The organism is Pseudomonas sp. KBN10P06128, assembly GCF_037574945.1.
Taxonomy (GTDB): Bacteria; Pseudomonadota; Gammaproteobacteria; order Pseudomonadales; family Pseudomonadaceae; genus Pseudomonas; species Pseudomonas aeruginosa.
In genome coordinates this window covers 2,595,238-2,821,648 of sequence record NZ_JBBELR010000001.1, presented here as the reverse complement: position 1 = coordinate 2,821,648, position 226,411 = coordinate 2,595,238, and the positions used below count along the sequence as shown (strand labels likewise).

214 protein-coding genes, 1 other RNA gene and 1 pseudogene (2 of these 216 running past the window's edge) are annotated in these 226,411 nt (G+C 66.5%); 98 read left to right on the top strand and 118 right to left on the bottom strand.

The features are described 5' to 3' along the window. Positions 1 to 459 carry the final stretch of an NADP-dependent oxidoreductase gene (locus VQ065_RS13430; protein WP_003087564.1) on the top strand. The gene continues 546 nt to the left of window position 1, outside the view, so only the last 459 of its 1,005 coding nucleotides appear in the window; its start codon lies beyond the left edge, outside the window; the stop codon is at positions 457 to 459. 163 nt (positions 460 to 622) lie between these two features. Beyond that, entirely contained in the window at positions 623 to 2,344 is a 1,722-nt protein-coding gene (locus VQ065_RS13425) for a SulP family inorganic anion transporter (protein WP_003087559.1), read from the top strand. On the opposite strand, the gene VQ065_RS13420 is transcribed toward VQ065_RS13425, so the two are convergent. Continuing rightward, entirely contained in the window at positions 2,325 to 4,283 is a 1,959-nt protein-coding gene (locus tag VQ065_RS13420; RefSeq protein WP_003087557.1) for a methyl-accepting chemotaxis protein, read from the bottom strand. The genes VQ065_RS13425 and VQ065_RS13420 overlap by 20 nt on opposite strands. Before the next feature lie 201 nt (positions 4,284 to 4,484). On the opposite strand from VQ065_RS13420, the gene VQ065_RS13415 reads away from it, so the two are divergent. Further along, the gene (locus VQ065_RS13415) at positions 4,485 to 4,892 is read left to right on the top strand and encodes a DUF5086 domain-containing protein (protein ID WP_003087555.1); all 408 of its coding nucleotides are present in this window, start codon (positions 4,485 to 4,487) and stop codon (positions 4,890 to 4,892) included. Positions 4,893 to 4,898: 6 nt separating this feature from the next. Here the strand turns inward: VQ065_RS13415 and VQ065_RS13410 are convergent, their stop codons facing one another. Then, positions 4,899 to 5,507, bottom strand: coding sequence for a flavin reductase family protein (locus VQ065_RS13410; protein WP_003087553.1), 609 nt, complete (start codon positions 5,505 to 5,507; stop codon positions 4,899 to 4,901). Between the two features lie 137 nt (positions 5,508 to 5,644). Between VQ065_RS13410 and VQ065_RS13405 the strand changes: the two genes are divergently transcribed. After that, entirely contained in the window at positions 5,645 to 5,992 is a 348-nt protein-coding gene (locus VQ065_RS13405; protein ID WP_003087550.1) for a GFA family protein, read from the top strand. Here the strand turns inward: VQ065_RS13405 and mnmH are convergent. The 3 genes from mnmH to VQ065_RS13390 all read right to left on the bottom strand — a co-directional run bounded on the left by mnmH (position 5,971) and on the right by VQ065_RS13390 (position 8,476). Continuing rightward, positions 5,971 to 7,080: a tRNA 2-selenouridine(34) synthase MnmH gene (gene mnmH / locus VQ065_RS13400; RefSeq protein WP_003087548.1), complete on the bottom strand. Its 1,110-nt coding sequence runs from the start codon at positions 7,078 to 7,080 to the stop codon at positions 5,971 to 5,973. The genes VQ065_RS13405 and mnmH overlap by 22 nt on opposite strands. Next, a complete protein-coding gene (gene selD / locus VQ065_RS13395; protein WP_003087546.1) occupies positions 7,080 to 8,114 on the bottom strand; it encodes a selenide, water dikinase SelD in 1,035 nt (344 codons plus the stop codon). The genes mnmH and selD overlap by 1 nt, the downstream gene beginning before the upstream one ends. 83 nt (positions 8,115 to 8,197) lie before the next feature. Then, positions 8,198 to 8,476 (bottom strand): hypothetical protein, encoded by a 279-nt coding sequence (locus tag VQ065_RS13390; protein WP_003087544.1) that lies wholly within the window; start codon positions 8,474 to 8,476, stop codon positions 8,198 to 8,200. Between the two features lie 114 nt (positions 8,477 to 8,590). Here VQ065_RS13390 and VQ065_RS13385 point away from each other — a divergent pair, with 114 nt between their 5' ends. Continuing rightward, a complete protein-coding gene (locus tag VQ065_RS13385; RefSeq protein WP_003087542.1) occupies positions 8,591 to 9,628 on the top strand; it encodes a patatin-like phospholipase family protein in 1,038 nt (345 codons plus the stop codon). Positions 9,629 to 9,631: 3 nt separating this feature from the next. Here VQ065_RS13385 and VQ065_RS13380 read toward each other — a convergent pair whose 3' ends face one another. The 10 genes from VQ065_RS13380 to VQ065_RS13335 form a co-directional block, all read right to left on the bottom strand. Continuing rightward, on the bottom strand, positions 9,632 to 10,237 hold the full coding sequence (locus VQ065_RS13380) for a DUF4893 domain-containing protein (RefSeq protein ID WP_003087539.1): 606 nt from the start codon (positions 10,235 to 10,237) through the stop codon (positions 9,632 to 9,634). A gap of 110 nt (positions 10,238 to 10,347) precedes the next feature. After that, a complete protein-coding gene (gene glsB / locus VQ065_RS13375) occupies positions 10,348 to 11,256 on the bottom strand; it encodes a glutaminase B (RefSeq protein ID WP_003087537.1) in 909 nt (302 codons plus the stop codon). A 120-nt stretch (positions 11,257 to 11,376) separates the two neighbouring features. After that, positions 11,377 to 12,069 (bottom strand): response regulator, encoded by a 693-nt coding sequence (locus tag VQ065_RS13370; RefSeq protein WP_003087534.1) that lies wholly within the window; start codon positions 12,067 to 12,069, stop codon positions 11,377 to 11,379. Positions 12,070 to 12,169: 100 nt separating this feature from the next. Next, positions 12,170 to 14,827 (bottom strand): sensor histidine kinase, encoded by a 2,658-nt coding sequence (locus VQ065_RS13365; protein WP_014603707.1) that lies wholly within the window; start codon positions 14,825 to 14,827, stop codon positions 12,170 to 12,172. 107 nt (positions 14,828 to 14,934) lie between these two features. After that, positions 14,935 to 15,486 carry a potassium-transporting ATPase subunit KdpC gene (gene kdpC, locus VQ065_RS13360; protein WP_003087529.1) on the bottom strand — a complete coding sequence of 184 codons (552 nt, stop codon included), beginning with the start codon at positions 15,484 to 15,486 and terminating at the stop codon, positions 14,935 to 14,937. Positions 15,487 to 15,539: 53 nt separating this feature from the next. Continuing rightward, complete coding sequence (gene kdpB / locus VQ065_RS13355; protein WP_003087527.1) at positions 15,540 to 17,612, bottom strand: potassium-transporting ATPase subunit KdpB; 2,073 nt, start codon at positions 17,610 to 17,612, stop codon at positions 15,540 to 15,542. Positions 17,613 to 17,623: 11 nt separating this feature from the next. Next, the gene (gene kdpA, locus VQ065_RS13350; protein WP_003087524.1) at positions 17,624 to 19,318 is read right to left on the bottom strand and encodes a potassium-transporting ATPase subunit KdpA; all 1,695 of its coding nucleotides are present in this window, start codon (positions 19,316 to 19,318) and stop codon (positions 17,624 to 17,626) included. 10 nt (positions 19,319 to 19,328) lie between these two features. Next, a complete protein-coding gene (locus tag VQ065_RS13345; RefSeq protein WP_003097848.1) occupies positions 19,329 to 19,418 on the bottom strand; it encodes a K(+)-transporting ATPase subunit F in 90 nt (29 codons plus the stop codon). Between the two features lie 187 nt (positions 19,419 to 19,605). After that, on the bottom strand, positions 19,606 to 20,760 hold the full coding sequence (locus VQ065_RS13340; RefSeq protein WP_003087520.1) for an acyl-CoA dehydrogenase family protein: 1,155 nt from the start codon (positions 20,758 to 20,760) through the stop codon (positions 19,606 to 19,608). 54 nt (positions 20,761 to 20,814) lie between these two features. Continuing rightward, entirely contained in the window at positions 20,815 to 21,681 is an 867-nt protein-coding gene (locus VQ065_RS13335) for an IclR family transcriptional regulator (protein ID WP_003097851.1), read from the bottom strand. A gap of 241 nt (positions 21,682 to 21,922) precedes the next feature. Here VQ065_RS13335 and VQ065_RS13330 point away from each other — a divergent pair, with 241 nt between their 5' ends. From VQ065_RS13330 to VQ065_RS13315, 4 genes are all read left to right on the top strand, one after another. Further along, a complete protein-coding gene (locus VQ065_RS13330) occupies positions 21,923 to 22,708 on the top strand; it encodes an enoyl-CoA hydratase (RefSeq protein WP_003087516.1) in 786 nt (261 codons plus the stop codon). Between the two features lie 3 nt (positions 22,709 to 22,711). Continuing rightward, positions 22,712 to 24,241 carry a 3-hydroxyacyl-CoA dehydrogenase gene (locus tag VQ065_RS13325; protein ID WP_003087514.1) on the top strand — a complete coding sequence of 510 codons (1,530 nt, stop codon included), beginning with the start codon at positions 22,712 to 22,714 and terminating at the stop codon, positions 24,239 to 24,241. A 137-nt stretch (positions 24,242 to 24,378) separates the two neighbouring features. Next, the gene (locus VQ065_RS13320; protein WP_003087512.1) at positions 24,379 to 25,026 is read left to right on the top strand and encodes a FadR/GntR family transcriptional regulator; all 648 of its coding nucleotides are present in this window, start codon (positions 24,379 to 24,381) and stop codon (positions 25,024 to 25,026) included. Positions 25,027 to 25,041: 15 nt separating this feature from the next. After that, the gene (locus VQ065_RS13315) at positions 25,042 to 26,316 is read left to right on the top strand and encodes a CynX/NimT family MFS transporter (protein ID WP_014603705.1); all 1,275 of its coding nucleotides are present in this window, start codon (positions 25,042 to 25,044) and stop codon (positions 26,314 to 26,316) included. Between the two features lie 51 nt (positions 26,317 to 26,367). Here VQ065_RS13315 and VQ065_RS13310 read toward each other — a convergent pair whose 3' ends face one another. The 12 genes from VQ065_RS13310 to VQ065_RS13255 all read right to left on the bottom strand — a co-directional run bounded on the left by VQ065_RS13310 (position 26,368) and on the right by VQ065_RS13255 (position 36,615). Further along, complete coding sequence (locus VQ065_RS13310; protein WP_003087507.1) at positions 26,368 to 27,435, bottom strand: AI-2E family transporter; 1,068 nt, start codon at positions 27,433 to 27,435, stop codon at positions 26,368 to 26,370. Positions 27,436 to 27,600: 165 nt separating this feature from the next. Beyond that, positions 27,601 to 28,407 (bottom strand): DUF4892 domain-containing protein, encoded by an 807-nt coding sequence (locus VQ065_RS13305; protein WP_003087504.1) that lies wholly within the window; start codon positions 28,405 to 28,407, stop codon positions 27,601 to 27,603. Between the two features lie 8 nt (positions 28,408 to 28,415). Beyond that, positions 28,416 to 29,078 carry a glutathione S-transferase family protein gene (locus VQ065_RS13300; protein ID WP_003087500.1) on the bottom strand — a complete coding sequence of 221 codons (663 nt, stop codon included), beginning with the start codon at positions 29,076 to 29,078 and terminating at the stop codon, positions 28,416 to 28,418. A 79-nt stretch (positions 29,079 to 29,157) separates the two neighbouring features. After that, on the bottom strand, positions 29,158 to 30,018 hold the full coding sequence (locus tag VQ065_RS13295; RefSeq protein ID WP_003087498.1) for an alpha/beta fold hydrolase: 861 nt from the start codon (positions 30,016 to 30,018) through the stop codon (positions 29,158 to 29,160). Continuing rightward, entirely contained in the window at positions 30,015 to 30,827 is an 813-nt protein-coding gene (locus tag VQ065_RS13290) for an alpha/beta fold hydrolase (protein WP_003087496.1), read from the bottom strand. The genes VQ065_RS13295 and VQ065_RS13290 overlap by 4 nt, the downstream gene beginning before the upstream one ends. A 101-nt stretch (positions 30,828 to 30,928) precedes the next feature. After that, positions 30,929 to 31,570, bottom strand: coding sequence for a LysE family translocator (locus VQ065_RS13285; RefSeq protein ID WP_023098684.1), 642 nt, complete (start codon positions 31,568 to 31,570; stop codon positions 30,929 to 30,931). Between the two features lie 40 nt (positions 31,571 to 31,610). Continuing rightward, on the bottom strand, positions 31,611 to 32,435 hold the full coding sequence (locus tag VQ065_RS13280) for an AraC family transcriptional regulator (RefSeq protein WP_003087492.1): 825 nt from the start codon (positions 32,433 to 32,435) through the stop codon (positions 31,611 to 31,613). Between the two features lie 57 nt (positions 32,436 to 32,492). Then, positions 32,493 to 32,930: a hotdog fold thioesterase gene (locus VQ065_RS13275; RefSeq protein ID WP_003087490.1), complete on the bottom strand. Its 438-nt coding sequence runs from the start codon at positions 32,928 to 32,930 to the stop codon at positions 32,493 to 32,495. Positions 32,931 to 32,982: 52 nt separating this feature from the next. Further along, a complete protein-coding gene (locus VQ065_RS13270; RefSeq protein ID WP_003087486.1) occupies positions 32,983 to 34,650 on the bottom strand; it encodes an AMP-binding protein in 1,668 nt (555 codons plus the stop codon). A gap of 126 nt (positions 34,651 to 34,776) precedes the next feature. Beyond that, positions 34,777 to 35,241 (bottom strand): phosphohistidine phosphatase SixA, encoded by a 465-nt coding sequence (sixA, locus tag VQ065_RS13265; RefSeq protein ID WP_003087483.1) that lies wholly within the window; start codon positions 35,239 to 35,241, stop codon positions 34,777 to 34,779. Beyond that, positions 35,238 to 35,579, bottom strand: a complete 342-nt coding sequence (locus tag VQ065_RS13260) for a DUF4389 domain-containing protein (RefSeq protein WP_003097882.1) — start codon at positions 35,577 to 35,579, stop codon at positions 35,238 to 35,240. The genes sixA and VQ065_RS13260 overlap by 4 nt, the downstream gene beginning before the upstream one ends. A gap of 13 nt (positions 35,580 to 35,592) precedes the next feature. Beyond that, on the bottom strand, positions 35,593 to 36,615 hold the full coding sequence (locus VQ065_RS13255) for an NAD(P)H-dependent glycerol-3-phosphate dehydrogenase (RefSeq protein WP_003087482.1): 1,023 nt from the start codon (positions 36,613 to 36,615) through the stop codon (positions 35,593 to 35,595). A 150-nt stretch (positions 36,616 to 36,765) separates the two neighbouring features. Between VQ065_RS13255 and VQ065_RS13250 the strand changes: the two genes are divergently transcribed. The 7 genes from VQ065_RS13250 (at position 36,766) to VQ065_RS13220 (ending at position 46,013) form a co-directional block, all read left to right on the top strand. Then, positions 36,766 to 38,874 (top strand): TonB-dependent receptor plug domain-containing protein, encoded by a 2,109-nt coding sequence (locus VQ065_RS13250; protein WP_003087480.1) that lies wholly within the window; start codon positions 36,766 to 36,768, stop codon positions 38,872 to 38,874. Positions 38,875 to 39,045: 171 nt separating this feature from the next. After that, on the top strand, positions 39,046 to 39,804 hold the full coding sequence (locus tag VQ065_RS13245; RefSeq protein WP_073647603.1) for an ABC transporter substrate-binding protein: 759 nt from the start codon (positions 39,046 to 39,048) through the stop codon (positions 39,802 to 39,804). After that, on the top strand, positions 39,801 to 41,756 hold the full coding sequence (locus tag VQ065_RS13240) for an ATP-binding protein (protein ID WP_014603703.1): 1,956 nt from the start codon (positions 39,801 to 39,803) through the stop codon (positions 41,754 to 41,756). The genes VQ065_RS13245 and VQ065_RS13240 overlap by 4 nt, the downstream gene beginning before the upstream one ends. A gap of 188 nt (positions 41,757 to 41,944) precedes the next feature. After that, complete coding sequence (gene fabA, locus VQ065_RS13235; RefSeq protein ID WP_003087475.1) at positions 41,945 to 42,460, top strand: 3-hydroxyacyl-[acyl-carrier-protein] dehydratase FabA; 516 nt, start codon at positions 41,945 to 41,947, stop codon at positions 42,458 to 42,460. An 11-nt stretch (positions 42,461 to 42,471) separates the two neighbouring features. Further along, positions 42,472 to 43,689: a beta-ketoacyl-ACP synthase I gene (gene fabB / locus VQ065_RS13230; protein ID WP_003087471.1), complete on the top strand. Its 1,218-nt coding sequence runs from the start codon at positions 42,472 to 42,474 to the stop codon at positions 43,687 to 43,689. 153 nt (positions 43,690 to 43,842) lie between these two features. Then, positions 43,843 to 45,468 carry a methyl-accepting chemotaxis protein gene (locus VQ065_RS13225; protein ID WP_003087469.1) on the top strand — a complete coding sequence of 542 codons (1,626 nt, stop codon included), beginning with the start codon at positions 43,843 to 43,845 and terminating at the stop codon, positions 45,466 to 45,468. Positions 45,469 to 45,572: 104 nt separating this feature from the next. Next, positions 45,573 to 46,013: a winged helix-turn-helix transcriptional regulator gene (locus tag VQ065_RS13220; protein WP_003087468.1), complete on the top strand. Its 441-nt coding sequence runs from the start codon at positions 45,573 to 45,575 to the stop codon at positions 46,011 to 46,013. A 173-nt stretch (positions 46,014 to 46,186) separates the two neighbouring features. Here the strand turns inward: VQ065_RS13220 and VQ065_RS13215 are convergent, their stop codons facing one another. After that, a complete protein-coding gene (locus VQ065_RS13215) occupies positions 46,187 to 46,663 on the bottom strand; it encodes a DUF3859 domain-containing protein (protein ID WP_003087466.1) in 477 nt (158 codons plus the stop codon). Between the two features lie 68 nt (positions 46,664 to 46,731). Further along, positions 46,732 to 47,766 carry an amidohydrolase family protein gene (locus VQ065_RS13210; RefSeq protein WP_003087464.1) on the bottom strand — a complete coding sequence of 345 codons (1,035 nt, stop codon included), beginning with the start codon at positions 47,764 to 47,766 and terminating at the stop codon, positions 46,732 to 46,734. Here VQ065_RS13210 and VQ065_RS13205 point away from each other — a divergent pair. The 5 genes from VQ065_RS13205 (at position 47,765) to VQ065_RS13185 (ending at position 53,423) form a co-directional block, all read left to right on the top strand. Then, positions 47,765 to 48,670 carry a substrate-binding periplasmic protein gene (locus VQ065_RS13205; protein WP_003087462.1) on the top strand — a complete coding sequence of 302 codons (906 nt, stop codon included), beginning with the start codon at positions 47,765 to 47,767 and terminating at the stop codon, positions 48,668 to 48,670. The two genes, VQ065_RS13210 and VQ065_RS13205, sit on opposite strands and share 2 nt — an antisense overlap. Before the next feature lie 38 nt (positions 48,671 to 48,708). After that, positions 48,709 to 49,131, top strand: coding sequence for a MarR family winged helix-turn-helix transcriptional regulator (locus VQ065_RS13200; RefSeq protein WP_003087460.1), 423 nt, complete (start codon positions 48,709 to 48,711; stop codon positions 49,129 to 49,131). A 206-nt stretch (positions 49,132 to 49,337) separates the two neighbouring features. Continuing rightward, on the top strand, positions 49,338 to 49,829 hold the full coding sequence (locus tag VQ065_RS13195; RefSeq protein ID WP_003087458.1) for a (2Fe-2S)-binding protein: 492 nt from the start codon (positions 49,338 to 49,340) through the stop codon (positions 49,827 to 49,829). Then, the gene (locus VQ065_RS13190) at positions 49,826 to 52,072 is read left to right on the top strand and encodes a xanthine dehydrogenase family protein molybdopterin-binding subunit (RefSeq protein ID WP_003087455.1); all 2,247 of its coding nucleotides are present in this window, start codon (positions 49,826 to 49,828) and stop codon (positions 52,070 to 52,072) included. The genes VQ065_RS13195 and VQ065_RS13190 overlap by 4 nt, the downstream gene beginning before the upstream one ends. Before the next feature lie 49 nt (positions 52,073 to 52,121). Further along, the gene (locus VQ065_RS13185) at positions 52,122 to 53,423 is read left to right on the top strand and encodes a cytochrome c (protein ID WP_003087453.1); all 1,302 of its coding nucleotides are present in this window, start codon (positions 52,122 to 52,124) and stop codon (positions 53,421 to 53,423) included. A 10-nt stretch (positions 53,424 to 53,433) separates the two neighbouring features. Here VQ065_RS13185 and VQ065_RS13180 read toward each other — a convergent pair whose 3' ends face one another. Continuing rightward, positions 53,434 to 54,216, bottom strand: coding sequence for an AraC family transcriptional regulator (locus tag VQ065_RS13180; RefSeq protein WP_003087451.1), 783 nt, complete (start codon positions 54,214 to 54,216; stop codon positions 53,434 to 53,436). 80 nt (positions 54,217 to 54,296) lie between these two features. Between VQ065_RS13180 and panB the strand changes: the two genes are divergently transcribed. Beyond that, positions 54,297 to 55,118 carry a 3-methyl-2-oxobutanoate hydroxymethyltransferase gene (gene panB, locus VQ065_RS13175; protein WP_003087450.1) on the top strand — a complete coding sequence of 274 codons (822 nt, stop codon included), beginning with the start codon at positions 54,297 to 54,299 and terminating at the stop codon, positions 55,116 to 55,118. Between the two features lie 10 nt (positions 55,119 to 55,128). Here the strand turns inward: panB and VQ065_RS13170 are convergent, their stop codons facing one another. The 5 genes from VQ065_RS13170 to VQ065_RS13150 form a co-directional block, all read right to left on the bottom strand. Further along, on the bottom strand, positions 55,129 to 55,854 hold the full coding sequence (locus tag VQ065_RS13170) for a dienelactone hydrolase family protein (protein WP_003087448.1): 726 nt from the start codon (positions 55,852 to 55,854) through the stop codon (positions 55,129 to 55,131). A gap of 67 nt (positions 55,855 to 55,921) precedes the next feature. Further along, positions 55,922 to 57,826: a molecular chaperone HtpG gene (gene htpG, locus VQ065_RS13165; RefSeq protein ID WP_003087446.1), complete on the bottom strand. Its 1,905-nt coding sequence runs from the start codon at positions 57,824 to 57,826 to the stop codon at positions 55,922 to 55,924. A 117-nt stretch (positions 57,827 to 57,943) separates the two neighbouring features. Next, positions 57,944 to 59,173, bottom strand: coding sequence for a hypothetical protein (locus VQ065_RS13160; RefSeq protein WP_009877910.1), 1,230 nt, complete (start codon positions 59,171 to 59,173; stop codon positions 57,944 to 57,946). A 36-nt stretch (positions 59,174 to 59,209) separates the two neighbouring features. Beyond that, positions 59,210 to 59,656, bottom strand: coding sequence for a PaaI family thioesterase (locus VQ065_RS13155; protein ID WP_003087441.1), 447 nt, complete (start codon positions 59,654 to 59,656; stop codon positions 59,210 to 59,212). Continuing rightward, complete coding sequence (locus VQ065_RS13150) at positions 59,653 to 60,126, bottom strand: PaaI family thioesterase (RefSeq protein WP_003087438.1); 474 nt, start codon at positions 60,124 to 60,126, stop codon at positions 59,653 to 59,655. The genes VQ065_RS13155 and VQ065_RS13150 overlap by 4 nt, the downstream gene beginning before the upstream one ends. A 172-nt stretch (positions 60,127 to 60,298) precedes the next feature. Here VQ065_RS13150 and VQ065_RS13145 point away from each other — a divergent pair, with 172 nt between their 5' ends. Next, positions 60,299 to 60,535, top strand: a complete 237-nt coding sequence (locus VQ065_RS13145; RefSeq protein WP_003087435.1) for a hypothetical protein — start codon at positions 60,299 to 60,301, stop codon at positions 60,533 to 60,535. A gap of 58 nt (positions 60,536 to 60,593) precedes the next feature. On the opposite strand, the gene VQ065_RS13140 is transcribed toward VQ065_RS13145, so the two are convergent. The 11 genes from VQ065_RS13140 to sdhC all read right to left on the bottom strand — a co-directional run bounded on the left by VQ065_RS13140 (position 60,594) and on the right by sdhC (position 74,618). Beyond that, entirely contained in the window at positions 60,594 to 61,358 is a 765-nt protein-coding gene (locus tag VQ065_RS13140; RefSeq protein WP_003087433.1) for a DUF599 domain-containing protein, read from the bottom strand. Positions 61,359 to 61,503: 145 nt separating this feature from the next. Then, complete coding sequence (gene brnQ, locus VQ065_RS13135; protein WP_003087430.1) at positions 61,504 to 62,817, bottom strand: branched-chain amino acid transport system II carrier protein; 1,314 nt, start codon at positions 62,815 to 62,817, stop codon at positions 61,504 to 61,506. A 310-nt stretch (positions 62,818 to 63,127) separates the two neighbouring features. Further along, the gene (sucD, locus tag VQ065_RS13130; RefSeq protein ID WP_003087428.1) at positions 63,128 to 64,015 is read right to left on the bottom strand and encodes a succinate--CoA ligase subunit alpha; all 888 of its coding nucleotides are present in this window, start codon (positions 64,013 to 64,015) and stop codon (positions 63,128 to 63,130) included. Continuing rightward, the gene (gene sucC / locus VQ065_RS13125) at positions 64,015 to 65,181 is read right to left on the bottom strand and encodes an ADP-forming succinate--CoA ligase subunit beta (RefSeq protein ID WP_003087425.1); all 1,167 of its coding nucleotides are present in this window, start codon (positions 65,179 to 65,181) and stop codon (positions 64,015 to 64,017) included. The genes sucD and sucC overlap by 1 nt, the downstream gene beginning before the upstream one ends. Before the next feature lie 328 nt (positions 65,182 to 65,509). After that, on the bottom strand, positions 65,510 to 66,946 hold the full coding sequence (lpdA, locus tag VQ065_RS13120) for a dihydrolipoyl dehydrogenase (RefSeq protein ID WP_003087422.1): 1,437 nt from the start codon (positions 66,944 to 66,946) through the stop codon (positions 65,510 to 65,512). Positions 66,947 to 67,014: 68 nt separating this feature from the next. After that, positions 67,015 to 68,244, bottom strand: a complete 1,230-nt coding sequence (gene odhB, locus VQ065_RS13115; RefSeq protein WP_003114264.1) for a 2-oxoglutarate dehydrogenase complex dihydrolipoyllysine-residue succinyltransferase — start codon at positions 68,242 to 68,244, stop codon at positions 67,015 to 67,017. A gap of 42 nt (positions 68,245 to 68,286) precedes the next feature. Further along, entirely contained in the window at positions 68,287 to 71,118 is a 2,832-nt protein-coding gene (locus VQ065_RS13110; RefSeq protein ID WP_003087413.1) for a 2-oxoglutarate dehydrogenase E1 component, read from the bottom strand. Between the two features lie 256 nt (positions 71,119 to 71,374). Next, complete coding sequence (locus VQ065_RS13105; protein ID WP_003087410.1) at positions 71,375 to 72,082, bottom strand: succinate dehydrogenase iron-sulfur subunit; 708 nt, start codon at positions 72,080 to 72,082, stop codon at positions 71,375 to 71,377. A gap of 11 nt (positions 72,083 to 72,093) precedes the next feature. Beyond that, entirely contained in the window at positions 72,094 to 73,866 is a 1,773-nt protein-coding gene (gene sdhA, locus VQ065_RS13100; RefSeq protein ID WP_003087407.1) for a succinate dehydrogenase flavoprotein subunit, read from the bottom strand. Positions 73,867 to 73,869: 3 nt separating this feature from the next. Beyond that, positions 73,870 to 74,238 (bottom strand): succinate dehydrogenase, hydrophobic membrane anchor protein, encoded by a 369-nt coding sequence (sdhD, locus tag VQ065_RS13095; RefSeq protein ID WP_003104386.1) that lies wholly within the window; start codon positions 74,236 to 74,238, stop codon positions 73,870 to 73,872. Then, entirely contained in the window at positions 74,232 to 74,618 is a 387-nt protein-coding gene (gene sdhC, locus VQ065_RS13090; RefSeq protein WP_003104388.1) for a succinate dehydrogenase, cytochrome b556 subunit, read from the bottom strand. Before sdhC ends, sdhD begins: the two co-directional genes overlap by 7 nt. A gap of 348 nt (positions 74,619 to 74,966) precedes the next feature. Here sdhC and gltA point away from each other — a divergent pair, with 348 nt between their 5' ends. Next, a complete protein-coding gene (gene gltA, locus VQ065_RS13085) occupies positions 74,967 to 76,253 on the top strand; it encodes a citrate synthase (RefSeq protein WP_003087400.1) in 1,287 nt (428 codons plus the stop codon). A 114-nt stretch (positions 76,254 to 76,367) separates the two neighbouring features. Here gltA and VQ065_RS13080 read toward each other — a convergent pair whose 3' ends face one another. From VQ065_RS13080 to VQ065_RS13070, 3 genes are all read right to left on the bottom strand, one after another. Beyond that, positions 76,368 to 76,976 carry an START domain-containing protein gene (locus VQ065_RS13080; RefSeq protein WP_003104390.1) on the bottom strand — a complete coding sequence of 203 codons (609 nt, stop codon included), beginning with the start codon at positions 76,974 to 76,976 and terminating at the stop codon, positions 76,368 to 76,370. A gap of 133 nt (positions 76,977 to 77,109) precedes the next feature. Next, positions 77,110 to 77,364 carry a YkgJ family cysteine cluster protein gene (locus tag VQ065_RS13075; RefSeq protein WP_003087397.1) on the bottom strand — a complete coding sequence of 85 codons (255 nt, stop codon included), beginning with the start codon at positions 77,362 to 77,364 and terminating at the stop codon, positions 77,110 to 77,112. Between the two features lie 103 nt (positions 77,365 to 77,467). Then, on the bottom strand, positions 77,468 to 78,223 hold the full coding sequence (locus VQ065_RS13070) for a hypothetical protein (RefSeq protein ID WP_003087395.1): 756 nt from the start codon (positions 78,221 to 78,223) through the stop codon (positions 77,468 to 77,470). A gap of 112 nt (positions 78,224 to 78,335) precedes the next feature. Here VQ065_RS13070 and VQ065_RS13065 point away from each other — a divergent pair, with 112 nt between their 5' ends. Continuing rightward, on the top strand, positions 78,336 to 78,677 hold the full coding sequence (locus VQ065_RS13065; protein WP_003087393.1) for a DMT family protein: 342 nt from the start codon (positions 78,336 to 78,338) through the stop codon (positions 78,675 to 78,677). 6 nt (positions 78,678 to 78,683) lie between these two features. Here the strand turns inward: VQ065_RS13065 and VQ065_RS13060 are convergent, their stop codons facing one another. Next, positions 78,684 to 79,550, bottom strand: coding sequence for an NAD(P)-dependent oxidoreductase (locus VQ065_RS13060; protein WP_003110964.1), 867 nt, complete (start codon positions 79,548 to 79,550; stop codon positions 78,684 to 78,686). 103 nt (positions 79,551 to 79,653) lie between these two features. Here VQ065_RS13060 and VQ065_RS13055 point away from each other — a divergent pair, with 103 nt between their 5' ends. Next, positions 79,654 to 80,205, top strand: a complete 552-nt coding sequence (locus VQ065_RS13055) for an exonuclease domain-containing protein (protein ID WP_003087377.1) — start codon at positions 79,654 to 79,656, stop codon at positions 80,203 to 80,205. Between the two features lie 114 nt (positions 80,206 to 80,319). Further along, positions 80,320 to 80,601: a pyrimidine/purine nucleoside phosphorylase gene (gene ppnP / locus VQ065_RS13050; protein WP_003087375.1), complete on the top strand. Its 282-nt coding sequence runs from the start codon at positions 80,320 to 80,322 to the stop codon at positions 80,599 to 80,601. 112 nt (positions 80,602 to 80,713) lie between these two features. Here the strand turns inward: ppnP and VQ065_RS13045 are convergent, their stop codons facing one another. Continuing rightward, positions 80,714 to 81,310 (bottom strand): DUF1287 domain-containing protein, encoded by a 597-nt coding sequence (locus VQ065_RS13045; RefSeq protein WP_003087371.1) that lies wholly within the window; start codon positions 81,308 to 81,310, stop codon positions 80,714 to 80,716. A 10-nt stretch (positions 81,311 to 81,320) separates the two neighbouring features. Continuing rightward, positions 81,321 to 82,466: an ATP-NAD kinase family protein gene (locus VQ065_RS13040; protein WP_003087369.1), complete on the bottom strand. Its 1,146-nt coding sequence runs from the start codon at positions 82,464 to 82,466 to the stop codon at positions 81,321 to 81,323. A gap of 209 nt (positions 82,467 to 82,675) precedes the next feature. On the opposite strand from VQ065_RS13040, the gene VQ065_RS13035 reads away from it, so the two are divergent. Next, positions 82,676 to 82,855 (top strand): PA1571 family protein, encoded by a 180-nt coding sequence (locus VQ065_RS13035; RefSeq protein ID WP_003087367.1) that lies wholly within the window; start codon positions 82,676 to 82,678, stop codon positions 82,853 to 82,855. A 68-nt stretch (positions 82,856 to 82,923) separates the two neighbouring features. On the opposite strand, the gene VQ065_RS13030 is transcribed toward VQ065_RS13035, so the two are convergent. Continuing rightward, complete coding sequence (locus VQ065_RS13030; protein ID WP_003087365.1) at positions 82,924 to 83,805, bottom strand: LysR substrate-binding domain-containing protein; 882 nt, start codon at positions 83,803 to 83,805, stop codon at positions 82,924 to 82,926. Positions 83,806 to 84,182: 377 nt separating this feature from the next. On the opposite strand from VQ065_RS13030, the gene VQ065_RS13025 reads away from it, so the two are divergent. From VQ065_RS13025 to VQ065_RS13000, 6 genes are all read left to right on the top strand, one after another. Then, the gene (locus VQ065_RS13025; RefSeq protein WP_020750793.1) at positions 84,183 to 85,544 is read left to right on the top strand and encodes an MFS transporter; all 1,362 of its coding nucleotides are present in this window, start codon (positions 84,183 to 84,185) and stop codon (positions 85,542 to 85,544) included. Positions 85,545 to 85,596: 52 nt separating this feature from the next. Further along, positions 85,597 to 85,950 carry a RidA family protein gene (locus VQ065_RS13020; RefSeq protein WP_003087359.1) on the top strand — a complete coding sequence of 118 codons (354 nt, stop codon included), beginning with the start codon at positions 85,597 to 85,599 and terminating at the stop codon, positions 85,948 to 85,950. Between the two features lie 10 nt (positions 85,951 to 85,960). Beyond that, positions 85,961 to 87,358 carry an FAD-dependent oxidoreductase gene (locus VQ065_RS13015; RefSeq protein WP_003087356.1) on the top strand — a complete coding sequence of 466 codons (1,398 nt, stop codon included), beginning with the start codon at positions 85,961 to 85,963 and terminating at the stop codon, positions 87,356 to 87,358. Between the two features lie 151 nt (positions 87,359 to 87,509). Beyond that, on the top strand, positions 87,510 to 87,698 hold the full coding sequence (locus VQ065_RS13010; RefSeq protein WP_011666714.1) for a hypothetical protein: 189 nt from the start codon (positions 87,510 to 87,512) through the stop codon (positions 87,696 to 87,698). Positions 87,699 to 87,825: 127 nt separating this feature from the next. Beyond that, positions 87,826 to 89,190, top strand: a complete 1,365-nt coding sequence (locus tag VQ065_RS13005; RefSeq protein ID WP_003087351.1) for a glutamine synthetase family protein — start codon at positions 87,826 to 87,828, stop codon at positions 89,188 to 89,190. A 70-nt stretch (positions 89,191 to 89,260) separates the two neighbouring features. Continuing rightward, a complete protein-coding gene (locus VQ065_RS13000) occupies positions 89,261 to 90,571 on the top strand; it encodes an NAD(P)/FAD-dependent oxidoreductase (RefSeq protein WP_003087349.1) in 1,311 nt (436 codons plus the stop codon). Between the two features lie 31 nt (positions 90,572 to 90,602). On the opposite strand, the gene tusA is transcribed toward VQ065_RS13000, so the two are convergent. After that, positions 90,603 to 90,842 (bottom strand): sulfurtransferase TusA, encoded by a 240-nt coding sequence (tusA, locus tag VQ065_RS12995; RefSeq protein ID WP_003105999.1) that lies wholly within the window; start codon positions 90,840 to 90,842, stop codon positions 90,603 to 90,605. 84 nt (positions 90,843 to 90,926) lie between these two features. Continuing rightward, positions 90,927 to 91,985 (bottom strand): 23S rRNA (cytidine(2498)-2'-O)-methyltransferase RlmM, encoded by a 1,059-nt coding sequence (gene rlmM / locus VQ065_RS12990; protein WP_003087345.1) that lies wholly within the window; start codon positions 91,983 to 91,985, stop codon positions 90,927 to 90,929. A 326-nt stretch (positions 91,986 to 92,311) separates the two neighbouring features. Here rlmM and acnA point away from each other — a divergent pair, with 326 nt between their 5' ends. Beyond that, a complete protein-coding gene (gene acnA, locus VQ065_RS12985) occupies positions 92,312 to 95,044 on the top strand; it encodes an aconitate hydratase AcnA (protein ID WP_003087332.1) in 2,733 nt (910 codons plus the stop codon). A gap of 372 nt (positions 95,045 to 95,416) precedes the next feature. After that, a complete protein-coding gene (locus VQ065_RS12980) occupies positions 95,417 to 96,982 on the top strand; it encodes a methyl-accepting chemotaxis protein (RefSeq protein ID WP_003087330.1) in 1,566 nt (521 codons plus the stop codon). 37 nt (positions 96,983 to 97,019) lie between these two features. On the opposite strand, the gene cprA is transcribed toward VQ065_RS12980, so the two are convergent. After that, on the bottom strand, positions 97,020 to 98,177 hold the full coding sequence (cprA, locus tag VQ065_RS12975) for a cationic peptide resistance protein CprA (protein ID WP_003087328.1): 1,158 nt from the start codon (positions 98,175 to 98,177) through the stop codon (positions 97,020 to 97,022). 88 nt (positions 98,178 to 98,265) lie between these two features. Then, the gene (locus tag VQ065_RS12970) at positions 98,266 to 98,898 is read right to left on the bottom strand and encodes an alpha/beta hydrolase family protein (protein ID WP_003087326.1); all 633 of its coding nucleotides are present in this window, start codon (positions 98,896 to 98,898) and stop codon (positions 98,266 to 98,268) included. Between the two features lie 186 nt (positions 98,899 to 99,084). Here VQ065_RS12970 and ccoN (VQ065_RS12965) point away from each other — a divergent pair, with 186 nt between their 5' ends. The 14 genes from ccoN (VQ065_RS12965) (at position 99,085) to hemN (ending at position 112,798) form a co-directional block, all read left to right on the top strand. Further along, positions 99,085 to 100,512 (top strand): cytochrome-c oxidase, cbb3-type subunit I, encoded by a 1,428-nt coding sequence (gene ccoN / locus VQ065_RS12965; RefSeq protein WP_003087322.1) that lies wholly within the window; start codon positions 99,085 to 99,087, stop codon positions 100,510 to 100,512. 10 nt (positions 100,513 to 100,522) lie between these two features. Continuing rightward, positions 100,523 to 101,131 (top strand): cytochrome-c oxidase, cbb3-type subunit II, encoded by a 609-nt coding sequence (gene ccoO, locus VQ065_RS12960; protein ID WP_003087318.1) that lies wholly within the window; start codon positions 100,523 to 100,525, stop codon positions 101,129 to 101,131. 5 nt (positions 101,132 to 101,136) lie between these two features. Further along, complete coding sequence (locus tag VQ065_RS12955) at positions 101,137 to 101,322, top strand: CcoQ/FixQ family Cbb3-type cytochrome c oxidase assembly chaperone (protein ID WP_003087314.1); 186 nt, start codon at positions 101,137 to 101,139, stop codon at positions 101,320 to 101,322. Continuing rightward, positions 101,319 to 102,245: a cytochrome-c oxidase, cbb3-type subunit III gene (gene ccoP / locus VQ065_RS12950; RefSeq protein ID WP_003087308.1), complete on the top strand. Its 927-nt coding sequence runs from the start codon at positions 101,319 to 101,321 to the stop codon at positions 102,243 to 102,245. The genes VQ065_RS12955 and ccoP (VQ065_RS12950) overlap by 4 nt, the downstream gene beginning before the upstream one ends. 364 nt (positions 102,246 to 102,609) lie before the next feature. Further along, positions 102,610 to 104,037 (top strand): cytochrome-c oxidase, cbb3-type subunit I, encoded by a 1,428-nt coding sequence (gene ccoN, locus VQ065_RS12945; RefSeq protein ID WP_003087306.1) that lies wholly within the window; start codon positions 102,610 to 102,612, stop codon positions 104,035 to 104,037. Positions 104,038 to 104,051: 14 nt separating this feature from the next. Next, the gene (gene ccoO / locus VQ065_RS12940) at positions 104,052 to 104,663 is read left to right on the top strand and encodes a cytochrome-c oxidase, cbb3-type subunit II (RefSeq protein ID WP_003087303.1); all 612 of its coding nucleotides are present in this window, start codon (positions 104,052 to 104,054) and stop codon (positions 104,661 to 104,663) included. 5 nt (positions 104,664 to 104,668) lie between these two features. Then, positions 104,669 to 104,854 (top strand): CcoQ/FixQ family Cbb3-type cytochrome c oxidase assembly chaperone, encoded by a 186-nt coding sequence (locus tag VQ065_RS12935; protein WP_003087298.1) that lies wholly within the window; start codon positions 104,669 to 104,671, stop codon positions 104,852 to 104,854. Beyond that, positions 104,851 to 105,807: a cytochrome-c oxidase, cbb3-type subunit III gene (ccoP, locus tag VQ065_RS12930; protein WP_003087292.1), complete on the top strand. Its 957-nt coding sequence runs from the start codon at positions 104,851 to 104,853 to the stop codon at positions 105,805 to 105,807. The genes VQ065_RS12935 and ccoP (VQ065_RS12930) overlap by 4 nt, the downstream gene beginning before the upstream one ends. Positions 105,808 to 106,025: 218 nt before the next feature. Next, positions 106,026 to 107,441 carry a cytochrome c oxidase accessory protein CcoG gene (ccoG, locus tag VQ065_RS12925; protein WP_003087288.1) on the top strand — a complete coding sequence of 472 codons (1,416 nt, stop codon included), beginning with the start codon at positions 106,026 to 106,028 and terminating at the stop codon, positions 107,439 to 107,441. Positions 107,442 to 107,452: 11 nt separating this feature from the next. Next, complete coding sequence (locus tag VQ065_RS12920; protein WP_003103941.1) at positions 107,453 to 107,992, top strand: FixH family protein; 540 nt, start codon at positions 107,453 to 107,455, stop codon at positions 107,990 to 107,992. Continuing rightward, a complete protein-coding gene (locus tag VQ065_RS12915; RefSeq protein WP_003087277.1) occupies positions 107,989 to 110,424 on the top strand; it encodes a heavy metal translocating P-type ATPase in 2,436 nt (811 codons plus the stop codon). The genes VQ065_RS12920 and VQ065_RS12915 overlap by 4 nt, the downstream gene beginning before the upstream one ends. After that, a complete protein-coding gene (gene ccoS / locus VQ065_RS12910) occupies positions 110,403 to 110,612 on the top strand; it encodes a cbb3-type cytochrome oxidase assembly protein CcoS (protein ID WP_003087273.1) in 210 nt (69 codons plus the stop codon). Before VQ065_RS12915 ends, ccoS begins: the two co-directional genes overlap by 22 nt. Beyond that, on the top strand, positions 110,605 to 111,288 hold the full coding sequence (locus VQ065_RS12905) for a sulfite exporter TauE/SafE family protein (protein ID WP_003087270.1): 684 nt from the start codon (positions 110,605 to 110,607) through the stop codon (positions 111,286 to 111,288). Before ccoS ends, VQ065_RS12905 begins: the two co-directional genes overlap by 8 nt. Before the next feature lie 127 nt (positions 111,289 to 111,415). Continuing rightward, on the top strand, positions 111,416 to 112,798 hold the full coding sequence (gene hemN / locus VQ065_RS12900; protein ID WP_003087267.1) for an oxygen-independent coproporphyrinogen III oxidase: 1,383 nt from the start codon (positions 111,416 to 111,418) through the stop codon (positions 112,796 to 112,798). A gap of 48 nt (positions 112,799 to 112,846) precedes the next feature. On the opposite strand, the gene VQ065_RS12895 is transcribed toward hemN, so the two are convergent. Continuing rightward, a complete protein-coding gene (locus VQ065_RS12895) occupies positions 112,847 to 113,314 on the bottom strand; it encodes a hypothetical protein (protein WP_003087264.1) in 468 nt (155 codons plus the stop codon). Between the two features lie 245 nt (positions 113,315 to 113,559). On the opposite strand from VQ065_RS12895, the gene anr reads away from it, so the two are divergent. The 5 genes from anr (at position 113,560) to mdtI (ending at position 117,104) form a co-directional block, all read left to right on the top strand. Next, positions 113,560 to 114,294: a transcriptional regulator Anr gene (gene anr / locus VQ065_RS12890; RefSeq protein WP_003087262.1), complete on the top strand. Its 735-nt coding sequence runs from the start codon at positions 113,560 to 113,562 to the stop codon at positions 114,292 to 114,294. A gap of 85 nt (positions 114,295 to 114,379) precedes the next feature. After that, complete coding sequence (locus tag VQ065_RS12885) at positions 114,380 to 114,928, top strand: adenine phosphoribosyltransferase (protein ID WP_003087259.1); 549 nt, start codon at positions 114,380 to 114,382, stop codon at positions 114,926 to 114,928. A gap of 239 nt (positions 114,929 to 115,167) precedes the next feature. After that, positions 115,168 to 116,004 (top strand): metal-dependent hydrolase, encoded by an 837-nt coding sequence (locus VQ065_RS12880; protein WP_003087258.1) that lies wholly within the window; start codon positions 115,168 to 115,170, stop codon positions 116,002 to 116,004. Positions 116,005 to 116,412: 408 nt separating this feature from the next. Beyond that, positions 116,413 to 116,781, top strand: a complete 369-nt coding sequence (locus tag VQ065_RS12875; protein ID WP_003087256.1) for a multidrug/spermidine efflux SMR transporter subunit MdtJ — start codon at positions 116,413 to 116,415, stop codon at positions 116,779 to 116,781. Next, a complete protein-coding gene (gene mdtI, locus VQ065_RS12870; protein WP_003103934.1) occupies positions 116,775 to 117,104 on the top strand; it encodes a multidrug/spermidine efflux SMR transporter subunit MdtI in 330 nt (109 codons plus the stop codon). The genes VQ065_RS12875 and mdtI overlap by 7 nt, the downstream gene beginning before the upstream one ends. A 525-nt stretch (positions 117,105 to 117,629) precedes the next feature. Here mdtI and VQ065_RS12865 read toward each other — a convergent pair. Then, a pseudogene (locus VQ065_RS12865) lies at positions 117,630 to 117,797 on the bottom strand (TetR family transcriptional regulator); the annotation flags it as partial. A 122-nt stretch (positions 117,798 to 117,919) separates the two neighbouring features. Between VQ065_RS12865 and VQ065_RS12860 the strand changes: the two are divergent. The 3 genes from VQ065_RS12860 to VQ065_RS12850 all read left to right on the top strand — a co-directional run bounded on the left by VQ065_RS12860 (position 117,920) and on the right by VQ065_RS12850 (position 121,000). Further along, positions 117,920 to 119,503, top strand: a complete 1,584-nt coding sequence (locus VQ065_RS12860; protein WP_003121915.1) for a flavin-containing monooxygenase — start codon at positions 117,920 to 117,922, stop codon at positions 119,501 to 119,503. After that, a complete protein-coding gene (locus tag VQ065_RS12855; RefSeq protein ID WP_003087246.1) occupies positions 119,500 to 120,387 on the top strand; it encodes an SDR family NAD(P)-dependent oxidoreductase in 888 nt (295 codons plus the stop codon). The genes VQ065_RS12860 and VQ065_RS12855 overlap by 4 nt, the downstream gene beginning before the upstream one ends. Before the next feature lie 73 nt (positions 120,388 to 120,460). Then, positions 120,461 to 121,000, top strand: a complete 540-nt coding sequence (locus VQ065_RS12850) for a CbrC family protein (RefSeq protein ID WP_003087245.1) — start codon at positions 120,461 to 120,463, stop codon at positions 120,998 to 121,000. A gap of 12 nt (positions 121,001 to 121,012) precedes the next feature. Here the strand turns inward: VQ065_RS12850 and VQ065_RS12845 are convergent, their stop codons facing one another. The 4 genes from VQ065_RS12845 to dnaX all read right to left on the bottom strand — a co-directional run bounded on the left by VQ065_RS12845 (position 121,013) and on the right by dnaX (position 125,424). After that, entirely contained in the window at positions 121,013 to 122,161 is a 1,149-nt protein-coding gene (locus VQ065_RS12845) for an acyl-CoA dehydrogenase family protein (protein WP_003087244.1), read from the bottom strand. Positions 122,162 to 122,283: 122 nt separating this feature from the next. Then, positions 122,284 to 122,880: a recombination mediator RecR gene (gene recR, locus VQ065_RS12840; protein WP_003087237.1), complete on the bottom strand. Its 597-nt coding sequence runs from the start codon at positions 122,878 to 122,880 to the stop codon at positions 122,284 to 122,286. Positions 122,881 to 122,958: 78 nt separating this feature from the next. Next, positions 122,959 to 123,285: a YbaB/EbfC family nucleoid-associated protein gene (locus tag VQ065_RS12835; RefSeq protein WP_003087236.1), complete on the bottom strand. Its 327-nt coding sequence runs from the start codon at positions 123,283 to 123,285 to the stop codon at positions 122,959 to 122,961. Between the two features lie 45 nt (positions 123,286 to 123,330). Then, entirely contained in the window at positions 123,331 to 125,424 is a 2,094-nt protein-coding gene (gene dnaX / locus VQ065_RS12830) for a DNA polymerase III subunit gamma/tau (RefSeq protein WP_031640169.1), read from the bottom strand. 36 nt (positions 125,425 to 125,460) lie between these two features. Here dnaX and VQ065_RS12825 point away from each other — a divergent pair, with 36 nt between their 5' ends. Next, positions 125,461 to 126,327, top strand: coding sequence for a substrate-binding periplasmic protein (locus VQ065_RS12825; protein WP_023657576.1), 867 nt, complete (start codon positions 125,461 to 125,463; stop codon positions 126,325 to 126,327). A gap of 46 nt (positions 126,328 to 126,373) precedes the next feature. On the opposite strand, the gene ffs is transcribed toward VQ065_RS12825, so the two are convergent. From ffs to VQ065_RS12795, 6 genes are all read right to left on the bottom strand, one after another. Continuing rightward, positions 126,374 to 126,470: signal recognition particle sRNA small type (gene ffs / locus VQ065_RS12820), an RNA gene on the bottom strand. 110 nt (positions 126,471 to 126,580) lie between these two features. Continuing rightward, a complete protein-coding gene (locus tag VQ065_RS12815; RefSeq protein ID WP_003083354.1) occupies positions 126,581 to 126,958 on the bottom strand; it encodes a hypothetical protein in 378 nt (125 codons plus the stop codon). 45 nt (positions 126,959 to 127,003) lie between these two features. Continuing rightward, positions 127,004 to 129,388, bottom strand: coding sequence for an NAD-dependent DNA ligase LigA (gene ligA, locus VQ065_RS12810; protein ID WP_003087229.1), 2,385 nt, complete (start codon positions 129,386 to 129,388; stop codon positions 127,004 to 127,006). 92 nt (positions 129,389 to 129,480) lie between these two features. Next, positions 129,481 to 130,350, bottom strand: a complete 870-nt coding sequence (gene zipA, locus VQ065_RS12805) for a cell division protein ZipA (RefSeq protein ID WP_003087228.1) — start codon at positions 130,348 to 130,350, stop codon at positions 129,481 to 129,483. Between the two features lie 165 nt (positions 130,351 to 130,515). Continuing rightward, positions 130,516 to 134,004, bottom strand: a complete 3,489-nt coding sequence (gene smc / locus VQ065_RS12800) for a chromosome segregation protein SMC (protein WP_003087226.1) — start codon at positions 134,002 to 134,004, stop codon at positions 130,516 to 130,518. A 25-nt stretch (positions 134,005 to 134,029) separates the two neighbouring features. Then, a complete protein-coding gene (locus VQ065_RS12795) occupies positions 134,030 to 134,689 on the bottom strand; it encodes a GntR family transcriptional regulator (RefSeq protein WP_003087224.1) in 660 nt (219 codons plus the stop codon). Positions 134,690 to 134,869: 180 nt separating this feature from the next. Between VQ065_RS12795 and alkB2 the strand changes: the two genes are divergently transcribed. The 5 genes from alkB2 (at position 134,870) to guaD (ending at position 142,310) form a co-directional block, all read left to right on the top strand. Further along, positions 134,870 to 136,003: an alkane 1-monooxygenase AlkB2 gene (gene alkB2, locus VQ065_RS12790; RefSeq protein ID WP_003087223.1), complete on the top strand. Its 1,134-nt coding sequence runs from the start codon at positions 134,870 to 134,872 to the stop codon at positions 136,001 to 136,003. Between the two features lie 220 nt (positions 136,004 to 136,223). Continuing rightward, positions 136,224 to 137,678: a xanthine dehydrogenase small subunit gene (xdhA, locus tag VQ065_RS12785; RefSeq protein ID WP_003087219.1), complete on the top strand. Its 1,455-nt coding sequence runs from the start codon at positions 136,224 to 136,226 to the stop codon at positions 137,676 to 137,678. Then, positions 137,671 to 140,070: a xanthine dehydrogenase molybdopterin binding subunit gene (gene xdhB / locus VQ065_RS12780; RefSeq protein WP_003087217.1), complete on the top strand. Its 2,400-nt coding sequence runs from the start codon at positions 137,671 to 137,673 to the stop codon at positions 140,068 to 140,070. The genes xdhA and xdhB overlap by 8 nt, the downstream gene beginning before the upstream one ends. A gap of 26 nt (positions 140,071 to 140,096) precedes the next feature. Then, positions 140,097 to 140,936, top strand: a complete 840-nt coding sequence (xdhC, locus tag VQ065_RS12775) for a xanthine dehydrogenase accessory protein XdhC (protein WP_003087215.1) — start codon at positions 140,097 to 140,099, stop codon at positions 140,934 to 140,936. A gap of 69 nt (positions 140,937 to 141,005) precedes the next feature. Then, positions 141,006 to 142,310, top strand: a complete 1,305-nt coding sequence (guaD, locus tag VQ065_RS12770; protein ID WP_003087213.1) for a guanine deaminase — start codon at positions 141,006 to 141,008, stop codon at positions 142,308 to 142,310. A gap of 53 nt (positions 142,311 to 142,363) precedes the next feature. On the opposite strand, the gene VQ065_RS12765 is transcribed toward guaD, so the two are convergent. Then, a complete protein-coding gene (locus VQ065_RS12765) occupies positions 142,364 to 143,143 on the bottom strand; it encodes a GntR family transcriptional regulator (RefSeq protein ID WP_003083340.1) in 780 nt (259 codons plus the stop codon). 374 nt (positions 143,144 to 143,517) lie between these two features. On the opposite strand from VQ065_RS12765, the gene VQ065_RS12760 reads away from it, so the two are divergent. Then, complete coding sequence (locus VQ065_RS12760) at positions 143,518 to 144,867, top strand: NCS2 family permease (protein ID WP_003087209.1); 1,350 nt, start codon at positions 143,518 to 143,520, stop codon at positions 144,865 to 144,867. A gap of 243 nt (positions 144,868 to 145,110) precedes the next feature. On the opposite strand, the gene uraH is transcribed toward VQ065_RS12760, so the two are convergent. Further along, on the bottom strand, positions 145,111 to 145,491 hold the full coding sequence (gene uraH / locus VQ065_RS12755; protein WP_003087207.1) for a hydroxyisourate hydrolase: 381 nt from the start codon (positions 145,489 to 145,491) through the stop codon (positions 145,111 to 145,113). 372 nt (positions 145,492 to 145,863) lie between these two features. Between uraH and puuE the strand changes: the two genes are divergently transcribed. The 11 genes from puuE (at position 145,864) to VQ065_RS12700 (ending at position 159,088) form a co-directional block, all read left to right on the top strand. Continuing rightward, positions 145,864 to 146,790 carry an allantoinase PuuE gene (puuE, locus tag VQ065_RS12750; protein ID WP_003083336.1) on the top strand — a complete coding sequence of 309 codons (927 nt, stop codon included), beginning with the start codon at positions 145,864 to 145,866 and terminating at the stop codon, positions 146,788 to 146,790. Further along, a complete protein-coding gene (gene uraD / locus VQ065_RS12745) occupies positions 146,787 to 147,302 on the top strand; it encodes a 2-oxo-4-hydroxy-4-carboxy-5-ureidoimidazoline decarboxylase (RefSeq protein ID WP_003087205.1) in 516 nt (171 codons plus the stop codon). Before puuE ends, uraD begins: the two co-directional genes overlap by 4 nt. A 17-nt stretch (positions 147,303 to 147,319) precedes the next feature. Beyond that, entirely contained in the window at positions 147,320 to 148,318 is a 999-nt protein-coding gene (alc, locus tag VQ065_RS12740; protein WP_003087203.1) for an allantoicase, read from the top strand. Positions 148,319 to 148,372: 54 nt separating this feature from the next. Further along, a complete protein-coding gene (locus tag VQ065_RS12735) occupies positions 148,373 to 148,882 on the top strand; it encodes an ureidoglycolate lyase (RefSeq protein ID WP_003083329.1) in 510 nt (169 codons plus the stop codon). Positions 148,883 to 148,930: 48 nt separating this feature from the next. Next, on the top strand, positions 148,931 to 150,208 hold the full coding sequence (locus VQ065_RS12730) for a urate hydroxylase PuuD (protein ID WP_003087201.1): 1,278 nt from the start codon (positions 148,931 to 148,933) through the stop codon (positions 150,206 to 150,208). Between the two features lie 485 nt (positions 150,209 to 150,693). Further along, entirely contained in the window at positions 150,694 to 151,212 is a 519-nt protein-coding gene (locus VQ065_RS12725) for an Hcp family type VI secretion system effector (RefSeq protein ID WP_003083317.1), read from the top strand. Between the two features lie 179 nt (positions 151,213 to 151,391). Next, positions 151,392 to 153,920 carry a type VI secretion system Vgr family protein gene (locus tag VQ065_RS12720; RefSeq protein ID WP_116803327.1) on the top strand — a complete coding sequence of 843 codons (2,529 nt, stop codon included), beginning with the start codon at positions 151,392 to 151,394 and terminating at the stop codon, positions 153,918 to 153,920. Beyond that, the gene (locus VQ065_RS12715; protein ID WP_003087197.1) at positions 153,917 to 155,626 is read left to right on the top strand and encodes an esterase/lipase family protein; all 1,710 of its coding nucleotides are present in this window, start codon (positions 153,917 to 153,919) and stop codon (positions 155,624 to 155,626) included. Before VQ065_RS12720 ends, VQ065_RS12715 begins: the two co-directional genes overlap by 4 nt. Next, complete coding sequence (locus tag VQ065_RS12710) at positions 155,623 to 156,765, top strand: T6SS immunity protein Tli4 family protein (RefSeq protein WP_003133145.1); 1,143 nt, start codon at positions 155,623 to 155,625, stop codon at positions 156,763 to 156,765. The genes VQ065_RS12715 and VQ065_RS12710 overlap by 4 nt, the downstream gene beginning before the upstream one ends. A gap of 12 nt (positions 156,766 to 156,777) precedes the next feature. After that, complete coding sequence (locus VQ065_RS12705) at positions 156,778 to 157,038, top strand: PAAR domain-containing protein (RefSeq protein ID WP_003083211.1); 261 nt, start codon at positions 156,778 to 156,780, stop codon at positions 157,036 to 157,038. A 682-nt stretch (positions 157,039 to 157,720) separates the two neighbouring features. Then, the gene (locus tag VQ065_RS12700; protein ID WP_003083208.1) at positions 157,721 to 159,088 is read left to right on the top strand and encodes a nucleobase:cation symporter-2 family protein; all 1,368 of its coding nucleotides are present in this window, start codon (positions 157,721 to 157,723) and stop codon (positions 159,086 to 159,088) included. A 92-nt stretch (positions 159,089 to 159,180) separates the two neighbouring features. Here the strand turns inward: VQ065_RS12700 and VQ065_RS12695 are convergent, their stop codons facing one another. Next, positions 159,181 to 159,510, bottom strand: coding sequence for a low molecular weight protein tyrosine phosphatase family protein (locus VQ065_RS12695; protein WP_003087185.1), 330 nt, complete (start codon positions 159,508 to 159,510; stop codon positions 159,181 to 159,183). Positions 159,511 to 159,694: 184 nt separating this feature from the next. Continuing rightward, a complete protein-coding gene (gene moaA / locus VQ065_RS12690; protein WP_003083204.1) occupies positions 159,695 to 160,690 on the bottom strand; it encodes a GTP 3',8-cyclase MoaA in 996 nt (331 codons plus the stop codon). 235 nt (positions 160,691 to 160,925) lie between these two features. On the opposite strand from moaA, the gene VQ065_RS12685 reads away from it, so the two are divergent. Then, complete coding sequence (locus tag VQ065_RS12685) at positions 160,926 to 161,576, top strand: TetR/AcrR family transcriptional regulator (RefSeq protein ID WP_003087183.1); 651 nt, start codon at positions 160,926 to 160,928, stop codon at positions 161,574 to 161,576. 404 nt (positions 161,577 to 161,980) lie between these two features. Here VQ065_RS12685 and VQ065_RS12680 read toward each other — a convergent pair whose 3' ends face one another. After that, the gene (locus VQ065_RS12680) at positions 161,981 to 162,412 is read right to left on the bottom strand and encodes a GlcG/HbpS family heme-binding protein (protein WP_003083199.1); all 432 of its coding nucleotides are present in this window, start codon (positions 162,410 to 162,412) and stop codon (positions 161,981 to 161,983) included. A 328-nt stretch (positions 162,413 to 162,740) separates the two neighbouring features. Between VQ065_RS12680 and gcl the strand changes: the two genes are divergently transcribed. The 10 genes from gcl to VQ065_RS12630 all read left to right on the top strand — a co-directional run bounded on the left by gcl (position 162,741) and on the right by VQ065_RS12630 (position 175,048). Continuing rightward, the gene (gene gcl / locus VQ065_RS12675; RefSeq protein WP_003087182.1) at positions 162,741 to 164,516 is read left to right on the top strand and encodes a glyoxylate carboligase; all 1,776 of its coding nucleotides are present in this window, start codon (positions 162,741 to 162,743) and stop codon (positions 164,514 to 164,516) included. A 95-nt stretch (positions 164,517 to 164,611) separates the two neighbouring features. Beyond that, complete coding sequence (hyi, locus tag VQ065_RS12670; protein ID WP_003087181.1) at positions 164,612 to 165,394, top strand: hydroxypyruvate isomerase; 783 nt, start codon at positions 164,612 to 164,614, stop codon at positions 165,392 to 165,394. A gap of 74 nt (positions 165,395 to 165,468) precedes the next feature. After that, entirely contained in the window at positions 165,469 to 166,359 is an 891-nt protein-coding gene (locus tag VQ065_RS12665; RefSeq protein WP_003087180.1) for a 2-hydroxy-3-oxopropionate reductase, read from the top strand. 296 nt (positions 166,360 to 166,655) lie between these two features. After that, on the top strand, positions 166,656 to 167,921 hold the full coding sequence (locus tag VQ065_RS12660; RefSeq protein WP_003087179.1) for a glycerate kinase type-2 family protein: 1,266 nt from the start codon (positions 166,656 to 166,658) through the stop codon (positions 167,919 to 167,921). Position 167,922: 1 nt separating this feature from the next. Next, complete coding sequence (pyk, locus tag VQ065_RS12655) at positions 167,923 to 169,356, top strand: pyruvate kinase (protein ID WP_003087178.1); 1,434 nt, start codon at positions 167,923 to 167,925, stop codon at positions 169,354 to 169,356. Between the two features lie 366 nt (positions 169,357 to 169,722). Next, entirely contained in the window at positions 169,723 to 170,637 is a 915-nt protein-coding gene (locus tag VQ065_RS12650) for an urea transporter (protein ID WP_003087177.1), read from the top strand. A gap of 64 nt (positions 170,638 to 170,701) precedes the next feature. Beyond that, positions 170,702 to 171,529 carry an ion transporter gene (locus VQ065_RS12645; protein ID WP_340080409.1) on the top strand — a complete coding sequence of 276 codons (828 nt, stop codon included), beginning with the start codon at positions 170,702 to 170,704 and terminating at the stop codon, positions 171,527 to 171,529. Next, entirely contained in the window at positions 171,516 to 172,142 is a 627-nt protein-coding gene (locus VQ065_RS12640; protein ID WP_003083175.1) for an HD domain-containing protein, read from the top strand. Before VQ065_RS12645 ends, VQ065_RS12640 begins: the two co-directional genes overlap by 14 nt. Positions 172,143 to 172,265: 123 nt before the next feature. After that, positions 172,266 to 173,921 carry a mucoidy inhibitor MuiA gene (muiA, locus tag VQ065_RS12635; RefSeq protein WP_003087176.1) on the top strand — a complete coding sequence of 552 codons (1,656 nt, stop codon included), beginning with the start codon at positions 172,266 to 172,268 and terminating at the stop codon, positions 173,919 to 173,921. Between the two features lie 128 nt (positions 173,922 to 174,049). Then, positions 174,050 to 175,048 (top strand): sulfate ABC transporter substrate-binding protein, encoded by a 999-nt coding sequence (locus VQ065_RS12630; RefSeq protein ID WP_003087175.1) that lies wholly within the window; start codon positions 174,050 to 174,052, stop codon positions 175,046 to 175,048. Between the two features lie 81 nt (positions 175,049 to 175,129). On the opposite strand, the gene VQ065_RS12625 is transcribed toward VQ065_RS12630, so the two are convergent. Further along, on the bottom strand, positions 175,130 to 175,486 hold the full coding sequence (locus VQ065_RS12625) for a DUF1937 family protein (RefSeq protein ID WP_003087170.1): 357 nt from the start codon (positions 175,484 to 175,486) through the stop codon (positions 175,130 to 175,132). 60 nt (positions 175,487 to 175,546) lie between these two features. Continuing rightward, positions 175,547 to 176,782, bottom strand: coding sequence for an ethanolamine utilization protein EutH (eutH, locus tag VQ065_RS12620; protein WP_003087169.1), 1,236 nt, complete (start codon positions 176,780 to 176,782; stop codon positions 175,547 to 175,549). Positions 176,783 to 177,128: 346 nt separating this feature from the next. Between eutH and VQ065_RS12615 the strand changes: the two genes are divergently transcribed. The 4 genes from VQ065_RS12615 to VQ065_RS12600 all read left to right on the top strand — a co-directional run bounded on the left by VQ065_RS12615 (position 177,129) and on the right by VQ065_RS12600 (position 182,160). Further along, positions 177,129 to 177,905: a DeoR/GlpR family DNA-binding transcription regulator gene (locus VQ065_RS12615; RefSeq protein ID WP_003087168.1), complete on the top strand. Its 777-nt coding sequence runs from the start codon at positions 177,129 to 177,131 to the stop codon at positions 177,903 to 177,905. 184 nt (positions 177,906 to 178,089) lie between these two features. Beyond that, positions 178,090 to 179,499, top strand: a complete 1,410-nt coding sequence (locus VQ065_RS12610) for an NAD(P)/FAD-dependent oxidoreductase (RefSeq protein WP_003087167.1) — start codon at positions 178,090 to 178,092, stop codon at positions 179,497 to 179,499. Next, the gene (locus tag VQ065_RS12605; protein WP_003087166.1) at positions 179,486 to 180,724 is read left to right on the top strand and encodes an NAD(P)/FAD-dependent oxidoreductase; all 1,239 of its coding nucleotides are present in this window, start codon (positions 179,486 to 179,488) and stop codon (positions 180,722 to 180,724) included. Before VQ065_RS12610 ends, VQ065_RS12605 begins: the two co-directional genes overlap by 14 nt. A gap of 20 nt (positions 180,725 to 180,744) precedes the next feature. Further along, complete coding sequence (locus VQ065_RS12600) at positions 180,745 to 182,160, top strand: glycerol kinase (RefSeq protein ID WP_003087165.1); 1,416 nt, start codon at positions 180,745 to 180,747, stop codon at positions 182,158 to 182,160. A 7-nt stretch (positions 182,161 to 182,167) separates the two neighbouring features. Here the strand turns inward: VQ065_RS12600 and VQ065_RS12595 are convergent, their stop codons facing one another. Then, entirely contained in the window at positions 182,168 to 183,268 is a 1,101-nt protein-coding gene (locus VQ065_RS12595; protein WP_003087164.1) for a DmpA family aminopeptidase, read from the bottom strand. Between the two features lie 13 nt (positions 183,269 to 183,281). Further along, on the bottom strand, positions 183,282 to 184,649 hold the full coding sequence (locus VQ065_RS12590) for an APC family permease (RefSeq protein ID WP_003110692.1): 1,368 nt from the start codon (positions 184,647 to 184,649) through the stop codon (positions 183,282 to 183,284). A gap of 200 nt (positions 184,650 to 184,849) precedes the next feature. Here VQ065_RS12590 and VQ065_RS12585 point away from each other — a divergent pair, with 200 nt between their 5' ends. Then, positions 184,850 to 185,656, top strand: a complete 807-nt coding sequence (locus VQ065_RS12585) for a helix-turn-helix transcriptional regulator (protein ID WP_003087160.1) — start codon at positions 184,850 to 184,852, stop codon at positions 185,654 to 185,656. A gap of 3 nt (positions 185,657 to 185,659) precedes the next feature. Here the strand turns inward: VQ065_RS12585 and VQ065_RS12580 are convergent, their stop codons facing one another. The 10 genes from VQ065_RS12580 to ccmA all read right to left on the bottom strand — a co-directional run bounded on the left by VQ065_RS12580 (position 185,660) and on the right by ccmA (position 193,217). Beyond that, entirely contained in the window at positions 185,660 to 186,076 is a 417-nt protein-coding gene (locus tag VQ065_RS12580) for a hypothetical protein (RefSeq protein WP_003087156.1), read from the bottom strand. A 28-nt stretch (positions 186,077 to 186,104) separates the two neighbouring features. Then, positions 186,105 to 187,328, bottom strand: coding sequence for a c-type cytochrome biogenesis protein CcmI (ccmI, locus tag VQ065_RS12575; protein WP_003087153.1), 1,224 nt, complete (start codon positions 187,326 to 187,328; stop codon positions 186,105 to 186,107). After that, positions 187,325 to 187,792, bottom strand: a complete 468-nt coding sequence (ccmH, locus tag VQ065_RS12570; RefSeq protein WP_003087150.1) for a cytochrome c maturation protein CcmH — start codon at positions 187,790 to 187,792, stop codon at positions 187,325 to 187,327. The genes ccmI and ccmH overlap by 4 nt, the downstream gene beginning before the upstream one ends. Continuing rightward, entirely contained in the window at positions 187,789 to 188,331 is a 543-nt protein-coding gene (gene dsbE, locus VQ065_RS12565) for a thiol:disulfide interchange protein DsbE (RefSeq protein WP_003083138.1), read from the bottom strand. Before dsbE ends, ccmH begins: the two co-directional genes overlap by 4 nt. 3 nt (positions 188,332 to 188,334) lie before the next feature. Continuing rightward, positions 188,335 to 190,308 carry a heme lyase CcmF/NrfE family subunit gene (locus VQ065_RS12560; protein ID WP_003087146.1) on the bottom strand — a complete coding sequence of 658 codons (1,974 nt, stop codon included), beginning with the start codon at positions 190,306 to 190,308 and terminating at the stop codon, positions 188,335 to 188,337. Next, on the bottom strand, positions 190,309 to 190,797 hold the full coding sequence (gene ccmE / locus VQ065_RS12555; RefSeq protein ID WP_003083137.1) for a cytochrome c maturation protein CcmE: 489 nt from the start codon (positions 190,795 to 190,797) through the stop codon (positions 190,309 to 190,311). Beyond that, positions 190,794 to 190,970, bottom strand: a complete 177-nt coding sequence (ccmD, locus tag VQ065_RS12550; RefSeq protein WP_003083136.1) for a heme exporter protein CcmD — start codon at positions 190,968 to 190,970, stop codon at positions 190,794 to 190,796. The genes ccmE and ccmD overlap by 4 nt, the downstream gene beginning before the upstream one ends. After that, positions 190,967 to 191,725 (bottom strand): heme ABC transporter permease, encoded by a 759-nt coding sequence (locus VQ065_RS12545; protein WP_003083135.1) that lies wholly within the window; start codon positions 191,723 to 191,725, stop codon positions 190,967 to 190,969. The genes ccmD and VQ065_RS12545 overlap by 4 nt, the downstream gene beginning before the upstream one ends. Positions 191,726 to 191,847: 122 nt before the next feature. After that, positions 191,848 to 192,519 carry a heme exporter protein CcmB gene (gene ccmB, locus VQ065_RS12540; RefSeq protein WP_003083130.1) on the bottom strand — a complete coding sequence of 224 codons (672 nt, stop codon included), beginning with the start codon at positions 192,517 to 192,519 and terminating at the stop codon, positions 191,848 to 191,850. After that, positions 192,516 to 193,217: a cytochrome c biogenesis heme-transporting ATPase CcmA gene (gene ccmA, locus VQ065_RS12535; RefSeq protein ID WP_003140265.1), complete on the bottom strand. Its 702-nt coding sequence runs from the start codon at positions 193,215 to 193,217 to the stop codon at positions 192,516 to 192,518. The genes ccmB and ccmA overlap by 4 nt, the downstream gene beginning before the upstream one ends. Positions 193,218 to 193,502: 285 nt before the next feature. On the opposite strand from ccmA, the gene fliK reads away from it, so the two are divergent. The 3 genes from fliK (at position 193,503) to VQ065_RS12520 (ending at position 195,792) form a co-directional block, all read left to right on the top strand. Beyond that, complete coding sequence (gene fliK / locus VQ065_RS12530; protein ID WP_003083123.1) at positions 193,503 to 194,981, top strand: flagellar hook-length control protein FliK; 1,479 nt, start codon at positions 193,503 to 193,505, stop codon at positions 194,979 to 194,981. Then, on the top strand, positions 194,978 to 195,313 hold the full coding sequence (locus tag VQ065_RS12525) for an EscU/YscU/HrcU family type III secretion system export apparatus switch protein (RefSeq protein ID WP_003083121.1): 336 nt from the start codon (positions 194,978 to 194,980) through the stop codon (positions 195,311 to 195,313). Before fliK ends, VQ065_RS12525 begins: the two co-directional genes overlap by 4 nt. Positions 195,314 to 195,405: 92 nt before the next feature. Next, positions 195,406 to 195,792 carry a hypothetical protein gene (locus VQ065_RS12520; protein ID WP_003087135.1) on the top strand — a complete coding sequence of 129 codons (387 nt, stop codon included), beginning with the start codon at positions 195,406 to 195,408 and terminating at the stop codon, positions 195,790 to 195,792. A 44-nt stretch (positions 195,793 to 195,836) separates the two neighbouring features. Here the strand turns inward: VQ065_RS12520 and VQ065_RS12515 are convergent, their stop codons facing one another. The 4 genes from VQ065_RS12515 to VQ065_RS12500 form a co-directional block, all read right to left on the bottom strand. Further along, positions 195,837 to 196,574: an SDR family oxidoreductase gene (locus VQ065_RS12515; RefSeq protein ID WP_003087132.1), complete on the bottom strand. Its 738-nt coding sequence runs from the start codon at positions 196,572 to 196,574 to the stop codon at positions 195,837 to 195,839. A gap of 133 nt (positions 196,575 to 196,707) precedes the next feature. Continuing rightward, the gene (locus VQ065_RS12510; RefSeq protein ID WP_003087130.1) at positions 196,708 to 197,430 is read right to left on the bottom strand and encodes a polyphenol oxidase family protein; all 723 of its coding nucleotides are present in this window, start codon (positions 197,428 to 197,430) and stop codon (positions 196,708 to 196,710) included. Between the two features lie 59 nt (positions 197,431 to 197,489). Then, positions 197,490 to 197,906: a hypothetical protein gene (locus tag VQ065_RS12505; protein WP_003087127.1), complete on the bottom strand. Its 417-nt coding sequence runs from the start codon at positions 197,904 to 197,906 to the stop codon at positions 197,490 to 197,492. Between the two features lie 90 nt (positions 197,907 to 197,996). Beyond that, positions 197,997 to 198,968 (bottom strand): helix-turn-helix transcriptional regulator, encoded by a 972-nt coding sequence (locus VQ065_RS12500; protein WP_003087124.1) that lies wholly within the window; start codon positions 198,966 to 198,968, stop codon positions 197,997 to 197,999. 108 nt (positions 198,969 to 199,076) lie between these two features. On the opposite strand from VQ065_RS12500, the gene VQ065_RS12495 reads away from it, so the two are divergent. Beyond that, complete coding sequence (locus tag VQ065_RS12495; protein WP_003087121.1) at positions 199,077 to 199,763, top strand: glutathione S-transferase family protein; 687 nt, start codon at positions 199,077 to 199,079, stop codon at positions 199,761 to 199,763. Between the two features lie 27 nt (positions 199,764 to 199,790). Here VQ065_RS12495 and VQ065_RS12490 read toward each other — a convergent pair whose 3' ends face one another. The 25 genes from VQ065_RS12490 to VQ065_RS12370 form a co-directional block, all read right to left on the bottom strand. Then, the gene (locus VQ065_RS12490; protein WP_003083101.1) at positions 199,791 to 200,198 is read right to left on the bottom strand and encodes a DUF2802 domain-containing protein; all 408 of its coding nucleotides are present in this window, start codon (positions 200,196 to 200,198) and stop codon (positions 199,791 to 199,793) included. A 30-nt stretch (positions 200,199 to 200,228) separates the two neighbouring features. Continuing rightward, the gene (locus VQ065_RS12485; protein WP_003083098.1) at positions 200,229 to 200,708 is read right to left on the bottom strand and encodes a chemotaxis protein CheW; all 480 of its coding nucleotides are present in this window, start codon (positions 200,706 to 200,708) and stop codon (positions 200,229 to 200,231) included. Positions 200,709 to 200,753: 45 nt separating this feature from the next. Continuing rightward, positions 200,754 to 201,644 (bottom strand): CheW domain-containing protein, encoded by an 891-nt coding sequence (locus VQ065_RS12480; RefSeq protein ID WP_003087116.1) that lies wholly within the window; start codon positions 201,642 to 201,644, stop codon positions 200,754 to 200,756. Positions 201,645 to 201,735: 91 nt separating this feature from the next. After that, a complete protein-coding gene (locus tag VQ065_RS12475; RefSeq protein ID WP_003083092.1) occupies positions 201,736 to 202,524 on the bottom strand; it encodes a ParA family protein in 789 nt (262 codons plus the stop codon). Between the two features lie 94 nt (positions 202,525 to 202,618). Next, positions 202,619 to 203,509: a flagellar motor protein MotD gene (gene motD, locus VQ065_RS12470; RefSeq protein ID WP_003083090.1), complete on the bottom strand. Its 891-nt coding sequence runs from the start codon at positions 203,507 to 203,509 to the stop codon at positions 202,619 to 202,621. Positions 203,510 to 203,521: 12 nt separating this feature from the next. Further along, a complete protein-coding gene (locus VQ065_RS12465) occupies positions 203,522 to 204,262 on the bottom strand; it encodes a flagellar motor protein (protein WP_003083089.1) in 741 nt (246 codons plus the stop codon). Positions 204,263 to 204,350: 88 nt separating this feature from the next. Continuing rightward, positions 204,351 to 205,457: a protein-glutamate methylesterase/protein-glutamine glutaminase gene (locus VQ065_RS12460; RefSeq protein ID WP_003087115.1), complete on the bottom strand. Its 1,107-nt coding sequence runs from the start codon at positions 205,455 to 205,457 to the stop codon at positions 204,351 to 204,353. A gap of 53 nt (positions 205,458 to 205,510) precedes the next feature. Next, complete coding sequence (locus tag VQ065_RS12455) at positions 205,511 to 207,772, bottom strand: chemotaxis protein CheA (protein ID WP_023098690.1); 2,262 nt, start codon at positions 207,770 to 207,772, stop codon at positions 205,511 to 205,513. 200 nt (positions 207,773 to 207,972) lie between these two features. After that, positions 207,973 to 208,761 carry a protein phosphatase CheZ gene (locus VQ065_RS12450; protein ID WP_003083075.1) on the bottom strand — a complete coding sequence of 263 codons (789 nt, stop codon included), beginning with the start codon at positions 208,759 to 208,761 and terminating at the stop codon, positions 207,973 to 207,975. Positions 208,762 to 208,780: 19 nt separating this feature from the next. Continuing rightward, on the bottom strand, positions 208,781 to 209,155 hold the full coding sequence (locus VQ065_RS12445) for a chemotaxis response regulator CheY (protein WP_003083073.1): 375 nt from the start codon (positions 209,153 to 209,155) through the stop codon (positions 208,781 to 208,783). A gap of 101 nt (positions 209,156 to 209,256) precedes the next feature. Next, positions 209,257 to 210,000 carry an RNA polymerase sigma factor FliA gene (gene fliA / locus VQ065_RS12440; protein ID WP_003083070.1) on the bottom strand — a complete coding sequence of 248 codons (744 nt, stop codon included), beginning with the start codon at positions 209,998 to 210,000 and terminating at the stop codon, positions 209,257 to 209,259. Further along, a complete protein-coding gene (fleN, locus tag VQ065_RS12435) occupies positions 209,997 to 210,839 on the bottom strand; it encodes a flagellar synthesis regulator FleN (protein WP_003083064.1) in 843 nt (280 codons plus the stop codon). The genes fliA and fleN overlap by 4 nt, the downstream gene beginning before the upstream one ends. Positions 210,840 to 210,977: 138 nt before the next feature. Then, entirely contained in the window at positions 210,978 to 212,267 is a 1,290-nt protein-coding gene (gene flhF / locus VQ065_RS12430; protein ID WP_003087102.1) for a flagellar biosynthesis protein FlhF, read from the bottom strand. Positions 212,268 to 212,350: 83 nt separating this feature from the next. Continuing rightward, on the bottom strand, positions 212,351 to 214,474 hold the full coding sequence (flhA, locus tag VQ065_RS12425; protein ID WP_003087100.1) for a flagellar biosynthesis protein FlhA: 2,124 nt from the start codon (positions 214,472 to 214,474) through the stop codon (positions 212,351 to 212,353). Positions 214,475 to 214,613: 139 nt separating this feature from the next. After that, a complete protein-coding gene (locus VQ065_RS12420) occupies positions 214,614 to 215,954 on the bottom strand; it encodes a TPM domain-containing protein (RefSeq protein WP_023098691.1) in 1,341 nt (446 codons plus the stop codon). A 32-nt stretch (positions 215,955 to 215,986) separates the two neighbouring features. Further along, positions 215,987 to 217,246 carry a TPM domain-containing protein gene (locus VQ065_RS12415; RefSeq protein ID WP_023098692.1) on the bottom strand — a complete coding sequence of 420 codons (1,260 nt, stop codon included), beginning with the start codon at positions 217,244 to 217,246 and terminating at the stop codon, positions 215,987 to 215,989. A gap of 72 nt (positions 217,247 to 217,318) precedes the next feature. Then, on the bottom strand, positions 217,319 to 218,455 hold the full coding sequence (gene flhB, locus VQ065_RS12410) for a flagellar biosynthesis protein FlhB (protein WP_003083056.1): 1,137 nt from the start codon (positions 218,453 to 218,455) through the stop codon (positions 217,319 to 217,321). Positions 218,456 to 218,457: 2 nt separating this feature from the next. Beyond that, positions 218,458 to 219,234 carry a flagellar biosynthetic protein FliR gene (gene fliR, locus VQ065_RS12405; protein ID WP_003083054.1) on the bottom strand — a complete coding sequence of 259 codons (777 nt, stop codon included), beginning with the start codon at positions 219,232 to 219,234 and terminating at the stop codon, positions 218,458 to 218,460. After that, positions 219,234 to 219,503: a flagellar biosynthesis protein FliQ gene (fliQ, locus tag VQ065_RS12400; protein WP_003083053.1), complete on the bottom strand. Its 270-nt coding sequence runs from the start codon at positions 219,501 to 219,503 to the stop codon at positions 219,234 to 219,236. The genes fliR and fliQ overlap by 1 nt, the downstream gene beginning before the upstream one ends. Positions 219,504 to 219,547: 44 nt before the next feature. Next, positions 219,548 to 220,315, bottom strand: coding sequence for a flagellar type III secretion system pore protein FliP (gene fliP, locus VQ065_RS12395; protein WP_003083052.1), 768 nt, complete (start codon positions 220,313 to 220,315; stop codon positions 219,548 to 219,550). Next, the gene (fliO, locus tag VQ065_RS12390; RefSeq protein WP_003087090.1) at positions 220,312 to 220,764 is read right to left on the bottom strand and encodes a flagellar biosynthetic protein FliO; all 453 of its coding nucleotides are present in this window, start codon (positions 220,762 to 220,764) and stop codon (positions 220,312 to 220,314) included. Before fliO ends, fliP begins: the two co-directional genes overlap by 4 nt. 1 nt (position 220,765) lies before the next feature. After that, complete coding sequence (gene fliN, locus VQ065_RS12385) at positions 220,766 to 221,239, bottom strand: flagellar motor switch protein FliN (RefSeq protein ID WP_003083049.1); 474 nt, start codon at positions 221,237 to 221,239, stop codon at positions 220,766 to 220,768. A 27-nt stretch (positions 221,240 to 221,266) separates the two neighbouring features. Continuing rightward, on the bottom strand, positions 221,267 to 222,238 hold the full coding sequence (fliM, locus tag VQ065_RS12380; protein WP_003083045.1) for a flagellar motor switch protein FliM: 972 nt from the start codon (positions 222,236 to 222,238) through the stop codon (positions 221,267 to 221,269). Between the two features lie 7 nt (positions 222,239 to 222,245). Next, on the bottom strand, positions 222,246 to 222,767 hold the full coding sequence (gene fliL, locus VQ065_RS12375) for a flagellar basal body-associated protein FliL (RefSeq protein ID WP_003083042.1): 522 nt from the start codon (positions 222,765 to 222,767) through the stop codon (positions 222,246 to 222,248). A gap of 243 nt (positions 222,768 to 223,010) precedes the next feature. Then, on the bottom strand, positions 223,011 to 224,294 hold the full coding sequence (locus tag VQ065_RS12370; protein WP_003087086.1) for a flagellar hook-length control protein FliK: 1,284 nt from the start codon (positions 224,292 to 224,294) through the stop codon (positions 223,011 to 223,013). Positions 224,295 to 224,481: 187 nt separating this feature from the next. Between VQ065_RS12370 and VQ065_RS12365 the strand changes: the two genes are divergently transcribed. Both VQ065_RS12365 and VQ065_RS12360 read left to right on the top strand, forming a co-directional pair. After that, the gene (locus tag VQ065_RS12365) at positions 224,482 to 225,069 is read left to right on the top strand and encodes a UPF0149 family protein (RefSeq protein ID WP_003083037.1); all 588 of its coding nucleotides are present in this window, start codon (positions 224,482 to 224,484) and stop codon (positions 225,067 to 225,069) included. 11 nt (positions 225,070 to 225,080) lie between these two features. Next, positions 225,081 to 225,488, top strand: a complete 408-nt coding sequence (locus VQ065_RS12360) for a YbaN family protein (protein WP_003087079.1) — start codon at positions 225,081 to 225,083, stop codon at positions 225,486 to 225,488. 8 nt (positions 225,489 to 225,496) lie between these two features. Here VQ065_RS12360 and VQ065_RS12355 read toward each other — a convergent pair whose 3' ends face one another. Next, positions 225,497 to 226,411, bottom strand: the 3' portion of a protein-coding gene (locus tag VQ065_RS12355; protein WP_003140283.1) for a sensor histidine kinase. 531 nt of this gene lie beyond the right edge of the window; 915 of the gene's 1,446 nt are visible here — the last part of the coding sequence; its start codon lies beyond the right edge, outside the window; it ends in the stop codon at positions 225,497 to 225,499.

Here is a 226,411-nt window from a genome sequence, read left to right as displayed (position 1 = left end):
GAGAAATGTCGCTTCCTGGTCGAGGAGCTGGGCTTCGACGGCGCCATCGACTACAAGAACGAAGACCTCGCCGCCGGACTCAAGCGCGAATGCCCGAAGGGTATCGATGTGTTCTTCGACAACGTCGGCGGCGAAATCCTCGACACGGTGCTCACCCGTATCGCCTTCAAGGCACGCATCGTCCTCTGCGGGGCGATCAGCCAGTACAACAACAAGGAAGCGGTGCGCGGCCCGGCCAACTACCTGTCGCTGCTGGTCAATCGGGCGCGCATGGAAGGCATGGTGGTGATGGACTATGCCCAGCGCTTCCCAGAAGGCCTGAAGGAGATGGCCACCTGGCTGGCGGAAGGCAAGCTGCAATCGCGCGAGGACATCGTCGAAGGCCTGGAGACCTTCCCCGAGACCCTGCTCAAGCTGTTCAGCGGGGAAAACTTCGGCAAGTTGGTGTTGAAGGTCTGAGGTCCGCCGCCGGCGCGAAGAAGCGGCGGATAGTGCCTGGCGCTATCCGCCCTGCGCCTCGCCTCGAAGAGCGTGTGCACTGAAGAAATAATGATTCCCGGCAATCCTGCCGCCTGTCCTTCGGGCTAAGCTGCGGCATCCGCGCCTGCAAGGAATCAGCCGCATGCCACTCGCCCGCTGGGTACCCGGACTCGATAGCCTGCTCCACTACCGCCGCGCCTGGTTCCGTCCGGATGTCCAGGCCGGGCTGTCGGTGGCGGCGATCCAGATCCCCACTGCCATCGCCTACGCCCAGATCGCCGGCTTCCCGCCCCAGGTAGGCCTCTATGCATGCATCCTGCCGATGCTGATCTACGCCCTGATCGGCAGCTCGCGCCAGTTGATGGTCGGCCCCGACGCGGCGACCGCGGCGATGGTCGCCGCCGCCATCACCCCGCTGGCGGCGGGCGACCCGCAGCGCCTGGTGGACCTGTCGATGATCGTCGCGATCATGGTCGGGCTGTTCTCCATCGTCGCCGGCCTGGCCCGCGCCGGATTCATCGCCAGCTTCCTCTCGCGACCGATCCTGGTCGGCTACCTCAACGGCATCGGCCTGAGCCTGCTGGTCGGGCAACTGGGCAAGCTGTTCGGCTACGAGGCGGCGACCAGCGGCTTCGTCGCCGGCATCCTCGCGCTGCTGGAGAACCTGCTGCACATCCATTGGCCGACGCTGATCCTCGGCAGCCTCTCGCTCTTGCTGATGGTGCTGCTGCCGCGGCGCTTCCCGCAGTTGCCCGGGGCGCTCTGCGGCGTCCTCCTGGCCAGTCTCGCCGCGGCGCTGCTGGGCCTGGATCGCTACGGCGTGGAACTGCTTGGCGAGGTACCGGCCGGGCTGCCGCAACTGAGCTGGCCGCAGACCAGCCTGGAGGAACTGAAAAGCCTGCTGCGCGACGCCACCGGCATTACCGTGGTCAGCTTCTGCAGCGCCATGCTCACCGCGCGCAGCTTCGCCGCCCGCCACGGCTACAGCATCAACGCCAACCACGAATTCGTCGCCCTCGGCCTGGCCAACATCGGCGCCGGGGTCTCCCAGGGCTTCGCCATCAGCGGCGCCGACTCCCGCACCGCGGTGAACGACATGGTCGGCGGCAAGACCCAACTGGTCGGCGTGGTCGCCGCGCTGGTGATCGCCGCCACCCTGTTGCTGCTGAACAAGCCCCTGGGCTGGGTGCCGATGCCGGCGCTCGGCGCGGTCCTGTTGCTGGCCGGCTGGGGCCTGATCGACGTGCAGGCGCTGAAAGGCTTCTGGAAGCTCAGCCGCTTCGAGTTCAGCCTCTGCCTGCTGACCACCGTCGGCGTGCTCAGCGTCGGCGTGCTGCCGGGAATCTTCGTCGCCGTCAGCATCGCCGTACTGCGCCTGCTCTACTACACCTATCGCCCGAGCGACGCGGTGCTCGGCTGGATGCACGGCATCGACGGCCAGGTCGAGCTGGCCAAGTACCCGCAGGCCACCACTCTTCCCGGCCTGGTGATCTACCGCTTCGACGCCCCCCTGCTGTTCTTCAACGCCGACTACTTCAAGCAGCGGGTGCTTGCCGTGGTGGACGGCAGCGAGCGGCCGAATGCGGTGCTGCTCAACGCCGAAGCCATGACCAACCTCGACATCAGCGGCCTGGCCACCCTCCACGAGGTGCAACAGATCCTCAAGGCCCAGGGCGTGCACCTGTCGCTGGCGCGGGTGACCGGGCAGACGCTGGACCTGCTGCAACGCTCGAGCATGCTCGGCGAGATCAAGCCGCCGCTGGTGTTCAGCTCGGTGCGCTCGGGGGTCAGTGCTTATCGCTACTGGCTGCGCCAGCAGGAAAGACTCGCCGCCCAGGCCGCGGCTACAAGCGGAAATGCCTGACCATGCCCTGTAGTTCGCGCCCCAGCTCCGCCAGTTGTTCGCTGGACGAAGCCGTCGACTGCATGGCCTGGGCCGACTGATCGGCCACCTCGCGGATCGCCGTGACGCTGCGGTTGATCTCCTCGGCGACCGCGCTCTGCTGCTCGGAGGCCGCGGCGATCTGCTGGTTCATCTGCTGGATCAGCGCCACCGCCGTAGCGATGTTGCCCAGCGCCGCCTCGGTCTGCAACGCGTCGTCGACGCTCTGGTCCACCAACTGGTGGCTGCGCTGCATACGCTGCACCGCCTGCTGCGTGCCATTCTGCAAGGCACCGATCAGGGTCTCGATCTCGGCCGTGGACTGTTGGGTGCGCCGCGCCAGCGCCCGCACCTCGTCGGCGACCACGGCGAAGCCTCGACCCTGGTCGCCGGCCCGCGCCGCCTCGATGGCGGCGTTCAGCGCCAGCAGGTTGGTCTGCTCGGCCACGCTCTTGATCACGTCCAGCACGCTGCCGATGCGCTGGCTGTCGGCGCTCAGCGCCTCGACGCTGGCGGTGGCCGCGCGCACCGCCTCGGCCAGTCGCTCGATCCGCTCCAGGGTCTGGCGTACCACCTCCTGGCCGACGCTGACCTTGCCGTCGGCGCTTTCCGCCGACCCCGCGGCTTCCTCGGCGTTGTGCGCCACTTCGTGGACGGTGGTGGCCATCTGGTTCATCGCCGTGGCCACCTGTTCGGTTTCCGCCCGCTGGATGTCGATTCCCAGGCGGGTGCGCGTGGTAACGCCGGACAGCGCCTCGGAAGCGCCGGCAATCCGCCCGACGCCGTCCTGCAACTGGCTGACGATACCGCGCAGGCTGCCGGTCATGGCGCGCATCGCGGCCATCAGTTGGCCAACCTCGTCGCGCCGCTCGCTGTCGACCCGCACTGCCAGGTCGCCTTCGGCGATCCGCTGCGCCACGCCCATCGCCTGGCGCAGCGGACGGACGATCAGCAGGCTGATGCCGAAGGCTGCGCCCAGGCCCACCAGCAGCGCCAGCACGGCGGCGCCGACGATCAGCAGGGAGTTTGTCCGCAGGCTGTGGAGCATGGCCTGCTGCTGCGCCTCCCAGCTACGGTCGACACGCGCCATCACCTGCCCGGCACGCTCGCCCATGGCGGCGTACATCTGCCGCTCCTGGCGCTGGCTGGCGCGATACTCGGCGAGCTTGTCGGCGAAACCGCGGATATTGGTCAGCACGTCCTTGACCACCGACACGTAGGCATCGTCGGTGATCGCCTGCTCCAGCCGGGCGGCCAGCTCCAGCGCCTCGCGCAGCGATTTCGGCGGCCCCTCCTGCGCATCCGCGGCGCGCGCTTCGAGACGCGAGCGGGCCTCGTCCAACCCCTGCAGGACCAGGCGATTGACCTGGGCGACCTGGGCCGCCTGCTGCAACAGCGGTTCGCCGTCGCGTCCCTGGCTCTCCTTCAGCGCATAGGCGCCATCCTCGGCCAGGCTGGACTGGAGGATATCGAGGCTGTTGGCGGCGCCGTTCAGCGACCAGCTGGCGCTTTCCCAAGCCAACTGGCGTCCCTGGATGGACTGCTCGAAGCGGCCAAACGCTTCGAGGTATGCCGCCAGCACCTGCTCCACCTCGGCCATGCCAAGCGCCTGATCGGCGTCGCCGTCGGCCTTGAGCCGGCCCACCCGTTCAAGGGTCGCGGCCAGGCGCTGGCGCAAGCGCTCGGCGTCACTCTTTTCCCCGTGCAGGGCAAAGTCCTTCTCGGCCTGGCGAACCTCCAGCACGTCGCGATTGATCGCGCTCATCTCCTGCAGGCGCGCGAAGCGCTGCCCCAGCGCATGCAGCGAGAGCACCGCGAGCGCGGCCACCAGCGCGGTCAACAGCAGGACCAGGGTAAAACCGATGGCCAGTTTCTTCGCCGTGCCGAGATCGGCCAGACGCCTGCGCAGCAACCCCAGCATGACTCCCCTCCCCCGTGACGCGCCGTCTGCGTGCGCATTTCCCGCTGTGTCGCGCGTTTTTCGCCGAACCTGAGCGGCCGGGCAAGGTAGTAGCACGATAATGGCCAGGAGAGATATGCGCAGGTCGTTTCCAGGATATCCGGGCTGACGTCGGGCGGGCGCGGAGCCATACTGGGCGCCCCATGGAAAAAGGAGCTTGCCATGCGTCCCGTATTGCCGCTGTTGCTGTCGCTGAGTCTGTGCGCCCCCGCCCTGGCCGACTGGAGCGGCCCGATCGAGCAGCCGCTCTGGTCGTTGCCGGCGGCGCCGGGCCTGTCGCGCTGGCTGATCGTGCACAACCTGTCGAGCGCGGCGGCCGACGGCCTGTACCACGTCGAGGTCCTGGAGCGCCGCCAGGGCCAGCAGCCCTGGCAGTTCCAGCGCCTGGCCGCGCACCTGGCGCTGACCGAACAGGCGCTGCGCGCGAGTATCGTGGCGCCGCTGAAACGCGGCGGGGTGTATCCGGAAAGCTACCAGTTCGCCTATCGCCAGTGGCAGGAACGCCAGGCCGCGGGCCAGGCGCCGGTGTGCCGGCGCACGGTCGACGAGTGCCTGCGGGCGCCGGACTGAGCCCGGCTACCTGGGCCGGATCATGCTGAACGTGTCGCGGGTATAGCTGTAGTGGCTGCCGCCCAGGCGACCGACCAGGTCGAGCCTGTCGCTATCCACATGGCGCTCGTCGGCCAGCACGGCATCGTCGACATGGGCCAGCAGCACGCGGGCGAAGATCAGGTGGCAATTGGGGTTCTCCGCCGGATACGGCTTGATCTCCGCCACCTCGCACTCGAAGGCCACCGCCGCCGCGGCGATCCGCGGCGGTGCCACGCGTACGCTGGACACGGTAGGGATGCCGACCGTCTCGATCTCGCTCACGCCATGGGGCAGCCAGGCGGAGGTGGCGTTCATGGTCTCTGCCTGGGCGGCGCCGACCAGGTGGATCACCAGCTGCCCGGTGGCCTGGACGTTGCGCAGGGTGTCCTTGAGGCTGCCGTCGTCGCGCAGGCTGACGTTGACCATCAGGGTCGGCGGCTCGTCGCTGATCACCTGGAAGAAGCTGAACGGGGCCAGGTTGCTGGCGCCCTCGGCGGACAGGGTCGAGACCCAGGCAATCGGTCGCGGGGTGACGGTGGAAGCCAACCAGCGATAGGCCTCGGCGGGAGCGATGGTGGTGAAGTCCAGTTGCATGGTGGTCTCGCGGAAATCGACGGAGGGGACGCCGATTATGCCGCAGCCCCGCAGCTCTCGCGACCGTCTGCGCCGCGGCCCTGCGCCACCTGGAGGCAGCGGCTAGACTTGCCCTACCCTCACCCAGGAGCCCTGCCATGAACTATCGAGGAAGCTGCCACTGCGGAACCATCGCCTACGAAGTCGAAGGCGACCTCGACCAGGTGATCCAGTGCAACTGTTCACTGTGCAGCCGGCGCGGCTGGCTGCTGTGGTTCGTCCCGCGCGACCGTCTGGCGCTGAAGACGCCGGCCAGCGCGATGCACACCTACACCTTCAACACCCATCGCCTGCAGCATCACTTCTGCCCCACCTGCGGCTGCGCGCCGTTCAGCGAAGGCATAGGCCCGGACGGCCAGGCGATGGCCGCGGTCAACGCGCGCTGCCTGGAGGACATCGACGCCAGCGCGCTCCCGGTACAGCACTACGATGGCCGCAACGCCTGACGCTGGCGCAGGTAGCCGATCACCTCGGCCTGGTTGCCGCGGAACTCGACGCGGTCTTCCTTGCTCTGCCGCTGGAAGGCGTACATCGGGTCGTAGTACTCCTTGAGCAGCCCCTCGATCCAGCCGCGATGGGTATCCACCGAGCCGTCGCGGCCCTGCTCTTCCAGCGCCTGCACGAGGATCGCCGCCAGCCGCTGGTAGCGCTCGCCGCCGAGGCGCTTGACGATGCCGGCGAGGCTCTTCTGCAGGTAGGCGGAGAAGGCGGCGAAGCCCTCCTCCACGCCCACCACGCGCTCGAACTCGCTGCGCAGGTCGATCACGTAGTCCCTGAGGATACGCTCGACACGCTGCTCGAAGGCATCCTCCAGCCAGACCAGCGGGTAGCCCTGCATCCCCTGGTACAGCTCCAGCGGCAAGGAGCAGCTGCCGACGATCCGCCCCTCGTCCTCGAGGACGAACTGGCCGACGCCACGATGACGCTTCTTCAGGATGTCGATGGCCAGGCGGTTCTCGAAGTCGATCTGCGCCGGCTGCGGCGTGGCTCGCCGGCCAAAGCTGGAGCCGCGGTGGTTGGCGTGGCCTTCGAGATCGAGGCTGTTGTCCAGCGCCGCGATCACCTCGGTCTTGCCGCAACCGGTGAGGCCGCCGACCAGCACGAAATCGCACTCGTCGACCGCCGCGCGGGTGGTTTCGAAAAGGAAGTTGCGCAACGCCTTGTAGCCGCCGATCACCCGTGGGTAGTCGATGCCGGCGTCCTGCTTCAGCCACTGCTGGACGATCTGCGAGCGCAGGCCGCCGCGGAAGCAATACAGGTAGCCGTTCGGGTTGGCTTCGGCGAAGGCTTTCCAGGCCGCCAGCCGTTCGGCCTTGAGCGCCCCGCAGACCAGTTCGTGACCAAGGGCGATGGCGGCCTGCTGGCCGTGCTGCTTATAGCTGGTGCCGACCTTCTGCCGCTCGATGTCGTTCATCAGCGGCCGGTTGACCGTGTTGGGAAAGGCGCCCTTGTGGTACTCCACCGGGGCGCGCACATCCATCAGGGGGATATCGTCGAGAAACAGTTCGCGGTAGTGCTGGGTGTTGTCGCGCATTACAGCACCTGTACCGCGAGACTCTGTCGCTCGACCAGTTCGCCGATCGGCGCCAGTTGCAGGCCGAGTTCCGCCGCCACGGCGAGGAACTCCGCCTCGCCTTCCGGAGCCACCGCCACCAGCAGGCCGCCGCTGGTCTGCGGATCGCAAAGCAACAGCTTCTGCACCTCCGGCAGTGGCGCGATGCGCTCGCCATAGCTGTCGAAGTTGCGCAGGGTGCCGCCGGGCACGCAGCCCTGCTCCAGGTAATATTCGGCACTGGCCAGGCGCGGCACCGCGGCGTACTCAACGCGCGCGGTGAGCTTGCTGCCGTCGGCCATTTCCACCAGGTGGCCGAGCAGGCCGAAACCGGTGACGTCGGTCATCGCCTTGACCCCGGCCAATCGACCGAAGCGCGCGCCGGGCCTGTTCAGGGTGCACATCCAGTCGCGCGCCACGCCGACGTCCTCGGCGCGCAGCCTGGCCTTCTTCTCGGCAGTGGTGAGGATGCCGATGCCCAGCGGCTTGGTCAGGTACAGCCTGCAGCCGGCCTCGGCGGTGTCGTTGCGTTTCATGAAACGCTTCTCCACCACGCCGGTCACGGCCAGGCCGAAGATCGGCTCGGGGGCGTCGATGGAGTGTCCGCCGGCCAGCGGGATGCCGGCTTCCTCGCAGACCTTGCGGCCGCCGGCGATCACCTCGCGGGCGACTTCCGCGGCCAGCACGTTGACCGGCCAGCCGAGGATGGCGATGGCCATCAGCGGGTCGCCACCCATGGCGTAGATGTCGCTGATGGCGTTGGTCGCGGCGATACGGCCGAAATCGAAGGGGTCGTCGACGATCGGCATGAAGAAATCGGTGGTGGAGACCACCCCGCGCTCCTCGTCGAGGGCGTAGACAGCCGCGTCGTCGCGCGAGGCGTTGCCGACCCAGAGCTTCGGATCGAGGTTCTGCGCGCCGCTGCCGGCGAGGATCACCTCCAGTACCTTGGGCGAAATCTTGCAGCCGCAGCCGGCGCCGTGGCTGTACTGGGTCAGGCGGATCGCCTCGCTCATCGGTGTACTCCCGTGGATGTCGGAAAAGTGCCCATTCTAGCAAAGCCGGCGCCGCCGCCAGAGGGCCGATCACCGCGCCCGGCTCAGCGCCCGGCGCGCGACTCGCGGATATAGAAGCGCGCCTTCTCGGCCTTGCTGGTGCAGCCCTCGTAGGCTTCGAACTGCTGCTGGGTCTTGGCCCCGGTGAGCAGGGGCAGGGCCTTCGAGTAGCTGACGGTGCCGGCGAAGCCTTCGGCCTTGGCCAGGTCGAGTTCCTTCCAGGCCGCGTCCAACTGGTCGGCGCAGTTCTCCCGGTAGGCGGTCTTGCCGGCGCAGCCGGCCATGGTCAGGGCAAGGACGGGCAGAACGATCCAGGTTTTCATCGAACGATCTCCGGACAGGGAAAGGGCCGCGCATCGCCGCGACGCACTTGGCGGCGGCCGGGCGACACGCGTATCGTTTTCGCTTCGTCACGCAGTATTGGCAAGGGGTTGCAGATGAGCAAACAGGTCGCCCTGGTATTAGGCTCCGGCGGTGCGCGCGGCTACGCGCACATCGGCGTGATCGAGGAACTCGAGGCGCGCGGCTATGAGATCACCTGCATCGCCGGTTGTTCCATGGGCTCGGTGATCGGCGGCATCTACGCCGCCGGCAAGCTGCGCGAGTACCGCGAGTGGGTGGAAAGCCTGGATTACCTCGACGTGCTGCGCCTGCTCGACGTCAGCTTCCGCCTCGGCGCAATCCGCGGCGAGCGGGTGTTCGGCAAGATCCACGAGATCCTCGGCGAGGTGAACATCGAGGACCTGTCGATCCCCTACACGGCGGTTGCCACCGACCTCACCAACCAGCAGGAAATCTGGTTCCAGGAAGGCTGCCTGCACCAGGCCATGCGCGCCTCGGCGGCGATCCCCAGCCTGTTCACCCCGGTCATGCAGGGCAGCCGCATGCTGGTCGACGGCGGCCTGCTCAACCCGTTGCCGATCGTGCCGGTGGTGTCGGCCCACAGCGACCTGATCATCGCGGTCAACCTCAACGCCACCAACCAGAAGCAATACCACCTGCCGGTGATCGAGCGTCCGGCCGCGCTCAAGGGGCGCTTCGACAGCATGATCGAGAGCCTCGGCCACAAACTCTCGTTCTTCCGCCGCCACGGCGACGACAATACCCCGCCGGAGCTGAGCGCCGACGCCCTGCTCCATCCGGTTCCGGCGGAATCCGAGGAGCCCGCCGAGCCGCAACTGCAACAGCCGGCCGCGGCGCCGCAAGGCAAGGACTCGCCGAAGTCGGCCAGCGGCACCACGGTGGTGGAAAGCAGCGGTCCGGCATCACTGCTGGAACTGGTCAACCAGAGCTTCGAGGTGATGCAGACCTCGCTGGCGCAGTACAAGATCGCCGGCTACCCGCCGGACATCCTGATCAACGTGCCGAAGCGGGTCTGCCGCTTCTTCGAGTTCTACAAGGCGCCGGAGTTGATCGCCCTCGGCCGGCAGATCGCCAGCGACACCCTGGACCGCTACGAGGAAGACAACGCCTGAGCCTCAGCGGCTGAACTCGAGGACCTCGTAGCCGCCGCGCCGCTCCGGGAACAGCAGGAGGAAGCCGCCGGCGTGCGGGCGCAGCAACGCGACCACGTCGGACTCAGCCGGCGCGCCGTGGGCCAGGCCACTGAAGGCCACCTGGGGCTCGTCGTTGACCGTGGCGCCGCCGAGGAACACGTAGCGCTGCGTGCCTTCGCGGAACAGGTAGCCGCTGACCCGCTGCGAACCGCTGGTCTTCTCCAGGAACAGGCCGCGGTCGGTACGCCGGATGCGGCACTGGAAGTTCGGATAGCGATAGATGCCGTACTGGTCGGCCTGGGTCGAGCGGCACTTCCAGTCGCCCAGCAGGCCTTTCTCGTCGACGGCGACGGCGGGCTGCGCCAGGCTGAGTTCCAGTTGCTCCAGTTCCGGCAGGAATTCCTCGAAGGCACTGTCGTAGTAGCGCTTGTTGATGGCCTCGGCGTCCTGCTCGACGGCCAGCACGCTGCGCTGCTGCTGGTCGCTGGTGTAGCCACGCCAGTCCGGCTCGGCGGCGCCGGCGTGTGCGCAGGCGGCGAGAACGGTGAGGCAGGCGAAGACACGGGAAACGGGAATCGGGCGGGACATGGCGACCATCCTGGCGAGTGGACCGGCGCATCCGGCGCCGGCAAGCGGTAGCCGCAGAACATAGCGCAGCGGCGCCGGGAATTCGAGCGCCACCACGACGGGCGGCGGTTTCAGAAGATCGACCAGCCGATCCGCTCGCTGAGTTTCTCCAGCGCGGCGATACCCGCCAACGAATTGCCCGCGGCGTTCAGCTCCGGCGACCAGACGCAGACCGTGAAGCGCCCCGGCACCACCGCGATGATGCCGCCGCCGACGCCGCTCTTGCCCGGCAGGCCGACCCGGTAGGCAAAGTTGCCGGCCTCGTCGTAGAGCCCGCTGGTGGCCATGATCGCGTTGACCTGCTTGGTCTGCCGCTCGTTGAGCACCTGCTCGCCGCTGTGCTTGCAGAAGCCCTTGTCGGCGAGGAAGCAGAACGCCCGCGCCAGGTCGACGCAGCTCATGCGCAACGCGCAATGATGGAAATAGCTGAGCAGCACCGCCTCGACGTCGTTGTGGAAGTTGCCGAACGATTTCATCAGGTAGGCCGCCGCCGCGTTGCGCGAGCGGTGCTGGTACTCCGAGCGCGCCACCACCGAGTCCGACACCACTTCCGGGTTGCCGCACAGGCGCCGGACGAAATCGCGCATCGATTGCGCCGGCGCGGCGAAACGCGACTGGTTGATGTCGCAGATCACCAGGGCGCCGGCATTGATGAACGGATTGCGCGGCTTGCCGCGCTCGAACTCCAGCTGCACCAGGGAGTTGAAAGGCTGGCCGGAGGGCTCGTGGCCGAGGCGTTGCCAGATGTCCTCGCCGGAATGCTGGATCGCCTGGACCAGGCTGAACACCTTGGAAATGCTCTGGATGGAAAACGGCCGCAGGGCGTCGCCGGCATGGAACAGCTCGCCGTCGCGGCTGTACACGGCGATCCCCAGTTGGTTCGGCTCGACGCCGGCGAGCGCGGGAATGTAGTCGGCGACCTTGCCGCGCCCGATCAGCGGGCGGACTTCATCGAGAATCTCGTTCAACAGTTGCTGCATGATGACCTTCGTCGTGACACCGGGGCGCCGACCCGGCGCATCCGGGCCAGCGCGAATGCGCGGCATCATAGGCGATGAACGCGCGGGAGGCATGCCCCTCGCGCAGAATTGCGCTGCGCGTCAGCTGTCGCGCAGGCGATAGCCGACGCCCGCCTCGGTCACCAGGAAGCGCGGGCTGGCCGGATCGTCGCCGAGTTTCTGCCGCAGGTGGCCGACCACGACCCGCAGGTAATGGGTGTCTTCGACGTGGGTCGGGCCCCAGATATCCTTGAGCAGTTGCTGCTGGGTCACTACCCGTCCGAGATGGCGTGCCAGCGCGGCGAGCACCGCGTACTCCTTGCGCGTCAGCGCCACTTCCGCACCCTCCAGGGTGACCCGGCGATAGGCGAAGTCCACCTGCAACGGGCCGACCGCCACCGCCGCCTCCGGGCTTTCGCCCTGCGCCGCCTGGCGCAGCAGGACGCGCACGCGGGCGAGGAACTCCTGGATGCCGAACGGCTTGGTCACGTAGTCGTTGGCGCCACCGTCCAGGGCCAGCACCTTCTCGCCCTCGCTGGCGCGCACCGACAGCACCAGCACCGGCACCTGCGACCATTCGCGCAGGTCGCGGAGGATGTCCTGGCCGTCGCGGTCCGGCAGGCCGAGGTCGAGCACCACCAGGTCCGGCCGGTTCAGCGCGGCCTGGGCCAGCCCCTCTTCGCCGGTGCCGGCCTCGAGTACCCGGTAGCCCTGGGCATTGAGGCTGATACGGAGGAACTTGCGGATCTGCGGTTCGTCGTCGATCAGCAGGATGCTGTTCTGCAATTGGGTCATGGCACTCGGCACGGCAGGTGAACACGGCGACGAGCCAGCGGCGGCGTCGCGGAAACGGCAGGAATAGCGCGAGCGCGGGCGCCAGGCAAGTGCGCCGGGCTCATTCGTCGCCCTCCAGTTGCCCGAGGTCCGGCTGCGGATGCAGCGGCAGGTGCAGGACCAGCGTGGTGCCGCGACCGTCGAGGCCTTCGCCGACGCTGATGCGCCCGCCGTGGGCACCGATCATGCCCTGGCAGATCGCCAGGCCCAGGCCGGTGCCCTGGCCACCGCGGTCGCCACGGGCAGCGGTGTAGAACATGTCGAAGATCTTCTCCCGCTCGGCCTCGGGAATCCCCGGCCCCTCGTCGCTCACCGCGAAACGCAGCTCGGCGGCATCCTGGCTGACCTCGATGCGCAACCGGCCGTGGCTCGGCGAGAAGCGCGCGGCATTTTCCAGCACGTTGATCAGCGCCTGTTCGATCAGCGCCGCATGCACGTAGAGCAACGGCAGGTCGTTGGCCACGATCGCCTGCACCCGGTACGGCGCCAGCACCGCGCGCAGGCGGTTCAGCGCGCTGCCGACGATGTCGCCCGGCGCCACCCAGTCGCGCGCCAGCTTCAGGCCACCGTGGCCGAGACGGGTCATGTCGAGCAGGTTCTGGATATAGCGGTCCAGTCGCTCGGCCTCGTCGCGGGTGCTTTCCAGCAGTTCGCGACGATCCGCCGGCGGGATCGCCTCGCCCAGCGCCAGCAGGCTGTCGATGGAACCGCGCATGGCCGTCAGCGGCGTGCGCAGGTCGTGGGACACCGAGGCGAGCAAGGCGCTGCGCAGTTGCTCGGTTTCGCCGTGCAGGCGCGCGGCCTCCAGGTCCTCGGCCAGGCGCGCACGGGCCAGGGCCTGGGCCAGGGGCTGGCCGAGGGCAGCGAGCAGGCGCCGGCGCTGCGGGCTCAGCGGCTGGCCGTCCAGCGGCGCGACGCCGAGCAGTGCCAGCGGTCCCTCTTCCGCCGACAGCGGCCACCACCACCAGCGTCCTCCGGGCAGCGTGCCAGTACCGAGGCCGGCCGGCTGGTCGTGGGCCCAAGCCCAGTCGGCGGCGACCCGTTCCTGGTCGGCGAGTTGCCGCTGCACGCCGGCCTCGGTCTTCCACTCGCCATTGACCTGACCGAGCAGGCAGACCTCGACGTCCTTCCAGTCGTCGAACTGCTGGGCGGCGGCGGCCAGCACCGCCTGGCGGTCGGTGGCGGCGGTGAGCTTGCGCGACAGATCCAGCAGCAGGCTGGTTTCCTCCTGGGTATCGCGCAGCGCCTCCAACTGGCGCCGCTGGCGTGCCGCCAGGTTGCCGGTGAGGCCGGCCATGAACAGGAAGAACGCCAGGCTCAGCAGGTCTTCGTGGCGATGGATGGCGAAGGAAAAATGCGGTGGGATGAACAGGAAGTCATAGGCCAGGAACGACGCCACCGCGCACAGCAGTGCCGGCATCAGGCTGCTGCGCACTGCCACCAGCAGCACCGCCATCAGGAACACCAGGGAGATGTTCGGCAGCTCCAGCAGGTGCGCCACGATCCAGGCCAGGCCGCTGGCCAGGGCGGTCGCCAGCAGCGCCAGCAGATAGTCGTTCCACACCACCGGATAGCGTGGCCGCGGTTCCGCCGGGCGCAGGTCGGCCTCGCTGTCCAGGGCACTGATCTCCAGGCCCTGGCCGTCGCGCAGCAGGCGCCCGGCGAGACCGCCGCCGAAGGCCCGGCGGTACCAGCGGCGCCGCGACTGGCCAACCAGGACCAGGCTGGCGCGGCGCTCGCGGGCATGTTGTAGGAGGGTCCGCGCCACCTCGCCGGCGCGCAGCACGACGATCTCGCCGCCGAGCCGCTCGGCCAGTTGCTGCGCACCCTGCAGGCGCATCCGCGCGTGCTCGCCGCGCAAGCCGCCGGTATCGACGTGTACCACGCTCCAGGGCAGGTGCCGACGTTCGGCGACCCGGCAGGCGTGGCGCACCAGGCGTTCGGCCTGTTCGTCACCGTCGATGCCCACCAGCAGCCGCCCGCGCAACGCCGGCGCTTCCTCGCCGCGCTGGCGGTAGCGGTGGTTGAGGTCGGCGTCGACCCGCGCGGCGGCGGTCTGCATCGCCAGTTCACGCAGCGCGGTGAGGTTGGTCTGCGAGAAGAACGCATCGATCGCCGCCCGCGCCTGTTCCGGCACGTAGACCTTGCCCTCGCGCAGGCGCTCCAGCAGCTCGCGCGGCGGCAGGTCGATGAGGACGATCTCGTAGGCCTCCTGCAACACCCAGTCCGGCACCGTCTCGCGGACCTGCACGCCGGTGATGTCGCGGACCTGGTCGTTGAGGCTCTCCAGGTGCTGGACGTTGACCGTTGTGTAGACGTCGATTCCCGCCGCCAGCAACTCCTGGATGTCCTGCCAGCGCTTGGCGTGGCGGCTGCCGGGAACGTTGCTGTGGGCCAGTTCGTCGACCAGGGCCAGCGCCGGCGGGTCGGCGAGGAGACCGTCGAGGTCCATTTCCTGCAGTTTCATCCCTCGATACTCGAGGCTGCGCAGCGGCTGCTGCGGCACGCCTGCGAGGAGGGACTCGGTTTCCGCCCGCGAGTGGGTCTCGACCACCCCGGCACGCAGTTTCACGCCCTGGCGCAACTGGGCCTGGGCGGCCTGCAGCATGGCGAAGGTCTTGCCCACCCCCGGCGCCGCGCCGAGAAAGACTTTCAGGCGGCCGCGCCCGTCAGCGGGCAGGTCGGCCAGCAGCGCGTCGGCGCGTGCGGTGTCGGTCATGGATCGGTCGTACTCCGTTGCTCTGCGCCGCGCGGGGCGGACGATCGCCGGCGATCATCCACCGATGCGGCGATATTGCAAGCCCTTGCGTGGGTCTCTGGGGAAACCTAGCGCTTCAACCCCGCCAGCGCCATGTTCAGCGCCAGCACGTTGACCACCGCCGGCCCCACCAGCGGCCGCTCGGTGTGGCTTTCCACCAGGTCTTCCACCAGCCGCAGCGGCAGCCCGCGTGCCGTGGCCACCCGCAGCGCCTGGTAACGCGCGGCCTGCGGCGGCAGCTGCGGATCGAGTCCGCTACCGGAGGTAGTGACCAGCGCCAGCGGCACCGGCCCCTGGTCGGCGATACGCTCCTGCGCGGCGTCCCTGGCGATGCGCTCGGCCAGTGCCGGGTTGCTCGGCGCCAGGTTGCTCGCGGCACTGGAAACGGTGGCGTAGTCGCCCGCCGAAGGCCGCGAATGGAACCACTCCTCGCCGTCGAACTTCTGCGCGATCAGCCGCGAGCCGAGCACCTTGCCCTCGGCGTCGCGCAGCAGGCTGCCATTGGCCTGCTCGGGGAACGCCAGTTGGGCGATACCGGTGACCAGCAGCGGATAGGCCACGCCGGTGACCAGGCTCAGCACCAGCAGTGACGCCAGTGCCGGACGGAGTTGCTTGAACATGTGCAGATCCTCTCTTCAGTCCCAGGCCCTCGCCCGACGGCGAGGGCCGTTGTTCATGCCAGGCCGACGGCGGTCAGCAGCAGGTCGATCGCCTTGATCCCGAGGAACGGCGCCACCAGGCCGCCGACGCCATAGATCAGCAGGTTGCGCTGCAGCAGTTGCGAAGCGTCCGCCGCCTGCACCCGCACGCCGCGCAAGGCCAGTGGGATCAACGCGACGATGATCAGCGCGTTGAACACGATGGCCGACAGGATCGCGCTCTGCGGGCTTTGCAGGCGCATCACGTTGAGCACGTCGAGCTGCGGGTAGATGCCGACGAACAGCGCCGGCAGGATGGCGAAGTACTTGGCCACGTCGTTGGCGATGGAGAAGGTGGTCAGCGCGCCGCGGGTGACCAGCAACTCCTTGCCCACCTGGACCACGTCGAGCAGCTTGGTCGGGTCGCTGTCCAGGTCGACCAGGTTGGCCGCCTCGCGGGCGGCCTGGGTGCCGTCGTTCATGGCCATGCCGACGTCGGCCTGGGCCAGCGCCGGGGCGTCGTTGGCACCGTCGCCGCACATCGCCACCAGGCGACCTTCGCCCTGCTCCTGGCGAATCCGCGCCAGTTTCTTCTCCGGGGTAGCCTCGGCGATCACGTCGTCGACCCCAGCCTCGGCGGCGATGGCAGCGGCGGTCAGCGGGTTGTCGCCGGTCACCATCACGGTGCGGATGCCCAGCCGGCGCAGTTCGGCGAAGCGCTCGCGAATGCCCGGCTTGACCACGTCCTTCAGGTGAATGGCGCCGAGCAGCCGGCCGTTGGCTACCACCAGCAGCGGGGTGCCGCCGCTCTGGGCGATCTTGTCCACCTCCCGCGAAAGCACCTCGGGCATCTTCTCCCGCGGCAGGTCGATGAAGCGCAGCGCCGCATCCACCGCCCCCTTGCGGTACACCTGGCCGTTCCAGTCGACCCCGGACAGGCGGGTTTCCGCGCTGAAGGCAATCGGCGTCAGCTCCTCGCGGCGCGGCTCCTCGATCGGATGCAGGATGCGCAGGTATTCGACGATCGACTTGCCTTCCGGGGTGTCGTCGGCCAGCGAGGCCAGCAACGCGCCCTCGGCCAGTTCCTTGCCGCTCACCCCCGGCGCGGCGTACAGCGCGCTGCAGCGGCGGTTGCCGAAGGTGATGGTGCCGGTCTTGTCGAGCAGCAGCACGTGGACGTCGCCGGCCGCCTCCACCGCGCGACCGGACTTGGCGATCACGTTCAGGCGCACCAGGCGGTCCATGCCGGCGATGCCGATGGCCGAGAGCAGGCCGCCGATGGTGGTCGGGATCAGCGTCACCAGCAGCGCCACCAGGAACACCAGCGGCAGGTTGCCGCCGGCGAACAGGGCGAACGGCTTGAGGGTCACCACCACCAGCAGGAAGATCAGGGTCAGGCCGATCAGCAGGATGTCCAGCGCTACTTCGTTGGGGGTCTTCTGCCGCTTGGCGCCTTCCACCAGGGCGATCATCCGGTCCAGGGTCGACTCGCCCGGGTTGGCGCCGATCCGCACCAGCAGCCAGTCGGACACCACCTGGGTGTTGCCGGTCACCGCCGAGCGATCGCCGCCGGACTCGCGGATCACCGGCGCCGATTCGCCGGTGATGGCGGCCTCGTTGACCGCCGCCACGCCTTCGATGACTTCGCCGTCGCCGGGAATCATCTCGCCGGCCTGGACCCGTACCACGTCGCCCTTGCGCAGGCTGCTGGCAGCGACGCTCTCGAAACTGCCGTCGGCGCGCCGCTTATTGGCGGAGAGGCCCTGGCTGCCGGCCTTGAGACTGTCCGCGCGGGCCTTGCCACGCCCCTCGGCTAGCGCTTCGGCGAAGTTGGCGAAGAGCACGGTGAACCACAGCCAGAGGGCGATCTGCAGCGCCACCGAGGTCGGCACCGCCTGGTCGGGGACGAAGCACAGCAAGGTGGTGAGCACGGCGGTCAGTTCGACCACCAGCATCACCGGCGAGCGCAGCAACTGGCGCGGGTCGAGCTTGACGAAGGCTTGCAGCAGCGCCGGCCGCCACAAGGCGGCGAGGCTGGTGGACGCGTTGTGGCGACGTTCGAGCGATTTGTGCAAGGCGTTCTTGGACGCCTGGGTCTGAGCGTTCATGTGCGATTCCTTCAGAAGCCGAGGCTCAGTTGTTCAGCGATCGGGCCGAGGGCCAGGGTCGGCAGGAAGGTCAGGCCGCCGACCAGCAGGATGGTCACGGTGAGCAGGCTGACGAACAGCGGACCATGGGTCGGGAAACTGTTCGGCCCCACCGGGCTGGCCTTCTTCGCCGCCAGGCTGCCGGCGATGGCGAGGATCGGCAGGATGTAGCCGAAGCGGCCGATGAGCATGGCCAGGCCGATCATCAGGTTGTGGAACGGCGTGTTGGCACCGAAACCGGCAAACGCCGAGCCGTTGTTGGCGCTCCCCGAGGTGTAGGCGTAGAGCAGTTGGCTGAAACCGTGCGGGCCGGGGTTGGTCACCGCCGAGGCCGGTCCCGGCAGGCTGGCGGCAATGGCGCCGAGCACCAGCACGCCGACAGGCATCACCAGCAGGGTGAAGACCAGCAGGCGGACCTCCTTCGCCTCGAGCTTCTTGCCCAGGTACTCCGGCGTCCGCCCGACCATCAAGCCGGCGAGGAACACCGCGATCAGGACGAACAGCAGCATGCCGTAGAGGCCGGCGCCGACGCCGCCGAAGATCACCTCGCCGAGCATCATGTTCAGCAGCGGCAGCATGCCGCCCAGGGGGCTCAGGCTGTCGTGCATGGCGTTCACCGAGCCGTTCGAGGCGGCGGTGGTGGTGATCGCCCAGAGCATGCTGGCGGCGGTGCCGAAGCGACTCTCCTTGCCCTCCATCGGTGCACCCTGCTCGACCGGCAACTGCGCCAGCGCCGGGTTCGGCTGGTATTCGGCCCACAGCGACAAGCCCAGGCCGAGGCAGAACAGCAGCAGCATGCAGCCGAGGATCGCGCGGCTCTGGCGCAGGTCCTTCACGTAATGGCCGAAGGTGAATACCAGCGCCGCCGGGATCAGGATGATCGAGGCCACTTCGAACAGGTTGCTCCAGGCACTCGGGTTCTCGAACGGATGAGTCGAGTTGACGCCGAAGAAGCCGCCGCCGTTGGTGCCCAGTTGCTTGATGGCGATCTGGCTGGCCGCCGGGCCGAGCGGGATGGTCTGCTCGGCGCCTTGCAAGGTGGTGGCATGGACGTAGTCGAAGAAGGTCTGCGGCACGCCCTGCCAGACCAGCAGCAGCGCCAGCAGCAGGCACAGCGGCAGCAGCACGTAGAGGGTGCCGCGGGTCAGGTCGACCCAGAAGTTGCCCAGCTGTCGTGTGGAGCGGCGGCTGATGCCACGTGCCAGGGCCACCAGCACGCAGAGGCCGACCGCCGCGCTGACGAAGTTCTGCACCGTGAGGCCGACCATCTGGCTGAAGTAGCTCAGCGAGGCCTCGCCGCTGTAGGCCTGCCAGTTGGTGTTGGTGACGAAACTGACCGCGGTGTTGAACGCCAGGGTCCATTCCAGGCCCGGCAGGTGCTGCGGGTTCAGCGGCAGGCTGCCCTGCAGCATGAGGATCGAGAACAGCAGGACCAGGCCGGCCAGGTTGAATGCCAGCAGCGCCAGGGTGTAGGTCTTCCAGTCCTGCTCGCTCGCCGGATCGACGCCGAACAGGCGATAGCAGACGCGCTCCAGTGGCGCCAGCGGCGCGCTGAGGAGATTGCGTTGGCCTTCCATCACCTTGAAGCAGTAGCGCCCGAGGAACGGTGCAGGCACCAGGACCAGGGCGAAAAAGGCCAGGATCAAGAGAATCTCGTGGCTGTTCATGTGCCCTCCCCTAGGCACGGTCGGCGCGTAGCAGCGCCACCAGCAAATAGACGAACAGTCCCGTGGCCAGGGCCAGGGACAACCAATCCAGAACGGTCATGTGTGCGATCTCTCCTTCGAACGGCCTCTGCCGCTTGAGGGAAAGTCTCCGCAAAGGGGGCGTAAAGAAGCGATTCCGGGCCGCGCCGGACGGCATAAAGAAAGCGTAAAGAGTGGCGCGGACAGCGCCTGGGAGAGCAACCGGCCGGGGACTGCGCCACGGCCGGTGACAAGGCGAAGGATCGACGCTAGCCCTGGGCGGCGCGGATCATGTTGCGGGCGATCAGCAGTTGCTGGATCTGCGTGGTGCCCTCGTAGATGCGGAACAGTCGCACGTCGCGATAGAAGCGCTCGATCCCATAGTCGCCGATATAGCCGGCGCCGCCGAAGATCTGCACCGCGCGGTCGGCGACGCGGCCGCACATTTCCGAGGCGAACAGCTTGGCGCAGGACGCCTCGGTACCGACATCGCGGCCTTCGTCGCGCTGCCGCGCGGCGTCGATGACCATGCAGCGCGCCGCGTAGGCTTCGGCCTTGCTGTCGGCGAGCATTGCCTGGATCAACTGGAACTCGGCGATCGGCTGGCCGAACTGCTTGCGTTCCAGGGCATAGCGCAACGCATCCTCGAGCATCCGCTCGGCGACCCCCACGCAGACCGCGGCGATGTGCAGGCGGCCCTTGTCGAGCACCTTCATCGCGGTCTTGAAGCCGACGCCCTCGACCCCGCCGATCAACTGGCTGGCAGGCACCCGGCAGTCGTCGAAGATCACGTCACAGGTATGCGCGCCCTTCTGTCCCATCTTGCGATCCGGCTTGCCCAGGGACAGCCCGGGCGTACCGCGCTCGACGACGAAAGCGGAGATTCCGCCGGCGCCACGGATCGCCGGGTCGGTGCGCGCCATCACGGTGTAGATGCCGGCCTGCGGGGCGTTGGTGATGAAGCGCTTGGTACCGTTGAGCACGTAGTGCCCGCCGTCACGCATCGCCGTGGTCTTCAGCGAGGCGGCGTCGGAACCGGAGTCCGGTTCGGTGAGGCAGAACGAACTGAGCAGTTCGCCCGACGCCAGGCGCGGCAGGTAGCGCCGCTTCTGTTCTTCGGTGCCGTCGATGACGATGCCCTGGGAGCCGATGCCATTGTTGGTGCCCAGCAGCGAACGGAACGCCGGCGAGGTCCGCCCCAGTTCGAAGGCGATGCTCACCTCTTCCTCCATGGTCACCCCGAGGCCGCCGTAGGCCTCCGGGATCGACAGGCCGAACAGGCCCATCTCACGCATGCGGGCGATGATCGCCTCGGGGATGCGGTCGGTTTCCGCCACCTCCTGCTCATGAGGCACCAGGCTTTCGCGGACGAACTGGCGGATGCTGTCCAGCAGCAGGTTCAGGGTTTCCGGATCACGAATCATGCTCACTCCAATAGGCCCTTAGGCCGGTTGCCATGATTCCGTCACCGGCCTCGGTCAGCGGGTGGCGGCCTCGATGTTGTGGACCATGTGCAGCAGGCGCGGGCCGATGTCGTCCTCCAGTTTCTCGCGCTTGAGGTGGAAACTCGGCCCGCCGCAGTTGAACGCCAGCAGCCCATGGCTCTCGTGGTGCAAGGCCACGCCCACCGCGTTGACGTCGCGTTGCCACTCGCCGAGCGACAGGCAGAAGCCGTAGTCGGCATAGTCGCGGAAGGCCCGCTCCAGCCCCTTGCGCACTTCCGGCCAGTCTTCCGGGTGGCGCTTGCGGATGTGCCCGAGGATGAACTCCCGCTCGTCCTCCGGCATCGCCGCCAGGCAGGCCCGACCGATAGCGCTGCGGTGCAGCGAGAGGTGGCTGCCGACCTGGCGACGCATGGTCAGGTTGGCCTCGCCATGCACCACGTCGAGGTAGACCATGCTCAGCCGGTCGCGGGCCGCCATGGCCACCGCGGCCTTGGCGTAGCCGGCCATCTCTTCCATCAACGGGCGGGCGAGCGCGCGAATCGACAGGTTCGAGAGCATCGCGTAGCCGAACGACATCACGCCCACTTCCAACTGGTACTTGCCGCTATGCGGCAGGTGACGCAGATAGCCCAGCCGGGTCAGGGTGTGGGTCAGACGCGACACCGTCGGCTTCGGCAGGCCGGTCTTCTTCGCCAGTTCCTGGTTGCCCAGCAGGCTTTCCCGTGGCGTGAAACAGCGCAGCAATTCCAACCCGCGGGCCAGCGCGGTGACGAACTGGCGGTCCTTGAGTTCCTCGTCTTTCTCCTGCATCGGGTCGATCAGCACAGCTTCGAAGGCGGACACTTCCGCTTCCGTACTGGCACCTTCCGCCGGACTCCGGCGCTCGTCGTTGCCGCGCATAGTAGGGACCTCTTTTTTAAAAAATCAATAAAACAAAATCATATTTCGCATAGCGAAACCAATAGAAGAACCCATGCACTTTCAACAACGAAAATAAAATCCTTTTAAAACAGTAAATTGTATAAGTAGATCGTCCGAAATCCGACGCGAGTATTTACAACGCCACGGCTGGCGCTGATTATTTTCGATAAATCATGAAACTATATTTCGCATAGCGAAATATCAATTCATCGGAGCTTCCATGTCCGCCGATCCTTCGCCCGTGGTTCTGCTCGAATTTCCCGCAGCCGATATCGCCCTGCTTCGCCTCAATCGTCCGCAAGCCAGGAACGCGCTGAACGACGAAGTGCGCCAGCGCCTCGCCAGCCACTTCCAGACGCTCGGCGCGGATCCGGCGATCCGCGTCATCGTGCTCACCGGCGACTCGCGCTGCTTTGCAGCTGGCGCCGATCTCCGCGATCTCTCGACGAGCACGGCGATCGGCCTGTACGGCCGCCACAGCGAGCGCTACTGGGAAGCCATCGCGCGCTGCCCGAAGCCGGTGATCGCCGCGGTCAACGGCTTCGCCCTGGGCGGCGGCTGCGAACTGGCGATGCATTGCGACCTGATCGTCGCCGGCGAGTCGGCACAGTTCGCCCAGCCGGAGATCAAGGTCGGGGTGATGCCGGGTGCCGGCGGCACCCAGCGCCTGGTACGGGCGGTGGGCAAGTTCCAGGCGCTGCGCATGCTGTTCACCGGCTGCCTGGTGAAGGCTCCGCAAGCGCTGGCCATGGGCCTGGTCAGCGAAGTGGTGGCGGACGAGTCGACGCTGGCGCGCGCCCTGGAACTGGCCACGGAGATCGCCCGCCTGCCCCCTCTGGCGCTGGCGCAGATCAAGGAGGTGGTCCTGGCCGGTGCCGACCTGCCGCTGGACAGTGCCCTGGCCCTGGAACGCAAGGCGTTCCAGTTGCTGTTCGACTCGCAGGACCAGAAGGAAGGCATGCACGCCTTCCTGGAGAAACGCCCGCCGAACTACCAGGGGAAATAGACGATGCCCGATATTCGTTGTATCGCCGTGGTCGGTACCGGTGCGATGGGCACCGGGATCGCCCAGATCGCCGCCCAGGCCGGCCTGACCGTGTGGCTGTTCGACAGCCGCGCCGAGGCCGCCGCCGAGGCACGCCAGCGCCTGCGGCAGACCTTCGAGGGCCTGTGCGGCAAAGGCAAGCTGAGCGCCGCCGACGCCGAGGCCGCGCAAAACCGGCTGCGGGTGGCGGAACGCCTGGAACAACTGGGCGACTGCGAACTGGTGGTGGAGGCCATCGTCGAGCGCCTGGAGGCCAAGCAGGAATTGCTGCGCCGGCTGGAAGCCATAGTCGCGCCGGAGACCATCCTCGCCAGCAATACCTCGTCGCTGTCGATCACCGCCATCGCCGCCGCCTGCGAGCGGCCGCAGCGGGTCGCCGGCTTTCACTTCTTCAACCCGGTGCCGCTGATGCGCGTGGTCGAGGTGGTCGACGGCCTGGCCAGCGCTCCGGAAGTCGGCGACGCCCTGCTCGCCCTCGCCGCGCGCCTGGGCCACCGCGGTGTACGGACCAAGGACAGCCCCGGCTTCATCGTCAACCATGCCGGCCGCGCCTATGGCACCGAGGCCCTGCGCATCCTCGGCGAAGGCGTCGCCGAATGCGCCGAGATCGACCGTGTGCTGCGCGAGTGCGCCGGCTTCCGCATGGGGCCGTTCGAACTGCTCGATCTCACCGGCCTCGACGTGTCGCACCCGGTGATGGAATCGATCTACCAGCAGTACTACCAGGAACCGCGCTACCGCCCGCACCCGCTGACCCGCCAGTTGCTCGCCGCCGGCCGTCTCGGGCGCAAGAGCGGCCAGGGCTTCTATCGCTACGTCGACGGCCAGCCGCAGGACAAGCCCGGTCCGCAACCGGTGCCGCAGGCCGCCGCCCGACCACCGGTGTGGCTGGGCTGCGAAAACGAGGACGACCGCCGCACGCTCGCCGAACTGCTGCATCGCCTCGGCGTCGAGCCGGAAACCGGCGAACGCCCTTCCGCCGCAGCGCTCTGCCTGCTGGCCGCCTGGGGCGAGGACCTGAGCAGCGCCGTGCAGCGCTTCGCCTGTCCCGCCGAGCGCAGCGTCGGCATCGACCTGCTCTGCGACCTCGAGCGCCGGCGCTGCCTGATGCTCTCGCCGCTGACCGCCCCGGCCATGCGCGACGCGGCACACGCGCTACTGGCTGGCGACGGCGCCGGGGTCACGGTGCTGCGCGACAGTCCCGGCTTCGTCGTCCAGCGGGTACTGGCGATGATCGTCAACCTCGCCTGCGACATCGCCCAGCAGGGCATTGCCAGCGTCGAGGATATCGACCAGGCGGTGCACCTCGGCCTCGGCTATCCCCACGGCCCGCTGGAATGGGGCGACCGCCTCGGCCCGCGGCGCCTGCTGAGCATTCTCCAGCGCTTGCAGGCGCTTACCGGTGACCCGCGCTACCGGCCCAGTCCCTGGCTGCGCCGACGAGCGCAACTGGGCATGTCCCTGCGCGCCGGCGAAACCGCCGCCGTAGGCTGACGCATCGGCGACCTGGCGGCGCAGCGTCATGCGTCTCGCCGCCAGGCCAACGCTTTTTCCCCGAGCGACGCTTTCCGGGCTTGCAGCTGCCGAGGTATCCTGCGCGCAAATTCATCCGATGATTGGATGTTTCTTCCGTGACCATTCCCCTCAAGCGCTCCCTGGTGGACATCGCCCTGGAGCAGATCCGCCAGCGCATCGACGCCGGCCATTGGCCGCTCGGCCAGCGCCTGCCGCCGGAGCCGGAACTCGCCGAGCTGCTCGGCATGAGCCGCAACACCGTGCGCGAAGCGGTGCGCGTGCTGACCTTCTCCGGCGTGCTGGAAGTCCGCCAGGGCGACGGCACCTACGTGCGCGCCTGCGCCGATCCACTGGAAACCATGCTGGTGCTGGCGCGCAGCGCGGTGCAGCACTCCCTGGAGGCACGCGGGATGATCGAGATCGAGGCGGCGCGCCTGGCTGCCGTTCGCCGCGACGACAGCGACCTGAGCGCATTGCGCGAGTATCTCGACGCATCGCGCCAGCGCTACGGCAGCGACGACCTGCAGGACTACATCGAGCACGACGTCCGCTTCCACCAACGGATGGTCGATGCCGCCCACAATCCGGTGCTCAGCGAACTCTACCGCTACTTCTCGCAGGTCATCCGGACCTCGCTGGAACGCACCATGGCCGACCCACAAAGGGCCCAGCCCTGCTTCGAGCTGCACCAGCAACTGCTCGACGCCATAGAACGCGGAGACCCGGACGCTGCCGCCGCGGCCAACCGCGCACTGCTGATCTGAACCCGGGACAGACCCATGACTCACGCCTTGAATGCCCGGCCGGGAGCGCACCCCGGCCATCCTCCGGAAGAACTGCTGATCGATGCCGAAGTCGACGACGAACCAGCCCCGCCGGCGCCGCCGCTACGCCCCTGGCTGCTCCTGCTGGGCCTGGTGCTGGTGGCGCTGAACCTGCGCCCGGCGCTGTCCAGCCTCGCCCCCCTGCTCAACCAGGTACGCGACGATACCGGCCTCTCGGCCGCCGCCGCCGGCCTGCTGACCACCGCGCCGGTACTCTGCCTGGGGTTGTTCGCGCCGCTCGCGCCGCGCCTGGCCCGGCGTATCGGCGCCGAACGCAGCGTGCTGCTGATCCTCTTCTGCCTGGCCGGCGGCATCGTCCTGCGCAGCCTGTTCCCGGTGTTCGGCCTGTTCGCCGGCAGCGTCCTGGCCGGCGCCAGCATCGGCATCATCGGCGTGCTCCTGCCGGGCATCGTCAAACGCGACTTCCCGCGCCAGGCCGGGGTGATGACCGGGGTCTACACCATGGCCCTGTGCCTGGGCGCAGCGCTCGCCGCCGGCGCCACCGCGCCGCTGGAGAAGCTCTTCGGCAACTGGGAAATGGCGCTGGCGTTCTGGTCGCTGCCGGCGATCCTCGCCGCCGCCTTCTGGCTGCCGCAGACCCGCCAGGGCCAGCACGCCCATCGCCAGGCCTTCCGTGTCGTCGGTCTGTGGCGCGACCCGCTGGCCTGGCAGGTCACGCTGTACATGGGCCTGCAATCGTCCCTGGCCTACATCGTCTTCGGTTGGCTGCCGTCGATCCTGATCGACCGCGGCATGACTGCGGTGGAAGCCGGCCTGGTGCTGTCCGGCTCGGTGATGCTGCAACTGATCACCGCCCTGCTCGCGCCCTGGCTCGCCGCTCGCGCCAGGGACCAGCGCCTGGCGGTGGTGCTGGTGATGGCTACCACCCTCGCCGGCCTGCTCGGCTTCCTCTATGCGCCGCTGCCGACCATCTGGGGCTGGGCGGTCCTGCTCGGCCTCGGCCAGGGCGGCACCTTCAGCATCGCCCTGGCGCTGATCGTCCTGCGCTCGCGCGACGCCCACGTCGCCTCGCATCTGTCGGGCATGGCCCAGGGCGTCGGCTACACCCTGGCGGCCATGGGGCCGTTCATGGTCGGCGTGGTCCACGACCTGACCGGCGGCTGGAACGCGGTCGGCTATATCTTCATCGGCGTCGCCATCGCCGCCACCCTGTTCGGCCTCGGCGCCGGGCGCAGCCAGTACGTGGGGGCCCGCAGCGAACACCTGTAGCCCCGCAGACGCAAAAAGCCCCGCATCGCGGGGCTTTTTCTCCTTCGTCACTCAGGCATCCGGGCCGCGCCCTTCGCCGGGCGGCGTCCGCGGCGTGCTGGCGATCCAGTCGCTGAGCAGGTTGTAGGCCACTGCCAGCAGGATCGGGCCGAGGAACAGGCCCATGAAGCCGAACGCCAGCAGGCCGCCGAACACCCCGAGCAGCACCACCACCAGCGGCAGGTTGCCGCCACGGCTGATCAGGTAGGGTTTGAGGATGTTGTCCACCCCGCTGATGATGAAGAAGCCCCACAGGCCGAGGAACACCCCGTGGCCATAGTCGCCCTTGAAGAACAGCCAGGCGGTGGCCGGGCCCCAGACCAGCGGCGGGACCATCAGCAGGCTGCAGGCGAAGGTCAGCAGGCCGAGCAGCATGGCTCCCGGTACGCCGGCGATCGTGAAGCCGATCCAGGCCAGCAGGGCTTGCGCCGCGGCGGTGCCGATCACCCCGTTGACCACCCGCTGTACGGTGCCGGCGACAAGGTCGCGATAGTGCTCCGCGCGGTTGCCGATCAGGCGTTCCAGGGCACGGTGGACGATGGACTCCAGGCGCGGCCCGTCGCGGTAGAAGAAGAAGATCAGGATCAGACTGAGGACCAGTTCCAGGATCCCTCCACCGATCTTCGCGCTGCGCGCCAGCAGCCAGTTGCCGACCTCGCCGACATAGGGCTTGAGCACGTAGAAGAACGCCACGCCCTGTTGGTCGATGGAGTTCCACCAGCCGATCAGGCGGTCGCCGATCAGCGGAACGCCGGCCATCCACGAAGGCGGCGGCGGCAGGCCCTCGACCTGGAGATTCTTCAATAGCTCCATCAGCGAACGAACGTTGTCCGCCAGGCCGAAGCCGAGCCAGATCAGCGGCAACGCCACCAGGACGATCCAGCCCAGGGTCAGCAGGCCCGCCGCCAGCGACTCGCGGCCACCGAGCAGGCGCGTGAGCATACGCATCAGCGGCCAACTGGCGAAAGCCAGCACCGCGGCCCAGAACAGCGCCGACCAGAATGGCGCCAGCACCCAGAGACTGGCACCGAGCAGGCCGAACAACAGCACGCGAAGCAACAGCCGATCGTTATCGAACATCAAGGCAGGCCTTCCTCAAAGGGGGATACACCGATAGACAGCGCTCGGCGTGCGCCGTTTCCAGCCGGAGCGTGGGGCGCGGGGGAAAGGCAGTCTACTCTGGCGGGCGGCCTTGCCGAAGGCATTTTCACCATCGCCCGGGCCCGCAGGCCCGGGCGAACGCGTTCAACGCAGCCAGTTGAGGTGCAGGCCCTCGACCTCCGACTGGCCCAGCTCCATGCGGCTGTTCAGCACGCCCTGCCCGCGCAGGGCGTCGCGCCACTCCTGGGCGTGCTTGCCGGACAGCTCGACCCGCACCCCGGTATCCAGGCGCAGGGTCCGCACCAGCAACTCCAGCCAGGAGCCGGCCGGCTCCGCCGGCACATGGCTGAGGGTCAGTTCGCCGTTGGCCTTGAGCAGGCGCAGCAGGGTCGCCGGGCTCGGCAGCAGTTCCCCCAGCGGCGCATCGGCCTTGAGTTCCTCGGCCTGCAGGTAGGCGCGGCGATTGCCGCGGGTGATCGAGTAGACCGCCACCAGGCTGTTCTCCTGTGGCGCCGCCAGGCGCACCAGCAGGTAGGCCTGCTGCTCGTCCGGGCCGTACAGCTTGGCATTGCCGAACACGGCGTTGGCCAGCAGGCTGCTGGAGCCGCAGTCGCGCCGCTCGCACCAGAACAACGGCGTGGCGTCGGCCTTGAGCAGCGCAGTGCGCGCCGCGGCGAACGCCTCCTGGCTGCTGTGCTCGGGCGGCAAGCGGTAGGTCAGCGCGGTCAGCTCGCCTTCGGCGCGCACCTCGCCCTCCATGCGCAGGCGACCGCTGATGCGGCTGATCGCCCCTAGCGGGTAGATCCGCTCCTCGCTCGGCGCCTGGCGGAAGTCGACGATCTCGGCGCGCGGGAAGCGCGGCAGGACGTCCAGGTCATGGCTGCCGGGAAGGTCGGCGGCCAGCGCCGAAAAGCTGAAAACGCCCAGGGATAGCAACAGGAACCCTCGCATACCGGCCCTCAACGGGTCAGCATCGACTGGGCGGTACGGATGGCGTCGTCGCCCTCCTTCTCCCGCCGCGGCACCAGCAGTCCGCGCTGCACCGCGGGACGCGCCTCGATGGCGGCGATCCAGCGCTGCAGGTTGTCCAGCCCGTCGACGGCGACACCGGACCAGTCGTGGATGCGCACCCAGGGATAGGTGGCGATGTCGGCAATGCTGTAGTCGCCGGCGAGGTACTCGGCCTCGCCCAGGCGACCGTCGAGAACTTCGTAGAGGCGCCGGGTCTCATGCTGGTAGCGGTCGATGGCGCCCTGCAACTTCTCCGGGAAATAACGGAAGAACACGTTGGCCTGCCCCTGCATCGGGCCGACCCCGCCCATCTGGAACATCAGCCACTGGATCACCCGCGAGCGACCCTTGACGTCGGCGGGCATCAGTTGCCCGGTCTTCTCGGCGAGGTAGATGAGGATCGCGCCCGACTCGAAGACGGCGAAGTCGTCGTTGTCGCGGTCGACGATGGCCGGGATGCGGCCGTTGGGATTGATCCTGAGGAATTCCGGAGCCTTCTGCTCCTTCTTGTCGAACGACAGCGCGTGCACCCTGTAGGGCAGGCCCATTTCCTCGAGGGCGATGGAAACCTTGTGGCCGTTCGGCGTGGCGGCGGTGTAGAGATCGATCATGCGGTGACTCTCCGTAACGATCCGTCCAGCCTTACGGCTGGACCCGGAATAGTCAAGGAAACAACGGCAAGCCGGTGTTTCAGCGCGCGAAGAAGGCCGCGAAGACCCTGGCCACCGCCTGCGCCCCGGCCTCATCGTCCAGATGCAGGTGATGCCCGCCCGGCAGGTGGTGCCGCTCGAACGGCAGGGTCTCCAGCAGCGCCCGCATGCGCGGCTCCACCGCCAGCATGCCCTGCTCGGCCAGTACCAGGCTGACCGGGCATTCCACGCTGCGCACGAAGTTCAGCGCGTGGGCCTGGGTCAGGCGCAGCGGCGACGGTAGGGTCAGGCGCGCGTCGGTGCGCCAGGTATAGCCGCCGGGCACCGGTTCCAGGCCGCGCTGGGCGAGCAGTTCGGCGGCCTCCCGGGAGATCTCGCCGACCCCGCGCATCCGCGCTTCCACGGCTTTTTCCAGCTCGGCATAGACCGGCTTGCGCTTGTGGCGTAGCGCCAGTTGCGCCTTCAGCGCTTCGCCGAGCTTCTGCGGCGCCTTGTCGGCTTCGCCAGTGTAGGGAATCAGGCCATCGATCAACGCCAGCCGCTCGATGCGCTCGGGCAAGGCCCCGGCGAGCAGCACCGAGACGATGGCGCCCATCGAGTGCCCCAACAGGGAAAACCGCTCCCAGCCCAGTTGCTCGGCCACCATCAGCACGTCCAGCGCGTAGTCCCAGAGCAGGTAGCTGGCACCCTCGGCACGATGCGCAGAATGCCCGTGGCCGGCGAAGTCGAGGGCGACGATACGCAGCCCAGCGAGCTTCGGCGCCAGGCGCGAGAAGCTCATGGCGTTGTCCAGCCAGCCATGCAGGGCGATCACCGGCTTGCCGTCCGGCGGACCGAACAGATGCGCGGCCAGTTCGATGTGCGGCAGGCTGATGCGTACTTCCTCGACCTGCAGGATCATGCCGAACGCTCCTCGGTCGCCCGCGACCAGCGATCGAACACGCCTTTCAGCAGTTCGGCGGTTTCCCGCGGGCGCTCCAGCGGGAACATGTGGCCGCCGGGCAGCGACATGAACTCGCCGCGCGGCATCGCCCGGATCAGCCGGGTGTGGTGCGGCAACACCACCTTGCTGTGCCGCCCGCGCACCATCGCCAGCGGCACCTGCAACTGCCGCGCACGCCCCGGACTGCTGTGCGGCACGCTGCGGTAGATGCTGATCTCGGTGGCCGGATCGAAGCGCAGGCGCAGGCCGGAACCGCCGCCGCTGTCGGCCAGCCCGTGGCGTACGTAGGCCTCCAGGCAGTCGGGGTCGAAACGGCGGAACAGCGCCTTGCCGGAGAAGTAGGCCCGCGCCTCCTCCAGGTCGGGGAACGCCTCGCGACGCCCCAGGGTGCGCCCGGCCGGAGTGATCCGGTCGATGAAGCCGAAGCGCTTGGCGGCACGGATCACCAGGCGGTCGGCGAGGGTCAGCACCGGCGAATCGAGCATCACCACGCCGCGGTAGAGTTCCGGCCGGCGCAGCGCCGCGTGGTAGTGCAGCACGCCGCCGAGGGAATGGCCGACGCCCCAGACCGGCTGTTCCAGGCTGGCGAGGTGGTGCAGCAGTTCGTCCACCAGGTTGTCCCAGTTGTCGTTCACCGGGAAACGCGGGTCGTGCCCGTGCATTTCCAGGTGATCCACCCGGTACTCCGGCGCCAACGCCTCGAACAGCTTGGCGTAGGTAGCCGACGGGAAGCCGTTGGCGTGGGCGAAGAAAACCGATTGCGACATGCGCGACGTCTCGACAGGGCTGATGCCAGGGATTCTCCGGCAGCCTCGCCGAGGCGGCAATGGCTTTGCCGGCTGCCTTGCACGGCGAAGCGGCCAAAACCTCAGGCAGAGCGGACGAGATGCTCGAGGATCGCCGCCGCCACCAGCAGGAACACCACCCCGCAGGCCGCGTCCAGCCAGGGCATCGCGCGCAACAGGCGGGCCTGCAGGGCCGGACGGGTAAGGGTCAGGCTGAGCAGGCCGAACCAGCAGGCGCCCATGCCGAACAGCAGCGCCGCCACCGCCAGCTTGCCGCCGAGCGACATCTGCGCGGGAATCAGGCTGCCGAGCAAGGCGATGAAGAACACCAGCGCCTTGGGATTGAACAGATTGGTCGCCACCCCGCGCAGCCAGGGCCCCAGGGGCGACGGCGGCAGCGCCCCGTCGAGCCGGCCCGGCTGGCCGTCGCCGCGCCGCAGCCAGGCGCGCAGCGCGCCGACGCCGAGCCAGGCCAGGTACAGCGCGCCGAGCGCCTGCAGGATGGCGAACAGCACAGGCGTACGGCTGAGCAGCAGCGACACGCCGGTCAGCACCAGGGTGGTATGCAGGAGAATCCCGCAGGCCAGCCCCAGCGCGCTGGCCAGGCCGGCCCGCCGCCCCTGGTGCAGGGACGTGCGCACCACCAGGGCGACATCGGGACCGGGGCTGACCAGGGCGACGGCGAACACCGCCGCCAGGGTCAGCAAGACAGACAATTCCTGCATGGCTACTCCACGAAAAAGGGATCGGAAAGGAAAACGCGATTCAGCGCTGGCGCAGGCGCGCCGGCGGTAACCCGTAGGTGCGACGGAACAGACGGGTGAAGTGCGCCTGGTCGTAGAAACCGAACTGCTGGGCCACCTGGCTCAACGGCTGCTCGCCGCGCAGTACCAGCGGCAAGGCGCGCTCCAGGCGCAGTTGGGTCAGCCACTGGTGGGGCGGCAGGCCGCAGTGACGGCGGAAGCGCCGCAGCACCTGCCAGGGGCTCAGGCCGCAGAAGGCGGCCAGTTCCTCCAGGTTCGGCGGGTACTCCAGGCGCGACTCCAGCCAGTCGCGCAGCCGCGTCCAGTCGCGCTGGCCGAAGCCTTCCCGGTCGCCCTCCTCCAGGCGCAGGCTGCTGCCCAGGCTGAGCAGGCAGGCCAGCGCCTGCCAGAGGTGCTCTTCCAGGGCCAGACGGTTCTCCAGCGCCGCCGCTCCGCCGAGCATGCCCAGGTGCAACTGACGCAGGCGCTGCTGCAGACGCTCGTCGCGGACCAGGCTGCTGGTCAGGCGCGGCGCCCCCCGGCGGCCGTCGCTGAAGTCGCGGCTGGCGCGCTCCAGCCAGTCGGCATCGAGCGCCAGGACGCGGATACGGTAGCCCTCCTCGCCGGCGCTGCTGCCGTCGTGGATGCTTTCCGGCGCCATCAGCAACGCGTCGCCGGCCCCGGCCAGGCGCCGTTCGCCGCCGGCGGCATAGCGATGCCGGCCCTGCAGCAGCAAGCCGATGTGGTACTCCAGGTGGAAGTGCCGGGGAAAGGAAAAGCGGTTGTGCTCGGCGTCGATCAGGCGTACGCCGGGAATCCCGCTGCTGAGATGGGTGATCTGCTCCATCCCGCTACTCTACCGCCAGCGGGACGGAACGATCTTGGACAAAATTGCGGACCGCGCTCAGCCCGCCCTGCCCGCCAGCGGCACCACCGCCATGGTCAGGCGGGCGATGCAGCTCGGCTTGCCGTCGTCGCCACTGAGGCGGATGTCCCAGACATGGGTGGTACGCCCCAGGTGGATCGCCCTGGCCACCGCGGTGACCCGGCCGCTGCGCAGGCCGCGCAGGTGGTTGGCGTTCACTTCCAGGCCGACGCAGTAGTACTGGCTGGTGTCGACGCACAGGTAGCTGGCCATCGAGCCCAGGCTTTCCGCGAGGACCACCGAGGCGCCGCCATGCAGCAGGCCGAACGGCTGGTGGGTACGCGAGTCGACCGGCATGCTGGCGGTCAGCGACTCGTCGTCGAAGGCTTCGAAGCGGATGCCAAGCAGGTCGCCGATGCTGTTCTTCTGCGAGGCGTTCAGTTGCTCCAGGTCGGGCGTTTGTCGCCAGAGGCTCATGGGAATTCCTTGCGCAAGGGGGAAGCCCGGAAGGGCTTCCCGTCGGTGGGAGTCATTCGTGCCAGAGCACGGCCTCGCGGCGTTCCACCCATTCGTGGAAGCGCGAGCCATAGGCACCTTCCACCATATTGCGCTTGATCTTCAAGGTCGGCGTGAGGAAACCGTTGTCCACCGCCCAGGTTTCCTGCACCAGGACCAGGCCGACCAGGCGCTCGTGCTTGTCGAGCGCACCGTTGACCTGTTCCAGGTGCGCCCGCAGGCTGCTTTCCAGCGCCCCGCGGGTACCGTTAAGGGCCTCCCGGCGACCGACCTCGGAGAGCACGCAGAGCCCCAGCGGCGCGCTGAGGCCCTCGCCGACCACGCAGACCTGCTCGATGCGATCGTGCACCGCCAGGCGATTCTCGATCGGCGCCGGCGCCACGTACTTGCCCTTGCTGGTCTTGAAGATTTCCTTCATCCGCCCGGTCAGGCGCAGGTTGCCGTCGGCGTCCTGCTCGCCCTTGTCGCCGGTGCGCAGGAAACCGTCGGCGGTGAGCACCTCGGCGGTCTTCTCCGGCTCCTTGTAGTAGCCGACCATGGTCGCGCCGCTACGCACCTGCACCTCGCCCTCGTCGCTGATGCGTACCTCGACGCCGGGGCTGTTCTGGCCGATCCAGCCGGTCTTCTGCCGGCCGGGCCGGCAGACGTGGGAGTAGCCGCTGTTCTCGGTCATCCCGTAGACCTCGAGCACGTCCAGGCCCAGGCGGCGATACCAGAGCAGCAGCGCCTCGGGTACCGGCGCCGCGCCGCAGAGCGCGTAGCGCACCGCGTCCAGGCCTAGCCCGGCGAGCACCTTGCGACCGACGATGCGGCCGAGGATCGGCAGCTTCAGCAGGCGGTCGAGCTTCTGCGCCGGCATCTTCGAATACACCCCCATCTGGAACTTGGTCCAGATGCGCGGCACGCCGAACAGCAGGGTCGGCCGAGCACGCTTCATGTCCTCGACGAAGGTGTCCAGGCTTTCGGCGAAGAACACCGTGGTTCCCCCGTAGAGCGACCCCATCTCGACGAACATCCGCTCCGCCACGTGGCACAGCGGCAGGTACGAGAGCATCCGGTCGTCTTCGCGGGTGCCGAACAGTTCCACGCCGCGGCTGGCAGCGAAGGCGAAACTGCTGAAGTTGTGCATCACCCCCTTGGGCACGCCGGTGGTTCCGGAGGTGTAGATCAGGGTGGCGAGTTGCTCGGCGGCGGTCGGCGTGTCGCCTTCGAGCGGCGCGCAGGCCTGCAGGTCGCTCCACTGGCGGTCGAAACGCCCTTCCGGGTGCAACGGCATGGCCACGGTCGGTATGCCCTCGGGGACTCCGGGCGCCATCGCCGGCCAATCGTCGAGCTTGCCGACGAAGACCACCGCCGACTCGGAATGCTCCAGCACCTGGCGCGCCGACTCGGCGGTGAGATTGGGATAGAGGGGGACGGAAACGTGCCCGGCCATCCAGATCGCCAGGTCAGTGACGATCCAGTGCGCACAGTTCTTCGAGATGATCGCGATACGGCTGCCGGCGGGGAGATCCAGGCTGCGCAACCAGGCGGCTGCACGCCGCGCCTGGTCGCCCACCTCGCCCCAGCTCAGCTCCTCGACCCGGCCGCCACCGATGGGCTGCACCAGGTAACGCCGTTGCGGATGACGCTTTTCGCGCTCGAAGAAGACTTCGAGCGGCAGACGATTTGCAGTGACCACGTACCGCCTCCGTTGTTGTTGTTCTGGGAGATCGACCAAGCACTTGCTTGGTCGAATATTCCATCACAGCCAACCGCAGGCAAGCCGGGAAATGTTTCGGTTTGTAGTCGTTGCGCCAGGCGCTTCCTAGCCGTGCCGCGGGTGATGCAGCGAGACCAGGGTCATCAGCCCGGCGGCGGCGAAGTCGCCTTCCAGCTCGGCCAGCGAGGCAGTGCTCATCGGCAACGGATCACGCCGGTTGCCATGCACCAGCAGACCGCCCAGCGCTCCGACCAGGGGCTGGTGGCTGACCAGCAGGAGATTGCGCTCGCTGCGCTCGTCGAGGAAACCGAGCACCTCGCGCGGATCGTCGTCGGGGGTCAACCAGGGGGCGGTGCCGACCGGCTCGACCAGCCCCAGTGCCTCGCGCACCAGCTCGGCGGTCTGCTGGGCGCGCACGTAGGGGCTGGCGAGAATCCCGTCCAGCGGCAACCCGGCCAGCCGCGCGGCGCTCTGCAGCACCTCCTTGCGTCCATGGGCGGTCAGGCGCCGCTCGGAGTCCCGGCTGGCGTGCGATTCGGCCTCGCCGTGGCGCAACAGCCAGAGCTTCACAACTTCGGCTCTTCGTCGCGCGCCGGGTGCGCGGCGGGCGGCACGCTGTGGGCGGCCTCGCCCTCGGCGGCGCGGGCACTCGGCCAGTCGGCGAACGGCCAGGGTTTCTCGTCGCTGTGGAAGGTACCGAAACGGCCGATCTGCGCCAGGTACTGGCTGAGGCTATCGCCGAAAGCCATCAGGCTGCCGTTCGGCGCGCCGTAGATCAGTCGGTAGACCAGCTGGATCACCACCACCGCCCCGAGGAGCAGTTCGGCGACCTGCCAGACCAGGACGAACAGCAGCATCCAGAGGATGCGGATGGCGATCGATTCGCGTGCTTGCGGGTCTGCGGACATGGCGGTCTCCTCGTCAGAAGCCGGTGGTGGGAATGAAATCGACGTCGGTCTTCGGCTCGCCGCGCATCAGCAGCTGGATGACCTGCGCCAGGGTGCGGCCTTCGAAGAGGATCGCATGGAGACCGGCGACCAGCGGCATGTACACCTGCATCTCGTCGGACTTTTCCTTGAGTACCTTGAGAGTGTTCACACCCTCCGCGGTCTCGCCCATGCGCGATACCGCCTCCTCCAGGCTGAGCCCCTCGCCGAGGGCGTGGCCGACCTGGTAGTTGCGGCTCTTCGGCGAGGAACAGGTGACGATCAGGTCGCCGACGCCGGCGAGGCCGAGAAAGGTCATCGGGTTGGCACCGAGCTTGACGGCGAACCGGGTCATTTCCGCCAGCGCGCGGGTGATCAGCATGCTGCGGGTGTTCTCGCCCATGTCCATCGCCGCGGCCAGGCCGGCCATGATCGCGTAGACGTTCTTCAGCGCACCGCCGAGTTCCACGCCGAAGCGGTCGCGGCTGGCGTAGACGCGGAAGGTGCGGCCGTGCAGGGCCGCCTGGACGCGGGCGCACAGCTCGTCGTCCTCGCTGGCGACCACCGTGGCGGTCAGCTCGTGCTCTGCGATCTCGCGCGCCAGGTTCGGGCCGGAAATCACCCCGATGCGGGCTTGCGGGGCGATTTCCTCGAGGATCTCACTCATCAGCTTGAAGGTGTGCGCCTCGATGCCCTTGGTCAGGCTCACCAGCAGCTTGTCCGTCAATGCCGCCTGGTGTGGTTGCAGCACCTTGCGCAGGGCGCTGGAGGGCAAGGCGACGAAGATCAGTTGGCAATCGGCCAGGGTGCGCTCCAGGTCGGTGACCGGCTCGACTCCGGGATGCACCTTGACCCCTTTCAGGTAGCGCGGGTTCTCGCGTCGTGTGCGGATCGCCTCGGCCTGTTCCGGGTCGCGCATCCACTGGCGGACCGCCTGGCCGTTCTCGGCCAGCAGGTTGGCGATGGCGGTGCCGAAACTGCCGCCGCCGAGCACGGCAATCGGTTGCTGCTCTGTCATGATTCATCCATTTCTGGCCGCCACGCGGCAATCACGCCATTATACGGTCGGCCAGCCGGCCGACCAGTCTTGACGCCGGCGCTGGCAAAAGCCCGCGCCTCGTTTACCATGCCCGGGCCAGACAATACCTATCGAGAACAAGGTCGTTCCGTGCCCATCGCTTCGCGTGCTCCCGTCTCCCTGACCCTGCTGGCCCTGCTGTTCGGCAGCAAGCTCGCGGCCGCCGACCTGTTCAACGATCCCAGCGGCGTTCCCGAAGTATTGACCGCGACACGCCTGAAACAATCCCCGGCGGAAGTTCCCGGCAGCATCAGCGTGCTCGACCGCGAGCTGATCGTCGCCAGCGGCGCCCGCGACATTCCCGAACTGATGCGCCTGGTCCCGGGCATGATGGTCGGCTACCTGTCCGGCAACCAGCCCACGGTCAACTACCACGGCACCAGCATGTCGGGGGCGCGGCGCCTGCAAGTACTGATCGACGGTCGCTCGGTGTACCGCCCGGGCCTCGCCAGCGTCGACTGGAGCGACCTGCCGCTGGCCCTCGAGGATGTCGAGCGGATCGAAGTGTTCCGCGGGCCGAATACCGTCAGCTACGGCGCCAACGCATTGATGGGGGTGATCAACATCATCACCCGCGCCCCCGGCGAGTCGCCCGGCACGCGCCTGAAATACACCGCAGGCCAGCGCGGCATCCGCGACTGGTACGCCAGCCAGAGCATCGCCCTGGAAGACAGCGACTTCCGCCTGTCGCTGTCCGGCCAGGAAGACGACGGCTTCGACCACGACCACGACGGTCACGCCCTGCGCGACGGCCGCCGGCTCAGCCGCCTCAACCTCAACGCCAGCCACAGCCTGGCGCCGAACCAGAGCCTGGAGTGGCAACTGGCGGCCAAGGAAGGCTCGAACCAGCACCCCTACGCCTACCGCTCGCCGTTTCCCCAGGTTCCCGACGACGTCGACAACTCCGATACGCTCGCCCACGACTATGCCGGTTCGCTGCGCTGGAACGTCGACCTCGACCCACGCCACAGCTTCTATATACAAGGCTACGCGCAGCACTGGGAACGCCGGCAGGAGTGGAACGCCTGCGAGGCGGGCATCGCCTTCAGCCCGCAACTGGCGCAACTCTGGGAACTGAACCCAGACTACCTGCGCAGGTTCGCCGACGACCCTACCCGGCTGCCGCCCGGCAGCGCCCAGGAGCTGCAACTGGCGACCCAGGTCCTCGACCAGCTACGCAACGGCGGACTGCGCCCGGTCTGCGGACGGGTCGACCGCAACATCCGGGAAAGCCGCTACGACCTGGAGATGCAGGACACCCTCAGCCTGGGCGACAACCTGCGCCTGCTGAACGGCCTGAGCTACCGCTACGACCAGGCAAACTCCGAGACCTTCTACGGCGGCAGGGTCAGCAGCCAGATCTGGCGGCTGTTCAGCCAACTGGAGTGGCATGCCGGCGAACACTGGCTGCTGCAGGGCGGCGGGATGCTCGAAGACGTCGAGGGCTCCGGCAGCTCGTTCAGCCCGCGGCTGGCGGTGAACTACCTGTTCAACCCCCAGCACAGCCTGCGCGCGGTCTATTCGGAGGCGGTGCGGTCGCCGGGCATGTACGAAAACGACGTCGACTGGCGCTACCGGGTCCGCCACCTGACACCGGCGCCCTACGGGCAGAGCGAAGCCTACTACTTCGCCAGCGCCCACGGCCCCGGCGACCTGGGCAAGGAACACACCCGTTCGCGCGAGATCGGCTACAACGGTTTTTTCCGCGAGACCGGGCTGGCCATGGATGTGCGCCTGTTCCACGAGGAAATCACCGGACTGATCAGCGATCCGCTCAGCGTCGTCGACTTCAGCCCGGACAACGGCGATCGCATCCGCTTCTCCGGCGCGGAAGGCCAGCTCGACTGGCGCCTGGGTCTGCGCGACCGCCTGCGCGCCACCTACGCCTATCTCGACTACGACGCCACCAGTCGCTACGACCGGCGCCTGACCGCCCGCCACGGCGGCTCGGCCGGCTGGATGCACGACTGGGGCCAAGGCTGGTCCAGCGCCCTCTTCTATTACGGCGACGATTCGCTCAATGGACATCGTTTCGAACGCGTCGACCTGCGCCTGGCCAAGCGCATTCCCCTGGGCAAGGCCGCTCTGGAACTGGCCGGCTTGCTCCAGCAGCGTCTCGACGACCAACCACTGACTTTTCCCGACAACCGCTACGACAGCCGCCACCTGCTCTACTTCAGCGCCGAGGTGACGTTCTAGATGCGTCGCTTGCGCCCCGCCCGTCGGGCTTTCCAGGCGCTGCTCGCGCTCGTCTTCTGTTGTCTCCCGCATGTCGGCGAGGCCGCGCAACTGGTCCTGGTCAGCGCCAACCAGGGGGCCGCGGTGAACGCCTTTCGCGACGCCCTGTCGCAGCGACGGCCGCAGGACCAGGTGGAACTGCGCACGCCTGCGGCCCTGGCGGAGGGGATGGTCTTCGCCGACGACACCCGCCTGCTCCTGCTCGGCCCCGAGGCCCTGGCCTGGCGCCTGCGCCAGCACCGGGCGCCACCGACCCTGGCGCTGCTGCTCAACCGGGTCGATGGCCAGCGCCTGCTGCCAGGCGCCAACGGGCATGGCGGACACGGCGTCGGAGGGCTCTGCGTACTCTGGAGCGACCCGCCGGCGGCCCGCCAGCTCCGCCTGGCGCGCCTGATCCTGCCGGGCATCCAGCGCATCGGCGTGCTCTACGGCAAGGACAGCGAATTCCTCCTCGACGAGCTTCGTCGCGAGGCCCGCAGCCAGGGGCTCGAGCTATTCGTCGCCAGCAGCAGCGGCAACGACGACCCGCGCCCGCTGCAGTTCCTGCTCGGCAATAGTGACCTGCTGCTCGGCATCGACGACAAACAGCTGTACAACTCGCAGAGCATCAAGAGCCTGCTGCTCGGCAGCTACGCCAAGAACCGCGCGCTGCTCGGACCCACCGCAGCCTTCGTCAAGGCCGGCAGCCTGGCGAGCAGCTACAGCGACCAGGAGGACTGGCTGGACACCCTCGACGAACTGCTCGGCCAGGCGCCCAGGCACTGGCCCCTCAGCCTCTATCCAGGGCATTTCAAGGTGCTCGGCAATCGGCAGGTAGCCCGCTCCCTGGGTATCGACCTGGCCAGCGACGCCGACCTCGGCCGGCGCCTCGCCGAAGGAGAAGAACCATGAGCCAGCGCCACGGCTGGGACATCCGTACCCGCATGCTGGCGATCAGCCTGGGCCCGGCGCTGTTGCTGACCCTGCTGCTCACCGCCTACTTCACCTACTCCCGCTTGCAGGACCTGCGCCAGGAACTGACCCATACCGGCCAGTTGATCGCCGACCAGTTGGCGCCGGCCGCCGAATACGGCGTGATCGCCGGCAACACGCCCGTGCTGCAGAAGCTGCTGCAGGCCACCCTCGACACCCCGCATGTGCGCTTCATCGAGGTACGCGACGGCAACGACAATATCCTGGTGTACGTCGAACAGTTGTCCGGCGCGTTGCAGAACGCCGCGCCGATCGACATCTTCCACTCCACCATCCAGCGCCAGCGCATCGCCCTGGCCAGCGACCCGCTGCTGGACGGCGCCAGCGAAGTCGACGGCCAGTCCGGCGAGGACTACCTCGGCCGGGTGGTGGTCGGCATGTCCAACGACGCCTTCAGCCAGCGGCAACAGGAAATCCTCCTGAAGGCCGCCCTGCTGGCCGCCTTCGCCCTGATCCTCACCTTCCTCGTCGCACGCCGCCTGGCGCAGCGCCTGTCGGCGCCGATCAGCACCATGGGCCAGGCGGTCGAGGCGATCCAGAGCGGCGACTACAAGACCAGCCTGCCGATCCTCGACGACGGCGAGATCGGCGACCTGGCCCGTCACATCAACAATCTCGCCAGCGGGCTGGACCGCGCGAGCCGGGAACAGGAACAGGCGATCGGCCAATTGATCAGCGCCCGCGAGGAAGCGGAGCAGGCGAACCGGGCGAAGTCCGACTTCCTGGCGATGATGAGCCACGAGCTTCGCACCCCGATGAACGGCGTGCTGGGCATGCTGCAACTGCTGGAAACCACCGAGCAGACCCGCGAACAGGCCGAGTACACGGCGCTGGCCACCGAGTCCACCGAACACCTGCTGAAGGTCATCAACGACATTCTCGATTTCTCAAGGATCGAACGCGGCGCGCTGGAACTGGAGTGCATTCCCTTCAACCTGCTGGAACTGGTGCAAGGCTCCGCCCTGGTGTTCCAGCACAGCGCCCAGCAACGCGGACTGGCGCTGGAATTGCAGATCCAGGCCGGCCTGGAGAATATCGAGGTCTGCGGCGATCCGACGCGGATCCGACAGATCCTGGTGAATCTGCTGGGTAATGCGCTGAAATTCACCGAGGAAGGCGCCATCCATCTCAGCCTGGAGTGGCAGGCGCTCGATCACGACGTACTGTGGCTGACCTGCGCGGTGCACGACAGCGGCATCGGCATCTCGCCGGAACGCCTGGAACATATGTTCGACGCCTTCCAGCAAGCGGATTCGTCGATTTCCCGGCGCTACGGCGGCACCGGGCTCGGCCTGGCGATCGCCAGGACCCTGGCGGAACGGATGGGCGGCACCCTGCAGGCAGAGAGCAAGGAAGGCTCGGGATCGACCTTCACCCTGGAGATTCCGCTGCCCTTCCAGCAGTCGCCGGCGCACCGGCAGCAGGCCGCTGGCGACGCTGCCCCGATTGCCGCCGGTCAGGAAATCCTCCTGGTCGAGGACAATCCGGTGAACCAGACAGTCATAGAAGCCATGTTGCGCAGCCTCGGCTATCGCGTCACCCTGGTCGCCGACGGTATCCAGGCGGTGCGCAGCGCCGAGCGCCAGCGCTACGACGCGATCCTGATGGACTGCCGCCTGCCGGTGCTCGACGGCTACTCGGCGACACGGGAAATCAGGGCCCAGGAGAACGGCCGGCGGGTACCGATCATCGCCCTGACCGCCAACGCCCTGCAGGGCGATCGGGAGAACTGCCTGCAGGCGGGAATGAACGATTACCTGGCCAAGCCATTCAAACGGGCGGAATTGCAACGCATACTGCAACGCTGGATCGGCTCGCAGCCGGAACTCCCCGTGACGTCGAACGAAACCGGACGAGGGGAGCCGGAATGATCTACGACAAGGGCGGCAAGCGGACGCGGGAATAAAGTGAACATCTGTTCGCCGGACACTGTGACTTTCACCGCAACGCAACAGTCTATGACTAGGCTGCCGCTGCGACGCCGATACAATAACCCGGCGCGACGGCCGCTGGACGAACCGCCACAACCCTGCAGTTCAGGGATTTTTGAGGAGCTCGCATGACCAAACAACACGCCTTCACCCGAGAAGACCTGCTGCGCTGCAGTCGCGGCGAGCTGTTCGGCCCGGGTAACGCGCAACTTCCCGCCCCCAACATGCTGATGATCGATCGCATCGTTCACATCAGCGATGTCGGCGGCAAGTATGGCAAGGGCGAGCTGGTCGCCGAGCTGGATATCAACCCGGACCTGTGGTTCTTCGCCTGTCACTTCGAAGGCGATCCGGTCATGCCCGGTTGCCTGGGCCTGGATGCCATGTGGCAGCTGGTCGGTTTCTACCTCGGCTGGCAGGGCAACCCCGGCCGCGGCCGCGCCCTGGGTTCGGGCGAAGTGAAGTTCTTCGGTCAGGTTCTGCCGACAGCGAAGAAGGTCACGTATAACATTCATATCAAGCGCACGATCAATCGTTCGCTGGTCCTGGCCATCGCCGACGGCACCGTCAGCGTCGATGGCCGCGAAATCTACAGTGCCGAAGGCCTCCGCGTCGGCCTGTTCACCTCCACTGACAGCTTCTAAGGGTTATCCGCATGCGTCGCGTCGTTATCACCGGTCTGGGCATCGTTTCCTGCCTCGGCAATGACAAAGACACCGTTTCCGCCAACCTCCGTGCGGGTCGGCCCGGCATTCGCTTCAATCCGTCCTACGCCGAGATGGGCCTGCGCAGCCACGTTTCCGGTTCGGTCGACCTGAACCTCGAAGAGCTGATCGATCGCAAGGTCTTCCGCTTCATGGGCGATGCCGCCGCTTACGCCTACCTGGCGATGGAGCAGGCGATCAAGGACTCCGGCCTGACTCCGGAACAGATTTCCAACCCCCGCACCGGCCTGATCGCCGGCTCCGGCGGCGCTTCCACCCTGAACCAGATGGAAGCCATCGACACCCTGCGCGAGAAAGGCGTCAAACGCATCGGCCCATACCGCGTGACCCGCACCATGGGCAGCACCGTATCGGCCTGCCTGGCCACGCCGTTCCAGATCAAGGGCGTCAACTACTCGATCTCCTCCGCCTGCGCCACCAGCGCGCATTGCATCGGCCAGGCCATGGAACAGATCCAGTTGGGCAAGCAGGACGTGGTCTTCGCCGGCGGCGGCGAAGAGGAACACTGGAGCCAGAGCTGCCTGTTCGACGCCATGGGCGCCCTCTCCACCCAGTACAACGAGACGCCGGAAAAGGCCTCCCGCGCCTACGACGCCAAGCGTGACGGCTTCGTCATCGCCGGCGGCGGCGGCATGGTGGTGGTCGAGGAGCTGGAGCATGCGCTCAAGCGCGGCGCCAAGATCTACGCCGAGATCGTCGGCTACGGCGCCACCTCCGACGGCTACGACATGGTCGCCCCGAGCGGCGAAGGCGCGATCCGCTGCATGCAGCAGGCGCTGGCCACCGTCGACGCGCCGATCGACTACCTGAACACCCACGGCACCTCCACCCCGGTCGGCGACGTCGCCGAGATCCGAGGCGTGCGCGAAGTGTTCGGCGACAAGGCGCCGGCCATCAGCTCGACGAAGAGCCTGTCCGGCCACTCGCTGGGCGCCGCCGGCGTACACGAGGCGATCTATTGCCTGCTGATGATGGAAGGCGGCTTCATCGCCGGCTCCGCCAACATCGACGAACTCGACCCGGAAGTGGCCGACCTGCCGATTCTCCGCGAGACGCGCGAGAACGCCAAGCTCGATACCGTCATGAGCAACAGCTTCGGCTTCGGCGGCACCAACGCCACCCTGGTCCTCAAGCGCTGGCAGGGTTGATTCCCTCCATCGCCGCATGAAGCGCCCTTCGGGGCGCTTTTTTGTACCCAGCGTTTCTTTACCCGAACTGCATGAACGGGCTAAACCTGGCGCCCCGCCTGCCGATAGAACTGATCAGCCCCGTCTCTCTCCTGCCCCCTGGAATCCGCCATCATGTCTTTGCGCAGTATGCCCATCGCGACCCGTGCCGCCCTGAGTTTCGCCCTGATCACCGCTCTGCTGGTCATCACCGGCATCTTTTCCCTGAACCGAATGGGTTCGCTCAACGAAGCCTCTTCGGACATCAGCGACAACTGGCTGCCTAGCGTCCGCGAAAGCGCCGAGTTGAACGTTCTGCTCGCCGAACTGCGGCAGGTGCAACTGGCCCATGTGCTGGCGGCGGACGACAGCAGCAAACGCTTCCTGGAAAGCCGCATGACGGAAATCGGCAAGGAACTGACCGATCGCGAGGGCGCCTACCAACGGCTGATCAGTGGTGCCGACGAGCGCTCGATCTACGAGCGCTACCTGGCTACCCGGCAGACGCTCCTGCAAAGCCAGCAGACCCTGGTGCAGATGTCGCGCAGCAAGCCGCTGGAAGAGACCCGCCAGTACACCGAAAGCACCCTGCTCGACCAGTACCGCGCCACCCAGCAGCAACTGCAGGCGCTAATCGACTTCAACGTCAAGGGCGCCAGCCAGGCCAGCCACACGGCCGATGAGGTCTATCACAGCGCCTTCGCCGCAGTGATCGGCGTACTGCTGGTCGCCGGCCTCGCTACCGTGGTACTGGCTTGGCTGTTCACCCGCAGCATCACCCAACCGATCGGCGAGGCGCTGCGAGTGGCCGAGGTGATCGCTTCCGGCGACCTCACCAGCCGCATCGACACCTCTGGCCGCGACGAACCGGCCAAGTTGCTGGTCGCCCTCCAGGGCATGCAGGCACAACTGCGCCAGACCATCCAGCAGATCGGCAGCTCGGCGACCCAACTGGCCTCCGCCGCGGAGGAACTCAGCGCCGTCACCGAGCAGGGCAACCGCTCGCTGACCCAGCAGAACGACGAAATCCAGATGGCCGCCACCGCGGTCAACGAGATGACCGCCGCCGTCGAGGAAGTGGCGCGCAACGCCAGCTCCACCTCGGACGCCTCGTCCGCCTCCGAGCAATCGGCGCAGAACGGACGCCAGCGGGTACTGGAGACGGTCCAGGCGATCCGCCTGATGAGCGAAGAAGTGGACAATACCTCGGCGCTGGTCGGCGGCCTGGCGGAAAAGGCCCAGGACATTTCCAAGGTCCTCGACGTGATCCGCGGTATCGCCGAACAGACCAATCTCCTGGCGCTCAACGCGGCCATCGAGGCGGCTCGCGCCGGCGAGCAGGGCCGCGGTTTCGCCGTGGTCGCCGACGAGGTTCGCGCCCTCGCCCATCGCACCCAGGAATCCACCCGCGAGATCGAGCAGATGATCGCCAACATCCAGGAAGGCACCGGCGCCGCGGTCGGCGCCATGGACAGCAGCAGCGTACGCGCCCGCAACATGCTGGAGATCGCCGAAGCCGCCGGCCTGGCGCTGAACGAGATCGCGGAGCGGGTCGGCCAGATCAACGAGCGTACCCTGGTGATCGCCAGCGCCTCCGAGCAGCAGGCCCAGGTGGCCCGCGAGGTCGACCGCAACCTGGTGAACATCCGCGACATCTCGCTGCAGACGTCCGCCGGCTCCAACCAGACCGCCGCCGCCAGCCAGGAACTGTCGCAACTGGCCATCGACCTGAACAACATGGTCACCCGCTTCGTCGTCTGACCATGCCGTGCGCCGTCTCACGGCGGCGCACTTGCTGCGGTTGCCCAGCGTGGAGCCCGGGTTTTACCATGAAACCCGATCCTCTCCCCTCCGGAGCCGCCCTGATGGTCAAGCGCACCAGCCACAAGCAAGCCAGTTGTCCAGTCGCCCGCCCGCTGGACGTGATCGGCGACGGCTGGTCGATGCTCATCGTGCGCGATGCCTTCGAAGGACTGACGCGCTTCGGCGAATTCCAGAAGAGCCTCGGCCTGGCCAAGAACATCCTGGCGGCGCGCCTGCGCAACCTGGTGGAGCACGGCGTGATGGTGGCGGTCCCGGCCGAAAGCGGCAGTCACCAGGAATACCGCCTGACTGACAAGGGACGCGCGCTCTTCCCCCTGCTGGTGGCGATTCGGCAGTGGGGCGAGGACTATTTCTTCGCCCCGGACGAATCCCATGTCCGCCTGGTCGAGCGCGACAGCGGCCAGCCGGTGCCGCGCCTGCAGGTACGCGCCGGCGACGGCAGTCCGCTCGCCGCGGAAGATACCCGGGTCAGCAGGGACTGATCGAAGGACGAACAGGCTACCATCGGCATCCGCGCGTACGCCGCCAAAACGGCGGATAACCGCGGGCGGTTATTCGCCCTACCGCACGCAGGCAACCCTTGCCCGGTAGAGCGAATGGCGCCCCCGCGTTATCCACCCGACACAAGAAAACCAGCGCTTTGCATGGCTCGCGCTCAGCGTACGTCGAAGGATTTCTCCGCCAGCAGGCGATCGCCCTGGAACACCATCAACCGCCATTCACCCTTCACCACTTCGTGCGGCTCGGTGAATTCGTAGGCCATGACATCGGTCGGCGCGCCCGGCACCAGCTTCTGCACCACTTCGAACTTGTCATGCCGCTGGCCATCCGGAGTGACCACGCCCGGGGTGAGGTAGAGCAGCGTCAAAGGCGTATCGCCTTCCTGCTTGCCGCTGAGTTGATAACGCATGCCGAACTTGGTGCCGAGCTTGGCCGGGACTTCGGTGGTCTGCTGGATGTTCTGCTCGCTACGGGTCAATACCCGTTCGCCGGGCTGGAAATCCTGGTAGCGGCTTTCGAACACGCCATATTCGATGGGGCCGTCGATACGCACCTCGGCCTGCGCCGCCACGGCGACGCCGGCGCCGAGCAGGAAGACGGAACGACTGATGCAAGAACGGATGAAGGACATGACTCACTCCTGGATGGGACTGGCGCGAGCCTATGACGCCGGCATGACAGACTGATGACGAATCCGGGTTATTCGCCTCGCGGATCGGCGGGCTGGCGCGGCAGCACTGCGAGGAAGTTGTCCCGCGCCACCTGGCGAGCGACCTGCTCGGGCAAGGCGTCGAGGAACGGATCGAAGCTGGCCATCAACTCGGGCAGGCTGTCGAACTGGCCGACCACATCGGAACCGAGCATGAAGCGTTGCGGAAACCGCTCGACCAGTGCCAGCCACTGCGGGTCGGGCTTGCCCTGCTCGTCCAGCAGGTACGGGCGCAACACCGACCAGGACAGGTCGATGTAGAGGTTCGGGTAGCGCTGCAGCAGACGCCCAAGGGTCGGCAGGAGGAAGTCCAGTTTCTTCTGGTGGCGATGGATCTCCATGCTGGTCCCGGCATGGGCCCAGATGAACCGCACATGCGGGTGATTGCGCAGGGGCTCCTCGATTTCCGCCAGGTACAGCGGGTTGCGTTCGCGCTTGGAAGTGACGTTGGCGTGCAGCAACACCGGCAGGTCGAATTCGGCGGCCAGGTGATAGACCCGCGCCAGCGCCTCATTGTTGGCCCTCGGCACGTCGCCGTAGGTCAGCGCGGTGAGGTCGTCGTGCCGGGTAAAGATCTCGCCGATGCCCTGCCAGAGTCCCGGGTCCAGCTCCAGCATGCGACGGATGTGCGCGTCGGCGTTCTTGTCGGTCGGGTTGAAACCGGTCAGGAACGGATGCACGCGCCGCCGCTGCTCGGCTGGCAGGGATTTCACCGCCGCCGCCACGATCACGTCGGTGGCGCTGTACCAATAGGCTCCGGCATCGTCGCCAGCGTAGTAGCGCGGCCGCTTCGGCTCGTCCTCGTGCCATTTCTTGGCGACCGCGACGCCGCTGAGCATCACATGGTCGACCCGGCCTTTGTCCATCGCCTCCAGCAGGCGCGGCATGCCTTCGCTTTCCTGGAAGAAATCCACGTAGTGCACGTGAGCGTCGCTGTAGCGATAATCCCTGGCATGGGTCAAGGATGTCACCAGGGACAGGACGAACAATGTCGAAAACAGGGCACGCGTACGGGGGCCAGCCATGGCATTCCTCCTGATAGGCCTGAGTGAACATAGACCGCTGCCGCTCGGCCAGGGTTCGCCGCTCCGCTGGCTGGCCCTGTTGCTCGGCCTGCTGGCCTGGCATGCCGGGGCTGGCGAACGGCTGATCTATCCGCGCCATTCCGAAGGGCGCAACCCCGAGCCCTACGTCGTCGAGCTGCTGCAACTGGCGCTGGCCAGGAGCGGCGGCGACTACCGCCTGGAGCCCAGCGCGCAGCCCATGCCGCAGTCCCGTGCGCAACTGCGCCTGGAGCAGGACGATCCGGGCCTGCAGGTGATGTGGGCGCAGTCCCGCGACGACCTGGAAGAGACCCTGCTGCCGATCCGCATTCCGATCTATCGCGGCCTGATCGGCTGGCGCATTCCCCTGGTCAGCGCCGCCAACAAGGACCTCCTGGCCTCGGTGCGGACCCTCGACGATCTCCGCCGCCTGCGCTTCGGCCAGCGCCAGGACTGGGCCGACACACCGATCCTGCGCGCCAACGGCCTGGAGGTGAAGACCAGCCAGAACTACGAGAGCCTGTTCCGCATGCTCGATGCCGGCCGCTTCGAGGTCTTCCCCCGCGAGGTCGTAGTGATCGACGGAGAACTGGAGGACGCCTCCCGCGCCGGGCTGCACCTGGCGATCGACCAGCACCTGGCCCTGCACTACCCCGCGGCCTTCTATTTCTTCGTTTCGCGTCAACGCCCGGAACTGGCCGAGGCCATTCGCCAGGGCCTGGAGAAGGCGATTGCCGACGGTAGCTTCGAACGGCTGTTCGAGCGACATTTCAAGACGCGGCTGGAAAAGCTTGCCCTTCGGCAGCGGAGAATAATCGAGCTGAAAAACCCCTATCTTCCAGGAAAAACTCCTTTTCAGCGCGAGGCACTCTGGTACCGGCCGTGAGCTAGAATGAGGCCTTCACGCCACCACCGATGCCCAGCATGTCCCGTACCACCCCGTACCGCCTCGACGACCAGATCGGCTTCATCCTGCGCCAGGCCAACCAGCGCTATGCAGCGTTGTTCGCCAATGGCATCGGCAACGGCCTGACACCCACCCAGTGGGCCGCCCTGGTCCGCCTCGGCGAGACCGGACCCTGCCCGCAGAACCAGCTCGGCCGGCTCACCGCCATGGACGCCGCGACCATCAAGGGCGTCGTCGAGCGCCTGGACAAACGGGGACTGATCCAGCGCAGCGCCGATCCGGACGACGGCCGGCGCCTGCTGGTCAGCCTCAGTCCTGCCGGACGCGCCGAACTCGAGGCCGGCCTGGCGGCCGCCCGCGAGATCAACCGGCAGGCCTTGGCTCCCCTCTCCCCGCAAGAACAGGAAACCCTGCGCGGGTTGCTCGCTCGCCTGACCTGAGGCCATTGCGGTCTATCTTTTTTTCCGCGTTACGTCGTCCGGAGCTGCGCCTTTCGTCGTAGCGGCCTGCCATTGACAGTTCGCCGCAGGCATCCATAACATGTTTGTATACAAACAAATTCCCGCAGAGCCGCACGCTACCAGGCACGGCCGACGGGACATCCGCCTGATGAACAGCCATGCCCCCGGCATGGGGAGAAACCGCCATGAGCGATGCCCTTGCCCTGACCGTCAACGGTCAGTCCCTGCGCCTCGATGTCGCCCCCGATACCCCCCTGCTCTATGTCCTGCGCAACGACCTGCAACTGAACGGTCCCAAGTTCGGCTGCGGCCTCGGCGAGTGCGGGGCCTGCACCGTGCTGATGGATGGCGTCGCCACCCGCTCCTGCATCACCCCGGTGAAGGCCGCCGTGGGCCGCCGGGTAGTTACCCTCGAAGGACTCGGCGATGCCGCCCATCCGCATCCGCTGCAACAGGCCTTCATCGACGAACAGGCCGCCCAATGCGGCTACTGCATCAACGGCATGGTGATGACCGCCAAGGCGTTGCTGGATCGCAACCCGAACCCCAGCGACGGCGAGATCCGCCAGGAATTGGCCTACAACCTGTGTCGCTGCGGCACCCATGTGGAGATTCTCAAGGCCGTGCGGCGTGCCGCCGAGAGCCTGAAGGAGCGTCAAGAGGAGCACCCGGCATGAGCCTGGCCAATCCCTCGCGACGCGGCTTCCTCAAGGCCGGCGGCCTGCTGCTGGTCACCGTCAACCTGCCCGCCCCGCTGCTCGCCCTTGCCGAGCAGGGCGCCACCGACCTGCCGCTGGACCAGGTCGACTCGTTCATCGCCATTGCCGCGGACGGCAAGGTCACCGCCTTCTGCGGCCACGTCGACCTTGGTACCGGCATCCGCACGGCACTGGCGCAGATCGTCGCCGAAGAGTTGGACGTCGCGTTCGAGCAGGTCGAGATGATCCTCGGCGACACCCGTCGCACACCGGACCAGGGGCCGACCATCGCCAGCGCCAGCATCCAGGTCAGCGCCGTGCCTCTGCGCCAGGCCGCCGCCGAAGCCCGGCGCTTCCTCCTGCGCCAGGCCGGAAGCCATTTCCCGGTGCATCCGGACAGCCTGCGCAGCGAAAACGGCCAGGTCTTCGCCGCCGCCAATCCGCAGCGACGGATCGGCTACGGCGAGTTGCTGCGAGGCCAGCGCTTCAACCTGAACATCGACGGCAAGGCGCCGCTCAAGCCGCGCAGCGAGTACCGCCTGGTCGGCAAGCCGGTGCGTCGGGTGGACATCCCGGCGAAGCTGACCGGCCAACTGACCTATGTCCACGACATGCGCCTGCCCGGCATGCTGCATGGGCGAGTGGTACGCCCGCCCTATACCGGCGCGGATGTCAGCGCCCCGCTCGGCAGCGGCCTGCTGGCGGTGGACGAAAGCTCGGTCGCCGGGCTGCCGGGGCTGGTCAAGGTGGTCGTGATCGGCGACTTCGTCGGCGTGGTCTGCGAACGCGAGGAGCAGGCGATCCGCGCCGCGCGCCAGCTCAAGGTGCGCTGGAAGGACTGGCAGGGCCTGCCGCCGCTGGAACCCGACCGGCTCGAGGACACGCTTCGCCGGCATCCGAAGAAGCCACGCACGCTGCACGACTCGCCCGGTCTCGAGCAGCACCTCGCGGGCATCGCCCGGCCGCTGTCGGCCACTTATGTCTGGCCCTACCAGTTGCACGCCTCCATCGGCCCTTCCTGCGCCCTCGCCAAGGTCGATGCGCAGCGCGCTCGCGTCTGGTCCGGCACGCAGAACCCGCACGACCTGCGCAACGACCTGGCCAGGCTGCTGCAGCGCGAGACCGGGGACATCGAGGTGATCCGCATGGAAGCCGCCGGCTGCTACGGACGCAACGGCGCCGACGACGTCAGCGCCGACGCCGTGCTCCTGGCGCAGGCAGTGGGCCGGCCGGTGCGGGTACAACTGATGCGCGAACAGGAACATGGCTGGGAACCGAAAGGCACCGCGCAACTGATCGAGGTCCGCGGCGGTCTCGACGAGCAAGGCCGGGTGGCGGCCTACGACTTCGCCACCTGCTACCCCTCCAACGGCGCGCCGACCCTGGCCCTGCTCCTCACCGGGCGGATCCCGGCCACCCCGCAGGTGGCCGACATGGGCGACCGCACCGCGATCCCGCAATACCGCTACCCGCGGATGCGGGTGGTGGCCAACGACGCCGCCCCCATCGTCCGCGCGTCCTGGATGCGCGGCGTCTCGGCGCTGCCGAACGTGTTCGCCCATGAGTCCTACGCCGACGAACTGGCGCACCTGGCCGGCATCGACCCCATCGCCTTCCGCCGCCGCTACCTGGACGACCAGCGCGCCCTGGCGCTGATCGACGCCCTGGTCGCCCGCGCCGGCTGGCAGCCACGCACCTCCCCCAACCCAGAGGCGCGCCGGAACGGCGTGCTGAAGGGACGCGGCTTCGCCTATGCGCGCTACTTCCACAGCAAGTTTCCCGGTTTCGGCGCCGCCTGGGCCGCTTGGATCGTCGACGTCGAGGTGAACCCGGAGAACGGCGCGGTGCGCGTCGCCAAGGTCTGGGTCGCCCATGACTGCGGGCAGATGGTCAATCCCGATGGGGTCAGGCACCAGGTCCACGGCAACGTCATCCAGTCCACCAGCCGGGTACTCAAGGAATTCGCCACCTTCGACCGCCGCGGCGTCACCAGCCTGGAATGGGGCGGCTACCCGATCCTCGGCTTCCCCGAACTGCCGGAGATCGACGTGCTGCTGCTCGACCGCCCCGAGCAGCCACCGATGGGCGCTGGCGAGTCAGCCTCGGTGCCCAGCGCCGCGGCCATCGCCAATGCGATCTTCGACGCTACCGGAGCGCGCCTGCGACAGGTGCCGTTCACTCCGGAACGCGTACTCGCGGCGCTGCGCAGCGCGCAGGCCTGATCCTTTTCCCCGGGGCGCCGCGGCGCCCCGCGCAGTGGATGACTGACAGATGAAGAAGGCAACACGCATCGGCCTCTGGGCCTCCGGCAGCCTCGTCGCGCTCGCCGCCATCGCCCTCGGCTACGCCTGGCAACCGGCCATCGCGCCACTGGAAGGCACACCCGGTCCCTTCAGCGCCGAGCAGATCGCCCGCGGCGAACGCCTCGCCGCCCTCGGCGACTGCGCGGTCTGCCACACTCGCGAAGGCGGCCCGCGCAACGCCGGCGGACGGGCCTTGCCGACGCCGTTCGGGACGATCTACAGCAGCAACCTCACGCCGGATCGCGCGAGCGGCATCGGTGGCTGGTCCTACCCCGCCTTCGAGCGGGCCATGCGGCATGGCGTGGCCCGCGACGGCAGCTACCTGTATCCGGCGTTCCCTTACACCGCCTTCACCAGGACTCGCGACGAAGACCTGAAGGCCCTGTACGCCTACCTGATGAGCCAGCCGGCGGTGCACAGCGAAACGCCTGCCAACCAGTTGCCGTTCCCCTTCGACCAACGCCAGCTGATGGCCGGCTGGAACCTGCTGTTCCTGGAGCCCGGCGCCTACCGCGACGAGCCGACGCGCAACCAGCAATGGAACCGCGGCGCCTATCTCGCCGAAGGCCTCGGCCATTGCAGCGCCTGCCACTCGCCGCGCAACGCGCTCGGCGCGGAAAAGTCCGGCAGCGCGCACTTCGCCGGCGGCGAGGCGGAGGGCTGGACCGCGCCAGCCTTGAACGCCAGTTCGCCGGCGCCCATCGCCTGGAGCGAGGAGGCCCTCTACGCCTACCTCCGCCACGGCTATTCGGCCTACCACGGGGTCGCCAGCGGGCCGATGGCGCCAGTGGTCGGCGAAGGCCTGGCCAAGCAGTCGGACGAGGACCTGCGGGCCCTGGCCCATTACCTTGCGTCCTACGCCGCTGCCCCGGCCGGGGAAACCGATCAGCAACAGGCGCAACGCCTCGACCGGCAGGGCTACGGCCGCGTGCAACCGCCCAGCGGCAGCGGCGCGCGCCTGTTCGCCGGGGCCTGCCTGGCCTGCCATCATGACGGCGACGGGCCGCGCTTCTTCGGCGTGCGTCCATCCCTGGCGCTGAACAGCAATGTGCATGCGGACAGCCCGGACAACCTGCTGCGGATCATCCTCGACGGCATCCACAGCCCGGCCACCGGCGACCTCGGCTATATGCCCGGCTTCCGCCATAGCCTCGACGACCGACAAGTCGCCGCCCTGGCCAACTACCTGCGCGAGCGTTTCGCCGGCAAGCCCGCCTGGCCGGACCTCGCGGCCAAGGCGGCAAGCCTGCGCCAACAGGCGGCGCCCTGAAGCATGCGGCTCAGTTGGGCAAGCGCAGGGAGCGGGCGAAGCAACCGGGGGTCTGGCCGAAATGACGCTGGAACAGGCTGATGAACGCCGAGGTGGAGTCGTAGCCAAGGTCGCTGGCCACCCGCGTCACGCTGGCGCCCTCCTCCAGCGCGGCGACCGCGTTGAGCAGACGCAGGCGCTGGCGCCACTCGCGAAACGACAACTGGGTCTGCTCGCGGAACAGCCGCGCCAGGGTCCGTCGGGAAGCCCCCACCAGTCCCGCCCAATCCGAGATGCCGCGCGGATCGGCGGGATCCGCCTGTAGCGCGTCGGTGATCCGGCGCAAGCGCGGGTCGCCAGGCAACGGCAGGTTCAGCGGCGCCTCGCGAAGGCGCCCGACCTCATCGGCGACCACCTGCATGAGACGCTCGGCCTCGCCACCCGGCGGATATTCACGGGGAAATTCCGCCGCCCGCAGTAACAGTTCGCGCAGCAGGCCGGACACCTCCAGTACCCGGCAACCGCCGGGCAGCGAACGATCCAGGTAGAGACTGCGGAACAGCACAGGGTTGCAAGCCTCCGCGGCGTGCCGGACGCCCGGCGGAATCCACAGCGCCCGCTGCGCCGGCACCAGATAGCTGTGCCGCTCGGTGCTGGCGCGCAAGGTGCCGCTGGCGGCGTACATCAGTTGGCCCCAGGGGTGGTCGTGCATCTCCACCCGGTGCCCGGCGGGCATCTCGAAGGCGCGCAGGTACACCGCGCAGGGCAGGCTGCGGAATCGCGGCAGCTCGCGTTCTTGTCCCGTTTGCGGCATCGGTTGTCCCCATCCGTCGAGTGAGCGGTGCGTGGCCGATGGTAGCGTGTGGCTCCCCATAGACAAACCGGAGCCACGCCATGAGCAGTCATCGCCCGCAACATCGCCTGTCCGTTCCCGATATCCAGCGCCGCAAGGGTGCCGGCAGCCTGGTGGCGCTGACCGCCTACAGCACGCCCATGGCCCGCCTCCTCGATCCGCACGCCGACCTGCTGCTGGTCGGCGATTCGCTGGGCATGGTGCTCTATGGCATGCCCAGTACCCTGGGAGTGAGCCTGGAGATGATGGTCGCCCACACCCTGGCGGTGATGCGCGGCAGCCGGCGCGCCTGCGTGGTGGCCGACTTGCCGTTCGCCAGCTACCAGGAATCGCCCCGACAGGCGTTCCGCAACGCCGCACGCCTGCTGGCCGACAGCGGCGCCCAGGCGGTGAAGCTGGAAGGCGGTGAGGAAATGGAAGAAACCGTGGACTTCCTGGTACGCCGTGGCATACCGGTGCTCGCCCATATCGGCCTGATGCCGCAGCAGGTCAACGCCATGGGCGGCTTCAAGGCCCAGGGGCGTGACCCGGAAAGCGCCGAACGGGTACGCCGCGACGGCCTCGCCATGCAGCGCGGCGGCGCCTTCGCGGTGGTCATCGAAGGCGTAGGCGAGCCGCTGGCCCGTCGCCTTAGCGAAGAACTGGCGATCCCCTGCATCGGTATCGGCGCCTCGCCGGCCTGCGACGGCCAGGTACTGGTCAGCGAGGACCTGCTCGGGCTAAGCGGCGAACAGGTACCGCGCTTCGTCGAACGCTACGCGCGCCTCGACCGGGAAATCGACGAGGCGGCCCGGCGCTTCGCCGAGGACGTGCGCGAAAGGCGCTTCCCCGAGGCCAGGCATTGCTTCGCCATGCGCGAGTGAGCCGGCGGTCTCAGGCGAAGACTTCCGCCAGCAGGTCATCCATCGCCTGGAAGGCACGCCGGGAGGTCCTGGCGTCATAGTGCATCTTGCCCGGCACCTTGGCGTTCGGATCGGTGAAGGAATGCACCGCGCCGCCGTAGCTGGTGAGCTGCCAGTCGACGCCGGCATCGGTCATCTCCCTGGCGAAGGCCGGCAACTGCTCGCGCGGCACCAGCGGATCGGAGGCGCCGTCGAGGACCAGTACCGCGCCCTTGATATTCCTGGCATGCGCCGGGTCCGGCGTATCCAGGGTGCCATGGAAGGACACGAAGGCCTTCAGCTCGGCACCGTCGCGAGCCAGCTCCAGCGCGCAGCAACCGCCGAAGCAGAAACCGAAGGCGGCCTGGCGGGTCGTATCGACAGCCGCGAGCGCCTGTCCGCGCAAGGCCGCCAGCGCTGCCTGCATGCGCTTGCGCAGCAGGGCCCGGTCGTTCTTCAGCGGCATCATCGCCGCGCCCGCCTCGTCGCCGTTCTGCGGACGCACGTCCCTGCCGTAGAGGTCCGCCACCAGCACCACGTGCCCACGGCCGGCGACCTGCCGGGCGATGTCCAGCGCGGCGGCGCTCACGCCCATCCAGTTCGGCGCCATCAGCAGGCCCGGGCGCGGCCCCGCGTGGCTGGCGTCGTACACCAGTTGACCTTCGTACGGCTGCCCATCGATGTCGTAGGCGACCGGCTCTACACGAATCTCACTCATGGGTACTGCTCCTGCGAGAGTTGGAAAAGACAAAGCCCGCCGAAGCGGGCTTTGTCGGGGCTACTGCTTAAGCGGACAGCTCCACCAGCAGCTTGTTCAGTCGGCGTACGTAGGCGCCCGGATCCTTGAGGCTGTCCCCCGCGGCCAGGGCGGCCTGGTCGAAGAGAATATGCGACAGCTCGCCGAAGCGGTCCTCGTCCGGCTCCGCATCCAGCTTCTCGATCAGCGGATGCTGCGGGTTGATCTCGAAGATCGGCTTCGAGTCCGGCACTTTCTGCCCGCTGGCCTCGAGGATCTGGCGCATCTGCAGGCCAAGGTCCTGTTCGCCGATGGCGAGGATCGCCGGCGAGTCGGTCAGACGGTGGGAGACGCGGACTTCGCTGACCTGCTCGTCGAGCACCTTCTTCAGGCGCTCGATCAGGCCTTCCTTGCTCTTGGCGACTTCTTCCTGGGCCTTCTTGTCCTCTTCCGAGTCCAGGCTGCCCAGGTCCAGGTCGCCGCGGGCGACATCGACGAACTGCTTGCCGTCGAACTCCGGCAGGTAGCTCATCAGCCACTCGTCGATGCGATCGGTGAGCAGCAGCACCTCGATGCCCTTCTTGCGGAAGACTTCCAGGTGCGGGCTGTTCTTCACCTGCGAGTAGCTCTCGCCGGTGAGGTAGTAGATCTTGTCCTGGCCTTCCTTCATCCGACCGATGTAGTCGGCCAGCGCTACGCTCTGCTCGCCCGAATCGTCGCCAGTGGAGGCGAAGCGCAGCAGGCCGGCGATCTTCTCCTTGTTGCCGAAGTCTTCCGCCGGGCCTTCCTTGAGGACCTGGCCGAAGTTCTTCCAGAAGGTCTTGTACTGCTCCGGCTCGTTCTTCGCCAGCTTCTCCAGCATGTCCAGCACGCGCTTGGTCAACGCCGACTTCATCGAGTCGATCACCGGATCCTTCTGCAGGATTTCCCGGGAGACGTTCAGCGACAGGTCGTTGGAGTCGACCACACCCTTGATGAAGCGCAGGTACAGCGGCAGGAACTCGTCGGCCTGGTCCATGATGAACACGCGCTGTACGTACAGCTTCAGGCCTCGTGGCGCCTCGCGATGGTACAGGTCGAACGGCGCGCGGCCCGGCACGTAGAGCAGCGAGGTGTATTCCAGCTTGCCTTCGACCTTGTTGTGGCTCCAGCTCAGCGGGTTCTCGAAGTCATGGGCGACGTGCTTGTAGAACTCCTGGTATTCCTCGTCCTTCACCTCGGCGCGCGGACGGGTCCACAGCGCACTGGCGCGGTTGACCGTTTCCCATTCCGGCTCGGCCGGCTTGTCGGCCTCTTCGCCGTGGAATTCCTTGGGTAGCTCGATCGGCAAAGCGATGTGATCGGAGTATTTCTTGATCACGTTGCGCAGGCGCCAGCCATCGGCGAACTCCTCCTCGCCCTTTTTCAGATGGAGGACGATGCGGGTGCCGCGCTCGGGCTTGTCGATGGTGGCGACGTCGAACTCGCCCTCGCCCTTCGACGACCAGTGCACGCCTTCGCTGGCCGGCTGGCCGGCGCGACGGGAGTAGACATCGACCTTGTCGGCGACGATGAAGGCGCTGTAGAAACCGACGCCGAACTGGCCGATCAGGTGCGAATCCTTCTTCTGGTCGCCAGACAAGTTCTTCAGGAAGTCGGCGGTCCCGGACTTGGCGATGGTGCCCAGGTGAGTCACCACATCCTCGCGGCTCATGCCGATGCCGTTGTCTTCCAGGGTGACGGTGTTGGCTTCCTTGTCGAAGCTGACGCGGATCTTCAGCTCGGCGCCGCCCTCGAGCAGCTCGGGATTGGCCAGGGCTTCGAAACGCAGCTTGTCGGCGGCGTCCGAGGCGTTGGAAATCAGTTCGCGGAGGAAGATTTCCTTGTTCGAATAGAGAGAATGAATCATCAGGTGAAGCAGTTGCTTCACTTCAGTCTGAAAGCCCAGTGTCTCTTTTTGGGTTTCCACGCTCATCGCTCCAAGCTCCATCAATGACATAAGCCGCGTACCACGGCGGATGTCCCCTAGGTGGGGCCTTCTTCCGGCTTTTCAAGCGCTTATGCGAAAAAACCGCGCACCGTCGTGCGACGACTAGCGTTCGAGCAGTTCGAGACGGGCGATCTCCGCCGGGCGCAACAGGTAGCTCGCCTCCCCCGCACCGGGCATTTCCCGGCGGATCACCAGGCGCCCCTCGCTGTCGAGGCCGGTGAAACGGCCCTCGGCGATACGCCCGCGTACCGTAGTGGCCTTGACCAGGCGCTGGCTGTAGCGCTGCGGTTCGACCTGGACCAGCTCCAGGTCGAGGGTGGCGTTGCCCGGCGCCGGCAGCGCCTGCGGCTCGGGCGGCGCCGCCGCGGCCACGGTCGCAGGCTCCGCCGGCAAGGCGGGGAACGCGTCGCCGCGCACCGTCCACTCCCGCCGGGCGTTCTTCTCCAGCGTCAGCTCCAGCACCTGAGTCTGGCCGGCCACCAGGGCCTCGATACGCAGCGGCCGCGCATGGCTGGCCGCGCGCCAGGACGGCGCCCGCACGAGGCTGACGTCGCGGCTGGCGAAGCGTCGCTGCAGATAGTCGCGCAAGACCAGGGCCAGGGTATCGTCGGAGTCGTAGCCCAGGTCGACCTTGCCGTGCCGATAGCGCAGCCGGTCGGTATACAGCTCGACGTGGCCGCTGAGGGTGGTCCGGTAGTCGCTCGGCAGGCTCAGGTGGAACTCGCCCTCCAGGCGGTTCGGCGCCTTGGGCCGCAGGTCCAGGTGCAAGGTATAGCCACGCAGGAGACGACGCGCCTCGGGCAGGTCCTGCTCCGGTTGCAGCCAGCTCAGCTCGACTTCTGGCAACGCGCCGCCGTCCTCGGGCAGCACGTCCAGGCGCAGCGCCCCGAGCGGCTGTGCCGGAAGGCGGATCTGCAGCTCGCGCTGGGCGTAGAAATCGTGCCCCTGGCGCAGGCTCAGCACGCCGCCGATCAACTCGCCGCTCTGCGGCGCGAAAGGCTTGCCGTTGAACTCCCCGCTGAGCGCGATGGCCAGTTCCGCCGGCGGCCTGGCCTCCGGCTTCAGCCAGCGCAGGCTGAGGATCGCCTCCAGTCGCGCAGCGTCGTGACTGGCCAGCAGCGCCAGGCCGACCACCAGCGGGATGCAACCCAGCGCGGCCAGCCCGACGCCCTTGCGCGCCGTACGCCAGTGCACGCCGATATAGGCCAGCGCCACCGGCGGGAAAAGGCTGCCGTAACCCCACAGCAGACCGGTACCGAAGGCCAGGACGATGACCCAGATATAGCCGGCGACCATCAGCAGCAGGCCGCCCAGAATCAGCAAGGCATCCATCGCGATATCCTCAGCCCACTTTCCGCAGCGTACGGCTCACGGCTCGTCCACCTTGAAATGCGCCCGCGCGGTGGCGATGGGCTCGCCCTGGGTGGTCTGCCAGGCGTTGATCGCGACGTTCGCCACCCGTCGCCCCTGGCGCCAGACCTGGCATTGCGCGTAGGTATCGCGGAAGTGCCCGGCACGCAGGTAATCGATGGAGAAATCGATGATCTTCGGCAGGTGCGGAATGCTCATGAAAGTCAGCAGGTGCAACATCGCCGCATGCTCCATGAAGCCGGCAATCACACCGCCATGGATGGCCGGCAGGGTCGGGTTGCCGATGTTGTCCTTGTTCGCCGGCAGGCGGAAGACCATGTCGTCGCCCAGGCGCAGGCATTCGATGCCGAGCAGCTTGGCGTACGGGATCAGCTCCACCAGCGGGCTGTAGTCGTTGTTCCGGCGCGCGTCGCGGACCAGTTGCTCGAGGCTGGTCGGGCTCATGCCGCACCTCCCTGCGCGGCCGGCCTGGCCGCCCCGGAGCGAGCCGAACCGCCCATGCGCATGAAGGCGCCGACGACATGGGCGATGGGCTGGCCCGGATCGTCCTGGTAGGCGAAGCCGCGGGTGAAGATCACGTTCGGCGTGACCCGGTAGCACTCGGCGAAGCCATAGACATCCTTGTGCGGTTCGGCGGGATGCATATAGTCGATGCGCAGGTCGAGCGTCGGGCAGATCTCGAAGTCCGGCAGCACGCAGACCGTGGAAATACCGCAGGTGGTGTCCATCAGGGTGGTGATCGCGCCGCCGTGGACGACCCCGCTTTCCGGGTTGCCGATGATCGCCTGGCTGTAGGGCAGGCGCAGGGTCAGTCCTTTCTCGTCGGCGGCCTCGACCGTCAACCCCAGCACCTGGCAATGACGCAAGGCCGAGAGAAAGCGCCGGGCGCGCTCGAGGAGAGGATTTTCCGACATGACGGCGACCTTGCTGGGAGTTTTCTGGAGGGCGAATCATACCCTGCCGCCAAAGCCCCGGCAGCCGGGGTTTTGGACATAACGATCGAAATAGTCGAAGTGTGTGGAACTTCACGCCAGCGCAAATGTTCAAAGGGCTACAACGAGGAAAGCCGCACATGGAGGCTAAACGATGAAAAAGACCGTAACTCTTGCCCTGCTGCTCGCTGCCAGCCTTGGCCTGGCCGCTTGCGACAAGAAAGAGGAAGACAAGGCAGCGGCCCCGGCAGCTCCGGCTACCGAGACCCAGCCGAGCGCTCCGGCTACTCCCCCTGCCGAGCCCAGCGCCCCGGCGCCGTCGAGCGACACTCCGGCAACCCCGCAGACTCCGGCACCGACTCCGGAGCAACCGCAACAGAACCAGCAATAAGTTCTCGTTGACGTACCCTGAAAGAGCCCGCGCAAGCGGGCTTTTTCATGCCCGGGATTCAGCCTCTGGGCACCTCGCCCTCGCCTTCCCGCGGGCTTTCGGCGATTGCGGTCTCGGTGTAGACCATCACCTCCAGCACGTCCGAATGGAATTCGCGGCGATACAGGACCAGCACCACGCCGGCCGTCACCAGCATGAAGAACCAGGAGTTGATGAACCAGGCGAGCATGGCCAGGCCGAAATAGTACGAGCGCAAGCCGAAGTTGAACTGGTTGGCCGCCAGCGAGATGACCCGGGCGGCACGCTCGGCAAAGGATTTGCGCTCCAGCTCGCCGACGTTGCGCTCGCCGATCATCGGTGCCGAGCCGACCAGGATCGCCGCGAAGTTGTACTGGCGCATGCACCAGCTGAAGGTGAAGAAGGCATAGACGAAGACCACTGCCAGGCACAGCAGCTTCAGTTCCGACAGTCCCCGGCTGGCCTCCTCCACGAACGGCAGGTCGGCCAGTACCGAGACGGCGCGATCGGTGGAGCCCAGCAGGGTGAGGATGCCGGCGAGGATGATCAGCGTGCTGGAGGCGAAGAACGACGCGTTACGCTCCAGGTTACCGATCACGCTGGCGTCGGCGATACGGTTGTCGCGCAGCAGCAGCCGGCGCATCCAGTCCTCCCGGTAGAGGTGCAGGACGCTGGCCAGGCAGGCGGTGTCGCGGCCCTTCCAGGTGGCGTAGCGGGTGTAGCCCACCCAGCAGAACAGGAACCAGAGCGCCGCCAGCAGGTGTTGCGACAGGTGCCCGTTGAAAATGCCGAGTTCGGCGGTCATGAAAACTCCCTCTTGAGCCGGCCGGGAATCGCCCCGCCGTTGTTTCGCGCCGTTGGGACGCCGCTCGCCGCGGCCAGGACACGACTTTCGTCGGCTCATGAAAAAGGCCGCCCGGAGGCGGCCTTCCTGGGGTTCGCCTGACGTCTCAGGCGACCGCTTCGCGCGGCTTGCCCAGCAGCCGATCGCAAACGACTGCCAGGACCAGCGCAATGGATACCGGCAGCAGCCAGCCAAGGCTCTGATCGGCGAGCGGGAGCTTGGCGAAGACGTCCGGCACCCACCCGTTCAGCTTGGCCGCCCCCAGCCCGTCGACGATGCCGAAGAGCAGCGCGACGATCATCACCGGCACGAACACCCGCGGGGCCGACACCCAGAGCCGGTCGAACAGGCTCAGGGCGATCAGCACGATGGCGAGCGGATAGAGTCCCACCAGAACCGGTACCGAAAGGCTGATCAACTGGGTCAGTCCCTGGTTGGCGACCAGCAGGCTGAACAGCGAGAACACGATCACCACCGTCTTGTACGAAACCGGCAGCAGGTCGCTGAAGAACTCGCCGCACGCCGTGATCAGCCCTACCGCCGTGGTCAGGCAGGCCAGGGTGATGACCACCGCCAGCAACAGGCTGCCGGAAACGCCAAAGGTCTGCTGCACATAGGCGGTGAGGATCTGTACGCCATTCTGGGCGTCGCCGGCGATGCCCTGGCTGGTGGCGCCAAGATAGAACAGCGCCAGGTAGACCAGGGACAGGCCGGTGGCGGCGATGACCCCGGCGATCATGGAATAGCGCGTGACCAGCCGGCTGTCGCTGATGCCGCGGTCGCGAATGGCGGTGGCGATGACGATACCGAAGACCAGGGCACCGAGGGTATCCATGGTCAGGTAGCCCTGCAGGAAACCCTGCACCAGGGGCGCGCTCTGGTACTCGCCGGAACTGCTGCCGATCTCTCCCGCCGGCGCGAAGATCGCCGCGCCGCCAAGGACCAGCAGGGCCGACAGCAGCACCGGCGTGATGACCTTTCCGACCCGGTCGACAAGGCGACCCGGGTTCAGCACCAGGAACAGAACCACGGAGAAGTAAGCGACGGTATAGACGAGCAATGGCGCGCCGCCGTCCCCGGTGAAGGGCGCGACGCCCATCTCGAAGGACACCACGGCTGTACGCGGGGTGGCGAACAGCGGGCCGATGGCAAGATACACGGCGATGGCGAACGCCACTCCCGCGCGCCGCCCGATCGGCTGGGTCAGGCGGCCAATACCGCCTCCGACCCGGGCCAGGGCGACCACCGTCAGCAACGGCAGGCCGACACCGGTAAGGAGGAAGCCGAAAGCCGCGCTCCATACGTGTTCGCCCGCCGCCATGCCGGCACTGGGAGGAAAGATGATGTTACCCGCGCCGAGAAAAAGCGCGAACGTCATGAAGCCAAGGGCGAGCAGGTCGAACCCTTTCAAATGAGTCATAGGAGGATGTACCACTGGCAGAAGTCTCGGTTGTTCGGGGTTTCCCTTTGGGGGTGTTAGGAAACATCGTCCTTCCGGATGAGGAGGACCGGTCAAGCCGCCCGACCCCTTTTGAGGGCCATGTGGCGCTATAGCTGCAGGCGCGCTGGCCTGCGGGATGATGCGTGGCGCGCCCGGGGTTTTGTCGGACACGAACCGTTGGCAATGATAGCGCATCGCGGCAACATTCGTTTGACGGATGCGATAGAACGACGAAGGCCACCGCTGTGAGGCGGTGGCCTTCGTCCTGGAACTCAGAAAACCCGGGAAATCAGGCCTTCTTCACTTCCCAACCGGTCAGCTCGGCCAGGGCCTTGCCGATGTCGGCCAGGGAACGCACGGTCTTCACACCGGCGTCCTGCAGGGCGGCGAACTTCTCGTCCGCGGTGCCCTTGCCGCCGGAGATGATGGCGCCGGCGTGGCCCATGCGCTTGCCCGGAGGGGCAGTCACGCCAGCGATGTAGGACACCACCGGCTTGGTCACGTTGGCCTTGATGAAGGCCGCGGCTTCTTCTTCGGCGGAACCGCCGATCTCGCCGATCATGACGATGGCTTCGGTCTGCGGATCTTCCTGGAACAGCTTCAGGATGTCGATGAAGTTGGAGCCCGGGATCGGGTCGCCGCCGATGCCCACGCAGGTGGACTGGCCGAAGCCGGCGTCGGTGGTCTGCTTCACGGCTTCGTAGGTCAGGGTGCCGGAACGCGACACGATGCCTACCTTGCCCGGCAGGTGGATGTGACCCGGCATGATGCCGATCTTGCACTCGCCGGGAGTGATCACGCCCGGGCAGTTCGGGCCGATCAGGCGTACGCCCAGCTCGTCGCACTTGACCTTGGCGTCCAGCATGTCGAGGGTCGGGATGCCTTCGGTGATGCAGACGATCAGCTTGATGCCGCCGAATGCCGCTTCCAGGATCGAGTCCTTGCAGAACGGAGCCGGAACGTAGATGACCGAGGCTTCGGCGCCGGTGGCTTCCACGGCTTCCTTGACAGTGTTGAACACCGGCAGGCCGAGGTGGGTGGTGCCGCCCTTGCCGGGGGTCACGCCGCCGACCATCTTGGTGCCGTAGGCGATGGCCTGTTCGGAGTGGAAGGTGCCCTGGCTACCGGTGAAGCCTTGGCAGATGACTTTGGTGTCTTTGTTGATCAGGACGCTCATTACTTACCCTCCGCGGCCTTGACGACTTGCTGGGCAGCGTCGGTCAGGCTGGTTGCCGCGATGATGTTCAGGCCGCTTTCGGCCAGGACCTTGGCACCCAGTTCAGCGTTGTTGCCTTCCAGGCGGACGACAACCGGAACCTTCACGCCGACTTCTTTGACGGCGCCGATGATGCCTTCGGCGATCATGTCGCAACGCACGATGCCGCCGAAGATGTTCACCAGGACAGCCTTCACGTTGCTGTCGGACAGGATGATCTTGAACGCTTCGGTCACGCGCTCCTTGGTCGCACCGCCGCCAACGTCGAGGAAGTTGGCCGGCTTGCCGCCGTGCAGGTTGACGATGTCCATGGTACCCATGGCCAGGCCGGCGCCGTTGACCATGCAGCCGATGTTGCCTTCCAGCGCGACATAGTTCAGCTCCCACTTCTGCGCATGGGCTTCACGGGCATCGTCCTGGGACGGGTCGTGCATGGCGCGCAGCTTCGGCTGACGGTACAGGGCGTTGCTGTCGATGTTGATCTTGGCATCCAGGCAGTGCAGGTTGCCGTCTTTCTTGATCACCAGCGGGTTCACTTCCAGCAGGGCCAGGTCGTAGTCCTGGAACAGCTTCGCCAGGCCGACGAAGATATGGGTGAACTGCTTGATCTGGTCGCCCTTCAGGCCCAGCTGGAAGGCCAGCTCGCGGCCCTGGTACGGCTGCGCGCCGACCAGCGGGTCGATGGTGGCCTTGAGGATCTTCTCGGGAGTGTCGTGGGCGACCTTCTCGATGTCCACGCCACCTTCGGTGGAAGCCATGAACACGATGCGGCGGCTGGAACGATCGACGACGGCGCCGAGGTACAGCTCCTTGTCGATGTCGGTGCAGGACTCCACCAGGATCTTGCTGACCGGCTGGCCGTTGGCGTCGGTCTGGTAGGTCACCAGGTTCTTGCCCAGCCACTGCTGGGCGAACGCCTTGGCGTCCTCTTTGCTCTTCACCAGCTTCACACCGCCCGCTTTACCGCGGCCGCCGGCGTGCACCTGAGCTTTGACGACCCACTCGCTGCCGCCGATCTTGTCGCAGGCTTCTGCGGCCTCTTCGGGGGTGTCTACGGCAAAGCCCTTGGATACAGGCAGGCCGTATTCAGCGAACAGCTGCTTACCCTGATATTCGTGGAGATTCATGCTTGTCTACCGTTATTCGTCTAGGTATTGCGCATTTCGGCGGAGCGCTCGTGGCACCCCACCACCTGTGACCGTCGCTTCGCGAACCACCCGGCTCGCGAAAAAACAGTCCGGCGGCATACGCCCGCGGCCACCTCGCAACGGTCGCCGGCGCTCACCCGCCGTGGTTCTTCTGAAAGTCTGCCGCCTGCGTCATCCCGACGCAGGCGGCAAACCGTGGATTCTACAGAACCCGGACCCGACAAGGCCAGGAACCTGTCCTGGCCTGACGGACGACGCGTCCCGCGTCGCTGTGACGCCCCTGGCGTGAACCGGGGCGTCGGATCACTCAGCGCTTCTTGCGGTTGGCGATGTGGATGGCATGGCCATTCACCGCCAGGGCAGCTTCGTGCAGGGCCTCAGACAGCGTCGGGTGGGAGAAGACCATCATGCCCAGGTCTTCGGCGCTGGTGCCGAATTCCATGCCGATCGCGCCTTGCTGTACCAGCTCGGCGGCGCTCGGGCCGATCACGTGGACGCCCAGGACGCGGTCGGTCTTCGCATCGGCGATGACCTTGACCAGGCCGGTGGTGTCGTTGGCAGCCATCGCGCGACCGCTGGCGGCGAACGGGAAGGTGCCGACGTTGACTTCGACGCCCTCGGCCTTGAGGGTCTGCTCGGTCTTGCCGACCCAGGCGATTTCCGGGTGGGTGTAGATGACCGACGGGATCAGGTCGTAGTTCATCTGCGCCTTGTGGCCGGCGATGCGCTCGGCGACCATCACGCCCTCTTCCGAGGCCTTGTGCGCGAGCATCGCGCCGCGAACCACGTCACCGATGGCGAAGACGCCCGGAACGCTGGTCTTGCAGTGGTCGTCGACGTAGATGAAGCCACGCTCGTCCAGGGTCACGCCGCTGTCGGCGGCCAGCAGGTCGGTGGTCACCGGGCGACGGCCGACCGCGACGATCAGCTTGTCGAAGGTTTCCTTCTGCTCGCCGTTGGCATCGGTGAAGGTCACGGTGACCTGCTTCTTCTTCACTTCCGAAGCGGTCACGCGGGCGCCCAGGCGAATGTTCAGGCCTTGCTTGGTCAGGACCTTCAGGGCTTCCTTGGCGATCTGCTCGTCGGCAGCCGGGAGGAACTTGTCCAGGGCTTCCAGCACGGTCACCTCGGCACCCAGGCGGGCCCATACCGAACCCAGCTCCAGGCCGATGACGCCAGCGCCGATCACACCCAGCTTCTTCGGCACGGCCTGGAATTCCAGGGCGCCGGTGGAGTCGACGATGATGTCGTCGGTCAGCGGGGCCGGCGGGATCTCCACCGGGCGGGAGCCGGAAGCGATGATCACGTTCTCGGCTTCCAGGACCTGGGTCTTGCCGTCCAGACCGGTCACTTCCACCTGCTTGTTGGCCAGCAGCTTGCCGTGGCCTTCGAAGGAGGTCACGCCGTTGGCCTTGAACAGGGTAGCGATGCCGCCGGTCAGGTTCTTGACGATGTTGGCCTTGCGCGCAACCATCGCCGGAACGTCGATGGTGACGCCCTTGGCTTCGATACCATGGACTTTGAAGGCCTCTTTGGCCTCATGGTACTTGTAGGAGCTGTCCAGCAGCGCCTTGGACGGGATGCAGCCAACGTTCAGGCAGGTACCGCCGAGCGCCACCTTGCCTTCCTTGCCGATGTACTTCTCGATGCAGGCGGTCTTCAGGCCCAGCTGGGCAGCGCGGATGGCGGCAACGTAACCGCCGGGGCCGGCACCAATCACTACCACGTCGAATTTCTGGCTCATATCTCAATCCTTATTCGGGTGAAACCGGACGGCCCCACGAGGGGGCCGCCGTGAAGAGAAACGCTAAATCAGACGTCCAGCAGCAGGCGAGCCGGATCTTCCAGCAGGTCCTTGATCGCCACCAGGAAGCTCACCGCTTCCTTGCCGTCGATCAGACGGTGGTCGTAGGACAGCGCCAGATACATCATCGGCAGGATCACCACCTGGCCGTTCACGGCCATCGGGCGCTCCTGGATCTTGTGCATGCCGAGGATGGCGGTCTGCGGCGGGTTGACGATCGGGGTCGACAGCAGGGAACCGAACACGCCACCGTTGGAGATGGTGAAGGTGCCGCCGGTCATGTCTTCGATGGTCAGCTTGCCTTCCTTCGCCTTCTTGCCGAAGTTGGCGATGCCGCCCTCGATCTCGGCCAGGCTCATGAACTCGGCGTTACGCAGTACCGGAACCACCAGGCCGCGGTCGCTGGAAACGGCAACGCCGATGTCCTGGTAGCCGTGGTAGACGATGTCGTTGCCGTCGATGGAAGCGTTGACCCCCGGGAAGCGCTTCAGCGCCTCGGTGGCGGCCTTGACGAAGAAGGACATGAAGCCCAGGCGCACGCCGTTGTGCTTCTTCTCGAACAGGTCCTTGTACTTCGAACGCAGGTCCATGATCGGCTTCATGTTGACCTCGTTGAAGGTGGTCAGCATGGCCATGGCGGACTGCGCCTCGACCAGGCGCTCGGCGACCTTGGCCCGCAGGCGGGTCATCGGCACGCGCTTCTCGACACGGTCGCCGGCGGCGAAGATCGGCGCCTCGGCAGCCGGGGCGGCAGGCTTGGCCGGGGCGGCCGGGGCGTTCTTCTTCGCTTCGACCGCAGCGACCACGTCTTCCTTGGTCACGCGACCGCCCTTGCCGGTGCCGGCGATGCTGTTCGGATCGATACCGGCCTCCTCGGCCAGCTTGCGCGCGGCCGGGGACAGGATGGCGTCGTCGCCGCCAGCAGCGGCCGGAGCGGCGGCCTGGGCAGCCGGAGCGGCGGCGGGCGCAGCGGCAGCCGGAGCGGCCGGAGCGGCGGCGCCGCCTTCGTTCAGCTTGCCGAGCAGCTCGTTGCTCAGAACGGTGTCGCCTTCGTTCTTGATGATCTCGGCCAGCACGCCGTCAGCCTCGGCGAGAACCTCGATGACCACCTTGTCGGTCTCGATGTCGACGATCAGTTCGTCACGCTTGACCGCTTCGCCCGGCTTCTTGTGCCAGGTGGCGACGGTGCCGTCGGCGACCGATTCCGGGAAGGTTGGGGCTTTGATTTCGATAGCCATTGTGTGCGTTTCCTTAAATTCGGTTTCTTCAGCGCGTAGGCGTTAAACAGTAAAGGCGTCTTGCAGCAGTTTTTCCTGCTGCTCGGCGTGCATCGAGGCGTAGCCGCAAGCCGGAGCAGCGGAGCCTTCGCGGCCGGCGTACTCGAGATTGAGGCCCTTCTTGTGCGCGGCGATGACACGACGCATGTGATGCTGGCTGCAGAACCAGGCGCCCTGGTTCATCGGCTCTTCCTGGCACCAGACGATGTGCTTGAGGTTCTTGTAGGGAGCCAGAACTTCCGCCAGGTCGTCTTCCGGGAACGGATACAGCTGCTCGATACGGACGATCGCGGTATCTTCGCGGCCTTCCGCGCGACGCTTCTCCAGCAGGTCGTAGTACACCTTGCCGCTGCACAGCACGACGCGGTCGACCTTCTTCGGATCCAGGCTGTCGATTTCCGGGATCACGGTCTGGAAGGAACCGTTGGCCAGATCTTCCAGGGTCGAGATGGCGAGCTTGTGACGCAGCAGGGACTTCGGCGTCATCACCACCAGCGGCTTGCGCAGCGGGCGGATCACCTGACGGCGGAGCATGTGGTAGACCTGAGCCGGGGTGGTCGGCACGCAGACCTGGATGTTCTGCTCGGCGCAGAGCTGCAGGTAGCGCTCCAGGCGCGCGGAGGAGTGTTCCGGACCCTGCCCCTCATAGCCGTGCGGCAGCAGCATGGTCAGGCCGCAGAGTCGGCCCCATTTGCTTTCGCCACTGGTGATGAACTGGTCGATGACCACCTGGGCGCCGTTGGCGAAGTCGCCGAACTGGGCTTCCCAGATCACCAGCGAATTCGGCGTGGTGGTGGCGAAACCGTATTCGAACGCCAGCACGGCCTCTTCCGAAAGGAAGGAATCGTAGATATCCAGGCGCGGCTGGCCATCGAACAGATTGGCCAGCGGTACGTAGACCGAGTCGTCCTTCTGGTTGTGCAGCACCGCGTGACGGTGCGAGAAGGTGCCACGGCCGACGTCCTGGCCGGTCATCCGTACCGGATGGCCTTCGAACAGCAGGGTCGCGTAGGCCAGGGTCTCGGCGAAGCCCCAGTTGATCGGCAGGCCACCGGCCGCCATCTTCTGGCGATCTTCGTAGATCTTCGAAACCTGGCGCTGAACCACGAAGCCTTCCGGCACTTCCAGCATCTTGCTGGACAGTTCCTGCAGGGTCTTCAGGTCGAAGCGGGTGTCGTGACGCGCGGTCCAGGCATGGCCCAGGTACGGACGCCAGTCGACGAACAGTTCCTTGTTGGGCTCCTTGACCAGGCTCTTCACCACGTGCAGGCCGTTGTCCAGGGCATCGCGGTAGTCGTCGATCTTCGACTGAACCTGCTCGGCGCTGAGCACGCCGGCGTTCACCAGCGCATCGGCGTACAGCTCGCGGGTAGTACGCTGCTTGGCGATCTGCTGGTACATCAGCGGCTGGGTGCCGCTCGGCTCGTCCGCCTCGTTGTGGCCGCGGCGACGGTAGCAGACCAGGTCGATGACCACGTCACGCTTGAACTGCATGCGATAGTCGACGGCCAGCTGGGTGACGAACAGCACGGCTTCGGGATCGTCGCCGTTGACGTGGAAGATCGGCGCCTGAATCATCTTCGCCACGTCGGTGGCGTACTCGGTGGAACGCGCATCGTCCTGGCGGCTGGTGGTGAAGCCGACCTGGTTGTTGATCACCAGGTGGATGGTGCCACCGGTCTTGTAGGCGCGGGTCTGCGACATCTGGAAGGTTTCCATGACCACGCCCTGCCCCGCGAAGGCGGCATCACCGTGGATGGAAATCGGTACCACCTTGTCGCCGGAGCTGTCCTTGCGGCGGTCCTGGCGGGCACGAACGGAACCCTCGACCACCGGGGAAACGATTTCCAGGTGGGACGGGTTGAACGCCAGCGCCAAGTGGACTTCGCCGCCGCTGGTCATCACGTTCGAGGAGAAGCCCTGGTGGTACTTCACGTCACCGGAGCCCAGCTCGACGATCTTCTTGCCTTCGAACTCGTCGAACAGGTCGCGCGGGTTCTTGCCCAGGGTGTTGACCAGGACGTTCAGGCGACCGCGGTGGGCCATGCCGATGACGATTTCCTTGGCGCCGTAGGAACCGCAGCGCTGGATGATCTCGTCGACCATCGGGATCAGGCTTTCGCCGCCTTCCAGGCCGAAACGCTTGGTGCCCGGGTACTTGGTGCCCAGGTACTTCTCCAGGCCTTCGGCCGCGGTCAGGCGCTCGAGCAGGTGCGCACGCGCCTCGGCGGAGAAGCCGGGACGGCCACGCACGCTTTCCAGGCGCTGGAGGAACCACTTGCGCTGCTCGGAATCGACGATGTGCATGAACTCGGCGCCGAAGGTACCGCAATAGGTGCTCTTCAGGCTGTCGACGATTTCACGCAGGGTCGCCTCTTCCTTGCCGATGTAAAGCTCACCGGTGCGGAAAGTGGTGTCCAGATCGGCACCCGTCAGACCGTAGTGGTCGATCGACAGGTCGGCAGGCGCGGGACGCTGCCACAGGCCGAGCGGGTCGAGGGTGGAAGCCTGGTGGCCGCGGAGACGGTAAGCGTGAATGAGACGAAGGACTTCGACCTGTTTCTTCTCGTGCTCGCTGCTCACGCTACCGGCGGAAACCGGCTGGGCACGGCGCTGGTTCTTGGCCAGCAGGACGAAATGATCGCGCACTGTGGAGTGCGAGACGTCGGGGGCGGGATTGCCATCGGCGGGAAGCTTCTGGAAATACGTGCGCCACTCTTCTGGCACAGCGTTAGGGTCGTGCAGGTAGAGCTCGTAGAGCTCTTCGACGTAGGCAGCGTTACCACCGGATAGATGGGCACTGTTCCACATCCGCTGCATTACGCTTTCGTGCATGCTAGGTCACCCTCGGTAAGGGGACAACCACCTGGCGAAACCTTGAAGGCTCCGAAGTCCTCAGGCAGCGACATCGGTATGGCCACTACAGATCCCGCAGATAGTCCGGGTACCAGCCCGGATGCCCCTGCTGGTCATATTTTTCAAATCTGGGCCATGGCTTTGTGAGCTTGGCCCGCTTAGTTGCTGCGACGCCGGAAGAACTCCGGCGCCACAGGTGTTGCTAGGTACAACTCATATAACAACTGCGAGAGGATCAGGTTCCGCTCTGCAGCAGCATATTACGCACGTGGCCGATCGCCTTGGTCGGGTTCAGACCCTTCGGGCAAACGTTCACGCAGTTCATGATTCCGCGGCAGCGGAACACACTGAACGGGTCGTCCAGCGAAGCCAGGCGCTCTTCGGTCTTGGTGTCACGGCTGTCGGCCAGGAAACGATAGGCTTGCAGCAGTGCGGCCGGACCGAGGAACTTGTCGGGGTTCCACCAGAAGGACGGGCAGGAGGTCGAGCAGCAGGCGCACAGGATGCACTCGTACAGACCGTCCAGCTTCTCGCGCTCTTCCGGGGTCTGCAGACGCTCGATGGCCGGGGCCGGCGTATCGTTCTGCAGGAACGGCTTCACCTTCTCGTATTGCTTGTAGAAGATGCTCATGTCCACGACCAGGTCACGAATGACCGGCAGGCCAGGCAGCGGACGGATCACCAGCTTGCCGCCCTTCAGGCCGGCGGCCGACAGCGGGGTGATGCAGGCCAGGCCGTTCTTGCCGTTGATGTTCATGCCATCGGAGCCGCAGACGCCTTCACGGCAGGAACGACGGTAGGAGAAGCCCTCGTCCTGTTCCTTGATCAGCGCCAGCACGTCGAGGACCATCACGTCCTTGCCGTTGGTGTCGACCTGGAAATCCTGCATGTACGGCGCAGCATCTTTGTCGGGGTTGTAACGATAAACACTCACTTGCAACATGGCGGGCACCCTTAGTAAGTCCGAACCTTGGGTTCGAATGCCGGAACGGTCTTCGGCGCGAAGTTGACGGAACGCTTGGATACGCGCTTCTCACCCGGGAAGTACAGGGTGTGGCACAGCCAGTTCTCGTCGTCGCGCTCCTCGAAGTCTTCACGGGCGTGGGCGCCACGGGACTCCTTGCGGTGCTCGGCCGCGATCGCGGTGGCCTCGGCCACCTCGAGGAGGTTTTGCAGTTCCAGCGCTTCGATGCGCGCGGTGTTGAATGCCTGGCTCTTGTCGTTGATCTTGACGTTGGCGATACGCTCGCGCAGGTCGGCCAGCTGGGCGATGCCCTTCTGCATGTACTCGCCGGTGCGGAACACACCGAAGTAGTTCTGCATGCAGCTTTGCAGCTCGCGCTTGAGCGGAGCGACTTCTTCGCCGCTGGTGCGCTCGTTCACGCCGTTCAGGCGCTTGAAGGAGGCTTCCAGGTCGCTCTCGGAAGCGCCGCGGGCGTCGATGCCCTCTTTCAGCGCTTTTTCCAGGTGCAGACCGGCGGCACGGCCGAATACCACCAGATCGAGCAGCGAGTTGCCGCCCAGGCGGTTGGCGCCGTGTACCGATACGCAGGCCACTTCGCCCACGGCGAACAGGCCTTCGACGATCTGGTCGTTGCCGTTGGCGTCCTGGGTGATGGCCTGGCCATGGATGTTGGTGGCAACGCCGCCCATCATATAGTGGCAGGTCGGGATCACCGGGATCGGCGCGACGACCGGGTCGACGTGGGCGAAGGTCTTGGACAGTTCGCAGATGCCAGGCAGGCGGCTGTGCAGGACTTCCTCGCCGAGGTGGTCGAGCTTCAGCAGCACGTGGTCCTTGTTCGGGCCCACGCCGTTGCCGGCCAGGACTTCCTTGACCATGGAACGGGCGACCACGTCGCGGCCGGCCAGGTCCTTCGCGTTCGGCGCATAACGCTCCATGAAGCGCTCGCCGTGGGCGTTGATCAGGTAACCGCCTTCGCCGCGGCAACCTTCGGTGACCAGTACACCGGCGCCGGCGATGCCGGTCGGGTGGAACTGCCACATCTCGATGTCCTGCACCGGCACGCCGGCACGCAGGGCCATGCCCACGCCATCACCGGTGTTGATCAGCGCATTGGTGGTGGAGGCGTAGATACGGCCGGCACCGCCAGTGGCCAGGACCACGGCCTTGGAACGGATGTAGACGGTCTCGCCGGTCTCGATGCAGATGGCGATGATGCCGACCACCGCGCCGTCCTGGTTCTTCACCAGGTCGACCGCGTACCACTCGTTGAGGAACGAGGTGCCATTCTTCAGGTTGGCCTGGTACAGGGTGTGCAGCAGCGCGTGGCCGGTACGGTCGGCGGCGGCGCAGGTACGGGCGGCCTGGCCACCCTTGCCGAAGTCCTTGGACTGGCCGCCGAACGGACGCTGGTAGATGCGGCCGGTTTCGGTACGGGAGAACGGCAGGCCCATGTGCTCGAGCTCGAACACGGCCTCGGGGCCGACGGAACACATGTATTCGATCGCGTCCTGGTCACCGATGTAGTCGGAGCCCTTGACGGTGTCGTACATGTGCCAACGCCAATCGTCGTTCGGGTCGGCCGAAGCGATGGCGCAGGTGATGCCGCCCTGTGCGGATACGGTGTGGGAACGGGTCGGGAAGACCTTGGTCACCACGGCGGTCTTGTGGCCGCCCTGGGCCAGTTGCAGCGCGGCACGCATGCCGGCGCCACCGCCACCGACGATGATGGCGTCAAAGGAAAGTGTACGAATGCTAGCCATGGATCACATACCCCAAAGAATCTGCACACCCCAGACGAAGAATGCGAACATCGCCATGCCGCAAACCGCCTGGAAGAGGAAACGCACGACTGTCGCCGCCTTGCCGAGAGCCATCGAAGTCAGGTAGTCGGTGGAGATGGTCCACATACCGACCCACGCATGGACGCTCAGGGCAACCAGGGTCAACAGGCTGAAGATGCGCATCCAACCCTGCGAGAACAGGCCGTGCCAGTCCGCGTAGGAAATGTTGGGGTGAGCAATGAGGTAGCCCAGCAGGAAAATGACATAAGCCGCGAGAACGACCGCGGAAACGCGCTGAGCCATCCAGTCGTAGAGGCCGGAGCGCGAGAAGTTTGTGACGTTAGTTACCATACCCATACCCCCGCCAGAACGATCAGCACCACCGCGATGGCGATGACGATTTTGGAGCCACGCTTACCGCCTTCCAGCGTCTCGCCGACGCCAGCGTCCATGACCAGGTGGCGAACACCGGCCACCAGGTGGTACAGCAGCGCAGACAGCAGGCCCCAGATCACCAGCTTGGCCAGGGGACTGGTCAGGCACGCCTTCACCTGCTCGAAGCCTTCTTCCGAACTCAGCGACTTGTCGAGCGCGAACAGCAGCACGGCAATACCGAGGAACAGGATGACGCCAGAGATACGGTGGAGAATGGACGTGTAAGCGGTGACAGGGAGTTTGATGGTCCTTAGGTCTAGGTTTACAGGTCGTTTGCTATTCACGGCTTTTTTCACACTGAGAGCCCTAACGAACAGGGCTAGTTGTCGGGAAGTGCACTTGTCAGGTACCCATCACCAGGGAGTGGCGACCGTCTATGAAAGCGGGCCAGGAATACCCCTTGCGGTCGGACGCCGAGTATAGACAGTTAGGCTACTAATGACAACGAAAACACCCATCGCCAAATGGTTGATTGCGGGCCTTTTATAAAAGGCGTAAATAGCCCCCTTTTTCTGCGAAAACCCCGCAACGAAAGGCTCTACGGCATGGATTCGCGCAAATTGACTTTCGAATTTATCCCTCTATAGTGGTGCGGGCCCTGCGTGGGGGGTACTGATGATTTCAAGCATAAATAGGAGGCCATCATGGCTGACAAAAAAGCGCAGTTGATCATCGAGGGCTCAGCCCCCGTCGAACTGCCCGTCCTATCCGGTACCATGGGTCCCGATGTAGTGGATGTACGGGGCCTCACCGCCACGGGCCACTTCACCTTCGATCCTGGCTTCATGTCGACCGCCTCCTGCGAGTCGAAGATCACCTATATCGACGGCGACAAAGGCGTCCTCCTCCATCGCGGCTACCCCATCGAGCAACTGGCGGAGAAATCCGACTACCTGGAAACCTGCTACCTGCTGCTGAACGGCGAGCTGCCCACCGCCGCGCAGAAGGAACAGTTCGTCGGCACCATCAAGAACCACACCATGGTTCACGAGCAGCTGAAGACCTTCTTCAACGGCTTCCGCCGCGACGCCCATCCGATGGCCGTGATGTGCGGCGTGATCGGCGCCCTCTCGGCCTTCTACCACGACTCCCTGGACATCAATAACCCGAAGCATCGCGAAGTCTCCGCGCATCGCCTGATCGCCAAGATGCCGACCATCGCCGCCATGGTGTACAAGTACTCCAAGGGCGAGCCGATGATGTATCCGCGTAACGACCTGAACTACGCGGAAAACTTCCTGCACATGATGTTCAACACCCCCTGCGAGACCAAGCCGATCAGCCCCGTGCTGGCCAAGGCCATGGACCGCATCTTCATTCTCCACGCCGACCACGAGCAGAACGCCTCCACCTCCACGGTGCGTCTGGCCGGCTCCTCCGGCGCCAATCCGTTCGCCTGCATCGCCTCCGGCATCGCCGCCCTGTGGGGACCGGCCCATGGCGGCGCGAACGAAGCGGTGCTGCGCATGCTTGACGAGATCGGCGACGTGTCCAACATCGACAAGTTCGTCGAGAAGGCCAAGGACAAGAACGATCCGTTCAAGCTGATGGGCTTCGGCCATCGTGTCTACAAGAACTTCGACCCGCGCGCCAAGGTCATGAAGCAGACCTGCGACGAGGTCCTCCAGGAGCTGGGCATCAACGACCCGCAACTGGAACTGGCGATGAAGCTGGAAGAAATCGCCCGCCACGACCCCTACTTCGTGGAACGCAACCTGTACCCGAACGTCGACTTCTACTCGGGGATCATCCTCAAGGCGATCGGCATTCCGACCAGCATGTTCACCGTGATCTTCGCCCTGGCGCGTACCGTCGGCTGGATCTCGCACTGGCAGGAAATGCTCTCCGGCCCCTACAAGATCGGCCGCCCGCGCCAGCTCTATACCGGCCACACCCAGCGCGACTTCACCGCCCTCAAGGATCGCGGCTGAAACCCGTCACGCCCGGCGAGAAAGGCTGCTTCGGCAGCCTTTTTTGTGCCCGCCCCTTTCCGCCGGACACAAAAAAACCGCCCCGGAGGCGGTCTTTTTGCAAGGAAGGCGCGCTCAGCGCTTCTCGGCGGCGCTACGCAGGCCCTTGAGGGTGTTCAGCGGCGCGTCGACCACGAAGCTGTTGGCCAACCAGGAAGGAATGCTGCCACCCGGCTCGGTTTCCACCTGGTAGGTCACTTCCGTCACGCCCTGCCCCTTCGGCTGCAACTTCCACTCGCCGACCAGCTTGGGCACGCGGATCTGGCCCTTTTCCTCGGGGATATAGGTCGGATCGGCCTTAAGGTGACGGATCACGGTGCCATCCGCGGTCTTCTCGGTGGTGACATGGATGACCACGTCGCGACCGGTGACCGGCCAGGGCATGTCGATCTTCGAGTAGGTCCAGGCGTCGGCGCCTTCCTGCTTTAGGAGTTTCATCTCGGCGCAGGCATGGATCCACTTGCAGGAACCCTTGACGTCCTCCTGCAGCGCCTCGATGGTCGCCACGTCGGCCTTGATGTCGGTAACGCCGCGATAAGCCTTGTACTTGGAGCCCTGGACACTGCTGAGGTAGACCTTCACGCCGTCCTCGTCCTTGGCCAGCTTCCAGTCTTCGGCCAGCGCATTGCCGGCCACCCCGAACACTGCGGCAGCCAGCACGGTCATACGCAAAATGCCACGCATCGTTCCTGTTCCTCTCTTTATGGTTATTTTCGGTTCGCCGGCCGGGCGGTCGACGCCCTGCAAGCCGCGATCCTGAGCCTTCGGCGCAGGATGCGCAGCAGTATGGCGTGAGACAGCCAGACTTCCAACCCGTTCACGCGGCAGTGATGACTTCCCACTCCGCGATCAGGGCCAGCGCCTGCTCACGGCTGTCGCCGCAGATTTCCGGATCGGCGCCGAACTGGCCGCACACAGCCGGTCGCTCCGGTCGGCCGAACAGCCCGCAGAGATGGTTTTCGTCCAGGTGCAGGCAGCGTACGCCCGCGGGCTTGCCGGCCGGCATGCCCGGCAGCGGAGAGGAAATCGACGGTGCTATGCAGCAGGCGCCGCAGCCGGCTCTACATTGCATGGGAAGGATCTCGCCCGAAAGTTGGCAGAGGAGCGGCCAGGACAGCCGTCCGGAACGGGCGCAAAGAATACGGACCGACCAGGCCGCCGCCAAGCCCGGCGGATCAGCGGCGCGTTTCCGCCTCGAGACGCGCGCTGCGAAGCTGCCACTGCTCGCGGTTGCCGGCAGCGAACAGCCAGGCCCTGGCCGACTCGGTCGCAGCCCGCCATTGCACCCGGCCCGGCTCGCGCAGGTCGAGGGATTGCGCCGCCGTCGAGTGGCCGAGGAAGGCGTTGCCAGCGGAACTCCAGTAGCCGGCGACCCCGGCCGGCAAGACCCAGGAGCGACCTTCCGCCTCGTCATCGACGATACCGGACAAGCGCTCCCCCGCTCCACGCCGCCAGGACAGGGCGACCCGGTTCAGCTCGCTGTCCGCCAGGGCGACGCGCACCTCCACGCCGCCCTGGCGCGGCTCGAACGACAGCTCGTAGGCGCTGAGCCGACCATCGGCGCAGCGCAGGTGGCCCTTCAGGGACAAGCGTCGACCGACCAGTTCGAAGCTCTCCAGGCTCTGCTCCTGGCAGCGCAACTGCAGACGACCGGCGCTTTCCCGCCCGGCCCCGAGAAAACCGCCCTCGCTCTCCCACAACGGCGGCCGGGCGCTACCCGCCACTGACAGGACGAGGCTCTTGCCGCCCCAGCTCAAGCGGTATTCGCCCAGGTCGAAATCGCGCGGGATGGCAAACGCCGGCGGCACCCGCAGCTCGCTCCACAGAGCCGGCTCCCGCGACGCCTGGCTCGCCCACCAGGCGGCCGCCAGCACGACGGCCAGCCCGCTCAAGGCGAGGCCCCAGACCAGCGAGCGCTTGTGCAACCGCATACCTTTCATCCTTTTCCGAGCACCAACCCCTACCGACCGATGCCCGCCCACTTGGTTTTATCGCCGCAGCCAATTAGGCTGCGCCGTCCCAGCCCTCCGGAGCCCATCCATCATGCCTGTCTGGCTGCAAACCGCCTTGTTGCTAGCCTGCTCCAACCTGTTCATGACCTTCGCCTGGTATGGCCACCTGAAGACCCTCAACAGCAAGCCCTGGATCATCGCCGCCCTGATCAGCTGGGGTATCGCGCTGTTCGAATACCTGCTGCAGGTGCCGGCCAACCGCATCGGCTACACCGAACTCTCGGTCGGCCAACTGAAGATCATGCAGGAAGTCATCACCCTGGCGGTCTTCGTCCCGTTCAGCGTCTACTTCATGCAGCAGCCGCTGAAACTGGACTACCTCTGGGCCGGCCTGTGCCTGCTCGGCGCGGTGTACTTCATCTTCCGCGCCTGAGCCGCGTCACGAACGTAGCCGGGCGATCAGGCTGGAGGTATCCCAACGACCGCCGCCCATCGCCTGCACTTCGGCGTAGAACTGGTCGACCAGCGCCGTGACCGGCAACTGCGCGCCGTTGCGTCGCGCCTCGGCGAGCAGGATCGACAGGTCCTTGCGCATCCAGTCCACGGCGAAGCCGAAGTCGAACTCTCCGGCCAGCATGCTCTGGTGGCGGTTTTCCAGTTGCCAGGACTGAGCCGCGCCCTTGCCGATCACCTGCATCGCCGCCTCGCCGTCGAGACCGGCGCACTGGGCGAAGTGCAGCGCCTCGGCCAAGCCCTGGAGCAGCCCCGCGACGCAGATCTGGTTGACCATCTTGGTCAATTGCCCGCTACCCACGTCGCCCATTCGCCGGACCATCCGCGCATAGCTGCGCAGCAGCGGTTCGGCGCGTCGATAGAAGGCCTCCTCGCCACCGACCATCACCGTCAGGGCGCCGTTGACCGCGCCCGCCTGGCCGCCGGAGACCGGCGCGTCGAGAAAGCCCAGCTCACGCTCGGCAGCCAGCAGCGACAGCTCGCGGGCGACTTCCGCCGAAGCGGTGGTGTGGTCGACGAACAGGCTGCCCGGCGCCATTCCGGCGAAGGCGCCCTGCTCGCCCAGCGCCACGGCACGCAGGTCGTCGTCGTTACCGACGCAGCAGAACACCAGTTCGGCGCCGGCACAGGCCTCGCGCGGCGTATCGGCGTATCGTCCGGCGTACTCCTCGACCCAGCGCAGCGCCTTGGCCGACGAGCGATTATAGACGCAGACGTGATAGCCCTCGCGCTGCAGGTGCCCGGCCATCGGGTAGCCCATCGTGCCCAGGCCGAGAAATGCGACCGCAGTCATTCCGTCATCTCCTCGAAATCCGATCCCGCAGCCTAGCACAGCGGTTTGCCGAGGTCCGGAAGCCCCGCCATACTCAGCGCGGACCCTGGTATGGATAGCTCCGATGCCTCACTGGCTGGTAATCGATCTGGAGGCCACTACCGCGGAAGGCGGCTGGCCCCTGGAGGAAATGGAAATCATCGAGATCGGCGCCACCCTGGTCGCCGCCGCGGACGCCCGCGAACTGGACCACTTCCAGCGTTTCGTACGACCGGTCAGGCGGCCGCTGCTGACCCACTTCTGCCGCGACCTCACGCATATCAGCCAGGCCAACGTCGATGGCGCCGCCCATCTCGACACGGTCTGGGAAGCCTTCGAGCGCTGGCTCGCCCAGCATCGTCCGCGACTGGCCGGCTGGGCCAGCTGGGGCGACTACGACCGCCGCCAGCTGGAGCAGGAATGGCGCCAGCACGGGCTGACCAGCCAGCTCAGCGAAGTGCCGCACGTCAATCTCAAGCAACGCTTCGGCGAAGTCCGCCAGCTGCCCCGCCCGGTCGGCCTGAACGCGGCCCTGCAACTGGCCGGGATGAGTTTCCAGGGCCAGCAGCACCGCGCCCTGGAGGATGCCCGCAATACCGCACGGCTGCTGCCGCTGGTATTGCCGGTGGAGCATTGAACGAGGCCCGCGCCGCCTAGTGACGCCTAGTGACGCCTAGTGACGCCTTTCCGAGGCTTGGGCATACTGGCGGGCCTTTTCAAACCCGCCTGTTCACCCCTTCAGGAGAAGCCCATGTTCAAGGTCAACGAATACTTCGACGGCACCGTCAAATCCATCGCCTTCGACATGACCGCCGGCCCGGCCACCATCGGCGTGATGGCGGCAGGCGAATACGAATTCGGCACCAGCCAGCTGGAGATCATGCATGTGGTCGCCGGCGCGCTGACGGTCAAGCTGCCGGGCAGCGACGAGTGGCAGGAATACGCCAGCGGCAGCCAGTTCACCGTCCCGGCGAACAGCAAGTTCCAGCTCAAGGTCGCCCAGGACACCGCCTACCTCTGCGAATACCGCTGAGCCCGGGCAGACAGGAAAACCGGCCGCAGGCCGGTTTTTTCTTGGCCGCCGTCCAGCGGCAGCGGAGGGATCGGTACGCTCATCCGCCGCTGGAGCGGCTTGCCTAGCCCATTCAGCCCTGCGGGAAGCGGTAGTGGCCGATGACCTGGTAGCGGAACAGCAGGTCCTCTTCCCGCACGCCGGCACCGATGTTGTGCAACACCAGCGGCCTGCCCTCCAGCCTGCGATCGGAAAGCACGCCGATATGCAGCAGGCCGTTGTCCAGGCGCCAGGCGACTATGTCTCCGGCCCGGTAGGCGGAGGCGTCGCGGCTCGGCGTCAGTGCCAGGCCCTGGCGGCTGAACCAGGTCATCAGGTTCGGTACGCGGCGGTGATCGATGTTGCGGTCGGTGCCTTTCATCCCCCATTGCTGCGGGTAGGCCGCGAAGTGGCGACGCATGTCCTCGTGCACCGCCTTCTGCAGGTCCAGCCCCTGTCCACGCAGCGCACGGACCACCACGTCGGTGCAGACCCCGGTCTGCAGCGGCACGTCGCCGCCCGGATAGTCCAGTTGCCGGTAGGCCGGGTCGTAGCCCAGGGTCACGCCCACCTGGGCACGCGCCGCATCCACCAGTCGCTGCGGTTCGACCGCAGCGGCCGCCGCCAGTGGCAGTCCGAGCATGGCGAGCAGCAACAGGCGGCGCAGCGCGCCGGATACGTCCTTGTCCATCCTTTTCCTCCTAGGCGCCCGCGGGCGCGTCCTGGTCCTTCCCGTATCCCAGCGGATACAGCAGTTCTTCCTTGTAGCCGGCCCAGACCCGGATGGCGTCCGGGAAGCTGTCGTCCAGCGCCGGGTCGCCGCTGTCGACCAGCAACGGGCGGCCCCCGAGGGTCCCCAGCTTGCGCTTGGTGGCGACCACCCGCATGCGCTCCAGGCCGATGGCGCGCAACACCCGGGGACTGATCTGCTGGTTGCCGCGACCGATCACGTGGCCCTGGCCGCCGATGGCGGTGACCAGCAGGAACGCCGGATGACCGTCCACCAGTTCGAACAGCCTCGCCTCGTCGACGTCGCGGGCGAGCACCGAGCCATTCTCCAGCACATCGACGCCCAGCAGGGTGGTTTCCAGGCCGAGGTTGCGCGCCAGGCCATGCAGGGTCGAGCCCGGTCCGAGCACATAGCGCACGCCGTCTTCCCAGCTTTCCGCCAGCCAATCGGCGAGGTCCACCAGCACCAGCTCCTCGGACTCCATCCCTGCCTGCTTCACGTGCTGCATGAAGTGGCCCTCCTCCGGCACCGTCATCTCGCCGTACCAACGCGCGGCGACGCGGCCGGCGCGCAGCGCCTCTTCGTCGAGGTCGCGCACCTCGCCGCTGGCCAGGCGCACCAGGCCGCCCTCGACCAGGCGCCTGGCCAATTCGCCGGCCGCGCGCGGACTGATGGCATAGACCCCGGAGTGGATCTTCACCCCGGCCGGAATGCCGAGCACCGGCTGTTGCTCGCGCACCACCCCGGCAACATCCCGTGCTGTGCCATCACCACCGGCGAACAGGATCAGGGCGACGCCGGCCTCCTGCAAACGCTCGACCGCCAACCGGGTATCCGCCGCGCTGCTGACCGCTCCCTGCCACTCGCCGAGCAGGCGATGGCGGAAGCCCATGCGCTCGAGCAACTCGCCGCCCATGGCCCCGGGAAAGGTCAGGAACTCGATCTTCTCGACCAGCGGCAACAGGCACTCCAGGGCTATCCGGGTGCGCTCCAGCGCACGTGGTTCGGTGCCTCTGGCCAGGGCCTCGGCGGCCACCCCGTCGCTGCCCTTCAAGGCGACCGGGCCACCCAGCCCGGCCAAGGGATTGACCACCAATCCCAGGCGAAACATGTCCATACTCATCCTCGGGCGAACTCCAGGGCGCCCACACCGGTCGGACCACTATAACCAGAAAAACCCAGCGGTAGCCGGCAAGCTGGCACGCCGGCTGCAAGATTGCTATGGTCCATGGCTTTCGCGTTGGAGCGGCACGACATCCGCCGTTTGTCACGGCGGTTTCATCTGCGCTCCCTAGACTGCCGATAAACCTGATGAGGAGACGGGCAATGAATTCGCAACACACCGATACCGCCAAGCGCCGCGTGATCCCCTTCAATACGCAGCAGCACAGCGGTGGCGCCATCATCGACGCCCAGGGCCGGGAAATCCCGATCACCGAGGTGATGATCCAGCGCGCCTGCCGCGAACTGGACAGGTCCCTGGAGCAGGAACAGAAGCAGGCCTGAGCGCCCGCCAGCACGACTTCGAAGCCCGGCATCCGCCGGGCTTTTTTTCGCTTGCGCGAAGCCGCGCCCTAGCTCGGCGCCGGCAGGTCCTCGCCGACCAGGTCGAGGAAGGTCTCGACGATCCGCCGCGAACGCTGTTCGCGCAGGCACACCAGGGTCTCGGTCAGGCGTCGCTGGCAATCGACGATGGGCAGCGCATGGACCCGCGTGTCGGCGCCGAACTCCGCGGCCGACACCACCCCCACGCCGATCCCCGCCACCACCGCCTCGCGCGAGGCCTCGCGGCCCTCGACCTGGATCGCCGGGCGGATCCGCAGGCCGGCGCGGCTCATCTCCTCCTCCAGGGTCTGGCGGGTCACCGAGCCCTGCTCGCGCAGCACCAGCGGCATGTCGTCGAGATCGGCGAGGCGGATCGACTCGCGCCCGGCCCACGGATGGCTGAGCGAAACGAAGGCGACGATCGGGTCGTTGCGCAGGGTCAGCGAAATCAACCGCTCGTCGCTGACGTCCCGGCCCAACAGGGCCAGGTCGGCCTGGTAGCTGAACAGTCGCTGCAGAGACTCGTCGGTATTGCCGGTCTCCACTCGCACCGCGATACCCGGATAGCGCTCGCAGAAACGCGCGATCTGCGGCAATACGTGCACCGGCGCATCCACCGCCAGGGTCAGGGTGCCGGTCTGCAGGGCGCTGGAGGCGGACAACAGCTCCTCCGCCTCGGCCTCGATCGCGAACAGCCGCTGGGTCACCGCGAGCAGGCGCTCGCCCAGTTCGCTCAGGCGCACCGAGCGCTTGTTACGGTGGAACAGCAGCACGCCGTAACGCTCCTCCAGCTTGCGCACCTGGTCGGAAACCGCCGGCTGGGTGAGAAACAGGCGCTCGGCGGCGCGCGTGAAGCTGCCGTACACGGCGACCGCATGGAAAGCCTTCAACTGCGCATGGGATACCGACATGGACCTTCACCACTCCAGGCAGGACAAGGGGTTCCGCGCCATGGGCGGCGCACACGGGGATGACCGTTCGGTCAACTTCCTCGACCCACGCCGCGCCAGGCCTACGGACAAACAAGTAAAACTTATATTTAAAATTTGATAAATCGATTTCATTTATTTATCCGGAATTGTTTCCATCCCTTCACCACAGCGCGCCAGCGCCTCGGCAGCCAGCCCCTGCCTGGGCATGCGCAACCCTTACCCAGGAGGTGAAGCCGACTCCAGATCCCTCTGACCAAGCACCGCGACATGGCGGTGCGGAAGTGCTCATCAGAACAACAACAAGGCGTGTTCCCCTCACACCTGCCGGCACCGATAACAAGATCGAGGTCAGAACCATGAATCAACGTCCCGGGACGGCGCTGCCGTCCTCTCCCGTGTCCAGCTTCCAGCGCTGGCGCCTGCAGATATTCGCGATCACCTGGCTGGCCTACGCCGCCTTCTATTTCACCCGCAAGGCCTTTTCCGTCGCCAAGCTCGGCATCGCCGAAGATCCGGGCTTCCAGTTGGACAAGATGGCGATGGCCGATCTCGACGCCATCTACCTCGCCGCCTATGCCGTCGGCCAGTTCACCTGGGGCGTGCTGGCCGACCGCTTCGGCCCGCGCATCGTGGTGTTCGGCGGCCTGCTGATCTCCGCACTGGCCGCGCTGGTCATGGGCACCTTCGCCACCCTGCCGATCTTCGCCACTTGCATGGTGGTCCAGGGACTGGCGCAGTCCACCGGCTGGTCGGGGCTGTGCAAGAACATCGGCAGTTTCTTCGCCACCCACGAACGCGGTCGGGTGCTCGGCCTGTGGAGCACCTGCTACGCCTTCGGCGGCCTGGTCGCCTCGCCGTTCGCCGGCTGGTGGGCGTACAGCGTGTTCGGTACCTGGCACGCGGCGTTCTACTCCAGCGCCGCGGTGGTCGGCGGCGTGGCCCTGCTGTTCCTGTTGTTGCAGCGCAACCGCCCGGAGGACGTCGGCCATCCACCCGTCGAACCGCAGGTCGCGAGCGAGGCCGTGCGCTATGCCGGCTTCAGGCCGGAAGGCGGCAACGGCGGCAGCCTGCAGGTGCTCGCCAAGGTGGTGCGCAACCGCACGGTGCTCTGCCTCGGCCTGGCCTACTTCCTGCTCAAGCCGGCGCGCTACGCGATCCTCCTGTGGGGACCGGTGATCGTCTACGAACGCATGCCGGCGCTCGGCAAGGTCGGCGCGGCGATCGTTCCCACCGCCTTCGAGGTGGCTGGCCTGCTCGGCCCGATCCTGATCGGCTTCGCCTCGGATAAGCTGTTCGGCGCACGGCGCATGCCGGCCTGCGTGATCAGCCTGCTGGCGCTGACCGTCTGCCTGGCACTGTTCGTCCCGGCGATGACCACCGGCAGCATTCCGATAGTGGTCGGCCTGCTGTTCATGATGGGACTGACCCTGTACGGCCCGGACTCGATGATCTGCGGCTCCGCCGCCATCGACTTCGGCACCGGCGAGGCCGCCGGCACCGCCTCCGGCTTCGTCAATGGCTGCGGTTCGGTGGGCGCGATCCTCGGTGGCCTGCTGCCCGGCTATTTCGACACCTACACGGTGTTCATCGGCTTCACCGTCGCCGCCCTGATCGCCACCGCGGTGCTCCTCCCGCACTGGAACAGCCGACCCGACGGTGTTGTGAAAGGCCACAGGAACATCCCCAGCCTGGGGGACTTCCGCCCGATCCGCTCCTGACTCCGGCGCGCCCGCCGCGCCACCAGCGTCTTTTCAAGCCAGGGAAACCCTCATGCATATCGAACGCTTCGAAGTCGTCAAACGCCGGGCCGAAATGGCCCTGCACGGCAACACCCTCTACATCGGCGGCCAGGTCGCCGACGATCCCAGCGGTGACATCCAGGACCAGACCCGCCAGGTCCTGGAGAACATCGACCGGCTGCTCCAGAGCGTCGGCAGCGACCGCGGCCAGGTGCTCTCGGTACGCATCCTGCTCGCCCACCGCGAGGACTACGCCGGTCTCAACCAGGTCTGGGACCAGTGGTTTCCCGAAGGCCGGGCGCCGACCCGCGCCTGTAGCCTGGCCGAGTTGATCGACCCGCGCTGGCGGGTGGAAATGATCGTCGTCGCCGCCCGTCCGCAGTGAGAGCACAGCCATGACCTTCCGACCCTTCTGGCTGGACCAGGCCCTACGCTCCGAACATGCGGCCCCCTGCCCGCCGCTGGCCGGCGATACCCGCGCCGACCTGTGCATCGTCGGCGGCGGCTACACCGGCCTGTGGACCGCCATCATGCTCAAGGAGCACGATCCCGGACTCGACGTGGTGCTGGTCGAGGCCGACCTCTGCGGCGCCGGCGCCAGCGGCCGCAACGGCGGCTGCGCGCTGTCCTGGTCGGCCAAATTCTTCACCCTGGAACGGCTGTTCGGGCTCACCGAGGCGATCCGCCTGGTCAAGGCCTCCGAGGACAGCATCCGGGCCATCGGCGCCTTCTGCCAGCGCTACGACGTCGAGGCCGACTACCGGCTGGACGGCACCCTCTATACCGCCACCAACCCGGCCCAGGTCGGCAGCACCGACAGCGTGATCGCCGCCCTGGAACGCCATGGCATCAACTCCTTTGCCAAGCGCCCGCTGGCCGACGTGCAACGCCTGGCCGGCTCGCGCCGGCACCTGGAAGGCTGGTTCTCGCCGGCTGCCGCGACGGTGCAGCCAGGCAAGCTGGTTCGCGGCCTGCGCCGGGTCGCCCTGCAACTGGGGGTACGCCTGTACGAAGGTACGCCGATGCGAGGACTGGAGCACGGCCGCCCGGCGGAAGTGGTCACCCCCCACGGGCGGGTCGTCGCCGACCGCGTGGTGCTGGCGCTGAACGCCTGGATGGCGAGGGCCTTCCCGCAGTTCGAACGCAGCGTGGCGATCGTCTCCAGCGACATGCTCATCACCGAGCCACGACCGGACCTGCTGCAGGAGATCGGCCTGACCAGCGGGGTCAGCGTGCTCGACTCGCGGATCTTCGTGCATTACTACCACAACACCCCGGACGGCCGGCTGATGCTCGGCAAGGGCGGCAACACCTTCGCCTACGGCGGACGCATGCTGCCGGTGTTCGACCGCCCCTCACCGTATCTCGGGCAACTACGCGGCAGTTTGCGGGAGTTCTTCCCCGAGTTCGCCGAGGTCGCCATCGAAGCCAGCTGGAACGGTCCATCGGATCGCTCGGTGACCGGCCTGCCGTTCTTCGGCCGGCTCGACGGCCGCGACAATGTGTTCTACGGCTTCGGCTACTCCGGCAGCGGCGTCGGCCCATGCCACATGGGCGGGCAGATCCTTTCTTCGCTGGCGCTCGGCCTGGACAATCCCTGGACCCGTTCGCCGCTGACCCAGGGACCGCTCGGTCGCTTCCCGCCGGAGCCGATCCGCTATGTCGGTTCGCTGATGGTGCGCAACGCGATCCGCCGCAAGGAGCACGCCGAAGACGTCGGCCGGCGCCCGCGTCATCTCGACGTACGCCTGGCCAGGTTCGCCGCCGCCGCGGGCAAGGCCGACAAGGGTTGAGCCGCTTTCCGGGCGCCTCCTCAGCCCATTCGGGGGCGCCCTTCTTTTTCCTTCGGTTTCGATTTCGCTCAAGCAAAGGTCGTAAAAAGCACATTTAATTCACCCGTCAGCCTGTGCGAGGCTGTTCCAACCCCTGGCCCAGTTTTCCTTCATGCACCTACCGACGACGCGCACCCTGCCCTACCAGCCTTCCGCCAACCCGGCCGGAACGCCCGCGCGTCTACCCCGCAAGCACAGCCGCTGGCTGGAACTGGAGCCACTCGCCCTCCCTCTCGAACTGGCCTTCTGGGCGCTCTGGCATTGCCGCCACGCGCGTCCGCCGGATGCTCGTCACGCCTGATTTCCCTCCGGCCCCGCGCAACGGCGGGGCCGGCCTGCCGCTTGCATGCCGTTCCGCGACGCTGCCGTCGCCGGAGCGCCGCTGCGAGCGTCGCGACGCTACCGGACAAGACCGACAAGAGAGCCCCATGAACTTCGCCTGCGAACAAGAAGCCCAGGATTTCCTGGCCGCCAACCCCGATATCGAACTCTTCGAACTGTTCATCCTCGACGCCAATGGCGTGCCGCGCGGCAAGCTGCTGCACCGCGACGAACTGCTGGCCGTCTACCGCAGCGGCCGGCCGCTGCCGAGCACCATCCTGGGGCTGACGATGAACGGCGAGGACGTCGAGGACTCCGGCCTGGTCTGGGACGTCGGCGACATCGACTGCCGCGCCTACCCCCTGTCCGGCAGCCTGGTGCGCCTGCCCTGGCGGCAGATCCCGACGGCGGCGGTGCAGGTCAGCATGCACCCGAGCGAGGGCCTGCCCGCCAGCATCGCCGATCCGCGGCACCTCCTGGTGCGCACCATCGACGCGCTGAAGAGCGACGGCTATCACCCGGTGATGGCCGCCGAGCTGGAGTTCTATCTGCTCGACCGTGAGCGCGACGCCAACGGCCGCCCGCAACCGGCCCGCGACGCGGATGGCGGCCGCCCGCGGGCAACCCAGGTCTACGGCCTGCGCGAACTGGAGCAGATCGAGCCGTTCCTCGCCGACCTCTATGCCGCCTGCAAGGCGCAGGGCCTGCCGGCACGCACGGCGATCTCGGAATATGCCCCGGGCCAGGTGGAAATCACCCTCGACCACGGCGACGCCCTCGCCGCCATGGACCAGGCGATCCGCTACAAGCGCCTGGTCAAGGGCGTCGCGCACAAGCACGGAATGCTCGCCTGTTTCATGGCCAAGCCGTTCGACGACCTGGCCGGCACCGGCATGCACCTGCACGTCAGCCTGGCCGACGAACAAGGCCACAACCTGTTCGCCAGCGACGACCCCGCCGGCACGCCGTTGCTGCGCCAGGCGGTCGGCGGCATGCTCGCCAGCCTGCTCGACTCGCTCCTGCTGTTCTGTCCCAACGCCAACTCCTACCGGCGCTTCCAGGCCAACAGCTACGCGCCGCTGGCGCAGACCTGGGGCGTCGACAACCGCACCGTGAGCCTGCGCGTGCCGGGCGGCCCGGCCTCCAGTCGGCATATCGAGCACCGCATCTGCGGCGCCGACGCCAACCCCTACCTGGCCGCCGCGGCGCTTCTCGCCGGGGTCCACCGCGGCATCCGCGAAGGCATCGATCCGGGCACGCCGGTGGAGGGCAATGGCTACGCCCAGGCCGGCAAGCGCCTGCCCACCGACTGGCTGACCGCCCTCGACGCCCTGCAAGGCTCCGAGTGGGCGCGGGAAGCCTTCGGCGAGCCGTTCCTCGGCGTCTACCTGGCGGTGAAGCGCGCGGAATACCGGCAATTCATGGGCGAGGTCGGCGAGCAGGACTGGCGCTGGTACCTGACCCAGGCCTGAGCCACCCCGGACCCGCCCGCATACGGCGGCGCGCCGGCAGGACGCGCCGCACTGGAACAAGGAATACCCGATGAACGCAGCAATCCATCCCCGTCCGGCCGCGGAACGCGCGCCGTCCTACTACGCCGCCACGCTCAACGAGGAAACCGACTATCCGACCCTGCTGGGCGCGGTGACGGTCGACATCGCCATCATCGGCGGCGGCTTCACCGGCGTCGCCACGGCGGTCGAACTGGCCGAGCGTGGCTACAAGGTGGCCCTGGTCGAGACCCATCGCATCGGCTGGGGCGCCAGCGGGCGCAACGGCGGCCAGGTCACCGGCAGCCTGTCCGGCGACGCGGCGATGCACAAGCAGATGCGCCAGTGGCTGGGCGCCGAGGTCGAGGACTTCATCTGGCACCTGCGCTGGCGCGGCCACGAGATCATCCGCCAGCGGGTGGAGAAGTACGGCATCGCCTGCGACCTCCGCCATGGCCACCTGCACGCGGCGATGAAGGCCAGCCACATGGGCGAGCTGCAGGCCTCCTACGAGGAGGCGGTGCGCCGCGGCATGGGCGACCAGGTGCTCCTGCTGGACAAGGCCGGCGTCCAGGCCCACCTGGAGACCGAGCTGTATTGCGGCGCGCTGAAGAACACCCGCAACATGCACCTGCACCCGCTCAACCTGTGTATCGGCGAGGCCAGGGCGGCGGCCGGCCTCGGCGCGCTGATCTTCGAACATTCCGAGGTCCTGGATATCGTCCACGGCCCGCGGCCGGCGGTGATCACCCGCGAGGGAAGGATCGAGGCGCAGCAGATCCTGCTTGCCGGCGATGTCTACCACAAGCTCGAACGCAGGCAGCTCAAGGGGATGATCTTCCCGGCCATGGGCGGAATCGTTACCACCCGGCCGCTGGGCGAGCTGGCAGGGGAGATCAACCCGCAGGGGCTGGCGGTCTACGATTGCCGCTTCGTCCTCGATTACTACCGCCCCACCGCCGACGGCCGCCTGCTGTTCGGTGGCGGCGCCAACTACTCGGGCCGCGACTCGCGGGACATCGCCGCCGAGCTGCGGCCATGCATCGAGCGCACCTTCCCGCGCCTGAAGGGCGTGGAGATCGAGTTCCAGTGGAGTTGCGCCATGGGCATCGTGATGAACCGCATCCCCCAGCTCGGCAAGCTCTCCGACAACGTCTGGTACTGCCAGGGCTACTCGGGGCATGGCGTGGCCACCAGCCACATCATGGGCGAAATCATGGCCAAGGCGATGAGCGGGAGCCTGGAGCAGTTCGACACCTTCGCCCGTTGCAAGCACCTCAGGGTGCCGCTGGGCGACCTCTTCGGCAATCCGATGCTGGCCGCCGGGATGTGGTACTACCAGCTCATGGAGAAGCTGCGCTGAAGCGCGTGGGATGGCGGGGTCCGCGGAAGGCCTAGTCGGCCTTCTTGCGGATCCAGTAGAGATAGGTGCCCGCCTCTTCCTGCTGCTCGACCAGCTCGTGACCGAGGAACACGCAGAACTTGGGGATGTCGCGGCGGGTCGAGGGATCGGTGGCGATCACCTTGAGCAGGCCGCCGGGCGCCAGGTCGCGGACCTTGTTGTGCAGCATCATCACCGGCTCGGGACAGTTCAGGCCGGTGGCGTCGAGAATGGCGTCGACAGAATGGGTCATCGGGAAACTCCGCAACAGAATCCGCGCATTGTCGCGCATGCGGCGCGGCCGGTCACCTGTCCCCGGCCGGAATGCCGCCGCCCCTCAGCGTTCGAGGCGGCGTAGATGGCAGGTCACTTCCTCGCGGTCGTGATACAGCTGCTTGCAGCCGATCGCTACCTTCAGGCCGCGCGCGTCGAAGCTCTCGCGCAGGCGCTGGAGGATCTTGCGCACCTCGGCGTAGCGCTGCTTCATCGGCAGCTTGAGGTTGACCACCGCCTCGCGGCAAAGCCCTTCGCCGATCCAGGTCTCGATCAACGCACCGGTGCGTGCCGGCTTCTCGACGATGTCGCAGACCATCCAGTCGACCCGCTGGCGCGGGCGGTACTGGTAGCCGTCGACCTTCTGGTGGTCGACCAGCCCGGAATACATCAGGTTCTCCGCCATCGGCCCGTTGTCCACGGCGGTCACCCGCATCTCCCGGTTAACCAGTTGCCAGGTCCAGCCGCCCGGCGCCGCACCGAGGTCCACGGCGAGCATGTCCGGCGCCAGGCGCTTGTCCCATTCGCTGCGCGGGATGAACTGGTGCCAGGCTTCCTCCAGCTTCAGCGTCGAACGGCTCGGCGCCTCGCGGGGAAACTTCAGGCGCGGGATGCCCATCGGCCAGAGCGCGCTGTTGCGCGGCTCGGCGAGGCCGACGAAGACTTCCCGGCCGGAGCGGAAGGTCAGCAGCAGGCGCGGCAGCGCCGGGTCCTCCTGCAACCGCCCGGCCTTCACCAGCGCGGCGCGCAGCGGTTTCTCGAACTTGCGGCAGAAGGTCGAGACCTCCTTGCCGGCATTGGTGTCCAGCACCTCCAGCCAGAGGCTGCCGCAAACCGGATAACTCGCCAGTTCCGCCAGCAGTACCTCAATGCGCTGGCTTTCCGGCAATTCGATGAAGCCGGGCCCGCGCGCCCACTGGCGCGGGAAGATCAAGTCGGCGAAACGCAGGCGGCGCATCAGGCGCTCGGCGCCGTCGGCGTCCTGGCAGACGAACTCGACGTGGGCGCTGGCCGGCTTGCTCTTGGCGTAGCCGGGAATCTCGAGAGTGGCTGCATGCTCGGCGATTTCGGCGCAGACTTCACCTTCGAAGCCTGGCCGGCAGTGCATCAACAGGGTATTCATGGGGTTGTCTCCTTGGCCGCGCACTATAGTGCCGGGCATGCCTCAAGGGAACTGCAGCGACCGTTCGTCGGTCCAGTGTATATGGCAGGAGCCCTCGAGCCGGTCTAGCTTGAAGGTTTCGAACAACGCTATCCCAAAGTCTGACTCTCGCCAGCGGCCGGTACCGATGGGATCGGGCCACCGCGCATTACCGAGGTAACGGCACCCTGGCGTCCGCGGACGCCGCGGGTCCCGGGCGAAGCCAGGCACTATCGGCTCGACGACGGGCCTGGCGTCAGGACGAGGCCAGGCCCGCCGCCCCCGGGCCCGCCGTGAGGAAATCAGAAATGCCTGCTTTGGACAGCCTGAAAACCCTTCGCAGTCTCGCTGTGGACGGCAAGACCTACCACTACTACAGCCTCCCGGAAGCCGCCCGGACCCTGGGCGATCTCGGCAAGCTGCCGATGTCGCTGAAGGTCCTGCTGGAAAACCTCCTGCGCTGGGAGGACGGCAGCACCGTCACCGGCGACGACCTCAAGGCCCTCGCCGGCTGGCTCAGGGAGCGCCGCTCCGACCGCGAGATCCAGTACCGCCCGGCGCGGGTCCTGATGCAGGACTTCACCGGGGTGCCCGCGGTGGTCGACCTGGCCGCCATGCGCGCGGCCATGGCCAAGGCCGGCGGCGACCCGCAGAAGATCAACCCGCTGTCGCCGGTGGACCTGGTCATCGACCACTCGGTGATGGTCGACAAGTTCGCCAGCGAATCGGCCTTCGAACAGAACGTCGAGATCGAGATGCAGCGCAACGGCGAACGCTACGCCTTCCTGCGCTGGGGCCAGAACGCCTTCGACAATTTCAGCGTGGTACCGCCGGGCACCGGCATCTGCCACCAGGTCAACCTGGAGTACCTGGGCCGCACGGTCTGGACCAAGGAAGAGGATGGCAGGACCTACGCCTTCCCCGACACCCTGGTCGGCACCGACTCCCACACCACCATGATCAACGGCCTCGGCGTGCTCGGCTGGGGCGTCGGCGGCATCGAGGCGGAAGCCGCCATGCTCGGCCAGCCGGTATCGATGCTGATCCCCGAGGTCATCGGCTTCAAGCTCACCGGCAAGCTGCGCGAGGGCATCACCGCCACCGACCTGGTGCTGACCGTCACGCAGATGCTGCGCAAGAAGGGCGTGGTGGGGAAATTCGTCGAGTTCTACGGCGACGGCCTGGCCGACCTGCCCCTGGCGGACCGCGCCACCATCGCCAACATGGCCCCGGAATACGGCGCCACCTGCGGCTTCTTCCCGGTGGACGAGATCACCCTCGGCTACCTGCGCCTGTCCGGACGCCCGGAAAGCACGGTCAAGCTGGTCGAGGCCTACAGCAAGGAACAGGGCCTGTGGCGCGAGAAGGGCCACGAGCCGGTGTTCACCGACACCCTGCACCTGGACATGGGCGAAGTCGAGGCCAGTCTGGCCGGACCGAAGCGCCCGCAGGACCGCGTGGCCCTGCAGAACGTCGCCAGCGCCTTCAACGAGTTCCTCGGCCTGCAACTGCATCCCTCCAGCACCGAAGAAGGCCGCCTGCTCAGCGAGGGCGGCGGCGGCACCGCGGTCGGCGCCAACGCCGCCTTCGGCGAGATCGACTACCAGCACGACGGCCAGACCCACCGCCTGAAGAACGGCGCGGTGGTGATCGCCGCCATCACCTCCTGCACCAACACCTCCAACCCCAGCGTGATGATGGCCGCCGGCCTGCTGGCGAAGAAGGCGGTGGAGAAAGGCCTGCAACGCAAGCCCTGGGTGAAGAGTTCGCTGGCGCCGGGCTCCAAGGTGGTCACCGACTACTTCAAGGCCGCCGGCCTGACCCGCTACCTCGACGAACTCGGCTTCGACCTGGTCGGCTACGGCTGCACCACCTGCATCGGCAACTCCGGGCCGCTGCTGGAGCCGATCGAGAAAGCCATCCAGCAGGCCGACCTGACCGTCGCCTCGGTACTCTCCGGCAACCGCAACTTCGAAGGCCGCGTGCACCCGTTGGTGAAGACCAACTGGCTGGCCTCGCCGCCGCTGGTGGTGGCCTACGCCCTGGCCGGCAGCGTGCGGATCAACCTCAGCGAGGAACCGCTGGGCACCGGCAAGGACGGCCAGCCGGTCTACCTGAAGGACATCTGGCCGAGCCAGAAGGAAATCGCCGAGGCGATCCAGAAGGTCGACACCGAGATGTTCCACAAGGAGTACGCCGAGGTCTTCGCCGGCGACGAGAAATGGCAGGCGATCCAGGTGCCGCAGTCGGACACCTACGAGTGGCAGGCCGACTCCACCTACATCCAGCATCCACCCTTCTTCGAACACATCGCCGAGGCGCCGCCGGCCATCGCCGACGTCGAGCAGGCGCGGGTGCTGGCGGTGCTGGGCGACTCGGTGACCACCGACCACATCTCCCCCGCCGGCAACATCAAGGCCGACAGCCCGGCCGGCCGCTACCTGCGCGAGCACGGCGTGGAACCGAAGGACTTCAACTCCTACGGCTCCCGTCGCGGCAACCATGAGGTGATGATGCGCGGCACCTTCGCCAACATCCGCATCAAGAACGAGATGCTCGGCGGCGAGGAAGGCGGCAATACCCTGTACGTGCCCAGCGGCGAGAAACTGGCGATCTACGACGCGGCCATGCGCTACCAGCAGGACGGCACCCCGCTGGTGATCGTCGCCGGCAAGGAATACGGCACCGGCTCGTCGCGCGACTGGGCGGCCAAGGGTACCAACCTGCTGGGCGTGAAGGCGGTGATCGCGGAGAGCTTCGAGCGCATCCACCGCTCCAACCTGGTCGGCATGGGCGTGCTGCCGTTGCAGTTCGAGAACGGCCAGGACCGCAAGAGCCTGAAGCTGACCGGCAAGGAGGTGCTGAACATCCGCGGCCTCGGCGGCGAACTCAAGCCGCACATGCCGCTCAGCGTGGAAGTGACCCGCGAGGACGGCAGCCAGGACAGCTTCAAGGTCCTCTGCCGCATCGACACCCTCAACGAGGTCGAGTACTTCAAGGCCGGCGGCATCCTCCACTACGTGCTGCGCAGCATGCTCTGAGGCAGCGGCGGTACGCGCGGAGGGGTGGCTTCGGCCACCCCTTTTTCATTCCGGCGCCCGGGGCGGCGGGCGCTTCGCAGGGCGAACAACGCCCCTGCGTCATCCGCCGATACCCCGCAGTACCGGCGAATGGCCGCCTCGCGCTTATCCGCCAGGCCCCTCCCCAGCCCATGCGCGCCGCCGGGAATGACACGAAACCGTAACGTATTGACCTCCATCAGCGAATCCGCCATCTATCCGACCACGTGGTCGGTTCTCATGCTTTGGGTCAATAGCTATCTGTTTTTCCTCGTGAAAGCATTCACAAATCCCTCATGTGAAAGGCGTTTTCGCCGATGCAGAGGTAAATGCTTCACTTGTTTTGGAAGGCCCATGCGCAACAATCAACCGATCACCCAGCACGAGCGCGTCTATCCGGCGGAGCAACGCCTGATCACCACCACCAATCTCAAAGGCATCATTACCTACTGCAATGAAGCCTTCATCGACATCAGCGGCTTCAGTCGCGAGGAGCTGATGTCCGCGCCGCACAATCTGATCCGTCACCCCGACGTCCCGCCGGCGGTGTTCGCCCACATGTGGACCACCCTCAAAGCCGGCCGCCCGTGGATGGGGATCGTCAAGAACCGCTGCAAGAACGGCGACCACTACTGGGTCAGCGCCTATGTCACGCCGATCTACGACCAGGGCGCGGTGGTCGGCTACGAGTCGGTGCGGGTCAAGCCGACCGCCGAACAGATCCAGCGCGCCGAGGCCCTCTACCGTCGCCTCGGCGCCGGCAAGCCGGCGATCCCCCGGCGCGACCGCTGGCTGCCGGTACTGCTCGATTGGCTGCCGTTCATCCTGATCAGCCAGATCGGCTTCCTCATCGGTATCTGGCTGAACTCCTGGTGGGGCTTCATCCTCGCCGGCCTGCTCGCCGTTCCGCTCGGCCTGGCCGGACTGCGCTGGCAGAAGCGCGGGCTGAAGCGCCTGATGCGGCTCGCCGAACAGACCACCTCCGACCCGCTGATCGCGCAGATGTACACCGACAGCCGCGGCGACCAGGCGCGCCTGGAAATGGCCATCCTCAGCCAGGACGCGCGTCTGAAGACCTGCCTGACGCGCCTGCAGGACACCGCCGAATACCTCACCGAACAGGCGCGCCAGGCCGACACCCTGGCCCACCACAGCTCCGCCGGTCTGGAACAGCAGCGCGCAGAGACCGAACAGGTGGCCACCGCGGTCAACGAGATGGCCGCCACCACCCAGGAAGTGGCGAACAATGTCCAGTTGACCGCCGACGCCACACAGAAGGCCAACGAACTGACCTCGCGCGGCCGCGACATCGCCGCGGAGACGCGCAACGCCATCCAGCGCCTGTCGGAGTCGGTGGGCGAGACCGGGGCCGCGGTGAGTCGCCTGGCCCAGGACAGCAACGAGATCGGCGGTGTGGTCGATGTGATCAAGGGCATCGCCGACCAGACCAACCTGCTCGCCCTCAACGCCGCCATCGAGGCGGCGCGGGCCGGCGACCAGGGGCGCGGCTTCGCCGTGGTAGCCGACGAAGTGCGCTCGCTGGCGCAACGCACCGCGGCCTCCACCGAGCAGATCCACCATCTGATCGCCAAGTTGCAGAACACCGCCAACGATGCGGTGCATACCATGGAGAGCGGCCTGCAGCAGGCCGAAGCCGGGGTCCAGCGGGTGCTGGAAGCCGACAGCGCGCTGGTCGGCATCAGCGAGGCGGTCAGCAACATCACCGAGATGACCACCCAGATCGCCGCCGCCGCGGAAGAACAGAGCGCGGTGGCCGAGGAAATCAACCGCAACATCAGCACCATCGCCGCCCTGGCCGAGCAGACCTCCGACGAGGCGCTGCGCACGGCGAAACTGAGCGAGGAACTGACCACCACCGCGCAGAGCCAGTATTCCCTGGTCGAGCGCTTCAACCGCTGAGATCAGGCCGCGGGGAGGAAGCTCCCCGCGCCTGCCGTCACTTGAAGTCCCATTGCATCTGCGCCGGGATGCTCACCGCGCTGGACGACTGCACGCAGACGTCGAGGTAGTCGGTGAAGCGCGGTGGCGCGGAGATCCCCTCCTCAAGCAGACGGCTGTTGTCGAACAGGTAGTTGAGGTCGGCAAAGCCGCTGTACAAGCGCAACGCGCGCAGGACCAGACGCGGATTGGCCGGGCCGATGCGCGACTCGAAGCTCTTCGCCAGTTCCTTGAGGTCGTCCACCTCCACCTTGCGGTAGCGCTCGCCTACCGGCGCCGCCCCGTTGGCGCGGGCGAAGGCCTCGTCGATCTCACCGAAGGTGCAGGCCGCGCGATGGCCGGCGGAGATATGGTAGAGGCTGTGCCCCAGGCACGGCTTCAGCGCCAGGCCGATCAGCGCCTCGGCGCAGTAGTCGACCGGGATCACGTCGATCTGCTCGTCCAGGCCGCAGGTGAAGCTTTCCAGGGCGAAGCCCATGCGGAAGACCCAGAAGATGCTACCGGAGGCCTGGCAGCCAAGGGTACGGTGGCCCACCACGATGGATGGCCGCGCCACCACCAGGGGCAGGCCCGGCAGTTCCTCGCGCATACGCCGCTCGATTTCCGCCTTGGACGCGGTGTAGTCCACCAGTTGCTGCTCCGCCGCCGGGAATTCCCAGGACTCGCTGATCGGCGACTCTCGCTGCGGTCCGCAGCACATCGCGGTACCGACGTGGAGGAAACGCTTCAGTCGCTTCGAACGGCTCAGCACGTCGGCGAAGGCGAAAGTGCCGTCGACGTTGACCGGCCAGATGGTCGGGTTCTTCGAGAACGACGCTACGGCGGCGCAATTGATCACCCGCTCCACCTGCATCAGGCGCGGCGTCTCGCGGGCCAGCCAGGAGGTGTCGAGGAAATCGCCGCAGAGGATCTGCTCCGCCCGCAGTGCCAGGCAGTCGGCTTCGTCGACGCCATGCATCAGCAGGTTGCCGCGCAGGCGTTCGAGCCCCTGCTGGCGGGATTCGGCGCGGACCAGGAAGGACAGGTTGGCGCCGTGCCCGGCGGCGATCAGCTGGGCGGCGACCGAACCGCCGAGAAAGCCGGTGGCCCCCGTCAGCAGGATGCGTTCGCGGGTATCGATAGCGGTGATCTGCTCACCGTCGGCATGCATGTTCATGTCTTCCCCCCTCAGAGAAGTCAGTCGCCCACGCCTCGATGCGAGGGTGGTTGCGCCGCAGCTTATGAGGGGATGCCTTAAGGAACCGTTAATGGCCCTGGAGCCCGCGAAGGAAGCCGGCCACCTCCCGCGCCGTTGCCGCCAGGTGCTGCTCGTGGGTCAGGCCGGAGGCCTTCAGCGGCTTGAGGTCGTGGTCCGCCGCGGCCAGCCAGTGCAGGCGGATCGTCGGCGCCAGCGCATAGCCCGCCACCGCCTCGCGGTTGCCCAGGGCATCGCGCTCGCCCTGGACGATCAGGGTCGGCGTGCGCAGCCCGGCGAGGTGCGCGACCCGCGGCTTCTCCGGCTTGCCGGCGGCGTAGAACGGGTAGCCGAGGCAGACCAGGGCATCCGCGCCCAGCTCGTCGGCCAGCAGGCTGGCCATGCGCCCGCCCATCGACTTGCCGCCCAGGGCCAAGGGCCCGCCCAGGGTCTCGCGGACCTGCGCATGGACCCGCCGCCAGCAGTCGAGCAACTGCGCCTGCGGATTCGGCGGACGCTTGCGGCCGTCCTCGCGGCGCTGGGCCATGTAGGGAAACTCGAAGCGCGCGACGGCGATGCCCTGGGCGGCGAGCAGTTCGGCGATGCGCTCCATGAACGGGCTGTCCATCGGCGCCCCGGCGCCATGGGCGAGAATCAGGGTAGCCGACAGCGAGCCGGCCGGGCGGTTCCATTTCAGCGACAACTTGCCACACCTCGTATGCAGTGGGGGTCGGGAAGCCAATTGATCCCGATCAATATTTCATAACGCCCCATTATCCATGCTTCCTCTCGCTAATTACGCCAATTAGACCAGCCCCAATGGGGGGACGCCCGGCATCCCAACTGCCGGAAAAGCCATAGCGTATAACCGTGGATGGAAGCCCATAGCATGAGCACCACTAACCCAGAGTCCGCCTATAACTACAAGGTGGTCCGCCAATTCGCCATCATGACCGTGGTCTGGGGCATCGTCGGCATGACCGTCGGTGTCCTGATCGCCGCCCAGCTGGTATGGCCCGACCTGAACTTCGGCTTGCCGTGGACGAGCTTCGGCCGCCTGCGCCCGCTGCACACCAACGCGGTGATCTTCGCCTTCGGCGGTTGCGCGCTGTTCGCCACCAGCTACTACGCGGTGCAGCGCACCTGCCAGGTGCGACTGTTCTCCGACACCCTCGCCTCCTTCACCTTCTGGGGCTGGCAACTGGTGATCCTGCTGGCCGCCATCAGCCTGCCGCTGGGCTACACCTCGTCCAAGGAGTACGCCGAGCTGGAGTGGCCGATCGACATCCTGATCACGGTGGTCTGGGTCGCCTACGCGGTGGTGTTCTTCGGCACCCTGGTCAAGCGCAAGGTCAAGCACATCTATGTGGGCAACTGGTTCTTCGGCGGGTTCATCCTCACCGTCGCCATGCTCCACGTAGTGAACAACCTCGAGCTGCCGGTGACCTTCACCAAGTCCTACTCGCTGTACGCCGGCGCCACCGACGCCATGGTCCAGTGGTGGTACGGGCACAACGCCGTGGGCTTCTTCCTCACCGCCGGCTTCCTCGGCATGATGTACTACTTCGTGCCCAAGCAGGCCGAGCGTCCGGTCTACTCCTACCGCCTGTCCATCGTCCACTTCTGGGCGCTGATCGCGGTGTACATCTGGGCCGGCCCGCACCACCTGCACTACACCGCGCTGCCGGACTGGGCACAGTCGCTGGGCATGGTGATGTCGCTGATCCTCCTGGCGCCGAGCTGGGGCGGCATGATCAACGGCATGATGACCCTCTCGGGCGCCTGGCATAAGCTGCGCAGCGACCCGATCCTGCGCTTCCTGGTGGTGTCCCTGGCCTTCTACGGCATGTCCACCTTCGAAGGCCCGATGATGGCGATCAAGACCGTCAACGCCCTCTCCCACTACACCGACTGGACCATCGGCCACGTACACGCCGGCGCCCTCGGCTGGGTCGCGATGGTTTCCATCGGCTCGCTCTACCACCTGATCCCGAAGGTCTTCGGCCGCGAGAAGATGTACAGCCTGGGCCTGATCAACGCGCACTTCTGGCTGGCCACCATCGGCACCGTGCTGTACATCGCCTCGATGTGGGTCAACGGCATCACCCAGGGCCTGATGTGGCGCGCGGTTAACGAGGACGGCACCCTGACCTACTCCTTCGTCGAAGCGCTGGCCGCCGGCCACCCCGGCTTCATCGTGCGCATGCTCGGCGGTTTCATCTTCCTGCTCGGCATGTTCCTGATGGCCTACAACACCTGGCGCACCGTCAGTGCCGCCAAGCCGGCCGAATACGAAGCCGCCGCACAGATCGCCTGAGGAGCCGAGCATGAAACACGAAATACTCGAGAAGAACGTCGGCCTGCTGGCGCTATGCATGGCCGTGGCCGTGAGCATCGGCGGCCTGACCCAGATCGTGCCGCTGTTCTTCCAGGACGTGACCAACACCCCGGTCGAAGGCATGAAGCCCTATACCGCGCTGCAACTGGAAGGCCGCGACATCTATATCCGCGAAGGCTGCGTCGGCTGCCACTCGCAGATGATCCGTCCGTTCCGCGCCGAGACCGAACGCTACGGCCACTACTCGGTGGCCGGCGAGAGCGTCTGGGACCACCCCTTCCTGTGGGGTTCCAAGCGTACCGGCCCGGACCTGGCCCGCGTCGGTAGCCGCTACTCCGACGACTGGCACCGCGCGCACCTGTTCAACCCGCGCAACGTGGTGCCCGAGTCGAAGATGCCGGCCTACCCGTGGCTGGTGGAGAACAAGCTCGACGGCAAGGACATCGAGAAGAAGCTCGAAGTGATGCGCACCCTCGGCGTGCCCTATACCGACGAAGACATCAAGGGCGCCAAGGACTCGCTGAAAGGCAAGACCGAAATGGACGCCGTGGTCGCCTACCTGCAGGTGCTCGGCACCTCGATCAAGAACAAACGGTGACGGCAATGGATATCGGGACGCTGCGAGGACTCGGCACGCTGCTGATCATGGTCGCCTTCATCGGTCTGGTGATCTGGGCCTACAGCGGCAAACGCAAGAAGAGCTTCGACGAAGCGACGATGCTGCCCTTCGCAGACGATCCCGAAGCCAAAAAGCACGTCGAGCAAGCTTCTAGGAGTAACAAAGAATGACCACCTTCTGGAGTCTGTACATCACAGCTCTTACCGTCGGTACCTTGATCGCCCTGCTCTGGCTGGTCTTCGCCACCCGCAAGGGCGAGGCCAAGGGTACTACCGAAAAGACCATGGGCCACTCCTACGACGGCATCGAGGAGTATGACAACCCGCTGCCGAAGTGGTGGTTCATGCTGTACATCGGCACCATCGTCTTCTCCGTCGGCTACCTGGTCCTGTACCCGGGCCTGGGTAACTGGAAAGGCGTGCTGCCGGGCTACGAGGGCGGCTGGACCCAGGACAAGCAGTGGGAACGCGAGATGAACATCGCCCAGGAGAAGTATGGGCCGATCTTCGCCAAGTACGCCGCCATGCCCATCGAGGAAGTGGCCAAGGACGAGCACGCCATGAAGATGGGCAGCCGCATGTTCGCCACCTACTGCTCGATCTGCCACGGTTCCGACGCCAAGGGCGCCCTCGGCTTCCCCAACCTGGCCGACAACGAGTGGCGCTGGGGCGGTGACCCGCAGAGCATCGAGACCACCATCCTCGGCGGTCGCCACGCGATCATGGCGGCCTGGGGCGACATCCTCGGCGAAGACGGGGTGAAGAACGTCGCCGCCTACGTCCGCACCGAACTCGCCGGGCTGAAGCTGCCGGAAGGCACCAAGGCCGACGTCGAGGCCGGCAAGCAGATCTTCTCGGTCAACTGCGTCGCCTGCCACGGCCCGGAAGGCAAGGGTACCGCCCTGGTCGGCGCGCCGAACCTGACCAACCCCGGCGCGTTCATCTACGGCTCCAGCTACGCCCAGCTCCAACAAACCATCCGCCATGGCCGCCAGGGCCAGATGCCGGCCCAGGAGCCCTACCTGGGCAAGGAAAAGGTGCACATCCTGGCCGCCTACATCTACAACCTGTCGCACAACCAGGGCAGCAACTGACCCCTCCCCCCACCCGCGCCCTCCCGGGCGCGGGTCCTTCCCCCGGTCTCAGACCTTAGTCCCAGGCGGCGCGACGAAGTGTCGCACCAGCGGACGCCTTTCCTACCCTTCCTTTTCAATCGCGTCTAAGCTGCTCTGCATTCGTCCCTCTCCGGCAGAGCGACGGGACACCTAACTTCACCGGCCGAACCCACTCGTCCGGATAGCGCCAGAAAGCCATACGGCCGCCTTGGAAAGCGCTCTGAAGCAGGCATCAAACTGGCGTCGCCCCTGGCCTGGCGCGTTGCAATGCCCACCCGCTTTCTCCATACTTGCCGCCGATTTTTTGTCCCTAAAAAAGTCCATTAACCGTGGAACCCCTAGCATGAGCACAGCAATCAGTCAGACTGCTTATAACTATAAGGTGGTCCGCCAGTTCGCCGTTATGACGGTGGTCTGGGGGGTCATTGGAATGGGTCTCGGTGTCCTGATCGCCGCCCAACTGGTATGGCCCGAATTGAACTTCGACCTGCCGTGGACGAGCTTCGGCCGCCTTCGCCCCCTGCACACCAACGCGGTGATCTTCGCCTTCGGTGGGTGCGCCCTCTTCGCCACCTCGTACTACGTGGTGCAACGTACCTCGCAAGCCCGACTGATTTCAGACACGCTGGCGGCCTTCACCTTCTGGGGTTGGCAGGCCGTGATCGTGGGCGCCGTGCTGACCCTGCCGCAGGGTTTCACCACCTCCAAGGAATACGCCGAACTGGAATGGCCGCTGGCCATCCTCCTGGCGATCGTCTGGATCACCTACGCGATCGTGTTCTTCGGCACCATCGTCAAGCGCAAGGTCAAGCACATCTATGTGGGCAACTGGTTCTACGGTGCCTTCATCCTGGTGACGGCGATGCTGCACATCGTCAACCACATGTCGCTGCCGGTGAGCTGGTTCAAGTCCTACTCCGCCTACTCCGGCGCCACCGATGCGATGGTCCAGTGGTGGTACGGCCACAACGCCGTGGGCTTCTTCCTGACCACCGGCTTCCTCGGCATGATGTACTACTTCGTGCCCAAGCAGGCCGAGCGTCCGGTCTATTCCTATCGCCTGTCCATCGTCCACTTCTGGGCGCTGATCTCCCTGTACATCTGGGCCGGCCCGCACCACCTGCACTACACCGCGCTGCCGGACTGGGCGCAGTCGCTGGGCATGGTGATGTCGCTGATCCTCCTGGCACCGAGCTGGGGCGGCATGATCAACGGCATGATGACCCTCTCCGGCGCCTGGCATAAGCTGCGCACCGACCCGATCCTGCGCTTCCTGGTGGTCTCCCTGGCCTTCTACGGCATGTCCACCTTCGAAGGCCCGATGATGGCGATCAAGACCGTCAACGCCCTCTCCCACTACACCGACTGGACCATCGGCCACGTGCACGCCGGCGCCCTCGGCTGGGTGGCGATGATCTCCATCGGCTCGCTCTACCACCTGATCCCGAAAGTCTTCGGTCGCCCGCAGATGCACAGCATCGGCCTGATCAACGCGCACTTCTGGCTGGCCACCATCGGCACCGTGCTGTACATCGCCTCGATGTGGGTCAACGGCATCACCCAGGGTCTGATGTGGCGCGCGGTCAACGAGGACGGCACCCTGACCTACTCCTTCGTTGAAGCACTGGTCGCAAGCCACCCGGGCTTCATCGTGCGCATGATCGGCGGTGGTTTCTTCCTCACCGGCATGCTGCTGATGGCCTACAACACCTGGCGCACCGTGCGTGCTGCCAAGCCGGCCGAATACGAAGCCGCCGCGCAGATCGCCTGAGGAGCCCGACGTAAATGAAGAACCACGAAATACTCGAGAAGAACGTCGGCCTGCTGGCCATCTTCATGGTGATCGCCGTCAGCATCGGCGGCCTGACCCAGATCGTGCCGCTGTTCTTCCAGGACGTGACCAATACCCCGGTCGAAGGCATGAAGCCGCGTACCGCCCTGGAACTGGAAGGTCGCGACATCTACATCCGCGAAGGCTGCGTCGGCTGCCACTCGCAGATGGTCCGCCCGTTCCGTGCCGAGACCGAACGCTACGGCCATTACTCGGTCGCCGGTGAAAGCGTCTGGGACCACCCGTTCCTGTGGGGTTCCAAGCGTACCGGCCCGGACCTGGCCCGCGTCGGCGGCCGTTACTCCGACGACTGGCACCGCGCGCACCTGTACAACCCGCGCAACGTGGTGCCCGAGTCGAAGATGCCTGCCTACCCGTGGCTGGTAGAGAACAAGCTTGATGGCAAGGACACCGCCACCAAGATGGAAGTCCTGCGCAAGCTGGGCGTGCCTTACACCGACGAGGACATCGCCGGTGCACGTGAAGCCGTGAAGGGCAAGACCGAGATGGACGCCCTGGTGGCGTTCCTTCAAGGCCTGGGAACCTCTATCAAGAGCAAACGGTGAGTGTGATGGATATCGGGACTCTGCGTGGACTGGGCACCGTGGTGATCATGGTCGCCTTCATCGGCCTGGTGATCTGGGCCTACAGCGGCAAGCGCAAGAAGAGCTTCGACGAAGCGACGATGCTGCCCTTCGCAGACGATCCCGAAGCCAAAAAGCACGTCGAGCAAGCTTCTAGGAGTAACAAAGAATGACGACCTTCTGGAGTCTGTACATTACAGCTCTCACCCTCGGCACCCTGCTGGCGCTGACCTGGCTGATCTTCGCCACCCGCAAGGGCCAGCGCAGCAGCACCACCGACGAGACCGTGGGCCACTCCTACGACGGCATCGAGGAGTACGACAACCCGCTGCCGAAGTGGTGGTTCATGCTGTTCGTCGGCACCCTGGTGTTCGCCGTGGGCTACCTGGCCCTGTACCCGGGCCTGGGCACCTGGAAAGGCCTGATGCCGGGCTACCAGTCCGCCGACGAATTCGCCGACAAGGAAAAAGGCTGGACCGGCGTCCACCAGTGGGAAAAGGAAATGGCCAAGGCCGACGAGAAATACGGCCCGATCTTCGCCAAGTTCGCCGCGATGCCCATCGAGGAAGTCGCCAAGGATCCGCAGGCGGTGAAAATGGGCGGTCGCCTGTTCGCCTCCAACTGCTCGATCTGCCACGGCTCCGACGCCAAGGGCGCCTACGGCTTCCCCAACCTGACCGACGCCGACTGGCGCTGGGGCGGCGAGCCGGAAACCATCAAGACCACCATCATGGCTGGCCGCCACGCCGCCATGCCGGCCTGGGGTGAAGTGATCGGCGAGGAAGGCGTGAAGAACGTCGCCGCTTTCGTCCTCACCCAGATGGATGGCCGCAAGCTGCCGGAAGGCGCCAAGGCAGACATCGAGGCCGGCAAGCAGGTCTTCGCCACCACCTGCGTCGCCTGCCACGGTCCGGAAGGCAAGGGCACCCCAGCGATGGGCGCTCCCGATCTGACCCACCCCGGCGCGTTCATCTACGGCTCCAGCTTCGCGCAACTGCAGCAGACCATCCGCTACGGTCGCCAGGGCGTGATGCCGGCGCAACAGGAACACCTGGGCAACGACAAGGTGCACCTGCTGGCCGCCTACGTATACAGCCTGTCGCACGGCGAGAAGAGCGCCGAATAAGCGCTCCCCTCCCCCACGACCCAGACGGCGCCGGCAACCCCGGCGCCGTTTTATTTTGTGCAAAAGAAAAGCGCGAATGGGACAATACGCGACCAAAAGTCGCACAGTTACCGCAAAAAGCCTGATAGATCAGGCGTATAATCAGTAGGCGTGCAACTATTTTCTGACCCTGTCGGCATGTACCGGCCGGGCGCCCCCCACTGCCGTGGTACGCACTGATGAGCAAACAGATTCCCGTTCAAGACGTCACCCCGCCTGCCAAGGGCGACACCAATAACAACGATCTCTACGCCAAGCGCGAGAAGATCTACACCCGGGCCTTCACCGGTATCTTCCGCCGACTGCGCATGGTGGGCGGTGCGGCGCTCTTCCTCCTCTACTTCGGTACCGTCTGGCTCAACTGGAGCGGCCGCCAGGCCGTCTGGTGGGACCTGCCCGAGCGCAAGTTCTACATCTTCGGCGCCACCTTCTGGCCGCAGGACTTCATGCTGCTGTCCTGGCTGCTGATCGTCTGCGCCTTCGGCCTGTTCTTCATCACCGTGTTCGCCGGTCGCGTCTGGTGCGGCTATACCTGCCCGCAGAGCGTATGGACCTGGATCTACATGTGGTGCGAGAAGGTCACCGAAGGCGACCGCAACCAGCGCATCAAGCTGGACAAGGCCCCGATGAGCGGCAACAAGCTGCTGCGCAAGACCGCCAAGCACAGCCTGTGGCTGCTGATCGGCCTGGTCACCGGCCTGACCTTCGTCGGCTACTTCTCGCCGATCCGCGAGCTGATTCCCGAGCTGCTCACCGGCCAGGCCGACGGCTGGGCCTACTTCTGGGTCGGCTTCTTCACCCTGGCCACCTACGGCAACGCCGGCTGGCTGCGCGAGCAGGTGTGCATCTACATGTGCCCCTACGCGCGCTTCCAGAGCGTGATGTTCGACAAGGACACCCTGATCGTCTCCTACGATCCGCGTCGTGGCGAGAAGCGCGGCCCGCGCAAGAAGTCCCTCGACTACAAGGCCCAGGGCCTGGGCGACTGCATCGACTGCACGATGTGCGTGCAGGTCTGCCCGACCGGCATCGACATCCGCGACGGCCTGCAGATCGAGTGCATCGGCTGCGCGGCGTGCATCGACGCCTGCGACAGCATCATGGAGAAGATGAACTACCCGAAAGGGCTGATCAGCTACACCACCGAGCACAACCTCAACGGCCAGAAGACCCACCTGGCCCGGCCGCGCCTGATCGGCTACGCCATCGCCCTGGTGCTGATGATCTCCGCCCTGATCACCGCGGTGGTCCTGCGTCCGCTGGTCGGCTTCGACGTTAGCAAGGACCGCGTGCTCTACCGCGAGAACGAACTCGGCCGCATCGAGAACGTGTACAGCCTGAAGATCATGAACAAGGATCAGCAGGACCACACCTACATCCTCGGCGCCAAGGGCCTCGAAGGCCTGACCCTGGAAGGCCGGCGCGAGCTGAAGGTGGCGGCGGGCGACATCCTCAACCTGCCGATGGAACTGTCCATCGAGCCGGAGAAGCTGCCTTCGACCACCAACGAGATCGTCTTCACCATCGAGTCGGCCGACGACCCGAGCATCCATAAAGAAGCGAAGAGTCGCTTCATTGGCCCACGCACCCGTTGAGTAACTTGAGCATGCAGTCCGAGACCCACCCTCAACCCTGGTACAAACACTTCTGGGCCTGGTTCATCGTGGCCCTCCTGGCGACCTCGGTGGTGCTCGGGCTGAGCCTGGTCACCATCGCGGTGCGCAACCAGGACACCCTGGTCACCGACAACTACTACGAGGCCGGCAAGGGCATCAACCGCTCCCTGGAACGCGAGAACCTGGCCGTACGCCTGCAAGTGCACGCCAAGGTCAAGGTCGACGACCTGACCGGCGAAGTCGAAGTGCGCCTGACCGGCAACAGCCGTCCGGAGCAACTCACCCTCAACCTGATCTCGCCGACCCAGCCGGAGAAGGACCGCCGCGTGGAGCTGCTGCGCAGCAACTCCGACCGCGAGCGCTACGTCGGGCAACTGACCGACGCCGTCGAGGGCCGTCGCTTCGTCGAACTGCTCGGCCAGGAAGGCAGCGGCCAGTGGCGCCTGTTCGAGGAAGAGGTGGTATCGCCGACCGTGGTCATGGAGCTGGGTGACGAACCGCTCCAGGGAGCAGAAGCGAAGCGCCCATGAGCGCCCCCCTGCCCTGCTACCACTGCGGCTTGCCGGTCCCCGCCGGCAGCCGCTTCGAGGCCCGCGTGCTCGGCGAGACGCGGGCCATGTGCTGTCCGGGCTGCCAGGCGGTGGCCGAGGCCATCGTCGCCGGCGGCCTGGAAAGCTACTACCGGCACCGCAGCGAAAACGCCGCCAATCCCGAGGCATTGCCCAAGGCGCTCAGCGAGGAGTTGCAGCTCTACGACCGCCCGGACGTACAGGGCGGCTTCGTCCGCCATGAGGGCGAGCTGGCGGAAACCAGCCTGATGATCGAAGGCATCAGTTGCGCCGCCTGCGGCTGGCTGATCGAGAAGCACCTGCGCCAGTTGCCTGGCGTGGCCGAGGCGCGGCTCAACCTGTCCAACCATCGCCTGCACGTGCGCTGGCAGGACAGCCAGCTGCCGCTCAGCCAGTTGCTCGGCGAACTGCGCCAGATCGGCTATGCCGGCCATCCCTACCAACCCGACCGCGCCACCGAGCGCCTGGCCATGGAGAACCGCCGCGCCCTGCGCCAGCTCGGTGTCGCCGGGCTGCTGTGGATCCAGGTGATGATGGCGGTGATGGCGACCTGGCCGGAATTCAACCTCGACCTTTCCGCCGGCATGGACCGCATCCTGCGCTGGGTCAGCCTGATCCTCACCACGCCGATCGTCTTCTACTGCTGCGGCCAGTTCTTCCGTGGCGCCCTGCGCGACCTGCGCACCCGCCACCTGACCATGGACGTCTCGGTGTCGCTGGCGATCGGCGGCGCCTACGTCGCCGGCATCTGGTCGACGATCACCGGCCAGGGCGAGCTGTATTTCGACGCGGTCGGCATGTTCGCCCTGTTCCTCCTCGCCGGCCGCTACCTCGAACGCCGGGCGCGGGAGCGCACCGCCGCCTCCACCGCGCAACTGGTCAACCTGCTGCCGGCGTCCTGCCTGCGCCTGGACGCCGCCAACCAGGGCGAGCGCATCCTGCTCAGCGAACTGCGCGTCGGCGACCGCGTACTGGTACCGCCAGGCGCCGTGCTGCCGGCCGACGGAGTGATCCTCGACGGCCAGTCCAGCGTCGACGAGTCGCTGCTCACCGGCGAGTACCTGCCCCATCCACGCCAGGCCGGCGACGCCGTCACCGGCGGTACCCTGAACGTCGAGGGGCCGCTGACCGTCGAGGTCGGCGCCCTTGGCGACGACAGCCGCCTGTCGGCCATTGTCCGCCTGCTGGAACGCGCCCAGGCGGACAAGCCGCGCCTGGCGGAACTGGCCGACAAGGTGGCGCAGTGGTTCCTGCTCATCGTCCTGCTGGTCGCCGCAGCGGTCGGCGCGCTATGGTGGCAGGTCGACCACCAGCGCGCCTTCTGGGTGGTGCTGTCGCTGCTGGTCGCCACCTGCCCCTGCGCCCTATCGCTGGCCACGCCCACCGCGCTCACCGCGGCCACCGGCAGCCTGCACAAGCTCGGCCTGCTGATCACGCGCGGGCACGTGCTGGAAGGGCTGAACCACATCGACACGGTAATCTTCGACAAGACCGGCACCCTCACCGAAGGCCGCCTGACGCTCAAGCAGGTGCTACCCCTGCGCGATCTCGACGCGGATCGCTGCCTGGCCCTCGCCGCCGCCCTCGAGAACCGTTCCGAACACCCCATCGCCCGCGCCTTCGGCCGTGCGCCGGAGGCCGCCGACAGCGTCGCAAGCCATCCGGGACTGGGTCTCGAAGGCCTGGTGGAAGGCCGCCGCCTGCGCATCGGCCAGGCCGCCTTCGTCAGCAACCTGGGCGGCAGCGCCACGCCCGCGATGCCCGGCGACTCCGGACAGTGGCTGCTGCTCGGCGACGAGCAGGGACCGCTGGCCTGGTTCGGTCTCGACGACCGCCTGCGCAGCGACGCCCCCGCCCTGCTCGCCGCCTGCAAGGCGCGCGGCTGGCGCACCCTCCTGCTATCCGGCGACGCCTCGCCGATGGTCGCCAGCGTCGCTGCCGAACTGGGCATCGACGAAGCCCGCGGCGGCCTGACCCCGGACGACAAGCTGGCCATGCTCGAACGCCTGCACGGCGAGGGCCGCCGGGTGCTGATGCTCGGCGACGGAGTCAACGACGTACCGGTGCTCGCCGGTGCCGACATCAGCGTCGCCATGGGCAGCGCCACCGACCTGGCCAAGACCAGCGCCGACGCGGTGCTCCTGTCCAACCGCCTGGACAGCCTGGTGCAGGCTTTCCGGCTGGCGCGCCGCACCCGCCATATCATCATCGAGAACCTGGCCTGGGCCAGCCTGTACAATGGCCTGGTCCTGCCCTTCGCCGCGCTCGGCTGGATCACCCCGGGCTGGGCGGCGATCGGCATGTCGGTCAGTTCGCTGCTGGTGGTGGTCAACGCCCTGCGGCTGACCCGAATCCCTTCGCCGAGGTCCGTATGGCCGCGCTCTACATCCTGATCCCCGTCGCGATCGTCATCGTCGCCATCGCCATCTACGTGTTCTTCTGGGCGGTGGACAGCGGCCAGTACGACGATCTCGACGGCCCCGCCCACAGCATTCTCTTCGACGACGAAGACCCGAAGCACCAGGCCGGCGTCGACGAAGCGGAGAAGCCGTCGAAACCCGAGGACCGACCGCGTGGCTGAACTGGCGCCGTTGCTGGTTTCCGCGCTGATCCTCGGCCTGCTCGGGGGAGGCCACTGCCTGGGCATGTGCGGCGGCCTGATGGGCGCCCTGACCCTGGCCATTCCCGCCGAACAGCGCGGCCGTCGTCTGCGCCTGCTGCTGGCCTACAACCTCGGCCGCATCCTCAGCTACGCCTGCGCCGGCCTGCTGCTCGGCCTGGCCGGCTGGGCGGTGGCGCGCACCCCGTTGGCCGGCGCGCTGCGGGTGGTCGCCGGGCTGCTGCTGATCGCCATGGGACTCTACCTGGCCGGCTGGTGGAGCGGCCTGACCCGCGTCGAGGCGCTCGGTCGCGGTCTCTGGCGCCACCTGGAACCCTTCGCCCGGCGCCTGCTGCCGGTCTCCAGCCTGCCACGAGCCCTGCTGCTCGGAGCGATCTGGGGCTGGCTGCCCTGCGGGCTGGTCTACAGCACCCTGCTCTGGGCCACCAGCCAGGGATCGGCACTGGACAGCGCGCTGCTGATGCTGGCGTTCGGCCTCGGCACCTGGCCGGTTCTGCTGGCCACCGGCATGGCCGCCGAACGGGTGACCGCCCTGCTGCGCCGTCGCGGCGTACGCATCGTGGGCGGCCTGATGGTCATCCTCTTCGGCCTCTGGACCCTCCCAGGACCGCACCAGGCCTGGCTGATGGGGCATTGACGGACGCCCGTCCCAACATCGGGCGACACATCCTGTATACATTCACCCGCTTGATACAAATCAACAGGCCTTCCCGGCGCAGTCCCTAGACTTCCCGACTAAAGCTCGCCAACTGGGGATCTCTGGCATGCTCGACACCATTCGCTGGGACGCTGACCTGATTCGGCGCTACGACCTTTCCGGCCCGCGTTACACCTCCTATCCGACCGCCGTGCAGTTCCACGAAGGCATCGGCCCGTTCGACCAGTTGCACGCCCTGCGCGACAGCCGGAAGGCCGGACACCCCCTGTCGCTCTACGTGCACATCCCGTTCTGCGCCAACATCTGCTACTACTGCGCCTGCAACAAGGTGATCACCAAGGATCGCGGGCGCAGCGCGCCGTACCTCGCGCGCCTGGTCCGCGAGATCGAGATCGTCAGCCGCCACCTCTCCCGCGAGCAGGTGGTCGAGCAACTGCACTTCGGTGGCGGAACCCCGACCTTCCTCAGTCCCGGCCAGTTGCGCGAACTCATGTCGCAATTGCGCACCCACCTCAACCTGCTGGACGACGATTCGGGCGACTACGGCATCGAGATCGACCCGCGCGAGGCCGACTGGTCGACCATGGGCCTGCTCCGCGAACTCGGTTTCAACCGCGTCAGCCTCGGCGTACAGGACTTCGACATGGAGGTGCAGAAGGCGGTCAACCGCATGCAGACCCCGGAGGAGACCCGTACCATCGTCGAGGCCGCGCGCACCCTGCAGTACCGCTCGATCAACCTCGACCTGATCTACGGACTGCCGAAACAGACGCCGGACAGCTTCGCCCGCACGGTCGACGAAGTGATCGCGCTACAGCCGGATCGCCTCTCGGTGTTCAACTATGCCCACCTGCCCGAGCGTTTCATGCCGCAGCGGCGGATCAACGCCGACGACCTGCCGAGCCCGGGCCAGAAGCTGGAAATGCTCCAGCGCACCACCGAGCAACTCGCCGCGGCGGGCTACCGCTATATCGGCATGGATCACTTCGCCCTGCCCGACGACGAGCTGGCCAGCGCCCAGGAAGACGGCACCCTGCAACGCAACTTCCAAGGCTACACCACCCACGGGCATTGCGACCTGGTAGGTCTCGGGGTCTCGGCGATCAGCCAGATCGGCGACCTCTACAGTCAGAACAGCAGCGACATCAACGACTACCAGACCAGCCTCGACAACGGCCAGTTGGCGATCCGCCGCGGCCTGCACTGCAACAGCGACGACCGGGTGCGGCGCGCGGTGATCCAGCAACTGATCTGTCACTTCGAACTGGCCTTCGAGGATATCGAGACGGAGTTCGGCATCGACTTCCGCAGCTACTTCGCCGAGCTGTGGCCCGACCTCGAACGCTTCGCCGCCGACGGCCTGATCCGCCTGGACGCCAAGGGCATCGACATCACCTCCTCCGGGCGTCTGCTGGTGCGTTCGATCTGCATGCTGTTCGACCGCTACCTGCCCAGCCTCAACCGGCAGCGCTTCTCCCGGGTGATCTGAAAGCGCACCGCCCTGCCCGCACGACAGGGCGGTGAATCCCCGCCCCTTCTACCGGCTGCCCATGACCTTCATGATCAGCGCCGGGTCGCTGATACCCATCTCCTTGATGGCCGATGCCATCGCTGCCGTTGCCGTCTGCAGGGCGGAGTTGAGTTGTTGCAACTCCTTCTGCAACTCAGGCACGCGAGCCTCCTTCGCCCCCGGATCGGACGACCTCATGGCCTCCTGCAGCTCCCTGAGCTTCTCCTCGATCTTCTTCTTCAACTCGCGGATCATCTTCACCATCGGCCGCAACTCCTGCGGGATATCCTCGTCCTCCTCCTCCACCGGCACCCCCATGGTGGCGGCCAGCTCGCGCCCTGCCTGGGAAAGCCGTACATGCTGATCGGCGGCGTCGGTACCGGCGGCCGGGTCTTCCGCCTGCTCGGCGGTGCCGGTCCGCGCGGCCTTGGCGTCCGCGGCGGCGCGCGATGAGGGCGGCACCTGGGTGGTGATCCAGCCACTGAGGGTCAACATTCCAGTCACTCCGGGAAAAATGGAATTCTTCCATTGGATCGGCCCACGCGTCGCGAACTTGAGCCCCCTTTTCGTCGCCCCTTGACAGGGTGCGACAGGTAGTCGCAGCTGTTTGACGCAAGTCACTGATTGGAAACGCCATCGGCCTGTCAGAAATGGTCGTTGCCAGACCTATGGCTGGCACCCGCATCGCGGCTGCGTTACCCTTACTCCTGTTGTGCCTTTAACCTAGCAAGGACCCCTCAATGGCCGAAACCATCAAGGTGCGCGCACTGCCCCAAGCACACTGCAAGGATTGCAGTCTGGCCCCGCTGTGCCTCCCCCTGTCGCTGACCGTGGAAGACATGGATTCGCTGGACGAGATCGTCAAGCGCGGTCGTCCCCTGAAGAAAGGCGAATTCCTGTTCCGCCAGGGCGATCCTTTCGGCTCGGTCTTTGCCGTGCGCTCCGGCGCCCTGAAAACCTTCAGCATCACCGATGCCGGCGAAGAGCAGATCACCGGCTTCCACCTGCCCAGCGAGCTGGTCGGCCTGTCCGGGATGGATACCGAGACCTATCCGGTATCCGCCCAGGCTCTGGAAACCACCTCGGTCTGCGAGATTCCCTTCGAGCGCCTGGACGAACTGTCCGAGCAGCTGCCGCAACTGCGCCGTCAACTGATGCGTCTGATGAGCCGGGAAATCCGCGATGACCAGCAGATGATGCTGCTGCTGTCGAAGAAGACTGCCGACGAGCGCATCGCCACCTTCCTGGTCAACCTGTCGGCGCGCTTCCGTGCCCGTGGCTTCTCCGCCCAGCAGTTCCGCCTGGCCATGTCGCGCAACGAGATCGGCAACTATCTCGGCCTGGCCGTGGAAACCGTGTCGCGGGTCTTCACCCGCTTCCAGCAGAACGGCCTGATCAGCGCGGAAGGCAAGGAAGTGCACATCCTCGACTCCATCGAGCTGTGCGCCCTCGCCGGCGGCCAGCTGGAAGGCTGAAGCGCCTGCGAACCGCCAACGGGCCCGCCTCAGCGCGGGCCCGTTGTATGATGGGCCCCGAAAAACGCCCAGCCCAGGATCTTCCATGATTTTCGACGAGTTCACCCTCAAGTCGCAGATCCGCGCCGTGCCGGACTTTCCCAAGCCCGGCGTGGTGTTCCGCGACATCACCCCGCTGTTCCAGTCGCCGCGCGCGCTACGCATGACCGTGGACAGCTTCGTCCAGCGCTACATCGAGGCCGATTTCAGCCACATCGGCGCCATGGATGCCCGTGGCTTCCTCATCGGCTCGGCGGTGGCCTATGCGCTGAACAAGCCGCTGGTCCTGTTCCGCAAGCAGGGCAAGCTGCCCGCCGACGTACTCGCCGAGGGCTACCAGACCGAATACGGCGAGGCCTTCCTCGAAGTACATGCCGACAGCCTCTGCGAAGGCGACAGCGTACTGATCTTCGACGACCTCATCGCCACCGGCGGGACCCTGCTGGCGGCCGCGAGCCTGGTACGACGCCTCGGGGCCAGGGTCTTCGAGGCCGCGGCGATCATCGACCTGCCGGAACTCGGCGGCTCCACTCGCCTGCAGGACGCCGGCATCTCCACCTTCAGTCTCACCGCGTTCGCTCTCGACGAGCGTTGATACGCCGGGGCGCGCCCTGGCGCCCCGCGTTCGCTCCTTGCGCCCCATCTTCCGTCTGGTCGAGCCGACCTGGCCATTAATGACTTCGAAATGGCCAGAAATGACCTCCCGCTGTTGGACAATCCTGCAATAATTACATCAGCTAATGACACATTCAGAGGTGTTATAGCGAACTCGCCATAGGGAACCCGAGGAAACCTGTGCGTTTCCCCTCCCCAGAACAACAAAAGGAGTTAGCCATGACTGCCACTGGCACCGCCTCCCCGGTTCGCGCCAATTTCCCCGTGCGGCGGATGGATTTCAGCTTCAGCGAAACCCCGAAGTACTGGTGGGACGGCCAACCCTTCATGACCCAGTTCATGAACAACCTGTCCTCGCTCTTCCCCTACGGCGAAAAATTCTTCGTCGATAGCGTGCGCGCGGTGCGCGACCGCCTGGAGGATCCGCAACTGAAGAAGGACGTCAGCGCCTTCATCGGCCAGGAGGCGATGCACTCCAAGGAGCATGCCGCCTACAACGAATATGCCGAGGAGCACGGGGTCGACCTGGAGTGCCTCGAACTGCGGATCAAGGTCCTGCTGGAAAACGTCAGCAAGGTCACCACCAGGAAACACCAGTTGGCGATCACCTGCGCCCTCGAGCATTTCACCGCGACCATGGCCGCGCAGCTGCTCAAGCGCGAAGACCTGACCATCCAGATGCAGTCGCCGAAGATGTACAAGCTGTGGATGTGGCATGCCATCGAGGAGAACGAACACAAGAATGTCGCCTACGATGTGTACCAGAAAGTCTACGGCGGCTACTTCACCCGGGTTCTGGTGATGATGCTGACCACCCTGATGTTCTTCGGCGTCATCGGCTGGTTCCAGCTCGACCTGCTACGCAAGGACGGCCAATTGTTCAACTGGCGCTCCTGGAAGCATGGCCTGGGCACCCTGTTCGGCCTGCGCAAGGGCTTCTTCACCCGCCTGCTGCTGCCCTACCTGGACTACTACCGGCCGGGCTTCCACCCCAGCGACCACGACACCGCGAAACTGGAGAAATACTGGAAGGACAAACTGGCCTTCGCCGATTGAAGCCCGCCTCCGCCAGTGCCGCTCCGCCCCCGACGCCAGGCCCCGCCTGGCGTTTCTTATTCGAGAGAAGAACAGGATATTGCACACGGAAAAGCCTCCGTTTCGACTACCGTTCCTGAATCCGCCATTTTACGGAGGAAATAATTAGTCAATTCCTATCGATTGGCTTTTTACGATGCCCTGAGGTAATATCATGTTCATTATGTTGAACACTAAGGCATTACCTCTCCCCACTTCCCGTCTGGTCTCCCGCGAGCGTCACTGGACCGGCGACCTCTAGCTCCCTCCCTCGACACCTGCTGTCGGTGGCGACCGCCCCTGCGCTTCGGGGTCTTTCCCGCCCCTCGCCACCGCTCTTCGTCATCTTTGGCCGCGGCCTCCATTCCGCGGTGCCCATGGGAGGGCAACATGCGTTCCTGGATCTATCTGTTACTGGCTATCGGCGCCGAAGTGATCGGCACCACCTCGATGAAACTGGCCGCCACCCACGCCCCTGTCGCAGGCATGCTGCTGATGTACGGGATGATCGGCCTGTCCTATTTCTTCCTCGCCCTGGCGGTCAAGCGTGTCCCCGTCGGAGTCGCCTACGCCCTTTGGGAAGGCATTGGCATCGTCCTGATCACGGCGGTCAGCGTCGCCTGGCTGGGCGAAAGCATCGGCCTGTACAAGGCCGTCGGCCTCGGCGTGATGATCGCCGGCATCCTGCTGATCAAGTCCGGCACCCGCAACGCCAGCGGCACGCCGGCGCAGCCCCGTGGGGAGGCCGTCACATGCTGACCCTGAACTGGATTCCCTTCGCCTGGCTCGGCCTGGCGATCGCCCTCGAGGTCGTCGCCAACCTGCTGTTGAAATACTCCGACGGTTTCCGCAGGCGCGGCCTCGGGATCGCCTCGATCCTCTGCGTGATGGCCGCCTTCACCGCGCTGGCGCAGGCGGTGAAGGACATCGAGCTGTCACTCGCCTATGCGATCTGGGGCGGCTTCGGCATCCTCGCCACCGTCGCCATGGGCTGGGCGCTGTTCGGCCAGCGCCTGGCCTGGCGCGGCTGGCTCGGCCTGTTGCTGCTGCTGGCCGGCATGAGCCTGCTCAAGCTGGCCTGACGCCTCGGCGTCCAACGAAACGCCCATCATCTGCAGGACCGCGGCGCCGGTGAACAACAGCAGTATCTGTTCCTCACCCAGGGCGCAGATTTCCCGACGCCGCTCCGGCTGGCCGATATAGTCCAGCGACAACTGAAACAGCTGGCGGCCGATCAGGCTGGAGAGGCGGCGGATGGTCGCCTCGCTCACCGCCGGCAACAACCTGAATTCGATGATGTCCTCCGACATGTCCTCGGCGAACTCATCCATGATCTGACGCAGGGCACCACGCAGCACCGGCGAAGCCCCATGCAGTTCGCGCACGCCGACGATGAACGCGGCGGGATTGCTCTCCACGAAGTCGAAGAACAGCCGCACCGTCTCCCGGCAGACCCGCCGCCCCCTTTCCAGGTCCAGCCCGAACGGCGTCGTCTGCGCTCGGGCGCTGGGCGCCGCACGAGTCGCGGCCTCGCGGCGAAGCTGGCGCAGCGGCTGGCGCAGCTGGGTAGAGATGTCGCGGATCATGGTCAGGCCAAGATCGTCGATATCGCGGAAATGCCGATAGAAGGTGTTCGGATTCAGGCCCGCCTCGCGCGCCAGCTCGCGCAAGCCGATGGCCCCCAGGCTGCGGCTGCTGCTGCCCAGGCGCAAGGCCGCCTCCAGCAAGGCGCGTTTGCCGGGAGCGTCGGCAACCCTGTCCTTCGTTTCGTTCATATCGCTCATGTTCCACCTGGTTGTTTCCATGCGCCACAAGTTCGGCCGTTGCGTCGCGCCGACCCTACCTAAGGTTGGCTTGACCCTGAAGTATACAGATGTCTACATTCGCAGGTAGACGAGTGTATACGCCAGCAAACAATCATAACAGGAGCTTGGCCATGAGTACCCAACCCACCCCTGCCGCCGCCCGGCACTGCAAGGTCGCCATCATCGGCACCGGTTTCTCCGGGCTGGGGATGGCGATCCGTCTCCGCCAGGAAGGCGAGGACGACTTCCTGATCTTCGAAAAGGACGCCGGCGTCGGCGGCACCTGGAGAGTCAACAACTACCCTGGCTGCGCCTGCGACGTGCAATCCCACGTCTATTCCTTCTCCTTCGAAGCGAACCCGGAGTGGACGCGGATGTTCGCCCGCCAGCCGGAAATCCGCGCCTATCTGGAGAAGTGCTGGGAAAAATACCGCTTGCAGGAAAAGACCCTGCTGAACACCGAGATCGGCAAGCTGGCCTGGGACGAGCGGCAAAGCCTCTGGCACCTGCATGACGCCCAGGGCAACCATTACACCGCGAACGCCGTGGTTTCCGGCATGGGCGGCCTGTCCACCCCGGCCTATCCACGCCTCGATGGCCTGGAGAACTTCCAGGGCAAGGTCTTCCATTCCCAGCAGTGGGACCATGACTACGACCTCAAGGGCAAGCGAGTGGCGGTGATCGGCACCGGCGCCTCGGCGATCCAGTTCGTCCCGGAGATCCAGCCGCTGGTGGCCGCGCTCGATCTCTACCAGCGCACTCCGCCATGGATCCTGCCCAAACCCGACCGGGCAATCAGCGAAACCGAGCGCCGCCGCTTCCGGCGCTTCCCGCTGGTGCAGAAGCTCTGGCGCGGCGGCCTCTACAGCCTGCTCGAAGGGCGGGTGCTGGGCTTCACCTTCGCCCCGCAGGTGATGAAGCTGGTGCAGCGCCTGGCGATCCGCCACATCCACAAGCAGATCAAGGATCCGGAACTGCGCCGCAAGGTCACGCCGGACTACACCATCGGCTGCAAGCGCATCCTCATGTCGCACAACTACTACCCGGCCCTGGCTGCCGCCAACTCCACGGTGATCACCGAAGGCATCCGCGCCGTCACCGCCAACGGAATCGTCGACGGCAACGGCCGGGAACGCGAGGTCGACGCGATCATCTTCGGTACCGGCTTCACCGCCAACGACCCTATCCCCCGCGGAGTGGTCTTCGGTCGCGACGGCCGCGACCTGCTGGACAGCTGGACCAAGGGCCCGGAAGCCTACAAGGGCACTACCACCGCCGGCTTCCCCAATCTGTTCTTCCTGATGGGACCGAACACCGGCCTCGGCCACAACTCGATGGTCTACATGATCGAGTCGCAGATCGCCTACGTCCTCGATGCGCTGAAGCTGATGAAGCGCCGCGAACTGCTCAGTCTCGAGGTCAAGGCCCCGGTGCAGGAACGCTACAACGAATACCTCCAGCGCAAGCTGGACCGCAGCGTCTGGAGCGTGGGCGGTTGCAAGAGCTGGTACCTGCATCCGGTCAGCGGCCGCAACTGCACCCTGTGGCCGGGATTCACCTGGCGCTTCCGTGCCCTGACCCGGCAGTTCGACGCCTCCGCCTACCACCTCACCACGACACCGCTCGCCGCCCTGAGCAACGAAGCCCGCCAACAGGCCGAAGGGGTACCCGCATGAAGTCGTTCGAAAACAAAGTCGCCGCCATCACCGGCGCAGGCTCGGGCATCGGTCGCGCCCTGGCCGTGGAGCTGGGCAGGCAGGGTTGTCACCTGGCCCTGGCCGACGTCAATGCCGCAGCTCTCGAGGAGACCCGCCAATTGCTCGCCAGCAGCGGGGTACGCGTCTCCACCGCGGTCGTCGACGTGGCCGACCGCGAGCAGGTGCAGGCCTGGGCCGACAAGGCGGCCAGCGAACATGGCCGGGTGAACCTGATCTTCAACAACGCGGGCGTCGCCCACGCCGGTACCGTGGAAGGCAGCGACTACTCGGAATACGAGTGGATCATGAACATCAACTTCTGGGGCGTGGTGAACGGCACCAAGGCGTTCCTTCCGCACCTGAAGGCCTCCGGCAACGGCCACGTGGTCAATGTCTCCAGCGTCTTCGGGCTGTTCGCCCAGCCCGGCATGAGCGCCTACAACGCCACCAAGTACGCGGTGCGTGGCTTCACCGAGTCGTTGCGCCAGGAACTGGACATGGAGGACTCCGGCGTCTCCGCCAGTTGCGTGCATCCCGGCGGGATCAAGACCAACATCGCCAAGACCGCGAGAATGAACGAGAGCATGGCCAAGGTCACCGGCCAGGCTGCCGACAAGGCTCGCCAGCAATTCAACGACCAGTTGCTGCGGACCACCCCGGAGAAGGCCGCCCAGGTCATCCTGCGCGGCGTGCAGCGCGACAGCCGGCGCATCCTGATCGGCGCCGACGCCCACGCGATCGACGTGATGCTACGCCTGGCGCCAGTGCTCTACCAGCGTGTGGTCACCGCCAGCATGCGCCTGGCAGCGCGCTTCGCGCCGCGCCCGAAGAGCCCCCAGGGCGCCCGCGAAGCCAGCGAGTGAACAGGCCCGCCGGGTAGCCGCTAGGCTGCCCGGCACGTCATACTCGACGGCCAGTCTCCAGGGTACGGCCGTCATGAACCCTCCCCTTCCTCTCTTCCGCTACCATCCCGAACCGCTCGCCAGCGGCAGCATCGAGGCTTCCGCCACCACCTGCCAGTGCTGTGGCAAGGCTCGTGGCTACGTCTACACCGGTTCGCCCTATTCCCGCCACGAGTTGCCGCCCGGCAGCCTTTGCCCCTGGTGCATAGCCGACGGCAGCGCGGCCGCGCGCTACGAAGCGAGCTTTTCCGACGACTATCCGCTGCTCGACGCCGGCGTCGCCGCGGATATCGTCACCGAAGTCTGCGAGCGCACGCCCGGCTACACCTCCTGGCAGCAGGAGCGCTGGCTGGTTTGCTGCGAAGATGCCTGCGCCTTTCGCGGCGACGCGGGGCGTGAGGAAATCGGGCAACTGGGAGCCGAGGGCCTGGCGCAGCGCTTCGCCGATTTCGCCTGGCCGGCTATCACCTGGCAACGCCTCGTCGACGCCTATACGCCCGGCGGCAATCCGGCCATCTACCGCTTCGACTGCCTGCACTGTGGCCAGGCGCATTACGACCTGGACTTCACCTGATAGAACGCGGCCCTACAACCCCATCTGCTTGCCGATGATCTCGTTCATGATTTCCCGCGAACCGCCGCCGATGGAGAGAATCCGGTTGTCGCGATACAGCCGCTCCACCAGGCTTTCGCGCATGTAGCCCATGCCGCCGAGCACCTGCACGGCATCATAGGTCAGGCGATCGGCGACATCGGTAGCGAAGTTCTTGGCCATCGATATCTCCTTGATCACGCTCTTGCCGACAGCCATCTTCGCTGCCTGGCGATAGGTGAACTCCCGGGAAACCTCCAGTTGCGTGGCCATTTCCGCGAGACGATGGCGCAGCACCTGGAACTTGCCGATCGGCTTGCCGAACGCTTCTCGCTCGCGCGCCCAGCGCAGCGACTCCTCCAGAGCCAGTTGCGCGGTCATGTTGGCCATCACCGCCAGGGCCAGGCGCTCGCTCTGGAAATTGGCCATGATGCAGGCGAAGCCGGCATTCTCCACGCCGATGAGGTTTTCCGCAGGCACCCGGCAGTCGTCGAAGAACAGTTCGGCGGTATCCGACGCCCACCAGCCCATCTTCTTCAGCTTGCGGCCGACATTGAACCCGGCAGTGCCCTTCTCCACCAGCAGCAGGCTGATGCCGGCGAAACCCTCGCCGCCGGTACGCACCGCCACCGTGTAGTAGTCCGCGCGCACGCCGCTGGTGATGAAGGTCTTGCTGCCGCTGACGCGATAATGATCGCCATCGCGCACCGCACGGGTCTTCAGGTTGGCCACGTCGGAGCCGCCAGAGGGCTCGGTGACCGCCAGGGCCATGATCTTCTCGCCGCGCAGCACCGCCGGCACCACCCGCTCGCGCACCTCGGGACGGGCCCACTTGACCACCGGAGGCAAGCCGATATCCAGCGATCCCAACCCGGCGACCAAGCCGCCGGAACCGCAGCGCATGAGCTCTTCGCTGGCCGCCACCTTGGCGAACAGATCGCCTTCGCAACTGCCGCCGTAGGCTTCCGGGTAGCCGATGCCGAGGATCCCGGCCGCGCCGGCCTTGAGATAGAGTTCACGGGGAAATTCCTCGGCCTCCTCCCATTCATCGATGTGCGGCAACACCTCGCGCTCGACGAAACGGCGCACCGAATCCCGGATCAGTTGATGGGACTCGTCGAAGTACTGCTGGAAGTCAGTCATGGCCGGGCTCCTGATGGGAGCCTCAGAACTTACCTAGCGCTTGCTTGGTTTTCAATACGGGAAACTGGCCATCGGCGAGGGCGTATAGGCCGCCCTTCCTACGGACACGGGAGGCACAGAGCTCAGGAGATCGGCCGCCGTCCGGCCAGGGCGTGGGCCAAGGTGCCGCCATCGACCAGCTCCAGCTCGCCACCCAGCGGCACGCCATGGGCGATACGCGACAAGGTCAGGCCGCGGCCGGCCAGTAGCTGGGCGATATAGTGGGCGGTGGCCTCGCCTTCCACGGTGGGGTTGGTGGCGAGGATCACCTCGCTGAAGGCTCCGTCCCTGATCCGCGCTTCCAGTTCGGGAATGCCGATCGCCTCCGGCCCCAGGCCGTCGAGCGGCGACAGGTGTCCCTTGAGCACGAAATAGCGGCCGCGGTAGCCGGTCTGCTCCACCGCGAATACGTCCAGAGGGCCTTCCACCACGCAGAGCAGCGAGTCGTCGCGTCGCGGGTCGGCGCACTGCGGGCACAGCTCCTCCTCGCTGAGGGTACGGCACTGCCGGCAATGACCGACCCCTTCCATCGCGGCGGTCAACGCCTGGGCCAGCTTCAGGCCGCCGCTGCGATCGCGCTCCAGCAGCATCAGCGCCATGCGCTGGGCCGACTTCTGCCCGACACCGGGAAGAATGCGCAGGGACTCGATCAGTTGGCGGATCAGCGGGCTGAAACTCATGCAGGACTCGTCGGATAGAGGGAGGGGAATGGCTGCCGGGCGCCGTCCTAAGAAGGCGGACCCGGCACGAACGCAGAATCAGAAGGGCATCTTGAAGCCGGGCGGCAGTTGCATGCCCGAGGTGAAGCCGGACATCTTTTCCTGGTTGTTCTGCTCGATCTTGCGCACCGCATCGTTGACCGCGGCGGCGATCAGGTCTTCGAGGATTTCCTTGTCTTCCTGCATCAGGCTGTCGTCCAGGCTGACGCGCTTGACGTCGTGGCGCCCGGTCATCACCACGCTGACCAGACCGGCGCCGGATTGCCCGGTCACTTCGGCGTTGGCCAGCTCTTCCTGCATCTTCTGCATCTTTTCCTGCATCTGCTGCGCCTGCTTCATCAGGCCGGCCATGCCACCTTTCATCATGTTCTTCACCTCGAATGTCGTCTTGTTGCGTGCGCCAAGCGCCGGTCAGGCCTTGGCTTCCAAAGGTTCGATGGTACCGTCACGGACCACCGCGGCGAACTGCTCGCGCAACTGCCGGACCAACGGGTCGGCATCGATCGATGCCTCGGCCGCCCGCTGGCGCTCGGCACGCCGGCGTGCCGCTGCCTGGGCCGGGGTCTCCTGCTCAGGCTTCTGCAGGGTCACCTCCAGTTTGAGGGTGCGCCCCAGGTGCTGGTTCAGCGCATCGTTCAGCCGCCGCTGCTGGGTGGCGTTGAACAGCGCGCTCTGGCCCGGATCGAGATGCAGATGCCAGTGGTCGCCGTCGGCAGCTACCAGCGTACAGTTGGCAGCGATGCTCGCGGTCAGGCCGCCGAGGCCGAGCCGCGGGAACAGCTCCAGCCACTCCGCGGCCAGGCCGGTGGCCGGCTTCGCCGCCGGCAGCGGCTCCTCCACCACGACCACGTCAGGCTCGGGCGCGGCATCCAGGTAGGCCAGGGTATCCATGTCGACTTCGTAGTAGTCGTCCGCGGGCGGTGGCTCATCGTCCTGCTCGTCCTGCTCGTCAGGTGCTACCGGCAACGCAGCCGGCAGGGCTTCCAGAACGGTTTCCACCACCGCCTCGACCGCCACTGCCGGAGGGACCGAGGGAGCCTCCACGGCTAGCGGCTCGGGCTCGGGCTCGGGCTCGGGCTCGGGCTCGGGCTCGGGCTCGGGCTCGGGCTCGGGCTCGGGCTCGGGCTCGGCAGCGAGGCTCGGAGCCGGCTCTTCCCAGGGCAAGTCGACGACCTCTGCCGCGGCGGCGGGCTCTTCGACAACCGCTTCCGCGACGCGCACCTCGACCGCCGCCGGCGGCGCGGATGGCGCTGCCGGCGGGGCAGCCGGGGCTTCGACGGGCGCAGCCACGACAGGCGCGGCAGCAACGGCAGCGACCGGCGCAGGCGAGGCCGCGCCGGCCACGGGGGAGTTGGCGGGATCAGTCGTGGCCTTGCTGATCCCCAGGTCCTTTAGCGGCGTCCTCGGCGCGCCGTCGGCGTCCGCCGGGCGGAACGCGAGCATCCGCAGCAACACCATCTCGAAGCCGCTACGCGGATCGGGCGCCAGCGGCAGGTCGCGACGGCCGATCAGGCCCATCTGGTAATAGAACTGTACGTCTTCCGCCGGCAACGCCTGGGCCAGGGCCAGCACCCGCTCGCGGTCGCCCTGGCCATTGTCGATCGCTTCCGGCAGGGCCTGGGCGATCGCGACGCGGTGCAGCACGTTGAGTATTTCGGCAAGCACGCCGCCCCAGTCCGGCCCCTGCTCGGCCAGGTGGCGCACCGCTTCGAGCAGGGCGCGCGCATCGCCCTCCAGCAAGGCCTGGAGCACGCCATAGACCTGGCCGTGATCGAGGGTACCGAGCATCGCCCGCACGTCTGCGGCCAGCACCTTGCCCTCGCCGAAGGCGATGGCCTGGTCGGTCAGGCTCATGGCGTCACGCATCGAGCCGTCGGCGGCGCGCCCGAGCAACCACAGGGCGTCATCCTCGAAGGGCACGTTCTCGGCTCCGAGCACGTGGGTCAGGTGCTCGACCACCCGCTCCGGCGGCATGTTCTTCAGGGAGAACTGCAGACAGCGCGAGAGGATGGTCACCGGCAACTTCTGCGGGTCGGTGGTGGCCAGCAGGAACTTGACGTGCGGCGGCGGCTCCTCGAGGGTCTTGAGCAGCGCATTGAAACTGTGCGACGAGAGCATGTGCACTTCGTCGATCAGGTAGACCTTGTAGCGGCCGCGGGTCGGCGAGTACTGCACGTTGTCGAGCAGCTCGCGGGTATCCTCGACCTTGGTCCGGCTCGCGGCGTCCACTTCGATCAGGTCGACGAAGCGGCCTTCGTCGATTTCGCGACAGACCGAGCATTCGCCGCACGGCGTGGAGCTGACCCCGGTCTCGCAGTTCAGGCACTTGGCCAGGATCCGCGCGATGGTGGTCTTGCCGACCCCGCGGGTACCGGTGAACAGGTAGGCATGGTGCAGCCGCTGATTGTCCAGGGCGTTGATCAGAGCCTTGAGCACATGGGTCTGGCCGACCATTTCACGGAAGGAACGGGGACGCCATTTACGCGCAAGAACTTGATAACTCATCGAAAACCGTCGCAGAAGGGAAGCACAAGTCGGCCAATGCTAGCGCAATTTACCCCTTCTGCGCTCGCCGACTTGGCAAACTGCGTGCTAAGAATTCCCCTGGCCCTTCAGCAGCCCTCGTCGGTGGCAATGACTCTACCTTCCCTGACATCGTTCATGCCTCATTTCGGCGCACCGGCGCTGCTCCTGCTGCAGTTGCTCGCGGCCCTGCCAGCGACGGCCGCGGAGACCGACGCGACGCCATTGCGCTTCTCGGTGATGGAAAGCTGGAGCATGCCGTTGGTCCGCCTGCAACGGGGCCAGCCGATCGACGGCATCGTCTACGACATCACCCGCTCCCTTGCCCGGCAGGTCGGCCGCAAGGCGCTCTACCACCCCTACCCGCGCGGGCGCATCGAGCAGGCGATGAACGCTGGCGAAATCGATGTCCGCTGCTACATCAGCCCCGCCTGGCTCAGCCACGACTTCCCCGGCTATCGCTGGAGCGTCGCGCTGCTGGTGCAACGCGACATCCTGGTCGCCCGCGAAGGCTTCGCGCCGATTCCCGAGGCGCTGCCGGCCCAGCGTATCGGTACCGTCCTTGGCTACAGCTATCCGCGCTTGCAAGCGCTGTTCGACATCGGCCGACTGCGCCGCGACGATGCGCGCACCCAGGATCTGGTGCTGGAAAAGCTGCGCGCCGGCCGCTACCGCTACGCGGTCAGCCATCAACTGTCGCTGCACTGGAGCAACCGCCAGGCGCCGGGGCAGCCGCCACTCCAGGAAGCCGCGCAGCTCGAGGAAACGGCGGTGAGCTGCCTGGTGCGGGATTCCGCGGAGGTTCCGGTGGAAGCGATACTGAAGACGTTCGAGGAAATGAAGCGCAGCGGAGAGATCGAGGAGATACTGCAGCGCTACCGATGAGAGCGTCGACGGCCTGCGAAAAATGGCGGGCCTGAAATGGAGGCGGCCCCGCCAGCCACACCCCGGCACACGATGTTCCCGCTGTGGCTGCTTCCTTCCGGACCTGACCAGGTTGACGGGTAATCGTTGCGGGGGGACCGACAGGGCCACCATTGCAGCCTACCCTCGGGTAGGCCGCGCCATTCTACCGGCTTGCGCGTAAGTTACAACCACTTCAAGCACTTACGTTTGCAATCCATTTCGCGAAAGCGGTTCATTGCTGCTGGATCAGACCCTCCGGCGGCGGCTGGGTCGATACGCTCAGCTCGGTATCGACATACAGGTCCAGGGTGCCCCAGCCCGGCTTGGTGCTGAACGACGCATACTTCTCCTCACCGCGATGGAAGGAGAAGGCGATCCGGTAATCGCTGCCGCCGAACAGCTTCACCGGAAACTCGCGGACCTGGCCGGGCCGGATCTCCCCGGAGAAGGTTTCCACACCCTGCTCCTTGTAGCTGTAGGCGATCGGCGCCGAAGCCTGGCCACTGTAATGCAGCAGGATGCGCGGCCGCTCGCTCCAACCCACGTAGGCGCCGAACAGCACCACCAATGCGAGCACGCCCAGCAACCGCTGCTTTCTTGCCTTGTCCATCGTTCACTCCAGTCTTCGGAAATCTTTCGCAGCAGCGCCGCCGCTTCAGCGGGCGACGCCGTGCTCGTCGAACAGTTTCAGCAGGCCGTCTTCGTCGAGCACCTTCACGCCCAGCTCGTTGGCCTTGGCCAGCTTCGAGCCGGCGCCGGGCCCGGCGACCACGCAGTGGGTCTTGGCCGACACCGAGCCGGCCACCTTGGCGCCGAGCCCTTCCAGCTTGTCCTTGGCCACGTCCCGGCTCATCGCCTCCAAGGTGCCGGTCAGCACCCAGATCTGCCCGGCCAGAGGCAGGCCTTCGACCGCCTTGCGCTCGCTCTGCCAATGCATGCCGAACTCACGCAACTGCGCCTCGATGGCCAGGGCACGCTGCACGTTGGCCGGCTCGTCGAAGAAATCGCGCAGGCTTTTCGCCGCTCGCTCGGGCAGACGCTCCACCTGGCGTAGATCGAGCCAGTCGGCGCGGATGATGCCGTCGAGCGAACCGAAGCGGCTGGCCAGCTTTTCCGCGCCGGTGGCGGCGATGAAGGGAATGTTCAGCTTGTCGATGAAACCGGCCAGCGAGGCACAAGCGGCGAACTCCGCGGCGACCTCGCCCTCTTCCTGCAACTGCACGCCATGTTCGGCATCGCGCAACTGGGCGATCACCTGGCGGTTGTGCTCGTCGGCGAAGAAGTTGTGGATCTCGTAGGCCACCTCGGCGCCGACGTCCGGCAGGTAGGTCAACACTTCCGGCAGCGCCTTGCCGATCCGCTCGAGCGAACCCAGCGAACGCGCCAGCAGCTTGGCGGTTTCCTCGCCGACGTCGGGAATCCCCAGGGCGAAGATGAAGCGCGCCAGCGAAGGCTTGCGGCTGTCGGCGATGGCCGCCAGCAGGTTGTTGGTGGACAGCTCGGCGAACCCTTCCAGCTCGAACACCTGTTCATAGGTCAGGGTATAGAGATCCGCCGGCGAGGCGACCAGCCCGCGATCCACCAGTTGCTCGACGATCTTGTCGCCAAGACCGTCGATGTCCATTGCCCGGCGCGATACGAAATGGATGATCGCCTGCTTCAACTGCGCCTGACAGGAGAGGCGGCCGACGCAGCGATAGATGGCGCCCTCGCTGATCGACTCCTTGCCCTTGCTGCGCTTGACCAACTGGGTCCGCTCCACGGCCGAGCCGCAGACCGGGCAATGCTCGGGCACCTCGATAGCCTGCGCATCCGCCGGGCGGCGCTCGAGCACCACCTGCATGACCTGCGGAATCACATCGCCAGCACGGCGGATCACCACCGTATCGCCGATGCGCAGGCCCAGGCGGGCGACTTCATCCATGTTGTGCAGGGTCGCATTGGACACCGTGACGCCGGCCACCTGCACCGGCTTGAGGCGTGCCACCGGGGTCACGGCGCCGGTGCGGCCGACCTGGAACTCGACACCCAGCAGCTCGGTCAACTCCTCGCGCGCGGGGAACTTGTGGGCGATCGCCCAACGCGGCTCGCGCGCGCGGAAGCCCAGTTCGCGCTGGAAGGCGATGCGGTTGACCTTGAACACCACGCCGTCGATCTCGTAGGCCAGCGCATCGCGTCGGCGACCGATGTCGTCGTAGTAGTCGCGGCAGGCCTGGGCGCCCTTGACCAGGCGCAGCTCGCGACTGATGGGGATACCCCAGCCGCGGAACGCCTCAAGGATGCCCACCTGGGTGTCCGACAGCGTCCCGCTGACCTGGCCGAAGCCGTAGGCACAGAACTCCAGCGGGCGACTGGCGGTGATCTTCGAATCCAGCTGGCGCAGGCTGCCGGCCGCCGCGTTGCGCGGGTTGGCGAAGGTCTTGCCGCCGGTTTCCACGGCCTTGGCGTTGAGCGCCTCGAAACCGGCCTTGGACATGAACACCTCGCCGCGCACTTCGAGGATCTCCGGCCAGCCTTCGCCGTGCAGCTTCAGCGGTACGTTGCGAATGGTGCGTACGTTGCTGGTGATGTCCTCGCCGGTGCTGCCATCGCCGCGGGTGGCGCCGCGCACCAACTGGCCGCGTTCGTAGAGCAGGCTGACGGCCAGGCCGTCCAGCTTCGGCTCGCAACTGTACTCGACCTCCGCGCCACCGCCGAGCAGGTCGCCGCCAGGCAACAGGTCGGCCAGTCCTTCGCGTACGCGGCGGTCGAAGTCCAGCAGGTCCTGCTCCTCGAAGGCGTTGCCGAGGCTGAGCATGGGGATCTCATGGCGCACTTCGCCGAACGCCGAGGCCGGCGTGCCGCTGACCCGCTGGGTCGGCGAGTCGGGCGTCAGCAGTTGCGGGTACTCGGTCTCCAGCGCCTGCAACTCGCGGAACAGGCGATCGTATTCGGCGTCGGGAATGCTCGGTTCGTCGAGCACGTAGTAACGGTAGTTGTGGGTGTCCAGTTCGGTTCGCAGTTGCGCGATGCGTTCGGCGGCAGCCTGGGTGTCGGTCATGGTGGGAGTCCGTGAAACGAAAAGAGCAGCCTCGGCTGCTCTATAGAGTAGTTCGCCCCCTCTCCCGCACGAAGAAAGGGGCTGTGGCCGGATCAGCGCTTCTGCATCAAGCTGCGGCGCTCATGGTCGATGATGCGCTGGCGGTAGTGCTCGATGGTCTGGGCGGTCAGCACGCTGCGCTGCTCGTCCTTCAGCTCGCCGTTCAGCTCGTGGGCCAGCTTGCGCGCGGCGGCGACCATCACGTCGAAGGCCTGCTTCGGATGGCGCGGCCCCGGCAGGCCGAGGAAGAAGCTCACGGCGCGGGTGCTGAAGTTGTCGATGTCGTCCAGGTCGAAAGTGCCCGGTTTCACCGCATTGGCCATGGAGAACAGGATCTCGCCATTGCCGGCCATGCTTTCGTGGCGATGGAAGATGTCCATGTCGCCGAAGCGCAGGCCGCTCTCGAGGATGTTCTGCAGCAAGGCCGGCCCCTTGAAGCCGCTTTCGTCGCGGGCGATGACGTTGATGATCAGCACCTCGTCGACCGGAGCAGGTTCGGCAGCGACCGCAGGGGCTTTCTCCCGCTCTTTCTCCTTGCGCCCCTTCGACTTGCCCTTGCGTGGCTCCACCGGCTCGGCGGCATCGCTCGGGTCCGCCTCCAGGGCCAGCCCCTCGTCGAGGTCCAGATCGCCCTGGCGCGGCTCTTCCTGGCGCTTGCCGCCCTTGCGCTCCTTGGCTTCGCGGGCGCTGACGCTGGGCAGGTCCTGTTCGTCGAAGGATGGCTCGCGGTGCTCGACCACCCGCGCCGGCCCCAGCAGTTCAGCCGAGTCGCCGTCGTCGTCCGGCAGATTGGCGAAACTGCGGTCGAGCTTGAACTTCAACTTGCCCTTGCCGCCCCGCATCCGCCGCCAACCGTCGAAGAGAATGCCGGCGATCACGATAAGCCCGATAACGATAAGCCATTCGCGCAGACCGATATCCATGTAATTCCGTAGCCCCTAGTGAAAATGGTGAATAAAAAAATGAAAAAAGGACGTCCCGTCCCTTGAAACGTGGAGCCAACCTTGTTCTGACAGAACTTTCCCACGCGATACAAAAAGTGGCCATTAAACTAACATGCCCATGCACAAGTTTACACTGCCTGACACTCAGGCTTCAGCCAATGCGACCGCCTCTTCCACGTCAACTGCAACAAGCCGTGAACAGCCCGGCTCATGCATGGTCACGCCCATCAACTGATCGGCCATTTCCATGGCGATCTTGTTGTGGGTGATATAGATGAACTGCACCTTTTCCGACATCTCCTTCACCAATCGCGCATAACGTCCGACGTTGGCATCGTCCAATGGCGCATCGACTTCGTCGAGCATGCAGAACGGCGCCGGGTTCAACTGGAAGATGGCGAATACCAGCGCCAGCGCGGTCAGCGCCTTTTCCCCGCCGGACAACAAGTGGATGGTGCTGTTCTTCTTGCCCGGCGGACGCGCCATGATCGCCACACCGGTATCGAGTAGATCTTCGCCGGTAAGTTCCAGATATGCCGTACCGCCGCCGAATACCTTCGGGAACAATGCCTGAAGGCCAGCATTGATCTGGTCGAAGGTTTCCTTGAAGCGATTGCGGGTTTCCCGGTCGATCTTGCGGATGACGTTTTCCAGCGTCTCCAGCGCTTCGGCCAGGTCGTCGTTCTGCGAGTCCAGGTAGCGCTTGCGCTCGGACTGCTGCTGGTACTCCTCGATCGCCGCCAGGTTGATCGGCCCCAGACGCTGGATGCGCGCCGCGAGACTCTCGAGACGCTCCTCCCATTCGCGTTCGCTGGCATCCAGGGGCAGGTTGGCCAGTACCGTGTGCAGGTCGTAGCCGTCTTCGGCGAGCTGCTCCTGCAAGGCCTTGCGCCGCACCACCAGCCCCTGCCACTCCAGGCGCTGCTGCTCCAGCTGGCCACGCAGCAGTTGCGATTGCTGCTCGGCCTGGCCGCGGCGCTTCTCCACCTCGCGCAGTTCGCGATCGGCGTCTTCCAGGGCCAGCCGCGCCTGCTTGAGTTCGTCCTCGACGGCCATCCGTCGCTCCAGCAACTCCTCGAGCTTCATGCGCAGCTCTTCCAGCGGCGCCGCACCCTCCTCCAGATTGAGGTTGAGCTGTTCGCAACGCTCGTTGAGGCGCGCCGACTGCTGGTCGAGGCGCTCCAGAGCCTGCTGGGTGGAATTGTGCTGCGCCCTCAGCGAGCCGACCCGCACCGCCAGTTGGTGCGCATGGTCCTTGTGGGTACGGGCATCCTGGCGAATCCGGTCGAGCCGTTCGCGCAGGGCGTCACGCTCCGCCAGCAGGGTTTCCCGGCGCTCGGTGTCCAGCGCCATGCTATCCAGCGCTTCCTGCAGGGTCAGGCGCGCCTCGCTCAGTTGCTCCTGTTCCAGCGCGCGCTGCTCGGCCAGTTCCGCCACTTCTTCGTCGAGACGGCGGCGACGCAGTACCAGTTGCTCGACCTTGGCCTGCTGCGCGGACAACTGCGCCTTCAGCTCGCCGTGCCGGCGGCCCTCCTCCTGGACCTGGCGCCGCACCTGCTCGCGCGCGCCTTCCAGCTCGCGCTGCTCGTCGCGGGCCGCAACCAGACGCTCCTCGCCCTCGGCGACGCGGGTTTCCAGGACCTCGCGCCGTTCCTGCAACGCCTCCAGTTCCTGGGCGCGGGCGAGCATGCCGCCCTGGGCCTCGTCGCTGCGCCGGACCCGCAGGAAGTGCCGGCCGACCCAGTAGCCATCGCGGCTGATCAGGCTCTCGCCGTCGTCCAGGGCGCCGCGCTGGGCGAGCGCCTGTTCCAGGGTCTCCACCGGTTTCACCCGGGCCAGCCAGGGACTCAGGTCGGCGTCGGCGCGGACCTTGTCCAGCAGCGAACCGGCCGCCGTCGCGGCTCCGCGAGCGGGGCTGAGCAGGCGCAGCTCGCCCTTGCCGAAGCCGGCCAGGGCGAGCCCGTCGAAGCCGTCCAGCAAGACCGCCTGCAGATCCGCGCCGAGCACGGTCTCCACCGCCAGCTCCCAACCCGGCTCGACACGCAAGCCTTCGGCGAGGCGCGGACGTTGTTCCAGGCCCTGCTCGCGCAACCACTCCAAGGCGCCCTGTCCGGGGTCGAGAGCGGCCTGCTGCAGGGCCTCCAGCGAAGCGATGCGCCCGTTCAGGCGCTGCAACTCGCCCTGCGCCTGGTGCTGTTCGGCGGCCAGCTGCTGCAATTCCTGGCGCAATTGTTCGAGTCGCTCGGCTTGGCCCTGCTCCTGCAATTGCAGTTCTTCCAGGGCCAGTTCGGCGATCGCCACCTGTTCGTTGAGTTCGAGGATCGCCGCGTCCTCGGGGTCGGCCGCCAACTGGCCACGCTCCTCCTGCAGGCGCCGCTCGCGATCCTGCAGGCGCTCCAGGCTCTGCTCCAGATGCTGGATGCGCGACTGCTGCACCTCGGCCTGGCGGCGGGGTTCGGCGCTCTGCTGGTTGAAGGCATCCCACTGCTGCTGCCAGGCCTGCATGCCCTGCTCGGCCTGTTCCAGGGCGATGCCCGCTTCTTCCGCGGCGGCCGCGCTGAGTTCCTGTTCCGGTGCGAGCATGGCCATTTCCTCGGCCAGGGTCGCGAGCAAGGTACGGTCGTGCCCGAGGTGCGATTCGGTTTCCTGGCGGGTCCGTTCGGCTTCGCGCAAGTCGTCCTGCAACTGGCGCTGGCGCTGCTGGCCATGCTGGATGCTCTGCTCGACCCGGGCGATGTCGCCGCCGACCGAATAGAAGCGCGCCTGCACCTGGTTGAAGCGTTCGGACAACTCGTGATGGCCGTCGCGCAGCCGTTCGATGCCGGCATCGGCACCACGCTGCTCGGCCACCAGGGCCTCGAAGGCGATCTCCTGGTCGCCGATGACCCGCTCGCGCTGACCGACCTGCTCGTTCAGGTCGCGCCAGCGCACGGCACCCAGCTGGGCCTTGAGCTGGCGCTCCTCGGCCTTGTGCTCCTGGTATTTTTCCGCCGACTGGGCCTGCCGGTGCAGGCGTTCCAGTTGCCGCCCCAGCTCTTCGCGCAGGTCGGTGAGGCGTGCCAGGTTTTCCTGGGTCCGACGGATGCGGCTTTCGGTTTCGCGGCGGCGCTCCTTGTACTTGGAAATGCCCGCGGCTTCCTCGATGAAGTTGCGCAGGTCTTCCGGACGCGCCTCGATCAGCTTGGAGATCATGCCCTGTTCGATGATCGAGTAGCTGCGCGGCCCCAGGCCGGTGCCGAGGAAGATGTCGGTGATGTCGCGCCGCCGGCACTTGGTGCCGTTGAGAAAATAGGTGTTCTGCCCATCCCGCGAGACCCGCCGGCGAATGGATATCTCGGCGTACTGGGCGTATTCGCCCACCAGTGTGGTCTCGGCGTTGTCGAAGATCAGCTCGATGCTCGCCTGGCTCACCGGCTTGCGGGTATTCGAGCCGTTGAAGATGACATCGGTCATCGACTCGCCGCGCAGGTTCTTCGCCGAGCTTTCGCCCATCACCCAGCGCACCGCGTCGATGATGTTCGACTTGCCGCAGCCGTTCGGCCCTACCACTGCCGCCATGTTGCTGGGGAAGTTCACCGTGGTCGGATCGACGAAGGACTTGAACCCCGCCAGCTTGATGCTCTTCAGGCGCATGCGTGCGCTCCCGCCAGGGTCGCCATCAGCGTTCGGCGAGCGCGGCCAGCACCAGCTGGCAGTTGTGGCGGCCGTATTCCAGCAGGACCTCGCGGATCCTCGCCTCGTCACGGGCGATCACCGCTTGCAGGAGCTGGGCGAAACTGCCGAGGAACTGGTTCATTTCCGCCTTGCGCCGCTCCAGCGCCAGGTGGTAGGCGCGACTCACCGCCGGCAGCAGGTTTTCGACAGTCTCCTGCAGGTAGGGATTGTTCGCGAAAGGAAAGGCCGCGCGCATGATGTCGAAGCTGGCCTCGACGAAGCCGTCGATATCGCTTTGCGCCAGGTTGTTCAGCAGGCGCTGCTGGATGGCCAGGAACGGTGCCAGCTCGGCTTCGCTGCGCCAGCGCCGGGCGACGCTTTCCGCCAGCAGGATGTAGAGCTGCACGATCAGCGCGTAGAGGCTTTCCACATGTTGCGGGGACAGTTCGGACACCTGGGCGCCGCGGCGCGGCAGGATGTTCACCAGGTGGCGGCGTTCGAGAATCAGCAGCGCCTCGCGGACCGAGCCGCGACTGACGTTGAGGGTCTGGGTGACCTTCTGCTCCTGGATACGTTCCCGTTCCTTGAGTTCTCCCCGGATGATGCGTTCCGCGAGGTGGTGGGCGATCTGCTCTGCCAGGCTGTCCGGGGCCTTGAACGTCATGGTGATCCTTTTATCCAGGGGCGCGTTTTCCGGGGGTATATGGATGGGAAGTGTAACACAGGGCGTTACCCCGCCGGCTTCCCGGCGAAGCGGCGGACAGAACGAAGGTTGGGATGGGGCAGGCCGGCCAAGGGAGGACAATTGTCAGACAATCTAACAAGATAAATACGAGGACTTCCCATGTTTGCCTCGCTTTCCTCTGCCTGGATGCTGCGTCTGAAAAAGTACGGCTACTGGATCTGGCTGATCGCGGTGCTCGGCATTCCGCTCAGCTACTGGTGGTCGCTCGGTAGCGACTATCCCAACGCCTGGCCCTGGCTGGTGATCAGCGTGGTGTTCGGGCTGATCCCGATCCTCGATGCCATCGTCGGCCGCGATCCGGCCAACCCCGAGGAAGCCAGCGAAGTGCCGGAGATGGAAGCGCAGGGCTACTACCGCATGCTGTCCCTGGCCACCGTCCCGTTGTTGCTGGGCATGCTCGTCTGGTCCGGCTGGATCCTCGCCCACGAGACCCGCTGGGACTGGGTCGGCCAACTGGGCTGGATCCTGTCGGTGGGCACCGTGATGGGCGCCATCGGCATCACCGTCTCCCACGAACTGATCCACAAGGACCCGCAACTGGAACAGAACGCCGGTGGCCTGCTGCTGGCAGCGGTGTGCTATGCCGGCTTCAAGGTCGAACACGTGCGCGGCCACCATGTACACGTCTCGACCCCGGAAGATGCCTCGTCCTCGCGCTACGGCCAGAGCCTCTACTCGTTCCTCCCGCACGCCTACAAGCACAACTTCCTCAACGCCTGGCGCCTGGAGGCCGAGCGCCTGAAGCGCAAGGGCCTGCCGGCCCTGCACTGGCGCAACGAGCTGATCTGGTGGTACGCCATCAGCGCCCTCTTCCTACTCGGCTTCAGCCTGGCCTTCGGCTGGCTGGGAGCGATCTTCTTCCTCGGCCAGTCGGTGATGGCCTTCACCCTGCTGGAGATCGTCAACTACGTCGAGCACTACGGCCTGCATCGGCGGCGTCTGGACAACGGCCGCTACGAACGCACCACGCCGGAACACTCGTGGAACAGCAATTTCCTCCTGACCAACCTGTTCCTTTTCCACCTGCAGCGCCATTCCGACCACCATGCCTACGCCAAGCGCCGCTACCAGGTGCTGCGCCACTACGACAGCAGCCCGCAACTGCCCAACGGCTACGCCGGGATGATCGTCCTCGCCCTGTTCCCGCCGCTCTGGCGCGCGGTGATGGACCCGAAGGTGCGCGCCTACTATGCCGGCGAGGAATACCAGCTTACCGACACCCAGCGCATCTGAGCGTCCCGCCCCTGGGAAACGGCACCTTCGGGTGCCGTTTTCGTTTATGGGGAAACTGACTGACCTACAGGTCAAAAAATTATTTGACTCAAAAGTCAGTTTTTTCTAGATTCGCCTCCATAGCTCCTACCGTGGAGCCCTGTGCGGAAACCGCCCCACTCCGGCCGGTTCTCCTGCAAGGCCTAGAATTCAATAACAAGAACCCGCCTGGAGGCACGCCTTGATCAGGTTCCTGCTCAACCGGGAGATCCGCGTCGAAGAACGCCTGGACCCCAACCTCACCGTCCTCGACTACCTGCGCCGGCACCTCGGCAAGACCGGCACCAAGGAAGGCTGCGCCTCCGGCGATTGCGGCGCCTGCACCGTGGTGGTCGGCGAACTGGTCACCGGCGAGGATGGTGCCGAACGCATCCGCTATCGCAGCCTGAACTCCTGCCTGACCTTCGTTTCCGCCCTTCACGGCAAGCAATTGATCACCGTCGAGGACCTCAAGCACCAGGACCGCCTGCACGACGTGCAGCAGGCGATGGTCGACTGCCATGGCTCGCAGTGCGGGTTCTGCACGCCGGGTTTCGTCATGTCGCTGTTCGCCCTGCAGAAGAACAGCGCCGGCGCCGATCCGGCCAAGGCCCACGAGGCGCTCGCCGGCAACCTCTGCCGCTGCACCGGCTACCGGCCGATCCTCGACGCCGCCGAGCAGGCCTGCTGCCACAAGCGCGCAGACCAGTTCGACGCCCGGGAAGCCGCCACCATCGAGCAATTGCGCGCCATCGCTCCGCGCGAAACCGCCGAGCTGAACAGCGGTGACCGGCGCTGCCTGCTGCCACTCACCGTCGCCGACCTGGCCGACCTCTACGGCGCCAATCCGCAGGCACGCCTGCTGGCCGGCGGCACCGACCTGGCGCTGGAGGTCACCCAGTTCCATCGCGAACTGCCGGTGATGATCTATGTCGGCCACATCCGCGAAATGAAACGCATCGAAGTGGGCGTCAACTGCCTGGAAATCGGCGCCGCCACCCCGCTGACCGACTGCTACCAGGCGCTGGCCGCGGACTACCCGGACTTCGGCGAATTGCTGCAGCGTTTCGCGTCCCTGCAGATCCGCAACCAGGGCACCCTCGGCGGCAATATCGGCAACGCCTCGCCGATCGGCGACGCCCCGCCGCTGCTGATCGCCCTCGGCGCGAAGATCGTCCTGCGCCGCGGCGAACGGCGCCGCGAGCTGCCGCTGGAGGAGTACTTCCTCGACTACAAGGTCACCGCCCGCGAAGAAGGCGAGTTCATCGAGAAGATCCTCGTCCCGCGTGCCCGGCCCAGCCAGGCGTTCAAGGCCTACAAGGTCTCCAAGCGCATCGACGACGATATTTCCGCGGTCTGCGCCGCCATCAGCCTCGACCTGGAAGATGGCCGGATCGCCCGCGCCAGGGTCGCCTTCGGCGGCATGGCGGCGATTCCCAAGCGCGCCGCCGCCTGCGAAGCGGCGCTGCAAGGCGCGCGCCTGGAAGCCGCCAGCTTCGAACGCGCCGCCGCCGCCCTGGCGAACGACTTCACCCCGCTCAGCGACTTCCGCGCGAGCAAGGAATATCGCCTGCTGACCGCGCAGAACCTGCTGCGCAAATGCTTCCTGGAGCTGCACGCTCCCGCCGTCGAAACCCGGGTGACCGCCTATGTCTAACCATCGCAAGCCACACAAGAGCCAGGAAGAGCTGGCCGACCTGTTCCGCGCCGAGCTGACCACCGGAGTCGGCCGCAGCGTCAAGCACGAAAGCGCCCCCAAGCACGTCAGCGGCGAGGCGATCTACATCGACGATCGCCTGGAGTTTCCCAACCAGTTGCACGTCTATGCGCGCCTGAGCGAGCGCGCCCACGCCCGCATCACCCGCCTCGACGTGACGCCCTGCTACCAGTTCCCCGGCGTCGCCATCGCCCTCACCGCCGCCGACGTTCCCGGCCAGCTGGACATCGGCCCGGTGGTGGCCGGCGACCCGCTGCTGGCCGATGGCAAGGTGGAGTATGTCGGACAGATGGTCCTGGCGGTCGCCGCCGACAGCCTGGAAACCGCGCGCAAGGCGGCCATGGCGGCGATCGTCGAGTACGAAGACCTGGAACCGGTGCTCGACGTGGTCGAGGCCCTGCGCAAGCGCCATTTCGTCCTCGACAGCCACCAGCACCGCATCGGCGATTCCGCCGCCGCGCTGGCCGGCGCGCCGCATCGCCTGCAAGGCACGCTGCACATCGGCGGCCAGGAGCATTTCTACCTGGAGACGCAGATTTCCTCGGTAATGCCCAGCGAAGACGGCGGCATGATCGTCTATTGCTCGACGCAGAACCCCACCGAAGTGCAGAAGCTGGTGGCCGAGGTCCTCGGGGTTTCCTTCAACCGCATCGTCATCGACATGCGCCGCATGGGCGGCGGCTTCGGCGGCAAGGAAACCCAGGCCGCGGCGCCGGCCTGCCTGTGCGCGGTGGTCGCCTACCACACCGGGCGTCCGGCGAAGATGCGCCTGCCGCGCATGGAGGACATGCAGATCACCGGCAAGCGTCACCCGTTCTACGTCGAATACGACGTCGGCTTCGACGACGATGGCCGCCTGCACGGCATCCAGATCGACCTGGCCGGCAATTGCGGCTATTCGCCGGACCTCTCCGGCTCGATCGTCGACCGCGCCATGTTCCACTCGGACAACGCCTACTTCCTCGGCAACGCCACCATCAACGGCCACCGTTGCAAGACCAACACCGCCTCGAACACCGCCTACCGCGGTTTCGGCGGGCCCCAGGGAATGGTCGCCATCGAGGAGATCATGGACGCCGTGGCCCGCAGCCTGGGCAAGGATCCGCTGGAGGTGCGCAAGCTCAACTACTACGGCAAGGACGAGCGCAACGTCACCCATTACCACCAGACCGTCGAGCACAACCTGCTGGCGGAGATGACTGCCGAGCTGGAAGCGAGCAGCGAGTACGCCCGCCGCCGCGAGGAAATCCGTGCGTTCAATGCCGCCAGCCCGGTCCTGAAGAAAGGCCTGGCGCTGACCCCGGTGAAGTTCGGCATTTCGTTCACCGCGACCTTCCTCAACCAGGCAGGTGCGCTGATCCACATCTATACCGACGGCAGCATCCACCTGAACCATGGCGGCACCGAAATGGGCCAGGGCCTCAACACCAAGGTCGCCCAGGTGGTCGCCGAGGTCTTCCAGGTCGACGTGGAGCGCATCCAGATCACCGCCACCAATACCGACAAGGTGCCCAACACCTCGCCCACCGCCGCCTCCTCGGGCACCGACCTGAACGGCAAGGCCGCGCAGAATGCCGCCGAAACCATCAAGCGGCGCCTGGTGGAGTTCGCCGCGCGGCACTGGAAGGTCAGCGAGGAAGACGTCGAGTTCCGCAACAACCAGGTGCGTATCCGGGAGCTGATCCTGCCGTTCGAGGAACTGGTCCAGCAGGCCTACTTCGGCCAGGTCTCGTTGTCCAGCACCGGCTTCTACCGCACGCCGAAGATCTTCTACGACCGCGAACAGGCCCGTGGCCGGCCCTTCTATTATTTCGCCTACGGCGCCGCCTGCTCGGAGGTGATAGTCGACACCCTCACCGGCGAATACCGCATGCTGCGCACCGACATCCTGCATGACGTCGGCGACTCGCTGAACCCGGCCATCGACATCGGCCAGGTTGAAGGCGGCTTCGTCCAGGGCATGGGCTGGCTGACCATGGAGGAACTGGTCTGGAACGCCAAGGGCAAGCTGATGACCAGCGGCCCGGCCAGCTACAAGATTCCCGCCGTCGCCGACATGCCGCTGGACCTGCGGGTGAAACTGCTGGAGAACCGCAAGAATCCGGAGCAGACCGTGTTCCATTCCAAGGCCGTGGGCGAGCCGCCGTTCATGCTCGGCATCTCGGTCTGGTGCGCGATCAAGGACGCCGTGGCCAGCCTCGCCGACTACCGCGCGCAACCCGCCATCGACGCGCCGGCGACGCCCGAGCGGGTGCTCTGGGGCGTGGAACAGATGCGCCGGTTGAAGACCGCCCAGGCGCAAGCGGCGGACGCCGCGGTCGAGCCGGCCTGAACCGCCGCGATCGGGAGGATGACGAGATGAACTGGATCAGCGCCCTGGCCGAGTTGCAGCGTAGCGGCGAACCTTGCGTCCTGGTGACCATCATCGAGGAGCGCGGCTCGACCCCGCGCAACGCCGGCTCGAAGATGGTGGTCAGCGCCGAGCGGCTCTACGACACCATCGGCGGCGGCCACCTGGAATACAGGGCCCAGGCCATTGCCCGGGAAATGCTCGCCGCGCGGACCCAGGACACCCGTCTGGAGCGCTTCAGCCTGGGCGCCAGTCTCGGCCAGTGCTGCGGCGGCGCCACGGTGCTGCTGTTCGAGCCGATGGGCCAGCCGCAGGCACACATCGCCGTGTTCGGCGCGGGCCACGTCGGTCGCGCCCTGGTACCCTTGCTCGCCAGCCTGCCCTGCCGGGTGCGCTGGATCGATTCGCGGGAACACGAATTTCCCGCGCTCCTGCCCGACGGCGTGGAGAAAGTGGTGAACGACGAAGTGCTCGACGAGGTCGAGCGGATGCCGCCCGGCAGCCACTTCATCGTCATGACCCACAACCACCCGCTGGACCTGGAGCTTACCGCGGCGATCCTGGCGCGCAACGACTTCGCCTACTTCGGCCTGATCGGCTCGAAGACCAAGCGCGTCAAGTTCGAGCACCGCCTGCGCGAACGTGGCGTCGACGCCGAACGCCTGCAACGGATGCGCTGCCCGATGGGCCTGGATCAGGTGAAAGGCAAGCTGCCGGCGGAGATCGCCATCTCCATCGCCGGCGAGGTGATCGCCACCTACAACGCCGCCTTCGGCCTGGAACGCAAGCAGGGGCCGTCGAGCGTCACCCGGCTGACCCCGGAGTCGCGCCGCGCCCATGAATCCTGAGCGGCCCCCCGCTCCCCCGCGTCCGCCGCCAGGCGGCGGACCTCCCACGAACCTTTTTTCGAGACTGCCATGACCCGCAACGCCAAAGCCTACCGCGCCGCCATCCTGCACAGCATCGCCGACCCCGCGGAGGTCGGCGTCGAACGCTCCTACGAACACTTCGAGGACGGCCTGTTGCTGGTGGAGGACGGCAAGGTCGCTCGCCTCGGTGACGCCGAAACCCTGCTCGGCGAGATCGGCGAGGTCGAGGTCTTCGAGTACCGCGACGCGCTGATCACCCCCGGCTTCATCGATACCCACATCCATTTCCCGCAGACCGGGATGATCGCCTCCTACGGCGAACAACTGCTGGACTGGCTGAACACCTATACCTTCCCCACCGAGCGCCAATTCGGTGACCAGGCCCATGCCGACCAGGTCGCCGAGATCTTCCTGCAGGAACTGCTGCGCAACGGCACCACCACCGCGCTGGTCTTCGGCAGCGTGCACCGGCAATCGGTGGAATCGCTGTTCGAGGCCGCCCGGCGCCTGGACCTGCGCCTGATCGCCGGCAAGGTGATGATGGACCGCAACGCGCCGGACTACCTGACCGACACCGCCGAGAGCAGCTACCGCGACAGCAAGGCGCTGATCGAGCGCTGGCACGGCCAGGGCCGTCTGCTCTACGCAGTGACCCCGCGCTTCGCCCCGACCAGCACTGCGGAACAGCTGGACATGGCGGCGCGGCTGCTGCGCGAGCATCCCGGCGTATACCTGCACACCCACCTGTCGGAGAACCTCAAGGAAATCGAGTGGGTGAAGGAGCTGTTCCCCGAGCGCAGCGGCTACCTGGACGTCTACGACCACCACGGCCTGCTCGGGCCGCGCTCGGTGTTCGCCCATGGCGTGCACCTGTGCGACGGCGAATGCCAGCGCCTGGCGGAGACTGGCTCGGCAGTGGCGTTCTGCCCGACCTCCAACCTGTTCCTCGGCAGCGGTCTGTTCGACCTGCCGAAGCTGGAGCGCTACAAGGTCAAGGTCGGCCTCGGCACCGATGTCGGCGCCGGCACCAGCTTCTCCCAGCTGCAGTCCCTGAACGAGGCGTACAAGGTCATGCAGTTGCAGGGCGCCCGCCTCGATCCGTTCAAGTCGCTCTACCTCGCCACCCTCGGCGGCGCCCGCGCGCTGGAGCTGGACGACCGGATCGGCAGCTTCGCCACCGGCAACGAGGCGGACTTCGTGGTCCTCGACTACCACGCCACCCCGCTGCTCTCCTACCGCCTGAGCCAGGCCGGCAGCCTGGCCGAACGGCTGTTCGCGCTGACCATCCTCGGCGACGACCGCACGGTGAAGGAAACCTTCGCCGCCGGTCGCTCGGTGCATCGCCGCGACTGACTCCCGGCGGAAACGAAAAAGCCCCGCATCGCGGGGCTTTTTCATGCTTCGGATCAGGCCGCCGAGTCGCTGTCGGCCTTGGCCCGGCGTGGCTTCTTCTTGCCGCCGAGGAGGTGCGAGAACACCGCGTGCAGGTCGCCGGAAGCGTTGTCGCTCTCCAGGTTGAGCTTGCTGTCGATATGCTCCATGTGGTGCATCATCAGGGTCACCGCGCGCTCCTTGTCGCCCTTCTCGATGGCGTCGAGGATCTCGTTGTGCTCGTCGAACGAGCAGTGCGAGCGACCGCCGCTTTCGTACTGGGCGATGATCAGCGAGGTCTGCGACACCAGGCTGCGCTGGAAACTCACCAGTGGAGCGTTGCGCGCCATCTCGGCGAGCTTCAGGTGGAACTCGCCGGACAGGCGGATGCCGGCGCCCCGATCGCCGCGGGCGAAGCTGGATTGCTCCTGCACCACCATCTCGCGCAACTCGGCCAGGCGCTCGGCGGTGGCGTTGTCGGTGGCCAGTTCGGTGATGGCGCGCTCGACGGTGCGGCGGGCGAAAAGGATCTGCCGGGCCTCGTCGATGCTCGGGCTGGCGACCACCGCGCCGCGGTTCGGCCGTAACAGCACCACCTGCTCGTGGGCCAGGCGCGAGAGGGCGCGGCGAATGATGGTGCGGCTGACACCGAATATCTCGCCGAGCGCTTCCTCGCTCAGCTTGGTGCCGGGGGCCAGGCGTTGTTCGAGGATGGCGTCGAAGATGTGGGCGTAGACGATCTCGTCCTGGGTACCGCTGCGGGCAGCCTTGCCGGTGCGCGGCGGCTTCCTGATGTGTTGCAACTGATCGGTCATCGGTCTCGAACCTTGTGCGTCCGGCTTGTGGCCTGGGCTGATCCTCGCTCACGGGCGTGGGTGAGGCACGCCGGCGGCTGATAGCGAAATAGTGTACACAAGCAGCGGCATCCGGCGCACCACCCCTTTCCGCCCCTCGTTCCGAGCGCGCGGCACCGCCCGGAAGGACGCGTGACGGAAAGCTGATAAAAATGTGGCGAAACACCCTCAAACATTCTTTGACCTTTTTGTATACAAAGGCATAATCGCTCGCACGAGTTCTTGACCCAAAGGTCAGAAAATCGTGCCCTCACATCACCTTCGAGCCGCGTCAGGGACCTGGTAACCAACCGGCCCGCAGGACCTAACAACAAGAGCGATGAGGAGTACCTGCTGTGGAAAGCACCAAACAAGAAGAACAAGGGATCTACGCTGCGACACCGCCCGCCACCGGCCTGCTCGAACGCCTGTTCAAGCTCCGCCAGCATGGTACGACGGTCAGGACCGAGCTGGCGGCCGGGCTGACCACCTTCATCACCATGGCCTACATCATCTTCGTCAATCCCAACATCATGGCCGACGCCGGCATCGACCACGGCGCGGCGTTCGTCGCCACGTGCCTGGCGGCCGCCCTCGGCTGCTTCCTGATGGGCTTGTACGCCAACTGGCCGGTGGGCCTGGCGCCGGGAATGGGGCTGAACGCCTTCTTCACCTACACCGTGGTCGGCACCATGGGCTACAGCTGGCAGATCGCCCTCGGCGCGGTGTTCATCTCCGGGGTGATGTTCATGCTGCTGACCTTCTCCCGGGTCCGCGAATGGCTGCTCAACAGCATCCCCCGCAGCCTCAGGTTCGCCATGGGCGCGGGTGTCGGCCTGTTCCTCGGCCTGATCGGCCTGAAGACCGCCGGCATCGTGGTGGCCAGCCCGGCGACCCTGATCAAGCTCGGCCACCTCACCTCGCCCGGCCCGCTGCTGGCGGCACTGTGCTTCCTGATGATCGCCGTGCTCGAGTACCGCCGGGTGTTCGGCGGCATCCTCATCAGCATCCTCAGCGTCACCCTGGTCGGCTGGGCCCTCGGCCTGGTGCAGTACGGCGGGGTGTTCTCGGCGCCGCCGAGCCTGGCGCCGACCTTCCTGGCGATGGACATCGCCGGCGCGTTCAACGTCACCATGATCAGCGTGATCCTGGCCTTCCTCTTCGTGCACATGTTCGATACCGCCGGCACTCTCATGGGCGTCGCCCAGCGCGCGCACCTGGTGAAGGAGGACGGGCGCATCGAGAACCTGTCGAAGGCGATGAAGGCCGACAGCGCCTCCAGCGTGTTCGGCGGCATGCTCGGTGTCCCGCCGGTGACCAGTTACGTGGAGAGCGCCGCGGGCGTGGCCGCCGGCGGACGTACCGGGCTCACCGCGGTGGTGGTCGGCGTGCTGTTCGTCGCCGCGATGTTCTTTGCCCCGCTGGCCGGGATGATCCCCGCCTTCGCCACCGCCGGCGCGCTGATCTACGTGGCCATGCTGATGATGGGCGGGATGGCGCACATCGACTGGGACGAGCACACCGAAACCATCCCGGCGATCGTCACGGTGATCATGATGCCGCTGACCTTCTCGGTGGCCGACGGTATCGCCCTGGGCTTCATCACCTACGTCGCGATGAAGGTCCTCACCGGCAAGCACCGCGAAGTCTCGGCCAGCCTCTATGCCTTGTTCGTGATCTTCGTCGCCAAGTTCATCTTCCTCTGACCCGCCCGGATGGCGGATGGCCGCACGCGGCTATCCGCCTCGAACCTGTCGTTGCCCCGCAGGGCTCGCGACGCACAGCCTCATCCGTCGCCCATTCACACCTTGCGCCGCATCGTCCTGCCCCCCCCCCGCAGATGGCGGATAACCGGCAACCCTCGGCGCCTTCCCCGCGAACGAAAAAAGGCCCGCTCGACGGCGGGCCAGGGAAAAGGACTCAGGGAGTCAATGTTTCGTGGCACGCACCTAGCTGCCGCGATAGGTCGAATAGCTGTAGGGCGAGATCAGCAGCGGCACATGGTAGTGATCGTCGGCGGAGGCGATGCCGAAACGCAGCACCACCTGGTCGAGGAATGCCGGCTCCGGCAATTGCACGCCGCGGGCGCGATAGTAGTCGCCGGCGTTGAACACCAGTTGATAGACCCCGGGACGGAAGTCCTCGCCTTGCAGCACCGGCTGGTCGCAGCGGCCGTCGTGGTTGGTCAGGGTGGTGGCGATCAGTTCCAGTTGCTGGCCTTCTACCCGGTACAGCTCGATCTTGATGCCATGGCCGGGGCAGCCGTGTGCGGAATCCAGTACATGCGTGGTCAAACGTCCCATGGGTTGCGGGCGCCCGCTGGCGGACACCACTCCTCCTCTTGCCTTCGTTCGATGGGGATCGCTCCGGGACCTGCCCGGCGCCGCTCGCTTGCAGCCCGCCAGGGAGCCGCTTGCGAAGCAATATAAGTTATCTTTCGATGAATTGTATACAAAAAACACCGCCACAACCGAAAATGCGGCAGCCGCCCCGAAATCGAGCATTCCTTCCACAAGCCCCACCCCGCAGGGCCTCATTCTTCGCTAACTGACCAGTCGGGCAGGTTTTTTGCTGGATGAATGGCAGGGATCGGCAAGCAGGATTGTATTTACAGACCGCAGGCAAACTTGTATACAATAAATCCATCACGGCATCCCCGGCCCGTCCGGCCCGCCGCCCCATCCACAATAAGGAACACTGCTGTGAGCGCTGACTACCCACGCGACCTGATCGGATACGGCAACAACCCTCCCCACCCTCACTGGCCCGGCGATGCGCGCATCGCCCTGTCCTTCGTGCTCAATTACGAAGAAGGTGGCGAGCGCTGCGTCCTGCATGGCGACAAGGAGTCCGAGGCGTTCCTTTCCGAGATGGTGGCTGCCCAGCCCTTGCAGGGCGTGCGCCACATGAGCATGGAATCGCTCTACGAATACGGCAGCCGCGCCGGGGTCTGGCGCCTGCTCAAGCTGTTCAAGCGACGCAACGTGCCGCTCACCGTGTTCGCCGTGGCCATGGCGGCGCAGCGCAACCCTGAGGTGATCAGGGCGATGGTCGCCGACGGCCATGAAATCTGCAGCCACGGCTACCGCTGGATCGACTACCAGTACATGGACGAGGCCCAGGAGCGCGAGCACATGCTCGAAGCCATCCGCATCCTCACCGAACTCACCGGCCAGCGCCCGGTGGGCTGGTACACCGGACGCACCGGCCCGAACACCCGGCGCCTGGTGATGGAGGAAGGCGGCTTCCTCTATGACTCCGACACCTACGACGACGACCTGCCCTACTGGGACCCGGCCAGCACCGCGGAGAAACCGCATCTGGTGATTCCCTATACCCTGGACACTAACGACATGCGCTTCACCCAGGTGCAGGGCTTCAACAATGGCGAGCAGTTCTTCCAGTACCTGAAGGACGCCTTCGACGTGCTCTACGAAGAAGGCGCGACGGCGCCGAAGATGCTCTCCATCGGCCTGCATTGCCGGTTGATCGGTCGCCCGGCGCGGATGGCCGCCCTGGAGCGCTTCATCCAGTACGCGCAGAGCCACGACAAGGTCTGGTTCGCCCGCCGCGAAGACATCGCCCGCCATTGGCACCGTGAGCATCCTTTCCAGGAGACCGAGGCATGAGCCGTTTCCAGACCCTGACCCCCGCCTCGCTGTCCCGCGAGGCCTTCGTCGAAGCCTTCGCCGACATCTACGAACACTCCCCCTGGGTCGCCGAGAAGGCCTATGACCTGGGTATCGACGACAGCCTCAACGATATCGAGGGCCTGCACCAGCGCATGGCCGACATTCTCCTGTCGGCAAGCCGCGAGGCCCAGCTGGCGCTGATCAACGCCCACCCGGACCTCGCCGGCAAGGCAGCGATCCGTGGCGAACTGACCGCCTCCAGCACCTCCGAGCAGGCCGGCGCCGGGATTCACGAATGCAGCGCCGAGGAGTTCGCCCGCTTCACCGAACTCAACGACGCCTACAAGGCCAGGTTCGGCTTCCCCTTCATCAAGGCGGTGAAGGGCAGCAACCGCCATCAGATCCTGGCGGCCTTCGAGGAACGCATCCAGCACTCCGCCGACGAGGAGTTCGCTACCGCGCTGGCCGAGATCAACAAGATCGCCCTGTTCCGCCTGCAGCAGCTCTGAGGCCTGCGGAGACGAGCATGAACGCCGAACACGCGCCCTTCCGCCACTACCTCGACCTCGCCGACGCACGCCTGGGCAGCCAGGTGGTCGCCGTCAGCGACGAATGGTTCGCCCCGGCCAGCCGCATGCTGCAGGCCGGCGAACCGGTGTGGAAGGAAGGCGTGTTCGACGACAGCGGCAAGTGGATGGACGGCTGGGAAACCCGCCGCAAGCGCTTCGAGGGCCATGACCAGGCGGTGATCCGCCTGGGTGTGCCGGGCGTGCTGAAGGGCGTCGACATCGACACCCGCTTCTTCACCGGCAACCATCCGCCGGCGGCTTCCCTGGATGGCTGCTTCTGCACCGAAGGCGACCCGGACGACAGCACGTCCTGGAGCGAAGTGCTGCCGGCGGTGGGGCTGCAGGGCGATAGCCATCACTACCACCCGATAGACGACGAACGTCCCTGGACCCACCTGCGTCTGAACATCTACCCGGACGGCGGTATCGCCCGCCTGCGCCTCTATGGCGTGCCCTACCGCGACTGGAGCAGCCTGCCGCCGGGAACGGCGCTCGACCTGGCCGCAGCGGTCAACGGCGGCCGGGCGCTGGCCTGTTCCGACCAGCATTTCGGACGCATGGGCAACCTGCTCAACCCCGGACGTGCCATCAACATGGGCGACGGCTGGGAAACTGGCCGCCGCCGCACGCCGGGCCACGACTGGGTGATCGTCGCCCTCGGCCATCCCGGCAGCATCGAGGCGGCGGTCGTCGATACCTTGCACTTCAAGGGCAACTATCCAGAAAGCTGCAGCATTCAGGCCGCCTTCGTGGAAGGCGGAAACGAGGCCCGGATCGAGGCACAGAGCCTCTTCTGGCGCGAGCTGCTGCCAGCGCAGAAGCTGGAAATGCACCAGGAACATCGGTTCGAGCGGCACCTCAACGCCCTCGGCCCGATCACCCATGTACGCCTGAACATCTTTCCCGACGGCGGCGTCAGCCGCCTGCGCCTGTTCGGCAGGCCACAATTACCGTGAGACCCGGGCCCCGCGTGCGTCCGGAATACAACAAACAGAATCGACAGGATCAGTATGCGCACTCTCAAGATCGAGCCGTTGACCAAGGAAGCCTTCGCCCCGTTCGGTGACGTGATCGAAACCGCCGGCAGCGACTATTTCATGATCAACAACGGCTCCACCCGCCGTTATCACAAGCTGGCCACGGTCGAGACCGCGCAACCGGAAGATAACGCGATCATCAGCATCTTCAGCGCCGAGAAGCTGGAAATGCCGTTGCGCATCCGCATGCTGGAACGCCATCCGCTGGGCAGCCAGGCCTTCATCCCGCTGCTCGGCAACCCCTTTCTGGTCGTGGTCGCGCCACTTGGCGATGTACCTGTACCGGGCCTCGTCCGCGCCTTCCTGACCAACGGAAGGCAGGGCGTCAATTACCACCGCGGCGTCTGGCACCATCCGGTGCTGACGATCGAAAAGCGGGATGACTTCCTGGTGGTCGATCGCAGCGGTTCCGGGAACAACTGCGACGAGCATTTCTTCACCGAGGACGAACAGCTCCTCCTCGACCCCCAATCAAACCAATAAGAGAGGTCCTGCCGCCGGTCCGCCGGCCAGGGCAAGAGGTACAAGACTGTGGAAGCACATCTCATCGAATGGCTGAACCTGCTGGTGCGCTGGATTCACATGATCGTCGGGATCGCGTGGATCGGCGCTTCGTTCTATTTCGTCTGGCTGGAGAACAACCTCAACCGCAGCAACCCGCGTGAAGGCCTGTCCGGAGACCTCTGGGCAATCCACGGTGGCGGCATCTACCACCTGGAGAAGTACAAGCTGGCTCCGCCGAAAATGCCGGAGAACCTGCACTGGTTCAAATGGGAGGCCTACTCCACCTGGATGTCCGGGGTGGTGTTGCTGACCATCGTGTTCTACCTGAACCCGACCCTCTACCTGATCGCCCCCGGCAGCGACCTGGCGCCGGCGGCGGCCATCGCCATCGGTATCGGTTCGCTGGTCTGCGGCTGGTTCGTCTACACCATCCTCTGCGATTCGGCGCTGGGCAAGACCCCTGCCCTGCTCGGCCTGGTCCTGTTCGTCCTGCTGGTCGCCGCCGCCTACGGCCTGACCCAGGTATTCAGCGGCCGCGGCGCCTACCTGCACGTCGGCGCGATCATCGGCACCATCATGGTCGGCAACGTGTTCAGGGTGATCATGCCGGCCCAGCGCGCGCTGGTGAAAGCCATCGAAGAAAACCGCGAGCCCGATCCGGTGCTGCCAGCCAAGGGCCTGCTGCGCTCCCGGCACAACAACTACTTCACCCTGCCGGTGCTGTTCATCATGATCAGCAACCACTTCCCGAGCACCTACGGCAGCCAGTACAACTGGCTGATCCTGGCCGCCATCGCGGTGCTCGCGGTACTGGTACGCCACTACTTCAACACCCGCCACGAAAGCAACCGCTTCGCCTGGGCCCTGCCCGCCGGCGCGCTGGGCATGATCGCCCTGGCCTTCGTCACCACGCCGAACTACCAGCAGGCTTCCGCACCGCTGGCCAGCACCCCGGCGGCGGCACCGGCACAACCGGCGACCGGCGGCGACGCACCAACCGCGCCCGCCGCGCCCCAGGCCTCCAATGCCGGGACCGCGAGCGGAGCCGACTTCGACAAGGTCCATCACGTGATCCAGGAGCGCTGCACCGTCTGCCACTCGGCGAAACCGACCAGCCAGCTGTTCAGCACCGCGCCAGGCGGGATCATGCTCGACACCCCGCAGCAGATCCAGCAACTGGCACCGAAGATCCAGGCCCAGGCCGTGGCCTCGCAGATCATGCCGCTGGGCAACATCACGCAGATGACCCAGGAAGAACGCAACCTGATCGGCAGCTGGATCGCCAAGGGCGCACAGATCAACTGAGCCTTGGCCGAAAGGCGAAGAACCGCACCTCCGGTTCCCCGCAGCAGAACAACCCTGCTGGCCCTACCCCAAAAGCCCTCTCCATAGAGGGCTTTTGGCCATAACTGGCCATATCTTTCAGCCCCCAACCTCTCCGATAACTCACTTTCCTTCACCCTGGGCCGATGGAACGAAACCGTGCGGCGCTATCTTCGCCTACCTTGCCAATGAAGAACTGTGCAACTTTTTGGTTGATAACGTTGTGGATAGAACGCTAGGGAACAAATACCCAAAGGGCTCCGAGAGAGTGCGCAACTTTTTGCAAGCGGTGCGCAAAAAGTTGCGCAATTTTCAGTGTTCTTCCCATGAGAATCGCCAGCGAGTTTTTGGCTTCCCCCAATAACGCCTTGATGGAAAAGAGTTTCAAGACTAGTGGCACGGTTCTTGTCTAGCACCGATGTCCCCGGCATATCGCCTGGGCACTTTCAACGACAAGGAACGTATCCATGGCAACCCCCGCCTATATGTCCATCACCGGCACCAAGCAGGGCCTGATCACCGCCGGCGCCTTCACTGAGGACTCGGTCGGCAACACCTACCAGGAAGGCCACGAGGACCAGGTGATGGTCCAGGGCTTCAACCACGAAGTGATCATCCCGCGCGACCCGCAGTCCGGCCAGCCGACCGGCCAGCGCGTGCACAAGCCGGTGGTCATCACCAAGGTCTTCGACAAGGCCTCGCCGCTGCTGCTGGCCGCCCTGACCTCCGGCGAGCGCCTGACCAAGGTCGAGATCCAGTGGTACCGCACCTCCGCCGCCGGCACCCAGGAGCACTACTACACCACCGTCCTGGAAGACGCGATCATCGTCGACATCAAGGACTACATGCATAACTGCCAGGACCCGGGCAACGCCCACTTCACCCACCTGGAAGACGTGCACTTCACCTACCGCAAGATCACCTGGACCCACGAAGTCTCCGGCACCTCCGGCTCCGACGACTGGCGCTCGCCGGTCGCAGGGTGAGTTGACAGGCACACCGGTCGTACACCTGTACGGCCGGTTCTCCGTCGAGCCGAAAATGTCCGCTACTTCGCGAAATAGACACCGAGCCAAGACTTTCGGCAGCGGCTGAGCAAGAGTAACGTGGCTTGCTCCTCCAATGGATTGGAAAGGAACTGCCCACCCGGAACAGGGAACGATCCATGCGTCAAAGAGACCTGAAATTCACCTTCGTCGTTGGCGAAGGGAAACTCGCGTTCGATGTCGTCGAGTTCGAACTGGAAGAAGCGCTCTGCGAGCCTTTCCGCCTGAACCTGAAGCTGGCCAGCGACAAGAACGCCATCGATTTCAAGCAGGTACTCGACCAGCCGGGCACCTTCACCCTCTGGGAGGACGGCCGTCCGGCCCGCTACGTCCATGGCATCGTCAGCCACTTCACCCAGGGCAGCTCGGGTTTTCGCCGGACCCGCTACGAACTGCTGCTGGAACCGCAGTTGGCGCGCCTGGAGCTGTGCTGCAACTGGCGGATCTTCCAGGAGAAGAGTGTTCCGGAGATTCTCCAGGCGCTGCTCAAGGAGCACCGGGTGCTCGACTACGAACAGCGTATCTACCACGAGCACCTGCCACGCGAATACTGCGTGCAGGCCGGCGACAGCGATCACTACCTGCACGACCGGCTGGCCTTCGAGGAAGGCCTGGTCTACTACTTCCGCTTCGACGAACACCGCCACACCCTGGTCTGCAGCGACCGGCTCTACGTCCAGGAGCGTATCGCCGGCGGCCCGGTACTGTTCAGCGCCCAGCCGGAGGGCGACAACCCGCAGCCGGTGCTTCATTCTTTCCGCTACAGCGAAAATGTTCGTACGGCTCGACAGACCCAGCGGGACTACAGCTTCAAGCGCCCGACCTACGACCAGGAGCATCATCTCGCTGGCGAGGCGCTCGAGCATCAGGGCTCGTCCTACGAGCGCTACGACTACCCCGGTCGCTACAAGCAGAGCGGCGCCGGCCGGCCTTTCAGCGAAAGCCGCCTAAGAGGGCACCGGCGCGATGCGCGGGTGGCATCGGTCAGCGGCGACGACCCGCGGCTGATCCCGGGCCACGCCTTTGCCCTGGAAGGTCATCCGCGTGCCGACTTCAACGCCTGGTGGCGGCCGGTGCGGGTGGTCCATCGCGGCACCCAGTATGCCGGCCAGGAGGAAGAGTCCGCCGACGCCCCTCTGGGGGTGAGCTACGACCTGCGCGCCGAACTGGTGCCCGAGGACGTCGAATGGCGTCCCGCACCGCTGCCTCGGCCGCGTATCGATGGTCCGCAGATCGCGACGGTAGTCGGCCCGGCAGGGGAAGAGATCCATTGCGACGAGTGGGGGCGGGTGAAAGTCCAGTTCCCCTGGGATCGCGAGGGACGTCACGATGAGTTCAGTACCTGCTGGATACGGGTCGCGCAGAACTGGGCAGGTGCCGACTGGGGGCACATGGCGATCCCGCGGATTGGCCAGGAGGTGATCGTCGATTACCTGGACGGCGACTGCGACCAGCCGATCGTCACCGGGCGTACCTACCGGGCGACCAACCGGCCGCCCTACGCGCTGCCCGACCACAAGATCCTCAGCACCATCAAGAGCAAGGAGTACAAGGGCAGCCGGGCCAACGAGCTGCGCATCGACGACACCACGGCGCAGATCAGTGCGGCGCTGATGAGCGACCACGGTGCCAGCGCGCTGCGCCTGGGCTACCTGACCCATCCTCGGCCCGAAGGCGGCAAGCCGCGCGGCGAGGGCTTCGAACTGCGCACCGACGAACATGGCGCGGTGCGTGCGGCCAGGGGCCTGCTGCTGAGCACCGAGGAGCAGCTCAGGGCCGGCGCCGGCCATCTCGACCGAGGCGTCGTGGTGCAGGTGCTGGAGGCGGCGTTGGAGCTGGCCCGCGAGCTGGGCGACTACGCCGGGGAGCACCAGGGCGTGGGGCACGACGCTGCGCCGCAGCAAACCCTCCAGGAAGCCGTGCGCGACCTCGGCCACGGTGCCAACGACGAGTCCGGCAAGAGCAACGGAGGCAAGCCGGCGATCGCCTTGAGCGGTCCGGCAGGGATCGCCGCGGCGACGCCGGCGAGCCTGACCCTGGCCGCCGGCGAGCACGTCGACAGCGTGGCCCGGCAGAACCAGCAGGTGACCGCCGGGCAGAAGGTGGTGATCAACGCCGGCAGCGACATCGGCCTGTTCGCCCAGGGCGGCGAGCTGCGCCAGATCACCCACCAGGGGCCGATGCTGCTGCAGGCGCAGAAGAACGACATCCGCCTGGAGGCCGAGCAGAGCGTGGAGGTCAGCGCCAGCCAGCAGCACGTGCTGGTCACCGCGAAGGAGCACATCACCCTGATGTGCGGCGGCGCCTACCTGACCCTCAAGGGCGGCAACATCGAGCTGGGCATGCCCGGCAACTTCGTGGTCAAGGCGGCGAAGCACAGTCATGTCGGTCCCGCTCATGCATCGACCAGCTTCAACGCCTGGGATTCGACACCGTTCGATGACCGGTATGTCCTGCGCGACGAAGCCACGCTGGAGCCGTTACCCAATATCGCCGTTGAAGTGATACGAGGCGATGGTGGTGTGGTGAAACTGATGACCGACAGCCAGGGCCGTTTACCCAAGCAACAACACCTGGCCATGGACCCGGTGCAGATACGCATCCTGGGCAAGGGCAGTCACAACAGCGACACGGAGTCCAACACATGAGCAGCGAACCGCTCGAGCCGAATCAGGATGTGATCATCCCTCGCTCTCGCGACAGTCTGGGACGGCCTGTCTACAAGGCGCAGTTGACCCGTACCGACAACCAGAGCGAAAAGGTGGCACTGATTCGGCAGACCGCTCCCCTGCCGGTGATCTTCATTCCGGGGATCATGGGAACCAACCTGCGCAACAAGGCAGATAAAAGCGAGGTCTGGAGGCCGCCGAATGGTCTGTGGCCCATGGATGACCTGTTTGCCTCCATCGGTGCGTTGTGGACTTGGGCCTGGAGGGGTCCAACGGCCCGTCAGGAGCTCCTGAAGGCTGAGCAAGTAAAAGTCGATGACCAGGGTACGATCGATGTCGGTCAATCTGGTTTGTCCGAAGAAGCTGCCCGCCTGCGCGGCTGGGGCAAGGTCATGCGCAGTGCGTATAACCCGGTCATGGGATTAATGGAGAGGCGACTGGATAACATCGTCAGCCGGCGGGAACTCCAGGCATGGTGGAATGACGAAGCCCTCTCTCCTCCTGGAGATCAGGGTGAGGAGCAGGGAAAGGTGGGGCCGATCGATGAAGAGGAATTGCTCAGGGCCAGCCGATACCAGTTCGATGTCTGGTGCGCCGGCTATAACTGGCTACAGTCCAACCGGCAGTCGGCGCTGGATGTACGCGACTATATCGAGAATACCGTGTTGCCTTTCTACCAAAAGGAGTGCGGTCTCGATCCCGAGCAGGTGAGACGTATGAAGGTCATTCTGGTCACCCATTCGATGGGAGGGCTGGTGGCTCGCGCCCTGACGCAGTTGCACGGCTATGAGCGCGTATTGGGGGTGGTGCATGGCGTACAACCTGCGACGGGTTCCTCGACCATCTACCATCATATGCGCTGTGGCTATGAAGGTATCGCACAGGTCGTGCTGGGGCGAAATGCCGGTGAAGTGACAGCCATTGTCGCCAATTCGGCCGGCGCGCTGGAATTGGCCCCTAGCGCCGAATACCGGGAAGGGCGTCCTTGGCTATTTCTGTGCGACGCGCAGGGGCAGGTGCTCAAGGATATCGATGGAAAGCCTCGGGCTTATCCGCAGAATCAGGACCCTTATGAAGAGATATACAAGAACACTACGTGGTATGGATTGGTGCCTGAGCAAAATTCACAATATCTAGACATGTCAGACAAAAAAGAAGGTTTAAGAGTTGGCCCCCGTGATAACTTTGAAGACTTGATAGATAGCATTGCTAATTTTCATGGTGAATTGTCAGCAGCAGGATATCACTCAGAGACCTATGCCCATTACGGAGCTGACGATAGCCGCCATAGTTGGCGCGACTTGATCTGGAAGGGTGACCCTACCCCTCTGGAGACCCCTGGTGCCACACTCAACGACGATGAGAACGGCACTTACAACAGTTGGTTCCGCCGGGGCTTGCCCACCATAGTGCAGGGTCCGCTGGAGACGGGAAATCCTCTGGACGCTTCCGGTAGCGGAGGTGACGAAACGGTACCGACCGACTCCGGCCAGGCGCCTGCCCTGGCGGGCGTCAAGGCCAGCTTTCGGCATGGCAGCAAGGGCAAGGGACAGGCCAATACCAAACGGGGCTATGAGCACCAGGAGAGTTACAACGATGCTCGTGCTCAATGGGCAGCGCTATATGGGGTGATCAAAATCACCCAGTTGGCGGATTGGCATCCTAATGACAAAGGAGGGACATGATGCATCCCCGTCGGTTGCTTGCTGTACTTGGAGTGGTGGTCTTGACCAGCATGACCAGTTGCACTTCGTTTTCTTCTTCTCGGAGCTCTTCCATGGACAAGACCGGATGGATTACTCATTGCTTTGGTCGCTTTCTGATTGATCTGCCACCTGACGCGGTAATCAATGCCGGATACTACCTATGGGGAGACAGAATTGAGTACTTAGATGATAAACCTACCGAACTGGCAGCCAGGGTTGATCGTCTTGAACAAGAGTGGAGGACTCAGAGACATAAATCCAAAGGCAACATGCTTCTTCGTAAAATTGACTTTGGCAATGAATCAGTAGGTTTATTGTCTTGGTCTTCAGAGGTTGCCTCTAAAACCTATTTATTGGATACCTATGTTACATCTAAGCCTACGTGGCATGCCTATCGTTGGAAAGGGAAAGTTTCGGTAGACAGAGAGCAACATGCTGTGGAGATATCTAGGGCTTTAGCTCGAAATCTACGTTCTCGCGCGCCAAAAGAAATCCCCAGCGAGCCGGGCTTTTGCATCGACCACGCTTATATTGCAGGGGATAGTTTTCAAGTGGAGAGGTTTGGAGTGGGAGTCACTTTCCCTGAGCACCCCGGCGCGCGCTTTGAATTCCGCTCCTCCACGGGAGCTGAGCTAAACAGCCTTCTTGAGCGAGTCGACGGCTTCGTGCAAAACATGCTCTCCACGTTTGCAGGCATGGAAAGGTTAAGAAAAGGAAAGCATCCTGTCGGGGGCCTTCCTGGAGAGGAATATCTGGTTGCGGGAAGCGATAAGGGGCAGCGCGGCTATACCTTCATGTGGGAGGTTCAAGGCAAGGAGGAATCGCTAACCGAGCCCCATCTTACTGCGGGACTGGCGGTACTGGAACGCAGCAATGAAAACGGTAAACCACCGCCCCCTGCCTTCAAATCGGACAAAGAGGCTTTGGAACTGTGGGACGCCATTGTCGATTCGATCCGCGTGCGCCCGACGTCTTCATCGCCGCGTGGCGGAAATGCCGGTCCTTCCCCTGCTCCGAAACCCGCTACGCCTGGCGGCCAAACGCTCGGTGATGACTATGTCTATGAGGAATTCCTCTCTAGCCTGAAGCCAAAAGACAGCTGGCTGGACGACCTATAGGAGCAACCCGCGATGGACATCATTCGCCTTGGCGACACCACCAGCCATGGAGGCACGGTGATTGAGGCGTTCGGCCAGACCGACCTGAACGGCAAGCCGATGGCCGGTGTAGGCCACCAAGTGGTTTGCCCCTTGTGCAAGGGAACCTTCCCCATTACCGAAGGTAGCGCCCTGCTGGATGTGAATGGGGTCCCGGTCGCGCTACATGGGATGAAAACAGCTTGTGGTGCCAGCCTGATTGCCAGTGGCCCGTTGGGCGCTGCCGAAAACTGAAAAAGGGGGACGTTCGATATGCCGAAAGACTTCGGCGACCTCCTTCGTGCCTCTCCTGTAGAACGCTCAGGAAAACTCCGCCGGCTTCTTGCCCAGCCTGACCTGCCCCGAGCCTTGGCACCTTGGCCAGTCTGCCGTTGTGCACTCCAGCAAGCGCTGGCGGCATTCTCTTTGCTCGTTGAGCGTCTCCATTGCCGCCAGGATCTACTGGCGCTCAGATAGCCGGTTGCTCTCGCGCACGTCGCTGCTTGTAGTCGCCAATGCAAGCAGGCGTTCCGCAAAGCCCCATGGCTGATCCCGGGCGACAGGGTTCAAGGCCTTGCTGCACCAGGCTTGCGCTCACTGAGGTAGTGGTCGCTGAAAACTCCCAGCGGCTAGAGCACGTCGGCTATCCGACCAATGTCGTACACCGCCGGGCGTCCCGGGGGTAGCCGGCGCCAGTTCTATGGATACAGTGGAAGCAGCTCTGGAAAGCCTGTAGTAGACCGATTGGTCAACTACAAAAAATTACTTTGTATACAAAAAATCGATTGAATCGAGCACACAACGGGGATATAAAACACCCCACCGCATCGCCCTGAAGCCTGGGGTGGATGTTCGGCCAGAAATACCCGGCCGCCGGAACCTGCCTTTTCCGGTGTCCGCCTGCGACTGACAACAATAAAAACGCCTGAGGTGTTGCATGTCCGTGGTAACTGATCGCCGCATCCCCGACTCGCCCGTAGACCAGCGCCTGCCTCTGACGCAGCTGCTGCTGGTGGGCTTCCAGCATGTGTTGCTGATGTACGGTGGCGCCGTCGCCGTGCCTCTGATCGTCGGCCAGGCGGCCGGCCTCTCGCGCGAGGAAATCGCCTTCCTGATCAACGCCGACCTGCTGGTCGCCGGCATCGCCACCCTGGTCCAGTCGCTGGGCATCGGCCCGATGGGCATCCGCATGCCGGTTATGATGGGCGCCAGCTTCGCCGCCGTCGGCAGCATGGTGGCGATGGCCGGGATGCCCGGCGTGGGCATCACCGGGATCTTCGGCGCGACCATCGCCGCCGGTTTCTTCGGCATGCTCATCGCCCCCTTCATGTCGCGCATCGTGCGTTTCTTCCCACCGCTGGTGACCGGCACGGTGATCACCTCGATCGGCATGTGCCTGTTCCCGGTGGCGATCAACTGGGCCGGCGGCGGCAAAGGCGCGGAAGACTTCGGCTCCCTGCACTTCCTGTTCCTCTCCAGCCTGGTGCTCTGCACCATCCTCCTGATCAACCGCTTCATGCGCGGTTTCTGGGTCAACATCTCGGTGCTGATGGGCATGGGCCTGGGCTACGCGATCGCCGGCGGCATGGGCATGGTCGACCTCGGCGGTCTGGCCGAGCGCCCCTGGTTCGACATCGTCACCCCGCTGCACTTCGGCGCGCCGACCTTCGACCTGGCGCCGATCCTGTCGATGTGCCTGGTGGTAGTGATCATCTTCGTCGAGTCCACCGGCATGTTCCTCGCCCTGGGCAAGATCACCGGCCGCGAGATCACCCCCACCGAACTGCGCCGCGGCCTGCTCTGCGACGCCGGCGCCTCGTTCTTCGCCGGTTTCCTGAACACCTTCACCCATTCCTCGTTCGCCCAGAACATCGGCCTGGTGCAGATGACCGGGGTGCGCAGCCGCTACGTCACGGTGGCCGCCGCCGGTTTCCTGATCCTCCTCAGCATGCTGCCCAAGGCCGCCTTCCTGGTCGCCTCGATCCCGCCGGCGGTACTCGGCGGCGCCGGCATCGCCATGTTCGGCATGGTCGCCGCCAGCGGCATCCAGATCCTCCACGAGGCCAACATCACCGACCGCCGCAACCAGTTGCTGGTGGCGGTAAGCATCGGCATGGGCATGGTGCCGGTGGTGCGCCCGGACTTCTTCGCCCGCCTGCCGGTCTGGATGGAGCCGATCACCCATAGCGGCATCGCCATGACCGCGATCTGGGCGGTGGTGCTGAACCTGCTGTTCAACATCCTCAGCCGCAACGACCGCAGCCACTTGTGCGGCAGCCACGCGCCGGCGCCCAAGCACTCCTGACTCCCTGGCGGACCGGCGACACTCCCGGTCCGCCCTTCCCTCGGGCCGGACTTCGTCCGGCTTCTTTTTTTTCCGCTCGCGGTCCGCACCACTCAGTCCCGCCGAAGGAAAGGCCCCGCCTTGCGCTCCAGCAGATGCAGCAATTCCGCCTGCATGTAGGCGTAGTCGTCCGGGATATCCAGGCAGACCAGGCGCTTGCCTTTCATCGCCGCGGCGTGCCGGCGCAGCAGAGCCTGCCGGTGGCGGCGCTCCATGACGACGACCAGCGTCGCCCACTCCAGTTGCTCGCGCTCCAGGGGCGTCTCGGCGTCCGCCGCCAGCCCGGCGGAATCGGTCTCGACGCCCGGCCAGTCGGCGAACAGCCGTTCGGCGCTGGGACTACGCAGGCGGTTGCGGCTGCAGATGAACAGGACCCGGTGCATGGGAGGCTTTCCTTTGCTGGCGCGGCAGGCAGCATGACGTCTTCGCCGCGTTTCGGCGTTGCGCCGCGTCGCTTTTCCCGGGACGGGGCAGCGAGCGGTGCGTGCCGGAACACGGTCGCCCGGGTGGCATGGGAGAGGAAGCGGCGGATGGCGCCGTTGCTGCCATCGCCCCAGGAGGATACCGTCAGCCGCCGGTCATGCTCATGAAACGCAGCACCTGGACCTGCTCCTGGGCGTCGAAGTGATGCCGCTCCGGCTTCAGGTTCAGCGCCGCCACCAGTGCCGCGCTCAGGCGCTCGCGGTCGCCGGGATGGCTGCGCAGCAGTTCGCGCAGGTCGAGCGCCCCCTCGTGGCCGAGGCAGAGCACCAGCTTGCCCTCGGCGGTGACGCGCACGCGGTTGCAGTCGCCGCAGAAATTATTGCTGTGAGGTGAGATGAAGCCGATCCGGCTGGGCTCGTCGCCGATCTGGTAATACCGCGACGGCCCGCCGCTGCGCGCCAGGCTCGGGGTCAGCGGCCAGCGGCGCTCGATGATCGCCCGGACTTCGTCGCTGGTGCAGAGAGTCAGTTCGCGACGGTGGCTGGTGATGCTGCCCAGCGGCATTTCCTCGATGAAACTGATGTCCAACTGGTTGGCCAGGGCGTACTCGACCAGGTCGAGGATCTCATCGTCGTTGCGGCCCTTCTGTACCACGCAGTTCAGCTTGATCCGCTCGAAACCGGCTTCGCGCGCCGCCTGGATGCCGTCCAGCACCTGCTCCAGGCGATCGCTACGGGTGAAGGCGGCGAAGCGTTCGCGCTGCAGCGAGTCGAGGCTGACGTTGAGGCGGCGGACGCCGGCGGCCTTCAGCTCGGCGGCGCGCTCGCGCAGTTGCGAACCGTTGGTGGTGATCGCCAGGTCTTCCAGTTCCGCACGCTGCCCCAGGCGTGCCAGCAGGCCGGTGATGCCCTTGCGCACCAGCGGCTCGCCGCCGGTGATACGAATGCGCCGCACGCCGAGGCCGATGAAGGCGTCGGCCACCGCGTACAGTTCTTCCAGGCTGAGGACCTGGTCGCGGGGAAGGAACTGCATGTCTTCGCTCATGCAGTAGGTGCAGCGGAAGTCGCAGCGATCCGTCACCGACAGGCGCAGGTAGGTGATGCGACGGCCGAAGGGATCGACCAGGCGGGAATCGGACATAGTGACTCGTTCTGTTCCGGGGGGCTCGCCCGGCGCTCGGTGGGTGAGTGCGAGCGGGCGACTCGATACCCCTAACGAATACTCCAAATACCGGGAAATGTATAGGGCAAATGAACCGGCGGGTCAGGATTTCCCGGGCCTCCGCCTCGCTCGCACCTTGCTTGAGGGGCGCTCCGGGCGGGTGCTACCATCCTCGGCTTCCTGCCGCCGTTGCAGCAATGAAGAACAAGGACTGATGACCAGCATCCGCGAGCGCAACAAGCGCCTGATCCTCCGCGCCGCCAGCGAGGAATTCGCCGACAAGGGCTTCGCGGCGACCAAGACCAGCGACATCGCCGCCCGCGCCGGCCTGCCCAAGCCCAACGTCTACTACTACTTCCAGTCCAAGGAAAACCTCTATCGCTGCGTGCTGGAAAGCATCGTCGAGCCGCTGCTGCAAGCGTCGGCGCCGTTCCGCGTGGAAGACGACCCGCTGCTCGCCCTGCCCGCCTACATCCGCTCGAAGATCCGCATCTCCCGCGAGCTGCCGCATGCCTCCAAGGTCTTCGCCAGCGAGATCATGCACGGCGCGCCGCACCTGCCGAAGGAATACCTCGACGAACTGAACGCCCAGGCCCAGCGCAACGTCACCTGCCTGCAGACCTGGATCGACCGTGGCCAGCTCGCCCCGGTGGACCCGCATCACCTGCTCTTCGCCATCTGGGCGGCGACCCAGACCTATGCCGACTTCGATTGGCAGATTTCCATCGTCACCGGCAAGGAACAGCTCAGCGACGCCGACTACGACGCTGCGGTGGAAACCATCACCCGCCTGGTCCTGAAAGGCTGCACGCCCGACGGGCAATCCGGCAAGAGCGCCGGCCGGCTTCGGCCGCTGCCGCTCTGACCCGCCGCGGCACGCTCAATCGCGTGCCGCCCCCGCCCCAGCGCCGGCTTCGCACCGAGCGGCGTGACGCGGTATTCGACCCGCGGCGGCAGCTCCGCATACACCTCGCCTGGACGCTATCGGCGGAGTTGCTCGAGCACGGTATCCGGGTCAACGCCCTGAGCCCGGGGCCGACCCGGACGCCAGCGCTGGACAAGGCCGCTACCGATCTCGAGGCCGCCCAGGCGCTGAGGGAGAAGATTGGCCGGGACGCCTGGGGGAGCCGCTGGAGATCGCCAGTGCCGCGCTATTCCTGGCCTCGAACGAGCCCCGCTGCAGGTATGGCACGGAGATTCTGGTGGATGGCGGCGTACGCCACCTGAAGAAGGGAGCGAAGGCCCGGTCCTGGTGAGCGGGCCGCAAGCTCAACCGGCGTCGGGCACCAGCCCGACCGCCAGCACGCCCTGGATCGCGCATTGCTCGTCGATATCCGAGGTATCGCCGCTGATACCGACCGCGCCGACCACCTCTGCCTTGTCGTTGCGAATCAGCACCCCACCCGGCGCCGGAACCAGATTGCCATGGGCCAGGGTGTTCACCGCGGAAATGAACGAAGGCCGCTGCTGCGCATCCGCCGCCAGCAGCCGCGACGACTTGCCCAGGGCCACGGCGCCCCAGGCCTTGCCGATGGCGATCTGCGGTCGCAGCATGCTGGCGCCGTCCTCGCGCTGCAGCGCCACCAGGTGGCCGCCAGCATCGAGCACCGCGATGGTCAGGGGCGCGGTGGACAGCTCGCGTCCCACCGCCAGCGCCTGGCGGGTAATGCCCAGCGCGGTTTCCAGACTGATGGTGGTCATGGTCGTTCCTCTCGAGTTGTTAAGGCTAGAAATCGGGAAACCACCCGCGATGCGGGCGCGTTCGAAAATTTGTACCCAATCTAGTAGCCGACCGGCCCTACGAAAGCAACATTCCAGAACAATATGAACATAATTTTGTATACATTTTTTCAAACGCTGGTTTTATAAGCCTGCTAACAAAAATGGTAATTCATTGTTTTTATTATGGAAAAATTGATTTCAGCGGCTTTTTCCAGCGTATACAACCCATCTTGACCTTGCGCTCCCCCTCTGCCTAGAATCGTTCCAACTTTTGTACACAATTAGTATAAGAACGAGGAACAAAACGATGGCCAGAATGAGAGCAATCGAAGCCGCCGTACTGGTGATGCGCCGCGAAGGCGTGGATACCGCGTTCGGCGTCCCCGGTGCCGCGATCAACCCCATGTACGCCGCGCTGAAGAAGATCGGCGGCATCGACCATGTCCTGGCCCGTCACGTCGAAGGCGCCTCGCACATGGCCGAGGGCTACACCCGTACCAAGGCCGGCAACATCGGCGTCTGCATCGGCACCTCCGGCCCTGCCGGCACCGACATGATCACCGGCCTCTACTCCGCCTCCGCCGACTCCATCCCGATTCTCTGCATCACAGGCCAGGCACCGCGCGCCCGCCTGCACAAGGAAGACTTCCAGGCGGTCGACATCTCCAGCATCGCCGCGCCGGTGGCCAAGTGGGCGACCACCGTGCTGGAACCGGCCCAGGTCCCCTACGTATTCCAGAAGGCCTTCCAGCTGATGCGCAGCGACCGGCCCGGCCCGGTACTGATCGACCTGCCGTTCGACGTACAGATGGCCGAGATCGAGTTCGACATCGACGCCTACGAGCCCCTCCCGGTGAGCAAGCCGAAGGCCACCCGGGTCCAGGCCGAGAAGGTCCTGGCCATGCTCGACGAAGCCGAGCGCCCGCTGCTGGTGGCCGGCGGCGGCATCTTCAACGCCGACGCCGCCGAGCGCTTCCGCGAATTCGCCGAGCTGACCGGCATCCCGGTGATCCCGACCCTGATGGGCTGGGGCGTAATCCCCGACGACCACCCACAGATGGCCGGCATGGTCGGCCTGCAGACCTCGCACCGCTACGGCAACGCCACCCTGCTGGAATCCGACCTGGTGCTCGGCATCGGCAACCGCTGGGCCAACCGCCACACCGGCAGCGTCGAGGTCTATACCGAAGGTCGCCGCTTCATCCATGTCGACATCGAACCGACCCAGATCGGCCGGGTGTTCATGCCCGACCTGGGCATCGTCTCCGACGCCGGCGCCGCCCTCGACGCATTCCTCGAAGTGGCCCGCGAGTGGAAGGCCGCCGGCAAGCTGAAGTCGCGCGCCGCCTGGCTGGAAAGCTGCCAGCAGCGCAAACGCACGCTGCAGCGCAAGACCCACTTCGACAACGTGCCGGTGAAACCGCAGCGCGTCTACGAAGAGATGAACGAGTTCTTCGGCAAGGATGCCTGCTACGTCAGCACCATCGGCCTGTCGCAGATCGCCGGCGCACAGTTCCTCCATGTCTACCAGCCGCGCCACTGGATCAACTGCGGCCAGGCCGGCCCGCTGGGCTGGACCATTCCCGCCGCGCTGGGAGTGGTCAAGGCCGACCCGAGCCGCCAGGTGGTGGCGCTCTCCGGCGACTACGACTTCCAGTTCATGATCGAGGAACTGGCGGTCGGCGCGCAGTTCAAGCTGCCCTATATCCACGTACTGGTGAACAACTCCTACCTGGGCCTGATCCGCCAGGCGCAGCGCGGCTTCGACATGGACTATTGCGTGCAGCTGGCCTTCGACAACATCAACGCCCCCGAGCTGGAAGGCTACGGCGTCGACCACGTCGCGGTGGTCGAGGGCCTGGGCTGCAAGGCGATCCGGGTGTTCGACCCGAACGAGATCGGCGCCGCCCTGGCCAAGGCCCGCGAACTGATGCAACAGCACCAGGTGCCGGTGGTGGTCGAGGTGATCCTGGAGCGCGTCACCAACATCTCCATGGGTACCGAGATCAACGCCATCAACGAGTTCGAGGAACTGGCCGAGAAAGGCGCCGACGCGCCGACCGCCATCTCGCTGCTCGACTGATCGCCGGCCTTTCCCGGAGGCGCGGACGGTGCGTGCGGCACCCTGCCCCCGGCGAAAGGCCTCCCGAACGTTTGACCGAACGATAGGAGCAAGACATGCCCCGTTTCTGCGCCAACCTGTCCATGCTGTTCACCGAGGTGGATTTCCTCGAACGCTTCGACGCCGCCGCCAAGGCCGGCTTCGCCGGCGTCGAGTACCTCTTCCCCTATGACGTCGAGGCCGAGGCGATCAAGGCCCGCCTGGAAGCCAACGGCCTGGAACAGGTGCTGTTCAACCTGCCGGCCGGCGACTGGGCCAAGGGCGAGCGCGGCATCGCCTGCCACCCGGATCGGGTCCAGGAGTTCCGCGAGGGGGTCGACAAGGCCATTGCCTACGCCAGGGTGCTGGGCAACCGCCAGGTGAACTGCCTCGCCGGGATCCGGCCGCAGGGGCACGACTGCGCCAGCGTCGAGAAGACCTTCGTCGACAACCTGCGCTACGCCGCCGACAAGCTGGAAGCCGCAGGCATCCGCCTGGTCATGGAGATGATCAACACCCTCGACATCCCCGGCTTCTACCTGCAGAACACCCGCCAGGCCCTGGAGATCCGCGACAAGGTCGGCAGCGCCAACCTGTTCCTGCAATACGACATCTATCACATGCAGATCATGGAAGGCGACCTGGCCCGCACCCTGGAAAACCAGTTGGCGGCGATCAACCACGTGCAACTCGCCGACAACCCCGGCCGCCACGAACCGGGCACCGGCGAGATCAACTACCGCTTCCTCTTCGAGCACCTGGACCGCATCGGCTACCAGGGCTGGATCGGCTGCGAGTACAAGCCGGCCACCACCACCGAAGCCGGCCTCGGCTGGATGAAGACGCACAACGTCGTCTGATCCGCCCCCACGAACAAGACGCTCCCGCCTCCCTGCGCGGAGCCACTCGACAGACAGAACCAGGAGACACTCTCATGGCCAAGATCGGATTCATCGGCACCGGAATCATGGGCAAGCCCATGGCGCAGAACCTGCAGAAGGCCGGCCACAGCCTGTTCCTTTCCACCCACCACGACGCCGCTCCGGCCGACCTGCTGGAGGCCGGCGCCATTGCCCTGGCCAACCCGAAGGAAGTGGCCCAGGAAGCCGAGTTCATCATCGTCATGGTGCCGGACACCCCGCAGGTCGAGGATGTGCTGTTCCGCAAGGACGGTATCGCCGAGGGCGTCGGCCCGAACAAGGTGGTGATCGACATGAGTTCGATCTCCCCCACCGCCACCAAGGGCTTCGCCGAGAAGATCAAGGCTACCGGCGCGCAGTACCTGGACGCCCCGGTCTCCGGCGGCGAGGTCGGCGCCAAGGCGGCGACCCTGAGCATCATGGTCGGCGGCTGCCCGAACACCTTCGAACGCGCCTTGCCGCTGTTCCAGGCGATGGGCAAGAACATCACCCGCGTCGGCGGCAACGGCGACGGCCAGACCGCCAAGGTGGCCAACCAGATCATCGTCGCGCTGAACATCCAGGCGGTCGCCGAGGCCCTGCTGTTCGCCGCCCGCAACGGCGCCGATCCGGCCAAGGTGCGCGAGGCGCTGATGGGTGGCTTCGCCTCCTCGCGGATCCTCGAGGTGCACGGCGAACGCATGGTCAAGGGCACCTTCGACCCGGGCTTCCGCATCAGCCTGCACCAAAAGGACCTCAACCTGGCCCTGGCCGGCGCCCGCGAGCTGAACCTGAACCTGCCCAACACCGCCAACGCCCAGCAGGTGTTCAGCACCTGCGCGGCCATCGGCGGCAGTAACTGGGACCACTCGGCGCTGATCAAGGGCCTGGAGCACATGGCCAACTTCTCGATCCGCGACGAGTGATCCGCAGTCCGCGCGGGCCGTCACCCCGCGCGGAGCGACGAACCCCTTTTCGAAGGGCTCGGGGAGAGGAACGGTCGGCGAACTCCGGTGTTCGCCGCCGCCCTCTTCCTTCCCCGCCCACAAGGCGGGGTAAAGGAAGCGAACGCCCGGCCGGGAGATTCACGGCCTCTGCGTCCGGGCGCCTCGCTTCCATTCCCCAGTTCCCGCCGGCGCGGGTGCTGCGGAATGGAAGCGTCGACGACGCTGCGACCGCCGGTCCGACCGGCGGCACGACAACAAGAAATTCGGAGCCTGTCATGAGTACCGATCCACGCGCCTTTCTCACCGAGCTGTTCAATACCGCGGTGGCAGCCGGCCATCCCTACCAGGTGCTGGCCGACCACCTGCCGGAAGATCGCAGCGGGCGCGCCATCGTCATCGGTGCCGGCAAGGCCGCCGGAGCCATGGCCGAAGTGGTGGAGAAGCACTGGCAGGGCGAGATCCAGGGCCTGGTAGTGGCGCCTTACCGCTACGGCGCGCAATGCAGTCGCATCGAGGTGGTGGAAGCCTCCCATCCGGTGCCCGACGACGCCGGCGAGCGCGTCGCCCGTCGCGTGCTGGAACTGATCAGCGGCCTGAACGAGAGCGACCGGGTGATCTTCCTTCTCTCCGGCGGCGGCTCCGCACTGCTTTCGCTGCCTGCCGAAGGCATCGGCCTGGCGGACAAGCAGGCGGTAAACAAGGCGCTGCTCAAGTCCGGCGCCGCCATCGGCGAGATGAACTGCGTGCGCAAGCACCTCTCGGCGATCAAGGGCGGTCGCCTGGCCAAGGCCTGCTGGCCGGCCAGCGTCTATACCTACGCGATTTCCGACGTTCCCGGCGACGAGGCCACGGTGATCGCCTCCGGCCCCAGCGTCGGCGACCCGACCACCTCCGCCGACGCCCTGGCGATCCTCAGGCGCTACGCCATCGACGTGCCGCAGAACGTCCTCGACTGGCTCGCCGACCCACGTTCGGAAACCGTCAAGCCCGACGACCCCTACCTGGCGCGCAGCCACTTCCAGTTGATCGCCACGCCACAGAACGCCCTCGACGCAGCAGCGGTGAAGTGCCGCGCGGCCGGCTTCTCGACGCTGATCCTCGGCGACCTGGAGGGCGAAGCGCGGGAAGTCGCCAAGGTCCACGCCGGCATCGCCCGGCAGATCCGCAAGCACGGCCAGCCGCTGGCGGCGCCCTGCGTGATCCTCTCCGGCGGCGAGACCACCGTCACCGTGCGCGGCAACGGTCGCGGCGGACGCAACGCCGAGTTCCTCCTCAGCCTCACCGCCGAGCTAAAGGGCGAACCGAACATCTGGGCCCTGGCCGGCGACACCGACGGCATCGACGGCTCGGAAGACAACGCCGGCGCGCTGATGACGCCCTGCTCCCATGCGCGCGGCGAAAAGGCCGGGCTGAAGTTCCGCGACGAGCTCGACGACAACAACGGCTACGGCTATTTCCAGGCCCTCGGCGACCTGCTGGTGACCGGACCGACCCGCACCAACGTGAACGACTTCCGCGCCATTCTCATCCTCGAGTCCTGACATGACAGCCGACAAGAAAGCCAAGATCCTCGCCACCCTCGGCCCGGCCACCCGCAGCCGAGACGATATCCGTGCCCTGGTGGAGGCCGGCGCCAACCTGTTCCGCCTGAACTTCAGCCACGGCGACTACGCCGATCACGCGCAGCGCTTCGCCTGGGTGCGCGAGGTGGAAGCGGAGCTGAACTACCCGATCGGCGTGCTCATGGACCTGCAGGGTCCGAAGCTGCGGGTCGGCCGCTTCGCCGCCGGTGCCGTGCAATTGCAGCGTGGGCAGACCTTCACCCTCGACCTCAGCGACGCCCCCGGCGACGAGCGGCGGGTCAACCTGCCGCATCCGGAGATCATCCATGCCCTGGAACCGGGCATGAGCCTGCTACTGGACGACGGCAAGATCCGCCTGGAAGTGGTCAACGGCCACAGCGACGCCATCGAGACCCGCGTGGCGGTGGGTGGCGAGCTGTCCGATCGCAAGGGCGTCAACGTGCCGGAAGCGGTGCTGCAACTCAGCCCGCTGACCGACAAGGACCGCCGCGACCTGGCCTTCGGCCTGGAACTGGGGGTCGACTGGGTGGCGCTGTCCTTCGTGCAACGCCCGGAGGACATCGACGAGGCCCGTGGGCTGATCGGCGACAAGGCCTTCCTCATGGCCAAGATCGAGAAGCCCAGCGCGGTGAGCGCCATCGAGGCGATCGCCGAGCGCGCCGACGCGATCATGGTGGCGCGCGGCGACCTCGGCGTAGAGGTGCCGGCGGAGAGCGTGCCGGGCATCCAGAAACGCATCGTCCAGGTCTGCCGCCAGCTCGGCAAGCCGGTGGTGGTGGCCACCCAGATGCTCGAGTCGATGCGCTTCTCCCCCGCCCCGACCCGCGCCGAGGTGACCGACGTAGCCACCGCGGTGGGCGCCGGCGCCGACGCGGTGATGCTCTCGGCGGAAACCGCTTCCGGACAATACCCTCGCGAGGCGGTAGAGATGATGGCGAAGATCGTCCGCCAGGTGGAGGCCGAGCCGGACTACCACGTCCAGCTCGAGGTCAACCGTCCGCAGCCCGACGCTACCGTCTCCGATGCGATCAGCTGCGCGATCCGCCGGGTCAGCCGGATCCTCCCGGTGGCGGTGCTGGTGAACTACACCGAGTCGGGCAACTCGACCCTGCGCGCCGCCCGCGAGCGGCCCAAGGCGCCGATCCTCAGCCTGACCCCGAACCTGCGTACCGCGCGGCGACTGACCGTGGCCTGGGGCGTGTATTCGGTGGTCAACGAGCAACTGGCGCACGTCGACGAGATCTGCTCGACCGCCCTCGACATCGCCCTGGCCCAGCGCATGGCGCGCCGCGGCGACACCGTGGTGGTCACCGCCGGCGTGCCGTTCGGTCGCCCCGGCTCGACCAACATGCTGCGCATCGAGACCGTGGCGCCGCCGCTGGGAGATCTCTGAAGCAACGAGTTCGGTCCGGCTCGCGCCGTCCCCCCGGGCATGCGGGTCGGGCCACCCTTGTCTCTCTCGGATGGATGGGGCCGGAAATACGGGGCCGCGTCTCCATCCATCCGGGAAAGACCTTCTTGTCGGACCATGGCCTCCCTCGCGCACTCCCATGCAGGCCATGGACATTCAAGGCCTCCGGTTCAACTCCTGCCGGAGGTCTTTTTTTCTTCTTGGAACGCCCTGCATGCATGACCCTCGCCTGGCCTTCTCGTCCGGGGTGCGTCGCCTCCGCGCCAGACTCTACAATGACCACCCCCGCCCCTCGCGCAGGCCTGGCATCTCCGTGCCTGCCGAGCGGCCCTTGCCGCACTGACCGCCATGCCCCTGCAATCTCTCCTCAATGCATCCCGAATCCTCCTGCGCGGCATCAGCCAGGTGTTCCTCCAGGGCGACCCACGCCTGGGCCTGGCCTGCCTGCTGGCGATCGCCGTCGGCGCGCCGCCGCTGCTCGCCGGCGCCCTCCTTGGCGGCGCCCTCGGCCCGTTGCTGGCGCGCCTGTTGCACTGCGCCGACAGCGACATCGAGGCCGGGCTGTACGGCTACAACGCCGTGCTGATCGGCATGCTGCTGGCATTCCGCTTCGCCTGGTCGCCGGGGCTGGTGTCGCTGGTAGCGCTCGGCTGCCTGGCCAGCGTGGCGTTGCAGCGCCTGTTCCTGCATGGGCTGCGCCGACGCCGCTGGCTACCGCCCTATACCCTGGGCTTCGTCCTCAACAGCTGGTGGCTGGTGCCCCTCGGCGCCTGGCTAGGCCTGGCCCCGGCGGCCCATGGCGGCTGCTTCAGCTGCGCCTGGAGCGGCACGGCGGAGCTGGCGGCGCTAACGCTGGGGATCGGCGAGATCATCTTCCTCGGTGAACCGCTGGCAGGGCTGCTGGTCTGGCTCGGCCTGCTGCTGGTCTCGCGTCCCTCGGCCGCCTGGGCCCTCGCCGGCGCCGCGGCCAGCCTGCCGCTGGCCTGGCTGCTGGGCTACGACTGGGCGAGCGCGCTCGCCGGGCTCTACGGCCTGAACACCGCCCTTGCCGGGCTGGCCCTGGCCTTGCGCTACCGCAGCGCCTGGCCGCCACTGCTCGGCATGGGCCTGGCGGTGGCACTGCAACCGCTGTTCGGCCTGCTCGGCCTGCCGGCGCTGACCGCACCGTTCATCCTCGCCTGCCTGCTCTGCATTGGCGGCGAGCGCCTTTACCTGCGCCTGGCCGGCAGCCTCGGCGCGCGCCTCGGCCGGCGGCGCTCCTGAGCAGGGAACGCTGGCGCCGGCGGGCTAGTCTGGTAAGGTGCCGCATCCATCATCAGGAGCCACGATGAGCGCACCCGACAGCTGGCGCGAACGCCTCTACATCGTCATCTTCCAGACCGACACCCGCGACGGCCGGCGCTTCGACAGCGCGCTGCTGCTGGTGATCCTGGCCAGCCTGCTGGTAGTGATGATCGACAGCATCGACGAGATCCACCAGGACTACGGCGACCTGCTGGCCTACATCGAATGGGGCTTCACCGGCATCTTCCTGGTGGAATACCTGCTGCGCCTGTACTGCTCGCCCAAGCCGCTGCGCTATGCCTTCAGCTTCTACGGCCTGGTCGACCTGCTGGCGATCCTCCCCGGCTTCCTCGCCCTGCTCTACCCCGACGCCCAGTACCTGCTGATCGTCCGGGTGATACGCATGCTGCGCCAGTACCTGAGCCAGGCCAATTTCCTGCTCACCGCCCTGCGCGGCAGCAAGCAGAAGATCATCGTGTTCTTCCTCACCGTGATGACCCTGGTCACCGTGTTCGGCGCGCTGATGTACGTGGTCGAAGGCCCGGAGCACGGTTTCACCAGCATCCCCCGCGGCATCTACTGGGCGATCGTCACCCTCACCACGGTCGGCTTCGGCGACATCACCCCGAAGACCCCGCTCGGCCAGGCCATCGCCAGCCTGGTGATGCTCACCGGCTACTCGATCATCGCGGTGCCCACCGGGATCTTCACCGCCGAACTCGCCACCGCGATGCGCCAGGACCCGGCCAACCTGTTGCAGCGGGATTGCCCGGTGTGCCGCAAGGCGACCCACGAAGTGCAGGCGGCATTCTGCTGCCGCTGCGGCAACCCGTTGTTCCCTCGCGAGGAAGGCAGCCATGGGAAGTCTTGACCGGCAGCGCTGGGACGCCCTCTGGCAGCGACTCGGCGGCAACCCGCCGGCGGATGCCTTCGACGCGCTGCTGGCGGCCTATGGCGGGGCCGACCGGCACTACCACAGCGATCGCCACATCCTCGCCTGCCTGGAGCACTTCGACCGCTGGCGCCAACTGGCGCGGCGGCCGGACCTGGTGGAGCTGGCGTTGTGGACCCACGACCTGGTCTACGACACCCAGCGCCAGGACAACGAGGCCGCCAGCGCCGCCAGCACCGAGCGCTGGCTCGACCAGGCCGGGCTGGCGGCGCTGCGGCCGGCCCTGCGCGAACTGATCATGGCCACTTGTCACCAGGCGCCGCCGGGAGACGCCGACGCAGCCCTGGTGGTGGATCTCGACCTCGCCATCCTCGCCGCGCCGGCGCCGGTCTACGCACGCTACGAGGCGGACGTCCGCGCCGAATACGCCTGGGTGCCGGAACCGCTGTTCCGCGCCGGGCGCGGCAAGTTGCTGCGCCAGTTGCTGGAGCAACCGGCGCTGTACCACTGCGAACCGCTGCGGCAGCGCTGGGAGGCCGCCGCCCGCGCCAACCTGCGCGGTGCCCTGGAGCGCCTGGAACAGCCGGCCTGAGCCGCACGGGAAAATTTCTTCGCGCCGCTTAACCCGTCTTTCGCCGTGCTTGCGTCTCAGGCAGCAGGAAGGAACCGCACGCACGGGTTCCTCGCCCCTCCATCCGCCCAAGGAAGAGATATCGTGAATCGACTCGCCGCCTCTCCGCTCCTGTTCGCCGGCCTGTTCGCCAGCGCTCCGTTGCTGGCCGCGCCACAAGCGGTCGACAGCCGCATCAGCGCGGTCACCGTCTACGCCGACCGTGCCGTGGTCACCCGCACCGCCCGCCTGCAATTGCCCAAGGGCCAGCATGAGATCGCCCTGGAGCAACTGCCCTTCCAGCTCGACGACGCCAGCCTGCGCGCGTCCCTCGGCGCCAGCGCCGCCGCCACCCTGCTCGACGTCAGCAGCGCCGCGCAACGGGTCGAGCGCCCGGACGACAACCGTGTGCAGCAACTCGACCAGCAACTGCGCGAGATAGACCGGCAACTGCGGGAAATCCATGACCGCGGCAGCGTGCTCGAAGCGCAGAAGAAGTTCCTCGCCGACATCCAGAGCGGCAGCACCCAGCCCGGCAAGGATCGCCCCATGCCCGGCATCGACGAGCTGAAGAGCCTGCTGCAACTGACCGAAGGCAACCTCGAACGCCTGCTCGCCGAGCAGCGCCAGCTGGACGACCGCGCCGCCGAACTGGAACAGCGCAAGCAGCAGTTGCAGGAGCAGCGCGGCACCCTCAACGGCGACGGCAAGCGCTTCAAGCGCGCGGTCCTGCGGGTCGCCCTGGAGCAACCGGCACAGGTCGAGGTGAAGCTCGACTACACCCTGCGCGACGCCTCCTGGCAGCCGACCTACGACGCGCGCCTGCGCGACGGCGCGAAGACCATCGAACTGACCTACCAGGGCCTGGTCCGGCAGAGCAGCGGCGAAGACTGGACCGACATCGACCTGACCCTCTCCACCGCCCGTCCGGCCCTGGGCGGCAACGTACCGCGGCTGAATCCCTGGATCGTCGACATCGACGCGCCCAACGCCTACTACGGTGCCGAGATGGCCATGCAGGACGCTCCGGCGCCCATGCCGCAAGCCGCGCCCATCGCCAGGACCTCGGCGAAGATGGCCATGCCGGCCTCGGCGCCGAAGCTGGCCGAGGCGCGGCTCGCCACCGCGGAGGTCAGCAGCGGAGCCGCCAGCGCCTCTTTCCACATCCCCGTGCCGGCGACCCTGAACAGCGACGGCAGCGCGCAGAAGGTCACCATCGCCCGCCTGGAAATGCCGGCCAAGCTGCGCTACCTGGCGGCCCCGGCCCTGCGCGAAACCGCCTACCTGGAGGCGGAAACCCGCAACGACAGCGACTACCCGCTGCTCCCCGGCACCCTGAATACCTTTCTCGGCAACAGCTTCGTCGCCAGCGGCCATCTGCGCGGGGTGATGCCCGGGGAAAGCTTCGAACTGGCACTGGGCGCCGACGAGGGCATCGGCATCGAACGCAAGCTGGTCAAGCGCTACACCGACAGCAGCGGCCTGATCGGCAACCGCACGCGGGTCAACTACGAATTCCGCATCGACGTGCGCAACAACCACAAGAACGCCGAACGCGTGCAGTTCGAGGACCAGTTGCCGGTCTCGCGCAACGAGCAGATCCAGGTCACCTTGCTGGAACCCAAGGCGCAGGAAATCAAGCGCGAGGACGACGGCAAGCTGAAGTGGGACTGGACCCTGCAACCCGGCGAGAAACGCAGCGCCGCCCTGAAGTTCAGCGTGGAGTATCCCAAGGACCTGGCGGTCAGCGGCCTCGACTAGCGCTGGCCAAAGCGCCGGCCGCGGCATAGGCTCGAGCGGGTAATAAGCAAAGCAGTTTTTGATATTTACCCTGCATATAACCCGACGTTATAGTCGAGCCACTACAACATGCCCAAAGGAACTGCCCTGTGAAACGACTGTTCAGCGCCTCCCTGCTGGCCGCCGGCCTGGCGCTCGGCGGCGCCGCTCACGCCGCCCAGCCCCTGCTCAACGTCTCCTACGACGTGATGCGCGACTTCTACAAGGAATACAACCCGGCCTTCCAGAAATACTGGAAAGCGGAGAAAGGCGAGAACATCACCATCCAGATGTCCCATGGCGGTTCCAGCAAGCAGGCGCGCTCGGTGATCGACGGTCTGCCCGCCGACGTCATCACCATGAACCAGGCCACCGACATCGACGCCCTCGCCGACAACGGCGGCCTGGTGCCGAAGGACTGGGCGACCCGCCTGCCGAACAACAGCGCGCCGTTCACCTCGGCCACCGTGTTCATCGTTCGCAAGGGCAACCCCAAGGCCCTGAAGGACTGGCCGGACCTGCTCAAGGACGGCGTCCAGGTAGTGGTGCCGAACCCCAAGACCTCCGGCAACGGCCGCTATACCTATCTCTCCGCCTGGGGCTACGTGCTGAAGAACGGCGGTGACGAGAACAAGGCCAAGGAGTTCGTCGGCAAACTGTTCAAGCAGGTACCGGTGCTCGACACCGGCGGCCGCGCCGCCACCACTACCTTCATGCAGAACCAGATCGGCGACGTACTGGTGACCTTCGAGAACGAAGCCGAGATGATCGCCCGCGAATTCGGCCGAGGCGGCTTCGAGGTGGTCTACCCGAGCGTGTCCGCCGAGGCCGAGCCTCCGGTGGCGGTGGTCGACAAGGTGGTCGAGAAGAAAGGCAGCCGCGCCCAGGCCGAGGCCTACCTGAAGTACCTGTGGTCGGACGAGGGCCAGACCATCGCCGCCAACAACTACCTGCGCCCGCGCAACCCGGAGATCCTCGCCAAGTTCGCCGACCGCTTCCCGAAAGTCGACTTCTTCTCGGTGGAGAAGACCTTCGGCGACTGGCGCAGCGTGCAGAAGACCCACTTCATCGACGGCGGCGTATTCGACCAGATCTACAGCCCCAACTGATCCCTCGCCGCTCGACGAAAAAGCCGGAAGCGCTCGCGCTTCCGGCTTTTTCATTCGGCTTGCAGTTCAGCCACTGCCGCCTCAGCGAAACTCGTGCTCCACCTCGGACCAGAGGCTCACCCGCTGTCCGCCGGCCTCGAAGAACTCCATCTCGCGGCGGATGCCGGCGCTGTCTCGCCAGCCCGGCAGGTCGAGGACGATCAGCTCTTCCAGGTGATCCATGTAGAAGGCGTCCACCGGCGCCCACAACCTGCCGATCGCCGCGCGGTCGAGATCGGCCAGGCACAGGTTGATCGGGTGGGACATGGAAACCTGGCTGAATACCACGTGGCCGGCGCGGACGATGGTCGCCGCGACCTCGTTGCAGGCACGGAAGCGCTGCTCGACCACCTCGGCGTCGGCATGGCTGTAGGGACAGGCTAGGAATATCTTGCGCATGGTTACCTCGTTGCGGAAAGCGACGCCGCGATGGCTCGCCGGCGCTCGTCGGGGGATGTTTCAGGCTGCGTGCAGGGCGCTTTTTTCCGCCTCGTCATGCTCCTGCTCCTGCCGGGCATAGCGCTCGGCGGCGGGCACCGAGATGCGGATGGCGATGAATACCGCCAGCAGGCCGCCAAACAATTTGCCGAGCAGGATCGGCAGGATCAGCGTCGGCTGGAAGTTGGCGGTGAATGCCAGGTGATCGCCGATGGTGGCCTGGGCGCAGACGCCCAGGGCCACGCAAAGCACCTTGTCGCGAGCATTCATGTATTTGAACAGGTGGTAGGTGGCGATGATGTTCGCCAGCACCATGACAAAGGCGGTGGCGCCCGGCTGGGACAGCCCCAGGTAACGGCCGAGGACCGCCATCGGGCGCTTGCAGTAGCGCTGGAACAGGTAGCAGATGGGGAAGGTCCCGGCCAGCATGATGCCGATGTAGCCAGCGATCTCGATGGCGCGGAACAACTCTTTCTCGTCGGCGAACATCGGGTCGAAGCCCCAGCCGCCGAAGACCTTGGTGAAGACTCCGGTGAAGTGCTGGACGATGGAAAGCGCCAGGGCCATCTTGATGAACGCGTCCATCACCTTGCCGAATACCAGGAACCCGGTGACCATCGCCGTCGCCCGGTACTTCAGGCCGGCGGCCAGCAGGAAGCAGAAGACGAACAGTGGCGCCAGCAGCCGAAGCATGCCGAGGAAGTCCAGCGACAGGTAGTGCAGGGCCGGCGAACCGGTCGATACCAGTTCGCGCACCGGGATGTGGTTGAGGGTAATCAGCAGCAACGCCGCCAGCACCGCGAACGGAATGCTGATCAACCCGGCCATCGCCCCCAGCGCCAGGTACTTGTGGTCCTTGCGCTCGAGCATGGTCAGGCCGACCGGGATCAGGTAGACGATGGTCGCGCCGGAGGTGTAGCCCACCAGCATGGCGGTAATCCACATGTCGCGGTTGGCGGTCAGGGCATCGGCCAACTGGTAGCCGCCCATGTCCACCGCGATGATCGACAGCGCGGCGATGGATACGTCGGAACCGAGGGTCTGGAAGAACGGGCCGAGGGCATGGGAAATCGCCTTCGACAGATAGGGAATGGCTACCATGATGCCGGCCTGGGCGAGGAACACCGGACCGATGGCGTGGATGCCGTTGACGAACTCGCGGCCCAGACCGCTTTCCGGGCGCAGGATGGAAGCCAGCGCGCCAAGTACCGCACCCAGCATGATCAGGTAAATCACATAGTTTCCGAACTCGGCCATCTGCGTCGTTCTCCCCTCGGCAGGCTCCCGTAGCGGGATGCGTTCTTCTGGTTGTCTGGTCGGGAGGCCGGCCACGCCGGTCGCTCCGCCGAAGCGAACACTCGCATTTCGCGTGCCACAATTTGGTTTTCGTGTTGATTTGAAGGTTCGTTTTACCTAAATTGGTCACCCATACGGTCAAGTAGGCGGCCAATCCAAGAGCGTACCTGCCTTACGGACCTGTGGGATTTTCCGCCGGGCCTGCGCAAAGCCTCGCCCCGCCCCCTTCCGCCCAGCGCCGCCAGGCGCTACCGGGCGATTCACGGTAACAATCGCCGCACCAGGATGCGGCCCATGGGAGAACACGATGCGCCCCGAGGAACGCCGCCGCCACATTCTCGAATTGCTGCGCCAGCGCGAGCGGATCTCGGTGGACGAACTGGCGCGGACCCTTTCCACCTCCCAGGAAACCATTCGCCGCGACCTCGCCGCGCTGGCCGAACAAGGCCTGGTCAGCAAATTCCACGGAGGGGCCGCCCTGCCGCCCAGCGGCGAGCACGAGAACGCCTTCCAGACCCGAATGAACGAGCACGCCCAGGAAAAACGCGCAGTCGCCCGCTACGCCGCCGGCCTGTTCGGGCCCGGTGACAGCATCTTCATCGACACCGGCACCACCACCCTGCTGTTCGCCCGCGAACTGGCGCGCCAGAGCCATCTGACGGTGATCACCAACTCGCTGTTGATCGCCGGCAGCGTCGGCGCCTCCGGCAACCGTGCATTCATGATCGGCGGCGAGTACCGCCCGGAGTCCGAACAGAACGTCGGCGCCCTGGCCATCGAGCAGATCGCCCGGTTCAACGCCGAGCATGCGGTGATCACCATCGGCGCGCTGAACGGCGATGGCGCCATGGATTTTTCCATCGAGGAAGCCGAGATCGCCCGTGCCATGATCGCCCAGGCCCGCCAACTGACGGTTATCGCCGACTCCTCGAAGCTCGGCCGGCGCGCCCTGTTCCAGGTCTTCCCGCTGAGCCGGATCAACCGCCTGGTGGTCGACCGCAAGCCTACCGGGGAACTCTGGGAAGCCCTGCAACAGGCGCGGGTGGAAGTCCACGAAGCCCCCCTGCGCACCCCGCAGGCCTGACTCCCCTCGCGGGCAGCCCCGGAGACAGGCCGGGGCTGTGCCGGTGGCTGCCCGTCGATTAATCGATTGACTGTTTCTCTTTCAGTTGCCACATTAAAACAACAAATTTCACATAAAATTCTGTGTGAAAAATCAGTGTTACGGTCAAAAAGCAAACTGATACCAAAAGAAACAGGCAGAAACGATGACTGAGCCGCTTGCGACAAAGACCGCGATCTTCGACGTTGCAGTGATCGGCGCTGGCGTGGTGGGTTGCGCCATGGCCCGCCGCTTCGCCCTGGAAGGTGCGCGGGTGGTCCTGCTGGAAAAAAGCACCGACATCCTCTCCGGTGCCAGCAAGGGCAACAGCGCGATCCTCCATACCGGTTTCGACGCGCCGCCCGGCAGCATCGAACTGGCCTGCATGCAGGAGGGCTATCGCGAATACCGCGACATCCATGCGCGCCTCAACCTGCCGCTGCTGGAAACCGGCGCCCTGGTGGCGGCATGGAGCGACGAGGATCTGGCGCGCCTGCCGGCCATCGTCGAGCAGGCCCACGGCAACGGTGTCGATGACGTCCGCCAGATCGGTCGCGACGAGGTCCTGGCGCTGGAGCCGCAGTTGGCCGGCAATGTGCTCGGTGCGGTGCGGGTCCCCGGTGAGCATCTGATCGACCCCTGGTCCGCGCCGCTCGCCTATCTGCAACAGGCGCAGGCCCATGGCGCCGAGGCCTGTTTCAACGTCGAGGTGCTGGACGGCGCCTTCGACGGCGGCGAATGGCTGTTGCATACCCGCCGCGGCGATCTGCGCGCGCGCCAGGTAATCAACTGCGCCGGACTCTTCGGTGACCAACTGGAACAGCGCCTGCTCGGCGCGGCGAGCTTCGCCATCCATCCGCGCAAGGGCCAGTTCGTGGTCTTCGACAAGGCCGCCGCGGCGCTGCTGCGGCACATCCTGCTGCCGGTACCCAACGAGCGGACCAAAGGCGTGGTATTCACCCGTACTGTCTTCGGCAACCTGCTTGCCGGCCCCACCGCCGAGGAACAGGACGACCGCGAACAGGCACGGGTCGACAGCGACACCCTGCAGCGACTGATCGACGCCGCCGTCGAGCGGATCCCCGGCCTGCGCGGCATGCCGGTCACCGCCACCTACGCCGGGTTGCGGCCGGCCAGCGAAAAGAAGGAATACCGCATCTGCCAGGTCGACGGACGCAACTGGATCAGTGTCGGCGGCATCCGTTCCACCGGTCTCACCGCGGCGCTGGGCATCGCACGCCACGTCTATCGTCTCTACCAGGGTGGGCGCTTCCACGAAGCGGTTCGCGAGCCGCTCTGGCCGCAGGTACCGAACCTCGCCGAACACCTGCCGCGCGACTGGCAGCGTCCCGGCTACGACGAGATCGTCTGCCACTGCGAGATGGTCACCCGCCGGGAAATCCTCACCGCCCTGGAAGGCCCGCTGCCAGCCGGCGACTTCGGCGGCCTGAAGCGTCGCACCCGCGCCTGCATGGGACGCTGCCAGGGTTTCTACTGCAACGCGCGGGTCGCCGAGCTGAGCGCCGGCCGCCTCGCCCAGCCCCTCGCCACCGGGAGTTGCCATGAGCATCACTGAACAGGTCGACGTCGCCATCGTCGGCAGCGGTCCCGCCGGATTGGCGGCCGCCATCGAACTACGCCGCCAGGGCGTCGCCCGGGTCTGCGTGCTGGAGCGCGACGGCGAGGCCGGCGGTATACCCCGGCATTGCGCGCATCCGCCGTTCGGCCTGCGCGAGCACGGCCGCCTGTTGACCGGCCCGGCCTACGCGCTGCGTAACGTCGAACAGGCTGAACGGGCCGGGGTGGATATCCGCCTGCGCCATAGCGTGGTCGCTCTCGCCGCCGCCGGTCTGCTGCAACTGGCCACCCCCGAAGGCCCGCGCAGTCTGCGCGCGACACGCGTGCTGCTGGCCACCGGCGCACGCGAGACGCCGCGCTCGGCGCGCCTGTTGGGCGGCGACCGGCCACTGGGCGTGATCAATACCGGCGCGCTGCAAGCCTATCTCTATCTGCAAGGCCTGAAGCCGTTCGAACGGCCGCTGATCGTCGGCACCGAGTTGGTCAGCCTGTCCGCCGTGATGAGCTGCCGGCGTGCCGGCATCCGCCCGGTGGCCATGCTCGAACGCAACGCACGGGCCACTGCGCGTTGGCCGCTATCGTTGTTTCCCAGGCTGTGCGGAGTACCGATGCACTTCTCCAGCGAGCTGCTGGAGATCGAAGGCCGCGGCCGGGTCGAGGCGGCGCGGGTACGCCTGGGCGACGGGCGGGTCGAACGGATCGCCTGCGACGGCATCCTCCTCAGCGGACGCTTCGTTCCCGAATCGAGCCTGGTCCGCCTCAGCCACCTGGAACTGGACCCGGCCAGCGGCGGCCCGCGCATCGATCAGTTCGGCCGCTGCTCCGACCCCGCCTATTTCGCCGCCGGCAACCTGCTCCGGCCGATCGAGACCGCCGGCTGGTCGTTCCGCGAGGGACGAAGGATCGCCGGCCTGCTGGCCGCCGACCTGCGGGCCGAACTGCCGGTCGCCGCGCCCGGTATCGCCATCGATTGCAGCGGTCCGCTCAAGCTGTGCGTGCCGCAGCGGCTGCTGGACGATCCGACACCCGGCCTGGCGCATCTACAGCTACGCGTAAGCGAGGCCGCCAGCGGACGCCTGCGGATACTGGCCGATGGTCGCCCGGTGTGGGAACGCACCCTGTCCTGCCTGCCGGAGCGCCGCCTGCTGGTGCCGCTGGCCGCCCTGCGCCTACCGCCGGACACCCGGCGCCTGGAAGTCGCCTTCCTCACCTCCGGCCACTGAACCCGCGAAGAGAACCGACCATGCGAATCGCCGCCCTCGACCAGGGAACCACCAGTACCCGCGTGCTGGTCGCCAGCCAGGACGGCAGCGCCGATATTCAGTTGGCGCTGCGTCACCAGCAACACCATCCGCAGTCCGGCTGGGTCGAGCACGATCCGCTGGAACTGCTGGCCAACCTGCAACGCTGCCTGGAGGCCAGCGGCCGGGTCGACGCCATCGGCCTCGCCAACCAGGGCGAAAGCTGCATGGCTTGGGACGCCCGCAGCGGCGAGCCGTTGTCGCCGCTGATCGTCTGGCAGGACAACCGCACCACCCCGCACATCGAGCGTCTACGCGCCAGCGGCGCCGAGGCGCTGGTCCTGGAACGCAGCGGCCTGCCGCTCGATGCCTATTTCTCGGCCAGCAAGCTGGGCTGGATCGTCGAGCACCTTCCTGCCGCTCGCCGGGCTCTCGAGGCCGGCCGCCTGCGCCTGGGAACCAGCGACGCCTGGTTTCTCGACCGCTTGTGCGGAACCTTCGCCACCGACGTCACCACCGCCTCGCGCACCGCATTGATGAACCTCGCCGAGGGCCGCTGGGACCCCGAACTGTGCGCCCTGTTCGGCGTGCCGATCGAGTGCCTGCCGGAAATCCGCGATACCGTCGGCCATTTCGGGGTGATCGGCAACACTCCGCTGACGGCCTCGGTGGTTGACCAGCAGGCCTCGCTCTACGGTCACGGCTGCCGCCAGCCCGGTGATGCGAAGATCACCTTCGGCACCGGCGCCTTCGCCCTGACCCTTAGCGGCGAGCGGATCATCCGCTCGCCGGAGACAGGCCTGCTCGCCACCATCGCCTGGCAGATCGATGGCAAGCCGGTGTACGCCATGGACGGCGGGGTCTACGATGCCAGCGCCGCAGTCGAGTGGGCCGGGCGTCTTGGCCTGTTCAGCGACTTCTCGGAACTGGCCGGCTTCGACCGGCCGCCGGCCATCGACCGCGGGCTGGCCTTCGTCCCGGCCTTGTCGGGACTCGCATGCCCGCACTGGGACCGCAGCGCCGGCGCGATGTGGCTGGGAATGGACGCCGGCACCCGCCGCGAGGACCTCTGCCAGGCCCTGCTCGAAGGCGTGGTGCTGCGCAGCGCCGAGGTGATCCAGGCGATGGACGGCTACCTGAAGGTCACCGACCGCCTGTCCATCGACGGCGGCCTGGCGCGCAGCCCCTACTTCGCCCAGTTCCTCGCCGACAGCCTGCAACGGCGCATCGTCACCCAGCGCTTCGACGAACTCACCGCCTTCGGTTGCGCCGCCCTTGCCGCGCGTGGCCTCGGCTACGAGCTGGCGGAGCCGCGCAACACCCGCACGGAGTTCCAGCCGCGGGTCGACGCCGGCACCGCCCGGCGCTGGCAGGTGCGTTTCAGCGAAGCGGTGGCGCGCACCCGCGGCTGGCGCTGAGCCGCTTTCAGCGTCCCGGCCAGCCGGTCTCGCGCAGCGCCGCCAGGAGCGTCTCCCCCTTCAGCGCGGGCACCAGCCGGCCGTCCTCGGTGCGCATGTCCTCGCCGGCCAGCAGCACGTTGACGATGGCTTCTTCCACCGCCTCCGCCGCCGCGGCGAACAACGGCGAGATGTGGTCGTTGTTGAGCATCCGCAGCGGCGTGCTCTGCGGCAGGTCCTTGCGCGCATAGTCGGCTGGCGGCAGGTCCTGGTTGCCGGTGGCGAAGGCGAGGAACACGTCGCCACTGGAGTCCTCGGTACCGCCGCCGGTGCGAGCGATGCCGATCGAGGCGCGCTGCGCCAGGCGCTGGCACTGGTGCGGCAACAGCGGCGCGTCGGTGGCCAGGATCACCACGATGGAGCCCATACCCGGGGTGCCTTCCTCGCTGAACGGCGAGGGGATGTCGCCCAGCCGGCGGCCGACCGGATAGCCATCGACCCGCAGCTCGCGACGCTGGCCATGGTTGGCCTGGACCAGCGCGCCCACCGTCCAGCCGCCCTGCTCCGCCGGCAGCCGCCGCGATGCGCTGCCGATGCCACCCTTGAACTCGTGGCAGATCATCCCGGTACCGCCGCCCACCGAACCTTCGCGGACCGGTCCGGACTCGGCGCAGGCCAGCGCCTCGCCGACCTGGCGGGCGCCGACATGCTGGCCCCAGATATCGTTGAGCAGGCCGTCGAAGGTCTCCATCACCACAGGCATGCACCAGTACAGCCCGCTGTCGCCGAGTTCGGCGCGCTCCTCGGCGATCAGCGCGTCGCGCACCGCGCCGACGCTGTGGGTATTGGTGATGGCGATCGGGGTGGTCAGCAGGCCGGCTTCGCGGATCCACTCCAGGCCCGTGGCGTCGCCGTTGCCGTTGAGCACGTGGCAGCCGGCGAAGCAGGGTTGCAGGCGCGCCGCACCGGCGCGCGGCTGGACCAGGGTGACGCCGGTGCGAACCTGCCTGCCGTCGATCCGCTGGTTCAGGGTGCTGTGGCCGACGCGCACGCCGGGAACGTCGGTGATCGCGTTGAACGGGCCGGGAGTGCCCAGGCCGAGGGTGATGCCAAGTTGTCGAGCGCGCATGCGGACTCCTGTTTCAAAGCTTCTGGAACGCCGGACTGAGCTTGCCGTAGGTGCAGTAGAGAATCACCGACACCGCCAGCAGTCCGACAATGATCATCACGTCCCTGGCCGAGGCCGCCAGGAACAGGTTGAGCAGCAGGTATCCCGCCCCGCTCACCGCCAGCAGCGCCGGCAGCGGCCACAGCGGCATCCGGTAGGGATGCTCGCGGTCGCGCCGCAGCACCCGGCTGAACAGCGCGCAGAGGGCGACGATCAGGTAGACCATGACGATCAGCAACACGGTGAACGAGGTCAGTTCGGCCAGGTTGGAGCTGAAGCTCAGCGCCGCCGAGGGAATGGCGAGGAACAGCGTGGCCAGCCAGGGCGATTCCCAGCGCGGATGGATACGGGTGAAGGCACGGTTCAACGCCGGCATCCAGAGCGCGTCGCGACCGCTGCTGAAGATCACCCGGGCGCTCTGGATGACGATGGCGACGATGGCGTTGAACACCGAGAGGAAGATTCCCGCGCTGACCAGGCGCGACAGCGTCTCGTTGCCATGGCTGTTCAACAGGTAGCCGATCGGATCGGGGCTGGCGAGCATCGCCGGGAGCGACGGCGCGCCGATCAGCAGCGCGGCGAGCGGGACGATCTCGATCAGCACCACCAGCGCCAGCGACCAGAGCACCGCGCGATGCACGCTGTGGCCGCCGTCCTTCATGTCCTCGGCGAGCAGCACCGCGCCGCCGAAACCGTTGTAGGAGAACAGCGCGGTACCGACCGCTCCGATCACCAATGCCCAGGGTGCGATCGCCAGCAGCCCGCCGTCGCCGACTACCTGCGGCTGCAGCAGGACGCTCGCCGGCTGCTGCGCATGGCCGAAACCGAGGCCGACGATCACCAGCAGCGCCGCCACTTCCAGCAGCAGGCAGGTGCCCGTGACCCAGGCGTTGACGCGAATGTTGAGGATGCCCAGCAGGTAGCTGAAGGCGACGATCGCCAGGGCCACGGTCTGCGCATCGAAGTGGGTGCCGAGGGCGGCGTTCAGGTAGGTCGCCGCGCCGGTGGCGAGCACCGGCGGGATGAACAGCAGCATCGCCAGCACCGTGAGGAAGGTGGCGTAGCCGGCCAAGCCGCCGAACACGCGCTTGGCGTAGACATACTCGCCGCCGGCAGTGCTGTGCGCCCTGCCCAGCTCGGCATAGCACCAGGCGAACATCAGCGCCAGCACCCCGGCCAGGGCGAAGGCCCAGAAAGCGCCGGTGCCGGCCTGCTGGATGGCGAAAGGGGCGATGACGAAGACGGAACTGGCGGGAGTGACCGCGGAAACGGTGATGGCGACCACGTCGAACACGCCTAGGGTGGGTTTCAGCGCACTTTCGGGCGCGGGGGAAGAGCTCATGTCGTTGTCCTCTGATTGTTATTGAAGTTGAGGCAGTAACGGAGACTCGCGGCGGCCCCCTGCCGGGGCGCTGGTTATGCGCCGACTCTAGGAGCGCGGAACCGGCGGGCCAATCACCCTTTGGGGTTACGCCCCTTGACGCGGCGGGTGGAAAAGCCGCAAACCGGAGCCTGCGAAAACCCACCGTGGAGCGAATACGGATGCACACCCTGTTCCGGGACATCGGCATGCACGCCAGCCTGGGCCGCGCCATCGAACAGATCGGCGGCAACCGCTTCTGGAAGCAATTGATCCTGCTGCTGCGCCAGCACCTGCCGTTCGACAACGCCCTGGCGATCTTCTACCCCGCCAACGGCGTGCCGGTGGCCCTGGAGGAATACGACGCCGAACCGCACGCCGGGCCGGCCTCGATGCTCGCCTACCTGAACGGGCTGTACCTGCTCGACCCCTTCTACCAGGCTTGCCGGGAAGGCCTGGCCAGCGGCCTGTACCGCCTCGAGGAGATCGCCCCGGACCATTTCCGGCAGAGCGAGTACTACCTTAGCTACTTCCACGACAACGTGCTGGAGGACGAGGTGCAGTTCATCCTCCAGGTACCCGACCGGGGCGCGCTGTCGCTATCGCTGGGGATGCAGCGGATATTCGCCGACGAGGAATGCGGGATGCTCGGGCTGCTCTCGAGCTGGGTCCTGGCGCTGATGCAGCAGCACTGGCAGCAGCGCAGCCAGCGCCTGTTGCCGGCCGCACCGCAGGAAGAGATGGCCACGCAGATACGCGACGCCCTCAGCCACTTCGGCGCCAGCGTGCTATCGGAACGCGAGCTGGAGATCGCTCGCCTGATCCTTCGCGGCTACTCGTCGAAGGCCATGGCCGAGCGCCTGGCGATCTCGCCGGAGACGATCAAGGTCCATCGGCGCCACCTGTACGCCAAGCTGGACATTTCCTCGCAACCGGAACTGTTCTCGCTGTTCATCCAGTCGCTCGGGCACGACCCGGAGAACCCCTAGGGGTCATGGATTGGCGTAGCGCCGGCTGAGACCGGGCGGGATGCCGCGGGCGTCGGTCTCGGTCCAGGGACCCTGCGGGCTGGTGGACCAGAACCAGCCGCCGTCCCAGCGGTAGTAGGTACGCTGGCGGTAGTAGAGATCGCGCTCGCCGCGGATCACATAGACCCCCAGGCTGCCGTCCCAGACGCCCTTGCCGCCTGGCGGCGGGGCGAACTGCGGACGCGAGCGGCTGGGCTGCGCCGGAGTCTGCGGTTGCGGGGTGATGCGCGGCGGGGTGGCGCCGGGCGCGCTGGACGGACCGGGCTGCGGCTGGCTTTGCGGCGGCAGCGAGGCCGGCGGTTCGCTGGTCTGCGGCGGATGCACCACGCACCCGCCGAGACCGCCCAGGAGAATCGCCAGACCCAGATACTTCGCCTTCACCGCCGCACCTCCCGCCAACCCGTTGTCGTTATGGCCGGGCCGCCTGGGGCTGGTCCGGGCCGTCGATGGTCAGCGCTTGCGCCGACGACTGGGCGGTAGACAACGGTTTGCCGCGTCCGATCCATTCGCCGGAGATGGCGTTGCCGGCGCGGGATACCCGCGCGACCAGCTCGACCTGCGGGAATCCGCTGAGCTTGAGCTGCGGCATCATGGCGTCGGCATCGCTCAGGCTGACCTCGGCCGGCAGGTCGGCGACGGTCAGGCGCTTCACTGCCAACGGCATCGGCGGGCCGCCGACGGCGCGGGCGAAGACGAACACGCTGTCGTCGGCCTTGACCTGGCCCTTCACCGCGTCGCTGATATCCACCTTCACCGTCAGGGTCACCCCGGCGGCAGCGGGCGCGGCCGGCGCCGGCGGGGTCTGCCCGGCCTCGGTCATGCGCTCGCGGGCACGCTGGATGCCGCCCTGGATCGCCGAGCGCGCCGGGTCCTCGTTCGGCAACACCGACACCAGGCGCTCCCAGAAGCCGATGGCGTCGGCGTAGCGCTGCTCTTCGAAGGCGGCGATGCCGAGCAGGCCAAGGGTGGTCACTTCGGCCGGGTCGCCCTTCAGCGCCTCGTCGGCCAGGGCCTTGATCTGCGCGGTCATTTTCTTGCCACCGGAGAAATACAGTGCCTGCGCCCACTGGCCGAGCACTTCCGGCTGCCGCCCGCTGAGTTCGGCGGCGCGTTCGAAGGCCCGCGCCGCATCGGCGCCGCGTTCCTGGGTCATGTAGGTGCGACCGAGGAAGTACCAGCCCTGGGCGGAATCCGGCTGGGCCTGTACCGCGCGCTCCAGGCGCGCGGTCATCTCTTCCATGGAGTGCGGTGCCTGGGCGAATTCGCGGGCCAGCTCGACCTTGTCGCTGGCGCCCCAATGCAGGTACAGGCCGAGCGCGACCAACGGCACCAGCAGCGCCGCGACCAGCGGGATCGCCCGGCCCAGGCGCGAGCTACGCTCCTCGCCGCTGCCCTCGGTGTCGGCGAGCAGTTCGCGGGCAGCCTCGGCGCGGCCATTCTCCAGTTGCTCGGCGGTCAGCGTGCCGGCGGCCTGCTGGCCGGCCAGCTCGGCGATCCGCTCCTGATAAAGCGCGACGTTCAGGGCGGTACGGTCTTCCTCGGCCTGGGCGCGACGGCCACGCAGCAGCGGAATCAGCAGGAATGCCAGGGCCGCCAGCAGCAGCAGGCCGGCAGCGAGCCAGAAATCGATCATTTGTCGTTCTTCAACAGGTTGGCGAGGCGCGCTTGCTCCTCGGCGGACAGGGTGGTTTGCACCTTGGCAGCGGTGCGCCGGCGGCGCAGGACGATCACGCCGATCACCAGCACGCCGAACAGCAGCAAGGCGCCCGGACCGAACCAGAGCAGCCAGGTACGCTCGTTGACCGGCGGCTTGTAGCGAACGAAATCACCGTAGCGGGCAACCATGTAGTCGACGATCTCGCCGTCGCTCTTGCCCTGCTGCAACTGGCCGTAGATCTGCTTGCGCAGGTCGGCGGCGATCGGTGCGTTGGAGTCGGCGATGTCCTGGTTCTGGCACTTCGGGCAGCGCAGTTCCTGGGTCAGGTTGCGGAAGCGTTCGCGCTCGGCGTCGCTGGCGAACTCGTAGGTGTCGATGGCGGCCCGGGCCACGCCGCAGAGGGCGAGACCGAGCAGCGCGGTGACGAGGAAACGCTTCATCGGGCCTCCGGCTCGTCCAGCAGTTGCTGGTACAGCGGCGCCAGTTGCTCGCGCCAGACTTTCTGGTCGACCACCCCGACGATCTTGTGGCGGATGATGCCCTGTTTGTCGATCAGGTAGGTTTCCGGCGCACCGTACACGCCTAGGTCCAGGCCCAGGGTGCCGTCGGCGTCGCTGATGCTCAGCAGGTAGGGATTGTGCAGCTCGTTCAGCCACTTGATGGCGGCGGCGTTGTCGTCCTTGTAGTTGATCCCGTAGATCACCACGCCCTGCTCGGCCAGTCGGGTCAGTTCCGGGTGCTCGACCCGGCACGACGGGCACCAGGTGCCCCAGACGTTGACCAGCGCCGGCTTGCCCTTGAGGTCGGCCTCGGTCAGGCGCCGGGCCGGGTCCTGCACGCTGGGCAGGTCGAAGGCCGGGAACGGCTTGCCGATCAGCGCCGAGGGCAGCTCGCTGGGGTCCAGCCAGAGGCCGCGGAAGAGGAACACCGCGACGATCAGGAAGATCCCCAGCGGCAGCAGCAGAATCGCTCGTTTCAAGACTCAGGCTCCCTGACCGGCGAGGCCCAGGGCCTCGCGCACACGTGTTTTCACCTTCACCCGGTAGCGCCGGTCGAGCGCCGCCAGGGCGCCGCCGAGGCCCATCAGCAGGCCACCGAACCAGATCCAGCGGACGAACGGCTTGACGTGCACGCGCACCGCCCAGGCACCGTTCTCCAGCGGCTCGCCGAGCGCCACGTAGAGGTCGCGGGTAAAGCCGGCATCGATCCCTGCCTCGGTCATCATCGAACTCTGCACGGTGTACAGGCGCTTCTCCGGATGCAGGGTGGCGATCTCCTTGCCGTCGCGGCTGACGTGGATGCTGCCCTTGTCCGAGGTGTAGTTCGGCCCTTCGTGGTGCTTCGCGCCGTCGAAGAGGAAGTGGTAGCCGCCCAGTTCGACGGTGTCGCCGGGCGACATGCGCAGGTCACGCTGGGCGCTGTACTGGCTGCTGAGGACGATGCCGATGGCGCACACGGCGATGCCCAGGTGCGCCAGTTGCATGCCCCAGTAGCTGCGGGTCAGGCTGCGGGCGCCGGCCAGCACGCCCTTGTGCCGGGTCTTGTCGAGGAAGTCGCGGAAACCGGCCAGGACCACCCAGGCGGACAGCAGGAACACCGCCAGCACCGCCCAGTTGAAATCGCCGAAGTACATCGAACCGGCCGCCGCCATGACCGCGCTGGCCACCAGCACCGGGGTCAGCATGCCGAGCAGCCAGCGGCTCGGGGTGTCCTTCCAGCGCACCAGCACGCCGACCGCCAGGGCCGCCATCAGCGCCGCCATCAGCGGCAGGAACATGGCGTTGAAGTACGGCGGGCCGACCGACAGCTTGGCGCCGCTGAGGGCATCGAGCAGCAGCGGGTAGAGGGTCCCGAGGAGGATCATCGAGGCCGCCACCACCAGCACCAGGTTGTTCAGCAGCAGCAGGGTCTCGCGCGACCACAGGGCGAAGCCGACCTGGCTCTTGACCACCGGCGCGCGCAGGGCGAACAGGGTCAGCGAGCCGCCGACCACCAGCAGCAGGAAGGCGAGGATGAACACCCCGCGCTCCGGGTCGGAGGCGAAGGCGTGCACCGAGGTGAGCACGCCGGAGCGGACCAGGAAGGTGCCCAGCAGGCTCAGGGAGAAAGCGGCGATCGCCAGCAGCACGGTCCAGCTCTTGAACACGCCGCGCTTCTCGGTCACCGCCAGCGAGTGGATCAGTGCAGTGCCGACCAGCCAGGGCATGAAGGAGGCGTTTTCCACCGGATCCCAGAACCACCAGCCCCCCCAGCCCAGCTCGTAGTAGGCCCACCAGGAGCCGAGCACGATGCCGATACCGAGGAAGGCCCAGGCTACCAGGGTCCAGGGCCGCGACCAGCGCGCCCAGGCGGCGTCCAGGCGGCCGCCGAGCAGTGCGGCGATGGCGAAGGCGAAGGCCACCGAGAATCCGACGTAACCCATGTAGAGCATCGGCGGGTGGACGATCAGGCCGACGTCCTGCAGCAGCGGGTTGAGGTCGTTGCCGTCCATCGGGGTCTGCGGCAGCAGGCGGCTGAACGGGTTGGAGGTGATGATCAGGAACAGCAGGAAGCCGGTGCTGATCATGCCCATCACCGCCAGCACGCGGGCCAGCATGACCTCCGGCAGTTGCCGGGAGAAGATCGACACGGCGAAGGTCCAGCCACCGAGGATCAGCGCCCAGAGCAGCAGCGAACCTTCGTGGGCGCCCCAGACGGCGCTGAACTTGTAGTACCAGGGCAGCGCGCTGTTGGAGTTGCCGGCCACGTAGGCCACCGAGAAGTCGTCGCGCAGGAAGGCCCAGGTCAGGCAACCGAAGGCGAAGGCGAGGAAGGCGAACTGCCCCCAGGCCGCCGGGCGCGCCAGGCTCATCCACTGGCGGTCGCCGCGCCAGGCGCCGACCAGCGGCAGGCTCGACTGCACCAGGGCCAGGCAGAGGGCGAGGATCAGGGCCAGGTGGCCGAGTTCGGGGATCATCTACTTGCCCTCCTGGTTGTACGAGGTCTCGCCGGCGGCCTTGCCGTTCTCGTAGTGCTTCAGTTGGCCGCTGTCCTTGAGCGCCTTGGTGACTTCCGGCGGCATGTAGTTCTCGTCGTGCTTGGCCAGCACTTCATCGGCCACCAGCACGCCGTCGCCGCCCAGCTTGCCGAGGGCGACGATGCCCTGCCCCTCGCGGAACAGGTCGGGAAGGATGCCATGGTAGGCGATGGTCACTTCCTTGGCGCCGTCGGTGACCACGAAACGCACGTTCAGCGAATCCTCGCTGCGTTGCAGAGAACCCTTTTCCACCAGGCCGCCGGCGCGTATGCGGGTGTCGGTCGGCGCTTCGCCGTTGGCGATCTGGGTCGGGGTGTAGAACAGGTTGATGTTCTGTTGCAGGGCCGACAGCGCCAGACCCACCGCGGCGCCGACGCCCACCACGATGGCGAGGACGATGATCAGACGTTTCTTGCGGACCGGATTCACTGCTGGGCCTCCCGGCGCAGACGACGCGCCTCTTCTTGCAGGTAGCGGCGCCGGGCCAGCAACGGCTCGGCGACATTGATCGCCAGCACCAGCAGGCTGATGCCGTAGGCCGACCAGACGTAGGGACCGTGATGGCCCATGGCGAGGAAGTCGCCGAACGATTCGAAGCTCATCGTGCCTTCTCCACCAGGGCCTTCACCTCGGCTTTCGCCCAGGCGGTGCGGGACTCGCGCTTGAGCACTTCCAGGCGCATGCGCACCAGCAGCATGGCCGCGAAGAAGCAATAGAAGCCGAGGACCATGATCAGCAACGGCAACCACATCTCCACCGGCATCGCCGGTTTCTCGGTGATGGTGAAGGTGGCCGGCTGGTGCAGGGTGTTCCACCACTCCACCGAGTACTTGATGATCGGGATGTTCACCACGCCGACGATGGCCAGTACGGCACAGGCCTTGGCCGCGCTGTCGCGGTTACTGATCGCCTGACCGAGGGCGATGATGCCGAAATAGAGGAAAAGCAGGATCAGCATCGCCGTCAGGCGCGCGTCCCAGACCCACCAGGCGCCCCAGGTCGGCTTGCCCCATACGGCCCCGGTAAGCAGCGCGACGAAGGTCATCCAGGCGCCGATGGGAGCGGCGCACTGCACCGCCACGTCGGCGATCTTCATCTTCCAGATCAGCCCGACGGCACCGGCCACGGCCAGCATGACGTAGCAGGACTGGGCGAGGAAGGCCGCCGGCACATGGATATAGATGATGCGGAAGCTATTGCCCTGCTGGTAGTCCGGCGGCGCGAAGGCCAGCCCCCAGACGCAGCCGGTGACGATCAGCAGCGCCGCCGCCACGGCGAACCAGGGCAGCCAGCGGCCGCTGATCTCGTAGAACCACTTGGGCGACCCAAGCTTGTGAAACCATGTCCAATTCATCATCAGGCTCTGTTTACAGGGCTCTTTGGAAATACCGGGCAGACCTTCCGCTGCCAGCCCGGGTCAAGCGTGGGCGGCACAGCCGCCCGGTACCGCACGCCCGCCGATGCCTTCGGCGGGCGGACTCACTCGCCTACGCTGATCTTCAGGCCGGCAGCGATGGCGAATGGCGTGAGTGTCAATGCTAGCGCCGTCAGGCTCGCCAGCCACAATAAATGTCCGCTGCTGGGCAGTCCCTGCAGCGAAGCCTGCAGCGCCCCGCTACCGAGAATCAGCACCGGGATGTACAGCGGCAGGATCAGCAGCGCCAGCAACAGGCCGCCGCGCTTGAGGCCCACGGTCAAGGCCGCGCCGACGGCGCCGAGCAGGCTCAGCACCGGCGTACCGAGCAACAGGGAAAGCAGCAGCACCGGTATGCAACGGGCCGGCAGGCCCAGCATCAGCGCGAACAGCGGCGACATCAGGACCAGGGCCAGCCCGGAAAACAGCCAGTGTGCCAGCACCTTGGCCAGCACCAGAAGAGCCAGGGGGTGCGGCGAAAGGACCCACTGCTCCAGAGAACCGTCCTCGAAATCGCTGCGGAACAGCCCTTCCAGCGAGAGCAGCACGGCCAATAGCGCCGCCACCCAGACCAGGCCGGGCGACAAGGTTTGTAGCAATTGGCTCTCCGGCCCGACCGCCAGGGGGAACAGGGCGATGACGATGGCGAAGAACACCAGCGGATTGGCCAGCTCCGCCGGTCGGCGGAACAGCAGGCGCGCCTCGCGCGCCAGAAGCAGGCTGAAGACGTTGCTCATGCCGGATCGCCCAGCGCCGGCTCGACCGTCGCGCCGCTGGCCGCCTTGAGCGCACCGAGGTCCAGCTCGCGGTAGCCGGCGGGCACCTGCTGCAGGCTGTGGTGGGTGGTCAGCACTACCATCCCGCCGCGCTGGCAATGCCCGGCCAGGTGCGCTTCCAGTTGCGCCACCCCCTGTTTGTCGAGGGCGGTGAAGGGTTCATCGAGGATCCACAAGGGCGGTGCGTCCAGGTACAGGCGGGCCAGCGCCACGCGGCGTTGCTGGCCGGCGGAAAGGGTGTGGCAGGGAACGTCCTCGAAGCCACGCAGGCCGACGTCGGCCAGGGCCTGCCAGATCGCCTCGCGGCTGGCCGGCTGGTGCAGCGCGCAGAGCCAGGTGAGGTTCTCCTCGGCGCTGAGCAGGCCCTTGATTCCCGCGGCGTGGCCGATCCACAGCAGGCTGCGGGCCAGTTCGCCGCGCTGTTCGGCGAGCGGCCGGCCGTTCAGGCGGACTTCCCCGGCGGTCGGCTGCATCAGTCCGGACAGCAGGCGCAGCAGGCTGGTCTTGCCGCTGCCGTTGGGACCCACCACCTGCAACATCTCGCCGGCGGCCAGGCGCAGGTCGAGGCGCTCGAACAGCATGCGCCAGTCGCGCTCGCAGGCGAGCCCGACGGTTTCCAGCAAGGGGCTGGCTGTGGGGACTTCAGCAGGATCGGACATCGAACAACATCGCCAAGCGTCTCTCCTCGTCGCGGCGCCGGAGGCCTTCACGGAACAGACCCTAAAGTCGGGATAAACACGGCCGCTATACTGGTGACGACGCGGCCAGCCTGTTTGACAGGCGCGGCATTATACACGCCCTTCCCCAGCCTCCGCAGGGTCGTTTAAGACAGGTTGTTACCCATGCCAGCCGAGATAGGCGCTTCCCCATCACTACCCCCGGTTTCCGCCCCGCGCCCGCTGCCGCCGGCGCAATCGCAGGGCAACGCCCAGGCCGACGCCGAGATGACCCTGAAGCTGGTGCAGACCCTGGCCGGCCTGCTGGGCGAAGGCGAGTCGGGCAAGGCCGAGGTGCTGGCGGTCAAGGAAGGCCTGGCGAACAATTTCCAGGTCCTGCTCAAGCTGACCCTGGCGAACAGCGGGCAGAGCCTGGTGGAAGTGCAGAGCAATCGGCCGCTGGTGCCGGGCAACCTGCTCAACGTCAGCGCCACCAGCAACACCAGCGTGGTTGCCACCCTGCTCGACAGCATGGCCGGCGCTGGCCCGCTGAGCAGCCTCGACCTGGAGCAACTGCCGCCCGGCACCCTGCTCCAGGGCAAGGTCCTGTCCAGCACCGCGCTGCCGGCGGACAAGGCCCAGCAGGTGGTCTACCGGGTCCTGCTGAACCTGCTCAACACGCCGCTCGCCGGCAGCAAGCTGAGCCTCGACTCGCCCCAGGCGCTGCCGGTCGGCAGCCTGCTCACGGCGCTGGTGAAAAACAGCCAGCAGATCGACTTCCTGCCGCTCAGCGGACGCCTCGACCAGCTTGCGCTGGGCCAGCAACTGGCCGGGCAGAGCGCCCGCCAGGCTTCCCTGGAAGGCCTGTTCGCCGCCCTGCAGGGGCTGAACGGCCGCAACGACCTGCCGGACAGCCTGCGCCAGGCCGTGGAGCGCCTCTTCGCCGGCCTGCCGGAGGCGCAGAAGATGGGCGATTCCAAGCTGCTCGGCCAGGCCCTGCAGCAGAGCGGCCTGTTCCTCGAGGCGCGCCTGATGCAGGGCGCCACCGATCATCTCGGCCAGGACCTGAAGGCCAACCTGTTGCGCCTGTTCGCCCAGCTGTCGCCGCTGCCGCCGACCGGCGCCCAGGCGCCGGGCATGTTCGCCGGCAACACGGCGAACCTGGCCCAGGCGTTGCCGGCCTTTGTCCGCAACGCCCTGGGCAACCTGGGACAGAGCGCCAACAAGACCCAGGCACTGAACTTTCCCCTGCCGAGCAAGGTTCTCCAGCTGTTCGACGAGGACATGGAACTGGAGTCGCTGCTGCGCCTTGCCGCCGCGGCAATCTCCCGCCTGCAGACCCATCAGTTGTCGAGCCTGGCGCAGACCAGCACCCTGCCGGATGGCACCCAACTGGCGACCTGGCAGATGGAGGTGCCCATGCGCCATCAGCACTCGGTGGTACCGTTGCAGGTGAAGTTCCAGGAAGAACAGCGCAAGACCGGCGAAGAGGCCCGCGAAAGCCTCTGGCGCGTCGAACTGGCCTTCGACCTGGAGCCGCTGGGACCGCTGCACGCCCAGGCGACCCTGCTGCGCGGCAGCCTGTCCAGCCAGCTTTGGGCCGAGCGCGACGCGACCGCGCGGCTGGTCGAGCATGAACTCGGCCACCTGCGCCAACGCCTGCGCGACGCCGGCCTGACCGTTGGCGAGATCACCTGCCAGCGCGGCCGCCCGCCCCAGGGCCCGCGAGCGACCATCGAACAACGCTGGGTAGACGAAACCGCATGAACAGAAAGCAGTCACCCGCCCCGCGCCAGGCCATCGCCCTGAGCTACGACGGCCAGGCCGCGCCGACCCTTTCCGCCAAGGGCGACGCCGAACTGGCCGAGGCGATCCTGGCCATCGCCCGCGACTACGAGGTACCGATCTACGAGAACGCCGAGCTGGTCCGCCTGCTCGCCCGCCTGGAACTCGGCGACGCCATTCCGGAAGCGCTGTATCGCACCATCGCCGAGATCATCGCCTTCGCCTGGCACCTGAAAGGCAAGTGTCCCGAGGGATTCGCGCCGGACGCCGCGGATGGCAACCAGATGCTGCTGCTCGGCGGCCCCGGCGACTGAGCGGACCCGCCACACGTCGAAACCGAAGCGCCGGAACCGGAATCCGCGAGAGCGGTCCCAGCACAGTCCACCTGCCACTTCCCAGGCCGCCCATGCCCTCGCCAAGCCCCCTCCTCCTCGCCGCCCTGCTGCTTATCGCCAACCATGTCCAGGCCGCCCCGGCCATCCTCGGCGACGAGGAAAAGGATGCAATCATCGATCGGCACCGGCTGACTCCGGAGTTCCGCATCAATCGGCAAGCCAAGGTACGCCATCACGAAGGAACCATCGACCGCGTGGTCCTGCTTCAGGATAGGGACCGCTTCACCTACCGAAGCTACCTTCGCGACGACCAGAAGGAGCCTGCCACCTTCTGGATCCTGGAGTTCGACGCACGCAGCGGGAAACGGCTGAGCGAACGTCAGACCGATGAGGACGACTATTGGCGTAGACGCGACGCCGACTCGCAACGGGCCGACAGCGGCGAAAGGAACCGATAGATAGCACAGCCGAAACCTTCGACGCGTCGTCCCGGTACAGCGGCTCAGGCAAAACCGCCGTTGACCCGCAGCACCTGAGAGTTGACCCAGGCCCCGTCCGGCCCGGCGAGGAAGGACACCGCCGCGGCGATCTCGTCCGGCTCGCCGAGACGCTCCAGCGGCGCCAGCCTGGCGATCTGGTCGATCTGCTCGGCGCTCTTGCCGTTGAAGAACAGCTCGGTGGCCACCGGGCCGGGCGCCACCGCGTTGACCCTGATGTCCTGGCCGCGCAACTCGTTGGCCAGCACGTGCACCAGCCCCTCGACCCCGGACTTGGACGCGATGTACGGACCGTAGCTGGGCAGCGCCCGGGCGATCACGCTGGTGGACAGGGCGATGATCCGTCCGCCGCGCTCGACATGCCGGGCAGCCAGGCCGAGCACGATGAAGGCGCCGCGCAGGTTGGTGCGGATCACCCGGTCGAAGCCCTCCAGGTCGCCATCGGCGATCTTCAGGTAGGGCATCGTGCCGGCGCTGTTGACCACCACGTCGATGCGGCCGAAGGCGCCCCTGGTGGCTTCGAACAGCTTGTCCATGTCCTCCGCGCTGGCCACGTCGCCCTGCACGGCGATAGCCGCGCCGCCGGCGGCGACGATTTCGGCCACGACCTCGTCGGCCATGGCCTGGTTGCCGGCATAGTTGACCGCGACCGCGAAACCGTCGGCGGCCAGCCGCCGGGCAATGGCGCGACCGATGCCGCGGGAGGCGCCGGTGACGATGGCGGCTTGGGTGATGTCAGGCATGCTGGGGCTCTCCTGGAATGAGCGTGGCGACAGCCACGCATCGACAGGGAAAGTCTAGAAGCCGGGCATTGGCGGATAAACAGCCGACAACCGTCATGACTATCCAGGATTTCCGGACAATACCGATACGCGGTCACGGCTTGCGCGCGATCCAGGCGTACTGCTGGCGCTTCTCCTCGCCCAGGCGCTGGCGTCGGCGATGACTGGCGAACGCATCGCCGGAACAGTAGGTGCAGACGGCGCTGGCTTCGATCTGCGCCGGCCCGACGCCGGCGGCCTGGAACAACTGGCGACAGAAGGCCACCAGGTCCAGCCAGGCGCCCTGCTCCGCCTGCCTTGGCTCGGGCGGAGCGAACCGGGGCGGCCGCTCGGGGAGCGGACGACGCTGGCTCCAGGGCGGCGCCGCGCCCTCCCAGAGGCGGCCGTGGCCGACCTGCAACGCCTCGATGAACCCGGCACTCACCTCGTAGCAGCAGGCTTTGATCCCGGGACCGATGGCGACCCGGATGTCCGCGCTGGCGACGCCGCGCGCATTGAAGCGCGCCACCGCCGCGCCGACGATACCGGCGACGAGCCCCTGCCAGCCGCCATGCAGGGCGGCCACCACCCGACCGTCGCGGCTGCTCATGAGAATCGGCAGGCAGTCCGCGGTGACCACCGCGACCGCCAACGGCCCTTCGCTGAAGACGCCGTCGGCGGCATGCCGTCCCGATTCCGACAGCGAGCGCGCGTCGACGATCTCGGCGCCATGCACCTGCCGGCAATGGAATATCCGCTCGGAGAGTGCCTGGCCGGCTTGCTGGAAGCCATGCTCGATGCCTTCGATCGCCTTGAGGATGTCGGCCTGGACGGTCATGCGCTGTCTCGCCATGGAAGGTTGGAAAACGACCTTACCTCATCTTCCCGGAAGCCGCCTCAGGCGATGCCGCGCAGGAGGTCGGGGCAGCCGCGATCACGCTTGATCAACGCGGCCAGGGCGACCTGGCCCAAAGGCCGGTCGGACACCGCGCCGATGCTCAGGCCATGGCCTCTGCTCCACTCGAACAACAGGCGCTTCTCGCGGCAATCGAGTTCGCCCACCAGCAGGAAGCGCCGGATGCTGCCGCTGCGTCCCAGCATCGCCAGCGTGCCCTTGCAGCCCTGGTCCAGGCGGAATCCGTCGTAGAGGAAATAGTCGTACGGGTAACCCTGGTCCAGGGAGCGCCGCAGCTCCCGTCGGTCCAGGCACAGACTCAGGTGGAAGTAGCCGCAGCGGTTGAACAGCGCTCCGTACCTGAGCAGACGGCCGGGGTTGGCGCACAGCACCATGGCGCGCAGGGGTATTGCAGGCATCCTTGTGGCCTCCTGGAAACGTGCTGGTTGACCAGGACCGATTCTAGAAAGCGGCAGCCGCGCGATTAATAGGACTTTTCCTCTAAATGCCTACCTGTGATCCGAAGCTTCCTCCTGGCCCAGGTTACGCAGGACACGCTCGGCCTGGCGCCTCAACGGCTCGCGCAACTCCAGCGGCTGCCTGATCTCGAAGTCGAACGGCAGGCCGCACAGGCGCCGGGCGAACCAGTCCAGGTCGTCGGTGCTGGCGCGCAACAGCGTACCGCCATCGACCTCGGCGAGCAGACCGAGGGGCTCGCCGAGCACCGCGACCACCTGCTCCCTCGCAGCCCGCATCAGGATTTCCACCGGGTAGGCGCGCGGCATCCGGGCGAAGCTCTCCCGCAGGTGGCGGAGGGTATCGAAATCCGCCGGTCGCTCGAAGCGCTCCGCCAGCATGCGCGGCGCGTCCAGGCGATCGAGACGGAACGAGCGCAACGCCTGGCGCAGGTGGCAGAAACCGCTGACGTACCAGCAGCCGTTGCGATAGACCAGGCCGTAGGGATCGAGTTGGCGGAGGGTTTCGGCGCCCTGCGGGTCGCGATAGCGGAACTCGACCCGCGCACGGACCTGGGCGGCTTCGGCGAGGGTCGCCAGCGCCGCCACACTGGTTCCCGCCCGGGCGCGGGCCAGGTCCAGGCTGGCGGTCTCGCGGAGCGCCACGAGGCGCCGCCGCAGCGCAACGGGCATCACCCTGCTCAGCTTGGCCTGCGCACTTTCCAGGGCCAGCTCGCTTTCGCCCAGGCCGAGACTGCGCACCGCCAGCAGGCCGAGGGACACGGCCAGGGTTTCCTCCGCGCTGAACATCAGCGGCGGGAGCTTGAAACCGGCCACCAGGCGGTAACCGCCATGGCGTCCGCGCTCCGCCGAGATGGGTATGCCCAGCTCCTCGAGGGCGACGATATAGCGACGCAGCGTCCGTCCATCCACCTCCAGGCGCCTGGCCAGCTCGCTACCGCTGAGCTGGCCGTGGCTCTGCAGCAGTTCGAGCAGGGCGAGCACGCGCACCGTGGGCTTGGACATTTTTCGATCCACCGGAAAAATCAGGACCGAATATAGCCTATATCACCCCTACCCTGCGTTCAGCCCAGTTGCGATGCGCAACGTGCGTTACCTGAACGGAGATGGAAAATGGAACCTGTACTGTTTTATGGCGTACCCCACGGCTGTTCCTTCGGCTCGATCGTGGCCCTCGAGTGGCTTGGCCGCCCCTATCGCCTGTGTCGGATCGAGATGCCGCTGGAGACCGGCGAGCGCACCTACGTGCGCCTGAACCCGGCTCGCCAGACGCCCACCCTGCTCCTGGAGGACGGCCGCGCGCTCAGCGAAAGCCTGGCTATTCTCCAGCACCTGGCGGCGCGCGACCTGTGCAGGAAGCTCGGCTATCCGCAGGGCAGCGCCGAGTTCGACGAACTGAACTTCGCCCTCGCTCTCCTGCATACCGAATGCCATTCGGCCTGGGGGGCCCTGTTCTATCTGCAGGACGCCGACGCAACCACGACGGCAAGGGCGCTGGCGCGCGCGGCGCGAGCCTATGGCCGGATCGACAAGCTGCTCGGCGACCGCAAGTGGCTGGCCGGCGAAGGGCCGAGCGTGGCCGACGCCTACCTCGCGGGTACCGCTCGTTGGGGACGGGAGCTGGGCTACTTCGACCTGCAACACGACTTTCCGCGCCTGCATCGACACCTGGAGAAGCTGGAGCAGGACCCGGCGGTGCGCTTCGCCCATGCCATCGAGGATCGCCTGCCGGCGCAGAGCTGCGGGGAGTTCAGGGGAGAGGTGACACTGGCAGAAGTGGCGAGCCGCCTGCTCGCCTGAAAAGCGCCAGCGCCGGGTCGGTGGCCGTCACTTGCCCTTGGCTTCGTGCAGGCGCGCCACCAGCTCGGCCTCGGCCTGCGACAGCCCGCAGGCCTGGGTCAGGTCTTCGGCGCTGGCGCCTAGCCCGACCAGGCGTGCGGCCTGGCTGAACGACAGCGTGGTCGGATCGCGCTGCTCCAGGCGCGCGACCCGGTCGGGAAGCGGCGCGAGTTGCTTGCCCAGGTCCTGCAAGGCCTCGCCCATGCGCACGTTGACCTGCTGGTAGGACTCGATGCGCTTGCTCAGCTCCTTGAGCCGGCGCTCGCGCGCCGCGCCCTCCTCCGCCTGCTGCGCCAGCGCAGCTTGCAGGCGGCGCAATTCACGGCGCAGCCACAGGCACGCCGCCGCCAGGCCGAGGCAGGCGGCGAGCGCCAGTGCCAGCGCGACGACCTCCATCTCAGCAGGCCCTCGTGTCGGTCGAACGCATCAGATGCTGCCCAGCTCCGACCATTCTTCCTCGGTCATCATCTTGTCCAGCTCGACCAGGATCAGCAGCTCGCCGTTCTTGTTGCAGACGCCCTGGATGAACTTGGCCGATTCTTCGTTACCGACGTTCGGCGCGGTCTCGATTTCCGACTGCTTCAGGTAGACCACCTCGGCGACGCTGTCGACCAGGATGCCGACCACCTGCTTGTCCGCCTCGATGATGACGATCCGCGTGTTGTCGCTGACCGGCGCAGGGTCCAGGCCGAAGCGCTGCCGGGTGTCGATCACCGTGACCACGTTGCCGCGCAGGTTGATGATGCCCAGCACGTAGCTCGGCGCGCCCGGCACCGGGGCGATCTCGGTGTAGCGCAGCACCTCCTGGACCTGCATCACGTTGATGCCGTAGCTCTCGTTGTCCAGGCGGAAGGTGACCCACTGCAGGATCGGATCTTCGGCGCTTTGCGCGGTGGCTTTGCTCATTCCCCTAACCTCTCGAAAACCGCCGCAAGCGGCGGAAGCTGTCTATCAATGGTCGCCGTGCAGGCGCTTGACGGCGCCGCTGGCGATCAGTTCGGCGAGCGCCGCCACATCCAGCAGCGCACACATGTGTTCGATGACCGTGCCGGCCAGCCAGGGCCGCTGGCTACGCTGGCTGCGCCATTTCACCTCGGCCGGGTCGAGGCGGATCGAGCGGCTCACCTGGTGCACCGCCAGCCCCCACTCGTAGCCCTGGACCGAGATCACGTACTTGAGGCCGTCGCGATAGTCGTCGCGGTAGCGTTCGGGCATCACCCAGCGTGCGGTGTCCAGCACCTTCAGGTTGCCCGCCTGCGACGGCAGGATGCCGAGGAACCAGTCGGGCTGGCCGAACAACGGGGTCAGTTCCTGGTTCTCCAGCGGATAGATCGAGCCGAGGCACACCAGCGGCACCGCCAGGGTCAGCCCGGCGACGTCGAACAGCAGGCACTCGAAGGGCTCCGCCGCCCAGGCCGGACGACCGTCGTCGAGCAGCGGCAGGTCGAGCAGCGCCGGCTCGCTGGCGCTCGCCGGGGCGCTCGGCACGCGCAGTTCGATGACCTCGTGGGGCCGTGGCTCGACCGGCAGCTCGCGCAACGTCGTCGGTTCGTCGAGCAGGGCCGCCGGCGCCGGCGGAACCAGGCGCGCATCGCGGACCTGCTCCTCGAGCACCGCGGCCTCGAACTCGTCGAACCCGTGGTCGACCGGCAGCGTTTCCAGCGCCGGGGCCGGTGTCGCCACTTCGGCGACCGCCAGCGCGACAGGCTTCAACGGCGCGGGCGCAGGCGCTGGCGGCGTCTCGACGGGAGGTTCCAGGTCCTCGAAAGTGGCCTCCTGGAGCAACGCATCCAGGTAGGACTGCAAGGCCAGTTGCGAACGGGTGGCGGTGGCGGCGCTCATGTGGGTATTCCGCGACAGGGGTCTACAACGGTTATCGGCCGCACTCCGGTGCGGCTTGAATGCGCCTGTCGGCGCGGCGACCGGCGCGCCATCAGGCCACCCGGGTGGCCGGCTGCTGCGCCAGCAGATGCTTGAGCAAGGCGCGGTAGGCGATCACCCCGCGACTCTTACCGTCGTGTTGCGACGGCGTGACCCCGGCCCGACTGGCATCGCGCAGGCGGGTATCGATGGGAATGAACGCCTGCCACAGGTTGTCCGGGTAGTTCTCGTTGAGAATCCGCAGCGTGCTCAGCGAAGCCTGGGTCCGCCGATCGAACAGCGTAGGTACGATGGTATAGGGCAACGCCTGTTTGCGCGACCGGTTGATCATCGCCAGGGTGTTGACCATCCGCTCCAGCCCTTTCACCGCGAGGAACTCGGTCTGCACCGGAATCACCAGGTGCTGGCTGGCGGCCAGGGCATTGACCATCAGCACGCCGAGCAGCGGCGGGCTGTCGATGATCGCATGGTCGAAATCCTGCCAGAGCTGCGCCAGGCTTTTCGAGACCACCAGGCCGAGACCGCTCTTGCCCGGCGACTGGCGCTCCAGGGTGGCCAGCGCGGTACTCGACGGCAGCAGGGAGATGCGTTCGTTGCTGGTGCTGCGCAGCAGCGAGGCCGGCAGCCCCTCGGGGACGTTGCCCTGGTGCAGGAACAGGTCGAAGGCGCTGTGCTCGAGGGTGTCCGGGTCATAGCCGAAATAGCTGGTCATCGAGCCGTGGGGGTCCAGGTCGACCACGACCACGCGCTTGCCGGCATCCGCCAGCAGGCCGGCCAGGGCGATGGACGAGGTGGTCTTGCCGACCCCTCCTTTCTGATTGGCGACTGCCCAGACTTTCATTGCTCTACTCTTCCTGGCATGGGTCCACCCGGTTGGGGCCGCACTACTGGCCAGTTCGGCCCCGGCGCCCGTACGCAAACCATGTTTCGCGCGCTCATGGCGAAGGCGACGGGGAATTGACGGTTGCTGGCGCGGGCGCCGGCGTACCGCCAGTATCTGCAGCTTGCGTGCCAGCTGCCGAGCCTGCGTGGCGGAGCGCCGAATCCGGTTGCGCCTTGCCGCTGCCGACCCCGCTGACGCTGCGCCGTACCTCCAGGTTGCGCGAGATCACCAGCACCACCCGGCGGTTCTTCGCCCGCCCTTCGGCGCTGGCATTGTCTGCCACCGGTTGAAATTCACCATAGCCCACCGCAGCCATCCGCGACGGCTCGACCCCATCGTTGCCGAGCAGGCGGACGATGCTCGCCGCCCGCGCCGCCGACAGTTCCCAGTTGGTGGGATAGCGCGGGCTATGGATCGGCACGTCGTCGGTGAAGCCCTCGACATGGATCGGGTTCTTGTAGGGCGCCAGGATCTTGGCGACCTTCTCGACGATATCGAAGGCGGCATCGTTGGGCAGCGCATCACCGCTGGGAAACAGCAGGCTGGAATTGAGAGTGATCTCGATCCACAGCTCGTTGCCGCGCACGCTCAACTGGTCGGAGGCGATCAAGTCGCCGAAGGCATCGCGCACGCTGTCGGCGATCCGCTCCAGCGAGTCGGCGCTGGCCGCGTTGTCGCTGGGCTGCTCCTCGACGCTGGTGCGCTCCGGCTCGGTGGTGCGCGGCCGCTCGTCGCCGATGGGAATCGGCTTCAACGAGCGGTCGGGCTGGTTGAACACGCCGGTGAGGGTCTCCGAGAGGATCTTGTACTTGCCCTCGTTGATCGAGGAAATCGAATACATCACCACGAAGAAGGCGAACAACAGGGTGATGAAATCGGCATAGGAAACCAGCCAGCGTTCGTGGTTCTCGTGTTCCTCCTGGTGGCGACGGCGACGCTGCATGCTCGGCTCCGGTCAGTCCATGAAGCCTTGCAGCTTCAACTCGATGGAACGCGGGTTCTCGCCCTCGGCGATGGACAGCAGGCCCTCCAGGAGCATCTCGCGGTAGCGCGACTGGCGCAGCACCAGGGTTTTCAGCTTGTTGCCGATCGGCAGCAGGAGCAGGTTGGCGAAGCCGACGCCATAGATGGTGGCGACGAAGGCCACGGCGATGCCGCTGCCGAGCTGCGCCGGGTTGGCCAGGTTGCCCATCACATGGATCAGGCCCATTACCGCGCCGATGATGCCGATGGTCGGCGCATAGCCGCCCATGCTCTCGAACACCTTGGCGGCCTGCAAGTCGCGGCTTTCCTGGGTGAACAGGTCGACCTCGAGGATGCTGCGGATGACTTCTGGCTCGGCGCCGTCCACCAGCAGTTGCAGGCCCTTGCGCGCATAGGGATCGGGCTCCGCATCGGCGATGCTCTCCAGGCCGAGCAGGCCTTCCTTGCGCGCGGTCATGCTCCAGGAGACGATCCGGTCGATTCCCCCGGAAAGATCCTCGCGCGGCGGGAAGAACACCCAGCCGAGCATGCCCAGGCCGCGCTTGAGCACGTTCACCGGGGTCTGCAACAGCGCCGCGGCCAGGGTGCCGCCGATCACGATCAGCGCCGCCGGACCGTTGAGCAGGGCTCCGGCGTGGCCGCCCTCGAGGAAGTTGCCGCCGACGATGGCGACGAACGCCAGGATGATCCCGACCAGGCTGAGCACATCCATCAGTGCGTCCCCTCGGCTCGGCGAAGGCGCGCGCAGGTCGTCACGTGGGTGGCCATCGAAGGCAGTCTCCTCATTCCTGCACGCACGCTTACTGGCACGCCTCGACCAGGTGCCGGCCGATGTCGTCGAGCCCGTACACCGCGTCCGCCAGGTTGGCCTTGACCACGGCCATCGGCATCCCGTAGATCACGCAACTGGCCTCGTCCTGCGCCCACACCTGGCTGCCGCCCTGCTTGAGCAGGCGCGCGCCCTCGCGTCCGTCGGCGCCCATGCCGGTGAGGACCACCGCCAGAACCTTGTCGTTGTAGGCCTTGGCCGCCGAGCCGAAGGTCACGTCGACGCAGGGCTTGTAGTTCAGGCGTTCGTCGCCGGGGAGGATGCGCACCGTGCCGCGGCCGTCGACCATCATCTGCTTGCCGCCCGGCGCCAGCAGCGCCAGGCCGGGACGCAGGATGTCGCCGTCCTCTGCTTCCTTGACGCTGATCCGGCACAGCTTGTCGAGGCGCTCGGCGAAAGCCTTGGTGAAGGCCGCCGGCATGTGCTGGATCAGCACCAGCGGCGCCGGGAAGTTGGCCGGCAACTGGGTCAGCACCCGCTGCAAGGCAACCGGTCCACCGGTGGAGGTACCGATCGCGACCAGCCGGTAGGCCTTGCGCTTCGGCGCCGCCGAGGTCGACGCCGGGGCCGGCGACGCGCCGGCACTGGCACGCGCGCTCGCGCCGAGGCTGGAGGACGACGCCGGCGCATGGCTGGACGAGGTGGCCGAAGGCAGCGGCGGCAGGCTGATCGAGCGACGATTGCTACGGGCGATGGTCAGGACCTTCTCGCAAAGCAACTGGCGGACCTTGTCCGGGTTGCGCGAGATGTCCTCGAAATTCTTCGGCAGGTAGTCGACCGCTCCGGCGTCCAGCGCATCCAGGGTCACCCGCGCGCCCTCGTGGGTCAGCGAGGAGAACATCAGGACCGGGGTCGGGCAACGCTGCATGATGTTGCGTACCGCGGTGATGCCGTCCATCAGCGGCATCTCGTAATCCATGGTGATCACATCGGGTCTCAGGGCCAGCGCCTGCTCGATGGCCTCGCGGCCATTGGTGGCGGTGCCGACCACCTGGATCTGTCCATCGGCGGAGAGAATCTCCGAGACACGGCGGCGGAAGAACCCCGAATCGTCCACCACCAGGACTTTGACTGCCATAGCTACTCCTCAGAGGGCGACGCTCCTGCGCCGCCGGAAACCCATACGCGGCGTCAGATGCGCCGTGCGTAACGCTTGAGCATGCTCGGCACATCGAGGATCAGGGCGATGCGCCCGTCCCCGGTGATGGTGGCGCCCGCCATGCCGGGGGTGCCCTGCAACATCTTGCCGAGTGGCTTGATCACCACTTCTTCTTGTCCCACCAACTGGTCGACGACGAAACCGATGCGCTGGGTGCCGACCGACAGGATCACCACGTGCCCCTCGCCCTGCTCCTCGTGGGCCGCGCTCGGCACCAGCCAGCGCTTGAGGTAGAACAGCGGCAAGGCCTTGTCGCGGACGATCACCACTTCCTGGCCATCCACGACATTGGTGCGCGACAGGTCAAGATGGAAGATTTCGTTGACGTTGACCAGCGGGAAGGCGAACGCCTGGCTGCCCAGCATCACCATAAGGGTAGGCATGATCGCCAGGGTCAGCGGCACCTTGATGACGATCTTCGAGCCGGACCCCTTCTGCGAGAACACGTTGACCGTGCCGTTGAGCTGGGAAATCTTGGTCTTCACCACGTCCATGCCGACGCCGCGGCCGGACACGTCGGAAATCTCGGTCTTGGTCGAGAAACCCGGGGCGAAGATCAGGTTGTAGCACTCCAGGTCGGTCAGGCGGTCCGCCGCGTCGCGCTCCAGCAGGCCCTTCTCCACCGCCTTGTTGCGCAGCACCTCGGCGTCCATGCCCTTGCCGTCGTCGGTGATCATCAGGAGGATGTGGTCGCCCTCCTGCTCCGCCGACAGCACCACCTGGCCGACCCGCGGCTTGCCGGCGGCCTCGCGCTCCTCCGGACTCTCGATGCCGTGGTCGACGGCGTTGCGCACCAGGTGCACCAGCGGATCGGCGAGGGCCTCGACCAGGTTCTTGTCGAGGTCGGTCTCTTCGCCCACCAGCTCCAGGTTGATCTCTTTCTTCATGTTCCGCGCCAGGTCGCGAACCAGACGTGGGAAGCGGCCGAAGACCTTCTTGATCGGCTGCATGCGGGTCTTCATCACCGACATCTGCAGGTCGCCGGTGACCACGTCGAGGTTGGCCACGGCCTTGGCCATGGCCTCGTCGCCACTGTTCAGGCCCAGGCGCACCAGGCGGTTACGCACCAGCACCAGCTCGCCGACCATGTTCATGATCTCGTCGAGACGCGCCGTATCCACCCGCACGGTGGTCTCCGCCTCGCTCGCCGCCGGCCTGTCGGGCGCCGCCGGACGCGCGGCGGCGGCCTTGGCCGGAGCGACCGGTTTCGCCGCGGGACTCTTCGCCGCGATGTTCTTGGCTACCGCCGCGGCGGCCGCCACGGCCTCGGAGGCGCCGTTGAACTTGCCCTTGCCGTGCAGTTCGTCGAGCAGCGACTCGAACTCGTCGTCGCTGATCTCATCGCCGCCCGCGGCGGCCGGCGCCTTGCCCGGCTCCGCCGGCGCAGCCGCTGGAGCCGCGGCAGCCGGTGCGGCGGGTGTGCCGGCGGCTTCCGGGACATCGCCGAACTTGCCCTTGCCGTGCAGTTCGTCGAGCAGCGCCTCGAACTCGTCGTCGCTGATATCGTCACCAGCGGCAGCCGCGGCCGGCTCGACCGCCTCGGCGGGGACTTGCGCAGGCTCGGCCGAGACCGCCGGCGGGACGAACTTGCCCTTGCCGTGCAACTGGTCGAGCAACGCCTCGAACTCGGCGTCGCTGATCTCGTCGCCAGCGGGAGCCGCGGACGCTTCTGCAACGGCGGAGGCCGGCGCTTCGTCGCCCTGGAGAGCATCCAGCAACTGCTCGAACTCGTCGTCGGTGATATCGCTGGAGCCACTCTGCGCGGGCGCTTCCGGCGGCGCCGCAGGCTCGGCTGGCGGAACGGCCGCTGGCGGCGCTTGCACAGGTTCCGCGGGCGCGGCGCCCTCGGGCTCGGCCAGGCGGGCAAGGGCCGCCAGCAGTTCGGGCGTCGCCGGGGTCGGTTCGGACTGCTCGCGCACCTGGTCGAACATCGCGTTGACCGTATCCAGCGCCTGCAGCACCACATCCATCAGTTCGGAGCTGACGCGCCGCTCGCCCTTGCGCAGGATATCGAAGACGTTTTCCGCAATGTGGCAGCATTCCACCAGCGCGTTCAGCTGGAGGAAGCCGGCACCGCCCTTGACCGTATGGAACCCACGGAAAATGGCATTGAGCAGGTCCATGTCGTCCGGCCGGCTCTCCAGCTCGACCAGTTGCTCGGACAATTGCTCGAGAATCTCGCCGGCCTCAACCAGGAAGTCCTGGAGGATTTCTTCATCGGCGTCGAAGCTCATTCGGCTGCTCCCAGAGACGTGTTACTCGAAAGGATCGGCAGGACCGCTGTCCTGCCGGAAATACCGGCCCGGCTTTCCGGACCGACTTCAGCCCGCCCGCCGGGATCACCGGCATGACGAAGGCTGTGCCGGCAGCCCGCGGATGCCAGCGTTCAATGCTTACTTAACGGCAGCGATGCCGCAGTCTTGAGCCGGGCGGGTCAGAAACCCAGGCTGGACAGCAGATCGTCCACGTCATCCTGCCCGGACACCACATCCTCTCGTTTTTCCGCGGCGACCTGCGGCCCCTCGCCCTTGGCCGAACGCTCCAGCGCGGCCTGATGGCGCATGCTCACGTGGTCGTGCTCGATTCCGGCGTAACGGTCCACCTGGCCGGCCATCCAGACCAGCTTCACGAGGTTGCTCTCGACCTCGGTGACCAGCTTGGTGACACGCTTGATCACCTGGCCGGTCAGGTCCTGGTAATCCTGCGCCAGCAGGATGTCATTGAGCTGCGAGGACAACTGGCCGGCGTTCTCGCCGCTGCGCACGAGGAACTGTTCGATGCGCTTGGCCAGCTCGCGGAAGCCGTCGGCGTCGATTTCCCGGCGCATGAAGCGTTGCCACTCCTGGTGCAGCTCCCGCGAATCGTCGCCCAGTTGGTTGACCAGCGGGGCGCTCTGCTCCACCAGGTCCATGGTCCGGTTGGCGGCCTTCTCGGTCATTTCCACCACGTAGGAAAGACGATCGGTGGCATCGGCAATCTGCGACATTTCCTGCGCGTGGGGGGAATGCGGGTCGATCTGGAAATCGACGATGGCGTTGTGCAGTTCGCGGGTCAGCTTGCCCACTTCCTGGTAGAGGCCACGGTCCCTGGCCTGGCTGAGCTCCTGGATCAATTGCACCGCCTGCTGGAAGTGCCCCCGTTCGAGACAGTCCACCAGTTCGCGCGCGTGTTTTTTCAGGGTCGATTCGAATTCGTCGCCCGTGGAATCGTTACCAAGCACCATGACACCCTCTTGGCCGGCTTCAGCCGTTGACCCGCTCGAAAATCTTCTCGATCTTTTCCTTCAGGACCTGAGCGGTGAAGGGTTTGACCACATAGCCGTTGACCCCGGCCTGGGCCGCTTCGATGATCTGGTCGCGCTTGGCCTCGGCGGTGACCATCAGCACCGGCAGGTGCTTGAGGCGCTCGTCGGCGCGAACCGCGCGCAGCAGATCGATGCCGGTCATGCCCGGCATGTTCCAGTCGGTGACGAGAAAGTCGAAATTGCCGCTGTGCAGCATCGGCAGCGCCGTGGTGCCGTCGTCGGCCTCGGCGGTATTGGTGAAGCCCAAGTCCCGCAAGAGGTTCTTGATGATGCGTCTCATCGTGGAAAAGTCGTCCACGATGAGAATTTTCATGTTCTTGTCCAAGTAAACCTCCGTACAGACCAGAGCGCGCCCCAGGGGACGCGCCACACATTCTTTTGCGTTAACGGTTACAAGCTGCGGTCGAGGCCGGTTCAGGCCGACCGCCAATCGGCCAGGCGCGCACGCAAACGCGCGGCGCACTGGCTGTGCAACTGGCTGACCCGCGATTCGCTGACGCCCAGTACCTCGCCGATCTCCTTGAGGTTGAGTTCCTCGTCGTAATACAACGCCAGCACCAGGCGCTCGCGCTCCGGCAACTTGGCGATGGCATCCGCCAGGGCCGCCTGGAAACGTTCGTCGAGCAGGCCGTGGATCGGTTCGTTGTGACTGAGGCTGGTGTCTTCCGGCAATCCATGTTCGCCGTCCTGCAACAGGTCGTCGAAGCTGTACAGGCGGCTGCCCTGCGTGTCGCTGAGGATGCCGTAGTAATCTTCGAGGCTCAATTGGAGTTCGGCAGCAACTTCGTGATCTTTAGCGTCGCGTCCGGTTCTCGCCTCGATCGCGCGGATCGCGTCGGTCACCATGCGCGTGTTGCGGTGCACCGAACGCGGCGCCCAGTCGCCCTTGCGGACCTCGTCGAGCATGGCCCCGCGGATGCGGATGCCGGCATAGGTCTCGAAGCTGGCGCCCTTGCCGGCGTCGTATTTCTTCGCGGCCTCGAGCAGGCCGATCATGCCGGCCTGCATCAGGTCCTCCACCTGCACGCTGGCCGGCAGGCGGCCGAGCAGGTGATAGGCGATGCGCTTGACCAGTGGTGCGTAACGCTGGATCAGTTGCTCCTGGGAGTTCTGCGCTTGCGCCTTGCTATACATACGCACTCCAGAGGCCGCTGTCATACGGCCGAACCTGTCGCGGGGTGTTGGACCAGTCGTTCGACGAAGAACTCCAGGTGCCCGCGCGGGTTGGCCGGCAGCGGCCAGCTGTCGACCTTCTGCGCGACCGCCTTGAAGGCCAGGGACGCCTTCGAGCGGGGGAATGCCTCGTATACGGCTCGCTGTTTCTGCACGGCCTTGCGTACCGACTCGTCGTAAGGGATGACACCTACATACTGTAGTGCGACGTCGAGGAAACGGTCAGTGACCTTGGTCAGTTTGGCGAACAGGTTGCGTCCTTCCTGCGGGCTGTGGGCCATGTTGGCCAGGACCCGGAAGCGGGTCATACCGTGGTCGCGGTTGAGCAGCTTGATCAGGGCGTAGGCATCGGTGATCGAGGTCGGCTCGTCGCAGACGACCAGCAGCACCTCCTGCGCGGCGCGGACGAAACTGACCACTGAATCGCCGATTCCGGCGGCGGTGTCGACGACCAGGACATCGAGGTTGTCGCTGATATCGCTGAACGCCTGGATCAGCCCCGCATGCTGCATGGGCGAGAGGTGCACCATGCTCTGCGTGCCGGAGGCCGCGGGAACGATGCGCACGCCGCCGGGACCGAGAAGGAGGACATCGCGCAGTTCGCAGCGTCCCTCGATCACGTCGGCCAGGGTGCGCTTGGGCGTGAGTCCCAGCAGGACGTCGACGTTGGCCAGGCCGAGGTCGGCATCCAGCAGCATGACGCGACGGCCGAGATCGGCCAGAGCCAGTGCCAGGTTCACCGACACATTGGTCTTGCCGACGCCGCCCTTGCCGCCAGTTACTGCGATCACCTGTACGGGATGCATGCTACCCATCTGCTTCATACCTTGTGTTGTCGTCTTCCCGGAACGCCCCTTCCAGCGCTCTCCGGTATTGGCGGGAACGATGCGCCATCGTTCCCGGCCCGGCGGAAGCCACCTTCGCTTCCGTCACCCGCGCCACGCGCGGTTCTTCCCACGTCCTCAGCCGGCACGCCGCGCCGGTTGCTGGTAGAGCCCGGCGAACATCTCGGCCATGGCGTCCTCGCTGGGCTCTTCCGGTGCCTGCAGGCTCACCGCCCGGCTGACCAGTTGGTGACTGCGCGCCACCTGCAGGTCGTCCGGAATCCGCGGCCCATCCGCCAGATAGGCTACCGGGAGACGCTGGGCGATAGCCAGCGCCATCGATTCACCGAGGCTGCCCGCCTCGTCCAGCTTAGTCAGGATGCAACCCGCCAGCCCGCAGTGCCGATAGGTCTGGTAGGCCGACTTGAGCACCTGGCTCTGGCTGGTGGTGGCCATCACCAGGTAATTCTTCACGTTCAGGCTCGGCGACGCCAGTGCCTCGAGCTGCATGCGCAATGCCGGGTCGCTGGCCGGCAGGCCGGCGGTATCGATCAGCACCATGCGTTTGCGCGCCAGCGGCGCCAGGGCCTGGATCAGCGACTGGCCGGGATCGACCAGGGTCACCGGTACGTTGAGGATCCGACCGAGGGTCTTGATCTGCTCCTGGGCGCCGATCCGGTAGCTGTCCATGCTCACCAGCGCCAGGCTCTGGGCGCCGTACTTGAGGACGTAGCGCGCGGCCATCTTCGCCAGGGTGGTGGTCTTGCCGGCGCCTGCCGGGCCGACCAGGGCCAGTACGCCGCCCGCGTCGAGCGGGTCCTGCTCGGGGGTCTGCACGGCACGCGACAGGTGCGCCAACAGCATGCGCCAGGCCTGGCGCGTATCGCCCACCGCGGCGACCCGCTCCAGCAACGGCTTGCTCAGCTCCGCCGGCAAGCCCATGCGCTGCAGGCGCCGCCAGAGATTGGCCTGCTGCGGACGCTGGTGCTGCAACTGGCCCCAGGCGATGGAACCCAGTTGTACCTCGATCAGCTCGCGCAGGCCGTTCAGTTCGAAACGCATTGCCTCGAGGGTCTGGCCGCCCGCCTGGGGCTTGGCCTGCGCCGCCGTCATGGACTCGGCCAGGGACGGACGCGCCGGCTTCTCCTCGGCGAACAATTGACGGTCCTTGCGCTGGTTTTCCGCCGGACGCGCCGTCAATTCGGCGCGCGCCTCGGCGATCCGCGCCTGGGTCTTGCGCAGCTCCACTTCCAGCGCCGGGTTGGGCTTGCTCGGCGCCGGCGGGGCCTGGTAATCCAGCGCCGCGGTCAGCTCGATGCCGCCGGCGACCCGGCGGTTGCCGAGAATCGCGGCGTCCGGACCCAGTTCGTCGCGGACCAGTTTCATGGCCTGACGCATATCGGCGGCGAAGAAGCGTTTGACTTGCATTGCCCGAACCCCTCAGTTCAGTAGTCTTGCCGGCAACCTCAGGTTGCCCGGTGTGCCGGCCCTGGAGCCGGCGCAGCCCTCGTTCAGTTCTGCCCCACCGTCGCGACGATGGTGACTTGCTTGTTGTCCGGGATTTCCTGGTAGGCCAGCACATGCATGCTGGGCACCGCCATCCGCGCGAAGCGCGACATCATCGAGCGGATCGGTCCGGCAACCAGCAGGATCGCCGGCTTACCGAGCATCTCCTGGCGTTGCGCGCTCTCGATCAGCGAGCGTTGCAGCTTCTCGGCCATCCCCGGCTCCAGCAACATGCCGTCCTCGGAGCCTTGTCCGGCCTTCTGCATGCTGTTCAGCAAAATCTGTTCCAACCTCGGCTCGAGCGTGATCACAGGCAGCTCCGGCTCAAGCCCGACAATGCTTTGCACGATTGCGCGGGACAACGCGACGCGAACCGCGGCGACCATCGCGCCGGGATCTTGACTCCGTGGAGCGACATTGGCGATGGCCTCGGCGATGGTACGGATGTCGCGCACCGGCACCTGCTCCTGGAGCAGCGCCTGCAGGACCTTGAGCAGGGTGGACAGGGAAATCAGCCCCGGCACCAGCTCTTCCGCCAGCTTCGGCGAGCTGCGCGCGAGCAATTGCAGGAGCTGCTGCACTTCTTCATGGCCCAGCAGCTCGTGGGCGTGCTTGTGCAGCACCTGGTTCAGGTGAGTGGCGACCACGGTGCTCGCATCCACCACGGTGTAGCCCAGCGACTGCGCCTGGTCGCGCTGGCCGGGCTCGATCCATACCGCCTCCAGGCCGAAGGCCGGGTCCTTGCCGGCGATGCCGTTAAGGCTGCCGAATACCTGGCCGGGGTTGATCGCCAGCTCGCGATCGGGATAGATCTCCGCTTCGGCCACGCTGACCCCCATCAGGGTCAGACGGTAGGCGTTGGGCAGCAGGTCGAGATTGTCGCGGATGTGCACCGAGGGCATCAGGAAGCCCAGCTCCTGGGACAGCTTCTTGCGTACGCCCTTGATCCGCGCCAGCAGTTGCCCGCCCTGGTTGCGGTCGACCAGCGGGATCAGCCGGTAGCCGACTTCCAGGCCGACCATGTCCACCGGGGTGACGTCGTCCCAACCCAGTTCCTTGACCTCCTGGGCGCGCTGCGCCGGCAGCAGCTCCTGCTGGCGCTGCACCTCCTGCTCGGCGACCTGCTTGGCCTTGTTCTGCCGGTGCCAGATCCAGTAGGCGGCAGCACCGGCCAGGGCGCCGAGGCCGATGAAGGAAACGTGCGGCATGCCCGGCACGGCGCCCATGGCGATCAGGATCGCCGCGGAAATCGCCAGCGCCTTGGGCGAGGCGAACATCTGCCGGTTGACCTGCTGGCCCATGTCCTCGGAACTGGAGACCCGCGTCACCATGATCGCCGCCGCGGTCGACAGCAGCAGCGACGGCAGTTGTGCCACCAGGCCGTCACCGATGGTCAGCAGGGCGTAGACCTTGCCGGCGTCGCCGAAGGACATCGAATGCTGGATCATGCCGATGGCGACGCCGCCGATCAGGTTGATGAAGAGAATCAGCAGGCCGGCGATGGCGTCGCCGCGGACGAACTTGCTGGCACCGTCCATCGAACCGTAGAAGTCGGCCTCCTGGGCCACCTCGCTGCGGCGCTTCTTGGCTTCCTCCTGCTCGATCAGGCCGGCGTTGAGGTCGGCGTCGATGGCCATCTGCTTGCCGGGCATGGCATCCAGGGTGAAGCGCGCGCTGACTTCGGAAATCCGCCCGGCGCCCTTGGTCACCACCACGAAGTTGATGATCATGAGGATCGCGAACACCACCACCCCGACCACGTAGTTGCCGCCGATCACCACTTCGCCGAAGGCCTGGATCACCTTGCCCGCGGCGCCATGGCCGTCGTGGCCGTGGAGCAGCACCACGCGGGTCGAGGCAACGTTCAGCGCCAGGCGCAACAGGGTCGCCACCAGCAGGATGGTCGGGAACACGGCGAAGTCCAGCGGCCGCAGGGCGTACACGCATACCAGCAGGACGACGATGGACAGGGCGATGTTGAAGGTGAACAGCACGTCCAGCAGGAATGGCGGGATCGGCAGGGTCATCATCGCCAGCATGGCCAGCAGCAGGATCGGCACGCCGAGGCTGCCGCGCCCCAGCCCCGCCAGGTTGCTGCGCACATTGCTGATCAGTTGCGTGCGATCCACTCTCGACTCCCCTGCCCTGCGTATGGCGCCCGTAGGTGAGCGCCGAACAAACTTTTGACGCCGGAATGCGCGTCGGGCGGGTCATTGCAGGAACCGTTCCAACTTTTCAATTCATTGATTGAAAAAGGGTTTTCGCCAATCACCAACTGCCGGAGGCGCCACCACCGCCACTCGAGCCTCCGCCGCCGGAGAACGAGTCCGAAGACGAACTGGACGAACTCGACGACGAGGAACCCGATGAGCTAGCGTAATCGCCGCCGCGTCGACGCCCTCCCCCCGAGCCGCCGGCGCTGAAATTGCAACCGATGAGCAGCGGCAGGCAAGCGGCGGGCAGGATGATCAGCGCCTCGATGCTGTTCAGCGGGTCGTCCACCAGCAACAGCAGGCACTCCAGGGCCAGGGTCAGCAGCAGGCCGAGCAGGCCCGGCAGGTAGGCCCAGCGCCGTCCTCTGCGCAGCCCCTGCCAGGCACCGGCCAGCATCAGCAGGGTCAGTCCCAGCGAAAGCGGCACGGCCAATCCGTAATGGAGCACCGGCAGGCCATAACGGCGGTAGGCCCAGAACAGCCCCAGCGCATAGAGCACAAGAATGGCGAAGAACCAGCGGGCACCGCGCGAATACTTGAGCAACGCGCCGAAGCCGACGCCCAGGACCGCCACCATCTCCGCCAGCGCCACCATCGCCCCTGCCGGCCAGTGCCGCCCCAGTGCCAACGCCGCAGCGAGCGCCACTACCGCCCCCAGGGTCCAGTACCAGGCGCGCGGGCGTACCAGCAGCGCCACCCCGCCGAGAGCGCCGAGCAGGAATGCGATAGCCAGGGTCTGCCGTACCGCGCCGGGCTCCAGCGGGTCGCGCGGCGGCGGCAACGCCTCGCCGTCGATCAGTCGTACCAGGCGCTGCGCCGCCGCTTCCAGGCCGCCGGCGTAGTCTTGCTGACGGAACGCAGGGGTCATGTATTCGCGGATGATCCGCCCGGCATCGATGTCGGTGATCGTTCCTTCCAGGCCATAACCGACTTCGATGCGCATGCGCCGATCGTCCTTCGCCACCAGCACCAGGACGCCGTCATCGATCCCCTTGCGCCCAAGCTTCCACGCCTCGAAGACCCGCGTCGCATAGGCCTCGATGCTGTCCGGATAGGTGCTGGGCACCATCAGGATCGCTACCTGGGCACCCTTCCGGGCCTCCAGCGCGGCCAGCGAAGCTTCCAGGCGGGCACGCTCGGCGGCGTCGAGGGTCGCGGTAAGGTCGGTCACCCGCCGCGCCAGCGCTGGAACCTCCGCGGACTCGTAGCCCGCATCGCGCGCTGCCTCGGCCTCGGCGCCGACCGCCAATGCCTCCACGGCCTCCTCCTCGACATCGGACGCTGCCACCGCGACGGTGACCGGCACCGCCGCGGTGGCAACGGAGGGAATCGCGGCGGCGCAGAGCAGCATGCCGAACAGCCGAAGCATGGCGAGATAACGCGTGATTGCAGACATCCTTGTCTCCGAATGAAATGAACGGGAACCCATTACCAACTGCCCGAGGCACCGCCTCCGCCGCTGGAACCACCGCCCCCGGAAAAGCCGCCGGACGACGAGGAGGAAGAGGAGGAGGAACCGCCGCCGGAGCTTCCCGACGAGCCTCCACCACCCCCACTCAGGCGTACCTGGCCGAACACCAGCAGCCCGAGCATGAGCTGGAACGGTAGCAGGGCCAGCCAGACCAGCGGTGCGTCCAGGCCACCGGACAGCAATCCGAGCAGCAGGCAGGCCGCCAGCAACGCCCACAATCGGCGGTGGAAACTTTTCCGCCGCTCGCGCCACAGCGAGCGCATCAGGCGGTAGTTCGACCAGCAGAGAACCGCCAGCATCAGCACCCCGGCCGGCCACAGCAGGCCGTAGATGAAGGACACCGCGCTGAACCAATGCGCCGCCAGCCCGAGCAGGGCTACATAGACCAGTACGCCGATCACCAGGTAGAAGGCCGGGCGCACCGTCCACAGCGCGCCGAAGGTCGCGCCGCCGACCAGCATGCACAGCGGAGCGACCAGCAGCACGCTCATCCATTCGCCGGAAGCGCCGGCCAGCGTGCCCAGCAGCCAGCAGAGCAGCGCCCCGCCGAGCAGCCAGGGCCAGCGCAGCGCCCGGGCACTCAACAGCACTCCGGCCAACGATCCGTAGATGAAGGCGACCAGCAGCGCCCAGGCTTCCGCCGGCAATTGCCCCAGCGAGACTTTCGGCGCACCCGACGACGCGGCCGCCGGCAGCGTTTCGCCGTCGACCAGGCGGATCAGCTCGTCCACCGCGGCCTCGATCCCGCCGGCGTAGTCACCCTCGCGAAATGCCGGGGCCATCCGCTCGCGAATGATCCGTCCGGCGACCACATCGGGCACCGCGCCCTCCAGGCCGTAGCCGACCTCGATGCGCATGCGCCGGTCATCCTTGGCCACCACCAGCAGCAGACCGTCGTCGACCGCCTTGCGGCCGAGCTTCCAGGCCTGGAACAACTTGTCGGAGAAGGCTTCGATATCGAGGGTACCGGTAGTCGGCAGCATCACCACCGCGATCTGCGCACCGCGTCGCCGCTCCAGCGCCTCGAGCTTCTCCACCAGGCGTTGGCGCGTCGCCTCGTCCAGCGTGTGGGTGGCATCCACCAGCCGCTCCGACAGGGGCAAGGCGACCCATTCCGCCGGCGCTTCGGCGTGCGCAGGCATCCAGGGCAGCAGCCAGGCCAGGGCGAGCAACAGGAGGACAGGCGGGAAAATACGATCAGACAAGGTTCGATCCATGAACGGCAAAGCTCTCATCCCGAGCGGGTATCGGCCAAGGCTGCCACAGCGCGGCGCGTAGCTCCAGCCAGGTCACTCGTCGCGACGCAGGTCCGGCGGGATCGGCAGGTCCTTCAACGGGCTCGGCCGCTTGCCCTTGCCGGCCTGGTACTGCTTGAGCTGGTAGACATAGGCCAGCACCTGGGCCACGGCGAGATAGAGCCCGGCGGGAATCTCCTGGTCCAGCTCGGTGGAGTAGTACACCGCTCGCGCCAGCGCCGGCGACTCCATGACCATCACCTTGTGCTCCTGGGCCACCTCGCGGATCTTCAGGGCCAGGAAATCGTTGCCCTTGGCCAGCAGCAGCGGCGCCCCGCCGCCCGCCGGGTCGTACTTCAGGGCTACGGCGAAGTGGGTCGGGTTGGTGATCACCACGTCGGCCTCCGGCACCGCCGCCATCATCCGTCTCTGCGCCATCTCGCGCTGCATCTGGCGGATCTTCGACTTGACCTCGGGCTTGCCCTCGGAGTCCTTGTATTCGTCGCGGACTTCCTGCTTGGTCATCAGCAGCTTCTGGCGGTTGTCCCAGATCTGGTAGGGCACGTCCACCGCGGCGATCAGCAGCAGGCTGCAGGCCATCCAGAAGGCGCTCCAGCCGACCACCCGCACGCTGTGCAGGATCGCCTGCTCGAGCGGCTGGTGCGCCAGGGCCAGGAGGGCGTCGCGGTCGGCGGATAGCACCAGCAGGGCCACCGCCAGCACCACCAGGAACTTGATCAGCGCCTTGCTCAGTTCGAGCAGCGACTTGGCGGAAAACATCCGCTTCAGCCCCGACAGCGGGTTGAGCCGGCTGAACTTGGGTTGCAGGGCGTCCATCGAGAACAGCCAGCCGCCGAGGGCGATCGGCCCGACGATCGCCGCCACCAGCAGCATCAGCAGGATCGGCCAGAGCCCCTGGGCAGCCAGGTAGGCCGAAGCGCCGAGCAATTGCAGCATGCTCTCGGTATTCATCGCGGTTTCCCGGGACAGCTCGAAATTGCTGCGCATCAGGCGCAACAGGGCGCCCGCCAGGTCGGCGCCGTAGATCAGCAGGCCGCCGGCGCCGGCCATGAGGATGGCCAGGGTGTTCAGCTCCCGCGAACGCGGCAACTGCCCTTTCTCGCGCGCCTCGCGGCGGCGTTTCTCCGTGGGTTCCTCTGTCTTGTCCTGCCCGCTCTCGCTCTCGGCCATGGCTATTTCGCCCGCACCAGTTCACGGAGGAATTGCAGGGCCTCGCCGGCCAGCACCTGGTACTGGCTGAGCAGGTCGGCGGTGCCGATCCAGAGGATCACCAGGCCCAGCACCAGGGTCAACGGAAAGCCGATGGAGAAGATGTTCAGTTGCGGCGCCGCGCGGGTCATGGCGCCGAAGGCGAGGTTCACCACCAGCAGCGCGGTGATCGCCGGCAGCGCCAGCAGCAGTGCCGCGCCCATCACCCAGCCGAGCTTGCCGGCGATGATCCAGAAATGGTTGCCGCTCAGGCCCTCGCCCACCGGCAGGGTGACGAAGCTCTCGGCGATTACCTCGAACACTACCAGGTGGCCGTTCATCGCCAGGAACAGCAGCGTCACCAACATGGTGAAGAACTGGCCGAGCACCGGCACCGAGACGCCGTTGGCCGGGTCGACCATGGAAGCGAAGCCCAGGCCCATCTGCATCGAGATGATCTGCCCGGCGATCACGAAGGCGTGGAACAGCAACTGCAGGGAAAAGCCGAGCAAGGCGCCGACCAGGATCTGCTCGCCGATCAGCAGCATGGCCTTCATGCTCAGCGCGTCCACCTGCGGCATCGGCGGCAGGTTCGGCACCAGCACCACGCAGACGCCCAGCGCCAGGTACAGTCGCACCCGCACCGGCACCAGCTGGGTGCCGATCACCGGCATGGTCATCAGCAGCGCCGCGACCCGGAACAGCGGCAGCACGAAGCTGGCGATCCAGCCGCCGATCTGTGCGTTGGTCAGCTCCAGCATCAGCCGATCAGTAGCGGGATGTTGCCGATCAGCGTCTGGGTGTATTCCATCAGCTGCCGCAGCAGCCAGGGGCCCAGCACGATCAGGGTGAGCAGGATCACCATCAGGCGCGGCAGGAAGCTCAGGGTCTGTTCGTTGATCTGGGTGGCGGCCTGGAACATCGCCACCACGAGACCGACCAGCAGGCTCGGAACCACCAGCACGCCGACGATCATCGCCGTCAGCCACAACGCCTCGCGGAACAGGTCGAGTGCCACCTCAGGGGTCATGTCTCTCTCCAGCGCGCCAGCGGCGCGTCAAGCCGGCGGCACCGCTAGACGGTGCCGAAACTGCCCGCCAGCGTCCCGATGATCAGCGCCCAGCCATCCACCAGGACGAACAGCATGATCTTGAACGGCAGGGAAATGATCAGCGGCGACAGCATCATCATGCCCATCGCCATCAGCACGCTGGACACCACCAGGTCGATGATCAGGAACGGGATGAAGATCATGAAGCCGATCTGGAACGCGGTCTTCAGCTCGGACGTGACGAAGGCCGGGACCAGGATGGTCAGCGGCGTCGCCTCCGGGCTGCCGATGTCGGTGCGCTTGGACAGGCGCACGAACAACTCCAGGTCGGAGGTGCGAGTCTGCGCCAGCATGAACGCCTTCAGCGGTACCTCGGCCTTTTGCAGGGCTTCCTGGGCGGGAATCTGCTCGTTCAGGTAGGGCTGCAGGGCCTGGCTGTTGATCTTGTCGAATACCGGGGCCATGACGAACATGGTCAGGAACAGCGCCAGCCCCACCAGCACCTGGTTCGACGGCGTCGATTGCAGGCCCAGCGCCTGGCGCAGGATGGAGAAGACGATGATGATCCGGGTGAAGCTGGTCATCAGCATGACGAACGCCGGGATGAAGCTCAGCGCGGTCATGATCAGCAGGATCTGCAGGCTGACCGAATACTCCTGCTGGCCCTGGCCGTTGGTGGTCACGGTGATCGCCGAGATCGATGTCGGGTCGGCGGCCAGCGCCGGCCACGGCGCCAGCAGCAGGAGGCAGAGCGCGGCGAGCGCGCCGGCCAGGGAGATGCGCGGAGTCATGGCTTACCCTTGGGGTCCTTGTTCAGCAGCTCCAGCAGGCGCTGGGCGAATTCCGGCGTGGCCGGCTCGCCGTCCGGCAGGTGTATCGGCTCCTTGAGCACGTGCAGCGGCGTGATCCGGCCGGGCGTCAGGCCGAGCAGGATCTGCTCCTCGCCGACCTGCACCAGCACCAGCCGGTCGCGCGGACCCAGCGGCTGACTGGCAAGGGTGCGGATCAAGCGGTTGCCGCGCGGACCGGCCTGTTGCACCCGGCGCACCAGCCAGGCGAGCAGGAAGATCAGGCCGATCACCAGGCCCAGGCCGAGCACCAGTTGGGCCAGTTGCGCGGCGGCGCCGGAAGCGGCGCCCACCGTCGGCGCGGCGGCACCCGTCGTCCCCTCGGCGGCGCACAGCGGCGCGCTCAGCGAGGCGAGTGCCGGCAGGAAGCCGGCGAACAGGTAGCGACGCATGTCAGCGCAGCTTCTTGATGCGTTCGCTGGGACTGATCACGTCGGTCAGGCGGATGCCGAACTTCTCGTTCACCACCACCACCTCGCCGTGGGCGATCAGGGTGCCGTTGACCAGTACGTCCAGCGGCTCGCCGGCCAGGCGATCGAGTTCGATCACCGACCCCTGGTTCAGCTGCAGCAGGTTGCGGATGCTGATGTCGGTATGCCCGACTTCCATGGAGATGGTCACCGGGATGTCCAGGATCACATCCAGGTTGGGCCCCTCCAGGCCGGAAATGGTCGGCGCCTTCGGCGAAGCGCCGAACTCTTCCATCGGCGCCCGCGGGGTGCTCGGCTCCGCCACGGGGGTCGCGCCGCCCTGGGCCATCAGCGCATCGATGTCGTCCTGGCTGGCGTCGCCCGCCTCGGCCAGCGCCGCCGCCCACTCGTCGGCCAGTGCCTGTTCCTCGGTGGTCACTTTTTCTTCGTCTGCCATGGTTCGTCTTTCCTCCGGGGGAAGCGATCAGCGCGAGCGCTCGACCGCTTCGAGAATCTGTAGCGCCAGGTTGCCCTTGTGGGCGCCCAGCTTGACCTTGAAGGCGGGCACGCCGTTGGCGCGCATCACCATGTGTTCCGGCATCTCCACCGGGATCACGTCGCCCGGCTGCATGTGCAGGATGTCGCGCAGCTTGAGCTGGCGGCGGACCACGGTGGCGCCGAGCGGTACCTGGACGTCCAGCACGTCCTCGCGCAGGGCCTTGATCCAGCGCTCGTCCTGGTCGTCGTGGTCGGACTGGAAACCGGCGTCGAGCATCTCGCGGATCGGCTCGATCATCGAATAGGGCATGGTGATGTGCAGGTCGCCGCCACCGCCGTCCAGTTCGATGTGGAAGGTGGAGACCACCACCACCTCGCTGGGACTGACGATGTTGGCCATGGCCGGGTTGACCTCCGAGTTGACGTACTCGAAGTTCATCTCCAGCACCGCCTGCCAGGCTTCCTTCAGATCGACGAAGGCCTGCTCCAGCACCATCCGCACCACCCGCAGTTCGGTCGGGGTGAACTCGCGGCCCTCGATCTTGGCGTGGCGGCCGTCGCCGCCGAAGAAGTTGTCCACCAGCTTGAACACCAGCTTGGCGTCGAGGATGAACAGCGCGGTGCCGCGCAGCGGCTTCATCTTCACCAGGTTGAGGCTGGTGGGAACGTACAGCGAGTGCACGTACTCGCCGAACTTCATCACCTGCACGCCGCCGACCGCGACGTCGGCCGAACGGCGCAGCAGGTTGAACATGCTGATGCGGGTGTAGCGGGCGAAACGCTCGTTGATCATCTCCAGGGTCGGCATGCGGCCCCGGACGATGCGGTCCTGGCTGGTCAGGTCATAGGACTTGACCGATCCCGGCGTCGCCTCGACTTCGGTTTCCACCAGGCCATCGTCGACGCCGTGCAACAGCGCGTCGATTTCATCCTGGGAAAGCAGATCTTGCACGGCCATGGGATACCTACTGCAGCACGAAATTGGTGAACAACACTTGTTCGATAGCCAGTTGGCCGGTTTCCTTCTTGGCCAGTTCCTGCAATCCGGCGGTCGCCTGCTGGCGGAGCATTTCCTTGCCCACCGGAGTCACCAGCGAGTCGAAACTCTGACTCGAGAACAGCATCACCAGTTTATTGCGAACCAGCGGCATGTGCTCGCGCAATGCGTCCATCTGCGCCTTGTCGCGCCCCATCAACGCGACGCCGACCTGCATGTAGCGCTGCCGGCCGTTCTGGTTGAAGTTGACGACGAAGGCCGGCGCCAGGATCTCGTAGAGCGCCGGCTGCTTGCCCGGCTTCGCCGCCTCGCTGGCGACTTCCTCGGTCTTCTCGGCCTTCAGCGACTTGCTGAGGAAGAACCAGGTGCCGCCCACCGACAGGCCGATCGCCAGCAGCAGGCCGACCACGATCAGCAGGATCAGCTTCAGCTTGCTCTTGCCGCCGCTCGGAGCCCCCGCGTCGGCGGGTGTCGCCTCTTTCTTAGCCATGCCAAAAATCCGTCGCTATAGCGTCAAATGAAGGGTTTCACAGGGGCAGAGCAAGGGTTGTGCCATTTCTGCAACGCCGCCCCGCCCCCTGGGGCCAGCCCCGGAATGCTGTCCGAGATGATAGACGGCGCGGATATTACAGCCTGGCCACAGGAAATCATCCCCGTCTTTTGCGAAATCGCCCGCTCCGGAAAAAGAAAGGCCTCCCGCAGGAGGCCCAAAGGGGAAATGCAGTCGTTCGCCTCAGGCGTAGTAGTCGACCAGACCGCGCGCCGCCGAGGAACCCGGCCGGCTGCGGATCTCGCTGACTCCGGCAAGGGTTTCCTCATCGCCCGAGGCGTCGCCGGCAAAGCCGCGTCCGCGCGCCGATCCGCCCTCGCCCTGCTGCTGGCCCTGCCAGCCCCGCGCCAGCGACTGGTCGGAGACGTTCACGTCGAGCTGGTTCATGCCCTGCTGGCTGAACATGTCGCGCAGCCGGTGCATCTGGCTTTCCAGGGCGTCGCGAACGCCGGCGTTGGGACTGGCGAAGGTCACCTGGGTCTGGTCGGCGGTCATGTGGATGCGCACGTCCAGGCGTCCCAGCTCGGCCGGGTCGAGCTGGATCTCCGCCGACTTCAGGTTCTGGCTGGACATCCACATCACCCGGTCCACCACCGCCTCGCTCCAGCCGTTCTGCTGCATCGCCACCGGCTGGCCGGGCACCGTGCCGTTCACCGGACGGTTGGTCAGGGCCTGTTGCGCCATGGCCTGGGTCAGCCCGTTGAGCTTGGCCGCGAAAGGTTCACCGCGGGGTTCCGCCTTGCTCTCCAGCAGGCTCTCGGAGGCGGCGCTGGCGACGGCCGGCTCGGCGGTCTGCTGCAACTGGGCCTCGAGCGCCTTGCCGTCGACGGCCTTGGTCAAGGAATCCGAGGTCAGGCCGGCAAGGGCATCGCCGAGGTTCGCCTGGCGGGGATCGGCGCTCTTCGCCGGCCCGCCTTTCGCCGTCTGCGCGGCGTCCTGGGCGCCCTGCTCCAGGGCCATGTTCACTGCCGGAACGCCGTTGAGCTTGACCAGGGTCGGGTCGCTGCTGGCTTCGGTCAGGCTGGCCGGAGCACTGCTGGCCGTCGGCACGGCCGGCGGCAGCAAAGTCGCCTGGGTATTCTCGTCGAGCATCGGCACGGCGCCGCCGAGGCCGAGCAGTTGCAGCGGATCGACCGGCGTTTCGACTTTATCTTCGCCGTCGGCCTTGGCCTGGCCGTCGGCCGGCAAAGGCTTGCCGTCTTCGGCAACGGCCGGTTGCCCGGCGGCATCCGTCGGCTGCGCCTCGGCAGCCTCCTTGCCGGCGTCCCGCGGCTTGTCCCGCGAACCCTTGGAGGGACCGTCGGCGCGCTCGGCGGGCTTCTTCGCGGTCTCCTTGGCATACATGTCGGAGAAGCTGGAAGTCTTGTCGTTACTGGGCTCAGGCGTTTTCTGCTGGCTCTTCGGCGCAGCGGCCTTGGGCTTTACATCAGGCGTCGGCGGCAACAACACACCAGGGGCGACGGCCATGGGAATTCTCCATTTGCGAAGGGATTGCATCGTGGCTTGCGCAAGGGATGGAGCAAGGTCCGGGCCAACTTCGCCGAGAGCGTCCGTGAAACGCTCGCCAGGGCGCCGCAGCAGGCACGCTCGCTTTGCCCGCAGGTCCCGTCTGGACTACAATCCAGAGCCGCATCCCTCCCGAGGTAGTACCCTGATGTCCTTCGCCGAAAAACTGTCCCGTCTGCAAGCCTTCCTCGATGCCGATGACCTGCACGAAGAAGCGCTGGACTACGTGGCGACCCACGGCTACCTGACCGCCCTCTCCATCTGCCCGGAGCAGGTGCCGGAGCGGGAGTGGATCGACGCCCTGTTCGCCGAACCGCCGCACTACCGCAGCGATGAGGAGCGCCAGGAGATCGAGACTTCCCTCGAGCAGCTCAAGGCGCACATCACCCGCGTGCTGGCCAGCGACGAAGACCTCGAGCTGCCCTGCGACCTCGACCTCGGCGACGAGCCGGACGACTCCGACCTGCGCGGCTGGTGCATCGGCTTCATGGAAGGCGTGTTCCTTCGCGAGGAAGTCTGGTTCGAGCAGGCCGAGGAGGAAGTCAGCGAGCTGCTGCTGCCGATCATGGTCGGCTCCGGCCTGTTCGACGAGCAGCCCGAGTTCGACGAGATCGCCCGCGACCGCCACCTGGTGGACGACATGGTCGCGCAGATTCCCGACCTGCTGACCAACCTGTTCCTGCTCTGCCAGGCGCCGGAAGAAAAGCCCGCCCTGCTCAAGCCGCGCACGCACTAAGGAGCGCCGCGGTGGCGCAGCGGGAAATTCGCCCGAGCGCTCGTGCCTGGGTGCGCTATAGCCTCCAGGCCGTGGGTTTCCTAAGCGTAGCCCTGGGCGTGATCGGCATCTTCCTGCCGGTGCTGCCGACCACGCCTTTCCTGCTCCTCGCGGCGGCCTGCTTCATGCGCAGCTCGCCGCGCTTCTACCACTGGCTGGTCGGCCATCCACGGCTCGGCCCGTGGATCCGCGACTATCTCGACGGCGAAGGCATCCCGCTCAAGGGCAAGGTCTACGCCATCGGCCTGATGTGGGCCAGCATCGCCCTTTCCTGCTACCTGGTCCGACGCCCCTGGGCCCAGGGCTTCATGCTGACCAGCGCGGTACTGGTCAGCATCTATATCCTCCGCCAGAAGACCCGCCCGCCGCACGACGCCTGAGGGCCCGCTCAGGACAGTGCCGGATCGCCCTCGCCCAGCGGCAAGCGGTCGCCGGACCCGCGTCGCTCGGGGCTCAGCACGGTGAAGCCGAAGGTGTTCCAGCCGTCCGCGCTGTCGACGAACACCGAACCGCCGTGCATGCTCGCCACCGCCTTGACGATGGACAGGCCGAGGCCATGGTTGGCCTCGCTGTTGCTGCGCGCCGCGTCGACCCGATAGAAGCGCTCGAACAGGTGCCTGCGGTGCTCGTCGGCGATCGGCACGCCGGGGTTGCTCACCGCCACCCGCACTTCGTCGCCACGCCGCTCGACGCCGACCCGCAGCGTGCCGCCGGCGGCGGTGTGCTGGGCGGCGTTGTACAGCAGGTTGGTCACCGCCCGCTGGAACAGGGCGCGCTCGACCAGCGCGCGGGCCTCGCCGCGCACCTCGATACCGACCCCGGCCTCGTCGAAGATCACCTCGAGGAAATCCACCGTGGTGGCGATCTCGCCGGCCAGCGAGGTTTCCTCACGCTCGCAGGCCAGGCGTCCCTGGTCGGCGCGGGCGAGGAACAACATATCGTTGACGATCGCCCGCAGCCGCTCCAGCTCCTCCAGGTTGGATTGCAGGACCTCTTCGTAATGTTCGCCGCTGCGTTCGCGGGACAACGCCACCTGGGTCTGGCCGATCAGGTTGGTCAATGGCGTGCGCAGCTCGTGGGCGACGTCGGCATTGAACGACTCCAGGCGCACGTAGGCCTGCTCCAGGCGGTCCAGGGCGCCGTTGAACGCCCCCACCAGCTCGCGCAGCTCGGCCGGCAGCGGCGAGAGCTGCAAGCGCTGCGACAACTGCCGCGGGCTGATCCGCCGGGCCTCCTCGGAGAGCCGATGCACCGGCCACAGGCCCAGGCGGGCGATCCAGTGGCCGAGCAACGAGGCCAGCAG

Coding starts and splice junctions, on each gene's coding strand:
- VQ065_RS13425 (WP_003087559.1), top strand. CDS start 623: ATGCCACTCGCCCGCTGGGTACCCGGACTCGATAGCCTGCTCCACTAC.
- VQ065_RS13420 (WP_003087557.1), bottom strand. CDS start 4,283: ATGCTGGGGTTGCTGCGCAGGCGTCTGGCCGATCTCGGCACGGCGAAG.
- VQ065_RS13415 (WP_003087555.1), top strand. CDS start 4,485: ATGCGTCCCGTATTGCCGCTGTTGCTGTCGCTGAGTCTGTGCGCCCCC.
- VQ065_RS13410 (WP_003087553.1), bottom strand. CDS start 5,507: ATGCAACTGGACTTCACCACCATCGCTCCCGCCGAGGCCTATCGCTGG.
- VQ065_RS13405 (WP_003087550.1), top strand. CDS start 5,645: ATGAACTATCGAGGAAGCTGCCACTGCGGAACCATCGCCTACGAAGTC.
- mnmH (WP_003087548.1), bottom strand. CDS start 7,080: ATGCGCGACAACACCCAGCACTACCGCGAACTGTTTCTCGACGATATC.
- selD (WP_003087546.1), bottom strand. CDS start 8,114: ATGAGCGAGGCGATCCGCCTGACCCAGTACAGCCACGGCGCCGGCTGC.
- VQ065_RS13390 (WP_003087544.1), bottom strand. CDS start 8,476: ATGAAAACCTGGATCGTTCTGCCCGTCCTTGCCCTGACCATGGCCGGC.
- VQ065_RS13385 (WP_003087542.1), top strand. CDS start 8,591: ATGAGCAAACAGGTCGCCCTGGTATTAGGCTCCGGCGGTGCGCGCGGC.
- VQ065_RS13380 (WP_003087539.1), bottom strand. CDS start 10,237: ATGTCCCGCCCGATTCCCGTTTCCCGTGTCTTCGCCTGCCTCACCGTT.
- glsB (WP_003087537.1), bottom strand. CDS start 11,256: ATGCAGCAACTGTTGAACGAGATTCTCGATGAAGTCCGCCCGCTGATC.
- VQ065_RS13370 (WP_003087534.1), bottom strand. CDS start 12,069: ATGACCCAATTGCAGAACAGCATCCTGCTGATCGACGACGAACCGCAG.
- VQ065_RS13365 (WP_014603707.1), bottom strand. CDS start 14,827: ATGACCGACACCGCACGCGCCGACGCGCTGCTGGCCGACCTGCCCGCT.
- kdpC (WP_003087529.1), bottom strand. CDS start 15,486: ATGTTCAAGCAACTCCGTCCGGCACTGGCGTCACTGCTGGTGCTGAGC.
- kdpB (WP_003087527.1), bottom strand. CDS start 17,612: ATGAACGCTCAGACCCAGGCGTCCAAGAACGCCTTGCACAAATCGCTC.
- kdpA (WP_003087524.1), bottom strand. CDS start 19,318: ATGAACAGCCACGAGATTCTCTTGATCCTGGCCTTTTTCGCCCTGGTC.
- VQ065_RS13345 (WP_003097848.1), bottom strand. CDS start 19,418: ATGACCGTTCTGGATTGGTTGTCCCTGGCCCTGGCCACGGGACTGTTC.
- VQ065_RS13340 (WP_003087520.1), bottom strand. CDS start 20,760: ATGATTCGTGATCCGGAAACCCTGAACCTGCTGCTGGACAGCATCCGC.
- VQ065_RS13335 (WP_003097851.1), bottom strand. CDS start 21,681: ATGCGCGGCAACGACGAGCGCCGGAGTCCGGCGGAAGGTGCCAGTACG.
- VQ065_RS13330 (WP_003087516.1), top strand. CDS start 21,923: ATGTCCGCCGATCCTTCGCCCGTGGTTCTGCTCGAATTTCCCGCAGCC.
- VQ065_RS13325 (WP_003087514.1), top strand. CDS start 22,712: ATGCCCGATATTCGTTGTATCGCCGTGGTCGGTACCGGTGCGATGGGC.
- VQ065_RS13315 (WP_014603705.1), top strand. CDS start 25,042: ATGACTCACGCCTTGAATGCCCGGCCGGGAGCGCACCCCGGCCATCCT.
- VQ065_RS13310 (WP_003087507.1), bottom strand. CDS start 27,435: ATGTTCGATAACGATCGGCTGTTGCTTCGCGTGCTGTTGTTCGGCCTG.
- VQ065_RS13305 (WP_003087504.1), bottom strand. CDS start 28,407: ATGCGAGGGTTCCTGTTGCTATCCCTGGGCGTTTTCAGCTTTTCGGCG.
- VQ065_RS13300 (WP_003087500.1), bottom strand. CDS start 29,078: ATGATCGATCTCTACACCGCCGCCACGCCGAACGGCCACAAGGTTTCC.
- VQ065_RS13295 (WP_003087498.1), bottom strand. CDS start 30,018: ATGATCCTGCAGGTCGAGGAAGTACGCATCAGCCTGCCGCACATCGAA.
- VQ065_RS13290 (WP_003087496.1), bottom strand. CDS start 30,827: ATGTCGCAATCGGTTTTCTTCGCCCACGCCAACGGCTTCCCGTCGGCT.
- VQ065_RS13285 (WP_023098684.1), bottom strand. CDS start 31,570: ATGCAGGAATTGTCTGTCTTGCTGACCCTGGCGGCGGTGTTCGCCGTC.
- VQ065_RS13280 (WP_003087492.1), bottom strand. CDS start 32,435: ATGGAGCAGATCACCCATCTCAGCAGCGGGATTCCCGGCGTACGCCTG.
- VQ065_RS13275 (WP_003087490.1), bottom strand. CDS start 32,930: ATGAGCCTCTGGCGACAAACGCCCGACCTGGAGCAACTGAACGCCTCG.
- VQ065_RS13260 (WP_003097882.1), bottom strand. CDS start 35,579: ATGTCCGCAGACCCGCAAGCACGCGAATCGATCGCCATCCGCATCCTC.
- VQ065_RS13255 (WP_003087482.1), bottom strand. CDS start 36,615: ATGACAGAGCAGCAACCGATTGCCGTGCTCGGCGGCGGCAGTTTCGGC.
- VQ065_RS13240 (WP_014603703.1), top strand. CDS start 39,801: ATGAGCCAGCGCCACGGCTGGGACATCCGTACCCGCATGCTGGCGATC.
- fabA (WP_003087475.1), top strand. CDS start 41,945: ATGACCAAACAACACGCCTTCACCCGAGAAGACCTGCTGCGCTGCAGT.
- fabB (WP_003087471.1), top strand. CDS start 42,472: ATGCGTCGCGTCGTTATCACCGGTCTGGGCATCGTTTCCTGCCTCGGC.
- VQ065_RS13225 (WP_003087469.1), top strand. CDS start 43,843: ATGTCTTTGCGCAGTATGCCCATCGCGACCCGTGCCGCCCTGAGTTTC.
- VQ065_RS13220 (WP_003087468.1), top strand. CDS start 45,573: ATGGTCAAGCGCACCAGCCACAAGCAAGCCAGTTGTCCAGTCGCCCGC.
- VQ065_RS13215 (WP_003087466.1), bottom strand. CDS start 46,663: ATGTCCTTCATCCGTTCTTGCATCAGTCGTTCCGTCTTCCTGCTCGGC.
- VQ065_RS13205 (WP_003087462.1), top strand. CDS start 47,765: ATGGCATTCCTCCTGATAGGCCTGAGTGAACATAGACCGCTGCCGCTC.
- VQ065_RS13210 (WP_003087464.1), bottom strand. CDS start 47,766: ATGGCTGGCCCCCGTACGCGTGCCCTGTTTTCGACATTGTTCGTCCTG.
- VQ065_RS13200 (WP_003087460.1), top strand. CDS start 48,709: ATGTCCCGTACCACCCCGTACCGCCTCGACGACCAGATCGGCTTCATC.
- VQ065_RS13195 (WP_003087458.1), top strand. CDS start 49,338: ATGAGCGATGCCCTTGCCCTGACCGTCAACGGTCAGTCCCTGCGCCTC.
- VQ065_RS13190 (WP_003087455.1), top strand. CDS start 49,826: ATGAGCCTGGCCAATCCCTCGCGACGCGGCTTCCTCAAGGCCGGCGGC.
- VQ065_RS13185 (WP_003087453.1), top strand. CDS start 52,122: ATGAAGAAGGCAACACGCATCGGCCTCTGGGCCTCCGGCAGCCTCGTC.
- VQ065_RS13180 (WP_003087451.1), bottom strand. CDS start 54,216: ATGCCGCAAACGGGACAAGAACGCGAGCTGCCGCGATTCCGCAGCCTG.
- panB (WP_003087450.1), top strand. CDS start 54,297: ATGAGCAGTCATCGCCCGCAACATCGCCTGTCCGTTCCCGATATCCAG.
- VQ065_RS13170 (WP_003087448.1), bottom strand. CDS start 55,854: ATGAGTGAGATTCGTGTAGAGCCGGTCGCCTACGACATCGATGGGCAG.
- htpG (WP_003087446.1), bottom strand. CDS start 57,826: ATGAGCGTGGAAACCCAAAAAGAGACACTGGGCTTTCAGACTGAAGTG.
- VQ065_RS13160 (WP_009877910.1), bottom strand. CDS start 59,173: ATGGATGCCTTGCTGATTCTGGGCGGCCTGCTGCTGATGGTCGCCGGC.
- VQ065_RS13155 (WP_003087441.1), bottom strand. CDS start 59,656: ATGAGCCCGACCAGCCTCGAGCAACTGGTCCGCGACGCGCGCCGGAAC.
- VQ065_RS13150 (WP_003087438.1), bottom strand. CDS start 60,126: ATGTCGGAAAATCCTCTCCTCGAGCGCGCCCGGCGCTTTCTCTCGGCC.
- VQ065_RS13145 (WP_003087435.1), top strand. CDS start 60,299: ATGAAAAAGACCGTAACTCTTGCCCTGCTGCTCGCTGCCAGCCTTGGC.
- VQ065_RS13140 (WP_003087433.1), bottom strand. CDS start 61,358: ATGACCGCCGAACTCGGCATTTTCAACGGGCACCTGTCGCAACACCTG.
- brnQ (WP_003087430.1), bottom strand. CDS start 62,817: ATGACTCATTTGAAAGGGTTCGACCTGCTCGCCCTTGGCTTCATGACG.
- sucD (WP_003087428.1), bottom strand. CDS start 64,015: ATGAGCGTCCTGATCAACAAAGACACCAAAGTCATCTGCCAAGGCTTC.
- sucC (WP_003087425.1), bottom strand. CDS start 65,181: ATGAATCTCCACGAATATCAGGGTAAGCAGCTGTTCGCTGAATACGGC.
- lpdA (WP_003087422.1), bottom strand. CDS start 66,946: ATGAGCCAGAAATTCGACGTGGTAGTGATTGGTGCCGGCCCCGGCGGT.
- odhB (WP_003114264.1), bottom strand. CDS start 68,244: ATGGCTATCGAAATCAAAGCCCCAACCTTCCCGGAATCGGTCGCCGAC.
- VQ065_RS13110 (WP_003087413.1), bottom strand. CDS start 71,118: ATGCACGAAAGCGTAATGCAGCGGATGTGGAACAGTGCCCATCTATCC.
- VQ065_RS13105 (WP_003087410.1), bottom strand. CDS start 72,082: ATGTTGCAAGTGAGTGTTTATCGTTACAACCCCGACAAAGATGCTGCG.
- sdhA (WP_003087407.1), bottom strand. CDS start 73,866: ATGGCTAGCATTCGTACACTTTCCTTTGACGCCATCATCGTCGGTGGC.
- sdhD (WP_003104386.1), bottom strand. CDS start 74,238: ATGGTAACTAACGTCACAAACTTCTCGCGCTCCGGCCTCTACGACTGG.
- gltA (WP_003087400.1), top strand. CDS start 74,967: ATGGCTGACAAAAAAGCGCAGTTGATCATCGAGGGCTCAGCCCCCGTC.
- VQ065_RS13080 (WP_003104390.1), bottom strand. CDS start 76,976: ATGCGTGGCATTTTGCGTATGACCGTGCTGGCTGCCGCAGTGTTCGGG.
- VQ065_RS13075 (WP_003087397.1), bottom strand. CDS start 77,364: ATGCAATGTAGAGCCGGCTGCGGCGCCTGCTGCATAGCACCGTCGATT.
- VQ065_RS13070 (WP_003087395.1), bottom strand. CDS start 78,223: ATGCGGTTGCACAAGCGCTCGCTGGTCTGGGGCCTCGCCTTGAGCGGG.
- VQ065_RS13065 (WP_003087393.1), top strand. CDS start 78,336: ATGCCTGTCTGGCTGCAAACCGCCTTGTTGCTAGCCTGCTCCAACCTG.
- VQ065_RS13060 (WP_003110964.1), bottom strand. CDS start 79,550: ATGACTGCGGTCGCATTTCTCGGCCTGGGCACGATGGGCTACCCGATG.
- VQ065_RS13055 (WP_003087377.1), top strand. CDS start 79,654: ATGCCTCACTGGCTGGTAATCGATCTGGAGGCCACTACCGCGGAAGGC.
- ppnP (WP_003087375.1), top strand. CDS start 80,320: ATGTTCAAGGTCAACGAATACTTCGACGGCACCGTCAAATCCATCGCC.
- VQ065_RS13045 (WP_003087371.1), bottom strand. CDS start 81,310: ATGGACAAGGACGTATCCGGCGCGCTGCGCCGCCTGTTGCTGCTCGCC.
- VQ065_RS13040 (WP_003087369.1), bottom strand. CDS start 82,466: ATGGACATGTTTCGCCTGGGATTGGTGGTCAATCCCTTGGCCGGGCTG.
- VQ065_RS13035 (WP_003087367.1), top strand. CDS start 82,676: ATGAATTCGCAACACACCGATACCGCCAAGCGCCGCGTGATCCCCTTC.
- VQ065_RS13030 (WP_003087365.1), bottom strand. CDS start 83,805: ATGTCGGTATCCCATGCGCAGTTGAAGGCTTTCCATGCGGTCGCCGTG.
- VQ065_RS13025 (WP_020750793.1), top strand. CDS start 84,183: ATGAATCAACGTCCCGGGACGGCGCTGCCGTCCTCTCCCGTGTCCAGC.
- VQ065_RS13020 (WP_003087359.1), top strand. CDS start 85,597: ATGCATATCGAACGCTTCGAAGTCGTCAAACGCCGGGCCGAAATGGCC.
- VQ065_RS13015 (WP_003087356.1), top strand. CDS start 85,961: ATGACCTTCCGACCCTTCTGGCTGGACCAGGCCCTACGCTCCGAACAT.
- VQ065_RS13010 (WP_011666714.1), top strand. CDS start 87,510: ATGCACCTACCGACGACGCGCACCCTGCCCTACCAGCCTTCCGCCAAC.
- VQ065_RS13005 (WP_003087351.1), top strand. CDS start 87,826: ATGAACTTCGCCTGCGAACAAGAAGCCCAGGATTTCCTGGCCGCCAAC.
- VQ065_RS13000 (WP_003087349.1), top strand. CDS start 89,261: ATGAACGCAGCAATCCATCCCCGTCCGGCCGCGGAACGCGCGCCGTCC.
- tusA (WP_003105999.1), bottom strand. CDS start 90,842: ATGACCCATTCTGTCGACGCCATTCTCGACGCCACCGGCCTGAACTGT.
- rlmM (WP_003087345.1), bottom strand. CDS start 91,985: ATGAATACCCTGTTGATGCACTGCCGGCCAGGCTTCGAAGGTGAAGTC.
- acnA (WP_003087332.1), top strand. CDS start 92,312: ATGCCTGCTTTGGACAGCCTGAAAACCCTTCGCAGTCTCGCTGTGGAC.
- VQ065_RS12980 (WP_003087330.1), top strand. CDS start 95,417: ATGCGCAACAATCAACCGATCACCCAGCACGAGCGCGTCTATCCGGCG.
- cprA (WP_003087328.1), bottom strand. CDS start 98,177: ATGAACATGCATGCCGACGGTGAGCAGATCACCGCTATCGATACCCGC.
- ccoN (WP_003087322.1), top strand. CDS start 99,085: ATGAGCACCACTAACCCAGAGTCCGCCTATAACTACAAGGTGGTCCGC.
- ccoO (WP_003087318.1), top strand. CDS start 100,523: ATGAAACACGAAATACTCGAGAAGAACGTCGGCCTGCTGGCGCTATGC.
- VQ065_RS12955 (WP_003087314.1), top strand. CDS start 101,137: ATGGATATCGGGACGCTGCGAGGACTCGGCACGCTGCTGATCATGGTC.
- ccoP (WP_003087308.1), top strand. CDS start 101,319: ATGACCACCTTCTGGAGTCTGTACATCACAGCTCTTACCGTCGGTACC.
- ccoN (WP_003087306.1), top strand. CDS start 102,610: ATGAGCACAGCAATCAGTCAGACTGCTTATAACTATAAGGTGGTCCGC.
- ccoO (WP_003087303.1), top strand. CDS start 104,052: ATGAAGAACCACGAAATACTCGAGAAGAACGTCGGCCTGCTGGCCATC.
- VQ065_RS12935 (WP_003087298.1), top strand. CDS start 104,669: ATGGATATCGGGACTCTGCGTGGACTGGGCACCGTGGTGATCATGGTC.
- ccoP (WP_003087292.1), top strand. CDS start 104,851: ATGACGACCTTCTGGAGTCTGTACATTACAGCTCTCACCCTCGGCACC.
- ccoG (WP_003087288.1), top strand. CDS start 106,026: ATGAGCAAACAGATTCCCGTTCAAGACGTCACCCCGCCTGCCAAGGGC.
- VQ065_RS12920 (WP_003103941.1), top strand. CDS start 107,453: ATGCAGTCCGAGACCCACCCTCAACCCTGGTACAAACACTTCTGGGCC.
- VQ065_RS12915 (WP_003087277.1), top strand. CDS start 107,989: ATGAGCGCCCCCCTGCCCTGCTACCACTGCGGCTTGCCGGTCCCCGCC.
- ccoS (WP_003087273.1), top strand. CDS start 110,403: ATGGCCGCGCTCTACATCCTGATCCCCGTCGCGATCGTCATCGTCGCC.
- hemN (WP_003087267.1), top strand. CDS start 111,416: ATGCTCGACACCATTCGCTGGGACGCTGACCTGATTCGGCGCTACGAC.
- VQ065_RS12895 (WP_003087264.1), bottom strand. CDS start 113,314: ATGTTGACCCTCAGTGGCTGGATCACCACCCAGGTGCCGCCCTCATCG.
- anr (WP_003087262.1), top strand. CDS start 113,560: ATGGCCGAAACCATCAAGGTGCGCGCACTGCCCCAAGCACACTGCAAG.
- VQ065_RS12885 (WP_003087259.1), top strand. CDS start 114,380: ATGATTTTCGACGAGTTCACCCTCAAGTCGCAGATCCGCGCCGTGCCG.
- VQ065_RS12880 (WP_003087258.1), top strand. CDS start 115,168: ATGACTGCCACTGGCACCGCCTCCCCGGTTCGCGCCAATTTCCCCGTG.
- VQ065_RS12875 (WP_003087256.1), top strand. CDS start 116,413: ATGCGTTCCTGGATCTATCTGTTACTGGCTATCGGCGCCGAAGTGATC.
- mdtI (WP_003103934.1), top strand. CDS start 116,775: ATGCTGACCCTGAACTGGATTCCCTTCGCCTGGCTCGGCCTGGCGATC.
- VQ065_RS12855 (WP_003087246.1), top strand. CDS start 119,500: ATGAAGTCGTTCGAAAACAAAGTCGCCGCCATCACCGGCGCAGGCTCG.
- VQ065_RS12850 (WP_003087245.1), top strand. CDS start 120,461: ATGAACCCTCCCCTTCCTCTCTTCCGCTACCATCCCGAACCGCTCGCC.
- VQ065_RS12845 (WP_003087244.1), bottom strand. CDS start 122,161: ATGACTGACTTCCAGCAGTACTTCGACGAGTCCCATCAACTGATCCGG.
- recR (WP_003087237.1), bottom strand. CDS start 122,880: ATGAGTTTCAGCCCGCTGATCCGCCAACTGATCGAGTCCCTGCGCATT.
- VQ065_RS12835 (WP_003087236.1), bottom strand. CDS start 123,285: ATGATGAAAGGTGGCATGGCCGGCCTGATGAAGCAGGCGCAGCAGATG.
- dnaX (WP_031640169.1), bottom strand. CDS start 125,424: ATGAGTTATCAAGTTCTTGCGCGTAAATGGCGTCCCCGTTCCTTCCGT.
- VQ065_RS12825 (WP_023657576.1), top strand. CDS start 125,461: ATGCTAGCGCAATTTACCCCTTCTGCGCTCGCCGACTTGGCAAACTGC.
- VQ065_RS12815 (WP_003083354.1), bottom strand. CDS start 126,958: ATGGACAAGGCAAGAAAGCAGCGGTTGCTGGGCGTGCTCGCATTGGTG.
- ligA (WP_003087229.1), bottom strand. CDS start 129,388: ATGACCGACACCCAGGCTGCCGCCGAACGCATCGCGCAACTGCGAACC.
- zipA (WP_003087228.1), bottom strand. CDS start 130,350: ATGGATATCGGTCTGCGCGAATGGCTTATCGTTATCGGGCTTATCGTG.
- smc (WP_003087226.1), bottom strand. CDS start 134,004: ATGCGCCTGAAGAGCATCAAGCTGGCGGGGTTCAAGTCCTTCGTCGAT.
- VQ065_RS12795 (WP_003087224.1), bottom strand. CDS start 134,689: ATGACGTTCAAGGCCCCGGACAGCCTGGCAGAGCAGATCGCCCACCAC.
- alkB2 (WP_003087223.1), top strand. CDS start 134,870: ATGTTTGCCTCGCTTTCCTCTGCCTGGATGCTGCGTCTGAAAAAGTAC.
- xdhB (WP_003087217.1), top strand. CDS start 137,671: ATGTCTAACCATCGCAAGCCACACAAGAGCCAGGAAGAGCTGGCCGAC.
- xdhC (WP_003087215.1), top strand. CDS start 140,097: ATGAACTGGATCAGCGCCCTGGCCGAGTTGCAGCGTAGCGGCGAACCT.
- guaD (WP_003087213.1), top strand. CDS start 141,006: ATGACCCGCAACGCCAAAGCCTACCGCGCCGCCATCCTGCACAGCATC.
- VQ065_RS12765 (WP_003083340.1), bottom strand. CDS start 143,143: ATGACCGATCAGTTGCAACACATCAGGAAGCCGCCGCGCACCGGCAAG.
- uraD (WP_003087205.1), top strand. CDS start 146,787: ATGAGCCGTTTCCAGACCCTGACCCCCGCCTCGCTGTCCCGCGAGGCC.
- alc (WP_003087203.1), top strand. CDS start 147,320: ATGAACGCCGAACACGCGCCCTTCCGCCACTACCTCGACCTCGCCGAC.
- VQ065_RS12735 (WP_003083329.1), top strand. CDS start 148,373: ATGCGCACTCTCAAGATCGAGCCGTTGACCAAGGAAGCCTTCGCCCCG.
- VQ065_RS12725 (WP_003083317.1), top strand. CDS start 150,694: ATGGCAACCCCCGCCTATATGTCCATCACCGGCACCAAGCAGGGCCTG.
- VQ065_RS12720 (WP_116803327.1), top strand. CDS start 151,392: ATGCGTCAAAGAGACCTGAAATTCACCTTCGTCGTTGGCGAAGGGAAA.
- VQ065_RS12715 (WP_003087197.1), top strand. CDS start 153,917: ATGAGCAGCGAACCGCTCGAGCCGAATCAGGATGTGATCATCCCTCGC.
- VQ065_RS12710 (WP_003133145.1), top strand. CDS start 155,623: ATGATGCATCCCCGTCGGTTGCTTGCTGTACTTGGAGTGGTGGTCTTG.
- VQ065_RS12705 (WP_003083211.1), top strand. CDS start 156,778: ATGGACATCATTCGCCTTGGCGACACCACCAGCCATGGAGGCACGGTG.
- VQ065_RS12700 (WP_003083208.1), top strand. CDS start 157,721: ATGTCCGTGGTAACTGATCGCCGCATCCCCGACTCGCCCGTAGACCAG.
- VQ065_RS12695 (WP_003087185.1), bottom strand. CDS start 159,510: ATGCACCGGGTCCTGTTCATCTGCAGCCGCAACCGCCTGCGTAGTCCC.
- moaA (WP_003083204.1), bottom strand. CDS start 160,690: ATGTCCGATTCCCGCCTGGTCGATCCCTTCGGCCGTCGCATCACCTAC.
- VQ065_RS12685 (WP_003087183.1), top strand. CDS start 160,926: ATGACCAGCATCCGCGAGCGCAACAAGCGCCTGATCCTCCGCGCCGCC.
- VQ065_RS12680 (WP_003083199.1), bottom strand. CDS start 162,412: ATGACCACCATCAGTCTGGAAACCGCGCTGGGCATTACCCGCCAGGCG.
- gcl (WP_003087182.1), top strand. CDS start 162,741: ATGGCCAGAATGAGAGCAATCGAAGCCGCCGTACTGGTGATGCGCCGC.
- hyi (WP_003087181.1), top strand. CDS start 164,612: ATGCCCCGTTTCTGCGCCAACCTGTCCATGCTGTTCACCGAGGTGGAT.
- VQ065_RS12665 (WP_003087180.1), top strand. CDS start 165,469: ATGGCCAAGATCGGATTCATCGGCACCGGAATCATGGGCAAGCCCATG.
- VQ065_RS12660 (WP_003087179.1), top strand. CDS start 166,656: ATGAGTACCGATCCACGCGCCTTTCTCACCGAGCTGTTCAATACCGCG.
- pyk (WP_003087178.1), top strand. CDS start 167,923: ATGACAGCCGACAAGAAAGCCAAGATCCTCGCCACCCTCGGCCCGGCC.
- VQ065_RS12650 (WP_003087177.1), top strand. CDS start 169,723: ATGCCCCTGCAATCTCTCCTCAATGCATCCCGAATCCTCCTGCGCGGC.
- VQ065_RS12645 (WP_340080409.1), top strand. CDS start 170,702: ATGAGCGCACCCGACAGCTGGCGCGAACGCCTCTACATCGTCATCTTC.
- VQ065_RS12640 (WP_003083175.1), top strand. CDS start 171,516: ATGGGAAGTCTTGACCGGCAGCGCTGGGACGCCCTCTGGCAGCGACTC.
- VQ065_RS12625 (WP_003087170.1), bottom strand. CDS start 175,486: ATGCGCAAGATATTCCTAGCCTGTCCCTACAGCCATGCCGACGCCGAG.
- eutH (WP_003087169.1), bottom strand. CDS start 176,782: ATGGCCGAGTTCGGAAACTATGTGATTTACCTGATCATGCTGGGTGCG.
- VQ065_RS12615 (WP_003087168.1), top strand. CDS start 177,129: ATGCGCCCCGAGGAACGCCGCCGCCACATTCTCGAATTGCTGCGCCAG.
- VQ065_RS12610 (WP_003087167.1), top strand. CDS start 178,090: ATGACTGAGCCGCTTGCGACAAAGACCGCGATCTTCGACGTTGCAGTG.
- VQ065_RS12605 (WP_003087166.1), top strand. CDS start 179,486: ATGAGCATCACTGAACAGGTCGACGTCGCCATCGTCGGCAGCGGTCCC.
- VQ065_RS12600 (WP_003087165.1), top strand. CDS start 180,745: ATGCGAATCGCCGCCCTCGACCAGGGAACCACCAGTACCCGCGTGCTG.
- VQ065_RS12595 (WP_003087164.1), bottom strand. CDS start 183,268: ATGCGCGCTCGACAACTTGGCATCACCCTCGGCCTGGGCACTCCCGGC.
- VQ065_RS12590 (WP_003110692.1), bottom strand. CDS start 184,649: ATGAGCTCTTCCCCCGCGCCCGAAAGTGCGCTGAAACCCACCCTAGGC.
- VQ065_RS12585 (WP_003087160.1), top strand. CDS start 184,850: ATGCACACCCTGTTCCGGGACATCGGCATGCACGCCAGCCTGGGCCGC.
- ccmI (WP_003087153.1), bottom strand. CDS start 187,328: ATGATCGATTTCTGGCTCGCTGCCGGCCTGCTGCTGCTGGCGGCCCTG.
- ccmH (WP_003087150.1), bottom strand. CDS start 187,792: ATGAAGCGTTTCCTCGTCACCGCGCTGCTCGGTCTCGCCCTCTGCGGC.
- VQ065_RS12560 (WP_003087146.1), bottom strand. CDS start 190,308: ATGATCCCCGAACTCGGCCACCTGGCCCTGATCCTCGCCCTCTGCCTG.
- ccmD (WP_003083136.1), bottom strand. CDS start 190,970: ATGAGCTTCGAATCGTTCGGCGACTTCCTCGCCATGGGCCATCACGGT.
- VQ065_RS12545 (WP_003083135.1), bottom strand. CDS start 191,725: ATGATGAATTGGACATGGTTTCACAAGCTTGGGTCGCCCAAGTGGTTC.
- ccmB (WP_003083130.1), bottom strand. CDS start 192,519: ATGAGCAACGTCTTCAGCCTGCTTCTGGCGCGCGAGGCGCGCCTGCTG.
- ccmA (WP_003140265.1), bottom strand. CDS start 193,217: ATGTCCGATCCTGCTGAAGTCCCCACAGCCAGCCCCTTGCTGGAAACC.
- fliK (WP_003083123.1), top strand. CDS start 193,503: ATGACCCTGAAGCTGGTGCAGACCCTGGCCGGCCTGCTGGGCGAAGGC.
- VQ065_RS12525 (WP_003083121.1), top strand. CDS start 194,978: ATGAACAGAAAGCAGTCACCCGCCCCGCGCCAGGCCATCGCCCTGAGC.
- VQ065_RS12520 (WP_003087135.1), top strand. CDS start 195,406: ATGCCCTCGCCAAGCCCCCTCCTCCTCGCCGCCCTGCTGCTTATCGCC.
- VQ065_RS12515 (WP_003087132.1), bottom strand. CDS start 196,574: ATGCCTGACATCACCCAAGCCGCCATCGTCACCGGCGCCTCCCGCGGC.
- VQ065_RS12510 (WP_003087130.1), bottom strand. CDS start 197,430: ATGACCGTCCAGGCCGACATCCTCAAGGCGATCGAAGGCATCGAGCAT.
- VQ065_RS12505 (WP_003087127.1), bottom strand. CDS start 197,906: ATGCCTGCAATACCCCTGCGCGCCATGGTGCTGTGCGCCAACCCCGGC.
- VQ065_RS12500 (WP_003087124.1), bottom strand. CDS start 198,968: ATGTCCAAGCCCACGGTGCGCGTGCTCGCCCTGCTCGAACTGCTGCAG.
- VQ065_RS12495 (WP_003087121.1), top strand. CDS start 199,077: ATGGAACCTGTACTGTTTTATGGCGTACCCCACGGCTGTTCCTTCGGC.
- VQ065_RS12490 (WP_003083101.1), bottom strand. CDS start 200,198: ATGGAGGTCGTCGCGCTGGCACTGGCGCTCGCCGCCTGCCTCGGCCTG.
- VQ065_RS12485 (WP_003083098.1), bottom strand. CDS start 200,708: ATGAGCAAAGCCACCGCGCAAAGCGCCGAAGATCCGATCCTGCAGTGG.
- VQ065_RS12480 (WP_003087116.1), bottom strand. CDS start 201,644: ATGAGCGCCGCCACCGCCACCCGTTCGCAACTGGCCTTGCAGTCCTAC.
- VQ065_RS12475 (WP_003083092.1), bottom strand. CDS start 202,524: ATGAAAGTCTGGGCAGTCGCCAATCAGAAAGGAGGGGTCGGCAAGACC.
- motD (WP_003083090.1), bottom strand. CDS start 203,509: ATGCAGCGTCGCCGTCGCCACCAGGAGGAACACGAGAACCACGAACGC.
- VQ065_RS12465 (WP_003083089.1), bottom strand. CDS start 204,262: ATGGATGTGCTCAGCCTGGTCGGGATCATCCTGGCGTTCGTCGCCATC.
- VQ065_RS12460 (WP_003087115.1), bottom strand. CDS start 205,457: ATGGCAGTCAAAGTCCTGGTGGTGGACGATTCGGGGTTCTTCCGCCGC.
- VQ065_RS12455 (WP_023098690.1), bottom strand. CDS start 207,772: ATGAGCTTCGACGCCGATGAAGAAATCCTCCAGGACTTCCTGGTTGAG.
- VQ065_RS12450 (WP_003083075.1), bottom strand. CDS start 208,761: ATGGTGCTTGGTAACGATTCCACGGGCGACGAATTCGAATCGACCCTG.
- VQ065_RS12445 (WP_003083073.1), bottom strand. CDS start 209,155: ATGAAAATTCTCATCGTGGACGACTTTTCCACGATGAGACGCATCATC.
- fliA (WP_003083070.1), bottom strand. CDS start 210,000: ATGACAGCGGCCTCTGGAGTGCGTATGTATAGCAAGGCGCAAGCGCAG.
- fleN (WP_003083064.1), bottom strand. CDS start 210,839: ATGAAGCAGATGGGTAGCATGCATCCCGTACAGGTGATCGCAGTAACT.
- flhF (WP_003087102.1), bottom strand. CDS start 212,267: ATGCAAGTCAAACGCTTCTTCGCCGCCGATATGCGTCAGGCCATGAAA.
- VQ065_RS12420 (WP_023098691.1), bottom strand. CDS start 215,954: ATGTCTGCAATCACGCGTTATCTCGCCATGCTTCGGCTGTTCGGCATG.
- VQ065_RS12415 (WP_023098692.1), bottom strand. CDS start 217,246: ATGGATCGAACCTTGTCTGATCGTATTTTCCCGCCTGTCCTCCTGTTG.
- flhB (WP_003083056.1), bottom strand. CDS start 218,455: ATGGCCGAGAGCGAGAGCGGGCAGGACAAGACAGAGGAACCCACGGAG.
- fliR (WP_003083054.1), bottom strand. CDS start 219,234: ATGCTGGAGCTGACCAACGCACAGATCGGCGGCTGGATCGCCAGCTTC.
- fliQ (WP_003083053.1), bottom strand. CDS start 219,503: ATGACCCCTGAGGTGGCACTCGACCTGTTCCGCGAGGCGTTGTGGCTG.
- fliP (WP_003083052.1), bottom strand. CDS start 220,315: ATGACTCCGCGCATCTCCCTGGCCGGCGCGCTCGCCGCGCTCTGCCTC.
- fliO (WP_003087090.1), bottom strand. CDS start 220,764: ATGCGTCGCTACCTGTTCGCCGGCTTCCTGCCGGCACTCGCCTCGCTG.
- fliN (WP_003083049.1), bottom strand. CDS start 221,239: ATGGCAGACGAAGAAAAAGTGACCACCGAGGAACAGGCACTGGCCGAC.
- fliM (WP_003083045.1), bottom strand. CDS start 222,238: ATGGCCGTGCAAGATCTGCTTTCCCAGGATGAAATCGACGCGCTGTTG.
- fliL (WP_003083042.1), bottom strand. CDS start 222,767: ATGGCTAAGAAAGAGGCGACACCCGCCGACGCGGGGGCTCCGAGCGGC.
- VQ065_RS12370 (WP_003087086.1), bottom strand. CDS start 224,294: ATGGCCGTCGCCCCTGGTGTGTTGTTGCCGCCGACGCCTGATGTAAAG.
- VQ065_RS12365 (WP_003083037.1), top strand. CDS start 224,482: ATGTCCTTCGCCGAAAAACTGTCCCGTCTGCAAGCCTTCCTCGATGCC.